At 72.9% G+C, this 164,004-nt stretch carries 152 protein-coding genes and 2 pseudogenes (1 of these 154 only partly in view); 81 read left to right on the top strand and 73 right to left on the bottom strand.

The window, feature by feature from the left end:
* The 3 genes from ABZ883_RS23825 to ABZ883_RS23815 all read right to left on the bottom strand — a co-directional run.
* The coding region (locus ABZ883_RS23825) for a hypothetical protein (protein ID WP_360909185.1) at positions 1-250 on the bottom strand (250 nt) is incomplete at its 3' end.
* A gap of 186 nt (positions 251-436) precedes the next feature.
* Positions 437-1,459, bottom strand: a complete 1,023-nt coding sequence (locus ABZ883_RS23820) for a helix-turn-helix domain-containing protein (protein WP_360909184.1) — start codon at positions 1,457-1,459, stop codon at positions 437-439.
* A 323-nt stretch (positions 1,460-1,782) separates the two neighbouring features.
* A complete protein-coding gene (locus ABZ883_RS23815) occupies positions 1,783-3,153 on the bottom strand; it encodes a carotenoid oxygenase family protein (RefSeq protein WP_360909182.1) in 1,371 nt (456 codons plus the stop codon).
* Positions 3,154-3,247: 94 nt separating this feature from the next.
* Here ABZ883_RS23815 and ABZ883_RS23810 point away from each other — a divergent pair, with 94 nt between their 5' ends.
* Positions 3,248-3,850, top strand: coding sequence for a PadR family transcriptional regulator (locus ABZ883_RS23810; RefSeq protein WP_360909180.1), 603 nt, complete (start codon positions 3,248-3,250; stop codon positions 3,848-3,850).
* Positions 3,851-3,909: 59 nt separating this feature from the next.
* On the opposite strand, the gene ABZ883_RS23805 is transcribed toward ABZ883_RS23810, so the two are convergent.
* Both ABZ883_RS23805 and ABZ883_RS23800 read right to left on the bottom strand, forming a co-directional pair.
* A complete protein-coding gene (locus ABZ883_RS23805) occupies positions 3,910-4,047 on the bottom strand; it encodes a hypothetical protein (RefSeq protein WP_360909199.1) in 138 nt (45 codons plus the stop codon).
* Between the two features lie 294 nt (positions 4,048-4,341).
* Positions 4,342-5,031: an MBL fold metallo-hydrolase gene (locus tag ABZ883_RS23800; protein WP_360909178.1), complete on the bottom strand. Its 690-nt coding sequence runs from the start codon at positions 5,029-5,031 to the stop codon at positions 4,342-4,344.
* A 140-nt stretch (positions 5,032-5,171) separates the two neighbouring features.
* On the opposite strand from ABZ883_RS23800, the gene ABZ883_RS23795 reads away from it, so the two are divergent.
* A complete protein-coding gene (locus ABZ883_RS23795) occupies positions 5,172-5,828 on the top strand; it encodes a TetR family transcriptional regulator (RefSeq protein ID WP_360909177.1) in 657 nt (218 codons plus the stop codon).
* Positions 5,829-5,879: 51 nt separating this feature from the next.
* On the opposite strand, the gene ABZ883_RS23790 is transcribed toward ABZ883_RS23795, so the two are convergent.
* Positions 5,880-6,911 carry a hypothetical protein gene (locus ABZ883_RS23790; protein ID WP_360909175.1) on the bottom strand — a complete coding sequence of 344 codons (1,032 nt, stop codon included), beginning with the start codon at positions 6,909-6,911 and terminating at the stop codon, positions 5,880-5,882.
* Between the two features lie 144 nt (positions 6,912-7,055).
* On the bottom strand, positions 7,056-7,637 hold the full coding sequence (locus tag ABZ883_RS23785) for a TetR/AcrR family transcriptional regulator (protein ID WP_360909173.1): 582 nt from the start codon (positions 7,635-7,637) through the stop codon (positions 7,056-7,058).
* 121 nt (positions 7,638-7,758) lie between these two features.
* Between ABZ883_RS23785 and ABZ883_RS23780 the strand changes: the two genes are divergently transcribed.
* Positions 7,759-8,433, top strand: coding sequence for an epimerase (locus tag ABZ883_RS23780; RefSeq protein ID WP_360909171.1), 675 nt, complete (start codon positions 7,759-7,761; stop codon positions 8,431-8,433).
* Positions 8,430-9,476 carry an NAD-dependent epimerase/dehydratase family protein gene (locus tag ABZ883_RS23775; RefSeq protein ID WP_360909169.1) on the top strand — a complete coding sequence of 349 codons (1,047 nt, stop codon included), beginning with the start codon at positions 8,430-8,432 and terminating at the stop codon, positions 9,474-9,476. The genes ABZ883_RS23780 and ABZ883_RS23775 overlap by 4 nt, the downstream gene beginning before the upstream one ends.
* Positions 9,477-10,168: 692 nt before the next feature.
* Here ABZ883_RS23775 and ABZ883_RS23770 read toward each other — a convergent pair.
* From ABZ883_RS23770 to ABZ883_RS23695, 16 genes are all read right to left on the bottom strand, one after another.
* Complete coding sequence (locus tag ABZ883_RS23770) at positions 10,169-10,858, bottom strand: DUF6882 domain-containing protein (RefSeq protein ID WP_360909167.1); 690 nt, start codon at positions 10,856-10,858, stop codon at positions 10,169-10,171.
* A 55-nt stretch (positions 10,859-10,913) separates the two neighbouring features.
* Positions 10,914-11,681 carry a sirohydrochlorin chelatase gene (locus tag ABZ883_RS23765; RefSeq protein WP_360909165.1) on the bottom strand — a complete coding sequence of 256 codons (768 nt, stop codon included), beginning with the start codon at positions 11,679-11,681 and terminating at the stop codon, positions 10,914-10,916.
* Positions 11,682-11,685: 4 nt separating this feature from the next.
* Complete coding sequence (locus ABZ883_RS23760) at positions 11,686-12,594, bottom strand: ABC transporter permease (protein WP_360909163.1); 909 nt, start codon at positions 12,592-12,594, stop codon at positions 11,686-11,688.
* On the bottom strand, positions 12,581-13,375 hold the full coding sequence (locus tag ABZ883_RS23755) for an ABC transporter ATP-binding protein (RefSeq protein WP_360909161.1): 795 nt from the start codon (positions 13,373-13,375) through the stop codon (positions 12,581-12,583). The genes ABZ883_RS23760 and ABZ883_RS23755 overlap by 14 nt, the downstream gene beginning before the upstream one ends.
* 37 nt (positions 13,376-13,412) lie before the next feature.
* Positions 13,413-14,558 (bottom strand): aliphatic sulfonate ABC transporter substrate-binding protein, encoded by a 1,146-nt coding sequence (locus ABZ883_RS23750; RefSeq protein ID WP_360909159.1) that lies wholly within the window; start codon positions 14,556-14,558, stop codon positions 13,413-13,415.
* Between the two features lie 242 nt (positions 14,559-14,800).
* Positions 14,801-16,147 carry a GTP-binding protein gene (locus tag ABZ883_RS23745; protein ID WP_360909157.1) on the bottom strand — a complete coding sequence of 449 codons (1,347 nt, stop codon included), beginning with the start codon at positions 16,145-16,147 and terminating at the stop codon, positions 14,801-14,803.
* 2 nt (positions 16,148-16,149) lie between these two features.
* Entirely contained in the window at positions 16,150-17,085 is a 936-nt protein-coding gene (cysD, locus tag ABZ883_RS23740) for a sulfate adenylyltransferase subunit CysD (RefSeq protein ID WP_360909155.1), read from the bottom strand.
* A gap of 61 nt (positions 17,086-17,146) precedes the next feature.
* Positions 17,147-17,692: an adenylyl-sulfate kinase gene (cysC, locus tag ABZ883_RS23735; RefSeq protein ID WP_360909153.1), complete on the bottom strand. Its 546-nt coding sequence runs from the start codon at positions 17,690-17,692 to the stop codon at positions 17,147-17,149.
* Between the two features lie 32 nt (positions 17,693-17,724).
* Complete coding sequence (locus ABZ883_RS23730; RefSeq protein ID WP_360909152.1) at positions 17,725-18,432, bottom strand: phosphoadenylyl-sulfate reductase; 708 nt, start codon at positions 18,430-18,432, stop codon at positions 17,725-17,727.
* A complete protein-coding gene (locus ABZ883_RS23725) occupies positions 18,429-18,608 on the bottom strand; it encodes a hypothetical protein (RefSeq protein ID WP_360909150.1) in 180 nt (59 codons plus the stop codon). Before ABZ883_RS23725 ends, ABZ883_RS23730 begins: the two co-directional genes overlap by 4 nt.
* The gene (locus ABZ883_RS23720) at positions 18,605-20,299 is read right to left on the bottom strand and encodes a nitrite/sulfite reductase (protein WP_360909148.1); all 1,695 of its coding nucleotides are present in this window, start codon (positions 20,297-20,299) and stop codon (positions 18,605-18,607) included. The genes ABZ883_RS23725 and ABZ883_RS23720 overlap by 4 nt, the downstream gene beginning before the upstream one ends.
* A 178-nt stretch (positions 20,300-20,477) precedes the next feature.
* The gene (locus ABZ883_RS23715; RefSeq protein ID WP_360909198.1) at positions 20,478-20,561 is read right to left on the bottom strand and encodes a putative leader peptide; all 84 of its coding nucleotides are present in this window, start codon (positions 20,559-20,561) and stop codon (positions 20,478-20,480) included.
* Between the two features lie 105 nt (positions 20,562-20,666).
* A complete protein-coding gene (locus ABZ883_RS23710) occupies positions 20,667-21,704 on the bottom strand; it encodes a PfkB family carbohydrate kinase (RefSeq protein ID WP_360909146.1) in 1,038 nt (345 codons plus the stop codon).
* 56 nt (positions 21,705-21,760) lie between these two features.
* Positions 21,761-22,348, bottom strand: coding sequence for a GNAT family N-acetyltransferase (locus ABZ883_RS23705; RefSeq protein WP_360909144.1), 588 nt, complete (start codon positions 22,346-22,348; stop codon positions 21,761-21,763).
* 208 nt (positions 22,349-22,556) lie between these two features.
* Positions 22,557-23,852, bottom strand: a complete 1,296-nt coding sequence (locus tag ABZ883_RS23700; RefSeq protein ID WP_360909142.1) for a GAF domain-containing protein — start codon at positions 23,850-23,852, stop codon at positions 22,557-22,559.
* Between the two features lie 356 nt (positions 23,853-24,208).
* Complete coding sequence (locus tag ABZ883_RS23695; protein ID WP_360909140.1) at positions 24,209-25,858, bottom strand: acyl-CoA dehydrogenase family protein; 1,650 nt, start codon at positions 25,856-25,858, stop codon at positions 24,209-24,211.
* An 18-nt stretch (positions 25,859-25,876) separates the two neighbouring features.
* Between ABZ883_RS23695 and ABZ883_RS23690 the strand changes: the two genes are divergently transcribed.
* Both ABZ883_RS23690 and ABZ883_RS23685 read left to right on the top strand, forming a co-directional pair.
* Positions 25,877-27,034, top strand: coding sequence for a YihY/virulence factor BrkB family protein (locus ABZ883_RS23690; protein WP_360909139.1), 1,158 nt, complete (start codon positions 25,877-25,879; stop codon positions 27,032-27,034).
* Between the two features lie 34 nt (positions 27,035-27,068).
* Positions 27,069-27,749 carry a helix-turn-helix transcriptional regulator gene (locus tag ABZ883_RS23685; RefSeq protein ID WP_360909137.1) on the top strand — a complete coding sequence of 227 codons (681 nt, stop codon included), beginning with the start codon at positions 27,069-27,071 and terminating at the stop codon, positions 27,747-27,749.
* 172 nt (positions 27,750-27,921) lie between these two features.
* Here the strand turns inward: ABZ883_RS23685 and ABZ883_RS23680 are convergent, their stop codons facing one another.
* Positions 27,922-28,317 carry a VOC family protein gene (locus ABZ883_RS23680; protein WP_360909135.1) on the bottom strand — a complete coding sequence of 132 codons (396 nt, stop codon included), beginning with the start codon at positions 28,315-28,317 and terminating at the stop codon, positions 27,922-27,924.
* Between the two features lie 366 nt (positions 28,318-28,683).
* Between ABZ883_RS23680 and ABZ883_RS23675 the strand changes: the two genes are divergently transcribed.
* Positions 28,684-29,694, top strand: a complete 1,011-nt coding sequence (locus ABZ883_RS23675; protein WP_360909133.1) for a hypothetical protein — start codon at positions 28,684-28,686, stop codon at positions 29,692-29,694.
* A 244-nt stretch (positions 29,695-29,938) separates the two neighbouring features.
* Positions 29,939-31,078 (top strand): ribosome small subunit-dependent GTPase A, encoded by a 1,140-nt coding sequence (gene rsgA / locus ABZ883_RS23670; RefSeq protein ID WP_360909131.1) that lies wholly within the window; start codon positions 29,939-29,941, stop codon positions 31,076-31,078.
* A gap of 67 nt (positions 31,079-31,145) precedes the next feature.
* On the opposite strand, the gene ABZ883_RS23665 is transcribed toward rsgA, so the two are convergent.
* A complete protein-coding gene (locus ABZ883_RS23665) occupies positions 31,146-31,274 on the bottom strand; it encodes a hypothetical protein (protein WP_360909129.1) in 129 nt (42 codons plus the stop codon).
* A 383-nt stretch (positions 31,275-31,657) separates the two neighbouring features.
* On the opposite strand from ABZ883_RS23665, the gene ABZ883_RS23660 reads away from it, so the two are divergent.
* From ABZ883_RS23660 to ABZ883_RS23650, 3 genes are all read left to right on the top strand, one after another.
* Positions 31,658-32,695, top strand: coding sequence for a MarR family transcriptional regulator (locus ABZ883_RS23660; RefSeq protein WP_360909127.1), 1,038 nt, complete (start codon positions 31,658-31,660; stop codon positions 32,693-32,695).
* Positions 32,696-32,761: 66 nt separating this feature from the next.
* Complete coding sequence (locus tag ABZ883_RS23655) at positions 32,762-33,190, top strand: roadblock/LC7 domain-containing protein (RefSeq protein ID WP_360909125.1); 429 nt, start codon at positions 32,762-32,764, stop codon at positions 33,188-33,190.
* A gap of 67 nt (positions 33,191-33,257) precedes the next feature.
* Positions 33,258-33,647: a hypothetical protein gene (locus ABZ883_RS23650; RefSeq protein WP_360909197.1), complete on the top strand. Its 390-nt coding sequence runs from the start codon at positions 33,258-33,260 to the stop codon at positions 33,645-33,647.
* Positions 33,648-33,671: 24 nt separating this feature from the next.
* Here ABZ883_RS23650 and ABZ883_RS23645 read toward each other — a convergent pair whose 3' ends face one another.
* From ABZ883_RS23645 to ABZ883_RS23635, 3 genes are all read right to left on the bottom strand, one after another.
* Positions 33,672-34,727 (bottom strand): LacI family DNA-binding transcriptional regulator, encoded by a 1,056-nt coding sequence (locus tag ABZ883_RS23645; RefSeq protein WP_360909123.1) that lies wholly within the window; start codon positions 34,725-34,727, stop codon positions 33,672-33,674.
* A 101-nt stretch (positions 34,728-34,828) separates the two neighbouring features.
* Complete coding sequence (locus ABZ883_RS23640; protein ID WP_360909121.1) at positions 34,829-35,668, bottom strand: polysaccharide deacetylase family protein; 840 nt, start codon at positions 35,666-35,668, stop codon at positions 34,829-34,831.
* 137 nt (positions 35,669-35,805) lie between these two features.
* Positions 35,806-36,795, bottom strand: coding sequence for a helix-turn-helix domain-containing protein (locus tag ABZ883_RS23635; protein ID WP_360909119.1), 990 nt, complete (start codon positions 36,793-36,795; stop codon positions 35,806-35,808).
* Between the two features lie 260 nt (positions 36,796-37,055).
* On the opposite strand from ABZ883_RS23635, the gene ABZ883_RS23630 reads away from it, so the two are divergent.
* On the top strand, positions 37,056-38,447 hold the full coding sequence (locus ABZ883_RS23630; RefSeq protein ID WP_360909117.1) for a protein phosphatase 2C domain-containing protein: 1,392 nt from the start codon (positions 37,056-37,058) through the stop codon (positions 38,445-38,447).
* Here ABZ883_RS23630 and ABZ883_RS23625 read toward each other — a convergent pair.
* Entirely contained in the window at positions 38,405-41,587 is a 3,183-nt protein-coding gene (locus ABZ883_RS23625; RefSeq protein WP_360909115.1) for a glycoside hydrolase family 38 C-terminal domain-containing protein, read from the bottom strand. The two genes, ABZ883_RS23630 and ABZ883_RS23625, sit on opposite strands and share 43 nt — an antisense overlap.
* A 92-nt stretch (positions 41,588-41,679) precedes the next feature.
* On the opposite strand from ABZ883_RS23625, the gene ABZ883_RS23620 reads away from it, so the two are divergent.
* Positions 41,680-43,098 carry a glycoside hydrolase family 47 protein gene (locus ABZ883_RS23620; protein ID WP_360909113.1) on the top strand — a complete coding sequence of 473 codons (1,419 nt, stop codon included), beginning with the start codon at positions 41,680-41,682 and terminating at the stop codon, positions 43,096-43,098.
* Between the two features lie 38 nt (positions 43,099-43,136).
* On the opposite strand, the gene ABZ883_RS23615 is transcribed toward ABZ883_RS23620, so the two are convergent.
* Both ABZ883_RS23615 and ABZ883_RS23610 read right to left on the bottom strand, forming a co-directional pair.
* Positions 43,137-43,616, bottom strand: a complete 480-nt coding sequence (locus ABZ883_RS23615; protein ID WP_360909196.1) for an OsmC family protein — start codon at positions 43,614-43,616, stop codon at positions 43,137-43,139.
* A gap of 11 nt (positions 43,617-43,627) precedes the next feature.
* The gene (locus ABZ883_RS23610) at positions 43,628-44,284 is read right to left on the bottom strand and encodes a GntR family transcriptional regulator (RefSeq protein WP_360909111.1); all 657 of its coding nucleotides are present in this window, start codon (positions 44,282-44,284) and stop codon (positions 43,628-43,630) included.
* A 139-nt stretch (positions 44,285-44,423) separates the two neighbouring features.
* Between ABZ883_RS23610 and ABZ883_RS23605 the strand changes: the two genes are divergently transcribed.
* Positions 44,424-44,891, top strand: coding sequence for an ATP-binding protein (locus ABZ883_RS23605; RefSeq protein ID WP_360909109.1), 468 nt, complete (start codon positions 44,424-44,426; stop codon positions 44,889-44,891).
* A 96-nt stretch (positions 44,892-44,987) separates the two neighbouring features.
* Here the strand turns inward: ABZ883_RS23605 and ABZ883_RS23600 are convergent, their stop codons facing one another.
* The gene (locus tag ABZ883_RS23600) at positions 44,988-46,025 is read right to left on the bottom strand and encodes a DUF2637 domain-containing protein (RefSeq protein WP_360909107.1); all 1,038 of its coding nucleotides are present in this window, start codon (positions 46,023-46,025) and stop codon (positions 44,988-44,990) included.
* 432 nt (positions 46,026-46,457) lie between these two features.
* On the opposite strand from ABZ883_RS23600, the gene ABZ883_RS23595 reads away from it, so the two are divergent.
* A complete protein-coding gene (locus ABZ883_RS23595; protein WP_360909105.1) occupies positions 46,458-47,276 on the top strand; it encodes a GntR family transcriptional regulator in 819 nt (272 codons plus the stop codon).
* 240 nt (positions 47,277-47,516) lie between these two features.
* Positions 47,517-48,473: a polysaccharide deacetylase family protein gene (locus ABZ883_RS23590; protein ID WP_360909103.1), complete on the top strand. Its 957-nt coding sequence runs from the start codon at positions 47,517-47,519 to the stop codon at positions 48,471-48,473.
* 78 nt (positions 48,474-48,551) lie between these two features.
* Here ABZ883_RS23590 and ABZ883_RS23585 read toward each other — a convergent pair whose 3' ends face one another.
* From ABZ883_RS23585 to ABZ883_RS23575, 3 genes are all read right to left on the bottom strand, one after another.
* Positions 48,552-49,319: a hypothetical protein gene (locus tag ABZ883_RS23585; RefSeq protein ID WP_360909101.1), complete on the bottom strand. Its 768-nt coding sequence runs from the start codon at positions 49,317-49,319 to the stop codon at positions 48,552-48,554.
* 266 nt (positions 49,320-49,585) lie between these two features.
* Positions 49,586-51,037: an aldehyde dehydrogenase gene (locus tag ABZ883_RS23580; RefSeq protein ID WP_360909099.1), complete on the bottom strand. Its 1,452-nt coding sequence runs from the start codon at positions 51,035-51,037 to the stop codon at positions 49,586-49,588.
* Positions 51,038-51,096: 59 nt separating this feature from the next.
* Complete coding sequence (locus ABZ883_RS23575) at positions 51,097-51,936, bottom strand: oxidoreductase (RefSeq protein ID WP_360909097.1); 840 nt, start codon at positions 51,934-51,936, stop codon at positions 51,097-51,099.
* 186 nt (positions 51,937-52,122) lie between these two features.
* On the opposite strand from ABZ883_RS23575, the gene ABZ883_RS23570 reads away from it, so the two are divergent.
* Positions 52,123-52,668, top strand: a complete 546-nt coding sequence (locus ABZ883_RS23570; RefSeq protein ID WP_360909095.1) for a TetR/AcrR family transcriptional regulator — start codon at positions 52,123-52,125, stop codon at positions 52,666-52,668.
* A gap of 17 nt (positions 52,669-52,685) precedes the next feature.
* Here the strand turns inward: ABZ883_RS23570 and ABZ883_RS23565 are convergent, their stop codons facing one another.
* Positions 52,686-54,332 (bottom strand): PucR family transcriptional regulator ligand-binding domain-containing protein, encoded by a 1,647-nt coding sequence (locus ABZ883_RS23565; protein ID WP_360909093.1) that lies wholly within the window; start codon positions 54,330-54,332, stop codon positions 52,686-52,688.
* 263 nt (positions 54,333-54,595) lie between these two features.
* Here ABZ883_RS23565 and ABZ883_RS23560 point away from each other — a divergent pair, with 263 nt between their 5' ends.
* Genes ABZ883_RS23560 through ABZ883_RS23545 form a run of 4 tightly spaced genes read left to right on the top strand, consistent with a single transcriptional unit; the run spans position 54,596 to position 59,605 of the window.
* Positions 54,596-55,483 (top strand): FAD binding domain-containing protein, encoded by an 888-nt coding sequence (locus ABZ883_RS23560; RefSeq protein ID WP_360909091.1) that lies wholly within the window; start codon positions 54,596-54,598, stop codon positions 55,481-55,483.
* The gene (locus tag ABZ883_RS23555; RefSeq protein WP_360909089.1) at positions 55,474-56,043 is read left to right on the top strand and encodes a (2Fe-2S)-binding protein; all 570 of its coding nucleotides are present in this window, start codon (positions 55,474-55,476) and stop codon (positions 56,041-56,043) included. Before ABZ883_RS23560 ends, ABZ883_RS23555 begins: the two co-directional genes overlap by 10 nt.
* A 5-nt stretch (positions 56,044-56,048) precedes the next feature.
* Entirely contained in the window at positions 56,049-58,430 is a 2,382-nt protein-coding gene (gene pucD, locus ABZ883_RS23550; RefSeq protein ID WP_360909087.1) for a xanthine dehydrogenase subunit D, read from the top strand.
* Positions 58,431-58,453: 23 nt separating this feature from the next.
* Complete coding sequence (locus ABZ883_RS23545; protein WP_360909085.1) at positions 58,454-59,605, top strand: XdhC/CoxI family protein; 1,152 nt, start codon at positions 58,454-58,456, stop codon at positions 59,603-59,605.
* On the opposite strand, the gene ABZ883_RS23540 is transcribed toward ABZ883_RS23545, so the two are convergent.
* Positions 59,586-62,342 (bottom strand): SpoIIE family protein phosphatase, encoded by a 2,757-nt coding sequence (locus ABZ883_RS23540; protein WP_360909083.1) that lies wholly within the window; start codon positions 62,340-62,342, stop codon positions 59,586-59,588. The two genes, ABZ883_RS23545 and ABZ883_RS23540, sit on opposite strands and share 20 nt — an antisense overlap.
* Before the next feature lie 170 nt (positions 62,343-62,512).
* Between ABZ883_RS23540 and ABZ883_RS23535 the strand changes: the two genes are divergently transcribed.
* The 4 genes and pseudogenes from ABZ883_RS23535 (at position 62,513) to ABZ883_RS23520 (ending at position 65,724) form a co-directional block, all read left to right on the top strand.
* On the top strand, positions 62,513-63,895 hold the full coding sequence (locus ABZ883_RS23535; RefSeq protein ID WP_360909081.1) for an NADP-dependent succinic semialdehyde dehydrogenase: 1,383 nt from the start codon (positions 62,513-62,515) through the stop codon (positions 63,893-63,895).
* Positions 63,896-63,970: 75 nt separating this feature from the next.
* Positions 63,971-64,480, top strand: a pseudogene (locus ABZ883_RS23530) (NAD(P)-binding domain-containing protein); the annotation flags it as partial.
* Positions 64,454-64,891 (top strand): NAD-binding protein, encoded by a 438-nt coding sequence (locus ABZ883_RS23525; RefSeq protein ID WP_360909194.1) that lies wholly within the window; start codon positions 64,454-64,456, stop codon positions 64,889-64,891. The pseudogene ABZ883_RS23530 and the gene ABZ883_RS23525, both read left to right, overlap by 27 nt.
* 35 nt (positions 64,892-64,926) lie before the next feature.
* Positions 64,927-65,724 carry a maleylpyruvate isomerase family mycothiol-dependent enzyme gene (locus ABZ883_RS23520; protein ID WP_360909079.1) on the top strand — a complete coding sequence of 266 codons (798 nt, stop codon included), beginning with the start codon at positions 64,927-64,929 and terminating at the stop codon, positions 65,722-65,724.
* A 65-nt stretch (positions 65,725-65,789) separates the two neighbouring features.
* On the opposite strand, the gene ABZ883_RS23515 is transcribed toward ABZ883_RS23520, so the two are convergent.
* Entirely contained in the window at positions 65,790-66,350 is a 561-nt protein-coding gene (locus ABZ883_RS23515; protein WP_360909077.1) for an NAD(P)H-dependent oxidoreductase, read from the bottom strand.
* 116 nt (positions 66,351-66,466) lie between these two features.
* On the opposite strand from ABZ883_RS23515, the gene ABZ883_RS23510 reads away from it, so the two are divergent.
* Positions 66,467-66,976 (top strand): MarR family transcriptional regulator, encoded by a 510-nt coding sequence (locus ABZ883_RS23510; protein ID WP_360909074.1) that lies wholly within the window; start codon positions 66,467-66,469, stop codon positions 66,974-66,976.
* A gap of 461 nt (positions 66,977-67,437) precedes the next feature.
* Here the strand turns inward: ABZ883_RS23510 and ABZ883_RS23505 are convergent, their stop codons facing one another.
* Both ABZ883_RS23505 and ABZ883_RS23500 read right to left on the bottom strand, forming a co-directional pair.
* Positions 67,438-70,239, bottom strand: coding sequence for an AAA family ATPase (locus ABZ883_RS23505; protein ID WP_360909071.1), 2,802 nt, complete (start codon positions 70,237-70,239; stop codon positions 67,438-67,440).
* Positions 70,240-70,786: 547 nt separating this feature from the next.
* Positions 70,787-71,644 (bottom strand): LuxR C-terminal-related transcriptional regulator, encoded by an 858-nt coding sequence (locus tag ABZ883_RS23500; protein ID WP_360909069.1) that lies wholly within the window; start codon positions 71,642-71,644, stop codon positions 70,787-70,789.
* 93 nt (positions 71,645-71,737) lie between these two features.
* On the opposite strand from ABZ883_RS23500, the gene ABZ883_RS23495 reads away from it, so the two are divergent.
* Positions 71,738-73,414, top strand: coding sequence for an AMP-binding protein (locus ABZ883_RS23495; RefSeq protein WP_360909066.1), 1,677 nt, complete (start codon positions 71,738-71,740; stop codon positions 73,412-73,414).
* Positions 73,411-75,054 carry an AMP-binding protein gene (locus ABZ883_RS23490; RefSeq protein WP_360909064.1) on the top strand — a complete coding sequence of 548 codons (1,644 nt, stop codon included), beginning with the start codon at positions 73,411-73,413 and terminating at the stop codon, positions 75,052-75,054. Before ABZ883_RS23495 ends, ABZ883_RS23490 begins: the two co-directional genes overlap by 4 nt.
* Here ABZ883_RS23490 and ABZ883_RS23485 read toward each other — a convergent pair.
* Genes ABZ883_RS23485 through ABZ883_RS23475 form a run of 3 tightly spaced genes read right to left on the bottom strand, consistent with a single transcriptional unit; the run spans position 75,041 to position 76,625 of the window.
* Positions 75,041-75,580 (bottom strand): AAA family ATPase, encoded by a 540-nt coding sequence (locus tag ABZ883_RS23485; RefSeq protein ID WP_360909062.1) that lies wholly within the window; start codon positions 75,578-75,580, stop codon positions 75,041-75,043. The genes ABZ883_RS23490 and ABZ883_RS23485 overlap by 14 nt on opposite strands.
* Positions 75,581-75,592: 12 nt before the next feature.
* Positions 75,593-75,805, bottom strand: a complete 213-nt coding sequence (locus tag ABZ883_RS23480; protein ID WP_360909060.1) for a hypothetical protein — start codon at positions 75,803-75,805, stop codon at positions 75,593-75,595.
* Between the two features lie 19 nt (positions 75,806-75,824).
* Positions 75,825-76,625 (bottom strand): hypothetical protein, encoded by an 801-nt coding sequence (locus tag ABZ883_RS23475; RefSeq protein WP_360909058.1) that lies wholly within the window; start codon positions 76,623-76,625, stop codon positions 75,825-75,827.
* Between the two features lie 261 nt (positions 76,626-76,886).
* Here ABZ883_RS23475 and gcl point away from each other — a divergent pair, with 261 nt between their 5' ends.
* Positions 76,887-78,674, top strand: coding sequence for a glyoxylate carboligase (gene gcl, locus ABZ883_RS23470; RefSeq protein WP_360909056.1), 1,788 nt, complete (start codon positions 76,887-76,889; stop codon positions 78,672-78,674).
* Between the two features lie 89 nt (positions 78,675-78,763).
* Here gcl and ABZ883_RS23465 read toward each other — a convergent pair whose 3' ends face one another.
* The 4 genes from ABZ883_RS23465 to ABZ883_RS23450 form a co-directional block, all read right to left on the bottom strand.
* Positions 78,764-79,309 (bottom strand): hypothetical protein, encoded by a 546-nt coding sequence (locus tag ABZ883_RS23465; RefSeq protein WP_360909054.1) that lies wholly within the window; start codon positions 79,307-79,309, stop codon positions 78,764-78,766.
* Between the two features lie 148 nt (positions 79,310-79,457).
* Positions 79,458-80,186 carry a hypothetical protein gene (locus ABZ883_RS23460; protein WP_360909052.1) on the bottom strand — a complete coding sequence of 243 codons (729 nt, stop codon included), beginning with the start codon at positions 80,184-80,186 and terminating at the stop codon, positions 79,458-79,460.
* A gap of 266 nt (positions 80,187-80,452) precedes the next feature.
* Positions 80,453-81,382, bottom strand: a complete 930-nt coding sequence (locus tag ABZ883_RS23455; protein WP_360909050.1) for a 2-hydroxy-3-oxopropionate reductase — start codon at positions 81,380-81,382, stop codon at positions 80,453-80,455.
* The gene (locus tag ABZ883_RS23450) at positions 81,379-82,227 is read right to left on the bottom strand and encodes a TIM barrel protein (RefSeq protein WP_360909048.1); all 849 of its coding nucleotides are present in this window, start codon (positions 82,225-82,227) and stop codon (positions 81,379-81,381) included. The genes ABZ883_RS23455 and ABZ883_RS23450 overlap by 4 nt, the downstream gene beginning before the upstream one ends.
* A 159-nt stretch (positions 82,228-82,386) precedes the next feature.
* Here ABZ883_RS23450 and ABZ883_RS23445 point away from each other — a divergent pair, with 159 nt between their 5' ends.
* The 9 genes from ABZ883_RS23445 to ABZ883_RS23405 all read left to right on the top strand — a co-directional run bounded on the left by ABZ883_RS23445 (position 82,387) and on the right by ABZ883_RS23405 (position 90,274).
* On the top strand, positions 82,387-82,644 hold the full coding sequence (locus ABZ883_RS23445) for a hypothetical protein (RefSeq protein ID WP_360909046.1): 258 nt from the start codon (positions 82,387-82,389) through the stop codon (positions 82,642-82,644).
* Positions 82,641-83,027, top strand: a complete 387-nt coding sequence (locus ABZ883_RS23440; RefSeq protein ID WP_360909044.1) for a helix-turn-helix domain-containing protein — start codon at positions 82,641-82,643, stop codon at positions 83,025-83,027. The genes ABZ883_RS23445 and ABZ883_RS23440 overlap by 4 nt, the downstream gene beginning before the upstream one ends.
* 115 nt (positions 83,028-83,142) lie before the next feature.
* On the top strand, positions 83,143-83,655 hold the full coding sequence (gene uraD, locus ABZ883_RS23435) for a 2-oxo-4-hydroxy-4-carboxy-5-ureidoimidazoline decarboxylase (RefSeq protein ID WP_360909042.1): 513 nt from the start codon (positions 83,143-83,145) through the stop codon (positions 83,653-83,655).
* Positions 83,652-83,999, top strand: coding sequence for a hydroxyisourate hydrolase (gene uraH / locus ABZ883_RS23430; protein WP_360909040.1), 348 nt, complete (start codon positions 83,652-83,654; stop codon positions 83,997-83,999). The genes uraD and uraH overlap by 4 nt, the downstream gene beginning before the upstream one ends.
* 7 nt (positions 84,000-84,006) lie before the next feature.
* Positions 84,007-84,894, top strand: a complete 888-nt coding sequence (pucL, locus tag ABZ883_RS23425; protein ID WP_360909038.1) for a factor-independent urate hydroxylase — start codon at positions 84,007-84,009, stop codon at positions 84,892-84,894.
* A 10-nt stretch (positions 84,895-84,904) separates the two neighbouring features.
* Positions 84,905-86,290, top strand: a complete 1,386-nt coding sequence (locus ABZ883_RS23420; RefSeq protein WP_360909036.1) for an 8-oxoguanine deaminase — start codon at positions 84,905-84,907, stop codon at positions 86,288-86,290.
* Positions 86,291-86,461: 171 nt separating this feature from the next.
* Positions 86,462-87,901, top strand: a complete 1,440-nt coding sequence (locus ABZ883_RS23415) for a hypothetical protein (protein WP_360909034.1) — start codon at positions 86,462-86,464, stop codon at positions 87,899-87,901.
* Positions 87,898-89,061, top strand: coding sequence for a hypothetical protein (locus ABZ883_RS23410; protein ID WP_360909032.1), 1,164 nt, complete (start codon positions 87,898-87,900; stop codon positions 89,059-89,061). Before ABZ883_RS23415 ends, ABZ883_RS23410 begins: the two co-directional genes overlap by 4 nt.
* Positions 89,062-89,149: 88 nt before the next feature.
* Positions 89,150-90,274 carry a substrate-binding domain-containing protein gene (locus tag ABZ883_RS23405; protein WP_360909193.1) on the top strand — a complete coding sequence of 375 codons (1,125 nt, stop codon included), beginning with the start codon at positions 89,150-89,152 and terminating at the stop codon, positions 90,272-90,274.
* Here the strand turns inward: ABZ883_RS23405 and ABZ883_RS23400 are convergent.
* On the bottom strand, positions 90,252-91,349 hold the full coding sequence (locus tag ABZ883_RS23400) for a PP2C family protein-serine/threonine phosphatase (RefSeq protein WP_360909030.1): 1,098 nt from the start codon (positions 91,347-91,349) through the stop codon (positions 90,252-90,254). The two genes, ABZ883_RS23405 and ABZ883_RS23400, sit on opposite strands and share 23 nt — an antisense overlap.
* A gap of 174 nt (positions 91,350-91,523) precedes the next feature.
* On the opposite strand from ABZ883_RS23400, the gene ABZ883_RS23395 reads away from it, so the two are divergent.
* On the top strand, positions 91,524-91,844 hold the full coding sequence (locus tag ABZ883_RS23395) for a nuclear transport factor 2 family protein (protein WP_360909027.1): 321 nt from the start codon (positions 91,524-91,526) through the stop codon (positions 91,842-91,844).
* A 10-nt stretch (positions 91,845-91,854) separates the two neighbouring features.
* Here the strand turns inward: ABZ883_RS23395 and ABZ883_RS23390 are convergent, their stop codons facing one another.
* From ABZ883_RS23390 to ABZ883_RS23380, 3 genes are all read right to left on the bottom strand, one after another.
* On the bottom strand, positions 91,855-92,460 hold the full coding sequence (locus tag ABZ883_RS23390) for a class I SAM-dependent methyltransferase (protein WP_360909025.1): 606 nt from the start codon (positions 92,458-92,460) through the stop codon (positions 91,855-91,857).
* A gap of 223 nt (positions 92,461-92,683) precedes the next feature.
* Complete coding sequence (gene aceB / locus ABZ883_RS23385) at positions 92,684-94,312, bottom strand: malate synthase A (RefSeq protein ID WP_360909023.1); 1,629 nt, start codon at positions 94,310-94,312, stop codon at positions 92,684-92,686.
* Positions 94,313-94,509: 197 nt separating this feature from the next.
* Positions 94,510-95,163, bottom strand: a complete 654-nt coding sequence (locus tag ABZ883_RS23380) for a nucleotidyltransferase family protein (protein ID WP_360909020.1) — start codon at positions 95,161-95,163, stop codon at positions 94,510-94,512.
* A gap of 44 nt (positions 95,164-95,207) precedes the next feature.
* Between ABZ883_RS23380 and ABZ883_RS23375 the strand changes: the two genes are divergently transcribed.
* Entirely contained in the window at positions 95,208-95,864 is a 657-nt protein-coding gene (locus ABZ883_RS23375) for a histidine phosphatase family protein (protein WP_360909018.1), read from the top strand.
* A 176-nt stretch (positions 95,865-96,040) separates the two neighbouring features.
* Positions 96,041-96,352, top strand: coding sequence for a DUF5955 family protein (locus tag ABZ883_RS23370; protein WP_360909192.1), 312 nt, complete (start codon positions 96,041-96,043; stop codon positions 96,350-96,352).
* Positions 96,353-96,359: 7 nt separating this feature from the next.
* Here ABZ883_RS23370 and ABZ883_RS23365 read toward each other — a convergent pair whose 3' ends face one another.
* Positions 96,360-97,241, bottom strand: coding sequence for an LLM class F420-dependent oxidoreductase (locus ABZ883_RS23365; RefSeq protein ID WP_360909015.1), 882 nt, complete (start codon positions 97,239-97,241; stop codon positions 96,360-96,362).
* Positions 97,242-97,316: 75 nt separating this feature from the next.
* A complete protein-coding gene (locus ABZ883_RS23360; protein WP_360909013.1) occupies positions 97,317-98,084 on the bottom strand; it encodes an IclR family transcriptional regulator in 768 nt (255 codons plus the stop codon).
* A 289-nt stretch (positions 98,085-98,373) separates the two neighbouring features.
* On the opposite strand from ABZ883_RS23360, the gene allB reads away from it, so the two are divergent.
* Entirely contained in the window at positions 98,374-99,726 is a 1,353-nt protein-coding gene (allB, locus tag ABZ883_RS23355) for an allantoinase AllB (protein WP_360909011.1), read from the top strand.
* Positions 99,723-100,832, top strand: a complete 1,110-nt coding sequence (alc, locus tag ABZ883_RS23350) for an allantoicase (protein WP_360909009.1) — start codon at positions 99,723-99,725, stop codon at positions 100,830-100,832. The genes allB and alc overlap by 4 nt, the downstream gene beginning before the upstream one ends.
* Before the next feature lie 99 nt (positions 100,833-100,931).
* Here the strand turns inward: alc and ABZ883_RS23345 are convergent, their stop codons facing one another.
* From ABZ883_RS23345 to ABZ883_RS23320, 6 genes are all read right to left on the bottom strand, one after another.
* Positions 100,932-101,519 (bottom strand): Imm21 family immunity protein, encoded by a 588-nt coding sequence (locus tag ABZ883_RS23345; protein WP_360909007.1) that lies wholly within the window; start codon positions 101,517-101,519, stop codon positions 100,932-100,934.
* A 174-nt stretch (positions 101,520-101,693) separates the two neighbouring features.
* Positions 101,694-103,649, bottom strand: coding sequence for an RICIN domain-containing protein (locus ABZ883_RS23340; RefSeq protein ID WP_360909005.1), 1,956 nt, complete (start codon positions 103,647-103,649; stop codon positions 101,694-101,696).
* Between the two features lie 74 nt (positions 103,650-103,723).
* On the bottom strand, positions 103,724-105,082 hold the full coding sequence (locus ABZ883_RS23335; RefSeq protein WP_360909003.1) for a GH1 family beta-glucosidase: 1,359 nt from the start codon (positions 105,080-105,082) through the stop codon (positions 103,724-103,726).
* Positions 105,083-105,123: 41 nt separating this feature from the next.
* Positions 105,124-105,984, bottom strand: a complete 861-nt coding sequence (locus ABZ883_RS23330) for a carbohydrate ABC transporter permease (protein WP_360909001.1) — start codon at positions 105,982-105,984, stop codon at positions 105,124-105,126.
* A complete protein-coding gene (locus ABZ883_RS23325) occupies positions 105,977-106,987 on the bottom strand; it encodes a sugar ABC transporter permease (protein WP_360908999.1) in 1,011 nt (336 codons plus the stop codon). The genes ABZ883_RS23330 and ABZ883_RS23325 overlap by 8 nt, the downstream gene beginning before the upstream one ends.
* A gap of 14 nt (positions 106,988-107,001) precedes the next feature.
* Positions 107,002-108,315, bottom strand: a complete 1,314-nt coding sequence (locus tag ABZ883_RS23320; RefSeq protein ID WP_360908997.1) for a sugar ABC transporter substrate-binding protein — start codon at positions 108,313-108,315, stop codon at positions 107,002-107,004.
* A 138-nt stretch (positions 108,316-108,453) separates the two neighbouring features.
* Between ABZ883_RS23320 and ABZ883_RS23315 the strand changes: the two genes are divergently transcribed.
* Together ABZ883_RS23315 and ABZ883_RS23310 are read left to right on the top strand one after the other, a co-directional pair.
* Positions 108,454-109,731, top strand: coding sequence for an ROK family transcriptional regulator (locus tag ABZ883_RS23315; protein ID WP_360908995.1), 1,278 nt, complete (start codon positions 108,454-108,456; stop codon positions 109,729-109,731).
* Between the two features lie 34 nt (positions 109,732-109,765).
* A complete protein-coding gene (locus tag ABZ883_RS23310; RefSeq protein ID WP_360908993.1) occupies positions 109,766-110,584 on the top strand; it encodes an AIM24 family protein in 819 nt (272 codons plus the stop codon).
* 72 nt (positions 110,585-110,656) lie between these two features.
* On the opposite strand, the gene ABZ883_RS23305 is transcribed toward ABZ883_RS23310, so the two are convergent.
* Positions 110,657-111,268, bottom strand: a complete 612-nt coding sequence (locus ABZ883_RS23305; protein ID WP_360908992.1) for a helix-turn-helix domain-containing protein — start codon at positions 111,266-111,268, stop codon at positions 110,657-110,659.
* Positions 111,269-111,423: 155 nt separating this feature from the next.
* Here ABZ883_RS23305 and ABZ883_RS23300 point away from each other — a divergent pair, with 155 nt between their 5' ends.
* The 7 genes from ABZ883_RS23300 (at position 111,424) to ABZ883_RS23270 (ending at position 119,679) form a co-directional block, all read left to right on the top strand.
* A complete protein-coding gene (locus ABZ883_RS23300; RefSeq protein WP_360908990.1) occupies positions 111,424-111,906 on the top strand; it encodes a peroxiredoxin in 483 nt (160 codons plus the stop codon).
* Between the two features lie 226 nt (positions 111,907-112,132).
* On the top strand, positions 112,133-113,161 hold the full coding sequence (gene tdh / locus ABZ883_RS23295; protein ID WP_360908988.1) for an L-threonine 3-dehydrogenase: 1,029 nt from the start codon (positions 112,133-112,135) through the stop codon (positions 113,159-113,161).
* A gap of 74 nt (positions 113,162-113,235) precedes the next feature.
* Positions 113,236-114,429: a glycine C-acetyltransferase gene (locus tag ABZ883_RS23290; protein ID WP_360908986.1), complete on the top strand. Its 1,194-nt coding sequence runs from the start codon at positions 113,236-113,238 to the stop codon at positions 114,427-114,429.
* Between the two features lie 4 nt (positions 114,430-114,433).
* The gene (locus tag ABZ883_RS23285) at positions 114,434-115,345 is read left to right on the top strand and encodes a LysR family transcriptional regulator (RefSeq protein WP_360908984.1); all 912 of its coding nucleotides are present in this window, start codon (positions 114,434-114,436) and stop codon (positions 115,343-115,345) included.
* Between the two features lie 226 nt (positions 115,346-115,571).
* Positions 115,572-117,794, top strand: a complete 2,223-nt coding sequence (locus ABZ883_RS23280) for a hypothetical protein (RefSeq protein ID WP_360908982.1) — start codon at positions 115,572-115,574, stop codon at positions 117,792-117,794.
* The gene (locus ABZ883_RS23275; RefSeq protein ID WP_360908980.1) at positions 117,791-118,801 is read left to right on the top strand and encodes a hypothetical protein; all 1,011 of its coding nucleotides are present in this window, start codon (positions 117,791-117,793) and stop codon (positions 118,799-118,801) included. Before ABZ883_RS23280 ends, ABZ883_RS23275 begins: the two co-directional genes overlap by 4 nt.
* Positions 118,798-119,679 (top strand): hypothetical protein, encoded by an 882-nt coding sequence (locus ABZ883_RS23270; protein WP_360908978.1) that lies wholly within the window; start codon positions 118,798-118,800, stop codon positions 119,677-119,679. Before ABZ883_RS23275 ends, ABZ883_RS23270 begins: the two co-directional genes overlap by 4 nt.
* A 52-nt stretch (positions 119,680-119,731) precedes the next feature.
* On the opposite strand, the gene ABZ883_RS23265 is transcribed toward ABZ883_RS23270, so the two are convergent.
* Positions 119,732-120,187: a tellurite resistance TerB family protein gene (locus ABZ883_RS23265; RefSeq protein WP_360908976.1), complete on the bottom strand. Its 456-nt coding sequence runs from the start codon at positions 120,185-120,187 to the stop codon at positions 119,732-119,734.
* Positions 120,188-120,372: 185 nt separating this feature from the next.
* Between ABZ883_RS23265 and ABZ883_RS23260 the strand changes: the two genes are divergently transcribed.
* Entirely contained in the window at positions 120,373-121,554 is a 1,182-nt protein-coding gene (locus tag ABZ883_RS23260) for a cytochrome P450 (protein ID WP_360908974.1), read from the top strand.
* A gap of 239 nt (positions 121,555-121,793) precedes the next feature.
* The gene (locus ABZ883_RS23255; RefSeq protein WP_360908972.1) at positions 121,794-122,531 is read left to right on the top strand and encodes a class I SAM-dependent methyltransferase; all 738 of its coding nucleotides are present in this window, start codon (positions 121,794-121,796) and stop codon (positions 122,529-122,531) included.
* A 10-nt stretch (positions 122,532-122,541) separates the two neighbouring features.
* Here the strand turns inward: ABZ883_RS23255 and ABZ883_RS23250 are convergent, their stop codons facing one another.
* The 8 genes and pseudogenes from ABZ883_RS23250 to ABZ883_RS23215 form a co-directional block, all read right to left on the bottom strand.
* A complete protein-coding gene (locus tag ABZ883_RS23250) occupies positions 122,542-123,462 on the bottom strand; it encodes an aminoglycoside phosphotransferase family protein (protein WP_360909190.1) in 921 nt (306 codons plus the stop codon).
* Between the two features lie 109 nt (positions 123,463-123,571).
* The gene (locus tag ABZ883_RS23245) at positions 123,572-124,270 is read right to left on the bottom strand and encodes a hypothetical protein (RefSeq protein WP_360908970.1); all 699 of its coding nucleotides are present in this window, start codon (positions 124,268-124,270) and stop codon (positions 123,572-123,574) included.
* 125 nt (positions 124,271-124,395) lie between these two features.
* Positions 124,396-125,451, bottom strand: a complete 1,056-nt coding sequence (locus ABZ883_RS23240) for a Gfo/Idh/MocA family oxidoreductase (RefSeq protein ID WP_360908968.1) — start codon at positions 125,449-125,451, stop codon at positions 124,396-124,398.
* A 133-nt stretch (positions 125,452-125,584) separates the two neighbouring features.
* Positions 125,585-126,604: a Gfo/Idh/MocA family oxidoreductase gene (locus ABZ883_RS23235; protein WP_360908966.1), complete on the bottom strand. Its 1,020-nt coding sequence runs from the start codon at positions 126,602-126,604 to the stop codon at positions 125,585-125,587.
* A gap of 31 nt (positions 126,605-126,635) precedes the next feature.
* Positions 126,636-127,547 carry a sugar phosphate isomerase/epimerase gene (locus ABZ883_RS23230; RefSeq protein WP_360908964.1) on the bottom strand — a complete coding sequence of 304 codons (912 nt, stop codon included), beginning with the start codon at positions 127,545-127,547 and terminating at the stop codon, positions 126,636-126,638.
* A gap of 275 nt (positions 127,548-127,822) precedes the next feature.
* Positions 127,823-128,710, bottom strand: a pseudogene (locus ABZ883_RS23225) (ATP-binding cassette domain-containing protein); the annotation flags it as partial.
* Between the two features lie 7 nt (positions 128,711-128,717).
* A complete protein-coding gene (locus ABZ883_RS23220; protein WP_360908962.1) occupies positions 128,718-129,791 on the bottom strand; it encodes an ABC transporter permease in 1,074 nt (357 codons plus the stop codon).
* 5 nt (positions 129,792-129,796) lie between these two features.
* Positions 129,797-130,810 (bottom strand): sugar ABC transporter substrate-binding protein, encoded by a 1,014-nt coding sequence (locus tag ABZ883_RS23215; RefSeq protein WP_360908960.1) that lies wholly within the window; start codon positions 130,808-130,810, stop codon positions 129,797-129,799.
* Between the two features lie 276 nt (positions 130,811-131,086).
* On the opposite strand from ABZ883_RS23215, the gene iolC reads away from it, so the two are divergent.
* The 13 genes from iolC to ABZ883_RS23150 all read left to right on the top strand — a co-directional run bounded on the left by iolC (position 131,087) and on the right by ABZ883_RS23150 (position 144,392).
* Positions 131,087-132,034: a 5-dehydro-2-deoxygluconokinase gene (iolC, locus tag ABZ883_RS23210; RefSeq protein ID WP_360908958.1), complete on the top strand. Its 948-nt coding sequence runs from the start codon at positions 131,087-131,089 to the stop codon at positions 132,032-132,034.
* A gap of 41 nt (positions 132,035-132,075) precedes the next feature.
* Positions 132,076-132,954 carry a deoxyribose-phosphate aldolase gene (locus tag ABZ883_RS23205; protein ID WP_360908956.1) on the top strand — a complete coding sequence of 293 codons (879 nt, stop codon included), beginning with the start codon at positions 132,076-132,078 and terminating at the stop codon, positions 132,952-132,954.
* Between the two features lie 37 nt (positions 132,955-132,991).
* Positions 132,992-133,897, top strand: a complete 906-nt coding sequence (iolB, locus tag ABZ883_RS23200; RefSeq protein WP_360908954.1) for a 5-deoxy-glucuronate isomerase — start codon at positions 132,992-132,994, stop codon at positions 133,895-133,897.
* Positions 133,894-135,765 carry a 3D-(3,5/4)-trihydroxycyclohexane-1,2-dione acylhydrolase (decyclizing) gene (iolD, locus tag ABZ883_RS23195; RefSeq protein ID WP_360908952.1) on the top strand — a complete coding sequence of 624 codons (1,872 nt, stop codon included), beginning with the start codon at positions 133,894-133,896 and terminating at the stop codon, positions 135,763-135,765. The genes iolB and iolD overlap by 4 nt, the downstream gene beginning before the upstream one ends.
* A 168-nt stretch (positions 135,766-135,933) precedes the next feature.
* Entirely contained in the window at positions 135,934-136,689 is a 756-nt protein-coding gene (locus ABZ883_RS23190) for a GntR family transcriptional regulator (protein ID WP_360908950.1), read from the top strand.
* A gap of 83 nt (positions 136,690-136,772) precedes the next feature.
* Entirely contained in the window at positions 136,773-137,783 is a 1,011-nt protein-coding gene (locus tag ABZ883_RS23185) for a sugar ABC transporter substrate-binding protein (protein WP_360908948.1), read from the top strand.
* Positions 137,780-138,802 (top strand): ABC transporter permease, encoded by a 1,023-nt coding sequence (locus ABZ883_RS23180; protein WP_360908946.1) that lies wholly within the window; start codon positions 137,780-137,782, stop codon positions 138,800-138,802. The genes ABZ883_RS23185 and ABZ883_RS23180 overlap by 4 nt, the downstream gene beginning before the upstream one ends.
* On the top strand, positions 138,799-139,578 hold the full coding sequence (locus ABZ883_RS23175; protein WP_360908944.1) for an ATP-binding cassette domain-containing protein: 780 nt from the start codon (positions 138,799-138,801) through the stop codon (positions 139,576-139,578). The genes ABZ883_RS23180 and ABZ883_RS23175 overlap by 4 nt, the downstream gene beginning before the upstream one ends.
* 205 nt (positions 139,579-139,783) lie before the next feature.
* Positions 139,784-140,920, top strand: a complete 1,137-nt coding sequence (locus tag ABZ883_RS23170) for an ROK family glucokinase (protein ID WP_360908943.1) — start codon at positions 139,784-139,786, stop codon at positions 140,918-140,920.
* On the top strand, positions 140,917-141,447 hold the full coding sequence (locus ABZ883_RS23165; protein ID WP_360908941.1) for a hypothetical protein: 531 nt from the start codon (positions 140,917-140,919) through the stop codon (positions 141,445-141,447). The genes ABZ883_RS23170 and ABZ883_RS23165 overlap by 4 nt, the downstream gene beginning before the upstream one ends.
* A 71-nt stretch (positions 141,448-141,518) precedes the next feature.
* Positions 141,519-142,802 (top strand): alpha/beta fold hydrolase, encoded by a 1,284-nt coding sequence (locus tag ABZ883_RS23160; RefSeq protein WP_360908939.1) that lies wholly within the window; start codon positions 141,519-141,521, stop codon positions 142,800-142,802.
* Between the two features lie 104 nt (positions 142,803-142,906).
* Complete coding sequence (locus ABZ883_RS23155) at positions 142,907-143,554, top strand: MBL fold metallo-hydrolase (RefSeq protein WP_360908937.1); 648 nt, start codon at positions 142,907-142,909, stop codon at positions 143,552-143,554.
* A 58-nt stretch (positions 143,555-143,612) separates the two neighbouring features.
* Positions 143,613-144,392 carry an exodeoxyribonuclease III gene (locus tag ABZ883_RS23150; RefSeq protein ID WP_360908935.1) on the top strand — a complete coding sequence of 260 codons (780 nt, stop codon included), beginning with the start codon at positions 143,613-143,615 and terminating at the stop codon, positions 144,390-144,392.
* On the opposite strand, the gene ABZ883_RS23145 is transcribed toward ABZ883_RS23150, so the two are convergent.
* Positions 144,317-145,162 (bottom strand): hypothetical protein, encoded by an 846-nt coding sequence (locus ABZ883_RS23145; protein ID WP_360908933.1) that lies wholly within the window; start codon positions 145,160-145,162, stop codon positions 144,317-144,319. The genes ABZ883_RS23150 and ABZ883_RS23145 overlap by 76 nt on opposite strands.
* A gap of 323 nt (positions 145,163-145,485) precedes the next feature.
* Between ABZ883_RS23145 and ABZ883_RS23140 the strand changes: the two genes are divergently transcribed.
* The 4 genes from ABZ883_RS23140 (at position 145,486) to ABZ883_RS23125 (ending at position 147,878) form a co-directional block, all read left to right on the top strand.
* Positions 145,486-145,926 (top strand): DUF6278 family protein, encoded by a 441-nt coding sequence (locus ABZ883_RS23140; RefSeq protein ID WP_360908931.1) that lies wholly within the window; start codon positions 145,486-145,488, stop codon positions 145,924-145,926.
* Positions 145,927-146,064: 138 nt separating this feature from the next.
* Positions 146,065-146,496 carry an ATP-binding protein gene (locus ABZ883_RS23135; RefSeq protein ID WP_360908929.1) on the top strand — a complete coding sequence of 144 codons (432 nt, stop codon included), beginning with the start codon at positions 146,065-146,067 and terminating at the stop codon, positions 146,494-146,496.
* 29 nt (positions 146,497-146,525) lie between these two features.
* The gene (locus ABZ883_RS23130) at positions 146,526-146,810 is read left to right on the top strand and encodes a TfoX/Sxy family DNA transformation protein (protein WP_360908927.1); all 285 of its coding nucleotides are present in this window, start codon (positions 146,526-146,528) and stop codon (positions 146,808-146,810) included.
* Positions 146,811-146,975: 165 nt separating this feature from the next.
* Positions 146,976-147,878 (top strand): SGNH/GDSL hydrolase family protein, encoded by a 903-nt coding sequence (locus tag ABZ883_RS23125; protein WP_360908925.1) that lies wholly within the window; start codon positions 146,976-146,978, stop codon positions 147,876-147,878.
* Positions 147,879-147,916: 38 nt separating this feature from the next.
* Here ABZ883_RS23125 and ABZ883_RS23120 read toward each other — a convergent pair whose 3' ends face one another.
* The gene (locus tag ABZ883_RS23120; RefSeq protein ID WP_360908923.1) at positions 147,917-148,681 is read right to left on the bottom strand and encodes a hypothetical protein; all 765 of its coding nucleotides are present in this window, start codon (positions 148,679-148,681) and stop codon (positions 147,917-147,919) included.
* An 88-nt stretch (positions 148,682-148,769) separates the two neighbouring features.
* On the opposite strand from ABZ883_RS23120, the gene ggt reads away from it, so the two are divergent.
* The 9 genes from ggt to ABZ883_RS23075 all read left to right on the top strand — a co-directional run bounded on the left by ggt (position 148,770) and on the right by ABZ883_RS23075 (position 160,778).
* Positions 148,770-150,581, top strand: coding sequence for a gamma-glutamyltransferase (ggt, locus tag ABZ883_RS23115; protein ID WP_360908921.1), 1,812 nt, complete (start codon positions 148,770-148,772; stop codon positions 150,579-150,581).
* Positions 150,582-150,896: 315 nt separating this feature from the next.
* Positions 150,897-151,742 (top strand): nitrilase-related carbon-nitrogen hydrolase, encoded by an 846-nt coding sequence (locus ABZ883_RS23110; RefSeq protein ID WP_360908919.1) that lies wholly within the window; start codon positions 150,897-150,899, stop codon positions 151,740-151,742.
* A 14-nt stretch (positions 151,743-151,756) separates the two neighbouring features.
* Complete coding sequence (locus ABZ883_RS23105) at positions 151,757-153,064, top strand: aspartate aminotransferase family protein (protein WP_360908917.1); 1,308 nt, start codon at positions 151,757-151,759, stop codon at positions 153,062-153,064.
* A gap of 341 nt (positions 153,065-153,405) precedes the next feature.
* Positions 153,406-154,812: a dihydropyrimidinase gene (gene hydA, locus ABZ883_RS23100; RefSeq protein WP_360908915.1), complete on the top strand. Its 1,407-nt coding sequence runs from the start codon at positions 153,406-153,408 to the stop codon at positions 154,810-154,812.
* A gap of 17 nt (positions 154,813-154,829) precedes the next feature.
* On the top strand, positions 154,830-155,849 hold the full coding sequence (locus ABZ883_RS23095; protein WP_360908913.1) for a TIGR03842 family LLM class F420-dependent oxidoreductase: 1,020 nt from the start codon (positions 154,830-154,832) through the stop codon (positions 155,847-155,849).
* Between the two features lie 16 nt (positions 155,850-155,865).
* Positions 155,866-157,404: an NCS1 family nucleobase:cation symporter-1 gene (locus tag ABZ883_RS23090; RefSeq protein WP_360908911.1), complete on the top strand. Its 1,539-nt coding sequence runs from the start codon at positions 155,866-155,868 to the stop codon at positions 157,402-157,404.
* Positions 157,405-157,479: 75 nt separating this feature from the next.
* Positions 157,480-158,298, top strand: a complete 819-nt coding sequence (locus ABZ883_RS23085; RefSeq protein WP_360908909.1) for an inositol monophosphatase — start codon at positions 157,480-157,482, stop codon at positions 158,296-158,298.
* Positions 158,295-159,728, top strand: coding sequence for an NAD(P)/FAD-dependent oxidoreductase (locus ABZ883_RS23080; RefSeq protein WP_360908907.1), 1,434 nt, complete (start codon positions 158,295-158,297; stop codon positions 159,726-159,728). Before ABZ883_RS23085 ends, ABZ883_RS23080 begins: the two co-directional genes overlap by 4 nt.
* Positions 159,729-159,794: 66 nt before the next feature.
* Positions 159,795-160,778 (top strand): aldo/keto reductase, encoded by a 984-nt coding sequence (locus tag ABZ883_RS23075; protein ID WP_360908905.1) that lies wholly within the window; start codon positions 159,795-159,797, stop codon positions 160,776-160,778.
* A 10-nt stretch (positions 160,779-160,788) separates the two neighbouring features.
* Here the strand turns inward: ABZ883_RS23075 and ABZ883_RS23070 are convergent, their stop codons facing one another.
* Both ABZ883_RS23070 and ABZ883_RS23065 read right to left on the bottom strand, forming a co-directional pair.
* Positions 160,789-161,535, bottom strand: a complete 747-nt coding sequence (locus tag ABZ883_RS23070; protein WP_360908903.1) for a Sir2 family NAD-dependent protein deacetylase — start codon at positions 161,533-161,535, stop codon at positions 160,789-160,791.
* Positions 161,536-161,588: 53 nt separating this feature from the next.
* Entirely contained in the window at positions 161,589-162,407 is an 819-nt protein-coding gene (locus tag ABZ883_RS23065; RefSeq protein ID WP_360908901.1) for a nucleotidyltransferase domain-containing protein, read from the bottom strand.
* Between the two features lie 40 nt (positions 162,408-162,447).
* Here ABZ883_RS23065 and ABZ883_RS23060 point away from each other — a divergent pair, with 40 nt between their 5' ends.
* On the top strand, positions 162,448-164,004 hold the 5' portion of the coding sequence (locus tag ABZ883_RS23060) for a gamma-glutamyltransferase (RefSeq protein ID WP_360908899.1). 237 nt of this gene lie beyond the right edge of the window; the window shows 1,557 of its 1,794 coding nt (coding positions 1-1,557); its start codon is at positions 162,448-162,450; its stop codon lies beyond the right edge, outside the window.

Below are 164,004 nucleotides of genomic sequence, written 5' to 3'. Positions count from 1 at the left end.
TCCCGTAGCCGATGACCGCGACCTTGCGGCCCTGGATGATGGACAGGTCGGCATCGTCGTCGTAGAACAGCTCGGCCACTTGAGGTCTCTCCTTGATGATGGTGGTCTTCGGTCGGTCGGGCAGGCGCTGAGCGCCGATTCCGTACGGCCAATTCACGTCCCGGGCGCCCACGTTGTGGCCATCGATATCAATGTACACATTCTCGTCCGACGCCGTTCGGCGGCGGCATCGGGCATGGGCGGCGAACAAGGCGCCTACAGTATTCCAAATCACCCTGAACGAATTGAACGTGGGTGCCGGTTCCGGAATCCGCGTGCCGGGCCGGCCGGAGCTGCTGAGATCAACGTCACTGAAGTGCGTCGGCGTCGTTGTCGGTTGCCGGCCCCGCGGGTCCTCGGCCCGAGGTGGGGAGTCCCGCCGGTGCGGCGGTGCCTGTCACACGGAACTGGATTTCCGGAATTCTTTTACATATGCGGCGGGCGTGACGCCGTAGACCGATTTGAAGTGCCTGATGAAGTGACTCGTATCGGAATAGCACATGCGTGCCGAGATGTCCGACAGCCTGATCACGTCACCTTGGCGCAGCAACTCGTCGTGAGCCTTTTGCACGCGCCGGAGCCGAACGAACTCCATGGCCGATTCGTTCGCCTCCGCGAAATAGCGGTGAAGCGTCCGGAGGGAAACCCCGACAGCTCGGGCTATGAATCGAGGAGAGAGCTCCGGGTTCTCCAGGTTGTTTTCCACCACGTCCTTCGCCGCTCGCAGGAGAACGCTTCGGTACTCGTCGGCCTGTCCGGGGCGCGGAGAAATGATGCCTGACAGCAGCAGGGCGCAGGCGTCCCGCGCCATGGTTCGCGCGACGGCCGACTCCGCGAAATCGTCGCTGTTGTTCGCGATGCCCCGCAGGAAGCAGGTGAGGAACCGGACCTCCGGCGTGTTCGCGTCGGCCATGTGCCCTTGGTTGAGCACCTTCGGCGAACCGATGTGCGGAATCACAAGGCTTCGCGGAATCGAGACGACATGCCCGGTCGTCGCCGGCGCGCAGGAGAAGCTCCATGATGCTTTCGTGTCGCGAATGCAGATCTGTCCAGGTCCGACAAGGTGCCTCTGCCTGCCCGACTCAAATTCTGCCCATCCTGAGGTCACGACGTTGGCGACCACCGGGTCCTCGTCCAGATGGCTTCCGGACGTCCCTGTCAGGGCATCGCTGTACACGTGTGCCGACAGCATGCCGTCGACAAGGTGGCCACGTGCCCTGAGGTTGAATCCGTGAGGTGTGGCGGCAGAAGGTATGGCAAGCTTCGAGAGGTGCGAAAACGGGCCGCGCGACCATGCCGTGAAAAGTTGCTCGGCATTCTGAGTCTGCGCGGCGGTCAAGCTCAGGGAGTTCTCGTACTCAATGGCAGTGCGGTGGCCTTGTGTGGAACCTGCACGCCGGCCGGCCTGGCTGACGTTCATGAGTACCCTCCTGCAAAAACTAAGGGATCATCCCTGAGAACCGAAGATTGCACTTGTCCACTCGCTCTCTTCGTGCGGGACGATCCCTTTACGGCGAAACCCGAGGTCTCGGGGAGAAATGCTGGGAAAATCGGCCTCATCGCGAGCTGTCAGGTGCGCGGGGCAGCGCGCCACACATGCGATGAGGGGCCGTGCGGTTGGCGGGCAACGCCCGCCCGGGACCGTTCCGGACGTCGACGGCCCACGGTGGCCCCTGGGACTGCTCGCGCCACTTCCCAACCGGCCATGCCGGTCGACTGTGGCCGAGAGATATCCGGAACCTGTCAGGAACGGTTCGTGATCTCGTTGTCGTCGATCCAGTTGCCGTGGAAGCCGAACGGCACGCGACTGGGCAGGTGCACCCGCGCGATCGGAGCGGCCGTGAGGTCGGCGGCGTCCAGGACGACCAGTTCGGCACGGTTGATGTTCGCGTCGTGGACGACCGAGAGGATCCACCCGTCGTCCTCGCTCACGGCGTCCGGCCGCGGTACGAACGCGGGCTCCATCGTGACGCGTCCGGGGCCGTAGTCGTGCACGCTGGTGCCGCCGGTACGGGTGTCGACCTTGACCAGGGGGCCGGTGCCGAAACCGTCGGTGGCATCGCGCTCCACGTCGTCAGTGATCATCAGGCCGTGTGCGCTGAAGCCGGCGAACCATCCGTAGCGGTGTGCCCGACCGGTCAGCGCCGGGTCGATCCGCGGGAACTCGACCCGGTACTCGCTGATGACCTCTTCCCTCACGGTGCCCAGGGCCGGGTTCACCGTCCAGCGCACCAGCGTCGGCTCGGCGTCACCGGGCCCCCACACGTCGCGGACGAACATGCGGTCGTACCGGACGACATCCATCGTCAGCGAGCCGTCGGCGTTGTCGAAGGCGTTGAGGACGTGGAAGACGAAGCTGCGCGGCGCCTCGATCCACTGCACGTGATCAGCGGTCCCGCCGATCGGCAGGATTCCCAGCCGCGCCGCGTGACGGTCGTCCCAGACGAGGGGCAACCTGGTCATGGGGCCGCCGGATTGTGCGAGCCGCTTGGCGGCGGCCAGGGTGACCGGGAGGTCGAGCACGACGACACGGGTCTCGGTCAGCGCCATGTCGTGGATCATCGGGCCGTCGTCCACCTCGATGTCACTGCTGTGCCTGGCCTTGCCGTCGGCCCCGAGCACCACGTACCGAAGCGAACTGTGCCGCAGGTTGTACGTGATGGCGTGCAGGTCGCCGGTGGTCGGATCCACCTTCGGATGGGCGGTGAAGCCCCGGCTGAGCGCGCCGTCACAGTCCCAGATCGCCATGCGGGCGAGGTCGGGGCTGATCTCCACCGGCGGCCTGCCGGCCTCGATGAGCGTGAGGATGCGCCCGCCGTGGCTGAGGACGTTGGTGTTCGGCGCGCCCTGCTCGCTCTCGACGAAGCGGCTGCGGTACCACTCGGCCCTGCCGTCCCGGAGCCGGATGCCGTGCACCATCCCGGCTCCGTTGAACCAATGATGGGTCGCCGGGTCCACCTCGCCCCGCGGGTTCGGCCCGATGCGCAGGTAGCGGCCGTTCAGCTCACGCGGCAACTCGCCGGTGACCGGGAGGTCGGAGGCGCTCACCTCCTCGGCGACAGGGGCGTAGTTGCCCGCGACGAGGTACCGGTTGGTGAAATTCACACTGGTCACACTGATTCCCTTCCGACCGTACCAACCCACGGTACGGTGTGGACGTTCCAGATTGGAATATTGAGGTTCAGACCATCCGGACCAGGAGACAGCCATGCCCAGTGACCTCCCGATGAGCGCGTACGTCGTGCTCGGCCTGCTGAGCAGGTACGACGGGGCCACCCCGTACCAGCTCGACCAGCGCATCCGGGAGAGCATCGGCTACTTCTGGTCCTTCCCCCGCTCGCAGCTCTACGAGCAGACCGGGCGACTGGTGCGGCGCGGCCTGGTGGTCGAACGTCAGGAGGAGGGCGGGCGGCGCCGCCGCACGCTGTCCATCACCGACGAAGGGCGACGGGCACTGCACCGGTGGCTCACGACGCCCACGCAGGCGATAACCGAGATCCACGACGAGGGGCTGCTGCGACTCTATTTCCAGCCCTCCGACCGGCTTCGGGAGGTCGGCACGGCCGGCGGCGGCGACGCGAGTGATGCTGTGGTCCGGCTCGCCGCGGAGCAGATCCGGGCCCATGAGGACCGGCTCGCGGAGTATCGAAGGCTGGTGTCCTCCGGCAAGACCGAGGAGGGTTCGCCCCAGCGGGCCACGCTGGAGGTGGGGCTGCGTTTCGAGCGAATGATCATCGACTTCTGGCGTGAGCTGGCCGCGGAACCCACGGATCCACCGGGGGCCGCACCCGGCGATCGACGCCCGACGTAGCGCCTCCTGGTGAAGCCGCCCCGCGATCGGCCCGGACCCTCGCCTCCCGGTCCGCCCGCTCACTCCTCCCTCGCGCCGGAGTACATGGCGTCGATGAGGTCCTTGAACTCGCGTTCCACGACGGGCCGCTTGAGCTTGAGGCTGGGGGTCAGGCCGCCGTGTTCCGTACAGGAACGCGTTCTTGAGCGTGACGCCACGGGTGCTCGGGCACATGGCGGCGTCGGCGCGGTCCGGGCAGTGGTGGCGCACGTCCCCGAAACTCAGCAGCCCGCAGGACACCTCGGTGGAGAAGTCGAAGTCGAAGGAACAGACGGCGCCTACCCGGAATTGCGGAGCAGGTGGCGGTGCTCTGTGCTGCCCCCCGGTGTGCGCTGTCGGAGCGGACGCGACGAAATCGGCGGCGCCGACGGCAAATGTGTCGAGTATCGCGGCGGCGGGCAGTGCTCTTCTCCTATGGTGCTCCGGTCCGGAAAGTCCCGGACGTGCGTCCGTCACATGGTGCGCCGTGGAAGCCTGGCTGTGGTCTGTGAGAAGAACGGATTGGTGGCGCGCTCGCGTCCGATGGTCGTCCGGGGCCCGTGCCCCGGCAGTACCACTGTCGAGTCGTCGAGCGGCAGGCACACCCGCTTCAGTGACTCGACCAGCTCTTCCCTGTCGCCGCCGGGCATGTCGGTACGTCCGACCGCTCCGGCGAACAACGTGTCGCCGGTGAAGGCGACCTGAGGCATCTGCTCCGACTCCGGGAGCGTGAAGATCACGGAACCTTTGGTGTGACCAGGAGTGTGACTCACCGACAGATCGAGGCCGGCAAGGTGAAGAGTGGTGCCGTCGGTGAGCTCCTTCACGTCGTCCGGCTCGCCGATGGCGAGTTCACCGAGCAGGCGAGCGCCGATGGAGAAGCCGAGGGCCTTCTCCGGGTCGGTCAGCATGTGGCGATCACGGGGATGCAGCCACGCCGCTACGCCGTGCGCTCCGCAGACAGGGACGACCGAGGCCACATGATCCATGTGGCCGTGGGTCAGAACCACGGCGACCGGCTTGAGGCGGTGCTCGGCGAGGATGCGCTCGACACCTTCGGTCGCCTGGTGGCCCGGGTCGACGATGACGCATTCCTCCCCGGCTGCGGGTGCCACCACGTAGCAGTTGGTGCCCCATGCGGCGGGGAAACCGGCAATCAGCACGGTGTGTCCTTCGGTTGTGTCCGACCGCCTCCAAGAATATGTCAGTCACTGCCAGTTGGCAATCGCTGACATGAGGCAGAGTCTGTCACACTGGTCCCGGGTCAGGCCGGGTCGGCCTGCCAGCTCAGCAGAGGGAGCCCATGGAGACCACCGAGCCCACATCGGCCGCACCTGTGGCCGGCTTGCGTGAGCGGAAGAAGCAGCAGACCCGGGACGCGCTGGTGCGGGCCGCACTCGAGCTCTTCGCCATCCGGGGGTACGAACCCACGACGGTGGACGAGATCGTCCGATCCGTCGACGTCTCCCAGCGCACTTTCTTCCGCTACTTCGCGGGCAAGGAGGACGTGGCCCTGTTCACCCAGGGCCTCGCGGAGGCCCGTTTCCTCGCGGCGGTGCGCGAACGCCCGCCTCACGAAGGCCCCATGGACGCGTTGCGGCAGGCCGTGCTGGCCGGCTGGGAGGCCCTCGGTGAGTCGGTCGAGGTCATCCCCGCCGACCTGCACATGCGCACCTTCCACATGATCGAGTCGACACCTTCGCTGCTCGCCGCCCATCTGCGGCGGTCCGCCGACCTGGAGGACGAACTCGCCCGCGTCATCGCCGAGCGGGAAGGGGTCGACATGGAGACGGACCCGAGACCGCGTGTCGCCGTGGCGATGTTCGGCGGGGTCCTGCGGGTGACGAGCCGGACCTGGGCCACCGGTCCGGACAGCAGCGTCGAGGCGATCCGCACCCTGACAGCCGCGTACCTCGATCAGGTGGGGCCGGCACTGGCCGCACGATGGCGCGCCGAATAGCGGGTCCCCGCCGCACGCCGGGGGCGCCGGCGTGCGGCGGGGCGGGAGGTTCTACCGCGACTGCGCCCAGGTGTAGAGCCGGTGCGCGCTCTCGCCGAGACGCGTGGCGTAGAGCATGGGTGCCTGACCGCCCGCGAGTTCCTCGTCGGTGGTGGTGACGCCCACCACGGTGCCCGTGCCCGTGCCCGTGCCGGTGTCGAAGTCGGCCAGGTGGGGGCCTCCGCTCGAACCGGCCGACATGTCGCAGGTCTCACCCCACAGCAGGGGGACCTTGGGGCCGGGGTGGCTCGTACCCGCGCAGTGGATCATGCGGGATCCCACGTACGGGTCCCCGGGCACGTTGAGTCCGTAGTTCGGGTACCCGAAGGCGTGGAGGAACGCGTCCTCGACGGGCCGCCCGAACCCGATGCGCTGGCTTCCGGTGACGTCCGCGATCGGGTGCCCGCCGGCAGTGGGGTTCGCGACGAGAAGTCCCGTGTCGTAGCCGGCGGCGGCGACGTCCGACGACTCCGTGGTGTCCGGATCGGCGTTCCATCGGGAGGAGGTGGCCATGGCCTCGACGCTGAAGCCGCCGAGCGGTTTCGTGCCGTTGCGGTAACCGGGCACGAAGTAGAAGTTGTGATTCCAGGTGTCGTCGGCGGAAGGCGATCCGACACTTCTCAGGCAGTGTGCTGCCGTGATGACGGTACTGCGGTTGGCGCCGGCGACGACCGTCGCGGTGCAACTGCCGTCGTAGCCGTCGGAGAAGGTGAAGAACAGGCGGCCGACGTTCTTCTCCACCGCCCCGCCGTGTGTCCACACGGCCCCTGGGTCCGGCGTGTTCGCGGGAAGCGGCCGCGGGTCGTCCGGCGTGTTGTCGTCCTCGGGCACGGGGGTGATCTCGGGGACCATGGCGCCCGCCAGCTTCATCCGCTCGGGGGTCCAGTAGGCGCTGATCCGGTGGTGCTCGCGTGCGGTTGTGGCGCCGGCATGGGTGGTGACGGTGTCCGGTCCCGCCGCCACCCGAGTGCCGCTGGGTGCGGCATTCGCGGCCGCGGCGGGTGCGACCAGTGCGACGACGGCCGCCGACATCGCGACGGACATGCCGATCGTGTGCCGACGGCTCCTGGCAGGGCTGTCTTGGTGACCGCGTGAGCGGTGATGAGGCGTGCGCATGCGCGGGACGGTAGTGAGGCGATGTCAGGAAGCGGTCAGAGATGTGTGCCGGTGGTGTCCACGCGACTCCCGTCAGCGCGGGCCGGGGGCGCCGAGCCGGAGGCCGTCGACGAGGAGGGCGACGAGGCGGTCGGAGCGTTCTCGGGAGCCGGGGCGGCCGGTGATGAGGCTGAAGCCGCTCAGGGCGCCGGCCAGGTCGTCGGCCAAGACGCCGGGGCGGATCGTGCCGGCCCGTTCGGCCGCGTCGAGAAGCGTGCGGAGGGCGGCGAAAACGCGCTCGTGGCCCGCGCGGACCGCCTCGGAGTCGGCCGCGTGGACGACGGCCTTGAGCGCGACGGCCATGCCGGGCTGCTCGGCCGCGTGGCCGATGAAGCGCTGCATCCAGGTCACGAGTGCCTTGTCCGGGGGCAGTTCGGAGAGCAGGCCGTCGACCTCGTCGCAGAGCATGTCCATGTGGTGCACGTAGGCGCCGACCACCAGTGCCTCGCGGGTCGGGAAGTGCCGGTAGAGCGTGCCGATCCCCACGCCCGCCCGCCGGGCGATCTCGTCGAGCGCGACGTCGATGCCGCGTTCGAGGAAGACCTCGCCGGCCGCGGCGAGGATCGCCTCCCGCTTGCGGCGGGCGTCCGCGCGCATCGGTCGGGCTTCGCTCATCGTGCCTCCTGTGGCCTCCTGCGACCGGGTCAACCTACCCCGTTGCTAAACGGAGGATTCCTCCGTACAGTCATCCGGAGGAATCCTCCGTTTATCTGATCCCACTCCGTGAGGGAGCAACGTGAAGGTCGTCGTGTTCGGTGCCGGGGGCATGGTGGGCACCGGCGTCCTGCGGGCCTGTCTTCTGGACGACGAGGTGGAGAGCGTCGTCGCCGTGGTGCGGCGGCCGCTGCGCACCCGGCACCCCAAACTCCGCGAGGTCATGCCCGCCGACTTCGCCGATCTCACCGACGTCGCGGACGAACTCGCCGGCGCCGGTGCCTGCTTCTTCTGCCTCGGAGTTCCCTCCGCCGGGCGGACCGAGGCCGACTACACCCGCGTGACCCGCGACTACGCCCTGGCCGCCGCCCGTGTGCTGCTGCCGCGCACCGAGGACCTGACCTTCGTCTACGTCTCGGGTGCGAGCGCCGACAGCGCGAGCAGGACCATGTGGGCGCGGGTCAAGGGCCGCGCGGAGGACGAGCTGCTGGCGCTGCCCCTGCGCACCTACGTCTTCCGCCCCGGCTACATCCGGCCCCGCGACGGCGCCCGCCCGAGGTCGCGGACCAGCCGACTGCTCTACGGGGCCACCTCGTGGACCTACCCCGTCCTGCGGCGGCTGTTCCCGCGCCACACGACCACGACGGCCGCCATCGGCCGCGCCGCGCTCGCGGTCACCCGGCGGGGCGGCGACGGCCCCCGGGTGCTCACGAGCGCGGACATCAACACGGCCGCCGCGGAGGGGGAGAAGGCATGACGGAGTCGATCCTGGTCACCGGCGGCACGGGCTTCGTGGCCGGCTGGTGCGTCGTCGAACTGCTGCGGCGCGGCTACGAGGTGCGCACCACGGTCCGTTCCCCGTCCCGCCGCGACGCCGTACGGGAGGCCGTCGCCAGGGCCGTGGAACCGGGCGGCCGCCTCACGTTCGCCGTCGCGGACCTCACCTCCGACGCCGGCTGGGACGAGGCGGTCGCGGGCTGCGACCGCGTCCTGCACGTGGCCTCTCCCCTGGGCACGGAGACCGGGCGCGATCAGGACGCCCTGATCGGCCCGGCCCGTGACGGCACCCTGCGGGTGCTGCGCGCGGCGGTGGGCGCGGGCGTGAAGCGGGTGGTGATGACCTCCGCGTGCGCGGCCGCGTCGCCCCCGCTCGCCACTGCCGACAGCGTCAGCGACGAGTCCCGCTGGACCGACACCGACGACCCGACGCTGAACGGCTACCGCAGGTCCAAGGCCGTCGCGGAACGCGCCGCCTGGCGCTTCGCCGAGGCGGGCGACGCCGGGGCGGCCGCCCTGACCACGATCCTGCCGGGCGCCGTGTTCGGCCCGGTGCTCGGCGCCGCCAACCGTGGTTCCGTCCGGGTAGTGGAGCGCCTGCTGGCCGGTCGCATGCCCGGCACCCCGCGCATCGGCTTCGAGGTCGTCGACGTACGCGACCTCGCGGACCTGCACATCCGGGCCATGACCGCACCCGAGGCGGCAGGTGAACGGTTCGTCGCGACCGGTGAGTTCCTGTGGATGGCGCAGATGGCCCAGGTGCTGCGCGACGAACTCGGCGACGCCGCGCGGAAGGTGCCCACCCGTGCCCTCCCCGACCTCGCCGTCCGCCTCATGGCCCGCCTGGACCCGGGGGTCCGGGCCGTGGCCCCGTACCTGGGGCGCAGGCACCTGCACTCGGCGGCGAAGGCCGAACGCGTCCTGGGCTGGCGGACCCGGGCCGCCGTCACGACACTCGCCGACTGCGCTCGCAGCCTGGCGGCGCACGGCCTCGTCCCGGGGCGGCATGGCTCGACGCCCTGACCCGGGGGTCCGTCGCGGGGCCGCAGGCATCTGCACGCGGTGGCGAAGGCCGAACGCGTCCTGGGCCGGCGGGCCCGGGCCGCCGTGCTCGTCAGCGGCATGCGGTGACGCGGGCGGCTGTACGGCTCACGCGGTCCAAGTCGACCTCGGCCGCGTCGCCGCCGGGCGGCCTGACGCGTGTGGACGCGGGGGCCATGGCCTCGGCCTGCCGTCAGCACGCTCACCGACTGCGCCCGCAGCCTGGCGGCGCACGGTCTCGTCCCGGGGTGGCGTGGCCGGATGGTCTGACCTGGGGGTCCGTACGTGGGTCGCGGGCATGTGCATTCGGTGGCGAAGGCCGAACGCGTCCTGGGCCGGCGGGCCCGGGCCGCCGTGCTCGTCAGCGGCATGCGGTGACGCGGGCGGCTGTACGGCTCACGCGGTCCAAGTCGACCTTGCCGCGTCGCCGCCGGGCGGCATGACGCGTGTGGACGCGGGGGCCATGGCCTCGGCCTGCCGTCAGCACGCTTACCGAGCGCGGCGGCAGCGTACGGGCTGCAATCCGGCCCACGCCGTCGAGGTCGACCTCGGCCATGTCGCTGCACGCCTGGACCGCCGGCGTCCGGGCCATCGCTCTGTATCCGGCTCGTAGGCAGGCCTGATGTCGGGCGGGCGGGGCACGGTCTGGTCCCGATGCGCGGCAGCCGCGCCTGTCAGCGCCGCGCGGTGACGCGGACGCCCGATATCCGGCCCAGGCTGTCGAAGTCGACCTCTGCCGTGTCGCCGCCGGGCAGCCCGGCGACGACTTGGTGCTCGCTCTCCCGGCACGGTGCGCCGTGATGCTCGAAGTAGCCGGTCACCAGGCGGCGCGGGGAGCGGCCGAAGAGCCCGGTGGCGGTCAGCAGTGTCCTTGCCAGTGCGACGGGGTCGAGTGCGGCCCGCGGGACCCGCGGGTCGTCGGGCAGGAAGTAGACCCGCGTGCCCGGCCCCGCGGACACCCCGATGTAGCCGGCGGCGCGGACGACGCCCATCCCCGCGAAGGCGAGGGTCTCCGCGGCGCGGCGCGGGTCGGCGAAGCCGGACAGGTCCAGGACGCCGGACGTGAACTCGCCGATCCCGTGGGCCCGTCCGAAGCGCTCGGCCTCCTCGGTGAGCGAGACCATCGGGGTGCCGCGCAGTCCCGGGTTGGCCCAGCCCCACATCCAGGAGCGTTCCTGTTCGTCGTACGTGCCCAGCACGGCGACGCGCAGCTCCACGTCCCCCTGCCGGTAGACGCAGGAGGGCAGGTCCGCCGTCCACGGTCCCTCCGGCAGGAAGGCCGTCAGGGCGCCGAGCTGTTCCGCGCCCCACGCGGCATGCCGCTCCGCCTCGTCGAGGAACGCTTCGCCGAACTCCTTGGTCATGGCAGGGGACTTTACGCACCGGCCCCGTGCGCCCGGCCCCCGGGGGCGCGGTGCCTCAGGCCAGGGCCAGGGACAGGCGCGGGATCAGGGCCTCGTCGAAGCGGCGCAGGAGCAGTCGCGCCATCTCCGGGGCATCGCCCAGCACATCGCCGAGGACGTCCGCGCCGGCCTCGCGCGCGCCGCGCGCGATCCGGTCGGGGAGGCGGCCGGGGGCGATGACGTACGGGGCGACCGCGATGTGCCGGACGCCCTCGGCGCGCAGGGCGCGCACCGCGTCGGCGGTGCCGGGCGGCGACCCGGGGACCGTCGCGGCGAACGCGGGACGTACGGCCTGCCAGCCGGTGCGCCGCCACTCCCGGGCGATGTCCGCGATCACCGCGATCGCCTCGGGGTCCGAGGAGCCCGCCGATGCCAGGACGATCCCGGTCCGGCCGCGGTCGCCGCCGCCGAGCCCGGCCTCGGACAGCCGCCGCTCCAGGGCGGTCACGAGCAGCGGTGCGGGGCCGAGGACCCCGGCCTGGTGCATCCGCAGCCGCGGGTGCCGGGCCGTCGCCTCGCGCAGTACGGCCGGGATGTCGGCCTTGGCGTGGAAGGCCCGGGTCAGCAGCAGTGGCAGGGCCACCGTCTCGCGTACGCCGTCCGCGGCGAGGCGGTCCACGACCTGCGGCACACTGGGCGCGCAGTGGTCGAGGAAGGCGGTCTCGACCCGCAGGCCGGGGCGGGCCGCCCGGACCCGTCCGGTGAGCGCGTGCACGGTCGCGGCGTGCCGCGGGTCGCGGCTGCCGTGGGCGATGACGAGCAGGACGGGGGAAGCGGGAGCCATCGCGTCACCCCCGCGCGAACAGGCCGCGGCTGCGCAGCACCCGCCGTTCCAGCGGGGCGAACACGAGCAGTTCGATGCCGATGCCCACGATGAGGATGAGCAGGATCGCGGCGAGGACGGTGGGCATGTCGGACAGTTCCCGGCCCTGTTCCAGCAACTGGCCGAGGCCGATGCCGAGATCGGGCGAGGTGGCGATGAGCTCGGCGGCCATCAGGGAGCGCCAGGAGAAGGCCCAGCCCTGCTTGAGGCCGGCGAGGTAGCCGGGCAGGGCCGCGGGCAGCAGGACGTGGCGTACGGAGTGCAGGCCGCCCGCGCCCAGTGTCCGCCCCGCCCGCAGGAACAGCGGCGGGATCTGGTCGACGCCCGCGACCAGGCCGTTGGCGATCGAGGGCACCGCGCCGAGCAGCACGACGCAGTAGATCGTGGCGTCGGTGAGCCCGAACCAGATGATGGCCGCGGGCACCCATGCCACCGACGGCAGCGACTGGAGCCCGGACAGGATCGGCCCGATCGCCGCGCGCACGGGCTTGACCCGTGCCACGAGCAGGCCGAGCGGCGTGCCGATGACGACGGAGGCGAGGAAGCCCAGGGCGCCGCGCGACAGGCTCGTCCAGACGTAGCCGAGCAGCGTGCCGTCGAGCCACTTGTCCCGCAGGGCGCGGCCGACGTCGGCCGGGCTGGGCAGCTGGTAGTGCGGTTTGACCTCGAAGTGGTAGGCGAGCTGCCAGACCACGAGCACCAGCGCTACGGCCAGCACGGGCGGCAGGGCCTTCTCGCGCAGGAGGCGGCCGAGCGGGACCCGGGGCTCGGAGGGCGTCTCCAGCGCGTCGAGGCCCGCCCCGAGGCCCGCCAGGTCCGTCGCGGACCGGGCCGCGCCGGCGGAGCCTTCTGCCTTGGTCTCAGTGCTGGCCATGACGGCGGATCTCCCCACGGAGGTGCTCGGTGATCTCGACGGACAGTTCGGCGACGGCGGAATCCTCGATGCGCCGGGGCTGCGGGATGTCGATCCGCCACTCGCGGGAGATCCTGCCGGGCCGCGACGACATCAGCACGACGCGCTGCGCGAGCCGTACCGCCTCCCGCACGTTGTGGGTCACGAAGAGCACGGACAGCGAGTTCTCCGCCCAGATGCGGGTGAGCTCCTCGTGCAGGACGTCCCGGGTGATGGCGTCCAGGGCCGCGAACGGCTCGTCCATCAGCAGCAGTTGGCTGTCCTGCGCCAGGGCGCGGGCGAGCGCGACGCGCTGCCGCATGCCGCCGGACAGTTCGTGCACCCGCTTGCCGTGGGCGCCGCCCAGGCGGACCAGCTCCAGCAGCCGTTCGGCCTCCGGCCGCCGTTCGGCGCGCGGCACCCCGCGCATGCGCAGGGCGAGTTCGATGTTCCTGCCCGCGGTCAGCCACGGGAACAGGGCGTGCTCCTGGAACATCAGGGCCGGCCGCCCGCCGGGGGTGGCGATCTCCCCGGCGGACGGCAGGTCGAGTCCGGCGACCAGGTTGAGCAGGGTGGACTTGCCGCAGCCGGAGGCCCCCAGGAGGCAGACGAACTCACCGGGCGCGACATCGATGCTGATGTCGTCCAGCACCTGCGCCTGCGCGCCGGAGCGGCCGAAGGACTTCGAGACGTGCGCGAGCCGGGCGGCGTAGGGCGCCGTCTCGTCCGTCACGGCGGGCTGGGTGCTGAGTGCGGTGGCCATGGAACGTCACCTCCTGGGGGCTGGGCGTGCGGGCGGGTCAGCTGCCGAGACCGGCGTTGCCGAGTTCGGTCCTGCCCTCGGCGGTGAGGATCTTGTTGAGGATCGTGAGGTCGTAGATGCCCTTCAGGTCGGGCTTCTCCAGCAGGCCCGCGGTGACGGCGTGGTCGGCCTCGCTCTGCAGCGTGGACGCCAGCGGGTCGTCGGTGACCTGGATGCTCTTCCACGCCGGGTCGATGACGTCGGCCGGCAGCGGCTTGCCGGACAGCTTCTCCAACTGGGCGTTGGCGTCGGCCTTGGCCTTGTCCGGGTTGGCGGTGATCCACGCGTTGGTCTTCACCGAGCCGCGCAGCACGGCCTCGACGACGTCCGGGTGCTCGCTGAGGAACTTCTGGGAGACGATCACATTCGTGATGACGAACTTGCCGTCCTTCCACAGGCTGCTCTCGTCCAGCAGCACCTTGGCGCCCTCGGCGACCAGCTTGGACGCGGTGGGTTCGGGGACCCAGGCGCCGTCGATGGAGCCGGACTTGTAGGCGTCCGGGGTGATCTTGTTGTCCGTGCGGATGACGGAGACATCACCCTTGCCGCTGGTCGCGTCGACCTTCCAGCCCTGCCCGGCTATCCAGTTGAGCAGGGCCACGTCCTGGGTGTTGCCGAGCTGCGGGGTGGCGATCCGCTTGCCCTTGACGTCCTTCAGGGACGTGATCTTCTTGGGGTTGACGACCAGCTTCACGCCGCCGGAGGCCGAACCGGAGATGATCCTCAGGCTCTTGCCGCCCGACTTGGTCCAGCCGTTGACGGCGGGGGAGGGGCCGATCCAGCCGATGTCGATGGAACCGGCGTTGAGGGCCTCGATCTCGGCGGGGCCCGCGTTGAAGACCGACTCCTTGATCGTGGTGCCGGAGCCGAGCTCCTGCGCAAAGAAGCCCTCCTTCAGGCCCACCAGCGGGGTGGCGTGCGTGAGGTTCGCGAAGTAGCCGATCTTCACCGTGGAGGCGGACAGCTTCTTGCCGGTGTCGGCGCCGGCGCTGGTGCCGCTGGTCGCGGCCGCGTTGGAGGTGTCGTCCTTCTTCTCGGAGCCGTAGCCGCAGGCGGCCAGGGCCAGCAACGGCAGAAGGGCGGCGCCGGCGACGAGGCGGCGGCGGGTCGTCGTTCTCGGGGCGGTGGTGCGATCGGCAGTCACGGGAGGTGGTCCTCTCGAAGGCTCCGGGTCGCGCCCTTCAGGGCGCGCCGAAGTAGTGGCTGTCTGGTTCTCGGGGGTGCCGTGCCGCGTGCGCGGCCGTGGTGCGGCGAGTGGTGCGTCCGGGCGGTGTCAGCGCGCACATCGCGTCACACCGCCCGTGCCGCTGCCCAGACAGCCGCTGCCGACGCGGCCGCCCTCCTTGGCGAATCCGGAGAACGCGTCCATGACGCTGAGCCCTGCCATCAGAAGTCCCACCCCTCCTGGTTCGCGTCCCCCGCGGCCGCGGCGGTACGGGCGGCGAAGGCCTCGCCTGCCATGCCGGCGGTCAGCGTGGTGCCGTCCGCCGGGTCGATCAGCAGGAAGGAGCCGGTGAGCCGGGAGTCCGCATAGGCGTCCAGCGGCAGCGGCTCGGAGGTGCGCAGCACGACCGTGCCGATGTCGTTGACACCGAACTCGCCTGGGTCGTCCCGGTGTTCCAGCCCGTGGGTCAGGTCGATCTTGTACGGGAGCCGCTTGACGACCGCCTTGACCGTGCGCGTGGTGTGCTTCAGCAGCACGCGGGCGCCGACCGTCAGCGGGCGCTCGTGCAGATGGCACACCGTGGCCTCGACGTCCTGCGTGGTCGCCGGGGCGGCCGCGGTCGGCGCGATCAGGTCGCCGCGGGAGATGTCCAGGTCGTCACCGAGCAGCAGCGTCACCGACTGCGGCGCCCAGGCCACGCCGACTGCGGTGCCCAGGGCGTCGATCCCGGTGATCGTGCTGGTCAGACCGGACGGCAGCACGGTGACCGGGTCGCCGACGCGCAGCACTCCGGAGGAGATCTGCCCGGCGTAGCCGCGGTAGTCGGGGTGCTGCGCGGTCTGCGGGCGGATGACGTACTGGACCGGGAAGCGCGCCGGGTGCGCGGCCGGGTCGGTGCCGACCGCGACGGTCTCCAGGTGCTCCAGCACCGTCGGGCCGCCGTACCAGTCCATGCCGGCCGAGGCGGTCACCACGTTGTCCCCGGTCAGCGCCGAGATCGGGATGGCGGTGATCTCCGGGACGCCGATCGAGGCGGCGTAAGCCGTGAACTCCTCCGCGATGGCGGCGAACACCTGCTCCGACCAGTCCACCAGGTCCATCTTGTTGACGGCCAGCACCACGTGCGGGACACGCAGCAGGGCCGCGACGGCCGCGTGCCGGCGGGTCTGCTCGACCACGCCGTTGCGCGCGTCGACCAGGATCACGGTCAGCTCGGCGGTCGAGGCGCCGGTGACCATGTTGCGCGTGTACTGCACGTGCCCGGGGGTGTCGGCCAGGATGAACCGGCGCCGGGGCGTGGCGAAGTAGCGGTAGGCCACGTCGATGGTGATGCCCTGCTCGCGCTCGGCCCGCAGGCCGTCGGTGAGCAGCGCCAGGTCGGGCGCGTCCTGGCCGCGGCGGGCGGAGGCGAGCTCCACGGCCTCCAACTGGTCGGCCAGGACCGACTTGGAGTCGTGCAGCAGCCGTCCGACCAGGGTGGACTTGCCGTCGTCGACGGAGCCCGCGGTGGCGAAGCGCAGCAGCGAGGTGGCCGCGAGATGTTCGGCGCTGGTGATGCCGGCGGTCATGGCTAGAAGTACCCCTCGCGCTTGCGGTCTTCCATCGCGGCCTCGGAGAGCTTGTCGTCGGCCCGGGTGGCCCCGCGCTCGGTGAGCCGGGAGGCGGCGATCTCGGTGATCACCGCGTCGATGGTGGCGGCGGCGGAGTCCACCGCGCCGGTGCAGGACATGTCGCCGACCGTGCGGTAGCGGATCAGCCGCTTCTCCACGGTCTCGCCGTCCTTGGGGCCGCCCCAGTCGCCGGCGGTCAGCCACATCCCGGCGCGGCGGAACACCTCCCGCTCGTGGGCGTAGTAGATCTCCGGCAGCTCGATGCCCTCGCGGGCGATGTACTGCCACACGTCCAGCTCGGTCCAGTTGGACAGCGGGAAGACCCGCACGTGCTCGCCGGGGGCGTGCCGGCCGTTGTAGAGCTGCCACAGCTCGGGGCGCTGGCGGCGCGGGTCCCACTGCGAGAACTCGTCGCGCAGCGAGAAGACGCGCTCCTTGGCGCGGGCCTTCTCCTCGTCCCGGCGGCCGCCGCCGAAGACCGCGTCGAAGCGGTGCTCCTGGATGGCTTCGGTCAGCGGCACGGTCTGCAGCGGGTTGCGGGTGCCGTCGGGGCGCTCGCGCAGCCGCCCGTCGTCGATGTAGTCCTGCACGGACGCGACGTGCAGCCGCAGCCCGTGCCGGGCGACCGTGCGGTCGCGGTACGCCAGCACCTCGGGGAAGTTGTGGCCGGTGTCGACGTGCAGCAGCGAGAAGGGCACCCCCGCCGGGGCGAACGCCTTCAGCGCCAGGTGGAGCATGACGATGGAGTCCTTGCCGCCCGAGAAGAGGATCACCGGGCGCTCGAACTCCCCGGCCACCTCCCGGAAGATGTGCACCGCCTCCGACTCCAGCGCGTCCAGGTGCGACAGCGCGAAGGGGTTCTCCGTGCTCTCGCCGATCGCGACTACCGTGGTCACACCGCGCCCCTTTCTCGAGCTTCGTGAGCTTTCGGACGAGTGACGCGAGACGGGCCGCCGCTCACGCCAGCCCCTTTTCCACCAGCAGCGCCACCAGGAGCGCCGCCGAGTCCTCGACGGTGTGGTGCTGGGTCTCGATCCGCAGGTCGGGGTTACCGGGCGCCTCGTACGGGTCGTCGACACCGGTCAGCCCGGATATCTCGCCCGCGGCCTGCTTGGCGTACAGGCCCTTCACGTCGCGCGTGGAGCAGACCTCGACCGGGGTGGCGACGTGCACCTCCAGGTAGGTCGTGCCGCGCGCCTCGTGGCGCTTGCGGACGGCCTCCCGGCTGTCGGTGTACGGCGCGATGACCGGGACCAGCACGGTGACCCCGTGGGAGGCCAGCAGTTCGGCGACGAAGCCGATGCGCTGCACATTGGTGTGCCGGTCCTCGCGGCCGAAGCCGAGGCCGGCGGAGAGGAACTCGCGGATCTCGTCGCCGTCCAGTACCTCCACCCGGTGCCCGTCGCCGCGCAGCCGCGCCGCCAGCGCCCGGGCGATCGTCGTCTTGCCTGCACTCGGCAGACCGGTGAGCCACACCGTGGCGCCCGCGTCCGTCCCGCTCATCCGCCCCTCCCGGGAGGTCCGTTCCGTCGTCATCAGCCGTGCAGACCGCATTCGGTCTTCGCCCGGCCCGCCCACCGGCCGGCCCGGGCGTCCTCGCCCTCCAGCACCCGGCGGGTGCAGGGGGCGCAGCCGACCGAGGCGTAGCCGTCCATGAGCAACGGATTCGTGAGTACCCCGTGATCGGCGACATAGGAGTCCACGTCGTCTTGCGTCCAGCGGGCGATGGGGGAAACTTTGATCTTTCCGCGCCGGGTGTCCCACCCGACGACGGGGGTGTTCGCCCTGGTCGGGGCCTCGTCGCGGCGCAGTCCCGTCGCCCACGCGTCGTACGCCGTCAGGCCCTGCTCCAGCGGTTTCACCTTCCGCAGCGCGCAGCACAGGTCGGGGTCGCGGTCGTGCAGCCGCGGCCCGTACTCGGCGTCCTGCTCGGCAACGGTCTGACGGGGCGTCAGGGTGATGACGTTGACGTCCATCACCGCGGCGACGGCGTCACGGGTGCCGATGGTCTCGGGGAAGTGGTAGCCGGTGTCCAGGAAGACCACGTCGACACCGGGCGCCACGCGGGAGGCCAGGTGCGCCACGACCGCGTCCTCCATGGAGGAGGTCACGCAGAAGCGCGCCCCGAAGGTGCCGGCGGCCCAGCGCAGGATCTCCTCGGCGGGGGCGTCCTCCAGGTCGCGTCCCGCCCGTTCGGCCAGAAGCCGCAGCTCGTCGGCGGAGTGCTGCCGCGCGGTGGTCACGAAACGTCTCCCTCGGGGGCCGAGGCCTGCAGGCCGCGGGCCAGCAGACCGAGGAACTTGAGCTGGAAGGCCCGGTTGCAGGCGCGGCACTCCCAGGCGCCGTGGCCCTGCTCCGCGGGGTGCAGGTCCTCGTCCCCGCAGTACGGGCAGTAGAACGGTGCGGCACGCTCGCTCACGACAGGTCCTCCTCCGACGCGCGCGCGACCCACTGCGCGAACCGTTCGCCGTCCGTGCGCCCCTCCTGGAAGCGCCGCAGGACGCGCTCCACGTAGTCGGGCAGCTCGTCCGAGGTCACCTTCAGGCCGCGGACCTTGCGGCCGAAGCCGGCCTCCAGACCCAACGCGCCGCCCAGGTGCACCTGGAAGCCCTCGACCTGGTTGCCCTCGTCGTCCAGGACGAGCTGGCCCTTGAGGCCGATGTCCGCCACCTGGATGCGGGCGCAGGCGTTGGGGCAGCCGTTGACGTTGATGGTGACCGGTTCGTCGAACCCGGGCAGGCGGCGCTCCAGTTCGTCGATGAGGGAGGCGCCGCGCGCCTTGGTCTCGACGATGGCCAGCTTGCAGAACTCGATACCGGTGCACGCCATGGTGCCGCGCCGGAACGGCGAGGGCCGCACCTGGAGGTCCAGCGCCTCCAGGCCCGCGACGAGGGAGTCGACGCGGTCCTGCTCGACGTCGAGCACGATCATCTTCTGCTCGACGGTGGTGCGCAGCCGGCCCGAGCCGTGCGCCTCGGCCAGCTCCGCGATCTTGCTGAGGGTCGTGCCGTCGACCCGGCCGACCCGGGGCGCGAAGCCGACGTAGAAGCGGCCGTCCCGCTGCCGGTGCACCCCGACGTGGTCACGCCACTGCTCGACGGGCTGCTCGGGCGCCGGGCCGTCGGCCAGCTTGCGCAGCAGGTACTCGTCCTCCAGCACCTGCCGGAACTTCTCCGCGCCCCAGTCGGCGACCAGGAACTTCAGCCGGGCGCGGGTGCGCAGCCGCCGGTAGCCGTAGTCACGGAAGACCGAGATGACGCCCTCGAAGACGTCGGGGACCTCGTCCAGCGGCACCCACGCGCCCAGCCGGACGCCGATCTTGGGGTTGGTGGACAGGCCGCCGCCGACCCACACGTCGAAGCCCGGTCCGTACTCGGGGTGGCGGACGCCGACGAAGGCGACGTCGTTGATCTCGTGGGCCACGTCCAGCAGCGGGGAGCCGGAGATCGCCGACTTGAACTTGCGGGGGAGGTTGGAGAACTCCTTGTTGCCGATGATCCGGCGGTGGGCCTCGTCCACGGCCCAGGTGCCGTCGATGATCTCGTCCTCGGCGATGCCGGCCACCGGCGAGCCGAGGATGACGCGCGGGGTGTCGCCGCACGCCTCGGTGGTGGACAGCCCGACGCCCTCCAGGCGGCGCCAGATCTCCGGCACGTCCTCGATGCGGATCCAGTGCAGCTGGATGTTCTGCCGGTCGGTGATGTCGGCGGTGCCGCGGGCGAACTCCTGCGAGACCTCGCCGATGACCCGCAGCTGCTGGGTGGTGAGCCGGCCGCCGTCGACGCGGACCCGCAGCATGAAGTACTTGTCGTCCAGCTCCTCCGGCTCCAGGATCGCGGTCTTGCCGCCGTCGATCCCGGGCTTGCGCTGGGTGTACAGCCCCCACCAGCGCATGCGCCCGCGCAGGTCCGCCCCGTCGATCGCGTCGAAACCGCGGTACTGGTAGATCGTCTCAATGCGCGTCCGCACATTGAGACCGTCGTCGTCGCGCTTGAACTGCTCGTTGGCGTTGAGCGGTGTCATGTGGCCGACCGCCCACTGGCCCTCGCCGCGGTGACGGCTCACCTTGCGGCGTGCGGCGGCGCCCTGCTGATCGGGGGTGGAAGCCATGGCGATGCAGTCCTTCTGGCAGGCTGAGGAGGCTCGGCAAGTGGGGATCGTACGGCGAAGGACCCCTGCGGCCTGCGGAAACACGTCGCGCTCGGCGGCGGTCCTGGAAGCGGGGGTCGGTGCGCGTCCGCGACGTCGGGGACGGCGGGGTCAGTCCGGGGCGTGACGGCGTGCGGGCTCAGTAGGCCCGACAGATGGCGCTGGACATGCGTCCGAGGTCGACGTGCAGCCGACCTACCAAGGCGATTCCGGAGCGCGACATGTCGAAAGCGTGTCACGCGGGTCTCGGGCCAGTCCACCATTATCCGCTATCTGGACTCGATCATCCCGCATGGTGATACGGATACGGTGCCCGTCTGCGGACAGATCACCGCACCCTGCTCGGATGCCGCAGAAAATCGCCCGTGATCGCCCGGAACCCGTCGTGCCCCCGGGCACCGACGTGGCGCAGCTTGTGGGCCGCCAGGGCCATGCCGAGCCGCACCCCGGCGCCCAGCAGCGCGCGGTTCGCGGCCAGCGCCGCGAGCACCCCGGCCGCGAAGACGTCACCCGCCCCCGTCGCGTCCTCGATCTCCCCGTCCCGGAGCGGACGGTGGGTCCAGCGCTCCACCGAACCCGGCCGGCGCACCTCCACCCGGTCCGGGTACTTCACCACCGCCGTGCCGCGCAGCCCGGGCAGCAACGGCGCCAGGTCGGTGAACTCCCGCTCGTTGAGCAGCAGGTAGTCGCTCGCCGCCGCCATCGCCAGCACGTCGTCGCTCGGCGCGGTGGACCAGGCGTGACCCGGGTCGAAGGTGACGATCGTGCGCGGCGACCGCTCCCGGACCGCGTCGAGCAACCGGCGCAGCGCCGCACCCCCGTCGGGGTCCAGGAAGGACGTCACGTGCACCACCCGGGCCCGCGCCAGGGTGCCGGCGATCTCCTCGAAGTTCCGCCGCACATGCCCGGCGATGCCGGTGTTGGCACCGGTGTGGGTGAGCAGGGTGCGCTCGCCCCCGTCGTGCACCGACAGGCAGATCCCGCACAGCCGCTCCGGGTCCGGCAGCACCAGGGAGCGGTCGATGCCGAGCCCGTCGAGCACGGCCAGCGGATCGACCGCCTCCAGCGGGCTGCTGCCGGCGACGCTCACGTACCCCAGCCGCAGGCCCCGGCCGAGCCGGGCGAGGGCGTGCAGCGCGTTGAAGGCCGAGCCGCCCAGTTCGGGTGTGAGGGGCACCCCCTCCGCGCGCAGGCACTCCAGGGCGGCGCGCACGGCCGGCTCCTCCACCAGCCGCTCGGAACCGCTCTCCAGCGGGGGACGCAGCCCCGTGTGCGCGTCGATCCGGGCCAGCAGCGGGCTGCCGCCCACGGCGGAGGCACCCGTGATCAGGTCCAGATTGAGCGCCCCGACCCCGACGACGTCCATGCCTCCCCTTTCACGGCTTTCACGGCGCGTCCACGCCGCGCGCGCCGCCCGCGGGTTCAGTGCGCCCCGGGCCAGGGGCCGTCGATCGGCCTCTTCTCCTCTTCCCCCGTCTCGGTGCGGAAGATGCGGAAGCCGCGCCTCTCGTAGTTGGCCAGCGCGTGCGGCCCGTCCAGGCTGCAGGTGTGCACCCACACCCGCTTCGTCGGCGTCCGCTCCGGCCAGCGCTCTGCCAGGTCCCAGGCGCGCGCGATGCCGAACGACAGCAGGTGCCCGCCGATCCGGCGTCCCCGGAAGGCGGGCAGCAACCCGAAGTACGCGATCTCGACCTGGGCCTCGTCCTGCGCGTCGAGCTCGATGTAGCCGGCGGGCGTGCCCTGGTCCCAGACCACCCACGTCTCCGTGCCGGGGCGGTCCAGGCACGCGCGCCACTGCTCGTACGTCCACGGCAGCCGGTCGGTCCACGCGCAGTCCGCGCCGACCGAGGTGTACAGGAAGCGGCTGAACTCCGGGGAGGGCACCTCGGCCCGGACGATCCTGACCCCGCCGGTCGCGGGATCGGGCTCCATGGCGGGCGCCGACGGCCGCAGGTCGGCCGGTGAGGTCTGCTCCAGCGACCAGGTGGTCACGGTGACGGTGTTGCTCATGGGGCCCAGCCAACCACGTCGGCGGCGCCGGCGGCGGGGTGCCTCGCAGCCACGCGCGGGGACGAGGTGAGGCAGCCCGGGATGCCAGGGCGCCGGGGCGCGTACGCCGGGCCGGGACCCCGCGCCGGCCGCGGGCGGCGGATCCCGCGTTCGGACGGGGCCGGAACCGTCGGGCGGCTCCTTCCCGGACGGGCCGGCCGCCCCGCGGTCACACGGAACGCGCCCTGCGGACCGCCGGGGCCGTGGAGTGCGGCAGCAGGTCCGCGGGCCGTGCCGGACGCAGGAGTTCGACCTCGACGCCGTCGGCGAAACGGTACGGCCGGTGGTCGAGGACGCCGGAGAGCGTACGGCGCAGCCGGGACATCTCCGCGCGGACGGTGACCGTACGGGTGGGGTCGCCGAACAGGTCGTCCGCCAGTTCGGCGGCACTGCGCCCGGCCCGGTGCAGGGCGAGGACGAACAGCAGCTCGGCATGGCGCGGACTGAGTTCCTGCGACCAGCCGCCCGCGCCGCCGGAGACCGCGACGCTCCAGGTGCGCGGGCGGCTCACGTCGAGCACCACCCGGCCCGCGGGTGTCCGCTCCTCCCGGTCGTCACGGACCCGCACCAGCCAGCCGCCGGGCAGCGGTTCGAGCGTGCACAGCCCGAGCGAGGGCACCCAGATGGGCCCGGCGGCCGGCGCGGCGGGCAGCGTGATGCGCTCGACCGCCGGCATGCCGGTGACGGCGGCGGTCCAGCCGTTGGGGTCGACGACCGCCGCCCGGCCGGACATCCGGGCCAGCAGCGGGGCCGCGACCGAGCGCAGCCGGCCGACGGCCGCCCAGTGCCGGGAACGCAGTTCGCCCTCGGCGACCTTGGTGACCGCGGTGACCAGCGACAGCATCGCCGGGTGCACGGTGGCGGCCGGCCCGCTGACGTCGACCGCGCCGAGCAGCCGTCCGTCGCGCGGGTCGTGCAGCGGCGCCGCCGCGCACGTCCACTGGTGCAGCTCCCGCACGAAGTGCTCGGCCTGGTGCACCTGCACAGGGCGCCCGGCGACCAGAGCGGTGCCGATCGCGTTGGTGCCCACGGTGTCCTCGGCCCACGAGGCGCCCTCGGCGAAGCCCAGCCGGTCCGCGCTCTTGCGGACGGCGACACTGCCGTCGCGCCACAGCACCCGTCCCTCGGGATCCGTGACGACCATGATGTGCCGGGCCTCGTCGGCCACCGAGACCAGCCCGTCGCGCAGGGCGGGCATCACCTCGACCAGCGGGGTGCGGCGCCGGCGCTGCTCGATCTCGTCCGCCGTCAGCATCGTGTTGTGGCTGCCGTTGTCGGGGTCGACGCCGAGATCCAGGGCGCGCCGCCAGGAGTCCTGGATGATCGGCCGGGGGACCGTGGCGGCGGCCTTGCCGCCACCGCCGAGTGCGGCCTCCCTCATCCCGCCCAGCAGGCGCGCCGAGCGGCGCGTCTCCTGGGCCGACTGTGCCGACAACGACCGGGAGTCGAACGGAACCTGGCTCATGGTTCTCCCCGCGTGCGTGTGCGCTGGTCTGCGCTGTGCGCCCGGCAGTGATCGCGACGGCGCATTGGCGACCACACCCTGTGCATATGGTGCCGTCGCGGAGGGGGCTCCGGCGGCATATCCGGCCAATAGCTTGCAACGGTCTGCAACGGTTGCGAATATGCACGCCCCCGACGGACAGTGACGGCGCATCACGCTACTCGTACGGAACACCATCCGTGCGACGGTGAGGTTGGAGACCGGGGGTGGTGCCGAGTCGGCGCGGCGCCACCTTCCGCGCGGCGCGGCGGCGGATCGTTTCTCCCGTGATCCCGGTCCTTCCTCGGGGCACGGGGGACCGCCGTCGCGCCGACGCTTCACGCCACCGGGCGCGCCCGCTCCACCACGGCCTCCAGGTCCAGCCCGCGCGGCAGCGTCCCGAAGGTCGCCCCCCAGTCGCCGCCGAGCCGGGAGGCGCAGAAGGCGTCCGACACCTCCGCCGGCGCGAAGCGCACCAGCAGCGACCCCTGCAGCACCAGCGCCATCCGCTCCACGACCCGCCGCGCGCGCCCCTCGATGCCCTCCAGGTCGGCGAGTTCGGTCAGCAGCGACTTGATCGCCCCGTCCAGCCGGTGGTCCGCGCCGCGCGCCAGGCCGATCTCCCCGAGGAACGCGTTCAGCGCCTGCGGCTCCCGCTGCAGCGCCCGCAGCACGTCCAGCGCCTGGACGTTGCCGGAGCCCTCCCACACCGAGTTCAGCGGCGACTCGCGGAACAGCCGCGGCATGCCCGACTCCTCCACATAGCCGTTGCCGCCCAGGCACTCCAGCGCCTCGGCCGCCACCGCGGGACAGCGCTTGGTGATCCAGAACTTGGACACCGCCACCGCCAGCCGCCGGAAGTGCCGCTCCTGCTCGGTGTCCGCGTCGTACGCCGCCGCGAGCCGCAGCACGGTCGTGGTCGCCGCCTCCGACTCCAGCGCCATGTCGGCCAGGACGTTGCGCATCAGCGGCTTGTCGATCAACGGGCCGCCGAAGGCGCTGCGGTGCGCGGTGTGGTGGACCGCCTGCGCCACCGCCTGCCGCATGACCGCCGCCGAACCCGTCGCGCAGTCCAGCCGGGTGGCCGCCACCATCTCGATGATGGTCGCCACCCCCCGCCCCTCCTCGCCGACCCGGCGCGCCCAGGTGCCGTCGAACTCGACCTCGGACGAGGCGTTGGAGCGGTTGCCCAGCTTGTCCTTCAGCCGCTGGATGCGGAAGACGTTGCGGGTGCCGTCCGGCAGGACGCGCGGCAGCAGGAAGCAGGTCAGGCCGCCGTCGCCGCCCGGCCCCGTCGCCTGAGCGAGCACCAGGAAGCCGTCCGACATCGGAGCCGAGCAGAACCACTTGTGCCCGGTGAGCAGATACGTGCCCTCCTCGGCCAGCGGCTCCGCCCGCGTCGTGTTCGCGCGCACGTCCGAGCCGCCCTGCTTCTCGGTCATGCCCATCCCGAACAGCGCCCCCGGCTTCTGCCCCGGTGCCACCAGCCGCGGGTCGTAGACCCGCGACCCCAGCCGCGGCTCCCACTCCGCCGCCAGCCGCGGATCGGCCCGCAGGGCGGGCACCGCGGCGTGCGTCATCGAGACCGGGCAGCCGTGCCCCTGCTCGACCTGCGACCACACCAGGAAACCCGCCGCGCGCCGCAGGTGGCCGTCGGGGCGCGACCAGGCGTCGGTCAGTCCCGACGAGACCGCCCGGCCCAGCAGCCGGTGGTAGGACGGATGGAACTCCACCTCGTCGAGGCGGTGGCCGTAGCGGTCATGGGTGCGCAGCACGGGGGAGTGCGTGTTCGCCTCCTGCCCCCACGCCTGCGCCTGGACCGAGCCGGCCGACCGGCCGATCTCGCCCAGCTCCACGTCGATCTCCTGCCGGCGCTCGGGCGCGGCGTGCCGGGCGACCCCCTCCACGAGGGCGTCGTCGGCGGCGTACACGTCATACCCGACCAGCGGCGGGGGCTGGTTGGTCACGGTGTGTGTAGGGGCGCTCATGACAGCTACCGTAGGCGCGTGCAGGCAGCAGACGAAACACCCGAGCGGCCCCGGAAAGGCCGGCTTCTCCAGGCGCGGTCCCTCTACCGGAACGTCTCCAAACGCAAGGTCGGCTGGCTGCTGCTCAAGGACACGGTCAACTCCTGCCTGGAGTACCGCGTCACGGGTCTCGCCGCCGAGGCCGCCTTCTTCGTGCTGCTGTCCCTGCCGCCTCTGCTGCTCGGCCTCGTCGGCGCCATCGGGTACGTGGACGAGGTCATCGGCACCGACACCATCGACAACATCCGCCGCAACATCCTCACCGCGGCGGCCACCGTCCTGTCGGACAAGGGCGTCGACCAGTTGATGCGGCCGCTGGTCGACGACGTCTTCGGCGGCGGCCGGCCCGACGTGATCTCCATCGGCTTCGTCATCGCCCTGTGGTCGGGCTCGCGGGCCCTGAACGTCTTCGTCGACACCATCACGATCATGTACGGGCTGGAGGGCATACGGGGCATCGTCAAGACCCGGCTGCTGGCCCTGCTGCTCTACGTCGTGGCCCTGGTCATCGGCGCCGTCGTGATGCCGCTGCTGGTCGTCGGGCCGGACGCGGTCGTGTCGTTCCTGCCGTGGAGCGAGTGGGTCATCCGCATCCTGTACTGGCCCGTGGTGCTGCTGCTGTCGATCACCTTCCTCACCACGCTCTACCACGTGTCCGTGCCGGTGCGGTCGCCCTGGTACGAGGACATGCCCGGGGCCGCCGTCGCCCTGCTGATGTGGGTCCTCGGCAGCTTCCTGCTGCGCATCTACCTCACCCACACCGTCGAGGGGCCGACCATCTACGGGTCGCTGGCCGCGCCCGTCGCCGTCCTGTTGTGGATCTTCGTCTCCGCCTTCGCGGTCCTGGTCGGCGCGGCCGTCAACGCCGCGATCGACCGGGTCTGGCCGTCCATCGAGACCGCCGCGGCCCGCGAGAAGAACGCCCGGGTGCGCCAGCGCCAGGCCGCCGACCGGCTGGCCGAGGCCGCCGCCCGCCGGGCCGCCTTCGACGACGCCCCCGACGACGAGGTGGGCCCCGAGGACCCGCCCGCCGAATTCCCCGAGCGCTGGGCGGGCTTCCTGCCGCCCGACGACGTCAGGGGCCGGCTGCGCGGCCGCCGCCCGCGCGGGAAGAGCGGCCCGCCGCCGGCGGAGTGAGCCCGCTGTCGCGGGGCGGTGCCATCCTGGGGGCATGTACCGGGAACGCGCCTCCGTCGTCCCCGGCGCCGTGCTGTGGACCAGGACAGCGGGCGCCGAGGCGGCCCGGGTGCTGCCCGACGGCTGCGTCGACCTCATCTGGGGCGAGGGCACCGGGCTCTTCGCCGCGGGGCCGGACACCCGCGCCCATCTCACCGCGAGCCCGCCCGGCACCCGTTACGCGGGGTTGCGCTTCGCGCCCGGGACCGGCCCGGCCGTGCTCGCGGTCGCCGCGCACGAACTGCGGGACCGCCGCGTGCCGCTGGACGCGCTCTGGCCCGGTGCCGAGGCACGCCGCCTGACCGAGCGCGTGGCCTCCGCCGCCGACCCGGGCGTCGCCCTGGAGGCTGCCGTCCTCGGCCGCCCGCCGCGACCCCCGGTCCGCTACGCGGCACAGACCGCCGCGGGCCTGGCCGCCGGCGCCCGTGTGGCCGACGTCGCCGCGGCCCTCGGCGTCAGCGAGCGCCAGCTGCACCGCCGCTGCCTCGACGCCTTCGGCTACGGCCCCAAGACCCTCGCCCGGATCCTGCGCCTGCAGCGTGCCTTGCGGCTGGCCCGCGGCGGACTGCCCTTCGCCGAACTCGCCGGGCGTGCCGGTTACGCGGACCAGGCCCACCTCGCCCGGGACGTGCGCGCCCTCACCGGCGTGCCGCTGCGCCGCCTCCTGGCGCCGTGACCCCGGGGCGTGTCTCCGGCCCCTCGGGTCTCGCTCTCTCGGCGGCGTTCGCTGATTCGCCGCCGGGGGTGTACCTGGCACGGCACACCCCCGGTCTTCGGCCCGCATCGTCCGAGGAGCCCGACCATGCCGACCGCACCGCACCGCACCTGGGGGTGCCGTGGGGGGCGCCCTAGGACAGCTGCGCGTACAGGTCCACCGCGTTGCCGTCCGGGTCGCGCACGGTGGCGTACCGCATGCCCCACACCGCGTCGAAGGGCTTCAGGTGCCCCTCGTACCCGGCCGCCGTCAGCTCCGCGAACACCGCGTCCACCTCCGCCGGGTCGTCGCAGGCGAACGCCAGCGCCGTGCCGTGGCCGCCGGGCCCCGGCGGCGTCCACGCCGGGTCGAAGGACCGCACCGTCTCCCGGGTGTCCCAGGCCATCCGCAAGCCCCCCGGCAACTCGGCCTCCACGTGCGGCTCCCCCTCCACCCCCTCCGCGATCTCCAGCCCCAGGCGCCGGTAGAACGCCAGCGACGCCCCCATGTCGGCCACCACGATCTCGATCAATCCGATACGCACTGTCATGCCGCCACCGTACGCAGCCCTCCCGCACGCGGTCTTGAACGAATCGGACGCCTCCCCCTCCCGGTGCCCCGACGGGTGATGTCCGCGCGGCCGGGCCGGGACGGCCGGGCGTCCGGTTTCGGGGAAACCCATCGGTCGGGGGCGTGCGGGTGAACGGGCGGGGGCGGCCGGGCGGCCCCCGGGCGGTGTTGTCCCACTGGCGTCACGGTTGGGCAACCACCGCGCCGGAGGGGCTGGGAGCCGGGTCGGCCGAGCCGCATGATGAGTGCCGGGCGGGGATGACAGAGGGGGTACGGAGCAGTGGAATTCACGGTTGAACGAACGCTGAGACGACGCGGCCGGCGGTGGGTCACGGGAGGGGCCGCCGTGACGGCGGGAGCCGTGGTCTGGCTGGTCGTCGCTCTGGGAGGCGGCGGCAGTGTCCAGGTGCCGCTGATCCTCATGTTCCTGACGCTGGTGGCCACCTTTCGGGGCTGGCAGGACCTGCGCAAGGCGGACCGGCCGTTCCGGCTGCGGATCGACGGGTTCGGGATCACGCTGCACGACGCGGAGGTCGCGTGGGAGCAGATCGACGCCGTCTCCCTGTGGCACCTCCCCAGCACCGGTGAGGACAGCGAGAATCTGACGCCGCCGAAGCCGCGGCTGACGCTGTGGACGGTGTCCGGCGTGACGCTGCCGCGCAGGGCCGACCGCACCTGGGACGGCCGGAGCCGCTACACCCTCCTGGACTGCGAGGACCTGGACCAGTCCGTCGCCGAGATGTCGAACGCCCTCGCCGCGAACGCCGGCGACCGTTTCGAGACGGCGCCGCGCGCGGTGCGCCCGCCGATCCCGGTGAGTGTGGCGGGGCCCGAACTGAGCGTGCCGGGAGGGGAACGCGTCTTCGTCGACCCGCAGCGGTCCGGCGTCTGGGCGCTGATCTGGGCGGTGGCCGCCGTGATCTGCGCCTACTCGTTCTGGCAACTGCTCCAGGGCGACTTCATGGGCCCGGAGGCCTTCGGCGCGTTCGGGCCGCTGGGCGCCATGGGCTGCTCGTACCTCACCTTCCGCTCCTACCGCCGCTGGCGGAAGCCGCTGCGGCTGCGGATCGGCCCGAACGGGATCAGCATGCGCGAGGTGACCGAGGACGAACAGCACTTCCCCTGGCCGGAGATCGCGGCCGTCACCGTCGGCAAATCGGAGGCGACCAGCGACAAGCGGCCCTGGCTCGTGGTGTGGCCGCTGCCGGGCACCACGCCGGGCGCCAACCCCACGTACCTGGTCGACGGCCACCAGGCCTTCGCCCTGGTCCGGCTGGACCGCCTGCCCGGCGGCGCGGAGGCGGTCGTCCCGGTCCTGCGGGCGTACGCGGGGGAGCGCTACGCCGAGACGGTCTGAGCGGCCCCCGGAAAAGGAGTTGCGCGCCCGTCGGGGGGCCGGGCTATGGTTTCGCCGTCGGACCGCGAGCGATCGAGGAGGTGTTGGAGCGATGACTGTCACTGTGCCGGGCACTGCCCGCATCCAGAAGAGCGTCACCCCCACCACCTCGGCGGTCCTCGGCTGACCCTGCCCGTCCCGGCGTCCCGTACGCCCTGACGGCGCGGCGGCCGCGCGCGACCGCCCTCCCGAAGGGCTTTCCCCGTTGAAGAACGGAACCGTCCCGCAGCCGTACTCCGCGCTCGCCGCCTACGGCTGGGACTCCCTGCTCGACTCCGCCTTCGCGGCGCACGCGGAACGGGGCCTGGTCCCCGGTCGCGTGGCACGCGTCGACCGCGGACTGTGCGACGTCGTCGTCCCCGCGGCCGCCGACGGCGCGCACGTCACGCACGGCACGCAGACCGTGCGCGCCGACACCGAGGACGTCTTCACCCGCGACCCGATGCGGGTCGCCTGCACCGGCGACTGGGCCGCCGTCGACACCGCCGCGGTCACCGGACCCGCGGTACGGGCCCTGCTGCCGCGCCGCACCACCTTCGTCCGCTCCACCTCCTCCAAGCGGTCCGAGGGCCAGGTCCTGGCCGCCAACGTCGACTTCGCGGTGATCGCGGTGTCGATCGCCGCGGAACTGGACCTCGGCCGGCTGGAGCGCTTCGTGTCGCTGGCGTGGACCAGCGGCGCCCAGCCGATGGTCGTCCTCACCAAGGCCGACCTTGTCCCCGACACCACCTATCTGCTGGCCGACGCCCGGTCCGCCGCGCCGGGAGTGGACGTGCGCGTCGTGAGCGCCGCGACCGGCGACGGCGTCGCGGAGCTGGCACAGGCGCTGTCCGGCGCCACGTCCGTGCTGCTCGGGCAGTCGGGCGCGGGCAAGTCCACGCTGACCAACGCGCTGCTGGGCCGCGAGGTCCAGGAGGTGCAGGCCATTCGCGACAGCGACGGCAAGGGGCGGCACACCACGACCACCCGCGACCTGCTGCCGCTGCCCGGGGGCGGGGTGGTGATCGACACCCCGGGACTGCGCGGGGTCGGCCTGTGGGACGCCGACGCCGGGCTCACCCAGGCCTTCTCCGACATCGAGGACCTGGCCGGGCGGTGCCGTTTCCAGGACTGCTCGCACAGCGCGGAACCGGGCTGCGCGGTCCTCGCGGCGCTGGAGGACGGCTCGCTGGCGTACCGGCGGCTGGACAGCTACCGCAGGCTGCTGCGCGAGAACGCGTGGATCGCCTCCCGCACCGACGCCCGGCTGCGGGCGGAGATGCGCCGCGAGTGGAAGCAACGCTCGGCGGCGGGACGGGAGATGTACGAGCGCAAGCGCGGCGGCGGGCACCGCAAGGTGTACTGACGGCCGTGCGCGGACCCCGGTGTGCCGGTACCCCGGCCCGGTTCCCCCTGGGGAGCCGGGCCGGCGGTCATCCGGCGCCGTTGTGCCGGTGCCGGCGGCGCAGGGTCAGCGGACTGCCCTCGTGCCAGAAGGTGTAGACGATGCTGCCGAGGCCGAGCGCGACGATCACGACGCCGAGGACGATCGAGTAGACCATGGCTCCTCCAGCCCGTTCGGGACGCGTTTACCGCGCCTTTGCCTTCGCTGTCTGCCCGTGACCTTCCCGTGACCGGACCTCCTCACACGTGATGCGGGTCAACTCACAGAACTCACAGGCACCTTGACATCCCGGGCCGGGGATGGGCCGTGCCGCGCACATGCCACAGGAACGATCGCGGATGCGCACGATAGTGGCAGCGAAAATACTCAAATACTCTTCCGCGACCATCTCCCGGGAATCCCCGAGGGGTTCCGCCGGGCGCTGATAGGAATTACCCCCAGGCGCGATTGATCGTGCACGTGTACGGCATTTCGGCGCCCTGTCGGAATGCCCGCATGCGCGCAGCAAGGGGAGCGATGACCTCGGCACCGTCCGGTTCCGTGCCCACCCGGAATGCCGCCCATGAGCTGCTCGGCCGCGCGCTGGCCAGATGCCGGGACGAGAGGGCCAGCGGCGTGCTGAGAGTGCAGGGCAGCCCCGGTGGCGCCTTCCATCTGCTCGGCGGCGCGGTCGTCGCCGTGGAGAGCCCCGGCTCCCCGGGGGTGGGCACGCTGCTGCTGCGTTCCGGGCGCATCGACGAGGCCGAATGGGGAGCCGCGCAGGACGCGGCGGCCACCGGCGCCTGGCCCGGAGTCGCGTTCGCCGGCGCCGGGCGGCTCGGGAACGCCGAGTTCCAGGTGATCCACATGATGGCCGCCCAGGACGCGGTCTTCGCCGTCCTGGCCGGCCGGCTGGAGAACTGCGTCCTCGACCCGGCGCGGTCCGAGGACCCGGTGCCCGCCCTCGCACCGGCCGTCGGACGCGGCGTCGAACCCGAGGAACTGCTGGTCGAGGCGGGCCGCCGGATCGCCGCGCTGGCCTCCCTGCCCCGCCCGGTCTCCCCGGACCGCGACCGGGTGATCGCCCTCGTCGCCGCGGGCAACGACGAGACGCTGCCCGCCGCCCGGCGGGACATCCTGGAGCACGCCAACGGCCGCCGCAGCCCCAGGGACATCGCGTTCCAGCTGGGCCGGGGTGTCTATACGGTCACGGTCGAGGTCTCCCGGATGCTCGCGGAGGGTCTGGTGGAGACGGTGTCCGCGCCGGTGCCCCCCGCTGGGCCCGTGCCCCGGCCCTTCGCACCCGTTCCCGCCGCCGGACCTGCCGGCTTCCCGGAGCCGGAGCCCGACCCGGACGCGGACCCCGTTCCCGCTCAGGACCTCGGTCCCGGCCCCGATCCGTCCCCGCCGCCGTATCCGCCGGGGCCCCCGGCCGCGTGCGGTCCCGAACCCGGGCCGGCGGCCGTCACCGAGGAGGGACTGCCGCGCCGCCTCCCGGGGGCCAGCGGCATCCACGAGGCGCTGGAGGCCTCCCGGCCGCCGTCGGGCTGGAAGGGATTTCTCCGGCCGCGCGGACGGGGCCGGCCGGATTCCCCCTGACGTCAATTCACCCGGCACTGACGGCACATCATCCATTCCGCAACGAATTCAAAGAGGTGCACGTGCATGAATCATGACGCCCTGGTCGCCGAGATGCGTGCTCTGCGGGACCAGGTGGTCGGCATCACCGACACCGTCGTGGCGGGCGTCGACGGTCTGCTGATCGCCGCCGACACCGAGGACGCCATCGATCCCAACGGTCTGGCCGCGCTGGCCGCCGCCAGCCTCGGGCTGTCCCAGCGGATCGCGTCCGCGGCCCTGCGCGGCTCCCTGCGCAGGACCGTGACCAGCAGCAGCGGTGGCTACACGGCCGTCTACGCGGTGGACGACACCGCCCTGCTGATCGTCGTGGGCGACGAGGGGATGAACGTCCCCCAGCTCCACCTGGAGGCCCGGACCGCCGTCGAGCGGATCGCGGCGATCCTCCTGCAAACCGAACCAGCCCCCGAGTCCGCCGTCGAGCCCGCGCCCGACCCCGAGGGAGTCCTCGGATGACCCCCGAAGAAGGAGTGCTGTGAGCACCACCGGAAAGCGCCCGGCCACCAACATGGCCGATCAGATCATGATGCTGGTGAAGAGCCTGCGGCAGGAGGTTCCCGAGTGCCTCGCCGCCGGTGTGGTCGACATGGCGACCGGCATGCTGCTGTCCGTCGACACCGTCGACAGCCATCCCCCGGAGGTACTGGACCTGCTGGCCGCCGCGACCCTCGACCTGTTCCAGGGCCGTACGGTGGTGATGATCGAGGACGTCTTCAAGGAGCGCCGCGGGGTCACCACCGACCAGCACTACTTCCAGGAGATCCTCGTCAACAGCGAGAACCTCACTCACCTGTTCCTGCGCAACACGACCAGCGAGGACGTCGTCGCGGTCGTCGTCTGCCGTCGCTCGGTCAACGTGGGCATGCTCTTCGCCCAGGCGCGCCGTGTGATGAAGGAGCAGGGAGAGTTCTGAGCCCGGCCCGGCGGGTGCGGCGGGTCAGGCGGTGACCCGCCGCACCAGCCGGGTCGGCGTGACGACGGAGGACGGCGGCGGGCCGCCGTTGCCCTCCTCGGAGTGCCGGACCAGGCCGCGCAGCAGCAGCCGCACCATCAGCCGGCCCATCTCCTCGATCTCCTGACGGACCGTGGTCAACGGGGGGTCGGCGAGCGCGGCCACCGAGGCCATGTCGTCGAAGCCGACGACCGCCACGTCCTCCGGCACACGGCGGCCGTGGTCGCGCAGTACGCGCAGCGCACCGGTGGCCATGAGGTCGGAGGCGACGAAGACGGCGTCCAGGGCAGGGGCGCGTTCCAGGAGTTCGGCCATGGCCCGCCCGCCGCCGCCCGCCGAGAAGTCGCCCACGGCGACCAGGTGCGGGTCGGCGGCCGGCAGCACGTCGCGGTAGCCGTCGAGGCGGTCGACGGACGCCGTCTGGTCGAGTGGTCCGGTGATGGTCGCGATGCGCGCGCGCCCCAGCGAGACCAGATGGCGCACGGCCTCCCGCGCGCCGCCGCGGTTGTCGGAGTCGACGTACAAGATCCCGCTCCCGCTGTCGCCGTCCGCCCCCGGCCAGCCGGGGCGGCCGCCGAAGACGGTGGGCAGGCCGATCCGGTGGATGATGCCGGGCAGCGGGTCCTCGGCGTGCAGGGAGAAGACCAGTGCGCCGTCGACGTGACCGCCCGACAGGTAGCGGCCGACCCGGTCGTAGTCGGCCGTCCCCTCCACCAGCAGCAGGACGAGCTGCGAGTCGTGGACGGCCAGTTCCCGGCTGATGCCGAGCAACTGCTCGGCGAAGAAGGGGTCGGCGAAGACCCGGGTCTCCGGCTCGGCCACGATGACGGCGACCGCCCCCGTGCGCCGCGTGACCAGGGAACGGGCCGCCTGGTTGGGCACGTACCCCAGTTCCTCGACGGCGCGGCGGACCCTGTCGACCAGGACCTCGCGCACCCCGTTCCCGCCGTTCACCACGCGCGAGACCGTGGCCCGCGAGACGCCGGCCCGCTCGGCGACGGCTTCCAGCGTGGGGCGCGGCGTGGAGATCGGGTCGGGCAACGAGGGCTCCTCTCGGGACGGCACCAGCCTAGCCGTCCCCCCGGGAGGGCCGAGCGCTCTCCGCCCCGGATCGCGGGCCCCGGCGCCGATGTGACGGCACGTCAGCGCACCGGGAAGCCGAAGGCGTACCCCTGCTGCTTCAGCCACGGCAGGACCTGGCGCAGCGCCTCCACGGTCTCGCCGCGGTCACCGCCCGCGTCGTGGAAGAGCACGGTCGGGCCGTTCGTTATCTCGTTCTTGACGGTGCCCACGAGCGCTGCCGTGCCGGGCTGCTTGAAGTCCTCGGAGTCCACGTTCCAGCCGAGCGGGCGCATTCCGCGGGACGCGGCGAGCTGACGGCTGTACGGAGTGAAGGCGCCGCCCGGGGCGCGGTAGTAGAGCGGTGCGACGCCGCCCGACGCCTCGGTGATCATGCGCTCGGCGTCGAGGATCTCCTTGGCCTGATAGGCCCGCGACTTGGTGTTCATCGTCGTGTCGTGGGAGACGGAGTGGTCGCACAGCCGGTGCCCGGCGGCGACCACGGCCTTCACCAGGTCGGGATGCGCCTGGGCCTGCGTGCCGACCATGCAGAAGGTCGCCTTCACGCCGTTGTCCTTCAGCACCTGCAGAATCTGCGGGGTCCAGGTGGGGTCGGGACCGTCGTCGATGGTGATGTTCACCCCGCGGGGCCCCTTGTCCGAGGCGTGCGCGATGTCCATGTTGACGCGCGGGGCGGGGAGTTGCGGATCGGGGACGGAGGTCTGCCCCGGTATGGGACGGGGCTCGGCCGGGGACGCGGCAGTGGCGGAGGGCTTCGCGGACGGGCGGGTCGCGGCCGCCGCCCGGTCACCGGCGGGCCCCGCCTGGGCGGTCCACGCCGACACCGCCGCCGTCACGGAGACCACGCCGACCGCCGCCGCCAGCAGGCGCCCGTTCGTCCCCCGTATACCGCTCCACACCATGTCCGCTCCGCTCCCTGTGTCGTACGTGTCGCCGTAGTGCCCGTGCACAGGGGAGGACGGAGTCCGGGCGGTCCGGGATCCGCCTGTTACGGATCCCGGACGATTCCGCGGGGAGAAGGCGACGATCCGCGCGGCCGTCAGCCGGGGGTGCGGGCGACCCAGCCGCGTTCGTAGGCGTGCCAGCCCAGTTGGAGGCGGGTGGTGACATCGGCGATCTCCATCAGCCGCTTGACGCGGCGCTGGACCGTGCGCAGGCCGAGGTCGAGCTGCTTGGCGACGCTGGCGTCGGTGAGCCCGGCCAGCAGGAGCGAGAGGATCCGCAGGTCCACCGCGTCCGGCCCGTCGGGCGATTCCTCCTGCGCCGCGCCGCCGGGGACGAGGCGGATCGGCAGCGCCTCGCGCCACACGCTCTCGAAGAGCTCCATCAGCGAGTCCAGCAGTCCGCTGCCGTGCACGACCAGCGCGGCCGGTCCCGCCGAGTTGCGCCCCAGCGGAACCATCGCCAGGGAACGGTCCGCGACCACGAGCTTGGTCGGGACCCGGTCGACGACGCGCACCTCCTCCTCGCGGCCGAGGGCGGCGGTGATCCCGGCCATGCCGTGGGGCCCGCCGACCACCTCCCGCTCGATGACCACGCGGAAGCGCACGCCCCGTTCGACGGCACGTTCCTCGGCGGTGTTCTCCGTGCCGCTCACGACCATCGGGCTGCCCGTGACCAGGGCGCAGACCTCCTTCTCCGCGCCGAGCTGGAGCTGCGCGAAGCGGTGCGCCACCGCGCTCGCACCGGTGACGACCTCCACCAGGTCGTGCACGGACGGCTCGGCCGCCTCGGCGCGGAACTCCTGCGCGAGCACGGCGGCGGCCATCTCCGCCTGCTCCAGACCGTGCCGCCGCTGGTTCAGCAGGGCGCCGAGCGCGACGCCGGGCGGCGCGGCCACCCAGCGGCCGGAGCCGGCCGAGGACTGGGCGACCAGCCCGTGCCGCTCCAGCCGCTTCAGGACCGCGACGGTCTCCTCGTCGGACCGCCCGAGCCGGTGCGACAGGTCGACGACCTCGGCGGCCCCCAGCCCCACCAGGGCGCGGTAGGCCGCTTCCTGGGCATCGTCCAGGCCAATGGCACCGAGCACGGGCACTCCTTTCCCCGGGGGCTCCCGGAGCCTGGCCGGGAGTTCCACCGCAACGGTCACGGACAACACGCGGAAGTGGCGGGAATGAGCCATGGCGTAATCCCGCCCGCCGACATCATCCCTGTTCGAACCCCTGTCCTGGCAAGGTGTCCCCACCGGATCGTCCGGCGTGCGGCCCGAGGAGGGGGCCGGCCGCCCGTCGGACCGCCGGCCTGCCCGAAGTCTGTTTCCCGGCGCGGGTCCGCGTGGACAATAGGGGCATGAGCCAGCAGGGGGAGACCGGCCGCCACCAGGAAGACGAGTGGTGGCGGCAGTTGTACGGAAGGCCCGACCCCGGGCCCGGCGGGACCGGTGGGCAGGACGACACCCTCGACGACCGCTACACGTCCGCGGTCGGCGCACTGGGCGACGACACGGAGTCCGACCAGGGGCCGCCCGGCAGGGCCGGCCGCCCGGACGCGGCGGGGACCGAGTCCGACCCCGGCCCCCCGGACACCCTGCGGCTGCGCCGTCAGGCGCCGCCGCCCGCGGGGTCCGTGCCGCACTCCTGGCAGCAGCAGGGCCCGCCGGCGCCGGGACTGCCCCCGGGCTGGGCACCCGCGGAACCCGCGGCCGGGGAGGGCGCGCCGCCCGCTGCCCGGGTCCCGGAGGCCCGCACCGCACCCGGCATGCTCATACCGGGCCCGTCCCGCACGGAAGCCGCCGGCCCCGCCTCCGCCCCGGGCTCCGCGGGTCCTGCGGGTCCCGTGAGTTCCGCGAGTTCGGCGACCTCCGCCATCACGGTGCCCGACACCGCGTACCTCGGCGACGGCCCGCCCACCTACGCGCCCGAGCCGACCGCCTGGCCCCTCGCGGACCCCGGAGCGCTCGACGACCTCGTCCCCGACACCGTCCTGGACGGCGCCCAGTACGGCCTGCTGACGGTGCGTACGGCCGCCACGCGCGGCGACTCCGCCCGCTACCGGGGCGAACCGCGTCGCGACGCCGTGCTGACCGCGCGCTTCGGGGCGGGGGACGACGGCCTGCTGCTGTTCGCCGTCGCCACCGGTCCGCGGGCCTCCGTCGTCGCCCACCGCGCCGCCCGCGACGCCTGCCAGTGGATGGCCTCCGCCGTCGGCCGCAGCCACGCCCGCCTCGCGGAGGACATCCGTGCCTCGCGGCGCGGCTCCCTCAAGTCGGGGCTGCAGCGTCTCACCGACCGCTGCTGCGGACGGCTGCGCGCCAAGGGCGAGGAACTGGGCCTGGACCCCGCCGAGTACGACGTGAGCCTGCGCTGCCTCCTCCTGCCCGTCGACCCGGAGTGCCGCATCCGGCTGTTCTTCGGTGTCGGCGACGGCGGGCTGTTCCGCATCCGCGGCGGTGAGTGGCAGGACCTGGAGCCCCTGGGGTCGGGGGAGCCGCCCGAGCCCGAGGACGGCCCGGCGGTGGACTTCCGCTTCCGCGCCTCCGTCGCCCGCTCCGGGGACACCCTGCTGCTGTGCAGCTCCGGCCTCGCCGAACCGCTGCGCGGCGAGCCGGAACTCGTCGCGCACCTGTCGGAGCGCTGGGGCGCCGCCGAGCCACCGGGGCTCCCGGCCTTCCTCGGCGACGCCCGCACCCGCGTCAAGGGCTACGCCGACGACCGCACCGTGGTGGCCGTCTGGGACGCCTGAGACGTCGCGGGTGTCAGACGCAGCGTCAGGATCTGGAAGGGGCGCAGGCTCACCGCGACGCCGTCCCCGGCGCGCGGTGCGTCGCGCTCCGGCCGCTCCAGCAGATCCGTGACGCGTGCCCCGGCCAGGGCGAAGCCGGGCACGAGCGTGCCCGAGGCCCGGCCGCCCCGGGACTCGTACAGCCGCACCACCACGTCCCCCGAGCGGTCGTCGGCGAGCTTGACCGACTCCACCGTGATCCCCGGGTGGCCGACACGCAGCGGCGGCCGGACGGGCCCGGCCTGCGCGGCGGTACGCAGCGGCAGGTTGAGGGCGAGTCCTTCGGCGACCGCGTCGCCGACGGCGGCCCCGGGGAGCAGGGCGTAGGTGAAGCGGTGGGCGCCCTGGTCGGTCTCGGGGTCGGGGCTGTGCGGGGCGCGCAGCAGGGTCAGCCGCACCGTGGTGTCCGTACCGGAGCGGGCCGCGTCGTGGCCGTAAGTGGAGTCGTTGAGCAGGGCGATCCCGTAGCCGGGTTCCCCGACGTGCAGCCAGCGGTGGGCGCAGATCTCGAAACGGGCCGCGTCCCAGCCCGTGTTGGCGTGGGTCGGGCGGTGCACATGGCCGAACTGGATCTCCGCGGTGGAGCGATCGGCGAGCACGTCCAGCGGGAAGGCGGCCTTGAGCACCTTCTCCGACTCGTGCCAGTCGGCCTCCGTCACGACGTCCAGCCGCCCGCTGCCGGCCGTCAGCCGCAGCTCCTGGGTGATCCGGCTGGCGCCGAAGGCCCGGACGACACGGACCACGGCCCGCAGCGGGCCCCGCTCGACGAGCTCGACGGACTCGGCGTCCGTCAGATCGGTGACCTTGCGGCGGTAGTGGCGGTCGATGTCCCAGGCGTCCCACTTGTTGGGGTGGTCGGGGTGGAGCTGGAGCAGGTTGCCGCGTGCGCCCGCGGCCAGCACCTCCCGGTCCGCGGACAGGTCGCGCACCGAGGACAGCAGACCGTCAGCGTCGACGCCGATCCGCAGCAGCCCGTTGTCCAGGACGATCAGGCCGTCCTCGTGCTCGCCGGTGACCGGTGCGACGGGCGCGGACGCGCCGACCGCCGCGCCCCCCAGCGCGGGCACCTCGACGGCCGCGGCAACGCCGCCGTCCGGCAGCGGCTGCGTGACCGTACCCGGCGGCAGCGCCTCCCGGGCCTCCGCCGTGAGCTCCACGACCTCGCTTCGCGCGTACGGGGAGGCGTTGAGGACGCCCGGCGCGCGACCGCCGTCGGTGCCGGCGCCGGTGGGGGCGCCGGTGAGGGCGGTCACCGCACCCGCGACGATCCCCTCCAGTTCCTCGCGGACCTCGGCGTAGGTGTCACGGGCCTCGCGGTGCACCCAGGCGATCGAACTGCCCGGCAGGATGTCGTGGAACTGGTGGAGCAGCACCGTCTTCCACAACCGGTCCAGGTCCTCGTACGGATACGCGTACCCCTCCGGGTCCCGCAGGGCCGCCGCCGTGCACCACAACTCGGCCTCCCGCAGCAGGTGCTCGCTGCGCCGGTTGCCCTGCTTGGTCTTCGCCTGTGTGGTGTACGTGGCGCGGTGCAGCTCCAGGTACATCTCGCCGGACCAGACCGGGGCCCGGTCCCCGTACTCGCCCTCGGCGGCGGCGAAGAAGGCGGCGGGCTTCTCGATCTCCACCCGCGGCGAGCCCTCCAGGGAGCGCAGCCGGCGCGCCCGCTCCAGCATCTCCCGGGTGGGGCCGCCGCCGCCGTCGCCCCAGCCGAACGGCACCAGTGAGCGGGTGGCCCGGCCCTTCTCCGCGAAATTGCGCACCGCGTGGGCGAGTTCGCGGCCGTCGAGCTGGGAGTTGTAGGTGTCGACGGGCGGGAAGTGGGTGAACACGCGGGTGCCGTCGATCCCCTCCCACCAGAAGGTGTGGTGCGGCATCTTGTTCGACTGGTTCCAGGACAGCTTCTGGGTGAGGAACCACCGCACCCCCGCGAGCCTGGCCAGCTGCGGGAACGCCGCGGTGTAGCCGAAGGAGTCGGGCAGCCAGATCTCCTCGGTCTCCACGCCCAGTTCGTCGAGGAAGAAGCGCTTGCCGTGCACGAGCTGCCGGGCCAGCGCCTCGCCGCCGGGCATGTTGGCGTCGGACTCCACCCACATCGAGCCGACCGGTGCCCAGTTGCCGGCCCGCACCGCCTGCTGGATGCGCTGCCACACCACCGGCTGGTGCTCCTTGACCCAGGCGTACTGCTGGGCCTGGGAGCAGGCGAAGACCAGCTCGGGGTAGTCCCGGGCGAGCGCGGTGACATTGGCGAAGGTGCGCGAGGCCTTGCGCACGGTCTCGCGCAGCGGCCACAGCCAGGCCGAGTCGATGTGGGCGTGGCCGGTCGCGGAGACCCGGTGCGCGCTGGCGTGCGCGGGCCGGGACAGCGCCTCGGCGAGCTCGCCGCGGGCGGCGGCCGCGGTGCCCGCCACGTCGTGCAGGTCGAGGGCGTCGAGCGCGTCCTCCAGGGAGCGCAGGATCTCGTGCCGGCGGGGGTCGTGGAAGTCCAGTTCGTGCATGAGCCCTTCCAGGACCTCGATGTCCAGCACCAGGTGCCAGACGTCCTCGTCCAGGACGGCCAGCTCCGCGGTGTCGAAGCGGTACAGCGGCTCGCGGCCGGCCGTGCGCACGTCGCCGAGCGGGGTCGGCCGCCAGTCGCGCAGCACCGCCGGGTTCGCGGCGGCCTCCAGCAGCAGCCGGACCTGCTCGCCGCCCCGCGCCGGCGAGGCGACCGGGACATGACGGTTCAGCGGATGGACGCCCTTCACCGGCGCGCCCTCGGCGTCGTACACCAGTCCCTCGGCGACGAAGCCCGGTCCGTCGTTGCCGAAGCCGGGGTCGATCACCGCCTCCACCCGGCGTCCCGCCCACCCGGCGGGGACGGCGCCCTCCAGACGGAACCAGCTGGTCGACCAGGGCGGCCCCCAGGGCGTGCCCGGGGCGAAGGGCTCGAAGGCGCCGTCCGAGAGCGCCTTGAGCGCCTCCCCGACGGGCACGGGCTCGCCGTCCACATGCCACGCCGTCAGGGCGAGCGGCACCCGGTCGGCGTAGATCGCGGGCCTGATGAACTGGCCCATCGCCCTGGTCAGACGTCCCTCGACCAGCAGTCGGTCGTCGTGCATCTCAGCTCCTCAGGGGTCGGCTCACCGGATGGATTCCCCGTCAATGCGGCGCTGTCCCGTAACGCCCGGAAGACGGACGGGGTTTTCGGGGCATGAGAAAACTCGCGCGTCCCGGCGGACTCTCTCGGCGCAGGCTGCTCGGAGCCGCCGCCGCTCTCGCCCCTGCCACGATGGCCTCGTCGCTCTCCTTGCCCGGTACGGCCGCTGCCGCCGCTCCCGACCCCTACGCGGGGCTCGCCCAAGAGGCCGTCACCGCCTTCCGCAGCGCCTGGGACGCCTACCGGCGCCTGGCCTGGGGCCGGGACGAGCTGCGCCCCCTCAGCGGCACGGGCTCCGACTTCTTCATCCAGGGCAGCACGCTCGGCCTGACGATCATCGAGGCGCTGGACACGCTCTACCTGATGGAACTGGACGACGAACTGGCCGCGGGCGTGCAGTGGGTCAAGAACGACCTCGTGCTCGACCAGGACGCCCCTGTCCAGGTGTTCGAGACGATCATCCGGCTGGTGGGCGGCCTGCTCTCCGGGCACCTGGCCACCAGGGACCCGGTCCTGCTCGACCGCGCACGCGACCTCGCCGACCGCCTGCTGCCCGCCTTCACCCGGTCGCCGACCGGGGCCCCCTACCGTTATGTCAACCTTTCCACCGGCGCCGTGAGCGGCAAGGAGAACAACCTCGCCGAGATCGGCACCTGCATCACCGAGTTCGGCGAGCTGTCCCGGCTCACCGGAGACCGGCGCTACTACGACGCCGCGAAGAAGGCGCTGCGCGCCGTCTACGACCGCCGCTCGCGGATCGACCTGGTCGGCACGGCCCTCAACGTCGAGACCGGCGCGTGGACCGGCACCACCGCCACCCTCGACCCGCCCGTCGACTCCTTCTACGAGTACCTGTGGGACGGCTGGCAGCTGTACCGCGACCCGGACCTGCGGACCTGGTACAACACGCTCACCGCGGGCGTCTTCCGCCACCTGGCCGAGCGGCGCGACGGCCGGCTCTGGTTCCGCCAGGCGGACATGACCACCGGGCGGACCATCAGCCGCTACCAGTCGGAGCTCACCGCCTTCTACGCCGGACTGCTCGCCCAGAGCGGCCGGATCGCCGACGGGGAGGCCTACCACGACAGCTGGACCGCCGTGCTCGCCGCCCACCGCCTGCCCCCGGAGATGATCGACTACACCACCCTGCGCGCCGTCGACGCCTCCTACCCCCTGCGTCCCGAGTACGTCGACTCGTGCCTCTTCCTCTGGCTGATCACGAAGAAGGAGCGCTATCGCGCCCGGGCGCGCGACATGTTCCTGCGGCAGAAGAAGTACTGCAAGGTCCGCAACGGCTACACGGCGATCAGTGATGTGACGACGCGGCCGATGAAGCAGACGGACCTCACCCCGGCGTACTGGTTCAGCGAGAACGCCAAGTACTACTACCTCCTCTTCGCCAGGGCCCGGCGCTTCGACTACGCCTCCAACTACCTGACCACGGAGGGCAACGTGCTGCGCGGGCTGCGCTGAGCGCGCTGACCGGGCTGACCGCGCTGTCGGTGTCCCAGTCAGCCGGCGGCGACCACCTCCGCCTCGTGCCGGACCGGGAAGTTGACCGAACTGGCGATGAAGCAGAGCCGGTGGGCGTCCTCGTGCAGGGCGACGGCGGCGTCCACCATGGCGGCCGAGGCCACTTCCACCCGGGGCCGCAGCACGGCCTCGGTGAAGTGGCCGCCGCCGTCGCCGGTTTCCAGCAAGGTGGCCTCGGCGCGGTCGGTGTAGGCGGTGACGACCACTCCCGCGACGGTGCACACATGCAGGTAGGAGAGCATGTGGCACTGCGACAGGGCGGCCAGCTGGAGCTGTTCGGGATTCCAGCGGGCCGGGTCGCCGCGGAAGGCGGGGTCGGAGCTGCCCGGGATCACCGGCACCGGCAGCCCGGGCGCGGACACCTCGTGGTCCCGGCCGTAGGCGCGGTAGGCGCTCGTCCCCGAGCCCCGGTTGCCGCTCCAGACGACCTCGGTGGTGTAGGTGTGGTGCTTGCTGATGTCGGGCACGGCTACCGCGTCCTCTCGTCCGTGTCGTTCCGCTCGGAGGCGGCGCAGGTGTCCGCCACGTGCTCGCGGGCGGCCGCGTGGGCCTCCGCCGCGCGGCCCTCGACGATGGCGGCGAGCAGTCGGCGGTGCTGGGCGGCGACCTGCTCGGGGCGTTCCGGGGCGGTGAGGGAGAGTCGGGTGGAGACCTGGATCTGGTCCCACAGCCGGTCCAGCGTGCCGGCCGCCACCGGGTTCGCGGACAGGGCGGCGATGCCGCTGTGGAAGCGCCGGTTGTGCCGGACCGCCTCCTCCAGCCGCCCCGCCGCCGTCGCCTCCTCCGCCTGCGCCGAGACACGCTCCAGCGCGGTCAGTTGGGCGGGGGCCAGCTCCCCGCGCCGCTGCCGTCCGGCGGCCAGCTCGGCCGTCAGCGCCTCCAGGGCGCCGCGCACCTGGTAGGCGTGGCGCAGCGCCTCCGGCCCGAGTTCGACCACGCTCACCCCGCGCCCCGCGGAGCGCACCAGCCCGTCCGCCACCAGCGCGCGGAACGCCTCGCGCACCGGCGTACGGCTCATGGCCAGCGCCGCCGCCGTCTCCAGCTCGGTCAGGCGCTGGCCGGGGGCGTACACCCCGTCCAGGATCAGTTCCCGCAGCCGCCGATGGGCGGTGTCCGTCTGCTGCACGAGAGCCACTGTATTCATTGCATGCAATGAATACAAGAGCGGAGCGTCCGCGTCCCATGACTGGAAGTGGCCATGCCGGGGCATGCATTGCGCGTAGATGTTCGACCCCGGAAGGGCGCGAGCTGCCGGAGCGGAGCCGATGGAACGTCAGCCTGCGCAGACGGGCGACCGGGAGGTCGGGGACACCGCCGAGGCGCACCTCCTGCACCGTCCGCTCCAGCACGCCGACCTGCCGGCGGTGGCGGACGTCCGCAGGCTGCTGCGCGAGTCCTTGACGCGCTGGGGCGTCCCCGCCCTCGCCGACACCGCCGTCCTGCTCACCACCGAACTCGTCACCAACGCCCTGCGGCACACCGACCGGGGCGCCGTCCTGACCGCCACGCTGTCCACAGTGTCCACAGTGTCGACGCCCCCTGCGCCCCGACTGCGTGTTGAGGTACGGGATTTCACCACCCGCCATCCCCGGCTGCGCGCCCCCTCCACGCACGGGACCGGCGGTCGCGGTCTGCAGCTCGTGCAGTCGCTCGCCGACGCCTGGGGCGTGCGCGCCGAGGGGGACGGCTCCGGGAAGGTCGTGTGGTTCGAGCTGGACGCGACACCGTCCTGACGGAGCGTCATGTCGAGGGGGTTCCGGGAACGGCACTGCCCCGGCCGGAAGTCCCGGGCCGGGGCAGTGACATGACGCGAGGAAACACGGGTGGGATCAGCCGTACTGACGCTCCAGGTCCGCCAGCTTGCGCTCCAGGGAGTCCAGCTTGGGCAGGGCCATGGTGTCGTCCTCGGCGGTGAGGTCGATGGTGGTGCGCCTGGCCTCTTCACGGACCGGCGACAGTGCCGGACGGGAGCGCGAGGACAGTTCGGCCTTCTCCGGCTCTATGGCAGGCTCCGCGGAGGCCTGCGTGCCGGCCGGGTTGGCGCTGGGCAGCTCGTACTTGCTGCCACCGCGGTTCCAGATGCGGTGCTGCCGGTTGATGGCCTTGATGCGTGCGCGCTCCAGCCGCTCGTGCTCGCGGCGGCGCATCGCCTCCTGGTCCTTGCGGACCCGCTCGTCGCGCACCTCCTCGACCGCCTCGTCCAGGGTGCGGACGTTCTCCAGAAGCATGAGGGACCAGGCGCCGTAGGTCTCGCGCGGGGCGCGGAGCCAGCGGATCATGCGGATCTGCGGCAGCGGGCGGGAGATGAGCCCCTGCTCGCGCAGGGCCGCGCGGCGGGTCTGCTTCAGTGCCCGGTCGAAGAGGACGGCTGCGGAGAGCGACATGCCGGCGAAGAACTCCGGCGCGCCCGCGTGGTCGCCGCCGCGGGGGGCGTGCACCCAGTTGAACCAGGCCGCGGCGCCCGCGAACAGCCAGACCAGGATGCGCGAGCCGAGGGCCGCGTCACCGTGGCTGGCCTCGCGGACCGCGAGGACGGAGCAGAACATCGCGGCACCGTCGAGACCGAACGGCACCAGGTACTCCCAGCCCCCGGTCAGGCCCAGGTTCTGCTGGCCGAAGCCCACCAGGCCGTGGAAGGACAGGGCCGCGGCGACCGAGGCGCAGCCGAAGAGCAGGACGTACGAGGCCGTGCCGTACAGGGCCTCCTTCTTGCGCCGCCGCTCCTCCGAGCGCTCCCAGGAGTCGCCCTGGGCAGCCTCGTCCTTGCGGGACTTGCGGTTGCGCAGGAACACCGCCGCGGCGGCGAGGACCGCCACGCACGCGGCGCCCGAGAGCGTCCAGTCAAGCGTTATGTCCGAAAATCTCATACGCGCGATTCCTTGCGTCGCAGTACCGTCGCGCTCGGGCCGCGAGACGGCGTTCGCGCGACATCCTGGCGAACGCCTCGGACGCGTGAAGCGGTTTCGGGACAAGAGAACGCCAACGGAGTGGTGGCGTGGGGAGAGACCGACAGAATACTCGAACTGGCGAGCGTTCTTAGCCCAGTTGACCTAGTGGAGGGCTCTGGCGTGACCCCGCTCGGGCTGTCCGGCGGGCGCCGTGACGCGCGCTGCCGGGTCATGTGCGAGGTGGACTGGACAAAAGATCCAAATGAGGTGAGCCTCGCCTTGCTTCGCTTCCGGGGGCAGGGCGGGAGGTAAGTTCTCGAAGCAGGTCGTGGAGAGTGTTGCAATAGAGGGCGGCGCGCACCGACTGTAGGAGTGCGCCAGGCGCACACCGACCCGTCCGAAGGAGCCCCCGTGGAGTACGCCCCTCGAGCCGCACGGCCGGCCCAGGCGGCCGCCGCAGCGGCCCCCGGGCTGCCGCCCGGCCACGACGAGCTCGTCCGGGGCGCCCACCCGCATGCCGAGCGGCACCAGGAGGCCGGGCCTCTCCGGGGCACCGCCCCGGGCCGTGCCGAGGCGCTGCCCCGGCCGCGCCGGATGCCCGAACGGCACTCGGTGCGCGACCAGGTCCTGCGAGCACTGCGCGGTGCCCTGGTGACCGGCGAGCTGCGCCCCGGCGCCGTGTACTCGGCCCCGGCGCTCGCCGAGCGCTTCGGGGTCTCGGCCACACCCGTCCGTGAGGCCATGCAGTTGCTGGCCCGGGAAGGTGCCGTCGAGGCCCTGCCGAACAAGGGCTTCCGGGTCTTCGAGCGCAGCCGCCGGGACCGCGCGGAACTCGCCGAAGTGCGCGCGCTGCTGGAGGTGCCCGTCGTCCTGCGGCTGGCCCGCACCGTGCCGTCCTCCCGCTGGGAGCAGTTGCGGCCCCTGGCCGAGGCCACCGTCGCCGCCGCCGCGCTCGGGGACCGCGCGGCCTACGCCGAGGCCGACCGGGCCTTCCACCGCGCGCTCCTGGAGGTCTCCGGCAACCGGCAACTCGTCGCGGTCGCAGAGGAGTTGCACCGCCGCGCCCAGTGGCCCGTCGCCGAGGACCACGCCCGCGCCGGCGGTACGCCGCGCGGTATCCGGGCCGAGCTCGTCGCCGACGCCGGCGAGCACGCCGCGCTCCTGGAGGCCCTCGTCAGCGGTGACCTCCCCGTGGTCGAGGCCCTGGCCCGCGGCCACTACGGCGACTGAGGGGCCGTCCCGCACGGTCCGGGCGGCGCGCGAAAGGAAAACCCGTCACAGAAGTCCGGTGAATGTGGGGAACCTGTCAGGAACCGTTCCTGTTCCCGTGGTCCCGTACGGGAATTGTTCGCGGGCCGAAAAGCGCGCGATAGAATTCACGCGCCTGCGGACGGTCGCGGATTCGGGGCCGAGGAATGCCGGACCGACCCCGCGTCTTTCGCGCAATGGGCGGGCGTATACGGTTCGTGCATGACTCATGGATATGTTCGGCCGCTGTCCGGGCGTGTGCGGCGACGACGGAACGCACTGCTCGGTGCGGCACTGGGCGCCCTGGTGCTCGGCACCGCCGTGACCGGGTGCGCGGCCGGCAGCAGCGCGGCGGCACGCGGGGCGGGAGCGCCCTCCTCCGGGCCCGGCGCGCCCGCGTCGCCGCTCAGCGCGTCCCTGTCCCCGAGCCCGTCGGCGAACACGGCGAACCCGGCGAACACAGCCGACGCGTCGGACGCCTGGGCGAGATGGGGACTCAAGCCGCTGGCGCCGGCCCCGGAGCCGCCCGCCGTAAAGCCGGTCGAACTCACCGCGCACGGCCCGGTCCCCGTGATATCGAATGTGCCGACCAAGGAGAAGATCGTCTTCATAACGATCGACGACGGACAGGAGAAGAGTCCCGACTTCGTCCGGATGCTGGGGGACTTGAAGGTCCCCGTCACCATGTTTCTGACGAATGACGCCATCAAAAGCGACTACGGCTATTTCGCGCAGCTCCAGGGGCTGGGAAACCATGTGCAGAACCACACCCTGCACCACCCGGACATGACGCGGTTGTCGCCCGCCCGGCAGCGCGCCGAGATATGCGGGAACCAGGAAGTCCTCACCCAGCGGTACGGCACGGCCCCCCTCCTGTTCCGCCCGCCGTACGGCGCCGGAGCGTACGCGGACTCCCTCGGCGCGGCGGTGCGGCAGTGCGGTCCGCGGGCGATCGTGCTGTGGCGCGAGTCCATGCAGATCAAGCAGATGCAGTACCAGACCGCGGACAAGCGGCTGCGCCCCGGGGACATCATCCTGGCGCACTTCCGCGGACCCGCGGAGCTCAAGGGCGTCACGATGACGCACATGTTCGCCAACATGCTCCGCCACATCCGCGAACAGGGCTTCACCGTGGCCCGCCTGGAGGACTACATCCAGGCGCCGCCCGCCGCGCAGTGAGCACCCGCCCTGCCGCGCCGCGGTCCTGAACCGCGGTCGTGCATGGGCGTGCCGGCGCCTCTCGCGAGGCGCCCGCGCCTATGCGACCGCCTCGCCGTCCAGGGTCTCCGCCAGCCACACGGGTACGCCGCCGAGCAGCCGGAACAGCCGTGCGGCCTCGGCGCGCAGCCGGGCCGCCTCCGGCTCGGCCTCCACGGTCGCCAGCGAGGCCAGGGCCGGGGCGGTCCCGACGAGGTACCCGGTTTCCACCCGCAGCCGCAGCGACTCCGCGAAACCCTCCCGGGCCGCGGCGAGATCGCCGTCGCGGGCCGCGAGTCCCGCCAGACGCCCGAGGATGTGGGAGGTGAGCAGCGGGTCGCCGTGCGCCTCGGCCCCGGCCCGCGCCCGCAGGTAGGAGGCCCTGGCCGCCGTGGCGTCGTCGCCCAGCCGCTCCGCCACCAGGCCCCGCCGGTAGTCCAGCAGCGGCCGTCCGGGCGCGCCGGGCTCCAGCAGCGCGGCACTGCGCATCAGGGCCGCCCGCGCCTCGTCCGCGCGGTCCCGCGGCCCGAAGAGCGTCACGAGGTAGGCGAGGTTCCCCCGTTCGCAGGAGGCCTCGCCGCGCTCGTTGTCGGTACGGGCCAGGGCCTCCGCCGTGCGCAGCGCGTCCTCGGCCTCCGCCCAGCCGTCCAGGGTGAACAGGCACCGCTCGATCAGCAGTGCCGCCCGCCGCGTGGCGGCCTCCGGACGCTCGGCGGCGTACGGCGCCAGCAGCGCCGCGGCCTCCGTCCAGCAGCCCCGCCCGCGCAGCCGCGCCACGTCGGGGGGCGCGCCACCGCCCTCGGCCGGTCCCACCTCTGCGTCCGACATGGCGGTGTCCGCCACTTGCCCTCCCGAAGCGCGTCATCGAGCCCGTTGGGCGAAGTCCAGCACGGCACGGGGTGCCGCGCCAAGAGGGCGGACACGCATCGATCACGGCGCCCTCCGCCGCGCGCGCTCCCCGCGCCCCGCGAGGACCGGGGCGCGAGCCTCGCCGGGAGCGGCCGAATTGTTCCGCGTACCTCGGCCGACCGGCGGCGGAGCCGGCTTCACCACCTCGTGGGCCGGCTCCCGGGCCCGCCGGGGCAGCGCGGTGACTACCGGCTGCGGGTGATCGACTTGTGCTCGACGTAGCCGGTCAGGCCGACCTTGCCGTACTCGCGGCCCACCCCGCTCGCCTTGTAGCCGCCGAACGGGCCGTCGAAGCTCATCGGCGAGCCGTTGACGGTGACCGTGCCGGTGCGCAGCCGGCGGGCGACGGACAGGGCCCGCTCCGGGTCCGCCGACCAGACGCCGCCGGACAGGCCGTACTCGGAGTCGTTGGCGATGCGGACCGCGTCGTCCTCGTCCTCGTACGCGATGACCGCCAGGACCGGGCCGAAGATCTCCTCCTGGGCGATGCGCATGGAGTTGTCGACGTCGGCGAACACGGTCGGGGTGACGTAGTTGCCCTTCTCCAGGCCCTCGGGGACCTGCGGGCCGCCGGTGACCAGGCGGGCGCCCTCCTCGATGCCGAGGGTGATGTAGTCGATGACGCGCTGCTGCTGGTCGCGGCGGATCATCGGGCCGATGAACGTGTCGGGGGCGGACGGGTCGCCGACCTTCAGCGACTCCACCATCTCCTTCACCGCCGCGACGACCTCCTCGTACCGGCTGCGCGGGGCGAGGATGCGGGTCTGCAGGATGCAGGCCTCGCCGTTGTTGGCCAGCGAACCGAACCGCAGGCCCTGCGTCACGGCCGGCAGGTCCGCGTCCTCCAGGACGAGCGCGGCGGACTTGCCGCCCAGCTCCAGGCCGACGCGCTTGAGGTGCTCACCGGCGATCGAGGCGATACGCCGCCCGGCGCGCGTCGAACCGGTGAAGGAGATCTTGTCCACGCCGGGGTGCGAGACGAGGTACTCACTGGTCTCGCGGTCCGCCGGCAGCACGCTGAGCACGCCCTCGGGAAGGCCCGCCTCGTGCCACAGCTGTGCCAGCAGCATCATGCTCAGCGAGTTCTCCGGAGAGACCTTCAGCACCACGGTGTTGCCCGCCAGCAGGGCCGGCACCAGCTTGGCGGTGGCGGCGGAGAACGGGGAGTTCCACGGGATGACGGCGGCGACCACGCCGATCGCCTCGCGCCGCACGATGGTGTCGAAGGCCACCGAAGGATCGGACGGCTCGACGACCTCCTCCCAGCCGAACTCCTCGGCCGCCTTGAGGTACGCGCCGACCTGGCGGGTCAGGAACGGCTGGCCGGCCTTGGTGAACCAGCCCGCGGAGCCGTTCTCGACGGAGATCGCCGCGGCGACCTCGTCGGCACGCGCCGCGCGCAGGGCGTCGTAGCGCCGGACGATCTCCTGCCGCTCCTCGGGCGCGGTGCGCGGCCACGGCCCGTGGTCGAAGGCCTCGCGGGCCGCGGCGACCGCCGCGTCCACGTCGGCGGGCGCGGCCTGCGCCACGCTGCCCAGCAGGGACTGGTCGTGCGGGGAGAGGATGTCGAGCAGCAGGTCCGGGTCGCTGGGGGCGACCCAGGAGCCGCCGATGTAGAGCTTGTCGTGGACAGTCATGTCGTGCGGGTTCCTTCGTACGGGACGGGCAGAGGGGGAGAGGGGACCGGCCGGGCCGGTCAGGCGGTGGGGTAGCCCGTGGAGCGGCTGACCTCGGCCCACGCGCGGGCCTCGGCGAGCCGGCCCTCCTCCGAGCGGATGGCGATGTCCAGGGCGTCACCACCGAGCAGGAGCCGGCGCGGGGGCTCCTCGGCGTCGACCGCGCCGATGATCGCGCGGGCCATGCGGTCCGGGTCACCGGGCTCGTTGCCGGCGTACTCGGCGAAGCGGGCCAGCCATGCGCCCACCGTGGACGCGTAGTCGGGGGTGACCGGGCCGGACGGCTCCGCCGCGCCCGCGGCCCAGCCGGTGCGGATGCCGCCCGGCTCGACGATGGTGACCTTCACCCCGAACGGCGCCACCTCGTTGGCGAGGACCTCGGAGAAGCCCTCCACGGCGAACTTGGCCGTCTGGTAGGCACTGAGGCCGGGCGTGCCGCCGACGCGCCCGCCGATGGAGGAGATCTGGACCACGTGCCCGGACCGTTGACGGCGCATCACCGGCAGCACCGCCCGGGTCACATGGACCACCCCGTAGAGGTTGGCCTCGACCTGGGCGCGGAACTCGTCCTCGGGGAAGTCCTCGATCGAGCCGCTGGTGGCGTAACCGGCGTTGTTGACCAGCACGTCGACCGAGCCGAACCGTTCCACCGCCTTCGCCACCACGTCGCGGGACTGCGACGCGGAGGTGACGTCCAGCGCCACCGCCTCCAGCCGCTCCGGGTACCGGGCCCGCAGGGAATCCAGCGATCCGGGGGTGCGCGAGGTCACCACCACCCGGTCGCCGTCCTCCAGCGCCGCGAGGGCGAGCGCCTTGCCCAGCCCCTGCGAGCCTCCGGTGATCAGCCATGTGCGTGACATGCGCGTGCCTCTATTCCTCGGTCCATCGGTTCGTCGGTCCATCGATGCGCGCCTCTCCTGGCGGCAACTCCAACGTAGAGGGTTTTCCGTGAAACGCAACATCAATGTTGCATCTAATCGACGTGTTGCATCTCACGGCGAGTGTTTGATGGCGCAAGTGATGCCGGACGGTAGAATCGGCGGACCATGAGAGCCGACGCCGCACGCAATCTGACCGCCGTCCTCCAGGCCGGCGCCCGCCTCCTGGCCGAGGACCCGGGCACCTCCATGGCGGCCATCGCCGCCGCCGCCGGAGTCGACCGCACGACGGTCCACCGCCGCTTCGCGAACCGGGAGGCCCTGCTCAGCGCCGTCTTCCAGGCCAAGCTCGACTCCTCGGGACGCGTTCTGGACGAGGCGCGCCTGACCGAGGCCCCGGTCCAGGTGGCCCTGCACCGCTACCTCGAAGGGATCATCCCCGTCAGCCGGGAATGGCCCGTCGACACCCGGCGGATGATGCAGCAGGACCCCGAGGCCAGCGCCCGTCGCGACGAGCAGAGCGCCCGCCTCGACGCCTTCGTCCAGCGCATCGTCGACGAGGGCTTCCTGCGGCCGGACACCGACCCCGCGTGGGCGCGGGCGGTCCTCAGCGGACTCGTCGACTCCGTCGCGCACCGGTTCCCCGATGTGGACCCCCCGCGGGCCGCCGACCTCGTCGCCGCGACGTTCCTGACGGGCCTCGGCGCGGACTGACGCCCGGCCGGCGGCGGTCAGCTCATCCGCAGGGCCAGGAAGAAGTCGACCTTGTCCTCCAGCCGGGACAGGTCACGGCCCGTCAGCTGCTCGATGCGCCCGATGCGGTAGCGCAGGGTGTTGACGTGTAGGTGCAGCCGGTTCGCGCAGCGCGTCCAGGACCCGTCGCACTCCAGGAACGCCCCCAGCGTGGGGATGAGGTCCGCGCGGTGCCGCTGGTCGTAGTCCCGCAGCGGGTCCAGCAGGCGGGCGGTGAAGGCGCGGCGGACGTCATCGGGGACGAAGGGCAGCAGGAGGACGTGGGAGGCGAGCTCCTCGTGGCCCGCGACGCACACCCGGCCCGGGCGGGCTGCGGCGACGCGGCGGGCGTGGCGGGCCTCCTCCAGGGCGCCGCGCAGCCCGTCGGCGGAGTGGACGGCGGCGCTGACGCCTATGGTGAGGCGGCCGTCGCCGTCGAGGCCGTGGCTCAGGGGGGCGCGCAGCATGCCGAGCAGCCGCTGGGCGGACAGCTCGGGTGCGGGGCCCTCGGTGTCGACCGAGGAGAGCGGGACGAGGGCCAGCGCCTCGTCGCCCGCGTGGGCGACGGCGATGCGGTCGGCCGGGTCCGAGCCGACGGCGGCCGGATCGACCAGCGCCTCCTCCAGCAGCGCCTGGGCCGCGGGACCCGACGGCACGCCGCCGCCCGCCCAGTCGACGCGGGCGACCACGACCTGCCAGTGGGGGGCCGCGCCCAGCCCCGGCGCGAGGACGGGCGCGGCGACCCGCAGCCGCGCGGCGATCTCGGACGGGGGCGCGCCGGCCTGGACCAGGTCCATGACCTCGGCGGCCAGCCGCCGCCGCACCGTGCGGGAGGCGTCGCGGCGCTCGCGTTCGACGGCGATGAGCTGGGTGACGCCGTGGAGCAGGTCGAGCCGTTCGGCGGGCCACTCGCCGGCGTCGGCGTCGACGGCCAGGAACCAGTCGGACAGCAAGGTGGCCCGGACGTCGGCCGCCGGGTCGCCGCTGCGGATCGGGAAGAGGGAGTAGGGGCGCCCCGCCGCGTACGCGCGGTGCGGTGAGCGCCGCCCGGTCCGGGACGCGGCGAGGTGCTCGCCGGCCAGTTCTGCGCGGACCTGCGGGGGCAGGGGGTGGTCGGAGCCGGCGATGCGGCGCCCGGTCGTGGACAGCACCCACGCGCGCAGGTCCAGGTCACTGCCGAGCAGGTCGAGGACGGCGTCCGGGCCGCCCCCCGCCGGGCCCGAGGCCATCAGGCGGCGGTGCCGCTCGACGACGGCCGCCAGGTCGCCCGCGCGCTCGGTGGAGACCTGGCGTACGACGTGCTCGGTGATGGAGGCGAAGGAGACGTCCTCGTCCACCGCGAACAGCGGCAGGCGGTGCCGGGCGCAGGCCAGCACCAGGTCGTCGGGGACGGAGCCGAGTTCGGCCTCGCCGGCCGCGAGCCCCGTGACCCCGGCCGCGGTGAGGATGCGCACGAAGCGCTCGGAGTCGGCGGGCTCCCGGCGCCACGCCAGACCGGTCAGGACGAGCTCGCCACCGGTCAGGTAGCGGCTGGGGTCCTTCAGGTCGGTGGTCATCACCCCGCGGACGGTGCGGTCGAGCTCCTCCTCGCCGCCGAGCAGTCGCAGCCCGAGGGCATCGGTGTCCAGGAGTGCGCGCAGCCGCATCGTCGTCGCCTCGTCTCGTACGCCTCCGGCCGAGGCGGTACCAGGGTGGCGCCTGATGCATTGCGTCGGTGTTGCCACCGCGATGCCGACAGGTTTCCGGTCCGCGATTTTCGGAGGAATCTACAAGGCAAGCCTACCGACCAGCCAAGTGCTTCAGGTGTTCGGTGACTGCACCCGGACGGGTGCAGGGAAGTGTACTGAGTCACATCGCGTGAACAGGACATGAACGAGCCATTTTGTTCCCGACGAGAAGAGAGCGCCGCATGGACTTCCTGCGTCCCGCGAGCTGGGAGGAGGTGCTCGCCGCGAAGGCGGAGCATCCCTCGGCCGTGCCCATCGCGGGTGGTACCGACGTGATGGTCGAGATCAACTTCGACCACCGGCGTCCCGATGTCCTGCTCGACCTGAACCGCGTCGCCGAGCTCCACGAGTGGGAGGTGGGGGAGCGGACCGTGCGGCTGGGCGCCTGCGTCCCCTACACCCGGATCATGGAGCACCTGCGGCCGCAGCTGCCGGGCCTCGCCCTGGCCGCGCACACCGTGGGCTCCCCCCAGATCCGCAACCGCGGCAGCGTCGGCGGCAACCTCGGCGCGGCCTCCCCGGCGGGCGACGCGCACCCGGCGCTGCTGGCCGCCGGCGCCGAGGTCGAGGCCGTCTCGGTGCGCGGCACCCGCATGATCCCGGTCGAGGAGTTCTACACCGGCGTCAAGCGCAACGCGCTCGCCCCGGACGAGCTGATCCGCGCCGTCCACATCGCGAACGCCGACGGCCCCCAGCAGTTCTCCAAGGTCGGCACCCGCAACGCGATGGTCATCGCGGTCTGCGCCTTCGGCCTGGCGCTGCACCCGGAGACCCGCACGGTCCGCACCGGCATCGGGTCGGCGGCGCCCACCCCGGTCCGCGCCGTCGTCGCGGAGGAGTTCTTGAACGCGGCCCTGGAGGAAGGCGGGTTCTGGGACAACGGCCGGATCGTCCCCCCGGCCGTGGCCCGGCAGTTCGCCGAGCTGGTCGCCGCCTGCGCCAGCCCCATCGACGACGTCCGCGGCACCGCCGCCTACCGCCGGCACGCGCTGACCGTCATGGCCCGCCGCACCCTCGGCTGGACATGGCAGGAGTACCGCGATGGGACGGGAGGCACCCGATGCGCGTGACCTTCACCGTCAACGGACGCCGCCAGGAGGCAGACGACGTCTGGGAGGGCGAGAGCCTGCTCTACGTCCTGCGTGAGCGGATGGGCCTGCCCGGCTCGAAGAACGCCTGCGAGCAGGGCGAGTGCGGCTCGTGCACGGTGCGCCTGGACGGTGTCCTCGTGTGCGCCTGCCTGGTCGCCGCCGGGCAGGCGCAGGACCGGGACGTGGTGACCGTCGAGGGCCTGGCGCGGTACGCCGAGGAGCGCGACGCCCCTGCGGCGGACAACGCCCCCGGCGGCACCGGCCTGGACGCCGCCCGGCAGTGGCAGGCCCGCCCCGGCGACCCGGCCACCGCGCTGTCGCCCGTCCAGCAGGCGTTCCTCGACGCGGGCGCCGTGCAGTGCGGCTTCTGCACCCCCGGCCTGCTGGTCGCCGCCGACGAACTGCTGGAGCACAACCCCCGGCCCACCGACGCCGACATCCGCGAGGCCCTGTCGGGCAACCTGTGCCGCTGCACCGGCTACGAGAAGATCCTCGACGCGGTCCGCCTCGCGGCCGCCCGCACCGGGGCGGAGGGCTGACCGCGATGGGCGTGACCCGTACCCCGGCACCGACCACCCAGGGCAGCGAGACCAGGGGCGGTGTCGGCGAGTCCACGCTGCGCCCCGACGGACTCCTCAAGACCACCGGCGAGTTCGCCTACGCCTCCGACCTGTGGCACGAGGACATGCTGTGGGGGCACACGCTCCGCAGTCCGCACGCGCACGCCGAGATCGTCGCGATCGACATCTCCGCGGCCCTCGCCCAGCCGGGCGTGTACGCGGTCCTCACCCACGAGGACCTGCCGACCGGCGTGCGGCACTACGGGCTGGAGCTCCAGGACACCCCCGTCCTGGCCCACGGCCGCGTCCGCCACCACGGCGAGCCGGTCGCCATCGTGGCCGCCGACCACCCGGAGACGGCACGCCGCGCCGCCGCGAAGATCCGGGTCGACTACCGACCGCTGCCCGTCGTGGTGGACGAGGCCACGGCGACCGCGCCGGACGCGCCGCTCCTGCACGAGGGCCGCACCGACCACTACATCGGCCATGTCCCGCACCCCAACATCGTGCACCGGCAGCCGGTCGTCCGCGGCGACGCCGAGGCGGCGGCCCGGCGCGCCGACGTCGTCGTCACGGGCGACTACGAGGTCGGGATGCAGGACCAGGCGTTCCTCGGCCCGGAGTCGGGACTCGCCGTCCCCGCCGAGGACGGCGGTGTGGACCTCTACATCGCCACCCAGTGGCTGCACGCGGACCTGCGCCAGATCGCCCCCGTCCTCGGACTGCCGGAGGACAAGGTCCGTATGACGCTCTCCGGCGTGGGCGGCGCCTTCGGCGGGCGCGAGGACCTGTCGATGCAGATCCACGCCTGCCTGCTGGCGCTGCGCACCGGCAAGGCCGTGAAGATGGTCTACAACCGCTTCGAGTCCTTCTTCGGCCACGTCCACCGCCACCCGGCGAAGCTCCACTACGAGCACGGTGCCACCCGCGACGGCCGGCTCACCCATGTGAAGTGCCGGATCGTGCTGGACGGCGGCGCCTACGCGTCCTCCTCGCCCGCCGTCGTCGGCAACGCCGCGTCGCTCGGGGTGGGCCCGTACGTCGTCGGCGACGTGGACGTCGAGGCCATCGCGCTCTACACCAACAACCCGCCGTGCGGGGCCATGCGCGGCTTCGGCGCGGTCCAGGCGTGCTTCGCCTACGAGGCGCAGATGGACAAGCTGGCCGCCGCGCTCGGCATGGACCCGGTGGAGTTCCGGCAGCTCAACGCCATGTCCCAGGGCTCGGTCATGCCCACCGGCCAGGTGGTGGACTCCCCGGCGCCGGTCGCCGAACTCCTGCGCCGGGTCAAGGCGATGCCGATGCCGCCGAAGGCCCAGTGGGAGAGCGCCGGAGGCGCGGTCGACGTGCGCGCCCTGCCGGGCGGCCTGTCCAACACCACGCACGGCGAGGGCGTCGTACGCGGCGTCGGCTACGCGGTCGGCATCAAGAACGTCGGCTTCTCCGAGGGCTTCGACGACTACTCCACCGCCCGGGTCCGTCTGGAGGTGGTCGCCGGCGAGCCCGTCGCGACCGTGCACACCGCGATGGCCGAGGTCGGCCAGGGCGGGATCACCGTGCACGCGCAGATCGCCCGCACCGAGCTCGGCATCACCCAGGTCACCATCGACCCCGCCGACACCCGGGTCGGTTCGGCCGGTTCCACTTCGGCGTCCCGGCAGACGTACGTCACCGGAGGTGCGGTGCGGCACGCCTGCGAGGCGGTGCGCGAACGCGCCCTGGAGATGGGCCGGGCCAGGTTCGGCAGCGGGCACCCGGCGTGGGCGACCGCCGAACTGCTCCTGGAGGGCGGCAAGGTGGTCACCGACGGCGGTGAGGTGCTGGCCCCGCTCGCCGAGGTCCTCGGCGACGAGGTGATCGACATCGAACGGGAGTGGCGGCACCGCCCGACCGAGCCCTTCGACCTGCGGACCGGCCAGGGCTTCGGCCACGTCCAGTACTCCTTCGCCGCGCACCGCGCGGTCGTCGAGGTCGACACCGAACTCGGGCTGGTGAAGGTCGTCGAACTCGCCTGCGCCCAGGACGTCGGCAAGGCGATGAACCCGCTGGCGGTCGTCGGCCAGATCCAGGGCGGCACCACCCAGGGGCTGGGGCTGGCCGTCATGGAGGAGATCGTCGTCTCCGACGGGGCGAAGGTCAGGAACCCGTCCTTCACCGACTACCTGATCCCCACCATCCTCGACACACCGCCGATCCCGGTCGACGTGCTCGAACTCGCCGACCACCACGCCCCGTACGGGCTGCGCGGCGCGGGCGAGGCGCCGACCCTGTCCTCCACCCCGGCGGTCGTCGCCGCCATCCGCGCGGCGACCGGGCTGCCCCTGGAACGCGTACCGGTACGACCCGAGCACCTCACAGGTACCTGACGGAGCGTCAAGGAGCGCCTTTCATGCTGGACATCGCCGGTGAACTGCACCGCTGGGCAGGGCAGGGAAGGGCGTTCGCGGTCGCGACCGTCGTCACGGTCGGCGGCAGCGCGCCCCGGCAGCCCGGGGCGGCCCTGGCGGTCGACGCCGGGGGGACCGCCGTCGGCAGTGTGTCGGGCGGCTGCGTCGAAGGCGCCGTCTACGAGGTGTGCCGGGAGGTGCTGGAGTCCGGGGAGCCCGTGCTCCAGCACTTCGGCCCCGCGGACGACGACGCCTTCGCCGTCGGACTGACCTGCGGCGGCGCCATCGACGTCTTCGTCCAGCGGATCGCCCCGCGCGCCGAGCCGCACTACGCCGCGGCACTGGCCGGCGCGGTCGCCGGGGACGCCGTCGCCGTGGCCAGGATCGTCCGCGGCCCGGCCGCACTGCTGGGCCGGGGGCTGCTGGTGCGGCCCGGCGGAGCATACGAGGGCACGCTCGGCGACCCGTTCCTGGACCGCACGGCGGCCGCCGAGGCCCGCGCGCTGCTGACGGCGGGACGCACCGCGACCGCGCACATCGGCGCGGACGGCAGCCGCTGCGGCGAGCCGGTCACGCTGCTCGTCGAGGCCGGGGTGCCGCCGCCGCGCATGCTGGTGTTCGGCGCGGTGGACTTCGCCGCCGCCCTCGTACGGGCCGGCCGGTTCCTCGGGTACACCGTGACGGTCTGCGACGCCCGCCCGGTCTTCGCGACCGCCCGCCGCTTCCCCGACGCCGACGAGGTGGTCGTCGACTGGCCGCACCGCTACCTCGAACGGACCCCGGTCGACGGCCGCACCGCGGTGTGCGTGCTCACCCACGACGACAGGTTCGACGTCCCGCTGCTGGAGCGCTCCCTGCGCATGCCGGTCGGCTACGTGGGCGCCATGGGGTCCCGGCGCACCCACGAACAGCGCCTGGAACGGCTGCGCGCGACGGGCCTGGCGGAGGGGGAACTCGCCCGGCTGCACAGCCCCATCGGGCTCGACCTCGGCGCCCGCACCCCGGAGGAGACCGCGCTGTCCATCGCCGCCGAGATCGTCGCCCATCGGCGCGGCGGCTCCGGCGTCCCGCTCACCGGCGGGCACACCCCGATCCATCGCGACGAGCCCGCGCCCGCCGCACCGGCCGCGGGCGTCACCACTCCGGCGGCGTGACCGGCGCGAGCGCCTGCTCCGCCCAGATGACCTTGCCCGTGGCGGTGTAGCGGGTGCCCCATCGCTCGGCGAACTGGGCGACGAGGAACAGGCCCCGGCCGCCCTCGTCCGTGGTGGCCGCGTAGCGCAGGTGCGGGGCGGTGCTGCCGGCGTCGGAGACCTCGCAGATGAGCGTCCGGTCCAGGATCAGCCGGACGTGGATGGGCTCGGCCCCGTAGCGGATGGCGTTGGTGATCAGCTCGCTGAGCAGCAGTTCGGTGGTGAAGGACAGCTCCTCGAATCCCCATGCGGCCAGCCGGCGGGACACCGCCGCCCGGACACCGGCGACGGCTGCCGGGTCGCCCGGCACGTCCCATTCCGCGACGCGGCTGCCGTCCAGCACCCGGGTGCGGGCCACGAGCAGCGCGATGTCGTCGGCGGGGTCCGGCGGCAGCATCGCGTCGAGCACGTCCCGGCAGATCGCCTCGGGGTCCCGGCCCCGGCGCCCCGCCAGGACGCCGCGCAGCTGTTCCAGGCCCTCGTCGATGTCCCGCTCGCGGTCCTCGACGAGGCCGTCGGTGTACAGGACGAGGGTGCTGTCCTCGGGCAGCACGACCTCCACCGCGGAGAAGGGCATCCCGCCGAGGCCCAGTGGGGGTCCCTGGGGCAGTTCGAGGAAGTCCACCGCGCCGTCGGGGCGCACCACGGCGGGCAGCAGATGGCCCGCCCGGGCCAGGGTGCACACCGCCGAGACGGGGTCGTAGACCGCGTACAGGCAGGTGGCGCCGGAGACCGCGGTGCCGCCGGGGACACGTTCCGCCACCGCGCTCGCGTCGTCGTCCTCACCTTCGCCGGTGTCCGGGAGCGCGTCGGGCCGGTCCATGCGGCCGACCAGTTCGTCCAGGTGGCTCAGCAGCTCGTCCGGCGGCAGGTCCAGGGCGGAGAAGTTGTGCACGGCCGTGCGCAGCCGCCCCATGGTGGCTGCCGCGTGCAGGCCGTGCCCGACGACGTCCCCCACCACCAGGGCGACGCGGGCGCCCGGCAGTGGGAGCACGTCGAACCAGTCGCCGCCCACCCCGGCCTGCGCGGGCAGGTAGCGGTAGGCCGCGTCGATCGCGTTCAGCCGGGGCAGCTTCTGCGGCAGCAGGCTGCGCTGCAGGGTCTCGGCCATGGTGTGCTCGCGGGTGAACCGGCGGGCGTTGTCGATGCAGACCGCGGCGCGTGCCGCCAGCTCCTCGGCCGGCGACAGGTCGTCCTCCTCGTACGGCGGGCTCTCCTGGGAACGCCAGAAGTTGACCAGGCCGAGCAGGACGCCGCGCGCGCTCAGCGGCGCGCAGATCAGCGAGTGGATGCCGAAGGAGAGGACCTTGGCGTTGCGCTCCGGGTCCTGCCGCCGCCAGTCCGCGGAGTCCGCGAGACGCGGCTCCAGGACCGCGCGGCCGGTCGTCAGCCCGGCGGCCTGGGGACTCGACGGCCGGACCGCCACCGGGTGCCCCTCGGGGCCCAGCGGCGGGTCCGGGCGCACCCCGCCCACCGCCACCCGGCGCATCGTCACGGCCGGGCCGGGCCGCAGCGGCTCCTCACCGCGCAGCACCGGTTCCGCCAGGTCCACGGTGACGTAGTCGGCGAAGCGCGGTACGGCGACCTCGGCGAGCTCCTCGGCGGTTCGCGTGATGTCCAGCGTGGTGCCGATCGCCACGCTCGCGTCGTACAGCAGCCGCAGCCGGGTCCTGGCCGTCTCGGCACGGCCGGACAGGGCGCGCAGCTCGGTGGCGTCCCGCAAGGTGGCCACCGAGCCGGGCGGGCCGCCGTTGAGGTCCGTGGGCCGGTTGTTGAGCACCAGGAGGCGGTCGCCGGCCGGCAGTACCTCGTCCGTCACGGTCCGGCCCGAGGAGAGCAGTTCGCGGGTCCGCTCGTCCAGGCCGAGCTCGCCGACGGGCCGGCCCTCGGCGTCCGCGGGCAGCCGCAGCAGCCGCCGCGCCTCGTCGTTGGCGAGCTGGAGCCGCCCGTCCCCGTCGAGGATGAGGACGCCCTCGCGCACCGCGTGCAGCACCGCGTCGTGGTGCTCGTACATACGGGTCATCTCCAGCGGCCCGAGGCCGCCGGTCTGGCGCAGCAGCCGTCTGCCGATCAGCCAGGTGCCGCCCATGGCGAGCGCCATCGCCACGGCGGCGCTGCCCAGCAGGATGGGCAGGATGTGGTTGACCACGCCGCTGACCTTGGCGACGGTGATGCCCGCGGACACGATGCCGACGACCTTGCCCTGGGCGTCGAACACCGGCACGTTCGCCTGGATGAGCGGTCCGAGGGTGCCCGTGACGGTCTCCGTCACCACCTCGCCGCGCAGCGCGGGACCGATGTCGCCGACGAACTTCTCCCCGATCCGGTCCGGCACGGGGTGGGTGTAGCGGGTTCCCTCGGTGTCCGTCACGACGATGAAGTCCACGCCGGAGCGCTTGCGGGCCTCCTCCGCCCTCGGCTGCAGGACCGCCGAGGGGTCGGGCGACGCCAGGGCCTGGGCGACCCCGGGGGCACTGGCGAAGGCGGCGGCCACGGCCACCGAGCGGTTGCCCACCTCCTGCCGGCTGTCGTGCTTCGCCTGCACGAGCAGTTCGGCCACCGCGGCGGCGACCAGCAGGAGCACCACCACGACCTGCAGCAGGAACACCTGGCCGGCGACGCTGCGTCCGGCCAGCAGAACGCGCAGGCCCCGGGCCGGCGGTCTTCGCGAGGCCTGCTGGTCGATGGGGCCCGCCATAGGGCCATGTCTACACGCACGGAACCGATGAGGCGACCGGTACGCGGGGTACGGTCCGCGGCCGCGGCGCGTGCGCCGGACGAGTGCCCCGCGGCGTGCGCGGACAGCGGTCCGACGGCCGCGCAAACAGGTGAATTGCCGATGTTTTAGGGCGGTCATAGCGTGGACTCATGGCTATCGCAACCACGAGTCCTGTGACAGGTGAGGTCCTCAGGAGGTTCGATGAGCTGACCCCTGAGGAACTCGAGGACAAGCTCGCCCGGGCGGCGGCCGCGGCCGCCTCGTACCGGCTGACGGGCGTCGAGGAGCGGGCGGAATGGCTGCACCACGCGGCCGACCGTCTGGAGAAGGAGGTCGAGAGCGTCAGCACGATGATCACCTCGGAGATGGGCAAGACCTTCCGCGCCGCGGAGGAAGAGGTGGTCAAGTGCGTGCACGGGCTGCGGTTCTACGCCACCGAGGGGCCCGCGTTCCTGCGGGACCTGGAGTCCGACGCCGGGCGCGTGGGCGCCGCGCGGACCTTTGTGACGTACCAGCCGATCGGCGTGGTGCTCGCCGTGATGCCGTGGAACCTGCCGCTGTGGCAGGCCATGCGGTTCGCCGCGCCCGCGCTGATGGCGGGCAACGTGGGTCTGCTCAAGCACGCCTCGAACGTGCCGCAGTGCGCCCTGTACCTGGAGGAGCTCTTCCGCGACGCGGGCTTCCCCGACGACGTGTTCCAGACGCTGCTGATCTCCGCCGGCACGGTGGAGCAGGTGCTGCGCGACCCGCGGGTGGCGGCGGCGACGCTGACGGGCAGCGAGCCCGCGGGGCGGTCGGTGGCCGGCATCGCCGGTGACGAGATCAAGAAGGTGGTCCTCGAACTCGGCGGCTCCGACCCGTTCATCGTCATGCCCTCCACGAACCTGGAGCGGGCCACCGATGTCGCGGTCAAGGCGCGGTGCCTCAACAACGGGCAGTCCTGCATCAACGGCAAGCGCTTCTTCGTGCACGAGGAGATCGGCGGCGCGTTCCTCGAGATGTTCGTGGCGAAGATGGGCGCGCTGGTGGTGGGCGACCCGATGGACGCGGCCACCGACGTCGGGCCGCTGGCCACCGAGTCCGGCCGCGAGGACGTGGAGTCGTACGTCGACGACGCCGTCGCCAAGGGCGCGACGGTCCTGCTCGGCGGCGAACGCCCCGACCGGCCCGGGTGGTTCTACCCGCCGACCGTGCTGACCGGCACCACGCCGGACATGCGCATGTACCACGAGGAGGTCTTCGGCCCCGTGGCGCAGGTGTGGACGGTGCCCTCCCTGGACGAGGCCCTGCGAGAGGCCAACGGGCACCCCTACGGCCTCGGGTCGAACCTGTGGAGCGAGGACGAGGCCGAACGCGAACTGTTCGTCCGCGACGTGCAGTCGGGCATGGCCTTCATCAACGGCAACACGACCAGTTACCCCGAGATCCCCTTCGGCGGCGTCAAGCGCAGCGGTTACGGCCGCGAGCTGTCCGACCTGGGCATGCGGGAGTTCATGAACGCCAAGACCGTCTGGATCGGGCAGCACGCCTGAACCCCCGGTCGCCGGGGAGCAGTCGGCACGACCGGCCTCGCGCCGCCCTCGCGGCGCGCGGCCCGCCGAGCACAGGGAGGCCGGGCGATGAGCGACACGAACCGGACGGCGCCGTCCGGGCAGAGCGGACCCGTGGTCGCGGTGCTGGGCACGGGCACCATGGGGGAGGCCATGGCGCGCAACATCGCGGCGGCGGGGCTGGGACTGCGTGTCTGGAACCGCAACCGCGCCGTCGCCGAACCGCTGACCGACGCCGGCGCGACGGTGTGCGGTACACCGGCCGAGGCCTGCCGCGGCGCCGACGTCGTGCTGACGGCGCTCGCGAACGAGCAGGTGGTCGCCGACGTCATGGACCAGGCCCGCGACGGCCTGGCCGGCCGGCCCGTGTGGGTGCAGACGTGCACGGTCTCCCCGGACGGGGGCAGGCGCCTCGCGGCGCAGGCCGAACGGCTGGGCGTCCCGTACGTAGAGGCCCCGCTGCTCGGCACCAAGGAGCCGGCCGTGGCCGGCACCCTGACCGTCCTGGCGGCCTCCCCGCAGCGGGAGGCGCGGGAGCTGGTGCGGCCGGTGCTGGAGGCGGTGGGCTCGCGCACCGTCTGGCTCGACGAGGTGGGCCGGCCGAGCGGCCTCAAACTCGCCTACAACGCCTGGGTCCTGACCACCGTGGAGGGCATCGCCGAGTCCCTCACCCTGGCCGGCACCCTGGGCGTGGACCCGCACATGGTCATCGACGTCATCGACGGCAGCGGCCTCAACAGCCCGTACGTCCAGACCAAGGGCCCGCGGATGCTCGACGACGACCTCGACACCCCGTCGTTCCCCCTCGAAGCGGCCGCCAAGGACGCCGGGCTGATCACCGACACCGCCCGTGCCGCGGGACTGCACCTGGGGATCGCCGAGGTCGTCAGTGAACGGCTGCACCTCGCGAGCGACGACGGACTCGGCCGCGCGGACGTCGCCGCGACCTACCGGATGTCCCGCCACGCCGCGGTCTGACCGGACCGCCCTGCGAAGGAGGCGGGTGAGGAACGATGACCCGTGCCGGCATCGCCGCCGCGCGTGCGAGCACCGCGCAGCTGGCGGAGATCGTCCCCCAGGTGGACGACGCCCAGTGGGAACTGCCGTCGGCGTGCGAGGGGTGGCGCGTCATCGACGTGATGGCGCACCTCGCGGCGCTGGCCTCCGAGGCGGTGGACCCGCCACCGCCCGATCCGTCACTGCCGGCGAACCGCGAGCGCTACCACGATCTGCGTGTCGACGAACGCCGTGGACTGAGCCATGCCGACGTCCTCGCCGAGTGGCGACTCAGCACCCCCCGGCAGCTCGACCTCCTGGAAGCGGCCCAGGAACCGCCCGCGGCGGGGGAGCCCGTGGAGGTGCCCGGCCTCGGGACGTATCCGCGGCATCTCCTGGCGAACACCATGGCCTTCAACGTCTTCTGCCATCTGCGCAACGACATGCTCGCCCCGGACGGTCCCCTGCCCTTCACCCTCCCGGAGCCGGCCGACGGCGAGGTGGCGCCCGCCGTGGAGTTCATGCTCGCCGGCCTGCCGCAGATGCAGGGCCCGGAGCTGGCCGCGACGGTGACGCGGCCCCTCGTGCTCGACCTGACCGGGCCGGGGGCCACCACCGTCACCGTCCTGCCCGCCGACGGGCCGGACGGGAGGCTCACCGTGGTGCCGGGCGCCGACGCGTCCACCCGCGTCCACAGCACCGCACTGGACTTCATCGCCTGGGGCACCACCCGCACACCCTGGCGCGAGCACTGCCGCATCACGGGGGACGCGTCCGCCGCTACACCGTTCCTCGACCGCCTCGACATCGTCTAGCGGTGCACCCGAGCCGGCCGAAGGCAGGGGCGCCCGCCGGGCGCCCCTGCCTTGTCACGGAGAGCTCAGCCGCGCAGAGGCGCCAGGGCGCTGCTCCAGGCGACAACCTCGTCGATGAGCGTCGACAGGGTGGCGGCCTGGTGCTCACCCGGGGCGAACTCGGAGAAGTTGACGAAGTCGGTGAAGAGCGACAGCGCGACCTGGGTGCGCACGTCGGCCATCTTCAGCTCACCGGCGATGAGGCGCAGGTGCTCGGCGGCGCGGGCGCCACCCACGGAGCCGTAGGAGACGATGCCGAGGGCCTTGTTGTTCCACTCGGCGAACAGGTAGTCGATCGCGTTCTTCAGCACACCGGAGGTGGAGTGGTTGTACTCCGGGGTGACGAAGATGAAGCCGTCGAAGCTCGCGATCTTCTCGGCCCACTCCTTGGTGTGGGCGTTCTGGTACTGACCCATGGCCGGGGGCATGGGCTCGTCGAGGTGGGGGAGCGGGTAGTCCGCGAGGTCCACCAGCTCGAAGGTCGCGTCGCCGCCGTGGGTACGGGCCTGCTCGACGACCCAGTGGGCCACCTTCTCGCCGTTGCGGCCGGGACGGGTGCTGCCGAGGATGATGCCGATCCTGGTCATGTCGGGAATTCCTGATCTGTGCATGGGGAAATTGATCTTGAAGCTTCAAGTGAAGCCTCGCTCGAACTGTAACAGACGAACTTGAAGCTTCAAGCCTCTCCGTTAACCTGGTCCTCATGACGAAGAATCCGGACACGTCGCAGGACGAGGTGACCGCGGCGGAGCCCCGCTGGCTGCGCGGCGAGGAGCTGGCGACCTGGATGTCGATGGCCCGGGTGCTGACCCTGCTCCTGCCCGCGCTGGAACGGCGGCTGGAGCGCGACGCCGACCTGAACTGGATGGAGTACCACGTCCTGGCGAAGCTCTCCGAGCAGGAGGGCCGCACCATGCGGATGAGCGAGCTGGCCGGCCTCGCGAGCGCTTCCCTCTCGCGCCTGTCCCACGTGGTCAAGCGCCTTGAGGGGCGGGGCTACATCCGTCGTGAGACCGATCCGTGCGACGGCCGGTACACCAATGCCACCCTCACCTGCGAGGGCTTCGGCAAACTGGCCGCCTCGGCCCCCGCGCACGTCGACGCGGTCCGCGCTCTGATCTTCGACGCCCTGGAACCGGGTGAGGCCGTCCGCCTCAAGTCCGCGTTCGACCGTATCTACGCCGCCGTCGACGCGGCGGGCGACGGCTGCTGACGCTTCCGGAGGTGGAGAGGGGCGCCGCGGGTGGCTCGTGGCCGACCCGCGGCGCCCCCGGCGCTCCCTGACGGATGGTCAGGAGTTCATGGCGGCGGGCCGGCCGGCGCGCCGCGGTCGCCGTGACCGCGGCGGCGGCCTTCCTTGCACGTGAGCCGGGACGCGGAGCTCCTGGGGTGCCGGTGGGGGGACGCGCGGCTGCCGGTGGGGCGGCAGGGAGTCCGCGCGAACGGCACGGCCGGAGCCGACGCCGTCGGCGACCGTGGAACGAAGGGACGAGGCGCACACGGCGTCCCGCGGTGCTGAACTGCTGTGCTGCGTGCGGCACTTACGGTAGGGGCGACCCGGCGGCCCCTCAACGAGGGATGCCCCTCGCCCGGTTGCGCAGGGAAAACCCTCGGTCACGCACAGGCACCGGAACTGGCCGGAACCCGCCCCCCCGGCGGGCCCGGCCGAGCGGGTCAGCCCGCGCGGCGCCCCGCGGCGAGGCGGACGATGTCGACCCGCGAGCGGATGCCCAGCTTGCGGTAGACCCGGGTGAGGGTCGCCTCCACGGTCTTGACGCTGATGAACAGGGTCGCGGCGATCTCCCGGTTGGTGGCCCCCTCCAGCACCAGGGAGGCGACCTGGCGCTCCATCGTGGCCAGCCCCTCCAGCTCCGGGGGAGCGGCCGCGGGCGCCTCCGCCGCGGGACCGACATGGTCGAGCCACGGCAGGGCCTTGGCCCGCCGGAAGAGGCGGGCCGCCTCCTCCAGCGCGGCCTGGGCGGCGGAACGGTTGCGGCGTTCGGCCTCGACATGGGCGACGGCGAGCACCGCCCGCGCCTCCTCCAAGGCGTAGCCCAGCCCGGCGAGCCGCTGCCGCGCCGCGGTGAGGACGGCCACCGCGCTCTCGGCGTTGCCGCGGGCGGCCAGCAGCATGCCCTCGGCGCGCTCCAGCACGGCCAGGACGCTGTGCCGCCGCAGCCGGACGGCGTGCGTGCGCGTCGCGTCGATGACCTCCCGTGCCTCGCCGAGCGCGCCGGTGAGGACGAGTGCCTCGGCCAGGTCGCCCTGCCAGCGGCCGCGCGCGGGCTCGGTCACGCCCATCTCGCGTTCCAGTTCCCGCACCCGGCGCAGCGCCTCCACCGCGCCCTGCGGGTCCGCGCCGACCAGCCGCGCGTGCCCGAGCGCGTACAGCGCCCGCGTCATGTACGGCATGTCGCTGTCGGCCTCGGCCCGCCGCACCGCGTCCCCGGCCAGCGACAGGGCGCGCTCCACCGTGCCGCCGCCCGCTTCGGCCAGGGCGGCGATCTGGAGCGCGAAGCCCTCGCCGATGCCGATGTCCTCGGCCAGCCGCAGGCTCTCCCTGGCCAGTTCGAGGGCCGTTCCGCAGCGGCCGGAGCGCAGTTCGATCTCGGCGAGGCTGCGCACCGCGTAGACCTCGGTCTCCACCGCGCCGCGCTGGCGCGCCTCGCCGACCAGCCAGGTCAGCGCGGTGCGGGCCTCGTCCAGCCGGTCGCTCATCAGCAGGTAGCGGGACCGGATGTAGACCGGGCCGTTGTGGTTCATGGCGACGTCGGGGTCCTGCGGTTCCGCGGAGGCCAGCGCCAGGGTGGCGGCGGCGTCCGGGTGGCCCATGGTCGTCTCGTTGAGCGCCTTGAAGGAGAGCGCGAGCAGTTCGGTGCGCCGGTCGCCCGCCTCCGCGGCGAGCGCCGCCGACCGGGCGGCCTCGGCGCGGGCCCGGATCATCTGGCCGTCCACCAGGGCCCGCCAGGCCAGCTGGTAGCGCACCAGGCCCTGCAGGCGCGGGTCGTCGCCGGCGTCCGCCAAGGCCTGCGGGTAGACGTCGTCGACCTCGGACAGGGCCTGGCCGACGGAGTCGATCACCACGATCCACGCCCGTACGCGGTCCGCCGGTTCCGTCGCCACCGCGAGCACTTCACGGGCGGTGGCGCGGGCGAGTTCGGGCTCCGCGGCGGTCAGCGCGTCCTCGGCGGCCCGCAGCCGCCGCTGGTCGGCGCTGGGGACCGCACCGGCCGGCGTGTGCCGGGCCGCCAGCAGGCCCAGTTGCGCGGCCATCGACGGTGCCCCGCGCAGCCGGGCCTCGTCCGCGGCCTCGGCGAGGCTCGCCGCGACGCGCCGGTCCTTGCCGGTCGTCGCCAGTGCCAGGTGCCGGGCGCGTTCGATCGGGTCGCCGGCCGCGGCGGCCAGCGCGGCGTGCGCGCTGCGCCGGTCCTCGGGGGTGGCCTCCGCGTACAGTGCCGCGGATATCAGCGGGTGGGCGAAGCGGATGAGCCCGCTGTGGTCGTGGTCCATCTCGACCAGGCCCAGCGAGGCCGCGACCGCGGTCTCGCTCTCGGCGTTGGCCCGCCCCGCGCTGCGCAGCGTCGCGAGGGTGGGGCGCGCCCCCGCGCTGGCGATCAGGAGCGTGCGCCGGGTCTCGGCGGACAGCATCTCCAGCCGGTTGAGCACGAGCGCGCGCAACGAGGTCGGCACCGGCAGCGGCTCGCCGGGCTGCGGCGGCGTCCGGCTCTCTGCCAGGGCGCGGCCCAGCTCCAGCGCGAACAGCGGATTGCCGCCGCTGGTGACGTGGATGTCCCGGACGACCGCGCGCGGCAGCCCGGTGTGCCCGCGCGCCTCCAGGAGTTCGGACACCTCGGGGCGGGACAGCGGCGTCACGCGCAGCGTCAGCGCGTCCTGGGGGAACGCCCACGCGTAGCGGTCCTGCTGGTCCTGCGGATCGGCGTCGGTGCGCACGGCGCCGAGCACCCGGATGGGCAGGCCCGCCACACGGCGGGCCGCGAAGGCCAGCAGTTCGGCACTGGCCGGGTCCATCCACTGCAGGTCGTCCACGACGATCAGCACCGGCCCCCGCGCGGCCAGCGCACGCAGCACCGACAGCACCGCCAGCCGCAGGGCCAGGCCGTCCCGTTGCAGCGAGGACTCACCGCGGCCGGTCAGCGCCGACTCCAGCGCCGCGCGCTGCGGGCCCGGCAGGCCCTCGGACACCTCGTCGGCGACGAGCCCCAGCAGGTCGACCAGGGCGAGGAAGGGGAGATGGGACTCCGATTCCGTGGCGGAACACCGCAGCACGGCCGCGGCGCCGTCGGCGCATTCGGCCGCGAGGGTCCGCAGGACGGTGGACTTCCCGATTCCGGCCGGGCCGTACAGCAGGAGGCTGCCCCCCTCGGTCACATGCCCGCGGGCGCGCGCGAGCACATCACCTCGCCCAATCACCTGGTCAGGTCGGGGTCGGGTCGGCACGTCGAAGGCCTGCTCCACGGTCGCCGCTCCCCTCAGTGTCGTGTTCGGGACAATGTTAAGCAAAGGGCCATTGAATCCCGACAGGTCTGTGGCTGGCAGAGTTTAGTGATTGTCCGCTATACGGAATATCCCTGTGGCGCCGGATTTATATCCGGTAATGAGAGGCCAAGTCGGGAAAAAACCGGGACCGCCTCCTTCCTGACACCCTTTCAGTATCCCCCGATGCCCGGCGGTGATCCCCGTTCCCCCTCCGCCGGCCGTCGCGCGCTCCCCCCGCTCCGCGGTCCGCGCACTGAGCCATACGGGCGGGCTTGACGCACAGCGACGTGTCGTGGCGTCCTCGCGGCGTCCGGTGGCCGATCGTCGCAGAGGGAATGGTGACGGAGCGTCAGCCCCGCCCATGCCGTGGCCGCCGCCACGCCTCCAGCGGCGGTCACGGCCCCGCCACCGCCCGGGGCTCCGTACCCCCAGGTCGGTGCATCGCACGGCGGAGAGTCGTCCCGTGGCCGGCGTGGTCGGGCTCCTTGGACCGAAGGCCGGAGGAGGCCGCCGACGCGCGGCCCGGCTAGGGCAGCAGACCCGCGCGGCGGGCCGCGACCACGGCCTCGAGGCGGGTGTGCGTGCCCAGCTTGCGCATGGCGGACCGCAGGTAGCTCTTGACGGTCTCCGGGCGCACCCCCAGCCGCTCGCCCGCCGCGGCGTTGGTGTCGCCGCCGGCCACGCAGGCGAGGACGTCGATCTCGCGGGCGGACAGCGGCACCGACCGGGCGCCGGCGTCGGGCGGGGCGGCCGAGGCCAGGGACGCGGCGGCCAGCCGGCCGCAGGCGGCGAGCAGTTCCTGGCGCAGCAGGGGATCGGTGACGCGCTGGGCGAGGGCCCGCAGTTCCCCATGGGCCTCGCGGACCTCCTCCCACGCCGCCGGGTCGCCCGCCGTCGGCTGGCGGCACGTGGAGAGCAGGCGGTCCGCCTCGTCCCGCAGCACGAGCCGGTGCTCCAGTTCACGGGCCGCCTCGACGGCGGCGCTCACCGGCCGGTCGCCGAGCGCGGTCGGGTGGCGCAGCGCGCCGTACAGGACGCCGCGCACCCGGCGGCGCACGACCACCGGCACCGCGAGCACCGAGCGCAGCCCCTCGGCGGCCACGGCGCCGTCGTACTCGTGGCTGATCACCCGCGAGGCGCCGTAGTCGGTGACGGCCAGCGGCCGGCCGAGCGCGATGGTCTTGCCGCCCAGGCCGTTGCCGAGGGTGACGGCAAGCCCCTGCAAGGAACGGGTGGTGGTGCCGGACAGCTCGGATATCCGCAGCTCACGCGGGTCGGGGAGGAGTCCGCCGAAGGCGACGGGAAGCCCGCTGGCGCGCCGCATCCGCAGCAGCGCCGCCCGCAGTTCGGCCGCCTCGCCCGTTCCCGTCCCGCTACCCGGCATCTCCCCGCGCTCCTTCACCCCCGATCGGGGGTAGTGAGAGCTCTGTCGCTCACCACAGGATGCTACTGAGGGGGCAGGCAATAAGGAGGACACATGGCGGCAACCAGCCGGACAGACGAGTTCCGGTCGGCCCGGGACTTCCTGCTGCGCCACCGGGAGGACTGGAAGACGGCGTACGAGGGCTTCCGCTGGCCGCGGCCCGAGCACTTCAACTGGGCGCTCGAATGGTTCGACGTGATCGCCGAGGGCAACGACCGCCCGGCCCTGCACATCGTCGAGGAGGACGGCACCGAGACCGTCGTGTCGTTCGCCGCCATGTCCGAGCGCTCGAACCGCGTGGCCGTGCGGCTGCGCGAGTGGGGTGTGCGGGCCGGCGACCGGATCGTCGTCATGCTCGGCAACCAAGCCGAGTTGTGGGAGACCGCGCTGGCCGCCATGAAACTGCGCGCCGTGGTCATCCCCGCCACCCCCCTGCTCGGGCCGGCCGACCTGACCGACCGGGTGGAGCGCGGACAGGCCCGCCATGTGATCGTCCGCTCCGCGGACACCGCCAAGTTCGACACGGTCCCGGGGGACTACACCCGGATCGCCGTCGGCGGCGCGCCCGAGGGCTGGCTGGCGTACGAGGACACCGCGGACGCCCCGGCGGACTTCACGCCGGACGGCGAGACCCGCGCCGACGACCCGCTGATGCTCTACTTCACCTCCGGTACCACCGCCCGCCCCAAGCTCGTCGAGCACACCCACGTGTCGTACCCCGTGGGCCACCTCGCCACCATGTACTGGATCGGCCTGCGCCCCGGCGACGTCCACCTCAACATCTCCTCGCCGGGCTGGGCCAAGCACGCCTGGTCCAACCTGTTCGCGCCGTGGAGCGCCGAGGCGACCGTCTTCATCCACAACTACGCCCGCTTCGACGCGGGCCGCCTCATGGCCGAGATGGACCGGGCCGGCGTCACCAGCTTCTGCGCCCCGCCGACCGTCTGGCGCATGCTGATCCAGGCCGACCTGACCGCGCTGCGCACCCCGCCGCGCGAGGTCGTCGCCGCGGGCGAGCCGCTGAACCCCGAGGTCATTGAGCACGTGCGGCGCGCCTGGGGGCTCACCATCCGGGACGGCTTCGGCCAGACCGAGACCGCCGTGCAGGTCGCCAACCCGCCCGGCCAGCCGCTCAAGCCGGGCTCGATGGGCCGCCCGAGTCCGGGGTACGTGGTGGAGCTGGTGGACCCCGTCACCGGCAAGCCCGGCGACGAGGGCGAGATCTGCCTCGACCTGTCCGCGCGCCCGGTCGGCCTGATGACCGGCTACGCCGGGGACCCGGAGCGGACCGCCGAGGCGATGGCCGGCGGCTACTACCGCACCGGCGACATCGGCTCGCGCGACGCCGACGGCTACATCACCTACGTGGGCCGCTCGGACGACGTCTTCAAGGCCTCCGACTACAAGATCTCCCCGTTCGAGCTGGAGAGCGCCCTGCTGGAGCACGACGCCGTCGCCGAGGCGGCCGTCGTCCCCTCGCCCGATCCGCTGCGGCTGGCCGTGCCGAAGGCGTACGTCGTGCTCGCCGAGGGCTGGGAGCCGGACGCGGGGACCGCGGCCGCGCTCTTCGCGCACTCGCGGCAGGTGCTCGCCCCGTACAAGAGGGTGCGCGTGCTGGAGTTCGCCGACCTGCCCAAGACCGTCTCCGGCAAGATCCGCCGCATCGAGCTGCGGCAGCGCACCGCCGAGGGAAGCACCGGCACCGAGTACCGCGAGGAGGACCACAAGTGACCGCACCCGGCAGACCGTCGCAAGGCCAGGAGCCCGCGGAACCCTCGTACGCCTCCGGCACCGGCACCACCGCGCTGCTCGGCGACACCATCGGCCGCAACCTCGCCCGCGCCGTGGCCGCCTGGCCGGACCGCGAGGCACTGGTCGACGTGGCCGGCGGCCGCCGCTGGACGTACACGCAGTTCTCCGACGCCGTGGACGACGTGGCGCGCGGCCTGCTCGCCAAGGGCGTCGGCAAGGGCGACCGGGTCGGGATCTGGGCGGTCAACTGCCCGGAGTGGGTGCTCGTCCAGTACGCCACGGCCCGCATCGGCGCGATCATGGTGAACATCAACCCCGCGTACCGGGTGCACGAACTGGCCTACGTCCTCAACCAGGCCGGCATCGAGGTCCTGGTCTCCTCGACCGCGTACAAGGACAGCGACTACCGGGCGATGGTCGACCAGGTCCGCCCTCAGTGCCGGTCGCTGAGCGAGGTCGTGTACATCGGCGGCCCCGGCTGGGACGCGCTCGTTGCGGCAGGCGCCCATGTGCCGTACGGGCAACTGGCGGAGCGCGAGGCCGAGTTGTCCTGCGACGACCCGGTCAACATCCAGTACACCTCCGGCACGACCGGCTTCCCCAAGGGCGCGACGCTCTCGCACCACAACATCCTCAACAACGGCTTCTTCGTGGGGGAGTCGATCGCGTACACCGAACAGGACCGGGTCTGCCTGCCGGTGCCGTTCTACCACTGCTTCGGCATGGTGATGGGAAACCTCGGCGTCACCTCGCACGGCGCCTGCATCGTGATACCGGCGCCCACCTTCGACCCCGCGGCCACGCTGCGGGCGGTGGAACAGGAGCGCTGCACCTCGCTCTACGGGGTGCCGACGATGTTCATCGCCGAGCTCAACCTGCCCGGCTTCGCCGACTACGACCTGTCCTCGCTGCGCACCGGCATCATGGCCGGCTCGCCCTGCCCGGTGGAGGTCATGAAGCGGGTCGTCGCCGAGATGCACATGGCCGAGGTCTCCATCTGCTACGGGATGACCGAGACCTCGCCGGTCTCCTGCCAGACCCGGCGCGACGACGACCTGGAACGCCGTACCGGCACCGTCGGCAGGGTCCTGCCGCACATCGAGGTCAAGGTCGTCGACGCCGCCGGTGTGACCGTCCCGCGCGGTGCGGCGGGCGAACTGTGCACCCGCGGCTACTCGGTGATGCTCGGCTACTGGGACGAGCCGGAGAAGACCGCCGAGGCGATCGACGCGAGCCGCTGGATGCACACCGGCGACCTGGCGGTCATGCGCGAGGACGGCTACCTGCAGATCGTCGGCCGCATCAAGGACATGATCATCCGCGGCGGGGAGAACGTCTACCCGCGGGAGATCGAGGAGTTCCTGTACGGGCACCCCAGCATCGCCGACGTCCAGGTGGTCGGCGTCCCCGACGAGCGCTACGGCGAGGAGATCCTCGCCTGCGTCATCCTCAAGGACCCGGCCGCGACGCTCACCGTCCAGGACCTCGCCGACTACTGCCGCGGCCGGCTGGCGCACTACAAGGTGCCCCGCCACCTGCGGCTCATGGAGTCCTTCCCGATGACGGTGAGCGGCAAGGTGCGCAAGATCGAACTGCGGGAGTCCTTCAGCCCGCGGTGACGGCTTCGGCGGCCGCCGCGATCCGCAGGGCCACCTCGTGCGGTGGCACGCCGGTGGTGTCCAGCACGGTGCCCGCCTCGCGCAGCCACGGCAGGGCCGCCTCGTACGCCGCGAGGTGGTCCAGCCGCCACTGCCGTGCGCCGGTCTCGACGGTGTCCTCCTCGATGCGCCGCGCCAGGGTGGCGCTGTCGGTGTGCAGCACGAAGTGCCGTACGGGCAGGCCGTGCCGGGCCAGGCCGTCGCGGAGCTCTGCCCAGTAGGCCGCCACGAGCACGGTCTGCGGCACGATCAGCGGACCGCCGAGGAAGCGCCGCACCTGCGCGATCGACTCCACGGCCAGCGCGCGCCACGGCGGCCACTCCTGGAAGTCGCGCACGGGCGCGGCCTGCGCCAGTACGTGCCGGAGCATGAAGCCGACGTGCTCGGTGTCGAAGACGTGCGCCCCCGGCAGCATGCGGCCCAACTCCGCGGCGGTGGTGGTCTTGCCGGCGCCGAAGGTCCCGTTCAGCCAGATGATCCCGTCCACCGGGACATCATGTCAGGGCCCGCGGGCGCCACCTCGTGCGTCAGCAGCTGCCGAGGACGCGACGACGTCGTACGTGTCCGGCTCGCCGGGCCAGGCGCCCGCGTCGACCGTGAGCGTCCACCCCCGCTTGGCGAAGGTGACGGACGCGACCGCGGCGTCACCTGCCGTCGCCCACAGCGCGGCGGCCGCGATCGCGACGACCGCCGCCCGTCTCGTCCCGCGCACGTGTGGCCTCCGGAGTGCCTCAGACGCTGGTGTCGTCCGGGACGGAGCCGCCTGCGTTCGGGCCCAGGCACAGGACGTACCGGGTGGACCCGTGCTGCTCGGCGTAGGCGGCCACGCTGCTGGGGTACTCGACGAGGCAGCGGCTGGTGCTGTCGGAGTCGTCGATACGGCCGACGACCTTGTATCGGGCGTCGGGGGAAGCGCAGTCGACGACCGAGACATCGGGGTAGAACCCGTCGCCGCTGCTGCGCACGCAGTCGCCGACGGATGCGAACTCGGGGTCGTCGTGGAGGAGGAACCAGAGTCCCCCGACGATCGCGACCGGCAGCAGCAGGCCGAGGGCGACCGGACGCAGGAAGAGGGGCCTGCCGGGGTCGGCGGGCCTGCGCGGGGCGCCGGCGACGGGTTCGCCGAGCCGCTTGACCTTCACCCACTGCCTGAGGTTGAGCAGCATGACGATGGGGTTGATGATCATCGACGGCGCGCCCCACCAGCCCTGCACCAGGCTGTCGCCGGTCATCTTGCGGTGCGCGGCGAGGCCGCAGGACCGGCAGAAAAAGCCCTTGAGCCGCAGTCGCCGCATGAGGACGACCATGCCCTGGTGTCCGCGGAAGGTGGCGGCCGCCGCGGGCACCGAGCCGCAGAAGCTGCACGAGGGGCCGTACCCCGGTATGTCCATGCTCATCGACTGCTGCGGCAGGAAGGGCCACTGCGGCGGGTAGAGCGACGGGGGCCGCTGCGCGGCGGGCTGCGGCTGGACCTGCGGCTCGGCCTGCGGCGCGGGCTGTGGCGCGGGAGCAGGCGGCGTCGGTGCGGTCACGGAGGTCCCCCCCGGGATCTGTGGTGCTGAGGTGCGGTGCTGATGCGCAGATGGAGCCCCCGCACCCTACTGGTCCGTACATGTGTTCCACCACGAGTTTCGGCAGCATCCGCACGCCCTCTTCTTGACCGGTGCGCGCGGCACGCCCTATGTTCGATGCAGTTCCACATAACAAAAATAAATTTCCGCATGGCGGAAAAACGGACCTCAGCGTGACTGGGACGCGACACCTGGACCGCCGGACGACGCAGGAGTGAGCGAATGCCTCGAATGACCGCCGCCCGAGCGGCAGTGGAGATCCTCAAGCGGGAGGGCGTCGACACCGCGTTCGGCGTGCCCGGTGCCGCGATCAACCCCTTCTACGCGGCCCTCAAGGCCTCCGGCGGCATCACCCACACGCTCGCCCGCCACGTCGAGGGGGCCTCCCACATGGCGGAGGGCTACACGCGCACCGCCCCGGGGAACATCGGCGTGTGCATCGGCACCTCGGGTCCGGCGGGCACCGACATGATCACCGGCCTCTACTCGGCCATCGGCGACTCGATCCCGATCCTGTGCATCACCGGGCAGGCGCCCACCGCGGTGATCCACAAGGAGGACTTCCAGGCCGTCGACATCGCCTCCATCGCCGCGCCCGTCACCAAGGCCGCGACCACCGTGCTGGAGGCCGCGCAGGTCCCCGGTGTCTTCCAGAAGGCCTTCCACCTCATGCGGTCCGGCCGGCCGGGCCCGGTCCTGATCGACCTGCCGGTGGACGTCCAGCTCACCGAGATCGAGTTCGACCCCGAGACGTACGAGCCGCTGCCGGTCTGGAAGCCCGCCGCCACCCGGCGGCAGATCGAGAAGGCGCTGGCCATGCTGAACGCGGCCGAGCGCCCGCTGATCGTCGCGGGCGGAGGGGTCATCAACGCCGACGCCTCCGCCCTGCTGGTGGAGTTCGCCGAACTGACCGGCACACCGGTCGTGCCGACCCTGATGGGCTGGGGCGCCATCGCGGACGACCACCCGCTGAACGCGGGCATGGTGGGCCTGCAGACCTCGCACCGCTACGGCAACGCGACGTTCCTGGAGTCCGACTTCGTGCTCGGCATCGGCAACCGCTGGGCCAACCGCCACACCGGCCGCATCGACATCTACACCGCGGGCCGCACCTTCGTGCACGTCGACATCGAGCCCACCCAGATCGGCAAGATCTTCGCCCCCGACTACGGCATCACCTCCGACGCCGGGGCCGCGCTCGCGCTCTTCGTCGAGGTCGCCCGCGAGCTGAAGGAGGCGGGGCGGCTGCCGGACCGCGGCGCCTGGGCGGAATCCGCGCGCGAGCGCAAGGCCACGCTGCACCGCCGCACCCACTTCGACGACGTCCCGATGAAGCCGCAGCGGGTGTACGAGGAGATGAACAAGGCCTTCGGCCCGGAGACCCGGTACGTCTCCACCATCGGGCTCTCCCAGATCGCCGGCGCCCAGATGCTGCACGTCTACCGGCCGCGGCACTGGATCAACTGCGGCCAGGCCGGCCCGCTCGGCTGGACCGTCCCCGCGGCGCTCGGCGTGGCCAAGGCCGACCCGGAGGCGTCCGTGGTCGCGCTGTCCGGCGACTACGACTTCCAGTTCATGATCGAGGAACTCGCGGTCGGCGCGCAGCACCGCATCCCGTACGTGCACGTCCTGGTCAACAACGCCTACCTGGGCCTGATCCGCCAGGCGCAGCGCGCCTTCGACATCGACTTCGAGGTCAACCTGGAGTTCGAGAACGTCAACTCGCCCGAACTGGGCGTCTACGGCGTCGACCATGTCAAGGTCGCCGAGGGCCTGGGCTGCAAGGCCCTGCGGGTCACCGACCCGGCGGAGTTGGGCGCCGCCTTCGAACTGGCGAAGAAGCTCGCCGCCGAGCACCGGGTGCCGGTGGTGGTCGAGGCGATCCTGGAGCGCGTCACCAACATCGCGATGAGCGTCACCAACGACATCGGCAACGTGGTGGAGTTCGAGGAACTGGCCACCGAGCCCGGCCACGCGCCCACCGAGATCCTGCCGCTCGCCGGCGCCTGACCCGTCCGCCGCCGCATGGCTCCGGCCGCCGCGTCCCCGCCTCGGCGGGCGCGGCGGCCGGCGTCACTCCGCGCGGGCGGGGGGCCCGCTCAGAGCGGGCCGAAGAGCCAGTTGCCGGGGGCCGCGGGATCGGTGCCGGTGTAGTACGCCCGGATCGCCGTCACGAGCTCGGCGGTGCTCACCAGGCCGTCGCCGTCGGTGTCGAGGCGGTCGAAGGCGGTGACGACCGCGGAGGCCGGGGTGCTGAAGGCGCGTTGCAGGATCTCGAACTCGCCCCGCCGGACCCGCCCGTCGCCGTCGGTGTCGCAGAGGTGGACGACCGCCTCGGCGGCGGGATGGAAGACGGGGTCGAAGGCCGGGCCCTCGATGAAGGCCCGGGTCATGCCGTGGCGGTACTCGGCGGAGGACAGCCGCCCGTCGCGGTCGCCGTCGGCGTAGGCCGCGAGCTCCGCCCAGACGGCGTCGAGGCGCACCACGACCGGCCTGCCCTTGGGCGAGGTGGGGGACTGGCCGAAGCCGTGAATCAGCCGCGCGCCGACGTCCTGCAAGTCGGCGCGCTCGGCATACCCGTTGCCGTCCGTGTCCAGGCGGCGGAAGGATATGTCGAGCTTGCGCTTCAAGAGGGCGGTAGACATCGCTGCGTCCTGACGTAGTCCTGGGGTCTCCTGGAGTCGGGAGAGGGGAACTTCTCGATGTTCCCCCGGGAGCGCCGCTCGCGCGACCCGAGTGGCCACACAGGGTGAGGCCGGGGGCAGAGCGGGCGGGGTGCGCCGTGCGCCGTCCTCAGGGCCGCGCGCGGGGGCCGGTGCGGATGAGGGCGTCCGCTGCGTCGTTCACCGGCTGCGGGGTGCCGGTGAGGTCCATGACGAAGAGCGGCACACCGAGCTGGTCGGCGCGCAGCCGGGCGTCGTGCGCGTAGCCGGCCAGTGAGAAGAAGGCGCCGGAGGCGTCCTCGTTGAGGCAGTTCAGCCAGAGGGTCTCCACGTCCCGCAGCACGCTCGGCCGGGTCGTCGGGTCCACCTGGGCGACGACCCCGTCGCCGCGCAGGTCGATGCCGTTGGCGGCGTGCTCCGAGGCGATCCGCACCCCGCCGAAGCCGAGCCACTTCAGGTACTGCGCGGCGGCGGTCAGCGCGTCCCGCGCGGTGCGGATGGTCACCGGCCGGAACGGGGCCCGGTGCCCCGGCGCCGTCGGCGCCGCACCGGCGGGGTGCTCGACGGCGGCGGGCCGGGCCGGCGGCGTGCGCAGCGCCCGCGTGTCCACCGGCAGCCGGACCACCGCCCCGCACTCGCAGCCGAGTTCGGGCTGCGGCCACTGGTCCTCGCGGTGGCAGTCGGGGCAGCGCATGCCCACCCAGGAGTCGGACCAGGAGCGGTGGCGGATCAGCAGCGGGATGCCGCCGCGCAGCAGCGGCAGCGTGAGGGGCGTGCCACAGGCACAGGGGAACACGGGGGCGGTGTACGTGTGCTCCCGGCGGCAGGCCGGGCAGCGCACGGGCACACTCTCGGCCATGGTTCGGGACTCCAGGGCGGGTGCTTACCGGGCGGCGGACGTACCCTCCATGTTCTCCTACGGGACGCCGCTCCCGCAGCTCTCCTGCGCTCCCGCGCGCGCCGGTTGACCCGCGCACAGGTGTCCGCGCCGCCAGGACCAACCCCTCAGAAGTTCATGGCGGCGCGGACGGTCGTGATCCTCCCGGGCCGGGGGAGGGGTTCCGGGCGGCGGCGTCCGTCGGGCGCGACAGGACAGAAACGGACGCCACCGCCCGGAAGCGGGGGTCAGCCGGTGACCGGCAGACCGGACAGGCGCTCCACCCCGCGCAGCAGGGCGGAGTGGTCGAGGCCGCCGTCGCCCTGGGCGCGCAGCGCGGCCACGAGACCGGCGACGACGGAGCCGACGGGCAGGGCGGCGCCGACCGCGCGGGCGGCATCGGTGACGATGCCCATGTCCTTGTGGTGGAGGTCGATGCGGAAGCCGGGGGCGAACTCGCGGTGCAGGAAGTTCTGCTTCTTGCGGTTCAGCACGGTGGAACCGGCCAGGCCGCCGCCGAGCACTTCCAGGGCCGTGCCCAGGTCGACGCCCGACTTCTCCAGGAAGACCACGGCCTCGGCGCAGGCCTGGATGTTGACGGCGACGATCAGCTGGTTGGCCGCCTTCACCGTCTGGCCGGCGCCGTGCGGGCCGCACAGCACGACCGTCCTGCCGAGGGCGTCGAACAGGGGGCGCGCCTCGTCGAAGTCGGCCTGAGCGCCGCCCACCATGATGGACAGCACCGCCTCGATCGCGCCTGCCTCGCCGCCGGAGACCGGGGCGTCCAGGACGCGGATGCCCTTGGCCGCCGCGGCGTTGGCCAGGTCGACGGAGGTCTGCGGCGTGATCGACGACATGTCGACCAGCAGGGCGCCCGACTTCGCGTGCGCGAGGATGCCGTCCTCGCCGTACGCGATTGCCTCGACCTGCGGGGAGGCCGGGACCATCGTGACGATGACGTCGGCGTCCCCGACGGCCTCGGCGATCGAGCCCGCGGCGGTGCCGCCGGCGGCCGCGAGGCGGTCGAGCTTGTCCTGCTCGAGGGTGTAACCGGTGACGGAGTAACCGGCCTTGAGCAGGTTCTCCGCCATCGGGGAGCCCATGATGCCGAGGCCGATCCAGGCCACCTGGGGGAGGCCGGTAGGGGAGGAGGAGGCGGCCTGGGGCGTGGTGGTCATGGTGTCCTCTCGGGTTGCTGGGCGGCGTCGGCGAGCCAGCCGAAGGAGGCGGCGCTCCCCTCCGGTCCCGGCTTGTACTCCAGGCCGATCCAGCCGTCGTAGCCCGCCGTGCGCAGGCGGTCGACGAGGCCGGCCAGGGGCAGCGAGCCCGTTCCGGGGGCGCCGCGGCCGGGGTTGTCGGCGATCTGGACGTGGCCGGTGCGGTCGGCGTAGGCGTCGATCACGGCCGGCAGGTCCTCGCCGTTCATCGACAGGTGGTAGAGGTCGAGCAGGAATTGGGCGTTGCCGAGGCCGGTCTCCGCGTTGACCTTGTCGACGACCTCGACGGCAGCGGGCGCGCTGACCAGCGGATAGCGCGGCGACTCCGGGGCGTTGAGGGCCTCGACGAGCAGGGTGGCGCCGACCCGGTGGGCGGCGTGCGCGGCCCGCACCAGGTTCTCCAGGGCGAGTTCGTCCTGCGCCTCGGCGCCGGCGCCGTCGACCCGGTTGCCGTAGAGGGCGTTGAGGGCCGTGCAGCCGACCGAGCGCGCGAAGTCGGCGGCGATGTCGATGTTGGCGCGGAAGCGCGCGGACTCCTCGCCGGGCACGGACAGCGCGCCGCGGTCGGGCCCGGGCAGCTGCCCCGCGTAGAAGTTCAGCCCCACGAGCCGGGTGCCCGCGTGCTCCAGGGCGGAGCGCAGTTCGTCGAGGCGTGCCTTCGGCGGGGTGGGTGCGTCCGGCCACGGCCACCACAGCTCCACGGCCTCGAAGCCCGCGGCCGCGGCGGCGGCCGGGCGCTCCAGGAGCGGGAGTTCGGTGAAGAGGATCGAGAGGTTCACATCGCAGCGCGTGGAGTCGAAGCCCATCCCGTGCGCCCCTTCCGTCCGGTGTTCCGTCCGGTGCGTCGTCATCCCTGACTTCCGCGATACGGAATCTGTTTTCTACTTAACGGAAGACTGGATCACCTGGCCGGGGACTGTCAAGAGGGATGTCCCCGAAAGCCGCTGACCGGCTAGGTTGAAGAGGTGCGTCTGAGACTGGAATTCACCACCGAGCCCTTCGACCTCGACGTGCTGCCGGAGCACGCCGCGGTGGCCCGGGACGTCATCGGCTCGGCCGCACTGGAGAAGGTCGACGTCGGGCCGTTCGGCAACACGGCCGAGGGCAGCGCCGACCAGGTGGTCGACGCCGTCGGCGATCTGCTGCGGCGCACCCTGGACGCGGGGGCCACCCGGGTGTCGCTGCAGATCAGCGTCATCGGTCATGGGGCGGCGGATCGATGACCGCGCCCGGCGGGCAACCGCACCCGTTCAGCGCGGCCATCACGCCGCTCGTCGCCGCGATGGGCGCGCGGATGCTGCCGCCCGGCGAGGCGCGCGGCGACGACGTCGTGCTGAGCTGGGAGGGTGAGGCGGTCGTCGCCGTACGCCTGCCGCACCTGGCCGACTCCCTCGACCACCTCCTGGCGGACCTGGAGCGCCGGCACGGCAGGGCGCTGGCCGAACTCGGCCGCAAGGAGAAGCAGACGGTCGTGCGCATCCTGGAGGAACGCGGCGCGTTCTCCGTGCGGCACGGGGTGGAGACCGTCGCCTCGGCCCTCGGGGTGAGCCGCTTCACCGTCTACAACTACCTGAACCGGGAGAACGCGGCGAAGGAGCGCGAGTAGCCGCGGTCCGCAGTCCGCAGTCCGTCGCCCGTCCGGCCGTGTCGCGGCCGCCACGGGGCAGGGCTCTTTTCAACAAAGTGTTGACGTCGGTCGGGCGCGCTCCTAGCGTGCTGGTGTGACCTCCCGTCCCTCCCCGGGCCTGGCCCGGTTCAACGCCGCCGGCGCGGCGGAGGCGGCCGCCCTGCTGCGCGAGGTGTGCGCCAGCCGCTCCTGGGGCGCGGACGTGGCCGCCGGCCGCCCCTACGCGAGCGCCGAGGCGCTGCTCGCCGCCGGCGACACGGCGACGGCCCGACTGGGCGCGGACGCATTGGCCGAGGCGATGGCCGGGCACCCGCCGATCGGCCGGCCGAAGCCCGGCGACCCCGTCTCCGCCCGCGAGCAGAGCGGCGTGCCGGACTCCCTGCGCGCACGGCTGCTGGAGCTGAACCTCGCCTACCAGGAGCGGCACGGCCACGTCTTCCTCATCTGCGCCACCGGCCGCACGGGCGACGAGATGCTGGCCGCCCTGGCCGAGCGGATCGGGAACGACGCCGCCACCGAGCGCGGGGTCGTCCGCGCCGAGCTGGGAAAGATCAACCGCATCCGGCTCGCCCGGCTCGTCGCGCCCTTCGAGGAGGACCCCTCATGACGTCCGTGTCCACCCACGTCCTGGACACCAGCGCCGGCCGTCCCGCCGCGGACATCGCCGTCCACCTGGCGGTCCGCGCCGCCGGCGACGCCCCCTGGGTGCCGCACGGCGCCTCGGCGACGGACGCCGACGGCCGCTGCAAGGACCTGCCCGCCCTGCCCGGCGGCACGGCACACGCCCGCCTGGAGTTCGCCACCGGGCCGTACCTCGCCCGCACCGGCGCCGGGGACGGCGGGGCGTTCTTCCCGGAGGTGGCGGTCGTCCTCGCCGTGGAGCCGGGCGAGCACTACCACGTACCGCTGCTGCTCAACCCGTTCGGCTACTCCGTATACCGAGGGAGCTAGCACCTACATGTCGCCCACCCGCCTCGGCCAGAACCAGTACGGCAAAGCGGAGACCCGCGTCGTCCGGGTCACCCGCGAGGGCCGCACCCACCACATCAAGGACCTCAACGTCTCCGTCGCGCTGTCCGGCGCGATGGACGAGGTCCACTACTCCGGCAGCAACGTCGGCGTCCTGCCCACCGACACCACCAAGAACACGGTGTTCGCGTTCGCCCAGCAGTACGGGATCGCGTCCGCCGAGCAGTTCGGCATCCTGCTCGCCCGGCACTTTGTCACCAGTCAGGACTCGATCGGGCGGGCCAGGATCCGCATCGAGGAGTACGCCTGGGAACGCCTCACCGAGCAGCACTCGTTCGTCCGCAAGGGCCAGGAGACCCGCACCGCCGAGGTGACCTACGACGGCGCCGGCTGGCAGGTCGTCTCCGGGCTGAAGGACCTCGTCGTCATGAACTCCACCGACTCGGAGTTCTGGGGCTTCGTCAAGGACCGGTACACCACGCTCCGGGAGACCCGCGACCGCGTGCTCGCCACCGAGGTCAGCGCCCGCTGGCGGTTCAACTGGACCCGCGACGAGGACCCGGCCCCCCAGTGGGACGAGTCGTACGCGCAGGCCCGCCGCCATCTGCTGGAGGCCTTCGCCGGCACCTACTCACTGTCCCTGCAGCAGACGCTGTACGCGATGGGGGAGCGGGTCGTCGAGCACCGGCCGGAGATCGACGAGGTGCGGCTGTCGCTCCCCAACAAGCACCACTTCCCGGTCGACCTCGAACCGTTCGGCCTGAAGAACGACACCCCCGACAGCGCGGTGTACTTCGCCGCCGACCGCCCCTACGGCCTCATCGAAGGCACGGTCCTGCGCGAAGGGGCAGAGCCCCGTATCCCGGTGACGGACTGAGAGGCCCGACATGACCGCCGCAGTGCAGCGCACCGTCATCGAGAACTGCGCCGTCGCCACCGTCGACGCGCACGACACCGAGTACGCCGACGGCCATCTCGTCGTCGCCGGCAACCGCATCGAGTCCGTCGGCCCGGGCCGCGCCCCCGCCGGGCTGGAGGGCGTCGTCCGCAGGGTCGACGGCACCGGCCATCTGCTCACCCCGGGCCTGGTCAACACCCACCACCACTTCTACCAGTGGCTCACCCGGGGCCTGGCCACCGACCACCACCTCTTCGACTGGCTCGTCGCCCTCTACCCCACCTGGGCACGGATCGACGAGCGGATGACCCACGCGGCCGCCCAGGGCTCCCTCGCGATGATGGCGCGCGGCGGCGTCACCACCGCCATGGACCACCATTACGTCTTCCCGCGCGGCACGGGCGACCTGTCCGGCTCCATCATCTCGGCCGCCGCCGCCATGGGCGTGCGCTTCACCCTCGCCCGCGGCTCCATGGACCGGGGCGCGTCCGACGGCGGACTGCCGCCGGACTTCGCCGTCGAGACCCTGGACGGCGCGCTCGCCGCGACCGGGGCGACGATCGACGAGCACCACGACGCCTCCTTCGACGCCATGACACGGATCGCCGTCGCGCCCTGCTCCCCCTTCTCGGTCTCCACCGAACTGCTGCGCCAGGGCGCCGAACTGGCCCGGCGCAAGGGCGTGCGCCTGCACACCCACGGCAGCGAGACCGTGGAGGAGGAGCAGTTCTGCAAGGAACTGTTCGGCATGGGGCCGACGGACTACTTCGAGTCCACCGGCTGGCTCGGCGAGGACGTCTGGATGGCGCACTGCGTCCACATGAACGACGCCGACATCGCCGCCTTCGCCCGCACGCGGACCGGCGTCGCGCACTGCCCCTCCTCCAACGCCCGCCTCGCCGCGGGCATCGCCCGCGTCCCCGACCTGCTCGCGGCCGGCGTCCCCGTGGGGCTGGGCGTGGACGGCACCGCCTCCAACGAATCGGGCGAACTGCACACCGAGTTGCGCAACGCCCTGCTCGTCAACCGCCTCGGGCCGCACCGCGAGGCCGCACTGACAACCCGTCAGGCCCTGCGGCTGGGCACCTACGGCGGGGCCCAGGTCCTCGGCCGGGCCCAGGAGATCGGCTCGCTGGAACCGGGCAAGCTCGCCGACCTCGTCCTGTGGCGGATGGACACCCTCGCCCACGCCTCGATCGCCGACCCGGTCGCCGCCCTGGTCCTCGGGGCCGCGGCCCCCGTCACCCTCTCGCTGGTGAACGGCCTCCCGGTGGTGGAGGACGGCCGGCTGGTCACCGCCGACGAGGACGCCATCGCCCGCACCACCCGCGCCGAGGCCCTGCGCCTCGCCCGCATCGCGGGCCTTGCCGGCTGACCCGCGGGACCCCGGCGGGAATCGGGTGGAGCCGTTCGTACGGGCTCTGTTACGGTCCGGGGGCCGGCCGCGGGACTCCGGTGCGACTTCCGGAACCTGCCTATGAAGCAATGATTCGCTGCTCGTGCCCCCATTCCCCGGCCGGCGTCCTTGAACCGGGGGAGCAACGCCATGGGTGAGCGGGGGGCCGCCGTCGCGGCCGAGGACGTGCTGCTGTTCGTCAACGCGGCGATCACGGCCACCGGACAGCGCGAGTTCCGCGACAGCGCCGGGCAGCAGAGGCTGTCCCTGGACTTCCTCCACGCGTACATGCTGGGGAACTACCGCGACCTGTACGCCGGGGTGCTCGCCCTGGACATCAACGACCACAACGCGGTCCTGATCATCCGGCGGCTGCTGGAGACCGGGCGCGAGGCCACCGCCGTACAGCGCCGCCGCGAGGGCCGGCTGATCGCCGCACGGCTGGCGCTGCTGCCGCCGCAGCGGGCGTACGGGCTCTTCAAGGCACTGCGCCGGGCCGGGGTCAACAACCGGCGCACCCGCGCCATCGTCCGCGACTGGCTGGCCGCGCGCCCGGACCTCGCGTTCGACGCCGTCAAGTACCGCGGCGGCCTCCGGGAGACCCTGCGGCACACCCATCTCGCCCCCGCCGACGGCGAACTGGGCACGTTCGTCTTCCGGCCGCTGACCCGGGCCCGCTACGCCGCACCCCTGCTGGAGGCGTGGCGCCGTGCCCACTACGAGCAGGAGGCCCTGTACGACCTGCCCTACACCGTCGCCGAGGGCTTCGCCGCCAAGCACCGCATCCCCCGGGACGTCTTCCTGGAGCGCATCGCCCCGCGTATGACGCGTCTGGAGACCCTGCGCCTGCGCGAGTCCGCCCGGGAGCGCGGTGCCGCGACCGTGCCGGGCGAACCGGACCGCATGCCGCTGACCCGGCTCGCCTCGTACGTCCTGGCGCTGCCCCTGGACGAGCGCCGGCGCCGGCGCGACGAGCTGACCGGCGCCCTGGAGGCGTCCGCGGTGCGGCTGGCCGGACGGCACCGGGGCAGCTGGGGCCGGGTGACCGCCGTCCTGGACGACAGCTTCTCCGCCTCCGGCTCGGGCACCAAGCGCCGCCGTCCGCTGGCCGTCGCCCTGGCCTGCCACTACCTGCTCGCGGCCCTGGCCGGCCGCTACACCGGGCTGTGGACCTCCGGGCGCGAGGACGCGCTCCTGGTCCACCCGTACGGTCCGACCCCGCTGGGCCGGCGCGTGCTCGACGCCCTGGAGACCGAGCCCTCCCGGCTGGTGATCGTCTCCGACGGCTGGGACAACGCGCCCCCGGGCCTGGCCGCCGAGGTGCTGCGGGTGTGGCGCACCCGGCTCGATCCCGCCGGGCGCACCGCCGTCGTCCACCTCAACCCCGTCTACGACGCGGACGCCTTCGACGTGCGCCGGCTGTCGGCGGCCGTCGCCACGGCCGGTATCCGCGACGCCGAGGACCTGCCCGCGCTCGTGGAGATCGCCCAGTTCGCCGAGGGCCGCACGGACCTGGCCGAACTCACCGCCTACATGGACGCCCGCGCCGACCGCATGACGGCAGCCGACCCCCGGGAGCGTGCCCGGTGACCGCGATGGACCTGACCGGCCTGGAGACCCGTCCCTCCCAGGTGTGGGGCGCGGTGCGGCTGGTGCCGCTGGTGCGTCCCGCGCCCGTGGAGGACCTGCGGCTGCATCCGCGGATCCTGGGCGACGGCCCCTCGGTGGTGAGCGTCGGCCCGCGCGCGGCCTACTTCTCGTACATCCCGCACGCCTTCGTCGCCGACTGGACCGACGACGGCACTCCGGCGGCCGCCTACGGCACGCACCTGGCCGCCGCGGCCGACGCGGCGGCGCCCGCGACCTCCGCCCTGCGCTTCCACCGCAGGATGGCCCGCCGCGAGCAGAAGCACCGGCTGCGCTTCCTCCCGCTGCACACGGCCCTGGAGGGCTATCTGGCGCTGCACTTCGGCGGCCCCTCGTTCGCCTGGGAGGAGTGGTCGCACCGGGCGCTGCGCAGCGGACTGTCGCCGCGCGCCGAGCAGGCGTACACCGGGGCCGAAATCCCCGGGCTGGCCGACGCGCTGCGGGTCTTCGAGATCCACCCCGGGCAGTGCGGGGTGCTGCTCTACGTCGCCGACGCCCTGGCTGCCGTGTTCGTCGTGCCCCACCCGGACGACTACCGCGCGCTCCACCCCACCCTCGTGCAGGACCTGTACGGCGAACTCGTGCACCACTACGCGCTGCTGATGCCGCCGGTGCAGGAGTTCCGGGCCCACGTGGCCGACGAGGGCATCGACTCCCTCGCGGGGCTGCGCGCGGCGGCCGGGGAACAGGAGCGCGCCTGGGCCGATTTCCACGACACGACGATGGCCGCACAGGCGGCGGAGCAGGACGGGACCTGGCGCAGGGTGCACCGGATGGGGCCCTTCACGCTCGCCCGCTTCCTGCCGGAGTTCCGTCCCCGGCAGGAGAACCACATCGGCGAGGCCATCACGGACGCCGCCGGCCGGACCGTGTACCTCAAGACGTTCCGGCTCTCGGAGAGCCAGGTCCGCCGCGGCCACCTTCTCGACCGCATGGCCGCCCACGACTGGCACCTGGCGGACACCGCCGCCGGCCTCGGGATCGACGAGGCGGCCCTCGGCCTGCGGCTGGAGTCGGCCGGCTTCGGCTTCCTGCTCCGGCAGGACGTGCTCGACGGGTACCGCAGGCGGGCCGCGCCCCGCGGGCGGCGGAGCCGACGGTAGGCGTCCCCGGCCCCCGGCGCCCCGCCCGGCGTACAGTGACAAGGGAGTGCGGATCACCGCCCCGACGGTCCTGAGCAGGGAGAAGACCGTGCGGCTCCATGTCGGCCAGCGCCACGAACGGGTCATCTCACTGGTCCGCGAACGGGGCAGCCTGCGGGTCGCGGACCTCGCCGAGGAACTGGGTGTCTCCCCCGTCACCCTGCGCCGGGACGTCGAGACGCTCGCGACCCAGGGGAGACTGCGCCGCGTCCACGGCTCGGTCGTCTGGCCGTGCGCGGAGACCGGCGGCCGCGGAACCCCGGTCGCCACCCCGGCCCCCGCTCCCCCTCCCGCCGGGGCCCGGGACGCCGAGGGCCTGGTGGCCGGGATGCTGGTCCCCACGCTCGACCACCCCTTCGACCGGATCGTCCAGGGCGCCCGCGACGCGCTGGAGGCCCGCGGCGGGCGGCTGGTGCTCGGACTCTCCGGCCACGCCGAGGGCGACGCCGGGCAGGCCGGGCGACTGGTCGCCGCCGGCGCGGACGGGCTGCTGCTCGTCCCCGGCCCCGACGGCGACGGGCGCCTCACCGGGAACGGGGTGCCCGTGGTCCTCGTGGAGCGGCAGGCCCCGCCGGGCAGCCCCGCGGCCGAACTGGACCACGTCCGCTGCGACGCCGCGCACGGCGCGGCGACGGCCGTACGCCACCTGGCCTCGCTCGGCCACCGCTCGGTCGCGCTGGTGCTGCGCGACGCCGCCCCCGCCGGACACCTGCGGGCCGGCTGCACCGCCGCCGTCGAGGCGCTGGAGCTGACCCCGGCGCCCGGCTCGCCCTACAGCGCGCCCGCGTCGCTGCCGGAGGCCGAGCGGACCGCGCGGACGGCCGACCACCTGCGCGCGCTGGCCGAGGAGCACGGCGTGCGCGCGGTGCTCCTGCACGACGACCGGTTCGCGGTCGTGCTGGTCCCCCGGCTGCGGGAACTCGGTGTGCTCGTGCCCGAGGACCTGGCGATCGTCGTCCACGGCGACCGGGTGGCAGGCCTGGCCGACCCCCCGCTCACGGCTGTCGCACCGCCGGAGCGCGCGGTCGGCGAGACCGCGGCGGCGCTGCTGCTGCAGCGCATCGCCGAGCGCGGCAGCGGCGACTGCCGGCCGCGCGAACACCTCGGCCTGCTGCCCTCCTTGCGGGTACGCGCCTCATGCGGGGCGGTGCTCAGGGCCGCGGGTCGTGAGTGACGGCCAGCAGCGCCATGTCGTCGTTGCGGGGGCCGCCGGTGTGCAGGTGGACGTCGTCCAGCAGCATCTGGAGCAGTTCGGCGGGCCCGTCGTAGCGCACCCCGGCCAGCCGTGCGACCGGGTCGTAGAAGGTGCCGTCCGCGTTGCGCGCCTCGGTGACGCCGTCGGTGTGCATCAGCAAGGAGGCGCCGGGCGGGAAGCACAGGGTGTCCACCGCGGCCACCCCGGTCTCCAGGCCCATGCCGAGCGGCAGGGCGTGCTGCGAGGGCTCGGCGTAGTGGACCCGGCCCTCGCGGAGCACCAGCGGCGGCGGATGGCCCCGGTTGACCAGGCGCAGTTCCCCGCCCGGGGCGATCTCCACCAGGACGGCCGTGGTGAAGCCCTCCAGCCGGTCCAGGCCCTCGCGCCGCTCGGACTCCCGCCACAGGGCGCGGTCCATGCGTGCGGCCAGCCCGGCGAGCGTCGGCTCCTCGTCGGCCGCCATCCGGAACGCGCCCAGCACCACCGTGGCCGCCTCGACCGCGTCCATCCCCTTGCCGCGGACGTCGCCGATGACGCAGCGCAGCCCGAAGGGGGTCTCCTGCACGGCGTACAGGTCGCCGCCGATGTCCGCGTCCTGCTCGGCGGCCTCGTAGCGGGCGGCGATCCGGAACGGCCCGGCGCGCTCCGGCGGGTCGGGCAGCACCGCCCGCTGCACCGCCGCCGCGATGCCCCGCGCGGAGCGCACCCGCTCCTCGCGGATGTGCAGCACCCGGTTGATGAAGACCGCGACCGCCGCCACCGCCGTGATCGACAGCAGCTCGCTGACCCCGCCCGCCCCGTTGATGTAGCCGAAGTGGTTGAGGATGCCGGCGTCCGCCGCGATGGCCCCGATGCCGATCAGGCACGTGCCGCCCAGGGACATCAGCGGCGCGGCGATCATCGGGGCGACGGAGTAGAAGGCGGTTCCGCTGAACTCGGCGGGAGTCAGGTAGTCCACGAGGAAGCCGCCGACGAGCAGCACGACGGGCAGCAGCCGGACGTAGCGCGACACGTCCCTGCGGTCGTCGGTGCCGCCCTCGTCGACACGTGCCACGCGCGCGCTCCTGCCGTCCGTCCCGGCCCGCCGGGCTGTCGTCCCAGACTCCCCGGGTCCGTGCGACCCGGCCAGCGGTGGCCGCCCCCCGGGTGAACGGCCGTCCGCCGGGTGGCGCAGGCCGCGCCGGACGGCCAGGCTGGTGGCCAGTACACCGGCACAGGGAGTCCGACGATGATCCGCACCGACGCTCTCAACGAGCCCGCCGTCCGCGCGTTCGTCACGGCGGTCAACGCCGGTGACCGCGACGCCTTCCGCCGGGCCCTCACCGAGAACGCCACCATGTCGGACGACGGCTCCGACCACGCCCTCGACGAATGGGCCGACCGGGAGATCTTCGACTCCCACGGCCACATGGACGTCCAGTCGCAGGACGCGGCGGGCCGCACCCTGATCGCCGACTACCGCAACGACACCTGGGGCGAGATGCGCACCAAATGGCACTTCACCGTCGACGACGGGAAGATCAGCCGCTTCGACACCGGCCAGGCCTGACCGCCACGCCTCAGCGCGCCGCGTCCTCGCGGAAGACCAGGAAGTAGCGCCAGAACAGCAGCCGGCGCACCCGGCTGCCCGGCAGGAGGCGATCCGCCTCGGCGCGGACCTCCGTCAGGGACATCGTGGGCGGCCGGACCGGCGCGCGCACGGCGGGACGCGGGCGGCCGCGCAGCCGCTCCCGGACGGCGACGGAGAGCCGGGCGACGGCGTTGACGGGGACGGCGAGCAGGCTCACCGCCCGGTCGGCGGCGGTGCGTTCGCGGTAGCAGCCGAGGACGAGGAGCACTCCGTCCGGCGCGAGCGCCGCCCGCAGGGCGGTGACCGTGGCGAACGGCACGTGGTGCAGGCTCGCCAGGCAGGTGATCACGTCGTAGCGGCCCTCGGGCAGGCGGACGGCCGTCACGTCGGCGACCCGGAAGTCCACTCCGGGCGCCGTGCCGGCGGCCGCGACGGCCTCCTCGGAGACGTCGAGCGCCTCCACCCGCAGCCCCCGCTCCGCCAGTTCGCGCGCGAAGCGGCCGGTGCCGCAGCCCACGTCCAGCGCGGTGAGCGCGCCGGGCGGCACGCGGCTCAGCAACAGCCGGTGGTAGTGGTCGTTGTGGTCAAAAGGCATGCCCGGACCCTTCCCCTGCGGCCGGGCGGGCGAACGGCCGATCGGCCGGCCGCGGTCCGGACGGGCGGGCGGCCACGCACCGTGGTGCGCGGGAGGAAGGCGGGCACTGCGACGGCATGGCGGTGATCATGCCAGGCGCACCGGGACCGGCGCGCGCCGGTCTCCCCGGGCCGACGGGCCCCGGCCCGCGGTGCCGGGACCCGGGGTCCGGGGCGGCTCGCTCTCAGTCGAGCAATTCGTAGGCGGGCAGGGTGAGGAAGTCGACGTAGGTCTCGTCGAGCGCGGTCCTCAGCAGCAGGTCGTGGGCCTGCTGCCAGCGGCCCGCCGCAAACGCCTCGTCGCCCGTCTCGGCGCGGATGGCGGCGAGTTCCCGGCTCGCCACGGCGCGCACCAGCTCGGCGGTGGCCTTCTCGCCGTTGTCGGCGAAGACGACGCCCGCGTCGACCCACTGCCAGATCTGCGAGCGGGAGATCTCGGCGGTGGCGGCGTCCTCCATGAGGTTGAAGATGGCGACCGCGCCCGTGCCCCGCAGCCACGCCTCGATGTAGCGGGTGCCGACCTGGACGGCGTTGCGCAGCCCCTCGTACGTGGGCTTCGCCCCGATCGAGTCGACGGCCAGCAGGTCGGCGGCGGTGACGTGGACGTCCTCGCGCAGCCGGTCCTTCTGGTGCGGCCGGTCGCCGAGGACCGCGTCGAAACAGGCGCGGGCGATCGGCACCAGGTCGGGGTGGGCGACCCAGGAGCCGTCGAAGCCGTCGCCGGCCTCCCGGTCCTTGTCGGCCTTGACCTTCTCGAAGGCGACCGCGTTGACCTCGGCGTCGCGCCGGGACGGGATGAAGGCGGCCATGCCGCCGATGGCGTGGGCGCCGCGCTTGTGGCAGGTGCGGACCAGCAGTTCGGTGTAGGCGCGCATGAAGGGGGCGGTCATCGTCACGGCGTTGCGGTCGGGCAGCACGAAGCGCTCGCCCGCGTCGCGGAAGTTCTTGACGATGGAGAACAGGTAGTCCCAGCGGCCCGCGTTGAGGCCGGAGGCGTGGTCGCGCAGTTCGTAGAGGATCTCCTCCATCTCGAAGGCCGCGGTGATCGTCTCGATGAGGACGGTGGCGCGGATCGTGCCCTGCGCGATGCCCAGGTGGTCCTGTGCGAAGACGAACACGTCGTTCCACAGCCGGGCTTCGAGGTGCGACTCGGTCTTGGGGAGGTAGAAGTACGGGCCCTTGCCCTTGGCGAGCAGCCGGTGCGCGTTGTGGAAGAAGTACAGCCCGAAGTCGACCAGGGCGCCGGGGACGGGCTCGCCGTCGACGGTGAGGTGGCGCTCGTCGAGGTGCCAGCCGCGGGGGCGGGTGACGACGGTGGCGAGTTCGGCCTCGTCCTTCAGCGTGTACGCCTTGCCCTCGGGGGAGGTGAAGTCGATGCGGCGCTCGTAGGCGTCGATCAGGCTGATCTGCCCGCCGACGACGTTCTCCCAGGTGGGGGCGGAGGCGTCCTCGAAGTCGGCCAGCCAGATCCGGGCGCCGGAGTTGAGGGCGTTGACGGTCATCCTGCGGTCGGTGGGGCCGGTGATCTCCACCCGGCGGTCGGTGAGCGCGGCCGGGGCGTCCGCGACCCGCCAGTCGCCCTCGCGGATGTGCGCGGTGTCCGGGAGGAAGTCCAGGGTGCCGGTCCGGGCGATCTCCGCCCGGCGCTCCTTCCGGCGGGCGAGGAGTTCGGCGCGGCGCGGCGCGAAGCGGTGGTGGAGCTCGCCGAGGAAGGCCAGCGCCGCGTCGGTCAGCACCTCCTCCGCGCGCTCGACGGGAGGCGCGGTGCCGGCGACGACGGCGTGCGGGGAAGGCCCTGCTCCTGCTGCGGACATGAAGCTGATCTCCTCTGGCTGCGGCTGCTCCCGCCGCGCGGGGACGCGGCACGGCGGAGGTGCGGGCGGCCCGGGTACCGGGCGGCTGCGGGGGCGCGGCGTGGCACGCGGTGCCGGGCCCGCCGGGAGTGGCCGCGGGGCGCCCTGGCCGACGGGCGCTTCTGCTGCGTGGAGCATAGTTTTTGCATTGCGGAACTTCAACGTTTTGTAGCACCGGGCGCGGGCGGCCGCGGCCCCCCGCCGAGGCGCCACAGGTCGTCCGGGGTGTCGATGTCGCCGGGGAGCGCGACATCCGCGCACTCGACGAGGACGATCTCCGCCTCGTGCCGCCCCAGGTACGAGCGTGCCCCCTCGTCGCCCGCCGCACTCGCCGCGATCGCGGGCCAGTGGCCGGCGCCCAGCAGGACCGGATGCCCGCGCCTGCCGCCGTACGCGGCCGCGGCCAGCGTCGCCGGCGAGGCGTACGCCGCCGCCACCCGCGCCACGGCCCGCGCGCCCACACCCGGCTGGTCCACGAGCGTGACCACCGCAGCCCGCGCCCCCGTGCCCGCCAGCGACGTCAGACCGGCCCGCAGCGAGGACCCCATGCCCTGCTCCCAGTCCGGGTTCCCGACCACCGTGCAGCCGTCCAGCACCGCCCGCGCCCGCACTTCGGCGGCCGCCGCGCCCAGCACGATGTGCACCGGGGCGCAGCCGCCCTCGCGCAGCGCCCGCGCGGCGTGCTCCACCAGCGGGCGGCCCTCGTACTCCAGCAGCGCCTTCGGCCGCCCGCCGAGCCGGCGGCCGCCGCCCGCGGCCAGCAGCAGCCCGGCGACGGCGGTGCCCGTTCCGTTCGAACCGTCCCGTTCCACGCTCCCTGGATACCGTGGATGGCGGGCGAGGAAAAGGACCTCCCATGACGAACTGGCTCATCGCCGTGCGGCACGGCGAGAGCACCGCGAACGCGGCCTTCGCGCGCGGTGTCTCCCCGGAGGGCGTCCGGGACGCCGACGTCGGCCTCACCGATCGCGGCCGCGAGCAGGCGGCGCGGCTCGCCGGGGAGCTGCTGGCGCTCGGCGACGGTACTCCCGGCACGGTGCTCTGCTCCCCGTACCGGCGCGCCCGGCAGACCCTCGACGTCCTCGACGCCGTCCACAGGGCCGCCGGTCACCCGCTGCCCCCGGCGTCCTACGAGCCCCGGCTGCGCGACCGCGGTACGGGCGCGCTGGAACTGCTCACGCCGCAGGCGGTCCGGGAACGCTTTCCCCAGGAGGCCGCCCGGCGTGCGCGGGAGGGCGAGCAGGCCTACCGGCCGCCGGGCGGGGGCGAGTCGATGGACGACGTCGCCCTGCGCGTGCGGTCCGTGCTGGACGGCCTCCCCGCGGGCGGGGACGGCGCGCCGGTGCTGCTGGTCGCCCACGACGCCGTCGTGCTGATGATCCGTCACCTGCTGGGGCCGCCCCTGCCGGAGGAGGGGGCGTACGTCGCCAACGGCTCGTTCGCGCGCTGGGGGCACGGTGCCGGCGGGTGGCGGCTCGCCGACTGGAACCGAACACCGCCCGCCGTTCGTTGACTGTCGGCAAGTCGCCTCGTGCGAGAGGAACTTACGGCTGATTTCGCTGTCCGTATAGCGAGGGAAGCGCTCCGTCGCGTTTACTGTCCTCCCCGATGCGGCCCGGGTGGGGCCGGACCCGCACGGATGTGTACAACGGGGGTCGGACAATGGGGGACACAGCAGTGGTCAAGGACATGGCGGCCCGTGCGGCCCTGGACGGGGACGGCGCCGAGGATCCGAGGGCAGCCGCGCTGCGTGCGGCGGTCTCCCACTGCCGCCGCGCGCTCGCCGCGTACCGCTCGAACTTACCGGACCGTCACATCGCGGAGGACGAACTCGCCGCGCTGGCGTCCGCGGCCGCCGCCGGTGTGCCCGACGTCCCGCGGCTGCGCCGCGGGCTCCTGGTCGTCACCAGCGCCCTCGGCTCCGTCAGCGCCCTGTCCGCCGCTCTGACGGAGGTGCGGCGCGCGATCGAACTCTTCGGCGCGCCGCCCTCCGCGGACTGAGCCCGGCTCAGCCGAGTTCGGCCAGCCGCCGCGCGGCGGCGGCGCAGCGGCTCTCGATCCACGCCGCGGACGCGGCCTCCGGCGGCATCACGATCACGCTCTCGATGCCGAGGGCGGCGTAGCCGGTCATCTCCTTGGTGAAGGTGTCCAGGTCCCCGTCGCGCAACGCGCTTCCGGCGTACAGCATCGTCTTGCGGACGGAGTCGTAGTCCCGGTCCGCCTCGTCGCAGTGCCGGCGGAGCACGTCCAGCTTGTGCGCGACGTCGTCGTGCGAGGAGCTGAACAGATTGCACGCGTCCGCGTAACGGGCCACCAGCCGCAGCGTCTTGCGCTCCCCGCCGCCGCCGACCATGACCTCGGGGTGCGGGGCGCTGACCGGCGCCGGGGTGCAGCGGGTCTCCGCGAGCCGGTAGTGCTTGCCCTCGAACGGCCCGTTGTCCTCCTGGTCCCACATCTGGAGGCACACGCGCAGCGTCTCCTCCAGGCGCTCGAAGCGCTCCGCGAGGGTCGGGAAGGGCACGCCCAGGCCCAGGTGCTCGCGCTCGTACCACGCGGCGCCCAGCCCCAGGGTGGCCCGGCCGCCGGACAGCACGTCGAGCGTCGTGGCGATCTTGGCCAGCAGCCCCGGGTGCCGGTACGTCGTCCCCGTGACCAGTACGCCGAGCCGCACGGAGGAGGTGCGGGCGGCGAGATAGCCCAGGGTCGTGTAGCACTCCAGCATGGCCGCCTCGGCGCCGCCGTTGTGCTCCATCTGGAAGTAGTGGTCCATCACCGACAGCCACCCCACCCCGGCGGCCTCCGCGGCGGCCCCGGCCTCCGCCAGCGCCGGGCCCAGCGCGGCGGGTCCTTCCGGGTGGTCGAACTTCGTGAGATGCAGGCCCAGTTGCACGGTCACTCCCCGCCTCGGGTCGTTGTCGCGGACCCGGACGACGCTAGTTCTTGGAGCGCACTCCAGGTCAACCCCTCACGCGGGGTCCGCGGTGCCGGCGAGGGCCGCGGACAGGGAGCGGGCCGCGGCCTGGAGGACGGGGACGATCTTCTCGGTGGCGGCGTCGGTGACGCGGCCCGCCGGTCCGGAGACCGAGATGGCGGCGGCGGTGGGGGAGCCGGGGACGGTGACGGCGAGGCAGCGGACGCCCATCTCCTGCTCGTTGTCGTCCACGGCGTAGCCCTGCGCGCGGATGTGCGCGAGTTCGGCGAGGAAGGCGTCCGGGTCGGTGATGGTCCGCTCCGTCGCGGCCGGCATGCCGGTGCGGGCCAGCAGCGCGCGCACCTCCTCGGGCGGGACCTGGGCCAGCAGCGCCTTGCCGACGCCGGTGGAGTGGGGCAGGACCCGGCGTCCGACCTCGGTGAACATCCGCATGGAGTGGCGCGAGGGGACCTGGGCGACGTAGACGACCTCGTCGCCGTCGAGCAGGGCCATGTTGGCGGTCTCGCCGGTCGCGTCCACCAGTTCGGCGAGGCAGGGGCGGGCCCAGGTGCCCAGCAGGCGGGAGGCGGTCTCGCCGAGGCGGATCAGCCGGGGGCCCAGCGCGTAGCGCCGGTTGGGCTGCTGCCGTACGTAGCCGCAGTCGACGAGGGTCCGCATGAGGCGGTGGATGGTGGGCAGCGGCAGCCCGCTTCCGGTGGCCAGCTCGCTGAGGCCGACCTCGCCCCCCGCGTCGGCCATCCGCTCGAGCAGGTCGAAGGCGCGTTCAAGTGACTGGACGCCCCCGGCGCGGTCTGACGCCACGGTTCCTCCCCAGGCGGACGATGTGGTGGTGCAGCCTACCGGCGGTCTCGCGGCCGTGATCGTCGTCGGCCGCGTCCTTGTGCGGAGCGACGCGACGGCCGCGATGGAAGCCGGATTCCGTTGTGCGGAATCCGTCAACCTTACTCGGGAAGTTGCCGGCCCGCGCGCCGTCCGCCCGTCCCGGGCACCCGGCCGGGTCTTGACGGGTCGTACGGCTGGGCGGAGGATCTGATTCAACAGAACGTTGAATTCCCGTGCGACGCCGGTGGAACCAGGGGAAGGGGGACGGGTGCCCGAGGCCACTGTCGCGACCGCCCTGGTGCTGCGCTCCACGCGGGTCGTCACCCCCGAGGCCGAACGCCCCGCCGACGTGGCCGTGGCCGGCGGCAGGATCGCCGCCGTCCTGCCGTACGGGAGCGCGCCCCCGCCGGGCGCCCGCCTGGTCGACCTGGGGCACGACGCGCTGCTTCCCGGCCTGGTCGACACCCACGTGCACATCAACGACCCCGGCCGCAGCGAGTGGGAGGGCTTCGCGACCGCGACCCGCGCGGCCGCCGCGGGCGGCGTCACCACGCTGATCGACATGCCGCTCAACAGCGTGCCGCCGACCACCACCACCGCGCACCTGGACCTCAAGCGCGACACCGCGCGCGGCCGGGTGCACACCGACGTCGGCTTCTGGGGCGGCGCCGTCCCCGGCAACGTCAAGGACCTGCGGCCGCTCCACGAGGCCGGCGTCTTCGGGTTCAAGTGCTTCCTGCTGCCCTCCGGGGTCGAGGAGTTCCCGCACCTGGCGCCCGCGGAACTGGCGGAGGCGATGGCCGAGATCGCCCGCTTCGACGGGCTGCTGATCGTGCACGCCGAGGACCCCGTACTCATCGACGGCGCCCCGCCGCCCTCGGGCCGCGCCTACGCCGGCTTCCTCGCCTCCCGCCCGCGCGCCGCCGAGAACACCGCGATCGAGGGCCTGATCGCGCTCGCCCGCCGCCACGACTGCCGGGTGCACGTGCTCCACCTGTCCTCGGCGGAGGCACTGCCCATGATCGCCGCAGCCCGCGACGAAGGCGTACGCCTGACGGCCGAGAGCTGCCCGCACTATCTGACGCTCACCGCCGAGGAGGTGCCCGACGGCGCCACCGAGTTCAAGTGCTGCCCGCCGATCCGCGAGGCGGCCAACCGGGACGCCCTCTGGCAGGGCCTGCTCGGCGGCGTCGTCGACTGCGTCGTCTCCGACCACTCGCCGTCCACGGCCGACCTCAAGCACCTCGGCACCGGCGACTTCGGCGCGGCCTGGGGCGGCATCTCCTCCCTCCAGATCGGCCTGCCCGCGCTGTGGACCGAGGCCCGCAGGCGTGGCGCCTCGCTCGGCGACGTGGTGCGGTGGATGGCACAGGGCCCCGCGCGCCTCGCGGGCCTGAGCACGAAGGGCGCGATCGCGCCCGGCTACGACGCCGACTTCGCCGTCCTGGCGCCCGACGAGAGCTTCACCGTGGACCCCGCCGCACTCCACCACCGCAACCCGGTCACCGCCTACGCGGGCCGTACCCTCCAGGGGGTCGTCCGCGGCACCTGGCTGCGCGGCGAACCGGTCGCGGGCGACGGCGGCCCCTTCGGCCGCCTCATCACGAGGGAGGACGCGTGAGCGCCGTGCCCCGGTACACCGGCGCCGCCCAGCCGTACCCCGGAGGGGACCCCTGGGCCGACTACCGCGGCGCCGACCTGCCGTTCACGGGGCTGCCCGACCTTGCCGACCGGCGCCTGGGAGCCGCCGTCATCGCGGCCAACGACGAGTTCTTCGCCGAGCGGGAGAACCTGCTCGTCCCCGAACGCCCCGAGTTCCGGCCCGAGCACTTCGGCCACAAGGGGCAGGTCATGGACGGCTGGGAGACCCGCCGCCGGCGCGGCAGCGGTGCCGACAGCCCGCACCCCGGCGACGCCGACCACGACTGGGCGCTGGTCCGCCTCGCCGCGCCCGGCGTCGTCCGCGGCCTGGTCGTGGACACGGCCCACTTCCGGGGCAACCACCCCCGGGAGGTCTCCGTCGAGGCCACCTCCGCGCCGCTGTCCGCCGCGCCCGAGGACCTGCTCGCGGGCGGCGTGGAGTGGACCGGACTGGTGCCGCGCACGGCCGTCGGCGGCCACGCCGCCAACGGCTTCGAGGTGGCCGTGGAGCGGCGCTTCACCCACCTGCGGCTCCGGCAGTACCCCGACGGGGGCATCGCGCGGCTGCGCGTCCACGGCGAGATCGTGCCCGACCCCGCGTGGCTGGCGGCGCTCGGCACCTTCGACCTGGTCGCCCTGGAGAACGGCGGCGCCCCCGAGGACGTCTCCGACCGCTTCTACTCCTCGCCGGTCAACCCGATCCTGCCGGGGAAGTCCCGCCGCATGGGCGACGGCTGGGAGACCCGGCGCCGCCGCGACCAGGGCCACGACTGGGTCCGCTACCGGCTCGCGGAACAGGGCGTCGTCCGCGCCGTCGAGATCGACACCGGCTACTACAAGGGCAACGCCGCAGGCTGGGCGGCACTGCTGGGCCGCGACGGCGGCAGCGGCGAGTGGTTCACGATCCTGCCCCGCACCGCCCTGCAACCCGACACCGTCCACCGGTTCCTGGTCGTGGCGCCCGCCGCGACCCATGTGCGGATCGAGACCTATCCGGACGGCGGCGTCGCGCGGCTGCGGCTGTGGGGCTCCCTGACGGACGCGGGCGCGGCCCGGCTCGCCCGTCGCTGGGAGTCCCTGGCCTGACGCGGCGTCGGGGTCGGCGTGAGGCGGCCCATCTCGGGACCCACCGCAGATACGCCGAGGCCGCCCCGACCTGACGGTCGGTCGTGTCGGCGTGCCACGTCAGGGGTTGGCGGGCACCAGCCGCACCAGGCCCAGCGAGGTGCCGTCGCCGGCCTCCACCTCGACGGCGCGGACCGCCCAACGTCCGGGAGGCAGCGGGACGCAGGCCTGTCGGGGCAGGTCGCCGCCGGGGTGTTCGACGCCCTGCGGACTGCCCGCCTCGGCCGAGTCCATGAGTACCGCGGGCCCGTCGGTGTCCCATGTCCCGCACTGCTCCCACGTGATGCCCGGATCCGCGAGTACGGCCTCGGCCGCCTCGGTCAATTCGGCCTCGGAGCCGCCACCGAGCCAACGCAGGAAGGTCCGGTGTGCCGGGAGGTAACGCGTGGTGGCGGGCTGGTCCCCCAGGACCAACGCCACGGCGCCGTCCCGGCCGACGGGTATCACCCCCGCCAGGCCGTCCACGGCGCAGGCCCGGTCGTAGTCGTCAGGGACGTCTCCGTCGCCCACGACCATCCCCGCTTCCGTGCAGCCGCCCCAGGCGGGCAGCGCGGAGACGGGCACGACGATCAGCGGACCGCCCGTCGACTCCACCCACTCCGGCACGCGGCGGGTCCCGGCGGCGGCGTCGGGTGGGAACACGTACATGGCACAAGTGTGCCGACCACCACTGACAGCGCCGCCGTGAGCCCGGGCGACGTGCCCGGCGCACGGAGCGGCCGGTCCGGGCCCCGGGGTGGCGTACCGCTCGGCCGCCCGCTCAGGGCATGGTGCCGCGCGGCGCCGGCGTCTCCCTCGAACGCCGGCGCCGCGCGGGTCGGGTCAGCCCACCGGGGTGAGCCGGAAGGACTGGGCGGTGGTGCCGTTGCAGGTGTACTGCTGGATCCTGGCCCCGTCGGTGACGGCGGCGGCGGCGACGTCCAGGCACTTGGCGCTGTGCCGGGCGGTGAACACGTAGGAGCCGTCCGGCTGGCGCACCGGCTTCCACTGCTGGTTCGTGCCCGAGGACCACTGCCAGGTCTGCACCGGTACGGAGTCGCCCGTCGCGGACGCACCGCCCGTCACGTCCCAGACCTGCTCCGTGGCGGCCGCGTTGCGGTTCACCACCCGGTAGTAGCCGCTGTCGGTCGCGCGGAACTGCCACTGCTGGTTGGTCTGCCCGGCGACGCAGCTCCACTGCTGTACGACCGTGCCGTTGGCGGTGCCGCGGTCCTTGGCGTCCACGCACTTGCCCGAGCCGGCGCCGGTCACCTGGTACCAGGCGGAGGTGCTGATGCCGTCCCCGTCCCCGCCGCCGTCGCCGGTCGGCGCGCCGGACCAGGTGAAGGTCGTCGTGGCACGGGACGGCAGGCTGTAGGAGAAGTGCTGCCCGTTCTCGCGGACGGTGACCTGCTGGGTGGACGACGAGGAGTTGTGGGTGACCAGCACCCGCTGCCCGTCACTGTTGACGAACGCGGTGTTCCACACCGGGTCCGTGGCGTTGCTGCCGATCCGCACCGCGCCCGCCCGGACGAACTTCGTCAGCTGCCCCATCGTGTAGTACTCGACGGTGTAGTCGACCTGGCCGCTGCGCGCGTCCCCGTTGTGCACCGTGATCAGCCCGCTGCAGCTGTCGCAGCCGCCCGCGTGCGGGCCTCTGGCCTGGTCCAGCGCCAGTGACCACTTCACGTACGAGCGGGCCCAGTTGCGGGTGAAGCCGGTGATGTCGCGCAGGTCCTCCAGTTGCTGGTCGCCCACCCAGGTGCCGCCGGAGTGCTCGGTCTCGTACTGCGGGACGCCCGGGTACTGGCCCTGGATCGTGCTGCCCAGGGCGTAGTTCGGCGGGGTCGGTGTGTAGCCGTGCCAGGCCACGCCTCCGAACAGCGGGTCGCCGCGCAACGCGGCGTCGGCGAGCTGGCCGGCGCCGGTGGTGTTCCAGTCGCCGTGGTTCCAGTCGTGGATCAGCGTCCTGGTGGTGATCCCGGCGGAGCGGAAGGCGGGGAAGAGATGGTTCCTGGTGAAGTCCAGCAGCGTGGCCGCCGTCCACTCCATCGTGGGGTACGTGCTGTTCGCGCCGCAGCACTGCGGCTCGTTCTGCACGGACACGTAGTCGATGTGGACACCGCGCTGCTCGTACGCCTGGAGGTACTTCACGAAGTACTGCGCGTACATGTCGTAGAACTCCGGCTTCAGCTTGCCCATCTGGGTGAGCTTGCCGTTGTCCTTCATCCACGCCGGCGCCGACCACGGCACCGCCATGATCTTCAGGTCCGGGTTGAGCCGGCGTGCCTGCTGGGTGAGCGGCAGGACGTCGGCGAGGTCCTTCGCTATGGAGAAGTCGGCCAGGTCGCAGCAGGTGTCGTCGTACGTGTAGTGGCTGCGGGCGATGTCCGAGGCGCCCATGGGGTTGCGCAGGAAGCCCAGCCCGATGCCGTCGGTGGGGGAGAAGAGCTTGCTCATGGTGGCGTCGCGGGTGGCCGCCGACAGGGCGCCGGAGGAGTTCATCAGCCACGCGGCGCTGTCGGTGAAGGAGGCCCCGCCGCCCTCGAAGGGCTGGTAACGGGCGGCGGGGTCGACCGTGACGACCGTCCCGCCGCTGCCGTTGCCCGCCTCGAAGGCGGTCGGGGCCTGGGCCTGGAGGCCCTTGACGACCGTGCTGCCGTCCGAGGTGGTGGTCATGGTGACCTGCACGGCGGTGGCGGCCGCCGCGCTCGGGCCGGCCGCGGATAACACGGCGAAGGCCGCGGCGACCGCCGCCAGGACGGCGATCACCCTTCTGATGTGGGGGTGTTGTCGCATCGCGTGCTCCTTGTGGGGAAGGACATGGGGGTGCGTGCGAGGGAGATCGGCGGGCGCGGCGGCGCCCCGGGGGGTCAGGCCGCGCTGCGGGCGCGGCTGCGGTGGGCGGCGATGATGTCGGCGTAGCGGCTGCCGCTGCCCTTGACGGTGCGCTTCTGGGTCTCGTAGTCGACGTGGACGAGCCCGAAGCGCTTGGCGTAGCCGTACGCCCACTCGAAGTTGTCCAGCAGCGACCACGCGAAGTAGCCGGCCAGCGGGGCGCCGGCGCGCACCGCGCGCCCGCAGGCCGCCAGGTGCTCCTCCAGGTAGGCGGTGCGCTCGGGGTCGTGGACCTGGCCGTCGGGGCCGACACGGTCCTCGTACGCCGAGCCGTTCTCCGTGACGTAGATCTTCTGCGCGCCGTACTCCTCGGTCAGCCGCATGAGCAGCTTCTCCAGGCCGTCGGCGTGCACCTCCCAGTCCATCGCGGTGCGGCGGACGTCCGGGATGCGCAGGGCGCGGGTGTGCGGGACCGGCCCGGTGGGGTCGTCGGCGACGATCTCGCGGAAGTAGTAGTTGAGGCCCAGCCAGTCCAGCGGAGCGGCGATGGTCTCCATGTCGCCGTCGTGGACGGGCAGGTCGACCCCGTAGAGCTTGAGCATGTCCTCGGGGTAGCCGCGGCCGTGGATCGGGTCGAGCCACCAGCGGTTGGTGTGGCCGTCGGCGCGCAGTGCGGCGGCGACGTCCTCGGGCCGGTCGGAGGCGGGCTCGGAGGGGCTGAGGTTGTTGACGATGCCGATCTGGGCGTGCGGGACGGCGGCGCGCAGCGCCTGCACGGCCAGACCGTGGCCCAGGTGCAGGTGGTACGAGGCCCGCACGGCGGCGGTCAGGTCGGTGAGGCCCGGGGCCATCACGCCCTGAAGGTGCCCGATCCAGGCCGAGCACAGCGGCTCGTTGAGGGTCGCCCAGTGGGTGACGCGGTCGCCGAGGCGCTCGGCCACCACCGAGGCGTACTCGGCGAAGCGCAGCGCGGTCTCGCGCTCCGGCCAGCCGCCGCGGTCCTGCTGCGCCTGCGGGAGGTCCCAGTGGTAGAGCGTCGGGAAGGGGGTGATGCCCGCTTCCAGCAGCCCGTCGACGAGCCGGTCGTAGAAGGCCAGGCCCGCCGGGTTGACCTCGCCGCCGCCCTGGGGCATCACCCGGGGCCAGGCGATGGAGAAGCGGTACGCGTCGAGGCCCAGGCGCCGCATCAGGCCGATGTCCTCGGGCCAGCGGTGGTAGTGGTCGCAGGCGGTGTCGCCGGTGTCGCCGCCGGCGACCTTGCCGGGGGTGCGGGAGAAGGTGTCCCAGATGGAGGGCGCGCGGCCGTCCTCGGCCACGGCGCCTTCGATCTGGTACGAGGCCGTCGCGGCGCCCCACACGAAGCCGGCGGGGAGCGCACTGAGGTCGGATGTCACGGACTGCCTTTCGGAGGGGGGAACGGGGGTGCGGCCGGCGCTCACTTGACGGCGCCGGCCGTCAGGCCCGCGACGAGGTAGCGCTGCAGCAGCAGGAACCCGGCGACCACGGGCACGCTCACCACGAGCGAGGCGGCCATGACCTGGTTCCAGTACACGTCGGTCTGCGTGGCGTAGCCCTGCAGGCCGACGGCGAGGGTGCGGGTGGTGTCGTTGGTCATGACCGAGGCGAAGAGGACCTCGCCCCACGCGGTCATGAAGGCGTAGACGGACACCGCGACGATGCCGGGCACCGCGGCCGGGACGACGACCCGGAACAGCGCGCCGAGCGGGCCGTTGCCGTCGACGAGGGCGGCCTCGTCCAGGTCCCGGGGGATCGAGTCGAAGTAGCCCGCCAGCATCCAGATGGAGAAGGGGAGCGAGAAGGTGAGGTAGGTCAGGATCAGGCCGCCCCGGCTGCCGTACAGCGCGATGCCGGTGGCGTTCCCGAGGTTGACGAAGATCAGGAAGAGCGGCAGCAGGAAGAGGATGCCGGGGAACATCTGGGTGGACAGGATCGTCACCGTGAAGAAGCGCCGGCCCGCGAAGCGGTAGCGGCTGACCGCGTACGCCGCGAAGATCGCCACCGTGACCGAGGCGACGGTGGCGCCCGCCGAGACGATCAGCGAGTTCAGGAAGTAGCGGGCCAGCGGCACGGTGTGCCAGATGTCCGCGTACGGCCGCAGCGTGAAGCCGCTCGGGAACCAGCGGAACGGCCCCTGTACGTCCTGGAGGGGCTTCAGCGACGAGACCACCATCACGAAGACGGGGGCCAGTGCGAAGGCCGCCAGCAGCGTCAGCACGATGCGCCGCGTCCACACGAAGGAGCGGGGCGAGGCCATGGGGCTGCGGATGTCAGTCATCCTGCCTCCTCAGGGAGGTGACGAGCAGGTAGAGCGCCGTCACGACGAGCAGGAAGAGCAGCAGGAGCACGGACATCGCCGAGCCGGAGCCGAAGTTCCAGGTCACGAAGGACGACTGGTAGATGTGGATCGAGATCAGGTCCGCCGCGTCCGGCGCGGCCCGCCCGAACAGCACGTAGGGCGTGTTGAAGTCGTTGAACGTCCACAGGAACAGCACGAGCACCAGCACCAGGTTCACCGGCCGCAGCGAGGGCAGCGTGATCCGGCGGATCTGCTGCCAGATCCCGGCGCCGTCCATCGCCGCCGCCTCGTACAGCTCGCGCGGGATGTTCTGCAGTCCGGCCATCAGGCACAGGAAGGCGAACGGCCACTGGCGCCACACGGAGACGGTGACCAGCGCCCAGAAGCTGTTGTCGCCGATCAGCCAGAAGGGCTTGCCGGAGGTGAGGTGCAACTGGTCGTGCAGGACGTGGTTGATCATGCCGGTGTCGCGCTGGAACATGAACGACCAGGTGATCACCGCCGCGTAGACCGGCAGCGCGTACGGGACGAGGAAGACCCCGCGCAGCAGCCCCCGGCCCCGGAACGTGTCCTGCATGAGGATCGCGGCGGCGGTGCCGAACAGCCAGGACAGCGCCACGGCCAGCAGGGTGAACTCGCACGTGACGACGAAGGAGTTGAGCAGGTCCTTGCCGACGGGCGCGCTGAAGTCGACCGCCACACGGTAGTTGCCCAGGCCCTTCCAGGGCGCGGCCGACCAGTCGCTGATGAAGAACTGCGTGAGCTCCTTGAAGCTCATCACCACGCCGACGACCATCGGGATCAGGTGGATCAGCAGCTCCAGCGCGAGCGCGGGCAGCAGCAGCACGTACGGCAGGGAGCCGCGACGCACCCGCGCGGAGAGCCCGAACAGGCGCCGGCGGGGCCTTCCCCCGGCGGCCCGCCGGCCGCCGGAGGAAGGAGACTTCGGGGTGTGCCGTACGGGCGGCACGGTGGTGGTCATGGGGTGCTCCGTGCTCACGAGGCCGGCATCTGCTGCTGGGCCTTCTCGAGGGCGGCCTTGACGCTGTCGGTGGTGACCGGCTGCCCGGCGGCGGCCGCGGCGAAGAGGTCCTTCATCGCGGTGCCGACGGTGGTCTCGAACTGGCTCTCGTTGGCGACCTGCGGGAGCGGTGCGGCACTGTTGGCGAGCGCGTCGGCGAGCACCTTCAGGTCCGGCGTCGAGAAGGCCGCGTCGGACTGGGCCGCCTTGACCGGCGGGAGCGAGCCGTAGGTCCCGTTGAGGATCTTCTGCTCGTCGTCGCTGGTCATGAACTTCACGAACTTCAGGGCGCCGTCGACGTTCTTGGTCTTGTTGAAGACGGCGAGGTTGATGCCGGCGACCATCGAGTTGACGGCGGTGTCACCGGTGGCGCCCTTGGTCTGGAACGGCACCTGGGCGACGCCGTAGTCCTCGGGCTTCATGCCGTGGGACTTCAGCGAGGACCCGGCGGCCTGCCACAGCAGCATGCCGGCCTTGCCGGTGGCGAAGTCGGCGACCGACTGGTTGGCCGCGTACTCGGCGTTGCCGGGGGCGGCGATCTTGTCGTTGGCGATGAAGTCGATGTACTGCTTGACCGCCGCGACCGCCTCGGGGGTGGTGAAGGTCGGCTTGCCGGAGGCGTCGAAGAAGTCGGCGCCGTGCTGCTTGCCGAAGACGAAGGCGTGGTGGACGTTCTCCGAGAGGTTGCCGCCCTCGACCGCGAGGCCGTACTTGCCGCCCTTGGTCAGCTTCTTGCCGTCCGCGACGAGCTCGTCCCAGGTGGCCGGCGGCGCGGCGATGCCGGCGTCGGCGAACATCTTCTTGTTGTAGTAGAGCCCGTACGCCAGCGAGTACAGCGGGACCGCGGCCGGGTCCTTGCCCTCGGCGCCGGTCGCGCCGAGCGCGGCGTCGACGAAGCGGTCCTTGCCGCCGATGGCGTCGAACGCCTTGGCGTCGAACGGCATCAGCGCGTTGGTGGCCTGGAGCGACGCCGACCAGGTGTTGCCTATGTTGAGCACGTCCGGGCCCTGACCGGAAGTGGCGGCGGCGAGGATCCGGTTGAGGAGGTCGGACCAGGGGACGACCTCCAGCTTGACCTTGATGCCGGTCTGCTTCTCGAACTTCGCGAGCTCGGGCTCCAGGACTTCCTTGTCGTTCTCCAGGCTGCTGCCCTGGTTGCTGGCCCAGTAGGTCAGCGTCTTGGAACCGCCGCCGCTGCTGTCGGTCGAGGAGCCGCCGCCGCAGGCGGTGGCTGAGGCGATGAGCGCGGCCGCGACTGCGGCGGCGGCCGTCGTACGGATGATGTGCATGACCGGGGACCCTCTCAGGGGGTGATGACTTCGGGAGATGAAGAGCGTCACGCCTTAATTCAAGGCGTGATTTAACGTCTGAGAAAACCTGGCGTCAAGACTTGGCGCAGCGATAGATTCAGCCGGGGAGGGAACACCATGGCAGACCGAAGCAAGCGCACCGTCCGTGACCTGCGGCGGGGCAACCGTTCGTCGATCCTGCGCCACCTCTACTTCGAAGGCCCGCTCAGCCGTCAAGAGTTGGCCAGGGACACCGGCCTCAGTACGGGCTCGATCAGCAACGTGGTCGCCGAGCTCATCGGGGACGGAGTGGTGGAGGAGGCCGGCTCGGTGGAGTCCGACGGCGGCCGCCCGCGCGTGATGCTCAAGGTGGCTCCGCGGCACGGCTTCGTCATCGGTGTCGACGTCGGCGAGACCGGCGTCCGGGTCACCCTCTTCGACCTCGCCCTGACCGAACTCTCCTCCACCGAACGGCCGCTGGCCGACAGCGGCCACGACGTCTCCCTGGTCGTGCGGCTGATCCTCGAAGGGCTCGCGGCGGTCCTGGAGGACAGCCAGGCCGACCCCGCGCACGTACTCGGCGTCGGCATCGGCGTGCCCGGCATCGTCGAGCAGGGCACCGGCGGCGCCGGCGCGGTCGTGCACGGCCAGACCATCGACTGGGACGCCGTCCCGCTCGGCGCGCTGCTCGCCGAGGGCACCGATCTCCCCCTCCACATCGACAACGGCGCCAAGACCCTCGGCCAGGCCGAGCTGTGGTTCGGCGCCGGCCGCGGCGCCCGCAGCGCCGTGATCGCCCTGCTCGGTTCCGGGGTCGGCGCCTGCGTCGTCGCCGAGGGCAAGCCCTACCGCGGGGCCAGCAGCAGCGCCGGCGAATGGGGCCACACGACCCTCCAGGTCGGCGGGCGCCTCTGCCGCTGCGGGTCCCGCGGCTGCCTGGAGGCGTACGTCGGCGCCGAGGCCCTCATCGACCGCTGGGGCGCGGACGCCCCGGCCGGGGTCAGCGAGGAGACGGCGATCGCCGCCCTCGTCGCCGCGGCCGAGGCCGGCGACCGCACGGCGGTGGAACTGCTCGACGAGACCGCGGAGTACCTCGGCGCGGGCATCGCCGACCTCGTCAACCTCTTCAACCCCGAGCGGATCGTGCTCGCCGGCTGGACCGGTCTGATGATCGGGCCCCGGCTGCTGCCCGCCGTCCGCGAGGCCACGGCCGCGTACGCGCTGCGCCACCCCTGCGCCCAGACCTCGATCGAGCTCGGGCTGCTCGGCCCCGACGCGGTCACCGTCGGCGCGGCCACCCTGCCGCTCGCCCGCTTCCTCGACGCCGGGGGCCGGGCGCCCGCCCCCGCCCCCCGGCCCGAGGAGCATGCGGAACCGAATCGTCCGGGCCGGTCGTTGTCAGGGACGTCCGCCTGAAGCAGCCCACCCCCAGAACGACCCGGAGACCGCGGTGACCCTCAAGCAGCAGATCGTCGGCAACGCCATGCAGATGGCCGTGTGCACCCTCGAACCCGGCCAGACCGTCTACTGCGAGGCCGGCAAGTTCCTCTTCAAGACCGCGAATGTGAGCATGGACACACGGCTCGCCGGGCCGGGCGGCAACGCGCAGCAGCAGAGCGGCGGGGGCGGCATGGGCGGCATGGGCGGCATGCTCCGCCAGGCCATGGGCACCGCGATGCAGGTCGGCCAGCGCATGCTCGCCGGCGAGAGCATCGCCTTCCAGTACTTCAGCGCGAGCGGCGGCGAGGGCACCGTCGGCTTCGCCGGGGTGCTGCCCGGCGAGATGCGGGCCCTGGAGCTGGACGGCTCGCGCGCCTGGTTCGCCGAGAAGGACGCCTTCGTGGCCGCCGAGTCCACCGTCGAGTTCGGCATCGCCTTCCAGGGCGGCCGCACCGGCATGAGCGGCGGTGAGGGCTTCATCCTGGAGAAGTTCACCGGCCGCGGCACGGTGATCATCGCGGGCGCGGGCAACTTCATCGACCTCAACCCCGCCGACTTCGGCGGCCGCATCGAGGTCGACACCGGCTGCATCGTCGCCTTCGAGGAGGGCATCCAGTACGGCGTGCAGCGCATCGGCGGGCTCAACCGCCAGGGGATCATGAACGCCGTCTTCGGCGGCGAGGGGCTGTCCCTGGCCACCTTGGAGGGCAACGGCCGGGTCATCCTGCAGTCCCTGACCATCGAGGGACTGGCCAACGCGCTGAAGAAGGCCCAGGGCGGCGACAAGCAGGGCCCGACCGGAGGACTGTTCTCCACCCACGCGGGCTGACGCCGGCCGCTCTGCCCTCCGGCAGGCGCCCACGAGCCGGGGCCCCCAATCCTCCGGCAGGCGCCCCCGGGCTCACACCACCCCGGCGGACTCCAGGACGTTGCGCAGCGCCCGGTCCAGGGCGGCCCGCACGTCCGTCGGGTCGCTGAGCGCGGCCGTCATCGCCGCGCCGTCACGCAGCATCATCAGCGTCACCGCGTCCTCCGCCGGGTGCGGGGCGCCCGCCTCGGCCAGCAGCCGTTCCGCCACCCCGCGCAGCCAGCCGCGGTGGGCGACGATGGCGTGCGTCACGGGGTCGTCCGGGTCCGGGTACTCGGCGGCGGCGTTGAGGAAGGGGCAGCCGCGGAAACCGGGCGCGCACAACTGGTCGCCCAGCGCCCCGGCCACCGCGAGCAGCGCCTCCCGCGCGCCGAGTCCGCCGAGGGCGCCCTCGGTGTACGAGCGGATCTGCCGGTCCGTTTCCCGGATGTAGCTGAGGACCAGCTGCTCCTTGCCCGCGAAGTGCCGGTAGAGCGTGGCCCGGGTGGTCGAGGCCTCGGTGACGATGCGGTCCATGCCCACCGCGTGGATCCCCTCGGCGTAGAACAGCCGGGACGCGGTCGCGAGGATGCGCTCGCGCGGCGGGGCGTCCGCGGGCACGGTGGCCTCGGAGGGGGCGAGCGGGGCGGCGGGCGGGGCGTTCATGTCCTTGACGTTAGCGGACGGCCACGCGTAGTGTCCCGGCAAGAACGAACGTTCTGTCTTTCGCTGTGAATTTCCGTGCTGCCCGGAGCCGTCCGTGCGCCGCCACGCCCGGCCCGCACCACGCCCGTGCCCGCCGTACGAGAGGACCCCACCCCATGGCCGTGCCCGAGATCGGCGCCCCCGCCCCCGACTTCACCCTCTCCGGGGTGCTGCTCACCGACGCCGGCGCCGAGCGTGCCGAGTACTCGCTGTCCGCGCAGCGCGGTGCCCCGCTCGTGCTCGCCTTCTACCCGGGCGACGACTCGGCGGTCTGCACCAAGCAGCTGTGCTCCTACACCTCCGACCTGGACCGCTTCCGCGACCTCGGCGCCACGGTGTGGGGGATCAACCTCAGCGACCTCGACAGCCACGAGCACTTCGCCCGCAAGCGCGACCTGCGCTTCCCGCTGCTCGCCGACACCGACCGCTCGGTGGTCAAGGCCTACGGCATCTCGCTGCCCGGACTCGGCCTGAAGCGCTCGGTGTTCATCGTCGACGCCGAGGGCATCGTGCGCTGGAAGCACGTGGCCCGCATCGGGCTCACCTACCAGGACACCGACGCCATCGTCGCGCAGCTGGCGGCCCTCGCCCCCCGCTGAGCCGCCCCGCGCCCCCCTTACGGGCGAGCGTGAAGCTGCGCTGTTGCCGAGCTTAAGAAAAGATCGATGGACTGAACGCCCGGAGCCGGGCAGATTGCTGTCTGCCCGGCGCACCGCGCGAGCAGGCGCCGACGGGTGCCGCCGCTCCGCCCCGGGTTCTTCCGTGCCCGGTCCGCGTTCCCCCGTGCGGACCGGGCCACATCGTCTGCCGGCAGGAGTCGCAAGAGTGAAGGCACTGGTGAAGGAGAAGGCCGAGCCCGGCCTGTGGCTGCGGGACGTCCCCGAGCCGGAGATCGGCCCCGGTGACGTCCTCATCAAGGTGCTGCGGACCGGCATCTGCGGCACCGACCTGCACATCCGTTCCTGGGACGGCTGGGCCCAGCAGGCCGTGAGCACCCCGCTGGTCCTCGGGCACGAGTTCGTCGGCGAGGTCGCGGCGATCGGCTCCGACGTCGCCGACATCAAGACCGGCGACCTCGTCAGCGGCGAGGGCCACCTGGTGTGCGGCAAGTGCCGCAACTGCCTCGCCGGCCGCCGCCACCTGTGCCGCAACACCGTCGGCCTCGGCGTCGGCCGCAACGGCGCCTTCGCCGAGTACGTGGCACTGCCCGCGTCCAACGTGTGGGTGCACCGCGTCCCCGTCGACCTCGACATCGCCGCGATCTTCGACCCCTTCGGCAACGCCGTCCACACCGCGCTGTCCTTCCCGTTGGTCGGCGAGGACGTGCTGATCACCGGCGCGGGACCGATCGGCATCATGGCCGCCGCCGTCGCCAAGCACGCCGGCGCGCGCAATGTCGTCATCACCGACGTCAGCGACTACCGCCTCGACCTCGCCCGCAAGATCGGGGTCAGCCTCGCCCTGAACGTCGCGGAGACCACCATCGCCGAGGGCCAGCGCGAGCTCGGCCTGCGCGAGGGCTTCGACATCGGCCTGGAGATGTCCGGCCGCCCCGAGGCCATGCGCGACATGATCGACAACATGACGCACGGCGGGCGGATCGCGATGCTCGGCCTTCCGTCCCAGGAGTTCGCGGTCGACTTCGCCAAGATCGTGACGTCGATGATCACGATCAAGGGCATCTACGGCCGCGAGATGTTCGAGACCTGGTACGCCATGTCGGTGCTCCTGGAGGGCGGTCTCGACCTCGCCCCCGTGGTCACCGGCCGCTACTCCCACCGCGACTTCGACGCCGCCTTCGACGAGGCCGCCGGCGGTCGCTGCGGCAAGATCGTCCTCGACTGGACCGCCTGATTTCTCTGTGGCCCGGTTCGTCCGACCTCGGGGCGCCTGCTGCCGTCCGCGCCCCACACACTCGGGAGACCCCCATGTTCGAATCCGTCCGCGACGACCTGCGCGGCACCCTCGACGAGATCCGTGAGGCGGGCCTGTTCAAGCCCGAGCGCGTGATCGGCACGCCGCAGAACGCGTCCGTCGGCGTCACCTCCGGCGGCCGCCCCGGCGACGTCCTCAACTTCTGCGCGAACAACTACCTCGGCCTCGCCGACCACCCCGAGGTCACCGCGGCCGCCAAGGAGGCGCTGGACCGCTGGGGCTACGGCATGGCGTCCGTGCGCTTCATCTGCGGCACGCAGGAGGTCCACAAGGAGCTGGAGGCACGGCTGTCGGCGTTCCTCGGCACCGAGGACACGATCCTCTACAGCTCCTGCTTCGACGCCAACGGCGGTGTCTTCGAGACCCTGCTCGACGAGCGCGACGCGGTCATCTCCGACGCCCTGAACCACGCCAGCATCATCGACGGCATCCGGCTGTCCAAGGCCCGCCGCCTGCGCTACGCCAACCGCGACATGGCCGAGCTGGAGGCCCGCCTGAAGGAGGCCGGCGACGCCCGCCGGCGCCTCGTCGTCACCGACGGCGTCTTCTCGATGGACGGCTACGTGGCGCCGCTGCGCGAGATCTGCGACCTCGCCGACCGCTACGACGCCATGGTCATGGTCGACGACTCGCACGCCGTCGGCTTCACCGGCCCCGGCGGCCGCGGCACCCACGCGCTGCACGACGTGGTCGACCGGGTCGACATCATCACCGGCACCCTCGGCAAGGCCCTCGGCGGCGCCTCCGGCGGCTACGTCGCCGCCCGCGCGGAGATCGTCGCGCTGCTGCGCCAGCGCTCGCGCCCGTACCTGTTCTCCAACTCCCTCGCCCCGGTGATCGCGGCCGCCTCGCTGAAGGTCCTGGACCTGATCGAGGACTCCGAGGACCTGCGCGTCCGCCTCGCGGAGAACACCGCGCTCTTCCGCTCCCGCATGACCGAGGCCGGCTTCGAGATCCTGCCCGGCGACCACCCCATCGCGCCCGTCATGATCGGCGACGCCGCGGAGGCGGGCCGGATGGCCGACCTGCTGCTGGAGCGCGGCGTCTACGTGATCGGCTTCTCGTACCCCGTCGTGCCGCACGGCAAGGCCCGCATCCGCGTGCAGCTGTCGGCCGCGCACTCCACCGAGGACGTCGAGAAGGTGGTGGCCGCGTTCATCGCTTCGCGCGAGGCCCTGGCAGGATGAATGGGTGATTGACGCACGACGGCTGCGGACCCTGCGGGCCGTGGCGGACCACCGGACGGTGACCGCCGCGGCCGCCGCGCTGTACCTGACGCCGTCGGCGGTCTCCCAGCAGCTCGCCGCCCTGGAGAACGAGACCGGTCACCGGCTGCTGGAACGCGGCGGGCGGGGCGTCCAGCTGACCCCCGTCGGTGAGATCCTGCTCACGCACGCCAATGCCGTCCTCGCTCAGCTGGAGCGCGCCGAGGCCGAGCTGGCCGCGTACACCTCCGGCGCGGCCGGAGAGGTCACCGTCGCCTCCTTCGCCACCGGCATCGCGCTCGTGCTCGCCCCCGCCATCACGGCGCTCGGCCGCGCCGCGCCCGGCATCCGGGTCCGCGTGCGCGACGCCGAGGGCGACGAGTCGCTGCCGATGGTGCTCGACGGCCGCGCCGGGATAGCCGTCGCGGTCGAGTACCGCGGCGCCCCGAGCGCCGACGAGCGGCTCGCCCGCGTCCCGCTGTACGCCGAGCCCTTCGACGCCGTCCTGCCGGCGGGCCACCCCCTCGCGGACGCCGCGACACCGGCCGTCCGCGTCGCCGACCTCGCCGACCAGACGTGGATCGGGCCCTACCCCGGCAACCCCTGCCACGACGTGGTCGTGCTCGCCTGCGAGTACGCGGGCTTCCAGCCGCGGCTGGAGCACTCCTCCGACGACTTCCGCGCCGTCGTCGCGCTCGCCGCGGCGGGCGCGGGCGTCGCGCTGGTGCCGCGCAGCGCCCTGCGCGACATGGACCTGTCCGGGGTCGCCGTCCGCCCCGTCCACGACGTCGTCGCCACGCGCCGTGTCTTCGCCGCCGTCCGTCGCGGTGCTGAGGACCACCCGTTGCTGCGTCCTGTCCTGGACGCCCTGCGCGCTGCGGCGGAGGACGCGGCTTAGGGTTCCGTCGCGCGGTGTCCTGGGGTCGGTGTCCGATCCGTCCACGGTGTCGTGGCGATCCGCCGTCCGTCGCGGTGCCGAGGACCACCCGTTGCCGCGTCCCGCCGCGCCCGGCGCGGCCCGCGGGGGCGACTCCGGCAAACACCGGACGCCCTCCGTACCGCGGTGACATCATCGGCAGCGTCCGGGGGAGCAGGGGAGCAGGCGTCCGGGGACGGGGGAGAGCATGTCGCGTGCCGAACGGATCGAGGAGATCAGGGCCCGCCGGGCCCGGCGGGCCGAATGGCTGGACGGGGCCCACGGCTGGGTGACCGACACCCTCGGCCGGCTGCGCGAACTCGACGCGCTCCGCACCGAGATGCTGGCCCTGGTGCCCGACGAGGCGCAGGACCGGCTGCTGGCCCTCGGCGCCGAACTGGGCGACCTGCTGGAGGAACTGCCCACCGAGGCCGCCGTCACGGAGGCCGCCGCGTCGCGCTTCCGGCGCGCCACCCTCAACGTCGGCGTCATCGGGCGGGCCCGGCAGGGCAAGAGCCGGATGATCAGGAGCCTGACCGGGCTGTCGGACCGCGAGGTGCCGACCGGCGACGGCGGCTTCTGCACCGGCGTCACCAGCGTGCTGCGCCACGAGGACGGCGTGCCCACCCGCGCGCAGGTCTTCCTGCACACCGAACGCTCCTTCCTGCACGAGGTGATCGCGCCCTACTACGCCGAACTCGGCCTCGGCCCCGCCCCCACCACCCTGACGGAGTTCGCCCGGCCCCTGCCGCCGGCGCCCGAGGGCGACGGCGCCGTCGAGGGCAGCCGCTACGGGCACCTGGCGGCCTTCCACGCCGCACTGCCGGAGTACCGCCACTACCTGACGACGAACTCGCCTTACCCCATCGGACCCGAGCGCGTCCGCGAGTTCGTCGCCCAGTCCGACGAGCGGGACGAGCAGCGCCACCACGCCTTCCGCGCGGTCCGGCACGTCCGCATCACCACGCACTTCGCGCAGCAGGACTGGACCGGACTGTCGCTGATCGACCTCCCCGGTCTCGGCGACACCAACCTCCAGGACGCGCAGCGCATCGTGGGCGCCCTGCGCGACGAGATCGACGTGGTGGTCTTCGTCCGCCGCCCCGACCCGCTCGGCGACGGCCTCGACACCTACGACCACCAGCTCTACGACCACGTGCGGGAGGGACTGACCGGAGCCGAACTCGCCCGCTGCTCCTTCCTGGTGGTCAACCGGGTCAGCGGCCCCGCGGGCGACAACTCGGCCAACGCCCGCAAGATGGTGGACGAGTGGCTTCCGGCCTCCCGCTTCCAGGTCGCCGGGGCGCACATCGTGGACTGCACCCGGCCGGACGAGGTCGCCGCCATGACCGACGCGGTGCTCGACCATCTCGTGGCCCACCTCGACGAACTCGACGAGCAGCACCTGGCCGAGCGCGCCGAGAAGCTGGCCGAACTGCGCGAGCGCACCGCCCGGCTGGCCGCCCGCGCGGGCCGGCTCGCCGACCTGGCCCAGCCCTCGGAGATCTGGTTCCTGCCCTTCAACGGCCTGTTCGAGCAGACCTACGAGCAGATGGCCAACGCCCTGGCCGCTCTCGTACGGAGCCTGCGGGAGGACCGCGACCTGACCGACGGCCTGCTCGCGGACGCCGTCGAGGAGATCCTCGACGCCGCGCAGAACGACCCCGGCCATCCGACGGTCGCCCAGCTCGTCGCGCGCGCCGACGCCGAGGGCGGCCTCAGCGTCGCCTACGGCAAGTACCTGAACGAGTCCCGCGCCCGGCTCTCCCGCCGCTTCCTGGAGTGCGACGTCGCCCTGCACGCCCGCACCGCCCGCATGCAGGACGAGGTCGCCGGTGTGCTGCGCGGCCCGGGCAGCCTGGGCGGCCTGGCCGGACTCGGCGGAGCGGAGGGCCGGGAGTTCCTGCTGCGCACCGCCGAGCGCATCCCGCGCGTGCGGCAGGAGGGCGGCAGCGAGATCCGGTACGCGCTGGAACTGCTGGCCGGCTTCACGCTGTCCTACCGGGGCATGCTCCAGCACCGGGTGCGCACCTGCCTGGACGGGCTGCACGCCGACAGCCCCACCATGCCCTTCCCGCACGACCGGTCGCCCAGCGGGCAGGAAGTGCTGGAGATGCTGGAAGTCGCCTACGACGAGGCGCTGTTCGCCTGCCGCGGCGAGCTGCACAAGGTGCTCGCCGAACCCAGCGCGGCGGTCTTCTCCCTGGTGGAGGAGTTCCACGACCGGGTGATCTCGGCGGCCGGGACCAAGGAGGAGTGGCGGGTGTTCTACCAGGACGTACGGGCCGAGATCTGGCCCGGACGCTTCGCGGCCCTCGCCGAGGACGCGGCGCACCTTCGGCGCTGGTCCGAGGCCGTCCGGCAGCTCGGGACCCGCACCGCCGCCGGTACCGAGGGCGGCGCGGCCGCCGGTAAGGAGACCGCGGCATGAGCGAGTCCGGCCGCCACGTGCTCGACGTCGGCATGCTCGGCCCCTCGGGTGCCGGCAAGACCTCCCTCCTGGCCTCCATGTACGTCCAGTACGCCTCGGTCGCGGGCGCCACCGACCTCGACCTCACCCCGGTGGGGGAGACCGCGGCCAAGCTCACCGACGCGGTCTCGGTCCTGGAGTCGCTCTCCCGGTCCGTGCAGGTCCGCGGCGGCATCGAGCAGACCACGACCACCGACGTCCACCGCTACGAGATCGCGGTCGGCCGCAAGGGCCGCAAGGCGCGCTTCCGGATGTGCTTCACCGACTACGCGGGCGAGGTGCTGCGGGACCTCGACGCCGGCCCGGTGGGCCGCAAGGTGCGGGCCTCGCTCCTCAACAGCCCGGTCGTGGTCCTCGCGGTCGACACCCCCGCGCTCATGGCCCTGGACGGCGAGTACCACCAGCGCATCAACCTCCCGCACCTGATGTACGAGCGGATCAAGGAACTGCTCGTCGAGGACGAGCAGCGGCCGCGCCTGCTGATCATCGTGCCGCTGAAGTGCGAGCGCTGGGTCGCCACCCGCCAGGGGACCGAGGCCCTGATGGAGCGGGTCCGCGAGGGCTACCGCCCGCTGCTGGACTACATCGCCCACGCCGATGTGCGCCCGCGCGTGGGCTGCGTCGTCACACCCGTGCAGACCACCGGCTCCATCGTCTTCTCCACGATCAAGCAGACACCGGGCGGCGGTGTGCAGTTCCACTACCGCAGCCGGACGCCGGGCGCGCCGTACCGGCCCGTCGACACCGACCAGCCCCTGCGGTACGCGCTGCGCTTCGTCCTGAGCGAGTACCGCCGCAGGCGCGGGTTCTGGCGGGAGGCGGTCGACGAGGTGTTCGGCACGGACGTCGCCCTCCAGGAGGCCGTCGCGGCGTTCGCGAGGTCGGGCTCCGAACGCGACGGGCTCCACGTGGTCCAGGACCACCCGCACCTGAGTCCCGCCGCCGGTGCCACCGGGGGCCGCGGGTGACCGTCGCCTGGTCCTTCCACTCGCGCGGCCGGCTCCCCGAGCAGGGCTACACATGGCTGCCCGCGGACGGGGCAGCGGGCGCCGACCCCGAGGTGCTGCTGCGGGGCTGCGCCGGCCGCTCCGTCAACGACCTGGTGGACGACACCAAGGCCTCCCTCCTTCTCCACGCCCTTAAGGGCGGTGCGGGCGGCAGGCCGCTGTGGGTCCTGCTGCTGACCGGGCTGCGCTCCGGGGACACCGTCGGCGACCACATGCTCCGGCCCATCCGGCTGCTGCTGCTCGGCACCGGTCCGGGCGTCGGCGAGAAAGGGCTGCCCCCGGCCGAACTGCTTGCGGTCGCACGGCTCTTCCTCACCGGCGGCATGGAGGAGGACCTGCCCGTCACCCACGGCCACCCGGCGGGCACCCCGGGCTTCGCCGTCGACGCCGGCGGCTGGGAAGCCCTGCTGGAACGCGCCCGTGCGTGCGCGCCGGAGGCGGTGCCGGTGCCGGGCCCGAACGAGATCCGGCTCCTCCCCGACTCCCCGGACGAGCGCGCGGCAGCCGCCGGCATGCTCGCCGACCTCGAACACCGCCGTACGCAAACCGGGTTCGGCCTGGACGGAGCCCGGCTGACCGGGTCCGTCAGCCGCCCGCTCCTGATCGTCACCTCTCTGCTCGGCAGCGAGTCGCTGCTGGCGGTACGTCCCTGGTACGCGCTCGGCACGAGAGTGGGGCGGCCCGTCCACGCGAAGTGGGACCGGCAGAACGGCCAGTCGCTCCTTGAGGGTTCCGTCCGGCGGGTGACGGATGCCCTCGGAAGGACGGGTTTCGTGCTGACCCTTGTGACGCTGGTCGCCCTGGGCGCCCTCGGGGCGGTCATCGCGGTGATCGCCTGAGGCCCGGCCGGGCCCGCCGTGGCGGCGGTGGGCACGGCACGGGAGGCGCCGACTACAGGTCGAACTCGGCGGGCGCCAGGTCGAGCGCGTAGCAGGCCTCGCGGACGACGCCCTGCTCGGTCTTGTCGAAGTTGCCGTCGGCGCCGCCGATCACGATGCCGATCTGGACCACGGCACGCGCCTCGGCCGGCTTCTTCTTGGCCTTGGCGACCTCCTGGAGCACGCTGACCTTGCCGAACTCGAAGTCGGCGGTGAGCTTGTTCAGGTAGTCGTCGAAGCGCCGCTGCAGGTCGGCGGCGGGGAAGTTCTGCAGCACCTCGTTGGTCGCGATGAGCTGGGCGACCCGTGCCCGCTCCGACGGGTCGATGGTGCCGTCGGCGGCGGCGACCAGGGCACACATCGCCATGCTCGCGTCGCGGAAAGCGCCGCTCTTGAGATCGTTCTTCTTGGCGACGAGCTGTGTCTGCATTGAGGCAGTGGTGTCCTTGAGCCGGTCCCAGAAGGCCACGGGGTAACTCCTCGGTTTCTCTGTTCACGCGTCGGCGCGGGCAATGGGGCCAACGAAGCAGCGCTCCCGGAGGTGCCCGGTGGCGCGGCGAACCGTGAAGTCCCCCGACGGTCGTGATGGCCGGGAAACATCGCCGGACCGCCGGCCGCCTCTCGCAGCGGCCGCGACCGGGTTACCGTGCAGAGATGGAGACGGTTGACCTGACAGCCCTCGGCGAGGCATTCACCGCCGACCCCTATCCGGTCTACGCCCGGCTGCGCGAACTGGGCCCGGTGCATCGCGTGCGCACACCCGAGGGCGAGATGTGGCTGATCGTCGGCCACGACCAGGCACGGGCGGCGCTGACCGATCCGCGGTTCGCCAAGGACGCTCGTGCGCTCGGCTGGATCCTGTACGACGAGGAGCTGCTCGGACGCCACATGCTCGTGTCCGATCCGCCCGAGCACACCAGGCTGCGCAAGCTCGTCGCCCGCGAGTTCACCGCACGGCGGATCGATCAACTGGCATCCCGGGTGCAGGAGATCACCGACGGACTGCTGGACGCCATGACCAGCGGGCCCGGTGGCCGGGCGGACCTCGTCGAGTCCCTGGCCTATCCGCTGCCGATCACCGTCATCTGCGAGCTCCTGGGCGTGCCGGACCTGGACCGCGCGGCGTTCCGCGCGTGGTCGAACGAGGTGGTCGCGCCGACCGGCTCGGAGGCCGAGCGGGCGGCGTACGAGCAGCTTGCCGAGTATCTGGACGAACTGATCGAGGACAAGCGCTGCGCGCCGGGCGACGACCTGATGAGCGCCCTGATCCGCACCGTCGCCGAGGACGGCGACCGGCTGTCCCGCCCCGAGCTCAGCGGCATGGCCTTCCTGCTGCTCGTCGCGGGTCACGAGACGACGGTCAACCTCATCTCCAACGGTGTCCGCGCCCTGCTCACCCACCCGGACCAACTCGCCCTCCTCCGCGCCGACAAGGGACTTCTCGAAGGCGCCGTGGAGGAGATGCTCCGCTGGGACGGCCCCGTGGAGACCGCCACCTTCCGCTTCACCTCCGAGCCCGTGGAGATCGCGGGCACCGTCATCCCGGCCCGGGAGCCGGTGCTCGTCGCCCTCGCCTCCGCCGATCGCGATCCGGAACACTTCGGCGAGCCCGATCGCTTCGACATCCGCCGCGACACCCGCGGCCACGTCGCCTTCGGCCACGGCCTCCACCACTGCCTGGGCGCACCCCTGGCCCGCCTCGAAGGCCGCATCGCCATCGGCTCCCTGCTCGAACGCTGTCCCGACCTCGCCCTGGACACCGACCTCGACGCCCTTCAGTGGCTGCCCGGGATGCTCATGCGCGGTGTCCGCTCGCTGCCGGTGCGCTTCGGCTGAGCGCCCGTGGCGGCCGCGCGACCCCCGGCCCGTCGAGCGGCAGGCGCCCGTCCCCGCGTCGATCGTGCTCACCATGCCCGTCGTCCCCTTCCCGGCCTCCCGGCCTGTCTGTCCCGTCCGCACTGTCTGTCCTGTCGGTCCTTTCTGAATGGGCAAACCACCGTTCCGCTCCGCCGCGTTGCACGCCCGGCGGGAATTAACCCGATGCGGTGACACGACAGGCCTGGCAGGCTGCGCCGATGGACCGCCGACGGATCTCCCGCATCGCACACAGCGACCACCCCGTAGCCGCCCCGCTCGACGACGCCTCCGTACGCGGCCTGCTCGACCGCGCGCTGCGCCGGGGCGACGAACGCGTACTGGACCTCGGCTGCGGCGAGGGCGCCTGGCTGCTGCGTGCGCTGGCCGGCCACCCGGAGGTGACGGCGGAGGGCGTCGACACCGACGCGGCCGCCCTGGCCAAGGCCGCGCGGACGGCAGCGGACCTCGACGTCGCCGGGCGCCTGGTCCTGCACGAGCAGGATGCCCGCCGCCACACCTCCGCCTCCCCCTTCGACCTCGTGCTCAGCGTGGGAGCGACCCACGCCTTCGGCGGCCTGTCCGCGACCCTGTCCGCGGTCCGCGAGCACCTGGCTCCCAGCGGGCACGTCCTCGTCGGCGACGGCTTCTGGGAGCAGGAGCCCGCGCCCGCCCTGGTGGAGATGCTGGGCGACTTCGACGACCTGGCCACCACCGTCGACCGCGTCGTCGCCGACGGCTGGACCCCCGTGCACGGCCACATCAGCACACGCCAGGAGCTGGACGCCTACGAGTGGTCCTGGACCGGTTCCCTGGCCGCCTGGGCGCTCGACCACCCCACCGACCCCGACAGCGGCCAGGCCCTCGACGCGGCCGCCCGCCACCGCACGGAGTGGCTGCACGGCTACCGGGGCACGTTCGGCTTCGTCACCCTCCTGCTGCGGCGCACCACCGCGTGAACCGGGGTCCTCACAGCCCGGCGAGGTCCGCCACCGTCCGTGCCTCCCGCAGCACGCCGGCGGCGTCCGCGACGTGTCCGTGCTCGGTGAGCCACAGCGCGCTCTCCACCCGCCTCGCCACCGCCCAGGCCTCCAGCCGGGCCGCGTCCTTGCCGAGCGCGTCGGCGACCAGGGCGAACCGCCCTGCCAGCACCCGCCCCGGAGCGGGATGCGCGAAGGGGTCGTCGATCTGCTCCAGCAGCGGCCACGGGTCGTAGGCGGGGTCGCCGGTCATCGGCTTCGGGTCGATCGCGAGCCACGGGCGGCGTGTCGCGGCCAGGACGTTGCCCGGGTTGAAGTCGCCGTGGACGACGACCTCCCGGGACGCCGAACCGGGCAGTTCGCGCAGCAGCCGGACGCCGAGCGCGACCAGTCCCGGGTCGAAGGGCGGCCGGTGCCGTTCCATCCGTTCCTCCACGAGGCCGGCCCAGCCGGCGGTCACGTCCGCCAGCCGGTCGAACCCGCCGTCCCCCGCCGTACCGGCCCCCCACAGCTCGGCCAGGACCCCGGCCCCGGTCAGCAGCCGTTCCTCGGCGGTGAGGCCGCCTGCCGCCCCGAGCCCGCCACCGGGTGTGCAGCGCTCCAGCAGCAGGGCGTGCCGCCGTGCGTCGTGCCGGTGGACCCGTACCGCCCCGCGCCCGTCCCACAGCCGCAGGGCGGCCGCCTCGCCCTCGGCTTCCGGGTGGGGCCAGCCCACCTTGAGGACGGCCGGTGTGCCGTCCGGCAGCCACGCCTCGGCCGCCCAGGAGCAGCTTCCGCCGTCGTAGGAGCGCCCGAGCCGCAACGCCCAGCGCTCGCACATCTCCCCGACGAGGTCCGGCAGCCCGGCGAGCCACCGCGGCCCGCCCGGCAGGCCGCTCACGTTCCGTACGAGGGGCAGGGACGCGGACATCGTCACGGGAGGCACGTTCCGCATGCTGCCCGCCCCGGCCGGCAGCATCAAGCCGTTGTGCCCGGACGCCGACCCGGGCGGGCCGGGGCGCGGCCACCGCCCGGTGCCCTCAGCCCGCTGTTCTGATGTCGTCCCGCCCGTCCAGCCGGGCCCGCGCCTCCCGCCGGAAGCCGGCCACCAGGATGTGCAGGCCCACCACCAGCGCCCAGATGGGGAAGACCAGTTCCGCCCAGGCCACGCCGGGCACCACGAAGAGCAGCGTCAGGCCGACGAGGTAGCCCAGCAGCGCCAGCCAGCGCGGGAACGTGCCGAGGCGCAGCGCGACGGTGGACGCCGACAGGACGAACACGGCGGCCATCCGCATCGCGTACGTCGTCAGCAGGCTGTACGTGAAGTGCCCGCCGAAATACCAGAGCTGGGGCTGCCGCACTCCGGCCGCCGTGCCCGCGTCGGCCGTCGCCAGGAGGCTGCCGGCGCAGGCCGCCGCCCCGAAGAGGGTCGCCACGAAGATCAACCCGCTGCCCTGGAACACGGTGGCGAGGAACTTGTCCTCGGCGTTCCCCACGTGCGCGCGCACCGCCCCGATGAACCACAGGAAGAAGATCCCGGCGAAGGGGATGAGGCCGAGCGCCGTGCGCACCGTCTGGCGCGAACTGCCGCTCAGCGGCCCGCCGCTCGCCGCGTACTGCTGCCCCTCCGGGATCGCGACCCGCACCAGGACGATGGCCGCGCCGAGCAGGACCGCGAAGGCGATGCCCACCGCTCCGGCGGCTCGTGGTGTGCGCAGGGCCCGGACCGTATCTGACATCTGAGCCCTTCACGCATGTACGCACCCCGGCAACGACCTACGACCAGCAAGCACTGCCGCGGTCCGTGGCGCCACCCGGCCCGGCCCGGGCGGGTGACAGGGCACGAGGGGGCCGGGGCGCCCCCTCAGGTGGCCGGCCCGGCGGCCGCCGCCCCGGTCCCCGCGATCGCGGCGCTCTCTGCGATCTCCGCGATCCGGACCGGGCGCCGTTCGGCACGCGAGACCTCGCAGGCCTCCGCCACCAGGAGTGCTTCCAGCGCCTCCCGCCCGTCGCACGGATTCGCCGCCCTCCCGGCGACGACGCGCACAAAGGTGTCGATCTCGGCCCGGTAGGCGTCCCCGAAGCGGTCGACGAAGCCCGTCCAGGGATCCGGCACACCCGGTGCCGCGCCCGGCTCCACGGACGTGACCGGCGTACGGGCGCCGACGCCGACCGCGATCTGGTCGAGGGAGCCGGCGAGCTCCATGCGGATGTCGTAACCGGCACCGTTGTAGCGCGTGGACGTGGCCGTCACCAAGGTGCCGTCGTCCAGCGTCAGCAGTGCCGCGGCGGTGTCGACGTCGCCCGCCTCCCGGAAGAAGTCGGCCCCGCCGTTGGCGCCCATGGCGTACACCTCGACCACCTCGCGTCCCGTCACCCACCTGGTGGCGTCGAAGTCGTGGATGAGGCAGTCGCGGTAGAGGCCGCCGGACAGCGGCACGAACTCCGGTGGGGGCGGTGCCATGTCGGAGGTCATGGCCCGCACCGTGTGCAGCCTGCCGAGCCGGCCCGCCCGCACGGCCTCGCGGGCGGCGCGGTAGCCGGGGTCGAAGCGGCGCTGGAAACCCATCTGCAGGACGGTGCCCGCCTCCTCCACCTCGCGCAGCGCGGCGACCGTGGAGGCCAGGTCCAGGGCGATCGGCTTCTCGCAGTACGTGGGGAGCCCGGCCCGGACCGCACGCGAGATGAGCTCCGCGTGGGCGGCGGTCGCGGAGGCGATGACGACGGCGTCGGCGCCCGCGGCGAACGCCTCGTCCACCGAACCCGCCGCACGGGCGCCGGGGCCGAGCCGGCCTGCCGTCCCCGCGGCCCGCGCGGTGTCGGCGTCGGCGACGACCAGTTCGGTGACGTCGGGGTGCCCGTGCAGGGTCTCCGCATGGAACGACCCGAGGCGCCCGACACCGACGAGGACAACACGCATGAGCGGACGAGCCTTTCTTCCGGGGAAGGACGGGCGGCGCGGGCGCGGCGGCCAGGGAGTAACCGCCGCGTCCGCGCCCGATCCGGGACCACCAGGAGGCGGCGCGACGCCTGTCGTGCCGCGCCGCCGTCCGTCAGCGGTAGAACGCGGGGCGCTCGACCAGCGCGACCTCGACCCGGCCGCCCTCGCTCTGCGAGCGGAGTCCGGCCTCGCAGACCGCCGCCGCCGCGTAGCCGTCCCAGGCGCTCGGCCCGGTGACCTCGCCGCGCCGGGTGGCGTCCACCCAGGCCTGGACCTCGCGGTCGTACGCGTCGACGAAGCGCTCCACGAAGTCCTGGGCGATGGTGCCGCCCCAGCGGCCCGCCGTGTTGACGAGGAGGTCGTGGGCCTCGCCGATGCGCGCGCTGCCGCGCTCGCACACGGCCTCCGCCTGCACCTGGTAGCCGAAGCCGCAGTTGACGTTGATCTCGACGTCGGCGATCACGCCGCCGTCCGTCTCGAAGACCACCAGCTGCGGGTCGTCCAGGCCCTCGGGCGCGTTGGAGGACGGGCGCGGGCGCAGCACGGTCACGGCGGTGATCTCCTGGCCGAGCAGCCAGCGCGTCACGTCCATCTCGTGCACGACCGAGTCGTTGATGAGGTTGGCGTTCGTGTAGCCGGGCGGGACGCTCGCATTGCGGTGCCGGTTGTGCACCAGCAGCGGGCGGCCCAGCTCGCCGCTGTCGAGAAGGGCCTTGAGCTTCAGGTACTCGGCGTCGTAGCGCCGCATGAAGCCGACCTGCACCCGCCGGTGGCCCAGCTTCTGCTCGGCCTCCAGGACGCGCAGCGCCGAGGCGGCGTCCGGGGTGAGCGGCTTCTCGCAGAGCACGGGCAGGTCGTGCGCGAAGGCGGCCAGCAGCGCCGCCTCGTGGGCGGCGCCGGGGGAGGCGATGAGGACCGCGTCGACATCGCCGGCCGCCATGGCGGCGGCGGGGTCGGTGTAGGCCGTGCAGCCCTCGATGCCGGCGGCGACGCTCTTGACCCGCTCGGCGTCGACGTCCACGACGGCGGTCACGCGGGCCCCGCTGATCACGTCGTTGATGCGGCGCACATGGTCGGCGCCCATCTTGCCGGTCCCGACGACCGCGACCTTGAGGGTGGCGTGCTGCGTCATGATGCGTGTCATCCCTTTCGTGCGCGGGGCGTCAGGCGCCGCAGGAGCGGAGGAAAGCGCGGGTGCGCTGGGCGATGGGCAGCGGGCGGTCGGGCTCGCAGGGGTACATGTCCTGCTCGACGATGGCGAAGAGGTCGACACCGAGCCGCTGCGCGGCGGCAAGCACCGGCTCCAGGGCGGGGACACCGGCGGGCGGCTCGCACATGACGCCGCGCTGGACGGCCGGCCCGAACGGCACCTCGTTCTTGATCACGTCGGCGAGGATCTCCGGGTCGACCTGCTTCAGGTGCAGGTACCCGATGCGCTCGCCGTAGGTCTCGATCAGCTTGACGCTGTCGCCGCCGCAGTAGGCGTAGTGGCCGGTGTCCAGGCAGAGGTTGACCAGGCCGGAGTCGGTCGAGTCGAGGAAGCGGGCGACATGCTCCTCGGTGTCGATGTGGGTGTCGGCGTGCGGGTGCACGACGATGTCCAGACCGTAGGTGTCGCGCACCTGGCGCCCCAGGCGCTCCATGCCGGAGGCGAGGTGGCCCCACTGCTCGGCGGTGAGCTCGTGCGGTTCGATGATCTCGGCGGTCTTGTCGTCCCGCCAGAAGGACGGGATCACCACGAGGTGCCGCGCGCCCATGGCCTGCGTGAGGGCGGCGACCTGGCCGACGTGCTCCCAGGTGGCGTCCCAGACCGACGGGCCGCGGTGCAGGGAGGTGAAGACGGTGCCCGCGGAGACCTTCAGGCCGCGGGCGGAGGTCTCCTCGGTGAGCCGGGCGGGGTCGGTCGGCAGGTAGCCGTACGGGCCGAGCTCGATCCACTCGTACCCCGACTGGGCGACCTCGTCGAGGAAGCGCTGCCACGGCACCTGCTGCGGGTCGTCGGGGAACCAGACGCCCCACGAGTCGGGCGCGGACCCGATGCGGATCCGGTCCAGGGCGGGGGAGGCGGCGGTCATGAGGAGGGCTCCTCTCACCGGTCGGCGGTGACCGGTCGGGTGGTTCGGAAGTGGTGCTCGGTGCTGCGACGGTGCGGTTGCCCGCGAAGCCCGCGGTCCCGCTGGCAGCTTCGCTGTCCGACGGGGTCACCGTCAAGAGTTAGTCCTGACATATGGACGTCATGTCAGGTGGTGGGGAGTGGTGGCCGGACGCCGCGGCGGTCCGGGAAGGCGGCCCCGCACGCGGCGGGCCGCCCTTCTCCTGGGCGTCCAGGGGGCGTTCCCCCTGCCCCGGCTCACACCTCCTTCGGGTCGTCCGGGGCTTCCGGTTCCGGCTGCTCCGGCAGCTCCTCGACGTCGACACCGCGGACCTGGGACAGTTCGTGCCGGAGGGCGGCCAGCTCGGCGCCGCCGGCCATGTGGTGGGTCAGCTCCTCCAGGGTGACCTCGGAACGGCTCGCGCTCAGCTCGAGGGTGCCCAGCCGGAGCACGGTGAAGTGGTCGCCGACCATGTAGGCGTGGTGCGGGTTGTGCGTGATGAAGATGACACCGAGGCCCCGGTCGCGGGCGGCGGCGATGTACTTGAGGACGACGCCCGACTGCTTCACGCCGAGGGCCGCGGTCGGCTCGTCCAGGATCAGCACCCGCGCGCCGAAGTGGACGGCGCGCGCGATGGCGACGGACTGCCGCTGCCCGCCCGACAGGGTGCCGATGGGCTGGTCGAGGTCGTCCAGGGCGATGCCCATCGCCCGCAGTTCCCCGTCGGCGGTCCGCTTCATCGCCGCGATGTCCAGGCGGCGTACCGGCCAGGGGCCGCGCGTCAGTTCCGAGCCGAGGAAGAAGTTCCGCCAGACGGGCATCAGCGGGACGGTGGCCAGGTCCTGGTAGACGGTGGCGATGCCGCGGTCCAGTGCTTCGCGCGGGTTGTTGAGCCGTACGGGCCCGCCGTCGATGCGGAACTCGCCCTCGGTGTGCTGGTGCAGTCCGGAGACGATCTTGATCAGGGTGGACTTGCCGGCGCCGTTGTCGCCGAGCACGCAGGCCACCTGCCCCGGCCGGACGGCCAGGTCGACCCCGTGCAGGGCGCGGACGTTGCCGTAGCTCTTGCCCACGCCGGTCAGCTCGACGACCGGCGTTCCGGTGGCCTGCTCCCTCGTGGTCGCTGCGGTGGTCATGGGGGTCATGGGGTCCTCACCTCCTGGTCGCCGTGCGGCGGACCCACAGATTGACGAGGGTCGCGATCAGGAGCATCACGCCGAGGAAGAACTTGAACCAGTCGGGGTTCCAGTTGGCGTACACGATGCCCTGCGAAACCATGCCGAAGATGAAGGCGCCGATCACCGAGCCGATCGCGGAGCCGTAGCCGCCGGTCAGCAGGCACCCTCCGATGACCGCCGCGATGATGTACAGGAACTCGTTGCCGACGCCCTCGCCCGACTGCACCGCGTTGAACGAGAAGAGCAGGTGCATGCCGGTGAACCAGGCGCCGAAGCCGACGGCCATGAACAGGGCGATCTTGGTGAGGTGCACCGGGACGCCGACCGCACGCGCGCTCTCCGCGCTGCCGCCGACCGCGAACGTCCAGTTGCCGAACTTCGTCCGCAGCAGCACCCAGGTGGCCAGCACCGCAAAGCCTAGCCACCACAGCACCGTGACCTTCAACTGCACCCCGCCGATGCCGATCTCGGAGGCGAAGACCCTTCTGGCCTGGTCGAAGCCGTCCATGTCGCTGATGGAGTCGGTGGCGACATTGCCGGTGAAGATCTTCGTGACGGCCAGGTTGAGGCCCTGGAGCATCAGGAAGGTGGCCAGGGTGATGAGGAAGCTGGGCAGGCCGGTCCGCATCAGCAGGTAGCCGTTGAGCGCCCCGACGGCCAGCGAGACCACGAGCGCGACGGCGACCCCGGTCCACACGTTCATGCTCAGCTGGAAACTGAACATGCTCGCCGTCAGCGCGGAGGTGGTGACCGCGACACCGGCCGACAGGTCGAACTCGCCGCCGATCATCAGCAGGGCCACCGGCAGCGCCATGATGCCCATGACCGACGCCTGGTAGAGCACGGTGGCCAGGGAACCCGCCTCGCGGAACGACGGCGCGACCGCGAAGAAGAACAGGTAGACGGCGACGGCGGCGATCAGTGCGCCGATCTCCGGCCGGGCCAGGACCCTGCGCAGCAGGGAGCGCCCGTTCGTCCGGCCGTCCGCAGAGGAGAGCGGCGCGGCGGGCGGCGAAGGGGGCGCCGCGGAGGCGGCAGCGGGGGACACCGGCCTCACCGGGTGCCCTTCGCGGCGAACGCCGCCACCGATTCGACGTTGTCCTTGTCGACGAACGCCGGGCCCGTCAGGACCGGGGAGACGCCGCCACCGCTGACGTTGCCGTTGGTCTTGTACAGCCACAGCGAGTCCACCGACAGATAGCCCTGCAGATAGGGCTGCTGGTCGACGGCGAACTGCACGCCGCCGTCCTGGACCGCCTTCACCAGGTCCTTGTTGAGGTCGAAGGTGCCGACCTTGGCCTTGCTGCCGGCGTCCGCGACCGACTGGACGGCGGTGAGCGCGAACGGTGCGCCCAGGGTCACCACGTAGTCGATGTCGGAGCCCTGCTTGAGTTTGGCGGTGATGGTGGACTTGACCGACGGCATGTCCGTGCCGTTGACGTACAGGTTCTCCGTCGTCCCCTTGAAGGTCTTCTTCACGCCCGCGCAGCGTGCCTCCAGGGCGACATGGCCCTGCTCGTGGACGACGCAGACGGCGTGCTTGGCGCCGAGGTCGTTGAGCTTGTTGCCCAGCACCTCGCCGGCGACGCTCTCGTCCTGCCCGAAGTACTCCAGCAGCCCCTGGTCCTTCCAGTCGTCCAGGCCCGCGTTGAAACCGACGACGGGTATGCCGGCCTGCTCCGCCTTGGCGACGGCGGACTTCATGGCGTCCGGCTTGGCGAGTGTGACGGCGATGCCGTCGACCTTCTGGTCGATGGCGTTCTGGATGAGGTTGGCCTGCGTGGCGGCGTTGGGGTCGGCGGAGTAGACGAGTTCGACGTTGTCCTTGGCGGCCGCGGCCTGGGCGCCCTTGCGGATGAGGTCCCAGAAGGTGTCGCCGGGGGCGGCATGGGTGACCATCGCGATCTTCATGCGGGGGGTGTCCGCCTTGCCTGCGGCGGCGTTGTCGGCGGACTCCTCGGCCTTCTTGCCGCCCGAGCTGCTGGAACAGCCGGCTGCGAGAAGGACCGCGGCGGCGGAGAGCGCCGCGACGGCGGAGATCCTGCGGGTTTTCCGAGAGCGTTCCATGTTCCTGCACCTCACTGCGGTGGGAGGGAGAAGGGGGGACCGGCCTGTTGCCCGTGGCGTTGCTGACGGGAGCAAACCCCTCGCCCGAGCCGCTGTCAAGGCTTTGTTAAGACATCAATTCATCTCGACGTAACGACACAGTAACGAGCCGGAAGGGCGCCTCGGCCTGCCTACGTTCGTATGTAAGGACATAGTGTTGACATCTCCCGGGTCCCGCGGTTAGACCTGAGGGGGCCGCGCGGCGGTCCGCTCGCGAGACGACGAGGAGCCCTGCTCATGACCGAGCCGTACGACCTGATCACGATGGGCCGGATCGGGGTGGACATCTACCCGCTGCAGACGGGGGTGCCGCTGCCCGAGGTCGAGACGTTCGGCAAGTTCCTCGGCGGATCGGCCACCAACGTGGCGGTCGCCGCCGCCCGGCTCGGCCGCTCCACCGCGGTCGTCACCCGCACCGGCGACGACCCGTTCGGCACGTACTGCCACCAGGCACTGAAGGAGTTCGGTGTCGACGACCGCTTCGTGACCCCGGTCGCCGGGCTGCCGACCCCCGTCACGTTCTGCGAGATCTTCCCGCCCGACGACTTCCCGCTCTACTTCTACCGGCTGCCCAAGGCCCCCGACCTGGAGATCCTCCCGGAGGAGCTGGACCTCGACGCCATCCGCGCCGCCCGGATCTTCTGGATGACCGGGACGGGACTGTGCGAGGAGCCCAGCCGCGCCGCCACGTTCGCCGCGCTGGAGGCCCGCTCCGGGAACGGCACCACCGTCTTCGACCTCGACTGGCGCCCCATGTTCTGGAAGGACCCCGCCGAGGCACGGCCCTTCTACGCGCGGGCGCTCACCCACGCCACCGTCGCCGTCGGCAACCTCGACGAGTGCGAGGTGGCCACCGGCGTCCGCGAACCCCGCGCCGCGGCCGAGGCGTTGCTGGAGGCGGGCGTCGAACTCGCCGTCGTCAAGCAGGGCCCCAAGGGCGTGCTCGCCGTCCACCGCGACGGCAGCTCGGCCGAGGTGCCGCCCGTCCCGGTCGAGGTGGTCAACGGCCTCGGCGCGGGAGACGCGTTCGGCGGCGCCCTGTGCCACGGGCTGCTGGCCGGCTGGGACCTGGAGAGGATCATGCGCCACGCCAACGCGGCCGGTGCCATCGTCGCCTCCCGGCTCGCCTGCTCCTCCGCCATGCCCACCGAGTCCGAGGTGCGGGACCTCCTCGACCGCCGCTGAGCGGCCCGCCCCCACCTGAAAGCCCCGAAAGCGAGCTCCCTTTGAGCATCAGCATCTCCGACCTGGTGAAGGTGCGGACCCGGCACCCCGAGGCGATCGCCGAGGCGGCCGCCCGCCGTGTCCGCCGCCCCCTGATAGGGGACAGCGGCCGGCTGATGATCGTCGCCGCGGACCACCCGGCCCGGGGCGCCCTGGCCGTCGGCGACCACGAGTTCGCCATGGCCAACCGCGCTGACCTGCTGGAGCGCCTGTGCACCGCGCTCTCCCGCCCCGGCGTGGACGGCGTCCTCGGCACCGCCGACGTCCTGGAGGACCTGCTGCTGCTCGGCGCGCTGGAGGGCAAGGTCGTCATGGGCTCCATGAACCGCGGCGGCCTGGCCGGCGCCTCCTTCGAACTCGACGACCGCTTCACCGGCCACCGCGCCCAGGACATCGCCCGGCTCGGCTTCGACGCCGGCAAGCTCCTGCTGCGCATCGCCTACGAGGACAGCGGATCGCTGGCCACCCTGGTCTCCACCGCCCGCGCCATCGACGACATGGCCGAGCGCGGACTGCCGGTCTTCGTCGAGCCGTTCATGTCCCGCCGCACCGACGGCCGGGTGCGCAACGACCTGAGCGCCGGGGCCGTCACCAAGTCCATAGCCATAGCCTCCGGACTCGGCGGCACCTCCGCCTACACCTGGCTCAAGGTGCCGGTCACGGACAACGTCGACGACATGGCGGCCGTCATGGAGACCTCCACCCTCCCCGCCGTCCTGCTCGGCGGCGAGGCCGGCAAGGAACAGGACGTGCTGTACGAGAAGTGGCGCAAGGCGCTGCGGCTGCCCACCGTCCAGGGACTGGTGGTGGGCCGGTCGCTGCTCTACCCGGCGCAGGGCAGTGTGGAGACGGCCGTCGACACCGCCGTGGGCCTGCTGTGAGGACCGGACGAACCGTGAGAGAGGCGAGCCGCACGAGATGACCGGCACCGAGAACCACCTGCCCGCGGGCAGGACCGCCACCGGCCCGTACACCGTCGCCGTCCACCCGGAACAGGCCGGCTGGACCCACTCGTCGCTGCGGGTCCTGGAACTGCCGCCGGGCGGACGGCACGAGTTCGCCACCGGCGACAGCGAGTGGATCGTGCTCCCCCTGTCCGGTTCGTGCACGGTCGACACGGACGGCGAGAGCTTCCGGCTCGCGGGCCGTGAGAGCGTCTTCGCCGGTGTCACCGACTTCGCGTACGCCCCGCGCGACGCGCGGGTGGTCGTGGCGAGCGAGGCGGGCGGCCGCTTCGCGCTGACCGGCGCGCGCTGCGAACGCCGGCTGCCCGCCCGCTACGGTCCCGCCTCGGCCGTGCCCGTCGAACTGCGCGGCAGCGGCAACTGCAGCCGCCAGGTCAACAACTTCGGCGCCGCCGGGGTGTTCGAGTGCGACCGGCTGATCGCGGTCGAGGTGCTGACCCCGGGCGGCAACTGGTCCTCCTTCCCGCCGCACAAGCACGACGAGGACCGCGAGGGCGAGTCGCGGCTGGAGGAGATCTACTACTTCGAGATCGCGGCGGCGCACGGCCGGGAGGGCATCGGCTACCAGCGGGTCTCGCCCTCCGGCAACGGCCGCAACACCGATGTGCTGGCCGAGGTCCGCGACGGCGACGTCGTGCTCATCCCCGACGGCTGGCACGGCCCGTCCATGGCCGTCCCGGGCCACGACATGTACTACCTGAACGTCATGGCGGGCCCGGGCGCCGAGCGCGCCTGGCTGATCTGCGACCATCCCGACCACGCCTGGATCCGCGCCGCCTGGCCGGAGCAGCCGGTCGACCCGCGACTGCCCCTGTACACGGCCCCCGCCGAAGACCGAGCCTCCGAGAGGTCCCGATGACCCAGTCCGTCCGCCGTCTCACGGTCGCCCAGGCCCTGGTGCGCTTCCTGTCCGCGCAGTACACCGAGCGCGACGGGGCCCGCCACCGGCTGATCGCCGGCACCTGGGGCATCTTCGGTCACGGCAATGTCGCCGGCATCGGCCAGGCGCTGCTGGAGCACCAGGACGTGATGCCGTACCACCAGGGCCGCAACGAGCAGTCCATGGTGCACGCCGCCGTCGGCTACGCCCGGCAGCTCAACCGGCTCTCCGCGCAGGCCGTCACGACCTCCATCGGCCCCGGCGCCACCAACCTCGTCACCGGTGCCGCGCTGGCCACGATCAACCGGCTGCCGGTGCTGCTGCTGCCGGGCGACTCCTTCGCCAACCGCATCCCCGACCCGGTCCTCCAGCAGCTCGAACACCCCTGGTCCGGCGATGTGTCCGTGAACGACGCGCTGCGCCCGGTCTCCCGCTGGTTCGACCGGGTCACCCGGCCCGAGGCGCTGATCCCGGCCGCCCTCCAGGCCGCGCGCGTGCTCGCCGACCCCGCCGAGACCGGCGCCGTCACCCTGGCCCTGCCGCAGGACGTGCAGGCCGAAGCCTGGGACTGGCCCGAGGAGTTCTTCGCCGAGCGGGTCTGGCACGTCCGCCGGCCGGCCCCCGAGGCCGCCGAACTCGCCGCCGCCGCGCAGGCGGTGCGCGGAGCGCGACGCCCGCTGATCGTCGCGGGCGGCGGCGTCCACCACAGCGAGGCCGAGGCGGCGCTCAAGGCGCTCGCCGACGCCACCGGCATCCCCGTGGCGTCCACCCAGGCGGGCAAGGGCTCGCTGCGCCACGACCACCCCGCGGACCTCGGCGCCATCGGCCACACGGGCACCGCCGTCGCCGACGACATCGCCCGCACCGCGGACCTGGTCATCGGTGTCGGCACCCGCTGGACCGACTTCACCACCGCCTCCTCCACCCTCTTCGCCGCGCCCGGGGTGCGCTTCCTCAACCTCAACATCACCGGCTTCGACGCCCACAAGCTGGGCGCCCGCACGGTCGTCGGCGACGCCCGCGCCTGCCTGGAGGCCCTCACCGGCGCACTGGCCGGCCACCGTGTGGACGCGGAGTACGAGGACGAGTACCGCGCGGGCAAGGAGCGTTGGGAGCGCGTCGTGGACGCCGCCTACGCCGCGCCCGACGACTCCGCCCGGCCCACCCAGACGCAACTGCTCGGCGCCCTCGACTCCGTCGTCGGCGACGAGGACGTCGTCATCAACGCCGCCGGCTCCCTGCCCGGCGACCTCCACAAGCTCTGGCGCGCGCGCTCCCCGCGCCAGTACCACCTGGAGTACGGCTACTCCTGCATGGGGTACGAGATCCCGGCCGGCATCGGCGTCCGCATGGCCGCCCCGGACCGGCCGGTCTGGTCGCTGGTCGGCGACGGCACGTACCTGATGATGCCGACGGAGATCGTCACCGCCGTCCAGGAGGGCGTCAACCTCAACCTGGTCCTCATCCAGAACCACGGCTACGCCTCCATCGGCGGGCTGTCCTCCGAGGTCGGCGGTGAGCGCTTCGGCACCGCCTACCGCTACCGCGCCGCCGACGGCACGTTCACCGGCGACCCGCTCCCGGTCGACCTCGCCGCCAACGCCGCGAGTCTCGGCATGGACGTGCTGCGCGCCGGAACGGTGCGCGAACTGCGCGAGGCCCTGGCCGCCGCACGCGCCTCGGACCGGCCGACGTGCGTGTACGTCGAGACCGACCCGGCGCCGACCGCCCCCGCCGCGCAGGCGTGGTGGGACGTGCCGGTCGCCGAGACCGCCACGCGCGAGTCCGCGGTCGAGGCGCGCAAGAACTACGAGCGCCACCTCGCCGATCGCCGCCGCCACCTGTGACGGCCGCCGGCGCGCGCCCCCCCGCGCGCCGGCCACGGCAGACCCACCGCACACCCACCGGCCCCTGACCACCAGGCCAGGGGCCCTTCGAGAAGGCGCGGACTCGCATGTTCGGACAATGTGATGTCAGAGTTTCCTGAGGCCGAGAGCGGCGGATACGCTCCCCCTGTGTCCAAAGCAGAGTCCGCGCCGCTCGAGTTCGAGGTGGACCGCTCGAGCCCGGTGCCGCTGTACTACCAGCTCGCCCAGCAGCTGGAGGGCGCCATCGAGCACGGTCGGCTCGCCCCGGGCAGTCTGCTCGGCAACGAGATCGAACTCGCCGGACGCCTCGGCCTGTCGCGGCCGACCGTCCGCCAGGCCATCCAGTCCCTCGTCGACAAGGGGCTGCTGGTGCGCCGCCGCGGCGTGGGCACCCAGGTCGTGCACAGCCAGGTCAAGCGCCCACTGGAGCTGAGCAGCCTCTTCGACGACCTCCAGGCGGCCGGCCAGAGCCCCGCCACCCGGGTGCTGCGCAACGAGGCCGTGCCGGCCTCCGCCGAGGTCGCCGCCGCGCTCGGTGTCGCCGAGGGCAGCGAGGTCCGCGTCCTGCACCGGCTGCGCCTCACCCATGGCGAGCCGATGGCGCACATGTGCAACTACCTGCCGCCCGGGCTCATCGACCTGGACACCGCCCGGCTGGAGTCGACCGGCCTCTACCGGATGATGCGCGCGGCCGGCATCACCCTGCACAGCGCCCGCCAGTCCGTCGGCGCCCGCTCCGCCACCGAGGAGGAGGGCGAACTGCTCGGGGAGGAACCGGGCGCGGCGCTGCTGACCATGAGCCGTACGACGTACGACGACACCGGGCGCGCCGTCGAGTACGGCACGCACATCTACCGCGCCTCCCGCTACGCGTTCGAGTTCCAGCTGCTCGTCCGCGCCTGAGGGATCCGTCACGCCTGGGGCAGAGCATTGCTCCGCGTGACGGATACTGGGTCCTTTCCAGGATTCGGCAGGGAAGGCACCAGGTGGAGAGGGCGAACACCGGGAGGCGCGTGCTCGGCGCGCTACTGACCGTGGCCATCGGGGCGACGATCGCGGGCTGCAGCAGCACCGGCGGTCTGCGCGCGGAGCAGCGCGCCAAGGAGGCCCGGGCCAACGGCTCGGCCGTCGACACCCCGCGGTGGAAGATCGCCATGGTCACCCACGCGGGGGCGGGCGACACCTTCTGGGACATCGTCCAGAAGGGCGCCAAGCAGGCCGCGGCCAAGGACAACATCACGTTCCTGTACTCCAGCAGCGACCAGGGCAAGGACCAGGCGCAGCTCGTCCAGACGGCCATCGACCAGCACGTCGACGGCCTGGTCGTCACGCTCGCCAAGCCGGAGGCCATGAAGGACGTCGTGCTGAAGGCGGAGAAGGCCGGCATCCCGGTCATCACCATCAACTCCGGCTCCGCGGAGTCCAAGGAGTACGGCGCCCTCGCCCACATCGGCCAGGACGAGACCATCGCCGGTGAGGCCGTCGGCGACGAGCTCACCACCCGTGGCATGAAGCACGTCCTGTGCGTCCTGCACGAGCAGGGCAACGTCGGCCACGAGCAGCGCTGCGCGGGCGTGAAGAGCACCTTCAAGGGCACCACGGAGAACCTGTACGTCAACGGCACCAACATGCCCGACGTCCAGTCCGCCCTCCAGGCCAAGCTCCAGTCCGACCCCTCGGTGGACGCCGTCGTCACCCTGGGGGCGCCCTTCGCAGCCACCGCGGCCAAGGCCAAGGAGCAGGCCGGCAGCAAGGCGGAGGTCGACACCTTCGACCTCAACGCCCAGGTCGCCGCCTCCCTGAAGGCCGGCACCATCGGCTTCGCCGTCGACCAGCAGCCCTACCTCCAGGGCTACGAGGCGATCGACCTGCTGTGGCTCAACCGCTACAACGCCGACGTCCTCGGCGGCGGCAAGCCGGTCCTCACCGGGCCGCAGATCGTCACCAAGGACGACGCGGCGGCACTGGAGGACTACGCGAAGCGGGGCACCAGGTGAGCGCGGACACCCTTCTGCCGCCGCGCGGGCCGGCCCAGCGCCTGCTGGGCCGCCCCGAACTGGGCGCCGTGGTGGGCGCCGCGGCGGTCTTCGTCTTCTTCGCGGTGTCCGCCGACTCCTTTGTGCGGCCCGAGAGCCTCGGCACCATCCTGTACGCCGCGTCCACCATCGGGATCATGGCCGTACCGGTCGCGCTGCTCATGATCGGCGGCGAGTTCGACCTCTCGGCGGGCGTCCTGGTCACCAGCTCGGCCCTGGTGTCGTCGATGTTCAGCTACCAGATGACGGCCAACGCCTGGGTCGGCGTCGGCGTCTCCCTGCTGACCACCCTCGCCATCGGCTTCCTCAACGGCTACCTGCTCGTGCGCACGAAGCTGCCCAGCTTCATCGTCACGCTCGGCACCTTCCTGATGCTCACGGGCGCGAACCTGGGCCTGACCAAGCTCATCGACGGCACGGTCAGCACCAAGTCCATCGCCGACATGGAGGGCTTCTCCTCCGCACGGGCCCTGTTCGCCTCGCACCTGACGATCGGCGACGTGGACCTCCAGGTCACCATCGCCTGGTGGGTGGCCCTGGTGGCGCTCGCCACCTGGGTGCTGCTGCGCACCCGCGCCGGCAACTGGATCTTCGCCTCGGGGGGCAACCCCGACGCGGCCCGCGCGGTCGGCGTCCCCGTCGCCCGCACCAAGATCGGGCTGTACATGGCCGTCGCCCTGTGCGCGTGGATCTCCGGGCAGCACCTGCTGTTCTCCTTCGACGTGGTGCAGTCGGGGGAGGGCGTCGGCAACGAGTTCCTGTACATCATCGCCGCGGTCATCGGCGGCTGCCTGATGACCGGCGGCCACGGCTCCGCCATCGGGTCGGCAGTGGGGGCGTTCATCTTCGGCATGACGAGCAAGGGCATCGTGTACGCGCAGTGGAACCCGGACTGGTTCAAGTTCTTCCTCGGCGCGATGCTGCTCCTGGCGACGCTGCTGAACGCGTGGGTGCGCAAGCGGGCGGAGGCGGCCAAGTGACCCCCCTGGTGAAGCTGACCGGCGTCGGCAAGTCGTACGGCCGCGTCCGCGCACTGGAGGACGTCTCGCTGGAGGTCCACGCGGGGGAGATCACCTGCGTCCTCGGTGACAACGGCGCGGGCAAGTCCACCCTCATCAAGATCATCGCGGGGCTGCACCAGCACGACACCGGCACCTACGAGATCGAGGGCGAGGCGGTCCGCCACACCTCGCCGCGCGAAGCCCTGGACCGAGGCATCGCCACGGTCTACCAGGACCTCGCCGTCGTGTCGCTCATGCCGGTCTGGCGCAACTTCTTCCTCGGCTCGGAGCCGCGTGTCGGCCGGGGCCCCTTCAAGCGGCTCGACGTCGCCACCATGCGCGCCACCACCCGCGCCGAACTGCTGCGCATGGGCATCGACCTGCCCGACGTCGACCGGCCCATCGGCACGCTTTCGGGCGGCCAGCGGCAGTCCGTCGCCATCGCGCGGGCGGTCCACTTCGGCGCGAAGGTGCTGATCCTGGACGAGCCCACGGCGGCGCTCGGCGTCAAGCAGTCGGGCGTGGTGCTCAAGTACGTCGCCGCCGCGCGGGACGCGGGGCTCGGCGTGGTGCTCATCACGCACAACCCGCACCACGCCCACCTCGTCGGCGACCGGTTCGTCCTCCTGCGCCGCGGCACGGTGTCCGGCGCGTACGCCAAGGACGGCATCTCGCTGGACGACCTCACCCGGGAGATGGCGGGGGGCAGCGACCTCGAAGCGCTGGCGCACGAGCTGCGCCGCCCCGCCGGCTGACGCAGCTGTCCGCCCCCTGGCGCGCTGCGGGCGCACCGGCGGGGCAGAAGCACCGTGCGGGGGTCGCGCAGCGTGAGGGGCGGCCCCCCGAAGCGCCGCGCGCCCCCCACTTAGAATCACAGTGGACCCACCCCCGACCGCCGGAGAGACGAGCCTTGCGAGCGACCGAGCAGCAGCCCCGGACCGGAAAAGCGGCGGTGAACCGATGAGCACGTACCGTGAGCGCGCGTACCGCAGCGGTTCCGCGCGATCCTCCAGCAGCTCCACCCTTCTGAGCACCGTGGGACGGCGCGAGCGGCGTTCGCACCTCACCGCCCCGCGCGTGCCGACCGTCGGCATCGACATCGGCGGCACCAAGGTGATGGCCGGCGTCGTCGACGCGGACGGCAACATCCTGGAGAAGCTGCGCACCGAGACCCCGGACAAGAGCAAGAGCCCGAAGGTCGTCGAGGACACCATCACCGAACTCGTCCTCGACCTGTCGGAGCGCCACGATGTGCACGCCGTCGGCATCGGCGCGGCCGGCTGGGTCGACGCCGACCGCTCCCGGGTGCTCTTCGCGCCGCACCTGGCCTGGCGGGACGAGCCGCTCAAGGACCGCCTCACCGAGCGCCTGCGCGTCCCGGTCATGGTGGACAACGACGCCAATACCGCCGCCTGGGCCGAATGGCGCTTCGGCGCGGGCCGCGGCGACAGCGACCTCGTCATGATCACGCTCGGCACCGGCATCGGCGGCGCGATTCTGGAGGACGGCCACGTCAAGCGCGGCCGCTACGGGGTGGCCGGGGAGTTCGGCCACATGCAGGTGGTGCCGGGCGGCCACCGGTGCGCCTGCGGCAACCGCGGCTGCTGGGAGCAGTACAGCTCGGGCAACGCCCTGGTGCGCGAGGCCCGCGAACTGGCCGCGGCGGACTCGCCGGTCGCGCACGGGATCATCGACCGGGTCGGCGGCCAGGTGCGGGAGATCACCGGTCCGCTCATCACGGAGCTCGCCCGTGAGGGTGACGCGATGTGCGTCGAGCTCTTCCAGGAGATCGGCCAGTGGCTGGGCGTCGGCATCGCCAATCTCGCCGCTGCCCTGGACCCTTCCTGCTTCGTCATCGGCGGCGGCGTCAGCGCGGCCGACGATCTGCTCATCGCCCCCGCCCGGGACGCCTTCCGGCGGCACCTGACCGGGCGTGGCTACCGCCCCGAAGCGCGTATCGTCAAGGCGCAACTCGGCCCCGAGGCCGGGATGGTCGGCGCCGCGGACCTGGCACGGCTGGTGGCCCGTCGCTTCCGGCGGGCCAACCGCCGCCGGGTCGAGCGGTACGAGCGCTACGCGAAGGTTGTCGGCAAGTGAGCAGTCCCCCCTTGAGGAAGCCGCCCCGCTGGGTGCAGTGGACGGTCGTCCCGCTGCTGATCGTCGTGCCCGTCTTCTACGTGCTCATCTCCGCGGAGCAGAGCCGCGACGGAGGCGAGCAGAAGCAGAAGCTGGCCGCGGCCACCACCCTCACCTACACGTGGCCCACCAAGGTGCAGCGCCGCATCTACGACGTGCCGATCCCGCCCCGGTCGCGCCCCGTGGCGTTCCTGGAGACCAACAACTGGGCGGCCAGCTCGCTCTATGTGCAGTTCACCACCAGTCAGGGCGGACTCGACACGTTCCTCGCCCAGGTGGGGAGCAGCCGCGCCGCGCTCAAGGACGGCGAGGTCACGGTGAGCCGCAAGCAGGCGAGCACCGTGCGCTGGGCGTTCGGCTCCGGGCAGCACTGGGCCGGGACACGGCTCCAGCAGCACGGCGACAAGCCCGACCACGACATCACGGTCGACCTGACGAGCCCGGACGCGCCCGTCGTCTACGTCGTCTCCACCATGGACTTCGCCTGACGCGTGTGCCGGGAACGGCCGGGCGGGGGGCGGTGGCACCGCTCGGCCGTTCGCTCGATAGCGTGACAATCGTGAGCGACGAGCAGACCCCGCAGACCCTCCAGTACCGCTTCGACGGCCCCGAGGACGCCCCGGTCCTTGTCCTCGGCCCCTCACTCGGCACCACGTGGCACATGTGGGACCGGCAGGTTCCCGAGCTGACGCGCCAGTGGCGCGTCCTGCGGTACGACCTGCCGGGACACGGCGGCGCTCCCGCCCAGCCGTCGGTGTCGACCGCCGAACTCGCCGACCGGCTGCTGCGCACCCTGGACCAGGCCGGGATCGAGCGCTTCGGCTACGCCGGCTGCTCCTTCGGCGGCGCGGTCGGCACCCAGCTCGCGCTGCGCGCCCCGCACCGCGTGGCCTCCCTGGCGCTGATCTCCTCGGCCGCCCGCTACGGCACCCCCGACGCCTGGCGGCAGCGCGGTGTGATCGTCCGCGCCAACGGGCTGGACCAGATCGCCCAGAGCGCCCCGGAGCGCTGGTTCGCCGACGCGTTCCGCACCGCGCAGACGGCTATCGTCGACTGGGCCGTGCAGATGGTGCGCAGCACCGACCCCGAGTGCTACGTCGCCGCCTGCGAGGCGCTCGCCTCCCACGACGTCCGCGCGGACCTCGACCGGATCGCCGTCCCGGCGCTGGTGCTGAACGGCGCCGAGGACCCCGTCACGCCCCCCGCCGACGCCAGGGCGCTGGTGGCCGGGATAACCGACGCGCGGCTCGCGGTCGTCCCCGGCGCCTCGCACCTGGTGCCGGTCGAGCAGCCCGGAGCGGTCACCGAGCTGCTGGTCCGCCACTTCGAGTCGGCCTGGGCCGAACCGGCGGCCGGATACGCCACGGCACCGGCCCCCGCCGCGCCGACCGGGCCTGTCGCGCCCGCGGCCCAGGCACCGGCCCCGACCGCCCCCGTCGCCGGCGGTGCACCCCAGGGCGCCGCGGGCGCCTACGGCGACGGCGACCGCATCCGCCGCGAGGTGCTGGGCGACGCCCACGTCGACCGGGCCGCCGAGCAGGCCGACGGCTTCGGCGTCGACTTCGAGGACTTCGTCACCCGCTACGCCTGGGGCGAGGTCTGGAACCGCCCCGGGCTCGACCGCCGCACCCGCAGCGTGGTCAGCCTGACCGCGCTGGTCGCCGGCGGCCACCTGGACGACCTCGCCAGTCACATCCGGGCGGCGCTGCGCAACGGGCTGAGCCCCGCGGAGATCGAGGAAGTGCTGCTGCAGACCGCCGTGCACTGCGGGGTCCCGGCCGCGGGCGCCGCCTTCACGGTGGCGCGACAGGTGATGCGGGAGGAGACTCGCCCGGGGGAGTGAGACCGCGCGCGGCGCCCCTGACCCCATCACCTCCCGCACCGGGACGGGGCGCCCGGCCTCGGCCATGATGGCCATGCAAAGGATCACCGCCGCGGAGGAGAGTCATGAAACTGACGAAGAAGGGCCACGCCTGCGTCCGGCTGGAGAAGGACGGGCGGGCGCTCGTCATCGACCCCGGCGGCTTCACCGAGCCGCGGGCCGCGGCCGGGGCGGAGGCGGTCCTCGTCACCCACGAGCACGCCGACCACTTCAGCGAGGAGCAACTGCGCGCCGCGCTGGAGGCCGATCCTGGATGCGAGATCTGGACGCTGAAGAGCGTCGCCGACCAGGTCTCCGCCGCCTTCCCCGGCCGGGTGCACACCGTCGGCGAGGGCGACACCTTCAGCGCCGCGGGCTTCGACATCGAGGTGCACGGGCAGCTCCACGCGGTGATCCACCCGGACATCCCGCGGATCACCAACGTCGGGTTCCTGCTGGACGGCACCGTCTTCCACCCCGGTGACGCGCTCACCGTCCCCGGCCGTTCCGTCGAGACCGTGCTGCTGCCGGTGCACGCCCCGTGGAACAAGGTCTCCGAGGTGATCGACTACCTGCGCGAGCTCAAGCCGGCCCGGGCCCTCGACGTTCACGACGCCCTGCTCAGCGACCTGGGCAGCACCCTCTACGACCGCCTGCTCGGCCCCGGCGGCCCGGGTGTGGGCGGCGCCGGGCACGGCCGGCTGGCTCCCGGGGAGAGCGTCGAGCTGGGCTGACGCCCCGCGCGGCGGCGGGCGGGGCCGGTTGTCGGAGGCGGGCGGTAGATTCGGTGCCATGCGCATCGCCACCTGGAACGTCAACTCCATCACCGCCCGCCTGCCGCGGCTGCTCGCCTGGCTGGAGCAGAACAGCCCGGACGTGCTGTGCGTCCAGGAGACCAAGTGCGCCGAGGCGCAGTTCCCCTTCGACGAGCTGCGCGCCCTCGGTTACGAGACCGCCGTCAACGCCACCGGCCGGTGGAACGGGGTGGCGCTGCTCTCCCGCGTCGGCCTGGCGGACGTCGTCGTCGGCCTGCCCGGCGGTCCGCTGTACGAGGACGCCGAGGAGCCCCGCGCGGTGTCGGCCACCTGCGGCGCGGTCCGCGTCTGGTCGGTCTACGTGCCCAACGGCCGGGAGGTCGGACACGACCACTACGCCTACAAGCTGCGCTGGTTCGAGGCGCTGCGCAGCGCCGTCGCCAAGGACGCGGCGGGCGAGCGCCCCTTCGCCGTCCTCGGGGACTACAACGTGGCGCCCACTGACGAGGACGTCTGGGACCCCTCGGTCTTCGAGGGGATGACGCACGTCACCCCGGCCGAGCGGGAGGCGCTGGCGAGCCTGCGCGAGGCGGGCCTGAGCGACGTGGTGCCCCGCCCGCTCAAGTACGACCGCCCCTACACCTACTGGGACTACCGCCAGTTGGCCTTCCCCAAGAACCGCGGCATGCGCATCGACCTGGTCTACGCGAACCAGCCGTTCACCAAGGCCGTGAGCGACGCCTACGTCGACCGCGAGGAGCGCAAGGGCAAGGGCGCCTCCGACCACGCCCCCGTGGTCGTCGACCTCGACGTCTGACCGCTGCGGGGCATCCCTACCGCGAAGCGGCCGCCGTTCCGGCGCTGGAACTCCACCCAGTCGCCGGGCAGCCCCGGCGGGCAGGGCAGGTGCAGGGTGACCGGTGCGGCCACCTCGCGCAGGTCCACCACCGGCGCCTGGTCCGGCAGTCCCGCCAGGACGTCGGCCAGTTCCGGGTCGGCGCCGGGGCGAGCGTCGACGGCCGGGGTGCCGCGCAGGTCGGGCCGGTAGGAGACGACGTGGGAGGCCTCGGCCAGCCGTTCCAGCACGCCGGCGTCGTCCGAGGGGCCGCGGCCGTCGGTGCCCTGCGCGCCGGTGCGCTCCAAGGCGGCCAGTCCCGCGGACGCGAGCGCGGTCACCCAGGAGACCAGGGACGGCGCGACGTAGGCCCAGGTCTCCTGGAACACCCCGGTCGCGGCGAACACGCGCCCCCAGGCACCGGTGACCGTGTCCACGTCGACGAAGAGCGTGTCCTGGCCCGCCTCGTGCAGCAGATGCGCCGAGCCCGGCGGCCCTACCGCCCAGTCGCCCGCGGCCAGTCCCCCTTCCGGCGCGAAGCGGTACTCCTCCCGCCCGCCGATCCTGACCGCCCGGACCCGGCCCACCAGGCGGCGCGCCTCAGGCGGCAGCGGCACGCCCCAGCCGTCGATCTCGCGCTCGCCGGCGCCGGGGGTCAGCCGCACCGCTCCCGGTGCGCGTTCCGCCAGTTCCTCGAGCAGGCGCCAGGCGCGGTCGGCCGTCCGCAGGGCGGCCTCCCGTTCATCGGACATCCCGTGCCCCTTCTCGCACCGGGGTTCTCACGCTACGTATTGTGCGGCAACGGATCGTGTGCGGTGTGCCGTTGCCGTCCTCCCGCGGCCCCGGACGGACCCCGCCCGCACCGTGGTCGTGGAAGCGGGACGCGGCCCTTCGGGACCGGTCGTGGTGCCGCGGGAATCACCCGACCGGAGTCGGATGCGGGCCATCCGGCGGATCGCTCCCGGGGGGTGATACGCGTTCGAGGAGCGCTCGACACGGACTGTGCACGAGACTTTGATGAAGGAGTACTCCATCACCGCCCGGCTTTTCGCGCGGACGGCATACGCTGACCTGCATGGAGATCTCGTTCCTCGACAAGTGGCGCAAAAAGTACGGCGAGGTCGTGGGCACGGCCCTGACGGGGCCGGTCGTGGACGATCCCGAGGGTGTGGGTGAACTACTGGCCGAATGCGAGCTGCTGCGCGCCCGTGCCGAGTCCGAGGGGGTCGTGCTCGACGACACCGCCAGGTCGCTGGAGAGCATCGACCAGTTGCAGCCGCGCTGGCGCGACGATCCCGACGAGCTCACCTGGCTCGGCAACGACGCCGGGCTCTACCTCGGCACGGTCATCGTGCGCACGGTGCCGGGTGCCGCCTGGCAGATCTGGCCCAACGGCAGGCCCGTGGTGATGCTCGCCTCCGGACGCGAACTGGACGTCGTCGAGGCCGGCCACGAGTGGGCCGAGGGCGGCACTCCGGAGCTGTCGCAGGTGTACGCGGAGGCCTCGGAGCCGTAGGCCCGCCGGTGAGGGACGTCGGGTGACGCGTTCCGCCCCGCCGAGCACGGCCTCGAGGAAGCGGCCACGAGACCACCCGTCCCGAGCCTCGCCCCCGCCCGCGGCCCGGGCGCGCCGGCCGCCGGTTCCCGGGACCGCGTGAACGCCCGCGAACGGCGCGCCGAACCGCACGGCGCGCCGCGGGCCCGCGCGCCCCTCGGCGAGGTCTGCGTCCCCTGCGACGAGCTCGCGGCGGCCCATGCCCGGCGGCTGCTCGCGGCGGTCCTCGACAGCTGGGGGCTCGGGCACCTGCTGGAGACCGCCGAGGCCGTCCTCGCGGAACTCGTCGGCAACGCCGTGCGGCACGCCGGGGGCCGCCACGTGGGCATCACGCTGTGGCGGAGGCTCTCCCTGGTCCATCTGCCGGTGCGTGACGGGTCGCGTGCGCTGCCCTGCCCGAGGCTCACCGGGCCGCCTCCCACCTGCCCGGAGGACGGCAGCGGACTGCAGGCCGTCTCGTCCCTCAGCTTCCGCCGGGGCACCGAGCTTCTCCCGGCCGGCAAGCGTGTCTGGGCCGAGATCGCCGTCTGACGGGGCGTCGGGAGGTGCATGATGAGGTCATGGACTCCCTGCAGCAGATGCCCAACATCGGAGCTGTACTGGCGGAGCGCCTCCGCCGTGTCGGCGTGACGGACGCCGACGAGCTCCGGCGCCTCGGGGCGGGACGTGCCTTCGCGATGATCCGCGGGGACCTTCCCGAGGACGCCCGCAGCCACACCCTGTTCGCCCTGGAGGGCGCGATCCGCGGCACCCGCTGGACCGCCATCCCCAAGCCCGAGCGGGACGCGCTCGCCGGGAAGGTCCTGGGGGAGGGGCACGCCGACGCCACCGCGGGGAGCCAGTAGCGCCCGGGTCCCCCCGCGCCCCCTGTGTGCGGCGGACCGGCCCCGGGCCGCGCGCCGGGCGCCGCACCAGGCGGACGGCGCTCGGTGCACTTCCCGCACAGTCATTGACTTTCGCCTCGCCCCGCGTCGAGTCTGAACCGTCAGCGTTGACAGGGGGAGGGCCCGATGGCTGTCGGACGTGCGTCGATCCTGGGTGTCGCGGCGGCCGCGGCCGCACTCGTCCTCACGGCGGGGAGCGCGGTGCCGGCCGCCGCGCACGGGGGTGGCGGTCACGGGCCGGGTCACGGTCACGGTCACCGCGCCGCCTATGTCGCGCTCGGCGACTCCTACACCTCCGGGCCGCTGATCCCCACTCAGGTGGATCTCAACTGTGCCCGCTCCAACCGCAATTACCCCTCACTGGTGGCCGCGCGGCTGCGTGGTGCCGAGCTCACCGACGTGAGCTGCGGCGGTGCCACCACCGCCGAGATGTGGAAGGCCCAGGGCACCAATCCGCCGCAGCTGGACGCCCTGTCCCGCCGGACGTCCCTGGTCACACTGCAGATCGGCGGCAACGACGTCGGTTTCGGCAGCATCATCCGGACCTGCGCCGGGGCCGCGCTCGGTGATCCCACGGGCAATCCCTGTCAGCGGTTCTACTCCTCCGGCGGCAGCGACCAGTTGCGCGCGGCGATCGACGCCACCGCGCCGAAGATCGACGCGGTCCTGGGCGCCGTCCACCGCCGCGCCCCGCACGCCCGTGTCGTGGTCGTCGGCTATCCGGCCCTGCTCCCCGACAGCGGCATCGGCTGCCGTCCGGCGGTGCCCTTCGCGGACGGGGACTTCGCCTACCTGCGCGACACCGAGAAGCGGCTGAACGCGATGCTCGCCCGCCGTGCGAAGGCCGCTCACGCGACCTACGTGGACACCTACACCCCGACGGTCGGGCACGACATGTGCACCGCCCCCGGCGTGCGCTGGATCGAGCCGCTCACCCCCGCCGCACCGGCCGCCCCCGCCCACCCCAACGCCCTCGGCGAGCAGGCCATGGCGGCCGCGGTCCTGGCCCGTCTGCACGTCCACCGGTGAGGCGGGCCACTCCCGTCGTCGGGCCGTCCGTCACATGATCATTCCGTGGCGGCGGCCGCCACGGGCGCGGCCTCCGGGCGGGCGACCGGCGTGGTGGCGGCCCGGGTGACGTCCGAGACGATCTCCACGACGTCCGGTCCGTACGCCTGCGAGTTGACGACCTTCAGCAGCAGGCAGAACGTGCCGTTGACGCCGTACTTGCGGGTGAGCCGGCCGTAGTGGCGTGCCAGGTAGCGCACCGCCGCCTGGTTGGTGACCGCGCGCTGGCCCGAGGCCAGGAAGACCGGGCGGCTGTTGCCGGTGTTCTCGTCCGCGGCGAGCCGGGCCAGCAGGACGTACTCGGTGGTGCCCTTGTCCATGCGGTAGGTCTCGCCGCCCACCGTCAGCGCGCCCTGGTCGGGGCCGTTCTTGTCCTTGGCGACCTCCACGCCGGGCAGCATCGACCGCAGGTGGGCCGCCATGCGGTGATTGGAGACCGGGCCGCCGATGCAGAACTCGGTGCGTGCGCCGAAGCCCTGCCAGGCGGTGTCGTGCGGCAGGATCTCGGCGTTGGCGCGGCACTCCTTGATGAGCGCGGAGAGCTCGATGAGCGCGAAGACGTCATGACGCGCCACGCTCCACTCCCGCGCGCCCGGGTCGCGGTTGACCACCAGCAGGCACTCGGAACCGGCGGGCAGCCCGAAGAAGCGCTGCTTGCGGCGGAGCCGGCGGCGCCACACATAAGTGCGCACGAACCATCCCAGTGCGGCGCTCAGGCCGCTCGCGGCCAGACCCAGCACGATGTTGCGCACGTCGTCGCTCATGGCCTGCGATGGTAGTTGAGGTGTTCCTGACGAGGAACCCGGGGTCGGGATACGCTGCATGAACGGTCGCCCTAGTGGAGGTCCACGTATGCGTCGTCACGCCGCACGGATCCTGTCGCTGCTCACCGTCACCGCCACCGCGGCCCTGTCGGTCGCGGCGGCCCCGCCCGGCGGCCCGGCGGCTCATCACGGACCACCGGACAAGGCACCGCTCGCCGTCGGCTACGGCGGCGCCGTCTCCAGCGTCGACGCCGACGCCTCGGCCGCCGGCATCGAGGTCCTGCGGCGCGGCGGCAACGCCGTGGACGCCGCGGTCGCCACCGCCGCCGCGCTGGGTGTCACGGAGCCGTACTCCTCCGGCATCGGGGGCGGCGGCTACTTCGTCTACTACAGCCCCAGGGACCACAAGGTCCACACGATCGACGGCCGGGAGACCGCGCCCCGCAGCGCCACCGACCGGCTCTTCGTCGAGAACGGGCAGCCGCTGCCCTTCGACGCCGCCGTCACCAGCGGCCTCAGCGTCGGCGTCCCCGGCACGTCCGCCACTTGGGACACCGCGCTCGATGCCTGGGGCACCCGGAGCCTCGGCGAGATGCTCCAGCCCGCGGAGCGGCTCGCGCGCACCGGCTTCACCGTCGACGCCACCTTCCGCAGCCAGACCGAGGGCAACCTCGCCCGCTTCAAGGACTTCCCCGCCACTGCCGCCCTCTTCCTGCCCGGCGGACAGCTGCCCGCCGTCGGTTCCACCCTCAAGAACCCGGATCTCGCGCGCACCTACGAGGAGTTGGGCCGCAAGGGCATCGCGGCCCTCTACGACGGCGAGATCGGCACCGACATCGTCAACACCGTCCGCAAGCCCCCCGTCGGCCCCGGCGCCACCCGCGTCGTACGGCCCGGGGACCTCACGGCGCGCGACCTGGCGGCGTACCGGGCGAAGGTGCAGAAGCCGACCCGGGTCGCGTACCGCGGACGGGACGTGTACGGGATCGCGCCGTCCTCGTCCGGCGGCACGACGGTCGGCGAGGCGCTCAACATCCTCGAGCGCACCGGAAGCCTGTCGCGGCTGTCGGACGCCCAGTACCTGCACCGCTTCCTGGAGGCGAGCCGCATCTCCTTCGCCGACCGGGGGCGCTGGGTCGGTGACCCCGCCTTCGAGAAGGTCCCCACCTCCGGGCTGCTGTCGCAGCGGTTCGCCGACTCGCGCGCCTGCCTGATCAAGGACGACGCGGTGCTGACCAGCCCGCTCGCGCCCGGTGATCCCGCGCACCCGGCCGCCTGCGGCGCGCGCGGCACGGCCGCCCCCACCACCTACGAGGGCGAGAACACCACGCACCTGACGGTCGCCGACAAGTGGGGCGGCGTCGTGGCCTACACCCTCACCATCGAGCAGACCGGCGGCAGCGGCATCACCGTGCCCGGCCGCGGCTTCCTGCTCAACAACGAGCTGACCGACTTCTCCTTCGTGCCGGCGAACCCCGCCGTCCACGACCCCAACCTGCCCGGTCCCGGCAAGCGGCCGCGCTCCTCCATCTCGCCGACGATCGTGCTGAAGGACGGCAAGGTCGACTTCGCGCTCGGCTCGCCGGGCGGTGCCACGATCATCACCACCGTCCTCCAGGTGCTGACCGAGCACGTCGACCGCGGCCTGCCGCTCGTCGACGCCATCGCCGCCCCGCGCGCCAGTCAGCGCAACACCGCCACCACGCAGGCGGAGGCGGCGTTCCTGGCCGGTCCCGCGGCGGCGCAACTCAAGGCGCTCGGACAGAACCTGGTGGAGGGCGCCGAGATCGGCGCGGCCACCGGTGTCCAGCGGCTGCCGGACGGACGGTGGCTGGCCGCCGCCGAGCCGGTCCGCCGCGGCGGCGGCTCCGCGATGGTGGTCCGGAGCGCCGGCCGCTGAGCGGGGGTGACGGCGTGTGCTGCGGCTCCGCCGTGAGTGAGTGCGCGGAGGGGCCGGGCCGCACCGGTCGCGGCCCCGCCGGAGCCGGCCGGCCCCCTCCGCCGAGGAGGTGGACCGGCCCCGCGCCCGCGCCGCGACGAGGCGGCCGCACTGCGCCGAGCGGGTCTGTCCGGTCGCGAAATCCGATCGGCTTCGTTGAGTAAAGGCGCCGGTATTGCCACAGTGGGCAGTGGGCCCTACGTTCTTCCCACCGCCGGATCTACGTGCGTAGACCAGCCCGCCGGTCCGGTGTGACACCGCGTCAAAGGAGCTGTCATGCCCAATGTCGTACGAGCGGCGCTCGTTCAGGCGACGTGGACCGGCGACACCGAGTCGATGATCGCCAAGCACGAGGCGCACGCCCGTGAGGCCGCCGCCCAGGGCGCCAAGGTGATCGGGTTCCAGGAGGTGTTCAACGCCCCCTACTTCTGCCAGGTGCAGGAGGCCGGGAACTACCGCTGGGCCGAGCCCGTGCCGGACGGCCCGACCGTGCGGCGGATGCGGGCGCTGGCCGAGGAACTGGGCATGGTCATGGTGGTCCCCGTCTACGAGATCGAGCAGGACGGGTTCTACTACAACACCGCGGCCGTGATCGATGCCGACGGCTCGTACCTCGGCAAGTACCGAAAGCACCACATCCCGCAGGTCAAAGGCTTCTGGGAGAAGTTCTACTTCAAGCCCGGCAACCTCGGCTGGCCCGTCTTCGACACCGCGGTCGGCAAGGTCGGCGTCTACATCTGCTACGACCGGCACTTCCCCGAGGGCTGGCGCGCCCTCGGCCTCGCGGGCGCCCAGCTCGTCTACAACCCCTCGGCCACCCATCGCGGCCTGTCGGCCTACCTCTGGAAACTGGAGCAGCCGGCCGCCGCCGTCGCCAACGAGTACTTCATCGCGGCCATCAACCGCGTCGGCCAGGAACCGGAGTACGGCGACAACGACTTCTACGGCACTTCGTACTTCGTCGACCCGCGCGGCCAGTTCGTCGGCGAGCCCGCCTCCGGCAAGGAGGAGGAACTCGTCGTCCGTGACCTGGACTTCGACCTGATCCCCGAGGTGCGCCAGCAGTGGGCTTTCTACCGGGACCGCCGCCCGGACGCCTACGGCACCCTCACGGAGGCGTGATCGTTGATATGACCATGACCGAACGTTCGCAGCAGCATGCCGCGCTCCACGCCCGCCACAAGGCCGTCATGCCCCAGTGGCTGGCGACCTACTACGCCGACCCGATCGAGATCACCCACGGCGAGGGCCGCCACGTCTGGGACGCCGAGGGCCGGCAGTACCTGGACTTCTTCGGCGGCATCCTCACCACCATGACCGCCCACGCACTGCCGGAGGTCACCGCCGCCGTCCGCGACCAGGCCGGGCGGATCCTGCACTCCTCGACGCTCTACCTGAGCACCCAGGCCGTCGAACTCGCCGAGCGCATCGCGGCCCTGTCCGGGATCCCCGACGCCCGGGTCTTCTTCACCACCTCCGGCACGGAGGCGAACGACACGGCGCTGCTGCTGGCCACCACCCTGCGCGGGTCCAACCAGATCCTGGCCCTGCGCAACAGCTACCACGGCCGCTCGTTCTCGGCGATCGGCATCACCGGCAACACCGCGTGGTCGCCGACCAGCCTGTCGCCGCTCCAGACGCTCTACGTGCACGGCGGCGTGCGCACCCGCGGCCCGTACGCGCACCTGTCGGACGCGGAGTTCGTCGCCGCCTGCGTCGAGGACCTGGAGGACGTGCTCGGCCAGGCCAACGGCCGGGTCGCCGCCCTCATCGCCGAACCCGTGCAGGGCGTCGGCGGCTTCACCTCCGGCCCGGACGGGCTGCTGGCCGCCTTCAAGCAGGTGCTGGACCGGCACGGCATTCTGTGGATCAGCGACGAGGTGCAGACCGGCTGGGGCCGCACCGGCGACCACTTCTGGGGCTGGCAGGCGCACGAGGGCTCCGGCCCGCCGGACATCCTCACCTTCGCCAAAGGCGTCGGCAACGGCCTGTCCATGGGCGGTGTCGTCGCCCGCGCCGAGGTGATGGACTGCCTCGGCGCCAACTCCATCTCCACCTTCGGCGGCAGCCCCATCACCACCGCCGGGGCGCTGGCCAACCTCCAGTACCTCCTCGACCACGACCTCCAGGGCAACGCACGGCGTGTCGGCGGGCTGCTGAAGTCCCGTCTGGAGGCCATCTCCGCCGGACTGCCGGTGGTCCGCGAGGTCCGCGGCCGCGGCCTGATGCTCGGCGTCGAACTCGCCGACACCGCCGCCGTCGGCGTTGTCATGGAGGCGGCCCGCGAGGGCGGTCTGCTCATCGGCAAGGGAGGCCGCGCCGGTGACGCGCTGCGGATCGCACCGCCGCTGTCGCTGACCGTCGCCGAGGCCGAGGAGGGCGCGTCCATCCTGGAGGCGGCCCTGAAGCAGGCGCAGAGCGAGGTCGGTGGCGGGGTGGCCTGACACTCCGTCCGTTCCGCGGTCCGGGCGGCCGCACCGCCGCCCGGACCGCGTCCATCGGCCGGATCCGCACCTGATGTGACGCCGTTTCATCTCCGCGGGCGAGGGCGCGGAAGCCGCACCTATAGTGCCGCCCGCGCCCGTTTCATGGCATATTGTGAACGTTCGCCTTGGGGGCGGTCACCGGGAGGTCGGCCGGCCCGACGATCGGTGGCAGCGGTATTGCCACCGTGGGTGACGGGCCGTACGTTCTTCCCACGGCCGGGGTCTACGTGCGTAGAGCCGTTCCGACATGGCATCGAGTCACCGGCGACCCCGCCCTCAGCCATGGAAGGAGTGGGAGCATGAGCCGCACCGTCATCCGCGGCGGACTGGTCGTCACCGCCGCCGACGAGATCCACGCCGACGTGCTCGTCGAGGGGGGCCGGGTCGCCGCACTCGCCGCCCACGAATCCGACGCCGCCCGGGGCTGGGCGGAAGCCGCCGACCGGGTCCTCGACGCGACGGGCATGTACGTCATCCCGGGTGGCGTCGACGCGCACACGCACATGGAGCTGCCCTTCGGCGGCACCCATGCCTCGGACACCTTCGAGACGGGAACGCGGGCCGCCGCGTGGGGCGGGACCACCACGATCGTGGACTTCGCCGTGCAGTCCGTGGGCGCGTCGCTGCGCGCCGGGCTCGACGCCTGGCACGCCAAGGCGGACGCCCAGTGCGCCGTGGACTACGGCTTCCACATGATCCTCTCCGACGTGAACGAGGACACCCTCAAGGAGATGGACATCCTGGTCGAGGAGGGCGTCACGTCCTTCAAGCTGTTCATGGCCTATCCGGGGGTGTTCTACAGCGACGACGGCCGCATCCTGCGGGCGATGCAGCGCGGCGCCGGCAACGGCGGCCTGGTGATGATGCACGCGGAGAACGGCATCGCCATCGACGTGCTGGTGGAGCAGGCGCTGGCCGCCGGGAAGACCGATCCCCGCTACCACGGCGAGGTCCGCCACGCGCTCCTGGAGGCCGAGGCCACCCACCGCGCCATCCGCCTCGCCCAAGTCGCCGGTTCCCCGCTCTACGTCGTCCATGTGTCGGCCGAGCAGGCCGTCGAGCAGATCGCCCTCGCCCGGGACAAGGGCCTGCCGGTCTTCGGTGAGACGTGTCCGCAGTATCTGTTCCTGTCGACGGACAACCTCGCGGAGCCGGACTTCGAGGGGGCGAAGTACGTGTGCTCGACGCCGTTGAGGCCCAGGGAGCACCAGGCCGCGCTGTGGCGTGCTTTGCGGACCGATGATCTCCAGGTGGTGTCCACGGACCACTGCCCGTTCTGTTTCGTGGGGCAGAAGGAGCTGGGCCGGGGGGACTTCTCGAAGATTCCCAACGGTCTGCCGGGGGTGGAGAACCGGATGGACCTGCTGCACCAGGCGGTGGTCGACGGTCACATCAGCCGCCGCCGCTGGATCGAGATCGCGTGTGCGGCTCCGGCGCGGATGTTCGGGCTGTATCCGCGCAAGGGCACCATCGCGCCGGGCGCGGACGCGGACATCGTGATCTACGACCCCGCGGCCGAGCAGGTCGTGTCCGCCGCCACCCACCACATGAACGTCGACTACTCGGCCTACGAGGGCAAGCGGCTCACCGGGCGGGTGGAGACCGTGTTCTCCCGCGGCGAGCCGGTCATCGAGGGCCGCACCTATGTGGGGCGCGCCGGCCACGGCCGGTACACCCCGCGAGGCACCTGCCAGTACCTCGGCTGAGAGAGGCGTGTTGAGCCATGGAATTCGGACTCGTCCTGCAGACGGACCCGCCCGCCTCGGGCGTCGTGGAGCTGATGAGGCGCGCGGAGCGCAACGGATTCGCCTACGGCTGGACCTTCGACTCGGTGGTGCTGTGGCAGGAGCCGTTCGTCATCTACAGCCAGATCCTGGCGCAGACGGAGCGGCTGATCGTGGGGCCGATGGTCACCAACCCGGGCACGCGGACCTGGGAGGTGACCGCGTCCACGTTCGCCACGCTCGCGGACATGTTCGGCAACCGGGTGATCTGCGGCATCGGGCGCGGTGACTCGGCGATGCGGGTGGCCGGGCGCAAGCCCAACACCCTTGCCCGCATCGAGGAGGCCATGCACGTCATCCGCGAGCTCGCGGAGGGCCGCGAGGCCGACCTCGGCGGGCATGTCATCCACATCCCGTGGGTCAAGCAGGGCTCCCGGCTCCCCGTGTGGATGGCCGCGTACGGACCGAAGGCGCTGGCGCTGACCGGCGCCAAGGCAGACGGCTTCATCCTCCAGCTCGCCGACGTCCATCTCACCGAGTGGATGGTCAAGGCGGTCAAGGACGCCGCCGTCGCCGCCGGGCGCGACCCCGACGAGGTGCGGATCTGCGTCGCGGCACCGGCCTACGTCACCGAGGACGACTCCCCGCAGGCGCTGGCCCATGCCCGCGAGCAGTGCCGCTGGTTCGGCGGCATGGTCGGCAACCACGTCGCCGACCTCGTCTCCCGCTACGGCCACCACTCCGGCGCGGTCCCCGAGGAGCTGACGGAGTACGTCAAGGCGCGGATGGACTACGACTACGCCGAGCACGGCAAGGCCGGAAACCGGCACACGGACTTCGTCCCCGACGAGATCGTGGACCGCTTCTGCCTGATCGGCACGGCGCAGCAGCACATCGAGAAGCTGACCGCGCTCAAGGCCCTGGGCGTCGACCAGTTCGCGCTGTACGACATGCACGACGCCAAGGAGGCCACCATCGACGCCTACGGCGCGACCGTGATCCCCGCCCTCACCGGCTGACCGGGGAACCGGGCACATGGAGGAGGCCGCGGCCCCCGCCCAGATCACGCACAGCGACGGCCGCGTCGAGCTGGCACCCGGCGCGGCCGTCCCGCACGGCCGCCACGCCAACGAGGACCTGCTGCCGGTCCCGCTGGCCCGACGCACCTGGACCACGTACAACTTCACCGCCCTGTGGGTCGGCATGGCCCACAACATCCCGTCCTGGACGCTCGCCTCCGGCCTGGTGGCGCTCGGCATGGACTGGAAGCAGGCGGTGTTCACCATCGCCCTGGCCAATGTCATCGTGCTGGCCCCGATGCTGCTCACCGGCCATGCCGGGCCCAAGTACGGCATCCCCTTCCCCGTGCTCGCCCGCGCCTCCTTCGGAGTGCGCGGCGCGAACCTGCCGGCACTGCTGCGGGCGGCGGTGGCCTGCGCGTGGTTCGGGATCCAGACCTGGATCGGCGGGCAGGGCATCTTCGTGCTGCTCGGCAACATCTGGGGAGGCTGGGCCGGCGCGGCGCGGATCGGCGGCTACCCGTGGACGCTGTGGCTGTGCTTCGCGGTCTTCTGGGCGCTCGAACTGGCCATCATCTACCGGGGCATGGAGACGCTGCGCCGCTTCGAGAACTGGGCGGCACCCTTCGTCATCATCGGCGCCCTGGTCCTGCTCGGCTGGATCGCCGCGAAAGCGGGCGGCCTCGGGCACCTGCTGGACCAGCCGTCCTCGCTCGGCTGGGGGCCGGACTTCTGGCAGGTCTTCTTCCCCGCCCTCATGGGCATGATCGGCTTCTGGTCGACGCTCTCCCTCAACATCCCCGACTTCACGCGCTTCGGCGCGGGGCAGCGCGCCCAGGTCCGGGGGCAGACGCTGGGCCTGCCGACGACCATGACGCTGTTCGCCGTGCTGTCCGTGCTCGTCACCTCGGGCTCCGAGGCGGTCTACGGCAAGGCCATCTGGGACCCCGTCGAGCTGGCCGGCAAGGCCGACAGCGTCTTCGGCCTGCTCTACGCCCTGGTCACCGTCCTGGTGGCGACGATCAGCGTCAACCTCGCCGCCAACGTCGTCTCGCCCGCCTACGACCTGTCCAACCTCGCTCCCAGGACCATCGACTTCCGCACCGGCGCCCTCATCACGGGCGTCGTGGGCGTGCTGATCTTCCCGTGGAAGCTGATCTCCACACCCGAGCTGTACATCTACACCTGGCTCGGGGTCGTCGGCGGCATCCTCGGCACGGTCGCGGGCATCCTGATCGCCGACTACTGGGTCGTCCGCGGCACCCACCTCGCACTCCCCGAGCTGTACCGGTCCGGCGGCGGCCGCTACTGGTACCGCGCCGGCTGGAACTGGCGGGCGGTGGCGGCCTTCGCCGCGGGCGCGCTGCTGGCGATCGGCGGCTCCTACTCCAAGGTCGACACCAAGGGCACGAAGCAGGGCCCGTTCCCCGTCGACGGGCTGATCCCGGCGCTCCGTCCGCTCGCCGACTACGGCTGGGCCATCGGCCTCGCCACGTCCTTCGTGCTCTACACGCTCCTGATGTGGCCGGACCGGCGGCGCGCGCGCACCGCGTGAGCGGCGCGGATGGCGTGAACCGGCCAATGCCACCGCGACTGCGCACGGCGCCGGGCGATCTGGTCTGATGGGGGAGTGATCGATGACGCACTCTTCAAGGCCGTGGAGGACGCCGTACGGGCGGTCGCCGAGGCAGCGGTCGTGCCGCGCTGGCGGCAGCTGACCGCCGCCGACATCAGCCACAAGACCGGCCCCGGGGACCTGGTCACCGTCGCCGACCGCGAGGCGGAGGCGCGGCTCACCGAAGAGCTGCCGGCGCTGGTGCCCGGCTCCGTCGTCGTCGGCGAGGAGGCCGTGCACGCCGATCCGTCCGTCCTGCGCCGGATCGGCGGCGGCGACCCGGTCTGGATCGTCGATCCCGTCGACGGCACCGCCAACTTCGTCGCCGGCAGGCCCGAGTTCGCCACCCTCGTCGCCCTCGCGCAGGACGGCGAGGTGCACGCCTCCTGGACGTACGTGCCGTGCCTCGGCCTGATGGCCACCGCCCGGCGCGGCGCGGGGGCGCTGCTCAACGGCGAGCCGATCCGCACCGCCGAGAGCGTGGAGGGCGCCGCGCTGACGGTCGCCACCTCGCAGTTCTCCTTCCTGGACGAGCAGGAACGCCGGCAGTTCGACGTGCTCGGCAGCGGCGGCGTCACGGCCCGCCAGTGCACCTGCGCCGGACTGGACTACCTGGAGGTCGCCCGGGGCGCCCTCGACGCCGTCGCCTTCACCTGGGAGTCGCCCTGGGACCACGCGGCCGGGGTGCTCCTGGTCGCCGAGGCCGGCGGGGCGGATGTCACCGCCGCGGGGGAGCCCTTCCGGATCGCGGGCGGCAACGCCTTCCCGTTCTCGGTCGCGCGCGACGAGGCGACCGCGCGGCGCGTCGTCGGCCTCATGGCGGGTGGCCGGTGAGCCGGGCGCGCGTCCTGGACGCGATCGTCGTCGGCGCCGGCCCCAACGGACTGACCGCCGCGGTCGAACTCGCCCGCGCGGGGCTGTCCGTGGAGGTCTTCGAGGCCGGCGAACGCGTCGGCGGCGGGGCGCGCACCGAGGAACTGACGCTGCCGGGCTTCCTGCACGACCCCTGCTCGGCCGTGCACCCCCTCGGCGTGGGCTCGCCCGCGTTCAACGCCATGCCGCTCGCCGCCCACGGACTGGAGTGGCTGCACCCGGAGCTGCCGCTCGCCCACCCCTTCGGCGACGGCACCGCGGCCGTCCTGGCCCGCAGCGTCGGCGCGACCGCCGCCTCGCTGGGACCGCGCGACGCGGGCACCTACCGCCGGCTGCTCGCCCCGTACATCGGGCGCTGGGACACCCTCGCCCACGACTTCCTGCGGCCCCCGTGGCAGGGGCTGCCGCGCGACCCGCTGGGCTTCGCGCGCTTCGGGCTCACCGGTCTGCCGCCGGTGGCGCTGCTGGCCCGGCGGTTCCGCGACCCGAAGGCCCGCGGGCTGCTCGCCGGCCTCGCCGCGCACACCGTCGCACCGCTCACCAGCCCGCTGACCGGCGCCATCGCCCTGATGTTCGCGATCGCCGCGCACGAGGTCGGCTGGCCCCTGCCGCGCGGCGGCTCCCAGAGCCTGTCCGACGCGCTGGCCTCCTACCTGCGCGAGCTGGGCGGCACCGTGCACACCGGGGTTATGGTGCGCAAGATCGACGAACTGCCGCCTGCGCGCGCCTATGTCTTCGACACCTCGCCCACGGCGCTCGCCCGGATCGCCGGGCTGGGCGACGCCTTTCACCGCTACCGCTACGGCCCCGCCGCCTGGAAGATCGACTACGCGCTGGACGGCCCCGTGCCCTGGACCGCCGCCGAGGCGCGACGGGCCGGCACCGTGCATATCGGCCCGACCTACGGCGAGATCGGCGACGCCCTCGACCGGGCCGTCACCGGCCGGGACCCGCAGGTGCCGTTCCTCATCACCGCGCAGCCCAGCGTCGTGGACCCCGGCCGCGCGCCGGAGGGCAAACACGTCTTCTGGGCCTACGCGCACGTGCCCAACGACTGGCCGGGCGACGCCACCGAGGCCGTCGAGCGGCAGATCGAGCGCTTCGCCCCCGGCTTCCGCGATCTGGTCCTCGCCCGCGCCGTCAGCGGCCCCGCCGAACTGGCGGCCCGCAACCCCAACTACACCGGCGGCGACATCGCCTGCGGCGCCTTCACCGGCCTGCAGACGGCCTTCCGCCCGAAGCCGAGGTGGAACCCGTACACCACCGCCCGCCCCACCGTCTTCCTCTGCTCCTCCGCCACTCCGCCCGGGCCCGGCGTCCACGGAATGCCGGGCCACTACGCGGCCCGCGCGGTCCTGAAGCGGCTGGGCGCGGCCGTCCCGCGCCGGTGACCGGCTCCGCGGCCACGCTGCGGACCCGTGCCACGCTTGTCGGACGCAGCGATTAGCATCGCGGACATGGAACAGCGCGTATTGGGCAGGACGGGCCGCAAGGCGTCCGTCGTGGGTCTCGGCACCTGGCAGCTGGGTGCCGACTGGGGTGACGTGCGGGAGGAGGACGCGCTGGCGGTGCTGGACGCCGCGGTCGAGTCGGGCGTGACCTTCTTCGACACGGCCGACGTCTACGGCGACGGCCGCAGCGAGCAGCTGATCGGCCGCTACCTGCGCGAGCGCCCCGACGCCGGTGTCTTCGTGGCAACGAAGATGGGCCGCCGGGCCGCCCAGCTCCCCGAGAACTACGTGCTGGACAACTTCCGCGCGTGGAACGACCGTTCGCGCGCGAACCTGGGCGTCGACACTCTCGACCTCGTGCAGCTGCACTGCCCGCCGACCGCGGTGTACTCCTCGGACGCCGTCTTCGACGCCCTGGACACCCTCGTCGCGGAGGATCGCATCGCCGCCTACGCGGTGAGCGTCGAGACCTGCGAGGAGGCGCTGACGGCGATCGCCCGCCCGGGTGTGGCCAGTGTGCAGATCATCCTCAACCCCTTCCGCCTCAAGCCGCTGGAGCAGGTGCTCCCGGCCGCCGCCGAGGCGGGCGTCGGGATCATCGCCCGCGTGCCGCTCGCGTCCGGCCTGCTGACCGGCCGGTACACCAAGGACACCGTCTTCGCCGCCGACGACCACCGGAACTACAACCGGCACGGTGAGGCCTTCGACCAGGGCGAGACCTTCTCCGGCGTCGACTACGAGACCGGTCTTGAGGCCGCCGCGGAGTTCGTGGCGCTCACGCCGCAGGGCGCGACCCCCGCGCAGACCGCGCTGCGCTGGATCATCCAGCAGCCGGGCGTCACCACCGTCATCCCCGGTGCCCGCTCGGTCGCCCAGGCCCGCGCCAACGCCGAGGCCGCCGCCCTTGCGCCGCTGTCGCAGACGACGCTGGACGCGGTGCGGGACCTGTACGACACCCGCATCCGCGCCCAGGTCCACCACCGCTGGTAGCCACCGGGGCTCAGTTCGTGCCCGCCTCCTGGAGGACGCCCTCCAGGAGCGCGGGCAGCGCGGTCCCGATCGGCTCGCGGACCACCTCGTCCGCGAGCGCGTCGTACGGAGTCGGCTCGGCGTTGACGATCACCAGCCGCGCGCCGTGCTCGGCGGCGATCCCGGCGAGCGCCGCGGCCGGCTGCACCTGAAGGCTGGTCCCCACGGCGATGAACAGGTCGCAGCCCTTGGCGATCGCCATGGCGTTCCCCAGCACCACCGGGTCGAGCCGCTGCCCGAACATCACGGTGGCGGTCTTCAGGATGCCGCCGCACTTCCCGCACGCCGGATCGTCCTCGCCGGCCCGGATCCGCTCCAGTGCCTCGGCCAGAGGGGTGCGGTCGTGGCAGCGCGTGCAGACGACCGAGCGCGCCGTCCCGTGCAGCTCCAGCACCTTGCGCTCCGGCAGCCCGGCCATCTGGTGGAGCCCGTCCACGTTCTGGGTGATCACCCGCACCGGCAGGCCCGACCGCTCCAGCCGGACGATCGCGGCGTGCGCCTCGTTCGGGCGCGCCTGCAGGGTGGGGGCGTCCATGCGCATCCGCCACGACCGGCGGCGGATCTCCGGGTCGGACATGTAGAACTCGTACGTCACGAGCTTCTCGGCGTCGGGGTCGCGCGTCCACACACCGTTCGGGCCCCGGTAGTCCGGGATGCCGGAGTCGGTGGAGATCCCCGCACCCGTGAGAATCGCGACCAGCGGCCTCTTGGCGTTCATGCGGCGAGCGTACGCAGACCGTGCCGCATGCGGCATCGTGTTTTCCGCGCCGCTCAGGCCAGCCGCTCGCGCACCTCCGCGACGAGGCCGGCCGCCTTTTCCACGGCGGCCACGGGATCGCCCAGCCCGGCCAGTACCGCCTCGGCGCGGGCCCGGAAACGGGGCGGCGCGCCGGGCAGTGCGTCGGCGGCGGCCAGGGCGCCCTTCTCGTTCAGGCACCAGACCCGGTGGTGGGCGTGCAGGGACTGCGTGAGCACGCCGACGGCGCGGGACAGGCACAGCGTGGCATGCAGGACGTCGCCCGCGGCCGCCGACTTGCGGGCGTTGACCACCAGGAAGTCCGCTTCCCACGCGGCACCGGTCAGCGCGGCGCGCAGCGGCTCGGGGTACACCCGGGTGCGGTCGCGCAGCGCGGCCAGTTCACCGGAGGGGTCCGCCAGGACACGGCCGAGTGCCACCTCGCCGGGGTACACCGGCGACCAGAAGCCCAGTGGATGGCCGGCCTGGATGCCCACCTCGTAGCGGCCGGCTGCGCAGTCCTCCCAGACCCGCAGCACCCGGTCCAGGTCGCGCAGGATCCAGTCGACGCGGGCACCGCCCACCGTCAGCCACGCCCCGCCGTTCACCCACGGGCCCCAGCCGCCCGGTCCCGCGACCTCCACGGGCCCGCCGGCCGCCTCGGCCGCGAGCGCGGCCAGCGCCGCCGTGTCGGGTGTGCCGCGGTAGTGGACGCCGAGATCCCAGTCGGAGTCCGGGCGGTGCGTGCCGCGCGCCCGGCTGCCCCCGAGCAGCACGCCCACGACACCGGGGACACCGCACAGAGCCTCGGCCATGGCGCGCACAGGGGGTACGGGGACAAGCTGTTCGGGCATCGTGCGAGTGTAGGAGCCATACGTCGCGAGGAGTACGCAATTGTTCACCACCCGGCCCACCCTTCAGGGCACCTTCGGCATGGTCTCGTCCACGCACTGGCTGGCCTCGCAGTCGGCCATGGCGGTGCTGGAGAGCGGCGGCAACGCCTATGACGCCGCGGTCGCCGCCGGATTCGTCCTGCACGTGGTGGAGCCGCACCTCAACGGGCCCGCCGGCGAGGTGCCCATCGTCCTCGCCCCGGCGGGCGGCGAGGTACGGGTGCTGTGCGGCCAGGGCCCGGCCCCCGCGGGCGCGAGCGTCGAGTACTACCGGTCGCTCGGCCTGGACCTCGTCCCGGGTACGGGACCGCTGGCGGCGGCCGTGCCGGGCGCCTTCGACGCGTGGATGGTGCTGCTGCGCGACCACGGCACGAAGCCGCTGGACGAAGTGCTGTCGTACGCCATCGGCTACGCCGAGCACGGGCACCCCGCGGTGGAGGCCATCGGCGCGACGGTGGAGTCCGTGCGCGCGATGTTCGAGACGGAGTGGACGACCTCGGCGGAGCTGTACCTGCCCGCGCCGCGCCCCGGCGAGCTGCTCCGCAACCCGCAACTGGCCGCCACCTGGAAGCGCTTGCTGCGCGAGGCGCAGGCCGCGGGCAGCGGCCGTGAGACGCAGATCGAGGCCGCCCGACGCGTCTGGCGCGAGGGCTTCATCGGTGAGGCCCTCGTGGACTTCGCGGCCCGCCCGGCCATGGACACCTCCGGCGAGCGGCACGCCTCGACCCTGACCGGCGACGACCTCGTCGCCTACGAGGCCCGCTACGAGGAGCCCGTCACCCACGACTGGAACGGCTGGACGGTCTGCAAGGCGGGCCCCTGGAGCCAGGGCCCCGCCTTCCTGCAGCAGTTGGCGCTGCTGCCCGGCCCGGCGGACCTGCCGGAGTACGGCACCGCGGACTGGGTGCACACCCTCGTCGAGGGCGCCAAGCTCGCCATGGCCGACCGCGAGGCCTGGTACGGCGACGCCGACCCGGACGGCGTCCCCCTCGCGGAACTGCTCTCGCCCGCCTACAACGACGCCCGGCGCGCCCTGATCGACCCCGCCAAGGCCTCGTACGACCTGCGGCCCGGCAGCCCCGGCGGGCGCACCCCGCGGCTGCCCGCCTTCCCGCTCCACGACCCGGGAGCGGAGCCGGGGTTCGACGCGATGGGCGTCGGCGAGCCGACCGTCGCGAACAACGGGGCGACCCGGGGCGACACCTGCCACGTCGACGTCGTCGACCGCTGGGGCAATATGATCGCCGCCACGCCCAGCGGCGGCTGGCTGCAGTCCAGTCCCGCGATACCCGGCCTGGGCTTCGCGCTCGGCAGCCGCCTCCAGATGGCCTGGCTCGAACCCGGACTGCCCAACTCCCTCACCCCCGGCCGCCGTCCGCGCACCACCCTCACCCCGTCCCTCGCGCTGCGCGACGGCGTGCCCGTGATGGCGTTCGGCACGCCGGGCGGCGACCAGCAGGACCAGTGGTCACTGACGTTCTTCCTCGCGGTTGCCCTGCGCGAGGAAGTGCGCGGCGGCCTCGACCTCCAGGGCGCCGTCGACGCCCCCAACTGGCAC

It is taken from the genome of Streptomyces sp. NPDC046977, assembly GCF_040644455.1.
GTDB lineage: Bacteria > Actinomycetota > Actinomycetes > Streptomycetales > Streptomycetaceae > Actinacidiphila.
The sequence above is the reverse complement of the archived record's forward strand: the minus strand, read 5'-3'. Positions and strand labels throughout refer to the sequence as shown.

Coding starts and splice junctions, on each gene's coding strand:
- ABZ883_RS23820 (WP_360909184.1), bottom strand. CDS start 1,459: ATGAACGTCAGCCAGGCCGGCCGGCGTGCAGGTTCCACACAAGGCCAC.
- ABZ883_RS23810 (WP_360909180.1), top strand. CDS start 3,248: ATGCCCAGTGACCTCCCGATGAGCGCGTACGTCGTGCTCGGCCTGCTG.
- ABZ883_RS23795 (WP_360909177.1), top strand. CDS start 5,172: ATGGAGACCACCGAGCCCACATCGGCCGCACCTGTGGCCGGCTTGCGT.
- ABZ883_RS23790 (WP_360909175.1), bottom strand. CDS start 6,911: ATGTCCGTCGCGATGTCGGCGGCCGTCGTCGCACTGGTCGCACCCGCC.
- ABZ883_RS23785 (WP_360909173.1), bottom strand. CDS start 7,637: ATGAGCGAAGCCCGACCGATGCGCGCGGACGCCCGCCGCAAGCGGGAG.
- ABZ883_RS23775 (WP_360909169.1), top strand. CDS start 8,430: ATGACGGAGTCGATCCTGGTCACCGGCGGCACGGGCTTCGTGGCCGGC.
- ABZ883_RS23770 (WP_360909167.1), bottom strand. CDS start 10,858: ATGACCAAGGAGTTCGGCGAAGCGTTCCTCGACGAGGCGGAGCGGCAT.
- ABZ883_RS23765 (WP_360909165.1), bottom strand. CDS start 11,681: ATGGCTCCCGCTTCCCCCGTCCTGCTCGTCATCGCCCACGGCAGCCGC.
- ABZ883_RS23760 (WP_360909163.1), bottom strand. CDS start 12,594: ATGGCCAGCACTGAGACCAAGGCAGAAGGCTCCGCCGGCGCGGCCCGG.
- ABZ883_RS23755 (WP_360909161.1), bottom strand. CDS start 13,375: ATGGCCACCGCACTCAGCACCCAGCCCGCCGTGACGGACGAGACGGCG.
- ABZ883_RS23745 (WP_360909157.1), bottom strand. CDS start 16,147: ATGACCGCCGGCATCACCAGCGCCGAACATCTCGCGGCCACCTCGCTG.
- cysC (WP_360909153.1), bottom strand. CDS start 17,692: ATGAGCGGGACGGACGCGGGCGCCACGGTGTGGCTCACCGGTCTGCCG.
- ABZ883_RS23720 (WP_360909148.1), bottom strand. CDS start 20,299: ATGGCTTCCACCCCCGATCAGCAGGGCGCCGCCGCACGCCGCAAGGTG.
- ABZ883_RS23715 (WP_360909198.1), bottom strand. CDS start 20,561: ATGTCGCGCTCCGGAATCGCCTTGGTAGGTCGGCTGCACGTCGACCTC.
- ABZ883_RS23710 (WP_360909146.1), bottom strand. CDS start 21,704: ATGGACGTCGTCGGGGTCGGGGCGCTCAATCTGGACCTGATCACGGGT.
- ABZ883_RS23705 (WP_360909144.1), bottom strand. CDS start 22,348: ATGAGCAACACCGTCACCGTGACCACCTGGTCGCTGGAGCAGACCTCA.
- ABZ883_RS23700 (WP_360909142.1), bottom strand. CDS start 23,852: ATGAGCCAGGTTCCGTTCGACTCCCGGTCGTTGTCGGCACAGTCGGCC.
- ABZ883_RS23695 (WP_360909140.1), bottom strand. CDS start 25,858: ATGAGCGCCCCTACACACACCGTGACCAACCAGCCCCCGCCGCTGGTC.
- ABZ883_RS23685 (WP_360909137.1), top strand. CDS start 27,069: ATGTACCGGGAACGCGCCTCCGTCGTCCCCGGCGCCGTGCTGTGGACC.
- ABZ883_RS23680 (WP_360909135.1), bottom strand. CDS start 28,317: ATGACAGTGCGTATCGGATTGATCGAGATCGTGGTGGCCGACATGGGG.
- ABZ883_RS23665 (WP_360909129.1), bottom strand. CDS start 31,274: ATGGTCTACTCGATCGTCCTCGGCGTCGTGATCGTCGCGCTCGGCCTC.
- ABZ883_RS23655 (WP_360909125.1), top strand. CDS start 32,762: ATGAATCATGACGCCCTGGTCGCCGAGATGCGTGCTCTGCGGGACCAG.
- ABZ883_RS23650 (WP_360909197.1), top strand. CDS start 33,258: ATGATGCTGGTGAAGAGCCTGCGGCAGGAGGTTCCCGAGTGCCTCGCC.
- ABZ883_RS23640 (WP_360909121.1), bottom strand. CDS start 35,668: ATGGTGTGGAGCGGTATACGGGGGACGAACGGGCGCCTGCTGGCGGCG.
- ABZ883_RS23630 (WP_360909117.1), top strand. CDS start 37,056: ATGAGCCAGCAGGGGGAGACCGGCCGCCACCAGGAAGACGAGTGGTGG.
- ABZ883_RS23625 (WP_360909115.1), bottom strand. CDS start 41,587: ATGCACGACGACCGACTGCTGGTCGAGGGACGTCTGACCAGGGCGATG.
- ABZ883_RS23620 (WP_360909113.1), top strand. CDS start 41,680: ATGAGAAAACTCGCGCGTCCCGGCGGACTCTCTCGGCGCAGGCTGCTC.
- ABZ883_RS23605 (WP_360909109.1), top strand. CDS start 44,424: ATGGAACGTCAGCCTGCGCAGACGGGCGACCGGGAGGTCGGGGACACC.
- ABZ883_RS23600 (WP_360909107.1), bottom strand. CDS start 46,025: ATGAGATTTTCGGACATAACGCTTGACTGGACGCTCTCGGGCGCCGCG.
- ABZ883_RS23590 (WP_360909103.1), top strand. CDS start 47,517: ATGACTCATGGATATGTTCGGCCGCTGTCCGGGCGTGTGCGGCGACGA.
- ABZ883_RS23585 (WP_360909101.1), bottom strand. CDS start 49,319: ATGTCGGACGCAGAGGTGGGACCGGCCGAGGGCGGTGGCGCGCCCCCC.
- ABZ883_RS23580 (WP_360909099.1), bottom strand. CDS start 51,037: ATGACTGTCCACGACAAGCTCTACATCGGCGGCTCCTGGGTCGCCCCC.
- ABZ883_RS23575 (WP_360909097.1), bottom strand. CDS start 51,936: ATGTCACGCACATGGCTGATCACCGGAGGCTCGCAGGGGCTGGGCAAG.
- ABZ883_RS23570 (WP_360909095.1), top strand. CDS start 52,123: ATGAGAGCCGACGCCGCACGCAATCTGACCGCCGTCCTCCAGGCCGGC.
- ABZ883_RS23565 (WP_360909093.1), bottom strand. CDS start 54,332: ATGCGGCTGCGCGCACTCCTGGACACCGATGCCCTCGGGCTGCGACTG.
- ABZ883_RS23560 (WP_360909091.1), top strand. CDS start 54,596: ATGGACTTCCTGCGTCCCGCGAGCTGGGAGGAGGTGCTCGCCGCGAAG.
- ABZ883_RS23555 (WP_360909089.1), top strand. CDS start 55,474: ATGCGCGTGACCTTCACCGTCAACGGACGCCGCCAGGAGGCAGACGAC.
- pucD (WP_360909087.1), top strand. CDS start 56,049: ATGGGCGTGACCCGTACCCCGGCACCGACCACCCAGGGCAGCGAGACC.
- ABZ883_RS23545 (WP_360909085.1), top strand. CDS start 58,454: ATGCTGGACATCGCCGGTGAACTGCACCGCTGGGCAGGGCAGGGAAGG.
- ABZ883_RS23540 (WP_360909083.1), bottom strand. CDS start 62,342: ATGGCGGGCCCCATCGACCAGCAGGCCTCGCGAAGACCGCCGGCCCGG.
- ABZ883_RS23535 (WP_360909081.1), top strand. CDS start 62,513: ATGGCTATCGCAACCACGAGTCCTGTGACAGGTGAGGTCCTCAGGAGG.
- ABZ883_RS23520 (WP_360909079.1), top strand. CDS start 64,927: ATGACCCGTGCCGGCATCGCCGCCGCGCGTGCGAGCACCGCGCAGCTG.
- ABZ883_RS23515 (WP_360909077.1), bottom strand. CDS start 66,350: ATGACCAGGATCGGCATCATCCTCGGCAGCACCCGTCCCGGCCGCAAC.
- ABZ883_RS23510 (WP_360909074.1), top strand. CDS start 66,467: ATGACGAAGAATCCGGACACGTCGCAGGACGAGGTGACCGCGGCGGAG.
- ABZ883_RS23500 (WP_360909069.1), bottom strand. CDS start 71,644: ATGCCGGGTAGCGGGACGGGAACGGGCGAGGCGGCCGAACTGCGGGCG.
- ABZ883_RS23495 (WP_360909066.1), top strand. CDS start 71,738: ATGGCGGCAACCAGCCGGACAGACGAGTTCCGGTCGGCCCGGGACTTC.
- gcl (WP_360909056.1), top strand. CDS start 76,887: ATGCCTCGAATGACCGCCGCCCGAGCGGCAGTGGAGATCCTCAAGCGG.
- ABZ883_RS23465 (WP_360909054.1), bottom strand. CDS start 79,309: ATGTCTACCGCCCTCTTGAAGCGCAAGCTCGACATATCCTTCCGCCGC.
- ABZ883_RS23460 (WP_360909052.1), bottom strand. CDS start 80,186: ATGGCCGAGAGTGTGCCCGTGCGCTGCCCGGCCTGCCGCCGGGAGCAC.
- ABZ883_RS23455 (WP_360909050.1), bottom strand. CDS start 81,382: ATGACCACCACGCCCCAGGCCGCCTCCTCCTCCCCTACCGGCCTCCCC.
- ABZ883_RS23450 (WP_360909048.1), bottom strand. CDS start 82,227: ATGGGCTTCGACTCCACGCGCTGCGATGTGAACCTCTCGATCCTCTTC.
- ABZ883_RS23440 (WP_360909044.1), top strand. CDS start 82,641: ATGACCGCGCCCGGCGGGCAACCGCACCCGTTCAGCGCGGCCATCACG.
- uraH (WP_360909040.1), top strand. CDS start 83,652: ATGACGTCCGTGTCCACCCACGTCCTGGACACCAGCGCCGGCCGTCCC.
- pucL (WP_360909038.1), top strand. CDS start 84,007: ATGTCGCCCACCCGCCTCGGCCAGAACCAGTACGGCAAAGCGGAGACC.
- ABZ883_RS23420 (WP_360909036.1), top strand. CDS start 84,905: ATGACCGCCGCAGTGCAGCGCACCGTCATCGAGAACTGCGCCGTCGCC.
- ABZ883_RS23415 (WP_360909034.1), top strand. CDS start 86,462: ATGGGTGAGCGGGGGGCCGCCGTCGCGGCCGAGGACGTGCTGCTGTTC.
- ABZ883_RS23395 (WP_360909027.1), top strand. CDS start 91,524: ATGATCCGCACCGACGCTCTCAACGAGCCCGCCGTCCGCGCGTTCGTC.
- ABZ883_RS23390 (WP_360909025.1), bottom strand. CDS start 92,460: ATGCCTTTTGACCACAACGACCACTACCACCGGCTGTTGCTGAGCCGC.
- aceB (WP_360909023.1), bottom strand. CDS start 94,312: ATGTCCGCAGCAGGAGCAGGGCCTTCCCCGCACGCCGTCGTCGCCGGC.
- ABZ883_RS23375 (WP_360909018.1), top strand. CDS start 95,208: ATGACGAACTGGCTCATCGCCGTGCGGCACGGCGAGAGCACCGCGAAC.
- ABZ883_RS23370 (WP_360909192.1), top strand. CDS start 96,041: ATGGCGGCCCGTGCGGCCCTGGACGGGGACGGCGCCGAGGATCCGAGG.
- ABZ883_RS23345 (WP_360909007.1), bottom strand. CDS start 101,519: ATGTACGTGTTCCCACCCGACGCCGCCGCCGGGACCCGCCGCGTGCCG.
- ABZ883_RS23340 (WP_360909005.1), bottom strand. CDS start 103,649: ATGCGACAACACCCCCACATCAGAAGGGTGATCGCCGTCCTGGCGGCG.
- ABZ883_RS23330 (WP_360909001.1), bottom strand. CDS start 105,984: ATGACTGACATCCGCAGCCCCATGGCCTCGCCCCGCTCCTTCGTGTGG.
- ABZ883_RS23325 (WP_360908999.1), bottom strand. CDS start 106,987: ATGACCACCACCGTGCCGCCCGTACGGCACACCCCGAAGTCTCCTTCC.
- ABZ883_RS23320 (WP_360908997.1), bottom strand. CDS start 108,315: ATGCACATCATCCGTACGACGGCCGCCGCCGCAGTCGCGGCCGCGCTC.
- ABZ883_RS23315 (WP_360908995.1), top strand. CDS start 108,454: ATGGCAGACCGAAGCAAGCGCACCGTCCGTGACCTGCGGCGGGGCAAC.
- ABZ883_RS23305 (WP_360908992.1), bottom strand. CDS start 111,268: ATGAACGCCCCGCCCGCCGCCCCGCTCGCCCCCTCCGAGGCCACCGTG.
- ABZ883_RS23300 (WP_360908990.1), top strand. CDS start 111,424: ATGGCCGTGCCCGAGATCGGCGCCCCCGCCCCCGACTTCACCCTCTCC.
- ABZ883_RS23290 (WP_360908986.1), top strand. CDS start 113,236: ATGTTCGAATCCGTCCGCGACGACCTGCGCGGCACCCTCGACGAGATC.
- ABZ883_RS23280 (WP_360908982.1), top strand. CDS start 115,572: ATGTCGCGTGCCGAACGGATCGAGGAGATCAGGGCCCGCCGGGCCCGG.
- ABZ883_RS23275 (WP_360908980.1), top strand. CDS start 117,791: ATGAGCGAGTCCGGCCGCCACGTGCTCGACGTCGGCATGCTCGGCCCC.
- ABZ883_RS23260 (WP_360908974.1), top strand. CDS start 120,373: ATGGAGACGGTTGACCTGACAGCCCTCGGCGAGGCATTCACCGCCGAC.
- ABZ883_RS23255 (WP_360908972.1), top strand. CDS start 121,794: ATGGACCGCCGACGGATCTCCCGCATCGCACACAGCGACCACCCCGTA.
- ABZ883_RS23250 (WP_360909190.1), bottom strand. CDS start 123,462: ATGTCCGCGTCCCTGCCCCTCGTACGGAACGTGAGCGGCCTGCCGGGC.
- ABZ883_RS23245 (WP_360908970.1), bottom strand. CDS start 124,270: ATGTCAGATACGGTCCGGGCCCTGCGCACACCACGAGCCGCCGGAGCG.
- ABZ883_RS23240 (WP_360908968.1), bottom strand. CDS start 125,451: ATGCGTGTTGTCCTCGTCGGTGTCGGGCGCCTCGGGTCGTTCCATGCG.
- ABZ883_RS23235 (WP_360908966.1), bottom strand. CDS start 126,604: ATGACGCAGCACGCCACCCTCAAGGTCGCGGTCGTCGGGACCGGCAAG.
- ABZ883_RS23230 (WP_360908964.1), bottom strand. CDS start 127,547: ATGACCGCCGCCTCCCCCGCCCTGGACCGGATCCGCATCGGGTCCGCG.
- ABZ883_RS23215 (WP_360908960.1), bottom strand. CDS start 130,810: ATGGAACGCTCTCGGAAAACCCGCAGGATCTCCGCCGTCGCGGCGCTC.
- iolC (WP_360908958.1), top strand. CDS start 131,087: ATGACCGAGCCGTACGACCTGATCACGATGGGCCGGATCGGGGTGGAC.
- iolB (WP_360908954.1), top strand. CDS start 132,992: ATGACCGGCACCGAGAACCACCTGCCCGCGGGCAGGACCGCCACCGGC.
- iolD (WP_360908952.1), top strand. CDS start 133,894: ATGACCCAGTCCGTCCGCCGTCTCACGGTCGCCCAGGCCCTGGTGCGC.
- ABZ883_RS23170 (WP_360908943.1), top strand. CDS start 139,784: ATGAGCACGTACCGTGAGCGCGCGTACCGCAGCGGTTCCGCGCGATCC.
- ABZ883_RS23155 (WP_360908937.1), top strand. CDS start 142,907: ATGAAACTGACGAAGAAGGGCCACGCCTGCGTCCGGCTGGAGAAGGAC.
- ABZ883_RS23150 (WP_360908935.1), top strand. CDS start 143,613: ATGCGCATCGCCACCTGGAACGTCAACTCCATCACCGCCCGCCTGCCG.
- ABZ883_RS23145 (WP_360908933.1), bottom strand. CDS start 145,162: ATGTCCGATGAACGGGAGGCCGCCCTGCGGACGGCCGACCGCGCCTGG.
- ABZ883_RS23140 (WP_360908931.1), top strand. CDS start 145,486: ATGGAGATCTCGTTCCTCGACAAGTGGCGCAAAAAGTACGGCGAGGTC.
- ABZ883_RS23130 (WP_360908927.1), top strand. CDS start 146,526: ATGGACTCCCTGCAGCAGATGCCCAACATCGGAGCTGTACTGGCGGAG.
- ABZ883_RS23125 (WP_360908925.1), top strand. CDS start 146,976: ATGGCTGTCGGACGTGCGTCGATCCTGGGTGTCGCGGCGGCCGCGGCC.
- ABZ883_RS23120 (WP_360908923.1), bottom strand. CDS start 148,681: ATGAGCGACGACGTGCGCAACATCGTGCTGGGTCTGGCCGCGAGCGGC.
- ggt (WP_360908921.1), top strand. CDS start 148,770: ATGCGTCGTCACGCCGCACGGATCCTGTCGCTGCTCACCGTCACCGCC.
- ABZ883_RS23110 (WP_360908919.1), top strand. CDS start 150,897: ATGCCCAATGTCGTACGAGCGGCGCTCGTTCAGGCGACGTGGACCGGC.
- ABZ883_RS23105 (WP_360908917.1), top strand. CDS start 151,757: ATGACCGAACGTTCGCAGCAGCATGCCGCGCTCCACGCCCGCCACAAG.
- hydA (WP_360908915.1), top strand. CDS start 153,406: ATGAGCCGCACCGTCATCCGCGGCGGACTGGTCGTCACCGCCGCCGAC.
- ABZ883_RS23095 (WP_360908913.1), top strand. CDS start 154,830: ATGGAATTCGGACTCGTCCTGCAGACGGACCCGCCCGCCTCGGGCGTC.
- ABZ883_RS23090 (WP_360908911.1), top strand. CDS start 155,866: ATGGAGGAGGCCGCGGCCCCCGCCCAGATCACGCACAGCGACGGCCGC.
- ABZ883_RS23075 (WP_360908905.1), top strand. CDS start 159,795: ATGGAACAGCGCGTATTGGGCAGGACGGGCCGCAAGGCGTCCGTCGTG.
- ABZ883_RS23070 (WP_360908903.1), bottom strand. CDS start 161,535: ATGAACGCCAAGAGGCCGCTGGTCGCGATTCTCACGGGTGCGGGGATC.
- ABZ883_RS23065 (WP_360908901.1), bottom strand. CDS start 162,407: ATGCCCGAACAGCTTGTCCCCGTACCCCCTGTGCGCGCCATGGCCGAG.